Genomic DNA, 184635 nt, shown 5'->3' with positions numbered 1-184635 from the left:
TCACGTCACTTCGCCTGTCTTGGAAGGTCAACGTCCTGGCATATGTCGTCTCAAGCCTCGCGGCAGCGGCGATCGTTGGCATCGATATGGTTCACAGAGGCGTCATCTGACGCCAACTACTTGACGGCGCCGCCATTGGCCTCTTCCAGCCAACGATGGGGGACTTAAGAACAGGGCATGCCCCTAGCCAGCTGGATATGAACTCTTGCGTTGATGGGGTCGCGGTGTCAGCCGAGCTCGGCCAGGCATGCGGCGAGTTCGTCTTTCCGGAACGGTTTGGTGAGCCGAGGCAGGTTTGGATCCAGTCCTTCTCGTTCTCCATAGCCTTCCATGATCAGATGCGCATTGGTCGGCCTGTCTCCCTCGGCGATGATGTCCGAACGGCTCGGCATCCGTCGGCCGCCGGAGGAGACGTCGACCAGCACGGCCTTGTCCGCCTGGGTCAACTCGGCACCGTACGCGAGCTTTCTGGCGAACGCATTATTCTCCACCGCATCGGTCATTTCGCTTCTCCTGAGCTTTCTCTCGCGACGAGCGCATCAGCGGAATAGGCAGGATCCTGATGGATGGAGGCATGGCCGTCGCGGCGCAGGTGGGTGCCGTCGATCTCCTTAATCAGGGCCTCGCCGCGCTCCTTACCGACCAGTTCCAGGAGGGCGTCGATCTTGGCCTCCATCCGGTCGTCGTTCTCCTTGGAGGAGGGCGAACCGACGTAGAGGAAATAGGCCAGACCCACGACCTGCCAGAGCAGTTGCAGAAACTCCGACTGCCAGTTCTCGAATGTGTCGCGCCCCATCACCATCAGATATGGTGTCAGTTCCGGCGCGACTCCGTGGTCCCGAGCTTCATCGACGAAGGTGAACCAGCCGAACAGCCAGTGCAGCCCAAGGGACACCGCGAAGAAACCGAGCGTGATCCAGGCGTAGGCGTATCTCTTCATGGGGTTTCCTGACGATGTCGGAAGTACGAGGCTCTCGCCTCTCAGGGGTATTGTACTGTGTTTCGGGGAGCCGAGCCGAACCGGATATTCAACGCGCCTGGTCGCCAAGCCGACACAGGAACGCGCACCTCGCCGGGCCGTTCGCCCGCCACCAGCAGGCTGGAGTGCTGCATGGGCAGGAGTTCCGACATGACTGCCAAGGCCATCTGGTTGGCCTGGTCCAGTCCCGGGAGTACATCGCCCTGCGGATCGCGAACACAGCTCCCGTCCGCGATGTTGAAAAAGTAGCGTTGCACATCGGCCTCTTGGGGGCTTGCTGGGCGAGCCTGCGCTTGCCTGCGACGGGCGCTCGCAAGAGGGTTGAATGGTCATTCGGAGCTGGCGGTTCCTGCGTCCATTGAGGGACCTTGTCAGGTGGGAGGTCGCTCGGTGCCTCGCTCAGCGGAGGCATATCCATCGCGTGGCTGCCCGGCGCTTTGTCCGGCGTCGGCTTGGTGCTGTGGGGCGGTGGGGAGACGCGCCTGCTTTTACCGTCCCCGCCTCACCCGCGAACAGGAACCATTGGAGCCACATGTCCTTTTTGCTGCGCGCGCTAGGCGCATCATCAGGAGTTTGCACCATGGCCGAGAAAACCCTCGACACCCTGTTCCACGACACGCTCAAGGACATCTACTACGCCGAGCGGAAGATCCTGAAGTCCCTGCCGAAGATGGCCCGGGCCGCGCAGTCGCCCGAGCTGAAGGCGGCCTTCGAAAAGCACAAGGATCAGACCGAAGGCCAGATCGAACGCCTGCAGCAGGTGTTCGAGATCATCGGCAAGCCCGCGCGCGGCAAGACCTGCGATGCCATCGAAGGCATCCTGGCCGAGGGCGACGAGATCATGGAAGAGTACAAGAACACGGCCGCGCTCGACGCCGGCCTGCTGGCTGCGGCCCAGGCCGTCGAACACTATGAGATCACCCGCTACGGCACGCTGAAGCGCTGGGCCAATGTGCTCGGGCTGACAGACGCCGTCGCCCTGCTGGACGAGACCCTGCAGGAGGAAAGCCAGACCGACGAGGATCTGACGACGATCGCTGATGCGGCCGTCAACGCCGAGGCTACACAGCCGAAAGCCGGGTAGGATCTTCGACCCAGACAGCCCCGCTGCCCTTGCGGCGGGGCTTAGGCGGCCCACCGAACTGACACATCGAACACTGCAGAGCAGAGGCGGCTGAACCTGACCTGCGGCTTAAGCGTCGGGCGCCGCTTCCAATGACGTCCTATCGGTCAAGCCTCACGAAGGTTCGCGATCGCCCGATCGGGTCTATGTCCTGGACGCGACGGAACTTGCGGCGAACTCCCAGGGTTTCAACGGCTGGAACACTCCGCGGTGGCGTGGGGTTTGAGAGGGCTTAATGCAAACGACAGACTACGAATTCATCGGCTGGGACGCGCTCGTCTATGAGTGGGCGCCAAAGGCGATCGGCGCCATCCTGATCCTCGTCGCGGCCTGGTTTATCGGCAAGGCCGTCAAATGGGCCCTAGCCAAAGGCATCAACCGCATTCCCGGCGCCGCGAAGGCCACGACGAGCGACAATCCCAAACACTCCATCGGCGCCAGCCTCGGTGATGTGGCTTTCTGGCTGATCCTGCTTTTCGGCGTCGTCGCCGCCCTCGGCGTCCTGAACTTGGGCCAGGTCGTCACCCCTCTCAACTCGCTCCTGAACCAAGTCGCTTCCTTCATTCCGAGCGTGCTGGGCGCGGTGCTGATCTTCTTCATCGGTTTCGTCGTCGCGACCCTGGCCAAGCGCGTCGTCGAGGCGGCCCTGCAGGCCGCCAATGCCGACCGCTGGCTTGGGAAGGCGGGACTGACCAGGGCGACCGGGTCGACAGGCGTCAGCTCGGCGATCGGGACCCTAGTCTTCGTCCTGATCCTGATCCCGATAACCATCGCCGCCCTTGAGCAGCTGGGCATCGAATCCCTGACGGTGCCTGCGGTCGCAGTTCTCTCGACGGTGCTGGCCGCTATCCCCAACGTGCTGGCCGCCGCGATCGTACTCGCCGTCGGCTGGTGCATCGGCCGGTGGGTCGCTCAACTGATCGAGCGGATCCTCCCCGCGACCGGGTTCGACCGCAGCATCTCCAGCCTAACCTCGCTGACGGCATCTACTTCTGCGGCCGCCGCGCCAAAAGCGGCCACCGTCCCCTACGCCGGCGACGTAACCCCGGCCACCGCGCGGGCCTTAGGCGGTGACGCGCCCAAGCCGATGACCCCGTCCATAGTCGTCGGCAAGATCGCCATGGCGGCCATCGTCGCCTTCACGGCCATCGAGGCGGCCAAGCTGCTGCAGTTCGGCACTATCGCTGTCACCCTTCAGGAAATCCTGTCGCTTACGGGCCACGTCATCGTCGGCGGGATCATCATCACCGCCGGCGTGCTGATCGGGGGCGTCCTGGCCAACCTCATCAACAAGGGCACTGGCGGGGCAGACGGGTTCGCGTCGACCTTGGTACGCTGGGCGACCATCGCTCTAGCGACCGCCATGGGCCTTCGGTTCATGGGCATTGCCGACGATATCGTGCTGTTGGCCTTCGGCCTGATCCTCGGCTCCGCCGCCGTCGCCGCCGCCCTGGCGTTTGGGCTTGGCGGACGCGACGCCGCCGGCAAAGTGGCCCAGATGTGGGCGGACAAGGTCACAAAGGGCCCGCCGGAATAAGAGGCTCGTCGGATCGATGATGGGCGGGGCGGGGTCAGGCATCCGCCCCGCCCGCTGCGCTAGAACGGCCGATTTTGGCCTGCCTGATGCCTAACCCAACGCGGCCTGCGAGGGCCAACTTCCTCAGAAAATGGGCGCGCCGCGATCGCCCCCTGACAGCGAACCTCTACTCCCAGAAGCGGACTCTCCGAAGGTCGCCGAGGCCTACATCGCCTGTTGCCTCGCAGGCCTCGGCATGATCCAGATCCCAGCCTATGACGTGAAACAGCATCTTGAGGCGGGAGAATTGGTCGAGGTGATGCCCGGCCATCGAGCCGAGCTGATGCCTATGACGTTACTCTATCCCCACCGCCAGCACCTTTCACACCGGCTGCAGGTATTTGCCGATTGGCTTGAGACGCTGCTGAAGGACAAGCTCTTATGAAGAGCAAAAGCCACCCGGGATCCGAAAGGCCTGCGCTCAAGCGGTCCGGATGACCGAAGCGTCCTCGCCGATCATGCGTTAGAGGCAGTTTTTGCAGACGTCAGGATTACCGATCGGGCCAGACGCGACTGGCAAAGATCATGGTGAGGCCGAGCGCAGCGATCCTGATGAATTGCACGTTCATCTTCACAAAGGCCAACGACTGACCGGCGGGTTCCTAACCCCAGCTCCCGGCCGCCAGCCATTTGAGCGCGGACAGGCTTGGCATGAACAGATATTCGCCGCCCTTCATGACATTGAAAGTCTGCACACCGTCGATGCGCTTGCGCGCCGACGCCTGCGGGATCGTGAACCGGCCGTCATCCTCATGCAGGCCAACGATCGGATCGCGCTCTTCGCCAAGGTCGACGAAATTGCCTCGGTTGATCCACTCCTGCTGCATGAACTCGATCGTGTCATAGGCACGCGCGCTGATGAAGATGAAGAACAGGCCGCGATCGCCTTCGGCATCGTCTTCCGGCGCGACATCCTCGGAATAGACCGGTCCGAAGGTCGAGGAGCGGCGGATGATCCGGTGGATGTTGACGTCGGTAAGCAGCGTCAGCTCGGAATCGCGGGGATTGAGTCGACGCATATGGCAGCCGAGCGGCACAACGCGGCCTTTGGGGTCTTCCTTGAACGTGAAGTCATTGTTGCGCTGCGGATCGGCGCCGAGGTCGGGATCGTCATGGTCGGGCGACAGCGTCAAGGGCGCGCCGGAGCGCCAGCGCCCGAACATCTTGGCGGCTAATAGCTCGCGTTCCTCCGGCGTCTCGCCATGCGCCTTGAGGAAGGCGTTGAAGCAGCCGACCCGGCTGTTGTACTTGCGCATAACGACGAAGGTGCCGTTCTTGCCGAGCGCGGCGGGCTCCGGCATGCCGAGAGGCTGGCCGTTCTCGCTCTCATAGCCGAGGATGAATTCGCCGGCCTTGATCGGCCGCTCCTCGCCTGGCAGCGGATCAACGCCGCTGCCCTCCACTGCGGGCTGGGAGATCGAATCCCGGAAGCCGAACGGGTTTTTCGCGCCATCCGGCGCACCGAAGCGATGCTCGCCGAGCAGGGTCACGCCGCTGCTCCGGTCGAGTTCGGCGCGCGCTGTCGCCAGCGCTTTGTCGAGCGCCGCATCATTCACGGCATAGATGGTCAGCGCGAGATGGCAGTTGCCCGGCTTGAAGACCTCTTCCCACTTTTCAGGCGCGTTGGGCCCGAAGTCGCGAAGCTGCTCCGCGCGTGCGGGCATGCCCTGCTGGAAGGGGAGCGGGAAGGTCTTGAGTTGTGCTTCCGGCAGGCCGAGCGCCTTCAGCCCCTCGAAGCTGAGTGCGGCCCCGATCCAGAAATCGAGATCGTCGCTCCAGTTGTCGGCCGAGGCGATATGCGGCGCGAGCCGGCCGAGGAGGTCGCGCGCGCCCTCGGCCTCGTCGAAATGGAGCATGGCGTGGATGCCGACATAGGGCTCCGGCCGGCTTCGCAGAATCAGCGCCTGGATGTCGTGCAGGTCGAGCGTGACGCTGTCGCGCCGGAAGCGCTCTTTCAGTTTCTGAAGGATCGCCATTGCTCAGCCCACCTTGTCGAGAAATTCGTTGACGGCATGCTCCATGCGCTGGAGCCGGCGCACATCGACGACGGTCACCTGCGGGTTGGCGACGAACCAGCCGGCGGCGGTGATCTGATGCTCGGCGATGAAGTCCTTGACCTTGGGGCTCGCAATGCCCGGCCAGCCCTCGACCGAGGCGAAGAGCAGGTCCATCAGGTCGGGGATCTTGGTGGCGAAGTCGTTGATATAGGTGTCCCAGTCGCCATCATAGGCGGTGGCGAACAGGATGCGCGTGTCGTTGTCGAAGAAGACGAAGCGCATATTGTGCAGTGTGCCGACCTTCTGTGCTCCGTCGAAATTGCCGTTCACCAGCCCGAAGATGCGTTTCAGCCGGTCCGCGCCGCCTGGCTTGAGGTTGGCGATGGCGGTAAGCTCCGAGACATTGCCGGACTGAGCGCCGACACGGCCGGCGGAGCCGGCGGTGCCCTTGAGGTCTGGATTATGCTTCGTCACCATCTGCTCGAGGGCGAGCTTGGCGAGCTGCGGCGCGTCGCCGGCCACTTCCTCGATCCGGCGGCGGATGGCCTGAAGGCGGGTTTCGTCGATCTGAGGGGTTTCTTCGGTCTCGGCCATGGCTGGCCTCCTTTCGTAAGTTTGGTTGACGATCGGATCGTCAGTCCGGAATGGCGTCGATGTTCGTCGGCTCGACGCGCGGCTGCGCGTTCATTTCGTGGCGGTAGCGGGCGGAACGTTCATAAGCGGCGATGCGCACCCGCATGATCGAGCCGAGCGGCTGATGATCGCGGATGCCGTGCCAGGGGTTGAAGGACAGCACGTCATCGCCATAGACCCGCCGCGCTGGCGAATAGGCGTCCTGAGGGGGAATGCGCAGCGTGGCGATCGGCTGGTGCGGCGAGAGATCTTCCGGCCAGAGCACCGCCGCATCCTCGACCGGCATCCTTTCGAGATCGGTACAGAGCTGGGCGCGCAGTTGATACTCCGCGCTCTGATCGCGGAAATGCTCGACCACCAGATCGCGCATGGTGGCGTCCTCCACCGCGCCGACATCCTTGCCGGCGAGTGCCCGGACATTGTCGGAGAGCGGTGCGGCGCTGATCTTGGCGATGTAGTCGCCGAAGCGGATCGCCGCCATCGAGTGATAGGTCTCGCCAAGCAGATGGTCATTGTCGCGCGCGAGACCGCGCAGCGTGGCGCCGGGCTCGACGCCGACCGCTTCGACCGCGGCTTCCACTCCCCGCGCCACCCCGGCCATGGCGCGCTGGAGAACGGCCGGGTTCTGGGCATTCTTTTCCAGAAGGCCGATGAGCTGGCGATATTTACCGATCGTGCCGAAGCTCAGGGTCGGGATATTGACCAGCAGGAAATCCTGGTTGCGGCCCTGGTCTTCGGGGAGAAGCCGCTCCCCCGCCACGCCAATGACCTTGATCGCCATGCCGCGCGGAGCCGGTATCGTATCGGAGTGAATATCTCCGGGCGCTGATGAGAGGCGGATCACCACGGAATAGGTGGCGGGACGAGCGAAAAGCCCCTGGCGCAGATGCTCCGGCAGTTCCGGGATGACCAACTCACCCTTCAGGAACCCGTGGCTCTTGGCATGGGCGTCGCGCACCGCATGGCGGTGGCGTTCGAAGGCCTTACGGTTAGTGCTCGCCATGATCTCGAGGATTTCGGCGGTCAGCCGCTCCTCGTCTTCGCCGAGAACCTCCACGTCCGGGGAATAGCCAATGTAGGTTTCAGCCAAGGGCACTCCTTCGCGTTTTAATTTCGATACTGCGGACGATTTCGGGTCGAAATCGCCGTTGATTTCGGATATCACTTGATGTCTGGTTTTACTGAGAACGCGGAACCGCCGAAAAGGTTTCGCACGTCTCGCCCGTTGGTTGGAGAACGAACCCATGCCGCTTACGCGCAAGGACACGCAGCGCCAGACGCGGGACCGGCTGATCGCCGCCGCACATACCTCGATCATCGAGGAGGGGGTCGCCGCCATGTCGATCCGCAACATCTGCAGCGCGGCCGGCCATTCGCAGGGTGCCTTCTACTCGAACTTCGCCAGCAAGGACGATCTGCTGGTCGAGATCCTGCAGAGCCATATCCAGGATGAGGTCACACTGCTTCGCGACCTGGTCGCGCACTGCTCCGGCGATGATATCGAGGCAACGCTCCAGGTGCTGGCCGCCCGGCTCGCGAAGCTGGCCGGTGAAGCGCAATGGTCGCTCCTCTCGATCGAATTGCAGCTTCACGCGCGGCGCGATCCGGCTTTCGCCGAGCGGCACCGGGAGGGCAAGGCGGCCTGCTATCGGATGTTCGGTGAACTCGTTGCCGATCTAACGCAACGCTTCGCACTGCGTCCGGCCTTGCCGCCGATGCAGACGGGCATCGGTCTATACGCGCTCTGGATGGGACTGGCGGTCCAGGGCGATGTCGAAGGCGCCATGCCGCGCGACGAGATGCTCGTCGGCTTCTTCCGCGCCATGGCTGGACTGGGTTCGTCGCATGAGGAGCAGGCGTATTCGTGAGCGGGATCGTGTCAGATCGTCGACGCATCGGCTGCGATGAGCACGGACACCCGCTCGTCGGCGAGGTGGATGAGCATCGGCGCTTCCATATCCGCTTCCGCGCCCAGGACGCCGACATCGACGAACTCGGCCATGTCAACAATGCTGTCTGGGTGACCTGGATCCAGGATGCGTCGGTGGCGCACTGGCTGACGGCCGCGCGTCCGCAAGATCGCGACCGGCTCGTCGCGGTCGTGCTGCGCCATGAGGTCGACTATCGCGGCAATGTCCGGGCGGGAGACGCGGTCAGCGCGATCACCTGGGTCGTCGGAGTGCCGCGCGGTGCGCGCTATGCACGATGCGTCGAATTCCATGATGAAGACGGGCGGACGCTCGTCGCCTCGCTGACCCAGTGGGCCCTTGTCGATCGGGAAACCGGCAAGCTGGCCCGCGTCCCGGTGGAGGTGGCGGCTCCGTTTCTTGGTGACGATACCGCGCAGAAGGAGATTGAATGAGCGATATCAGGAAAGTGGCGGTTCTCGGCACGGGCGTCCTCGGGAGCCAGATAGCCTTCCAGACCGCCTATAGCGGCTTCGACGTTACCGCCTACGACACCAGCGAGGAGGCGCTTGAACAGGCAAGGCAGCGTTTTGCCATGCTCGTCGAGACCTATGGCAAGGAGGTGGCCGGTGCGGCCGACGGCAAGGCCGCCGAGTCCCTGCAGCGCATCACCCTGTCCGCCGATCTCGGTTCGGCCGTCGCGGACGCGGACCTCGTGATCGAAGCGGTTCCGGAGCTTCTCTCGATCAAGCAGGCGCTCTACGAGAAGCTCGCGGGGCTTGCGCCGGAAAGGGCGATCTTCGCTACCAATAGCTCGACCCTGTTGCCGAGCGACCTCAAGGCCTTCACCGGCCGCCCGGACCGGTTTCTGGCGTTGCACTTCGCCAACAGCATCTGGAAGTTCAACACCGCCGAGGTGATGGGCACCGACGACACCGATCCGGCCGTGTTCGATGCCCTGATCGCCTTCGCCTCGGCCATCGGCATGGTGCCGATCCCGGTGCGCAAGGAAAAGGCAGGCTATGTCCTCAATTCCCTGCTGGTGCCGTTCCTGAACGCGGCGGCCGATCTCGCCGCCGGCGGCTATGCCGAGCCGGAAGATGTCGACAAGGTCTGGCGGATCGCCACCGGCGCGCCGATGGGGCCGTTCCAGATCTACGACATCATCGGCTTGAACACCCCCTACAACATTCTGTCGCATGGCGATGAGCACGCCCAGTCGCTCGCGGCATGGCTGAAGGAAAACTACATCGACAAGGGCAGGCTCGGCATCGCCTCGGGCGAAGGCTTCTACAGCTACAAACCCTCCGCAGACTGATCCCAACAAGAAGAACAGGAGTTCGCCATGCACTATAGCAGTGGAAACTATGAAGCCTTCGTGCGTCCCCGCAAGCCCGAGGGGGCCGACAAGAAGACGGCCTGGTTCGTCGGCTCGGGGCTGGCGGGGCTCGCCGGCGCCGCCTTCCTGATCCGCGACGGCGGCGTTTCGGGCGATCGCATCACCATATTGGAAGAGCTGGGAATCCCCGGCGGCGCGCTCGATGGTCTTGATGTGCCGGAGAAGGGCTTCGTCATTCGCGGCGGCCGCGAGATGGAGGAGCATTTCGAGTGCCTGTGGGACCTCTATCGCTCGATCCCCTCGCTGGAGATCGAGGATGCCAGCGTCCTCGACGAATTCTACCGGCTCAACAAGGACGACCCCAACTTTTCGCTCCAGCGTACGACGCAGAACCAGGGCCAGGACGTGCCCGACAAGGCGCTGCTGACGTTGAACGACAAGGCCCAGAAGGACCTGCTCTCCGTTTTCCTGGCGACACGCGAGGAGATGGAGAACAAGCGCATCAACGAGGTCTTCGGCGAAGATTTCCTGAAGAGCAATTTCTGGCTCTATTGGCGCACCATGTTCGCCTTCGAGGAATGGCATTCGGCGCTGGAAATGAAGCTCTACCTGCACCGCTTCATCCATCATATCGGCAGTCTCGCCGACTTCTCCTCGCTCAAGTTCAATCGCTACAATCAGTATGAATCCATGGTCCTGCCGCTGGTGAAGTGGCTGACCGATCACGGCGTCACGTTCCGCTACGGCGTCGAGGTCACCGACGTCGATTTCGACATCCAGCCCGGCCGCAAGCAAGCGACCCGCATTCACTGGAAAGAGCGCGGCGTCGAAGGCGGCGTCGATCTCGCGCCAGACGATCTCGTCTTCATAACCATCGGCTCATTGACCGAGAATTCCGACAATGGCGATCACAAGACGCCGGCGAAGCTCAACGAAGGACCGGCGCCGGCCTGGGACCTGTGGCGGCGGATCGCGGCGAAGGATCCGGCCTTCGGCCGCCCGGACGTATTCGGGGCCCATATCCCGGAAACGAAATGGGCCTCGGCATCGATTACCGCCCTCGATGCCCGTATTCCGGCCTATGTCGAGAAGATCACCAAGCGCAACCCCTTCACCGGCAAGATCGTCTCGGCGGGTATCGTCACGGTGAAGGACTCGGCGTGGCTGCTGAGCTGGACGGTTCATCGCCAGCCGCATTTCAAGAAGCAGCCCAAGGACCAGATGATCGCCTGGTTCTACGCGCTCTTTGTCGACAAGCCCGGCGACTATGTGAAGAAGCCAATGCAGGAATGCACCGGCGAGGAAATCACCCAGGAGTGGCTCTACCATCTCGGTGTACCGGTCGAGGACATTCCGGAGCTCGCAGCCTCCGGCGCCAGCACCGTGCCCACGATGATGCCCTATATCACCGCCTTCTTCATGCCGCGCCAGGCGGGTGACCGGCCGGACGTGGTGCCGGAGGGCGCGGTCAATTTCGCCTTCATCGGACAGTTCGCGGAATCGAAACAGCGGGACTGCATCTTCACCACGGAATATTCGGTGAGGACCCCGATGGAGGCCGTCTACACCCTGATGAATGTCGAGCGCGGCGTGCCGGAAGTCTTCAACTCGACCTACGATATCCGTACGCTGCTGGCAGCGATCGGTCCGCTGCGGGACGGCAAGGGCATCGACCTTCCCGGACCGGCCTTCCTGCGCAAGCTGCTGATGAAGAAGCTCGAAGGCACCGAGATCGCCAAGCTGCTCGAAGAGTTCCATCTGATCGAGGAGTGAACAGAGACCGGAAGGCACGCGCGGCGTGTGAAAGGTGATGAATGGCCGACGACGATCAGAAGAGCGAACGCGCCGCCGAGGTGACTGGGGCGCACGGCCATCATCACCATCATGAGCCGGACGGCGAAGCGACCATAATAACATTAGATTGAATGGTAACGTTGTCGGTGTTATCGTCCAATCCAATGTTATCAAACACCGCATCCTTTGGAGAGTTGGGCCGTCTGTTCGACGACACGGCGGCCTATGTCGGGCAGCTGTTCGACGCCCGGTTGGCGTTCGAGCCCGCCGACGTGGGTCTCCTGCCGTTTTTTCTGACCGACCGCTATCGCCTCGCCGAGACCACCCTGTTTGGGCGAAGGCTGCTTATCCTCGCCACCCTTGGCCAGGACGCGGAGACGCCGGCGGCCATCGCCAAGCATGTCGCCACCGCACGCTCGACGTCGGACGGGTTCGTCGTCGTCGTACTGACGGATGCGCTGAGTTCGGCCAATCGCCAACGGCTCATCCAGCAGGGCGTCAACTTCATCGTTCCTGGCAACCAGCTCTTCCTTCCCGAGCTCGGAGCCGACCTGCGCGAATACTTCCGGTCCGAAGTCCGGCCGGCCTTGGAGCAACTGACCCCAGCCGCCCAGGTCCTAGTCGTGGCCACCCTGCTCCAGGAAGACCTGGACGGCCAGACGCCCAAGTCACTGGCCGAGCGGTTCCAGTATTCGGCGATGACCACCGGCCGCGTGGTCGATGAACTCCAGCGGCATGGGATCCTCGATGTCGAGGCGCGGGGGCGGGAGCGTCGCATCGCCTTCAGCGAGGAGGGCGACGCCCTGTGGCGGGACGTCCGCCCCCTGCTGCAATCGCCTGTCCGCGCGCGTCGGTTGGTTCGACCCTTCCCCGAGGTGCGGACCTTGCCATTGGCGGGGGAGTCGGCCCTGGCGGACTATACCAACCTCGGGCCGCCTCCACTTGATATCCGCGCGGTGTCCGCGCGTCAGTGGAAGGCGCTGGTCTACCAGTACGACCTGGAGCCGGCCGATGATGACGACCCGGCGGCCGTCCGGATCGAGACCTGGTCCTATGACCCGCGCCTGCTCTGCCACCATGGCCCGGTCGTCGATCGTATCTCGCTGTTTCTGAGCCTCGAGGACCGCCATGACGAGCGCCTCGAACAGGCCGTCGAAACCCTGATGGAGTCCCTCGGATGGTCGTAGGCATCGATGTGTTCAAGGCGGCCTTCGCCGGCTTCGAGGACCAGTACACCCTGATCGGCGGCGCGGCGGCCGAGATCCACATGACGGGCGCGGGACTACCGTTCCGGGCCACCAAGGATCTCGACCTGGTCCTCTGTCTCGAGGCCCTGAAGCCCGCCTTCGTCCAGACCTTCTGGGCCTTCATCGACGCGGGCGGCTATCAGACCCGGGAGCGCAGCGACGGGACCCGGGACTTCTTCCGCTTCACCCATCCCGCGGACAAGTCCTATCCCGCGATGCTCGAGCTGTTTTCGCGCGTGCCGGATGTCATCACCGTCCCGAAAGGCGCGCGCCTGACGCCCATACCGCTGGACGGGACGGTCGAAAGCCTGTCCGCCATGCTGCTCGACGACACCTATTATGAACTGCTCCAGGAAGGGACGACGGAGATGGACGGCGTCCCGGTCGTCGATGTCCAGGTGCTCATCCCCTTCAAAGCCTTCGCCTACAACAATCTCGCGCGCGATCGCGCGGAAGGGGGGCAGGTCGACAAGCACAATGTCACCAAGCACCGGAACGACGTGTTTAAGCTCCTGCAGCTGCTCGGGCCGGCGGTTACGGTCAAGCTTCCCGGGGGTATCGCCGCGGACCTGGGAGCTTTCGTCGAGGCTGTGTCCGCTGACGAGACCTTCGATCCCAAGGCCCTGAAGCTGTCGCCTCCCGACAAAGGTAAGCTGATCGCGCGCCTGAAGGCGGTCTACAACCTGTAGCGTCATCGCCACCTGATGAGCCGGCCCCGGGCATGGAGGAACAAAGCGGGAAAGTTCAGGGAAACGCGCTATGGTTCCGGGGTGATTCCTTCAGCCGCGACATCCTCGACGCCCCCGAAGCCCGCTGGACCTGCGCGACGGCTCGTCTTCATCAGTCACGCCAACCCGGAAGAGAATGATTTCGTGCGCTGGCTTGGCGTTCAGCTCGCCAGCGCGGGCTACGAAGTCTGGTCGGACGTCACCAAGCTGATCGGTGGGGAATTGTTCTGGGAGGATATCGAGGACGCCATTCGCCACCACACGGCGAAATTCATCCTCGTCGTCTCCAGCGCCGCGTTGAAGAAGGAGGGCGTGAAGGACGAAATCCACCTCGCTGTCACCGTGGAACGCAGCGACAAGATCGAGAACTTCCTGCTGCCGGTCAGGGTCGATGATGTCCCCTATTCCGACTTCAAGGGGAACATCGCCCGTAAGAACGTCATCGACTTCAAGGCGGGGTGGGCTCCGGCGCTGGCGCGGGTGTTCCAGGTTCTGGAACGCGACGGTATTCCCAAGGGTGCGATCGCCCCGGCCGACGTCGCGTCCTGGTGCCTTCGTCGCTTCGACACGGATCAGGCGCCCAGGGCCGAGACCGAGCAGCTGTACTCGAACTGGCTTCCGATCACGTCCCTGCCGACCGAAGTGTCGCTGTTCTCCGTCGGGGTCGAAGAGAAGCACGTCGCGGGTCTGATGGCAGGGACGCGGCTGCCGTGGTTCAAATACTTCAAGCTCGTCGGGACGTTCGGCGCGGAGGTCGACCTGAAGCTGGCCCTGCCGGAGCAGATCATCGAGCGCCGCTACCTCGTGACGCTCGACGAGATGCTGGCGGGCACGCCGTCAGCGATGCCCTCGGTCAAACGCGTGGACGCCAGGCGAATGGTCGTCAATCTCCTGCGGCAGTCCTGGAACAATGCGATGGCGGCCAAGGGCTTGTCCGCCTTCGAGATGGCCGACAACTCCATCGCCTGGTTCTTCCCCAAGGACCTCATCGAGACGGATACGGCACACTTCATCGACCACACGGGCAGGCGTCGCCGGAAGGCGATGGTCGGCCGAAGCGAGAAACGGGGCGTCTACTGGCACCTGGGCTTCATCGCCAAGCCCGTCATGACGGACACGCCCCACTTCGTGATGAAGGCGGCGATCATTTTTTCCCACGACGGCAAGACCCCGCTCGACAGCGTGGAGAAGATGCACAAGCTGCGGCGGGGGTTCTGCCGGAACTGGTGGAACGGCCAGTGGCGCGACCTGATGCTGGCCTATGTCGCCTGGATCGGCGACGACGAAGGTCGGCTGAAGCTGGCCATGGGCGATTTCGCGGAGGTGGTCGTCGATGTGCGGCCTGTTCTGTTCGACTCGCCGGTTTCCTGTCCCGACCCGGCCGTGAAATCGAAAGCCCTCGTGGTCGAGGACGAGGACGAGACGCCGCCCGAGGCGCCTGTCGAACCGGACGAGGGTTTCGAGATCGCGGGAATGGACGAAGCCGCTGATGACTGACGTGATCCAGACCCTTCAGATGCTGCCCGAACCTCTTCTTCAGTTCGGGCATGGCCAGATGATGCCGGATCCGAAAGACGGCCTTTTTCTCTTTGGCCCCATGATCGACGAGGGCAAACCCGCCGAGATGCGGGTTGGGGTCATCGGCACCGACGAGGGGATCGCCCGGTACAAGAAGTGGGTCGCCCAGATCACCGGCTACATTCCCGCTGCCAAGGCCGAGCAGCACCACCTGGCCTTTCCCGGGTTCGAAGCCGCCTTCAAGACCAGATGGCCGGCCAATCCCGTCGCGGCTATCTCGATTTCGGCCGCAGCCCTGTCGAGCACCGTCCGGATCCCGGATGGGCACGAACGCGTCTACAAGACCGTCGACCTTTTTGACCAGGCCATCCGCAAATTCCTGCGGGAGGAAGACAGCAGTCCGGCGGTCTGGTTCGTGGTCATACCCGATGACGTCCATCGCTTCTGCAGACCGAAATCGACAGTGCCGCTGCCGGAGCGGACGAGGACGAGCCAACGATTCTCGGCGCGCACCGCTCGGAATTTCGTCCAGGCTCCGTCCATGTTCGCCGAGGACAACGCGGCCGCGGAGCCTTATCGGTACGAGGTCGATTTCCACAACCAGCTGAAGGCGCGGCTTCTGGACCAGAAGGTCGTCCTCCAGATCGTGCGGGAATCCACCATCGATCCGGAGGGCGTTAATGCGCTAGGCGGCAAACCACGGATGCTGCAGGATCCGGCGAACATCGCCTGGAACCTCTCCACGACCGCCTTCTTCAAGGCGGGCGGCCGTCCGTGGGCCCTGGCGGGGGTGAGAGAAGACGTCTGCTACATCGGCCTCGTCTTCAAAAAGACGGATACGGCTGGCTCGCCGGGAAACGCCTGCTGCGGCGCCCAGATGTTCCTCGGCTCCGGGGACGGCGTCGTCTTCAAGGGTGCGGTCGGGCCCTGGTATTCGCTGACAACCTCGGAATTCCACCTCGACGAGGCGAAAGCGAAGGAGATCGCGGGCCTGGTGGTCGAGGCCTATGTCGCCAAGCATGGTCGTCCGCCAAAAGAACTCTTCATCCACGCCAAACAGCATTTCAACGAGGCGGAGTGGCGTGGCTTCTCCAGCGCCGTCGGACCCGACACCCGGCTCGTCGGTGTTCGCATCCAGACCACGCGGGAGATCAAGCTCTTCCGCCAGGGACGTAGCCCCGTCCTGCGCGGGACCGCGCTCACCGTCAGCCCGCGGAAGGGTTACCTCTGGACGGTAGGGTTCGTTCCCGATCTCCAGACCTATCCCGGCCGGGAGGCGCCCAACCCCCTGTCGATCGAGATTACCAGAGGAGACGCCGACCTCACGCAGGTCATGCAGGACGTCCTCGGTCTCACCAAGCTGAACTTCAACGCCTGCATCTATGGAGACGGCACCCCGGTGACCCTGAGATTCGCTGACGACGTCGGCGAAATCCTTACCGCCGCGCCCATCGCCGACCTGCCGCCCCTGCCGTTCAAACACTACATCTGATCGACGCCGAGCCCCGGCCGCCATCGGTCAGTCGGGCCTTGTGCCTTGGCACAAGGGATAGCTGGCGCAGCCCCAGAACTGCCGTCCCTTCCGGCATCCCCGGCGGGCGGTCCTGAGACCATCGCGGACCTGCAGCTTGGACACTGGATGCCTCCCTTGACGAGTGGCCCGAACGGCCTGTCGAGAGGCTCGGGAGGGCGCGAGGGGAGCCACCACCGCTTCCACGGCGTCGTAGCGTTGGCTTGATTCCCGGTATGTTCGTCACCCCGCCGCCGACGCGACAACCGCGGCCGACCAATTGTTTGCGCGAGTTTAGCCTGCGGCTCACAACTCGCCAGGCTCCTCCAGCCAGGTGCGCACCTCATGGAGCGCGTGGCCCATGACCTGCCAGCGCGCCTTAGGCCCGCGGAGATGAATGCCATCCTTGCCGAGGTCGAGCATGATCCCGATCGAGAGCGAAATTCCTCTGGGCCCGGCAGGCGTGTCGAAGGTGAGCGTGGCTTCGGCCCTGGACTGGCTTGGGTTCAGATCCTCGAACCGATGAACCTGGAAGCCCGTCAGCTTGAGCTTCCGTGCGTCGCGACCGGTTTCATAGGCCATCTTTCCGGGTGTCTTGCCGGTGAAATTTATCGAACGGGTTCCCATCAGCATGAAGTTGCCGCTTCTCCATCCCGACAGATAATCGTGGAGCGCCTCCTCAGGTGAGCCGACCGCGAGGGCATCGGGCAGGCAGGGCAGGTCGCGCGCCGTCCAGGCCTCCAAGGCCTGCCTTTCCTCGTCCCGTCGGGCCGCGCTGGCCACGGCCTGGTTGATGATGTCTCCGACCGATTGAGCGGCCTTCTCCTTCTGGCTCGCGATTCGACCGGGTTCCTCGGCTTTCTCCTGGGCCCAGTCGACGAGAGCCTGGAACAGGTGCCAGGCCTTGGCGCAGGCGATCCTGTTTCCGTATCCGGAATCGCGGCCATGCAGGATCCCATGGCGATAGGGAACCGAGACGGCGTCGCCGGACATCCGGGGGCGTGGCGCCCGGATGAGCCGGATCAGGGCAGGGAGCCCGGTCGGGTGACCGACGATGGAATCAAACGCTGTCAGGTCGGCGTGTTCGGAAAAGACGCTGAAGCCGCCGACGTCATAGGCGAGTCCATCCGAGGCCATCAGCACGAGGGGCGTGGCGGCCAGGTAGCGGCCCTCCAGGAAAAGCGCCTTGGCCTCCTCGAGTTGGAGTTTCCGTTCGTAGGCCCTGTGGAAGCGGTGGGACCTCATGATCAGGAAGCGCAAAGCCGGCTCGTCGAAGATGTCGGCCAGAGTCTCTTCCGCATCGTCCGGGCGTCCGGCCTTCTTCAGGTCGATCGCGGTTTCCATCGCCGTGGTCGGCATGCTTCCGCAAGTGATCCAGCCAAGGCCCGCGAAGGCCGAGTTGAACCGGTCCGGAAGGGTCAGGACGCCGGCCTTCTCGACGACGTCCGCCAACGCCTTGGCGGCCTCTGCCAGTGGACCGTCCTGCGGTACGATCCCGAGGCTCGCGATGAGACGCGCCGCCTCCGCCGCCTGGATCATCTCGGCCGCGGTCGGATTCTCGGAAATCTTCTTGCCCATGCCGGATCATAACATCCGAACTAGATGGATGACCGCCGTCGCCGGAAGCGCGTGGGATGCGGCGAGTCGCGGCGGTTGCCGCGGTGCGACCAGACGCCTCACGGCTCTCAGGCCGAGCGCTCTCTGACCGGTTGAGGGATGAAAATGGAGGCGGAATGGATGCGCTGGCCCGGGGCGCAGGCGAAGGCGCTTGAAACGGCCTGACGCTTAAAGAAACAGCCCCGCCTTAAACTATTTCGCAGAACGCAGTTTGCTACCCATGTGCAACCCAGAACGAACAAGGGGCTAGCAGTTTCCTGCTAACCCCTTGAAAAATTGGTGGAGCTTAGCGGAGTCGAACCGCTGACCTCTTGCATGCCATGCAAGCGCTCTACCAACTGAGCTAAAGCCCCGGACCTATCGGTCTGGATCGCCCGGTTCATCTTGCGATGGCCCCCGGCGAGGCGGCGGAAACTAGGTCAGGCTTTTTCTGCGATCAAGCCCGTTTCGAGATTTATTTTCACCGCGTTCCCAAGGGTGAAAATACGCAGGTTTTTCAAACCGAAAGGTGTGAAAGGCCTGCTGTCCCGCCGCGTCTCCCTAACGGGAAATGCGGCGGGTGCAACAAGAATCTGAGCCTATCCACAAGCCCCGAAGAAGACGGGCCTCATGTAGCGCGAAGCGCGATAGGCCCGAAAATCAGTCGTCGTCGCGCGACGGCTTGGCGATCTCGTCATCGATCGAGTCGTCGTCTTCGTCTTCGATGAACGGCACGGAGTCGTCATCGTCGTCGGCCAGCAGATCGTCGTCGCCGTCGGTCGAGCCCATGCCGGCTTCTTCCGAGGCGTCGGCCGGGGAGTCCTCGTCCTCGTCGTCCGGCGTCAGGATCGGCTCGTGGCCTTCCTCGTCGATTTCCGGCGTCTTGACGTCGTCTTCCTCGTCCTCGTCGCCGTCGACCTTCTTGTCCTTGACCTGATCTTCCGTGTCCTCATCGTCGGACGGATAGCCGGGACGTGCGCGGCGGCTGCGCAGCTTCATCGCCTCTTCGGGATCGAAGTCGGTTCCGCATTTGGGGCAGTGTGCGGGGCGACGGTTCAGGTCGTAAAACTTCGCCTGGCAGTTGGGGCAGACCTGTTTGGCGCCCAGTTCGGGATTGGCCACGTTTGGATGCTTTCAACGGGTTGAATTCGGGGCGGTCCCTTGCCACCCCTTTGACCCGCTGTCAAAAGCTGTCTTTCGCGCCGCCCGCGCGGCCCTTCGCACAATACAGCCTGAAGCGGGTGATCATGCCGTCCCAACTGACTTCGCGCCGCGCATCCGCCCTGACCGGAAAGGTCCGCGCACCGGGCGACAAGTCGATGTCGCACCGGTCGATGATCCTGGGCGGCGTGGCGTCGGGCGTGACTGAGGTCGAGGGTCTCCTGGAAGGCGACGACGTCCTGGCCACCGCCCGCGCGGTTGAAGCCTTCGGCGCCAAGGTCGAGCGGACCGGCGACGGCAGATGGCGGATCGAGGGGGCGGGCGGCTTTACGACGCCGCTTTCGGTGATCGACTGCGGCAACGCCGGAACCGGGGTGCGCCTGTTGATGGGGGCGGCGGCCGGCTATCCGCTGACGGCGACCTTCGATGGCGACGGCTCGCTGAGGAAGCGTCCGATGAAACGGGTCACGGGACCCCTGGCCGAGATGGGCGCGGCGTTCGATTGGCAGGCGGCCGAGGATCGGCTCCCGGTGGCCCTGACGGGCGGCACGTTGAAGGCCATCGACTATGTGCAGACGGTGGCTTCGGCCCAGGTGAAGTCGGCCATCCTGCTGGCGGGTCTGAACGCCGAGGGCGTCACCTCGGTGGTCGAGCCCGAAAAGAGCCGCGACCACACCGAGCGGATGCTGCGGGCCTTCGGCGCCGAGGTGGGCGTCGAGGAGCGGGGCGAGGGCTGGAAGGTGACGCTGAAGGGCGGGCAGGCCCTGACCGGGACGGTCGTCGCCGTGCCGGGCGATCCGTCCTCGGCGGCGTTTCCCCTGGCGGCCGGTCTGATCGTGCCGGGATCCGAGGTCACGGTCGAGGGCGTGATGCTGAACCCGCTTCGCACCGGCCTGTTCGACACCTGGATCGAGATGGGCGCCGACCTGACCATCACCAACCGGCGTGAGGCCGGGGGCGAAGAGGTCGGCGACATCACCGCCCGTCACTCGTCCCTGAAGGGCGTGGTCGTGCCCGAGGATCGCGCCGCCTCCATGATCGACGAATATCCGATCCTGGCGGCGACGGCGGCCTTTGCGGACGGCGTCACCGTCATGCGCGGCGTGGGTGAAATGCGGGTCAAGGAAAGCGACCGGATTTCGCTGATGGTCGAGGGGCTGCGCGCCTGCGGCATTCAGGTCGAGGAGGAGCCGGAAGGCTTCATCGTCACCGGCGCCGGCCAGGGCAGGTCGGTGCGTGGCGGCGGCCTGGTCCACACCGCCCACGACCACCGCATCGCCATGAGCCATCTGGTCCTGGGCCTGGCCGCCGAACAGCCGGTCTCGGTCGACGAGCCTGGGATGATCGCCACCAGCTTCCCCGGCTTCGTCGAGATGATGAACGGCCTGGGCGGGCGGATCGCGTGAAGTCGGCGCGCGACGTCCTCGGTCGAGGCATCGCGGTCCTCGGTTTTCTGACCTGTCTGGGCGGAGCCGGCTGGACGGCTTGGATCGTCTGGCAAGGGGTGACGACAGGCCGGGTCTCGGGCAAGCATGGCGCCGTGCATCTCAGGGCCGAGGGCGACGCCTTCTTCTATTCGACCGTGGCGCTGAGCGGCGTCGCCTGTTTGGTTTGGCTGGGTCTGGCAGCCTTCGCGGTCGTGGTTCTGGCGCGTTGGAAGGCATGGTCGTGAACCGGCCGGGGCCGTCGGGCTGGATCAAGCCGATCCTGACGCTGGCGATCGCGATCCTGATCGGCTGGTTCTGCGTGATCGGAGCCCGAGAAATCGTCCAAAGCCTGGATGCCGGGGTGCTGAACAACCGAAAGGGGCCGGACGTTCTGTTGGCGGATCGTCCCATTCTGTTCTGGAGCGTCCTCTGCTTCTATGTGGCGTCGGTTGCGGCCGGGGCGGGCTTGGCGGTCCTGCTGGCCGGCCTTGCAATTCGTGATTTGGTCGGACGCCGGGACTGAGGCCTGCGGCTGGATTGGTCGGGCGATCCTCGCTATCAGGTTCGGCCTCCCGTGCGTTTGGGATCGAGATTGAAATGCGCCACGCGCTGCGGAGACCTGCTTGACCCTGATCATCGCCGTCGACGGACCGGCCGCCTCTGGCAAGGGGACCATCGCCGCGCGTCTGGCCCAGACCTATGGTCTGCCGCATCTGGATACGGGGCTGCTGTACCGGGCCGTGGGCGCAAAGGTGCTGGCGGACGGCGGATCGCTGGATGACGAAGCCGCAGCGACGCAGGCGGCGCGGGGCCTCGACGCGGCGGGTCTGTCGGACGATCCGCGCCTGACGACAGGCGAGGCGGGCGAGGCCGCCAGCCGTGTCGCCAGCTTCGCCGGCGTGCGGGCGGCTCTGCTGGAACTGCAGCAGGCCTTCGCGGCCCAGGCGGGCGGCGCGGTTCTCGACGGACGCGACATCGGCACGGTGATTGCGCCGAACGCTCAGGCCAAATTGTTCGTCACCGCGACGCCCGAGGTGCGGGCCACGCGCCGCTGGAAGCAGCTGACGGCGCGCGGTTCGGACATCGCCTTTGACGCCATGATGGCCGACATCCAGCGCCGCGACGAGCGCGACGCCGGGCGCGGGGCGGCCCCGATGGTTCAGGCCGATGACGCGGTCTTGCTGGATACGACCGATCTGGGTATAGAGGCCGCCTTCGATGCGGCCCGCCGTATCGTCGAGGCGGCGCGCGCGAAACACGGTCTCTGACCCATTTCGCAAATCCAACGCTCCCACCCTCGGCCTCCGCGGGCGTTTTGATCGTTCTGAACGGCCTCGCATCCCGACGACCTGATTCCATCTTTTCCCATCGCCCCGCGCGCCGCCTTTCGCTGCGTCAGGGGTCCACCTCGCGCGGGATCGTTATGCGGTCACGCGCCACAGCCCCACTGGAAACACCAGAGCTTCATGTCTGATACTCTCAACCCCACGCGCGACGACTTCTCGGCGCTGCTCGACGAACAACTGTCGGGTCGCGACTTCGGCGAAGGCCAGGTCGTCCACGGCCGCGTCGTCGGCATCGAAAAAGACATCGTCATCATCGACGTTGGTCTGAAGACCGAAGGCCGCATCGCCATGCGCGAATTCGGCCAAGGCGACGACGGCGCCCTGCCCAAGGTCGGCGACAACGTCGAGGTTTACCTGGAGCGCGTCGAGAACGCTCTGGGCGAAGCCGTCATCAGCCGCGACAAGGCCCGTCGCGAAGAAGCCTGGACCCGTCTGGAAGTCGTGTTCGCCGAAGGCCAGCCGGTAAACGGCGCCATCGTCGGTCGCGTCAAGGGCGGCTTCACCGTCGACCTGGGCGGCGCCTCGGCCTTCCTGCCCGGTTCGCAAGTCGACATCCGTCCGGTCCGCGACGTCGGCCCGCTGATGGGCAAGGAACAGCCCTTCGCCATCCTGAAGATGGACCGTCCGCGCGGCAATATCGTCGTGTCGCGTCGCGCCATCCTGGAAGAAGCCCGCGCCGAACAGCGCACGGAACTGGTCGGTCAGCTGGCCGAGGGTGAAGTCCGCGAAGGCGTCGTCAAGAACATCACCGACTACGGCGCGTTCGTCGACCTGGGCGGCATCGACGGCCTGCTGCACGTCACCGACATGTCGTGGAAGCGCGTTTCGCACCCGAGCCAGGTTCTGGCCGTCGGCGACACCGTCAAGGTCCAGATCGTCAAGATCAACCCGGACACCCAGCGTATCTCGCTGGGCATGAAGCAACTGCAGTCGGACCCCTGGGACGGCGTGGAAGCCAAGTATCCGGTCGGCGCAAAGTACACGGGCCGCATCACCAACATCACCGACTACGGCGCCTTCGTGGAGCTGGAAGCCGGTGTCGAGGGCCTGGTGCACGTCTCGGAAATGTCCTGGACCAAGAAGAACGTCCACCCTGGCAAGATCGTCTCGACCTCGCAGGAAGTCGACGTCGTGGTTCTGGATGTCGACGCCTCCAAGCGCCGCATCTCGCTGGGCCTGAAACAGGCTCAGGACAATCCGTGGGACGCCTTCGTCGCCAACAACCCGATCGGTTCGACCGTCGAGGGCGAAGTCAAGAACGCCACCGAGTTCGGCCTGTTCATCGGCCTGGACAACGACATCGACGGCATGGTGCACCTGTCCGACCTCGACTGGTCTGTGTCGGGTGAAGAAGCTATCCAGCGCTACCGCAAGGGCGAGATGGTCAAGGCCAAGGTCCTGGATGTCGACGTCGAGAAGGAACGCGTCTCGCTGGGCATCAAGCAGCTGGGCGGCGATCCGATCGGCGAGGGCGACACCTATCGTCGCGGCCAGCAGATCACCGTCACCGTGACGGCGATCGAGTCGGGCGGCATCGAGGTCAAGTTCGGTGAAGACGACGCGCCGGTCACGGCCTTCGTTCGCAAGTCGGACCTGTCGCGCGACCGCAACGAGCAACGTCCGGAACGCTTCGCCGTCGGCGACCGCGTCGACGCCATGATCACCGCCGTGGACAAGGCCTCGCGCCGCGTCTCCGTGTCGATCAAGGCGCTGGAAATGAAGGACGAGCAGGAAGCCATCGAGCAGTTCGGATCGTCCGATTCGGGCGCTTCGCTGGGCGACATCCTGGGCGCCGCGCTGAAGAACGCCGGCACCAAGGAGTAAGGCTCAAGCCGAAGGGCGCATCGCGTCCTTCGGTCGCCTCGCTCAATCAGCAGAGCGCCGCGCGCTCTGCGATAGCGAAAAGAATGAGGGCGGCGGGAGCAATCCCGTCGCCCTTTTCTCTGTCTGGCACACTGCTGTGTGCACTTCCGGACATTTTTCCTGCGAATGGCGCGCATCATTGTCGGATAAGGGCTTTTTACAGAGCCTGTCGAAGGTTAGGGTGTGGGCTCTGGATCGACGGCGGGCGAAACAGCCCGTCATTCCGAGCTCGCGGGGGCGCAGATGATCAAGTCCGAACTGATCGAGAAGCTTGCAGCCGAAAACACCCACCTGACTCACGCCGAGGTCGAGCGGCTGGTCAATGTGATCCTCAACACCATGACCTCGGCCCTGTCCGAAGGCGGCCGGGTCGAGTTGCGCGGTTTCGGCGCCCTGTCTGTGCGGTCGCGCCCGGCGCGCGCGGGTCGCAATCCGCGTACTGGCGAAACCGTCGAGGTGCCCGCCAAGGCCGTCCCCTTCTTCAAGAGCGGCAAGGAGCTGCGCGAGCGGCTGAACGCCTCGGGCGACGCCTGATCTAACTTTCTCAAGGAAATCTCATGAGCCTGCTGTCGGAGTTTCGCGAGTTCGCGGTCAAGGGCAATGTCGTGGACTTGGCGGTCGGCGTGATCATCGGCGCCGCCTTCAACGGCATCGTCAAAAGCCTGGTCGATCAGGTGGTGATGCCGCCCATCGGCCTGATCACCGGCGGCATCGATTTCTCGGAATTGGAATGGGTGCTGAGGGCTGAGAACCCGGCGACCGAGGCCGTCGAGAAGGTGGCGATCCAATACGGCGCCTTCCTGAACACCGTGATCCAGTTTCTGATCGTCGCCTGGGTCGTCTTCCTTGTGGTCAAGGGCATCAACGCCCTGCGTCGTCAGGAAGCCGCCAAGCCCGATCCGGCGCCCGCCGCGCCGACGGCGACCGAAGCGCTGCTGGCCGAGATCCGCGACGAGCTGAAGGCCCGCCCCAACGCCTGATCAGGCCTTGGACACGCGCCCGCCCAAGGTCGAGCGCGTGATCGCGGCGGCAGCCCATGCCTTGGGCATCGGTGGCGTGCGCGCGCAGATGCCGTAGTCGCCGTCGAACGGCGTCGGCGCCCAGGCTGCCGCCAGCGCAGGATCGTCGATGATGGCGTGGCAGTGTCCCCAGCCGCCTTCGCGCCGCGCCGTCTTCGCCAGATCGCCCAACTGCGCCAGCAGGCGCGGCGTCACCACCTGAAGCCGCACCTTGGCGGCTCCCAGCGCGCGGGCGGTGGCGATCAAGGCCTGGGTCAGAAGCGGGATCGCCTCGTGCGCCGTCTCCAGCGCGATCAGATCGAGAATATCCAGATAGGGCGGCTCGATCAGGCTGGTCTTGGTCATCTGCGCCATGGCCATCCCGACGATGCGGCTATCCCTGACGCAGGCCAGCATGACCGGCGGCAGGGTCAGGTCGGGGTCCGCCAACCGCCAGCGCAGGGTGTCCGGACTGCGATCCGCCAGCAGACGATCTTCTTGCGACAGCCGGCGCCAGAAGTCCGCATAGGGCGAGGCGTCCGACAAGTCGCGGAGCATCGTCACCCCCGCCGGCAGCGCCAGCGGTGTCTGGCGAAACACGCGCCCGTTCATCAGCCGTTCGCCCAGATGCGCGGCGGTCTCGGCGGAGGTGCGGCCCAGCAGCAGGCGCAAAACACGACCCTGGGCGCAGGCCAGACGATCGGTGATCCACGACAGCTTCAGACCATGAGTCTGCGGCGGCCAGGGCTTCATGTCGAACAGGCCGTACAGCGGCGCCGAGCGCGCATTGGCGTTGAAGGTGTAGCGGGCGAACAGCCCTTGCTGGTTCAAGAAGGTGCGGATCAGAGGCCGGCTGGCGCCCTTCTGGCTGGGCGGCACGATGATCGAAAAGCCGGTGGCGCCGAAGTGGTCCTGCGCGCCGTGACGAAAACGCTGGATGAAGTTGCCCAGCATGGCGACGGCGTTGTCACCCTCGTCGGCCACGACCCAACCAGCGGGCGCGCCCATCGCTATTCGCGCAGGATTGGCCTCGAGCCAGCGCCATCCGGCCGGAGACCGCTCGGGCCAGCCGACCTGACGATGCAGCGTGTTCAGCGCCTCATGGTCTGGAGCGGCGATCGGTCGGACGGACATCTGGCGCTCCTTCCCATTATGAAACCGTGTGCGTTTCTAACAAACGACCTAGCAGGATTTGCGCCATCAAGCATCACCTAGGGTTGTGTTTCGTTTTCCTTCCGCGTCACCTGGCCGCCCCCGCGACAGCCTTAACACTTGTTCGGATTCGCCCTCTGTGCTGGGTATGCGCCTTTCGCGCGCCCGATAAGCGGCGCGGCAGTTGGGAGTGAGCCGTTGAGGACGGATTTGGGGAAGGCGCGACTTACACGACGCGTGAAGACGATTAGGGGGACGCGCGCATGAACATCGTCGTCGCCCTTGGACTGATCATCACCTTCGCCACGGGCGTGCCGGTGCTGATGCAGATCCTCAAAAACCACCCGCGCGGACTGATCATCCTGTTCTTCGCAGAGATGTGGGAGCGTTTCTCCTACTACGGCATGCGCGGCATCCTGATCTTCTTCCTGACGCAACATTTCCTGTTCGACGACGCCATGGCGGGGTCGACCTACGGCTCCTACACCTCGCTGGTCTATCTGCTGCCCCTGCTGGGCGGCATCATGGCCGACCGCTTCATCGGCACGCGCAAGGCCGTCGCCTTCGGCGCCCTGCTCCTGGTCGCCGGTCACGGCATGATGGCTTTCGAGGGCCGTCCCGCGACCGAAACCCTGACTTATGCCGGTCAGACCTATCAGATCGACGCCGAAGGCCGCGGCGCGGCGCGTGAAGTGTCGATCGTCGTCAACGGCCAGAAATACGCCTTCGAGGCCGCCGAGAACGGCCTGGCGATCGAGAACCTGCCCGCCGCCTCGCCGCTGCCGGCCGTTCTGCCGACCGGCGAATACAAGATCGACGCGACCCGCGATATGGCGGGCGTGAACGTCTTCTATCTGGCGGTGTCCTTCATCATCATGGGCGTCGGCTTCCTGAAGCCCAACATCTCGACCATCGTCGGACAGCTCTATCCGCAAGGTGACCCGCGGCGTGATTCCGGCTTCACCCTCTACTACTACGGCATCAACCTCGGCGCCTTCTGGGCGGCGGTGCTGTGCGGCCTTTTGGGTCAGACCGTCGGCTGGTGGGCAGGCTTTGGCCTGGCCGGCGTCGGCATGGCGCTGGGCTGGGTGGTCTTCGTGCTGGGCAAACCCCTGCTGCAAGGCAAGGGCGAGCCTCCGGCCGAAGCCAATCTGAGCAAACCCATGCTGGGTCCGATCAACCGCGAATGGTCGATCTATCTGCTCAGCATCCTGGGCGTCGGCGTCGTCTGGTTCATGGTTCAGCGCAACGCCCTGGTGGGTTGGGTCCTGGGCGCCGCCACCGTCGCGTCGCTGCTGTTCATCCTCTACGTCATCGTCAAGGTTTGCGAGAACAAGGCGCAGCGTGAGCGGATGATGCTGGCCCTGGTGCTGATCTTCGGCTCGGTCGTCTTCTTCACCCTGTTCGAACAGGCCGGCACCTCGCTGAACCTGTTCGCCGACCGCAACGTCGATCTCAGCATCACCCCGCAGGCGTTCCAGCTGCTGGGCGTCACCGTCGGCACCCCGGCCCAGATCGCCGCCGCTGGTCTCAGCACGTCGGGTCCCTGGATCGACGCCACCATCACGGCGGCCCAGACCCAGTCGTTCAATGCGGGCTTCATCCTGATCTTCGCACCGATCATGGCCGCGCTCTGGTCCTTCCTGGGCAAGCGCAACCTGGACCCCAACCCCACGCTGAAGTTCGGCCTCGGTCTGCTTCAGGTCGGACTGGGCTTCATGATCGTGGTGTGGGGCGCCGGCATGGCCAACTCGGCCTTCCAGATGCCGCTGCTCCTGCTGGGTCTGCTCTATCTGTTCCACACGACCGGCGAGCTGTTCCTGTCGCCAGTGGGCCTGTCGGAAATCACCAAACTGTCCGTCGCCAAGGTGGTCAGCTTCATGATGGCCGTCTGGTTCCTGGCCAGCTCCATCGCCCAATATGTCGGCGGCTGGATCGCCGGCCTGGCGGGTACGGAGACGGTCGGCGGCCAGGTGCTGAACCCGGGCCTTGCGCTGCAGACCTCGCTTGAAGTGTTCAAGCTGCTGGGCCTGTGGGGCATGGGCATCGGCGTGGCCTTCATTGTCATCAGCCACTTCATCAAGGGCTGGTCGCACGGCGCCAATGACGGGGACAACCACCCTGGCCCTGCGCTGAACGATCGCGGTCAGGAAGACGGCAACGTCGCCCGTCCTGCGGCCTCGACGCCCAGCCACTGATCGACGCCTGATCATGGAAAAGCCCCGGCGGAGCGATCCGCCGGGGCTTTTTGCTGCGTGAAGCGCGACCTCAGAAGGTCTTGCGGACCCGCAACGAGACGAAGGTGCGCGGGTCGATGGAGCGCTCCTCGACGAAGGCTACGGTGCGCGGATTGCGTGTGGCGTAGACCGTGCGCTGCTGGGTGAAGTCGTCCCACAGGTTCAGCTGGGCGCGCAGCGACAGGGTCGGGCTGGGCTTGTATTCGACGAAGGCCTCCAGATAGTCCGCGCCGCGCCAGGCGAAGGTCTGGTCCGGATCGTAGGTCGCCTGGCCCAGACGCGGCAGCCAGTTGATCCCCCACTGGGTCTTCCACGAGGTGATGTCCTGCTGGAAGCCGACATTGGCCTGGCTGGGGCGTACGCCCGAGATGCGACGGTCCTCACCTGTGGTCGGGTCGGTGACGCTGCTCTTGTTCCAGTCGTTCCTGAAGGTGAAGCGGGCGCCCGAAATCCCGACCTTGTCCAGCGGCACGACCACGTTCAGCGACAGCTGATCCAGCGTTCCGTTGCCGATGTTGCCAGTCGCCGACAGGCCACCGGGCAGGGGAAGGCGGTCGATCACGTCGATGATGCGGTCGTGGCGATAGCCGATCGAGACCACGCCCTCGCCCCAGAAGCGGCGCTCATAGGACAGCTCGGAAATCCAGCGCTGTTCCGGCTCCAGATCGACGTTGCCGCCGAACACCGTGCCATCGCTCAGTTCAGCTGAGGCAGCGAAGTCGCCGAAGTCCAGCTGACCCAGTTCGCGCTCGAAGCGGAAACGCAGCTGGTTGTCGGCCATCGGCGTCCAGGTCGCCAGCAGCCGCGGCTTGGCGAAGAAGAAGCTCTTTTCCTGATCCGCATCGCCCGATTGGGTGATGGTGGAGGCCTCGAGGCGCACGCCGCCCTCCAGCGTCAGCTTCGGATTGATCCGCCAGGTCGCCTTGCTGAAGGCCTCGCCGCGCGTCTCCTCGACCTTGACCGAGGCGCTGGGCAGGGGAACTCCGACGCCGCCGATGGTGAAGGTCTGGTTCACGTCCAGCATATTGTAGGCGATCTCGGCGCCGGCCTCGATCGTCAGGGCGGGCGAGCGTTCGTGACGCACCAGGGCTCGCAGGATGGATTCCGACGAGTCGCCGTCGGATTTGAACTGCTGCTCCGGCGCCGCCGTCCCGTTGAGCGTCTCGTTGCTGCCCGAGACGCTGTCGAAGCTTGAGAACTCGTGGATCAGACGCGTCTCCAGGGTCCAGCGCGGGTTCAGGGTGCGGGTCCAGGTCAGGCCCAGTTCGCCGGAATCGCCGTCTTCGGCATAGTCGCTGCGGCGCAGGGATGTGGGCGACGAAAGCTCGGTCCAATTCTGATAGTCGTTCAGACCATAGCGGGCGGTGCCTTCCAGCTTTCCGCCGAACACCGGGCCGGTGTAGTTGCCGCGAATGCTCTGACCGCCGCCCCATCCGTCGTTTTCAAAACGCTCGTCGCGGATGACGTCGCCGGCGGCGTTGCGACGGATCGACCGGCCGACGCCGTTGGAATCGCTGGATCCCATGCCGTCCGACAGGGTCACGCCCCAGCTGCGATCGCCCTTGTTCTGCGTGAACTGATAGGAGCCGCCATAGATGTCATGGCCGCCTTCGAACAGCATGGCGTTCCAGGTCAGGATCGACTGGCGGCTGTCGGTCGTCTTCAGGATGACGTTCACGACGACGGAATAGCCCTGCATGTCGATACCCGGCGCGCCGCCTCGGATCAGTTCGATGCGCTCGACCTGATTGGCCAGGGTCCGGCCCAGGACGTTCGAACCCGAGTCGTTCTTTGAGGCGGGGCGGTTGTTGTTGATCAGCACATTGCCGACCGCCCCTTCGAAACCGCGCGCGCCCGATCCGTTGTCGATGGAGAAGCCGGGGACGCGGTTGACCATGTCGAGCGCCGTATTGGGGCGCTGGGCGGCGAAGAAGTCCGGCGTGAAGACCAGCACGCCGCGCTGGCTGGCGTCGGCCAGGGGCGCCTGGTTGGTCGGGCCGGTCGGCACCGGGGCCTCGGCGACTTGGGGCTTGTCTGCGTTGGAGGCGTCGGCGGCGAATGCGGCGCCGGCGGTGAAAAGCAGGGCGGTGCTGGCCAGCAGCAGGGTCTTTGTCATTGATCTTCCCCTCGGGTGTTGGCGAGAGGTGTGCCGATCCGGCGCGTTCATCTCCAGTTACAAGGCCGCAAGGTGGATTAAATCGACGACATCATTACAGCGATTTCATTACACCAGCGACAGTAATGAAGTTTACAGCGATGTAATGATCAGACGCTCATCTTCTCTATTGCTTTTACTTGCCGCGATGACGCTGACGACCGCGCCTGCCGTCGCGCAGGATGCGCCTTCGGACGCCGTCGAGGATATCGTCGTCACCGCTCGCCGGATTGAGGCGCCGATGTGGGAGGTGCGGCGCGGCGACAGCGTCCTGATCCTGGTCGGATCGATCGACGGCCTGCCCAGAAAGATGGAGTGGCGCACCGACGCGCTCATTTCGGCGGTTGATCGTGCCGACCGCGTTCTGTTTCCCGTCGAGGGGCGGGCCTCGCTGGCCGATGTGGGCCGGCTGATCTGGCGGTTTCGGACGCTGACCCGGTTGCCGAACGGGCGCACCAGCGCCGACTATCTGTCCACGGACCTTGAGGCCCGGGTCGAAAGCCTGACAGGCGAAGGCCCGACCCGCGACAGCATGCTGATCCTGTCGGGCGATCTGATGGAACGGGGCGGCTACAGCAGCGGAGGGCGTCCGGTGTCCGGCCTGGTCCGTCAGGCGACGCGCGCCAACCGCACGCCGGCTGAACCCGTCGGCATCTTCAGGGGGGATGAATTAATCGAAAAGGTTCTGACGACGCCGCCCGAACGCTATCTCGACTGCATCGACGCTGCGGCGACGGCGGCGGAGGCTGGGGTCGAGGCGGGCGCGCAGCGTGCGGAGAACTGGCGTCTGCGCCGGATTCCGGCGGTGCTGGACTCGCCCCTGGAAAAGGCGGCGACCGCCTGTTCCTACTGGTCGGTGATGGCCCAGGCGGACGATCTGCGTCGGATATGGAATACGGCGGTGGACAAGGCGCTGGCCGAGACCGGGGTAACGGTCGCCATCGCGCCCTTGCGGCTATTGGCCGAACCGAACGGCGTACTGGATCGGCTGGAGGCCGAGGGGCTGGAACCGATCGGTCCCGAATGGCGCCCCTCCGCCCCCGCTCAATCGGCGCGCTAGAGCTTACTTGCGTTCCGGAACGGCGTCGCGGGCGGCTTCGCCGATGTTGTCGGCGGCGTTGCCAACGCTCTCGGCGGCGCCGGCGATGGCGTTGTCCTTCACAGCATCGCTGCGGTTCATGTTCATCAGGAAGTAGCCGATCACCAGAACGGCCAGCAGGCCGACGATCAGGGCGACGATGGCGCCCATGCCGCTGCCGCGACGCTCGACGACGGTGGTGGGCGCCGCGCTGGTTTCAGTGATGCGTTCAACCCGGCCGTCGGGATGTTGGACTTCGCGTTCGGTAGGCATGGTGTTTCCTCTCCAGTGTGGCGGGGAAACACCCTTTGCAGCGATACGGTTCCGCTCGCTCAGACGGCGGTGCCGCCGACCGTCAGGCCGCCGATCTTGAGGCTGGGCTGGCCGATGCCGACGGGCACGCCCTGTCCGGCCTTGCCGCAGACGCCGACGCCCGGATCGAAGGCGAAGTCGTCGCCGACCATCTGGATCTTGGTCAGGGCCGTGGCCCCGTCGCCGATCAGGGTCGCGCCGCGCACCGGTGCGGTGATCACCCCGTCCTCGATCAGATAGGCCTCATTGCACTGGAACACGAACTTGCCGTTGGTGATGTCCACCTGACCGCCCGAGAAGTTGGCGGCGTAGAGGCCGCGCTTCGTATTGGCGATCATGTCGGCCTTCGAATCCTTGCCGCCCTCCATGAAGGTATTGGTCATGCGCGGCATCGGCATATGGGCGAAGGACTGGCGCCGGCCATTGCCGGTTGCGGCGACGCCCAGCTGCCGCGCCGACAGCCGGTCGTGCATCAACCCGACCATGATCCCGTCCTCGATCAGGACCGTGCGGGAGGTAGGCGTGCCCTCGTCATCGACCGACAGCGATCCGCGCCGTCCGGCGATCGAGCCGTCATCGACCACGGTGACGCCGGGGGCGGCGACGCGCTGGCCCATCATTCCGTTGAAGACCGACGAGCCCTTGCGGTGGAAGTCGCCCTCGAAGCCGTGGCCGATGGCCTCGTGCAGCAGCACGCCGGGCCACCCGGCGCCCAGGACCACGTCCATCTCGCCCGCCGGGCAATCGACGGCGTCCAGATTGACCAGGGCCTGACGCAAGGCCTCGTCCACCTGGGCCTGCCAGCGTTCGGGCGCGACCCAGGCCTCGAAGCCGGCCCGACCGCCGGCGCCGGATGAGGCGCTCTCGCGCTTGCCGTTCTGCTCGACGGTGACCGAGACGTTCAGACGGACGAGGGGGCGAACATCGCGCACCGCCCGCTCGTCGGCGCGCAGGATCTCGATGGCGCGGCGTTCGCCGATCAAGGAGGCGGACACCTGAACCACGCGCGGATCACGGGCGCGCGCCCAGGCGTCGATCTCGGCCAGCAGGGCGATCTTGTCGGAGAAGGCGGGCGAGGCGAGGGGATCGACCTCGCCATACAGTTTCTGATTGGTGGCGCGGGGCCCTTCGGCGACACGGGCCTCGTGCCCCTGTTTGGCCAGGGCCGCGCTGTCGGCGGCGCGACGCAGGGCGGCGGCCGAGATCTCGTTGGCGTGGGCGTAACCGGCCGTCTCGCCCGCCACGACCCGCAGGCCGAAGCCCTCGGTAGCGTCATAGGCGGCGGACTTCAACCGGCCGTCGTCGAACACCAGGCTCTCGCTCTCGGACCGCTCCAGGAACAGTTCGCCGTCGTCGGCGCCGGCCAGGGCCGTTTTCAGGATCGACAGGGCTTCATCGATGTCAACGCCGGCGGCGTCGAGGATGGGCGGCGGGGAGGCGTGAACGGTCATGGCCTGTAGGTAGGGGCTGAAGGCCGTTTCGTCACCTGCCCGGCGCGCGAAACCGCCGATCAGTCCAGCGGTTGGGGCCGCGTCACCACCGGACCGTCGGGATCGCTGCTCGACGGACGTGCAGCGGTCGGGGCGGGCGTCGGCGCCGTCGGAACGATCACCAGCGGCTCGGTCGTGACGGTCGGCGCCGGCGTGGACGGCGCCGGGGTGGTCGTCGTCGGCGCACGCGTCGTCGGTTGCGTCGTTGCGGCCGGCGTCTGGGGCTGGGTCTGCGTGCGGGGCGCGGCCGTCGTCGCGCGCGGCGTCGTCGTCGTTGCGGGCGCGGAAGCCGCCGTGGTGGGCTGCGTCGCCGTAGTCGTCGCTGCGGGCGCGGGCTGTTCGGTCGCGACGACGGATGAGGCGTCGGCAGGAACCGTATCGGCTGGCGGGGCGGTCAGAGGCGCATCGGCGGCGATGGCGGGCGTGGACGCCGTCGAGGTCGAGGCGGGACGCATCGCGAACCACAGGCCCCCTCCGGCGATCAACAGGGCGACGACCCCGACCCCAACATAGAGCGGCAGGCGCGAGGTCTTGGCGGGGGCACGGGCGAAGCTGGGCGTGATCGGCGCAGCCGCAGGCGAAACAGCGGGTCTGGCCGCGACCGCTGGGGCGGCGACAGGTTCGGATGCGACCGGCTTCGGCGCAGGGGCGGGCGTCGTCTCGGGCGCGGGCAGGGGGCGCACGGTCAGATCAGGTTGAGCGGCCGGCGCCGGCTGCGGCCTGGGCTGCGGCGGCGTTGGAGCCTGGGGTTGAGGCTGGGCTTGGGTCGGGCGCGCCGTGGGGATCAGCGATCCGCCCAGGATGCTTGACCCCTGCGGACGGGGCGCGGGACGCGGGGCGGGATTGGCGGGCGTCGTCTGACCCTTGGCCGGCGCGACGCCGGAGGCCAGGCTCTGGGTGTGGATCGAGGCCTGCTGCTGTTGCGGCGTGGGCTTGCGCGGCGGCGGATTGGGAATGCGGTCCAGCGGATTGGGCGCGACCGGCACCGGACCGACGTGGAAGGTCGTCGCGGGCATACGGCCCCAGGTCACCGGCTTGCGGGCGAAGGGCTGGGGCGGGGTCTTCTGGTCGTCGGACATGGTCTTCTCAATCGCTGGCGATCTGGCCCGTTTCGTGACGGATCAGTTCTTGAGCCGGTAGCCGGTCTTGAACATCCACATGACGATGCCCAGGCAGACGGCGAAGAAGGCCAGGGTGGCGGCGACGCTGAAGCCGATGGCCACATCCCCCTGACCATAGAAGGCCCAGCGGAAGCCCGAGATCAGATAGACCACAGGGTTGAACAGGGTCACCATGCGCCAGCCGTCCGGCAGCATGTCGATGGAATAGAAGGCGCCGCCCAGGAAGGTCAGGGGCGTCACGACCAGCATCGGGATCATCTGAAGCTGCTCGAACCCATTGGCCCAGACCCCGATGATGAAGCCGAACAGGCTGAAGGTCACCGAAATCAGGATCAAGAAGGCCATCATCCAGACCGGGTGCAGGATCTGCAGCGGCACGAAGAAGGCCGCCGTGGCCAGAATGATCAGGCCCAGCACCGCCGACTTGGTCGCCGCCGCGCCGACATACGCCAGCACGATCTCCAGCGACGACACCGGCGCCGACAGGATCTCGTAGATCGTACCGGTGAACTTGGGGAAGTAGATGCCGAACGAAGCGTTGAAGATCGACTGTGTGAACAGGCTGAGCATGATCAGCCCCGGCACGATGAAGGCGCCGTAGGGCACGCCGTCCACCTGTTGCATCCGGCTGCCGATGGCGCCGCCGAAGACGACGAAATAAAGGGCCGTGGTGATCACCGGGGTGACCACGCTCTGCCACAGGGTGCGCAGCGCCCGCGCCATCTCGAAGCGATAAATGGCCCAGACGCCGTATCCGTTGAAGGTCATGCCGCGGCTCCGTTCTGGTGAACCAGGCTGACGAAGATGTCTTCCAGCGAGCTCTGGCGAGTGTTCAAGTCCTTGAAGCCGATGTTCAGCGCCTCAAGCCGACGGATCAGCGACGGCACGCCTGTGTCGTCAGCATTGGCGTCGAAACTATACTCCAGCTCTCCGCCCTTGTTATTCAGCGTCAGGTCCCAGCCGGACAGTTCGGCGGGCAGGGCGCCCAACGGCTCGATCAGGTTCAGCGTCAGGGTCTTCTTGCCCAGCTTCTTCATCAGGGCCGACTTTTCCTCGACCAGGATCAGTTCGCCCTTCAGGATCACGCCCACCCGGTCGGCCATTTCCTCGGCCTCCTCGATGTAGTGGGTCGTCAGGATGATGGTGACGCCGCGCTCACGCAGCTTTCTGACCATGGCCCACATGTCGCGACGCAGCTCGACATCGACCCCGGCGGTCGGCTCATCCAGGAACAGGATGTCCGGCTCGTGGCTCAGGGCCTTGGCGATCATCACCCGCCGCTTCATCCCGCCCGACAGGGTCATGATCTTGGCGTCGCGCTTGTCCCACAGCGACAAGTCTTTCAGCACGCCTTCGATGAAGGCGGGGTTCGGCGCCTTGCCGAACAGGCCCCGACTGAAGGTGACGGTGGCCAGCACGGTTTCGAAGGCGTCGGTGGTCAGCTCCTGCGGCACCAGACCGATCTTGGTGCGGGCGGCGCGGAAGTCGGACTGGATGTCATGGCCGTCGGCGACCACGGTCCCAGTGGTGGGCGTGACGATGCCACAGACGATGGAGATCAGCGTGGTCTTGCCCGCGCCGTTCGGTCCCAACAGGGCGAAAATCTCGCCCTTGTTGATCGTCAGGTCGATGCGCTTCAGCGCCTGATGCCCCGACTTGTAGGTCTTGGTCAGGCCGTCGATCTCGATTACGGGCATGGGCTTTCCTTTCCGGCGCGCACGGCGGCGCTGGCCGGGTGTGGCGGCAATATGGCGTGCCTGACGCCTGACTCAAGTGGAAGCGGCGCTCAATGGACGCCAAGTCGTTGTTAACCCGATTGTCGCACGGTGCCGGCTTGAGTTGAGTTTTGGCAGGAGCTTTCGTGCCGTCCCTGTCCGCCGCCCACCACGCCGCTCTGACGGCGATCGTCGAGGCCTGTCCCGACGCATCGCTGGGGATGCTGGGCGCGGCCGTGGCGGCGTTGAAGGGCGACAAGGCGGCCGAACTGGCGAATATCGTCGCCGCAGAGGCGCGCGATCGCGCCCGTCGCGGCACGGCCTTTGCGCCCCTGCTGCCGCTGTTTCAGCCGCGCGCCGACGGCGTGCCGGCCCTGGCCTTTCCGCCTCGGGTCCTGAAACGGGTCTGGCGCGAGGCGGTGCAGGGCGAGGAGGATTTCCTGCCTCTGCTGGACGGCGCCGTCGCCGTGGACGGCGAATGGACCCTGGCCGCCGATCGGCTGTGCGCCAAGGCGGCCGCCGTGCTGCGCGACCGGCCGCGCGACGTCTGGCCCGAGTTTCAGCGTCCCGCCGACGACCAGCCCCCATCCACCCCGGTCGAACTGGCCGGCTGTTTCGACCTGACGCCTCTGGCCCGCAGCGCCTTGCCGCGCCTGCCCGTTTGGCTGGAGCGCCCCGACGACAACCAACTGGCGGGTTTGAGGCTGCTGATCCAGGACTGTCTGGCGATGTCGCCGGACGGCGGGCGGCGCATGATCGACATCCTGTTCGCCCATGTGGCGGACGCCGAGCGGATGCTGCGGGTCGTGACGCGGACCAGCCGCTTGGCCGACCGCGAAATCACCCTCAGCCATTCCGACATGGGCGTCTTCGTCGAGCGGCTGCTGACCTCCGTTCAGGTGCGGGTGCAAAAGATCGCCGCCGTCGTCCGTTCGTCGCTGGGAGAGACGGCGATGCTGGGTGTGGTGGACGACGTCAGCTGGTGCGCGGGCGTGCTGGCCGAGATGGACCTCAGCCTGCAGGTGCGGCCCGATTCAAGCTGGGGCAAGGCGGCGCGGATGGCGCGGGTCCAGGTGTCGGGCCAGCTTTCCGGCCTGATGAAGTCCGCCTCCAGCGCCGTCCACGCCGCCCTGCCGATGAAGCGCCAGGTCATCACCGGACGCATGACGCGGATGTCGCCCTGGCTGGAGGCGCCGGCCGAGGGCGAACCGATCGAGGCGGCGGCGGCCCTGCTGGCGGCGGTGGCGGCCCTGCGCGGCGCGGCCGTCACCTTCGGCTGCGAAGCCGATCGCTCGGGACTGAAGGCCGACCTGACCGACTACCTCTCCACCTGGTCCGACGAGGCGCTGAACAGTCTGTCGGACGGCGAAGCCGAAAATCCCGACCATGTGCTGCGTCTGATCGGTGTCGCGGCGCGGTTCCTGACCGTGATCGAGGCGCTGGAGGCGGCGCGCGCGGTCAGGCGACGCGCAGCCTCGGCGGAAATGGCGCGGCTGGGCTGAAACGACGCCTCGCCCGACGTTCGCGGATGGGTTAGACGGCGCAGATGATCGTGTTCTGGATAATGACGGGACTGGCGGCGGCCCTGGCCGCCCTGCTGGTGTTGACCGGCGCACGGCGCCGCGCCGATCCGGCCGCAGGGGCCGAGACCCAGGCCGGCTCGCGCGAGATCGAGGAACTGGATCGGCTGAAGGCTCGCGGCCTGCTGGACGACGCGGCCTATGCCAGCGCACGAGCCGAGGCGGGGCGGCGGCTTTTGGCCATGACGACGACCGCGGCCCCCGTGGCTGGGCCTAAGGATCGGTTCTGGGTGCTGGGGGGGATCGCCGTGACGGTCGCCGGCGCGCTGGGCCTCTATGTCTTCACAGGCGCGCCCGGCCTGCCGGACCAGGCCTATGAGCGGCGCGTCGACGACTGGGCGGCGAACCTGGAGGGGCTGGAGCCGGCGCAGCTCGCCGCCGTGACGGCGCGAGTCGTGCGCGAACGGCCGCAGGATCGCCAGGCGCTGGCCATGCTGGGCGCGGCGCGTTATGCGGCCGGCGATCCCCTGGGCGCGGCGTCGGCCTTCCGTCGCCTGATCGCCCTCGACCCCAAGGACGCCCAGGCCTGGGCGCGACTGGGCGAGAGCCTGGTGGTCGCCAATGACGACCAGATCGGCGGCGACGCCGAGGCCGCCTTCCGCGAGGCGCTGAAGCTGGACTCGGACCAGCTGGGCGCGCGCTTCTTCCTCGGCGAGGCGGCCCTGCGGCGGGGCGACGACGCCTCGGCGCGCACCCTGTGGACGCCCCTGATCGCCGCGCTGGATCCGGCCGACCCGCGTCGTCTGGACCTAGAGCGGCGACTGCCGAAGGACGGCGCGCAATGACGCGTTGGTCGCGCGCCGCGACGGCGGTATATGCCGCCGATCCGTCCTCCGAACCCGGAATGTCCGTCGCATGAGCTGGCTGCCGAAATCGCCGAAGGCGCGTCGTCGCCTGTGGGTCGTCGCCGCCGTGGCGCCGATCCTGGCGCTGGCGGTCGGCCTGTCGCTGTGGGCGATGCAGGACAGCGTGACCTTCTTCTATTCCCCGTCCGAGGCCACGGTCGACAAGGCGCCCGAGGGCCGCAACATCCGCCTGGGCGGTCTGGTCGAGGTCGGCAGCGTGCAGAAGTCCGGCGACGGCGTGGTGGCCTTTTCCGTTACCGACAACGCCGCGACGACCCGCGTCGTCTATCACGGCGACCTGCCCGACCTGTTCCGCGAAGGGCAGGGGATCGTGGCGCAAGGGGCGTTCGGGGCCGACCGCACATTCCACGCCAGCCAGGTCCTGGCCAAGCACGACGAGAACTATATGCCGCGCGAGGTCTCCGACCGGCTGAAGGAAAAGGGCGAGTGGCGGCCGGACGCAGCGCCGACCACGGCCGCAGCCAGCAAGACCGTTCCCCTATGATCGCTGAGCTTGGGGCCTTCGCCCTGGCGCTGGCTCTGGCGCTGTCGATCCTGCAGACGGGCCTGTCGGCGGCCGGACGCGCGCGCCGCAGCCCTGTGCTGGCCGGGGCGGCGCAAGGCGCGGCGCTGGCGGCGGCGGGCGCGGTCGCCCTCAGTTTCGCTGCGCTGATCTACGCCTTCGTCGTGTCCGACTTCTCGGTCTCCAACGTCGCGGCCAACAGCCACACCGACAAGCCGATGCTGTACAAGGTCGCCGGCGCCTGGGGCAGCCACGAGGGGTCGCTGCTGCTGTGGTGCCTGGTGCTGACCGTCTTCGGCGGGGCGCTGGCCCGGGCGCGCGGCTTGCCGTTCGGGCTGAAGGCCTCGGCCGTGGCGGTGCAGGGCGCGCTGGGCTCGCTTTTCCTGGCCTTCGCCGTCTTCACCTCCAGCCCTTTCACGCGTCTGGACCCCGCGCCGTTCCAGGGGGCCTCGCTCAACCCCCTGCTGCAGGACCCGGCCCTAGCCGTGCATCCGCCGCTGCTCTACGCCGGCTATGTCGGCTTTTCCGTCTGCTTCTCCCTCGCCGTCGCGGCCCTGATCGAGGGACGGGCGCAGACCGCCTTCTGGCCCGCCTGGGGCCGCTGGGTGCGGCCCTGGGCGCTCGCCAGCTGGGCCTTCCTGACTGTCGGCATCACCCTGGGGTCGTTCTGGGCCTATTATGAGCTGGGCTGGGGCGGCTGGTGGTTCTGGGACCCGGTCGAGAACGCGTCATTCATGCCCTGGCTGGCGGGGGCGGCCCTGTTGCACAGCGCTGTCGTGACCGAGCGGCGCGGCGCGCTGGCAGGCTGGACCGTCTTCCTTGCGTTGCTGGCCTTCACCTTCTCCATGCTGGGCGCCTTTTTGGTGCGGTCGGGCGTGCTGACCAGCGTCCACGCCTTCGCCGTCGATCCCCAGCGCGGCCTGATGCTGCTGGCGATTCTGGGCGTTACGGCCGGCGCCGCCTTCGCCCTGTTCGCCTGGCGCGCCCCCCAGCTGAAGGGCGGCGGAATGTTCGCGCCGGTCAGCCGCGAGGGCGCGCTGGTGCTGAACAATCTGTTCCTGACGGCGGCGGCCGCGACCGTGCTGCTGGGCACCCTGTATCCCCTGATCCTGGAGGCCGCGTCCGGCGCGACTATCTCGGTCGGCCCGCCCTATTTCGCCGCGACCTTCACGCCGCTGATGATGGTCGCCTTCATCATCCTGCCGGCCGGGCCGCTGCTGGCCTGGAAGCGCGACGACCTGCCCGGCGCGATGCAGCGTCTGGCCGTAGCGGCAGGTCTGGCCATCGTGTCGGCTCTGGCGGCCTATGCGCTGTGGGAACCGAAAAAGGCGTTGGCCGCCGCCGGGATCGGCCTGGGCGCCTGGCTGATCCTGGGATCGCTGGCTGAGGTGGCCGAACGCGCGCGACTGTTCCGCGCCTCGGCGGCCGAGACTCTGCGTCGTCTGAAGGGCCTGCCGCTGGGCGCCTGGGGCATGACCTTCGCGCACCTGGGCCTGGGCGTCTTCATCCTGGGGGCGGTGGTCGAGACCGGCTTCAAGGCCGAGACGGCGCGCGCCCTGTCGCTGGGCCAGAGCGTCTCCGCCGGCCCCTGGACCGTCACCTTGGACGACGTCCGCGTGGTCGAGGGGCCGAACTATCTGGCCGAACAGGGCCGACTGACGGTGCGCGCTACAGATGATCGCGGCCGAGCCAGCACGGTCACGGCCGAGCGCCGCTTCTTCCCCGCCGGCGGTCAGACCACCACCGAGGTCGGGCTGGATTTCCGGGGACTGGACGACGTCTATGTCGTGATCGGCGAACGGGCGGGCAGTCCGCAGCAGCCGGCCTGGGTCGTGCGCCTGTACTGGAACCCCTGGGCGCGACTGATCTTCCTGGGACCGATGATCATGGCCCTGGGCGGCGTCCTGTCCCTGATGGATCGGCGGTTGCGGGTCGGCATCGGTCCGCGACGGCGCAAGACGGCATGAGGCGGTATCTGATCCTGCTGGCCGCGCCGGTCTTGGCGCTGATGCTGACGGCGGCCGAGCCGCCCGCCGCGCCGGACAGGCCCTTGCCTGATGCGACGCAGGAGGCCCGCGCACAGGCCCTGTTCAAGGATGTCCGCTGCGTCGTTTGCCAGCACGAGGCCATCGCCGACAGTCCGGCGGGCGTGGCGGGCGACATGCGCCGCCTGATCCGCGAGGAGATCGCTGCCGGCGCCTCGGACCAGGCGGTACGCGACGACCTGGTGCGGCGTTTCGGCGACTATGTGCTGTTCACCCCGCCGGTGCGGGCAGGCACATGGCTGTTGTGGTTCGGGCCGTTCGCCCTGGTGCTGCTGGCGGTCACCGTGCTGATGCTGCGCGCGCGCCGTCGTCCGGTCGAGGCCGCGCCTCTCACTGCCGAAGAAGAAGGCCGACTGGACGAAGTTCTGCGAAATGAGAAGCTTCGCCGCGATCCTGACGCAACCTCGCCTCACGACGGGCGCTAGTCGAGATCAACGATCGGCGGCTGGGATTGGCGTAAGCGCCGTCCGGCCTATATCAATCGCGAAACCGGCGCCCGCATGGCGCTGGACAGAGGATCGCAAGGACCACGATGCTGAAGCGCAAGGAGTTCATTCTCGGGGCCGCGGCCGGCCTGACCCTGGCGGCGGCGGCGACCGCCGGCGGCGTCATCAACTGGCCCGGCGCGCATGCGGAACCGCAGGCGGTCAACCGGATCACCCCGGTCCCGGCCAACGGCGACAGTTTCACGCCCCCGCCGGGCGCGCCCAGCAGTTTCGCGACAATCTTCGATCAGGTCTCGCCGGCCGTCGTTCAGATCGACGTGACGGTCAAGGTGGACCAGCCCCAGGGCGGCGCCTTCACCATTCCCGGCCTGCCGTTCCAGTTCGTGCCGCCGCAAGGTCGCGGCGGTCAGGGCGGTGATGAGCCGCAGACGACCCAGGGCGCCGGATCGGGCTTCTTCATCTCCCAGGACGGCTTCATCGTCACCAACAACCACGTCGTCGCCGACGCGACCGAGATCAAGGTCAAGATGTCGGACGGCCGCGAACTGCCGGCCCGCCTGATCGGTCGCGATCCCGGCACCGACCTGGCCGTGATCAAGGTCGAGGGCAATGACTTCAAGTATGTCAGTTTCGAAGAGACAGCCGAGCCGCGCGTCGGCGACTGGGTCATCGCCATCGGCAACCCGTTCGGCCTGGGCGGCACCGCCACGGCCGGCATCGTCTCGGCCAAGGCGCGCGACATCGATCCGTCAGGCTACAACGACTACATCCAGATCGACGCCGCCATCAACCGGGGCAACTCGGGCGGCCCGACCTTCGACATCCACGGCCGCGTCATCGGCGTGAACTCGGCCATCTATTCGCCCACCGGCGGATCGGTCGGCATCGGCTTCGCCATCCCGGCCGAGACCGCCAAGTCGATCACCGAACGCCTGATGCGCGGTCAGTCGATCGAGCGCGGCTATGTCGGCCTGGGCCTTCGCACCCTCAGCCCCGATGGCTGGGAAGCCTTGGGTCAGCCCAAGGACTTCAAGGGCGCCCTGATCGAGAGCGTGACCGACGGCGGTCCTGCTGCGCGCGGCGGCGTTCAGGTTGGGGATCTGCTGGTCGGCGTCAACGGCGAGGCCGTAGCCAACAGCCAGGAAGCCACGCGCCGGGTCGGGTCGGCCAAGCCGGGCGACACCATCCGCCTGGAAGTGATCCGCGACGGCCGCCGTCAGACGCTTAACGTCCGTTCGGGCACGCGTCCGTCGGAAGAGGAGCTGAACGCCGGTGAAGAGGGAGGCGGTTCTGCGGCTCCGGGTCAGGCTCAGCCGGGCCAAGGCGAAACCATCGAAGGCCTCGGTGTGACGGCCATCACGCCTGCCGCCCGGTCGCGTTTCAACATTCCGGAAAGCGTGACCGGCGTGGTCATCACCAATGTGGAGCAGGAGTCGGCTGCGGCGCGTCTCGGCTTCCAGCCGGGCTTCGTCATCACCCGTGCGAATGACCGCAACATCACCTCCGCGGCCGATCTGCGCACTGCGGTGGCGGCGGCGAAACAGGCGGGCCGACCCAGCATCCTGCTGTTCGTCCGCACGCCCCAGGGCACCAGCCCGGTGCCGCTGCGCTTCGCCACCGGCGAATGATCGGCATTCTGACCAAGCCTTAACTCACCCTATCGCCGCCGATGCGCTACCATCGGCGGCGATTTTGATTCCGGGAGGGGTTTCGATGCGGATTTTGGTGGTCGAGGATGACGCCGAGGCGGCGACCGCCATGGTGCGGGGCCTGTCCGAAGCCGGACATGAGGTGACCCACGCTGTGGACGGCGCCTTTGGGCTGCTGGAGTCGCAAAAGGGCGGCTACGACGTCTATGTGGTGGATCGGATGATGCCGCGCTTGGACGGCGTCGGCATGGTCGAGACGGTGCGCAAGGGCGGCGATCAGACGCCGGTCCTGTTCCTGTCGGCCCTGGGCGAGGTCGAGGACCGGGTCACGGGCCTGAAGGCCGGCGCCGACGACTATCTGGTCAAGCCCTACGCCTTCGCCGAACTGATCGCGCGGGTCGAGGCTCTCGCCCGTCGTCGCGAGACCGGCGGGGTCCAGACCGTGCTCAAGGTCGGCGACCTGGAAATGAACCTGATCGCCCGCACCGTCCATCGCGGCGCGGCCGAGATCGATCTTCAGCCGCGAGAGTTCCAGCTGTTGGAGTTCCTGATGCGCCACGCCGGCCAGTCGGTGACCCGCACCATGCTGCTGGAGAAGGTCTGGGAATACCATTTCGACCCTCAGACCAACGTCATCGACGTCCACATCAGCCGCCTGCGCTCCAAGATCGACAAGGGCTTCGACCGTGCGATGCTGCAGACCGTGCGCGGGGCGGGGTACCGGTTGGAGGCTTGACTTGAGATCCTCCCCCGCAACGCGGGGGAGGGGGACCGCCGGCACGGCGGTGGAAGGGGCGACCCCAGACACCGGCGCTGACCCCGCCCCCTCCACCACTTCGTGGTCCCCCTCCCCCGTGAACGGGGGAGGATTTTAGTGCGCCTCCCCTCCCTCCTTCGCCGCACGCCCTTCCGGCTGACGCTGCTGTTCCTGGCGCTGTTCGTGGCGGCGGCGGGGGCGATCCTGGCCTATGTCTATTTCGCCTCGGCGTCAGAGGCCCAAGGGCGGGCCAAAGCGGACGTTGAGATCGAGCTGGGTGCCTTGACGGCGATCCACGGCACGCGCGGCATTGACGCCCTGAACCAGGCGCTGGTGGAGCGGTCGATCCGGGGCGGGCCGTATCTGTATCTGCTGACCGACGCGGCCGGAAAGACGATCACCGGCAACATCACCGAATCGCCGATCGACATCGACCTCAGCCTGCCGGCCGGCGCCAGCGACTGGGAAAGCTTCCGCCTGACCGACACGGATGCGCAAGGCAAGGTCCAGCGTCGGCGCTCCATCGGGGTGATCACCACCCTGGCCGGCGGCGAACATTTGTTCGTCGGTCAGGACATCGGCGACATCGAAGCCTATCTGGCGCGTCTGACCCAGGCCCTGTGGGGCGCCATGGCCCTGGTCATGCTGCTTGGCCTGGCGGGCGGTCTCTACATCAGCCGGCGGGTCGAAAACGCCATGGCCGGGCTGAACCGTGTCGTGCAGTCGGTGCAGGAAGGCGATCTCAAGGTCCGTGCGCCCGTGCGCCACACCGGCGACGAACTGGATGAACTGGGCCAAGGGCTGAACACCATGCTGGACCGGCTGGAGGCCTCCATGTCGTCGATCCGCCATGCCGGCGACGCCATCGCCCACGACCTGCGTTCGCCCCTGACGCGGATGCGGGCCAAGCTGGAGGTGGCCCTGATCGACGCCGAAGCCGGCAAGATCGACGGGGTGGACGCCCTGGGCATCGCCCTGGATGAGGCCGACCATCTGCTGAAGACGTTCAACACCGTCCTGGCCATCGCGCGTCTGCAGGCGGGCGGTGCACCGGATCCCAAGATCATGGACGCCGCCGACCTCGCCGCCGACATGGCCGAGCTTTATGAACCCGCAGCCGAGGACAAGGACATCGACTTCTCGTCCGAGGTCGAAAAGGGGCTGATGATCGAAGGCAACCAGCCCTTTTTGGCCCAGGCCCTGGCCAATCTGATCGACAACGCCATCAAATACACACCCGCCGGCGGGGCGGTGAAGCTGCGCGCGCGCCGCCGCTCGTCGGGCGAGATCGAATATTCCGTCACCGACACCGGACCGGGCGTGCCGGAAGAGGACCGCGAGCGGGTGGTCCAGCGGTTCGTGCGCCTGGACAACAGCCGCACCGAACCCGGCTCGGGCCTTGGGCTTTCGCTGGTGACGGCGGTGGCCGAGGCCCACGGCGGACGGGTAGTGCTGGACGAAGGTCCAGGCGCCTACGGCGACTTCGGACCGGGGTTGCGGGTGGCGCTGGTGCTGCCGCCGGCCTCGACCGGGATGAGCGGATGATGTGATGGCCCATGCACAATCCTCGATCCCGTTGGCTGACAGCCTTATCGCCGCCGGTCCGGTTACAAATATCGCCGCCGCCGACCGCCTGCACGAAACTCTGACCGCAGCCGCTGACGCCGACGGCTGGCGCGAGACTCTGGACGCCGCCTGGCCCGCCCTGGCCCCCGTCGCCGGCGCCTCGCCCTATCTCGCCGGTCTGATGCGGCGTCGCCCCGCCCATCTGCGAAGCCTGCTGGAAGCCGATCCGGTCGAAGCGCTGGAGCGGATCATTCGCGACACGGACGCGCTGGACGCCGAGCCGGACGCGGTGCGCGCCCCGCTGCGCGTGCTGAAGGCCGACTTGCACCTGCTGACCGCCCTGGCCGATCTGGGCGCGGTGTGGGATCTGGATCAGGTCACCGACGCCCTGTCCCGGTTCGCCGACGCCGCATGCCGGGCCGCCCTGCGCGCCGTCGCCGCCGAACAGAGGGCGCGCGGCCGGCTGATCTCGCCGCCCGGCGATCCGCGCGGCCCCATTCCGGGCCTGTTCGGCCTGGCCATGGGCAAACATGGCGCCAATGAACTGAACTATTCGTCCGATATCGATATCTCCCTCTTCTTCGAGCCGCGCCTGATGGGCCTCGCCCTGCGCGAAGGCGAGGAGATGCAGGACTTCGCCAATCGCGTCGGCAAGGGGATCGCCACCCTGCTGACCGAGCGGACGGGCGACGGCTATGTTTTCCGCGTCGATCTGCGGCTGCGGCCCGACCCATCCTCGACCCCGCCGGTCGTCGCCGGGCCGATGGCCCTGGCCTATTATGAGAGCGTCGGCCAGAACTGGGAGCGGGCGGCCTTCATCAAGGCGCGGCCGGTGCTGGGCGACATGCGCGCGGCGGGTCGGTTCCTGAAGGCCATGATCCCCTTCATCTGGCGGCGCAGCCTGGACTACGCGGCCGTGCTCGACATCCAGTCGATCAAGAAACAGATCCACGTCCACAAGACGGGCGAGGGACTGCAGGCCGCCGGGGCCAATCTGAAGCTGGGTCGCGGCGGCATCCGCGAGATCGAATTCTACGCCCAGACCCAACAGCTGATCCTGGGCGGCCGCGATCCGGCTTTGCGCAAACAGCGCACGCTGGAGGCGTTGAAGGCTCTGGCCGACGCGCGCCATGTGCCCCAGGCGGTCTGCGAAGAACTGTCGGCCGCCTATGTCGCGCTGCGCGGGCTGGAGCACCGCGTGCAGATGCTCGACGACGAGCAGACCCACCGCCTGCCCGAGGACGCCGAGCGCCGCGCCGCCGTCGCTGCGCTTGACGGTTCCGCCGATCTTGCGGCCTTCGACGCCCGGGTCGAGGCCCTGCTGGCGCGGATCAACGCCCGCTACGGCGAATTGTTCGAGGGCGGCGAAGATCTGGACTCCAGCTACGGCAGCCTGGTCTTCACCGGGGTCGAGAATGATCCCGAGACGCTGGAAACCCTGCGCCGCATGGGCTTTTCCGAGGCGCCGTCCGTCGCCGACACGATCCGCAGCTGGCACCACGGTCGCATCCCCGCGACGAGGACGTCGCGCGGCCGTGAGCTGTTCACCCGCCTGGCCCCGCGCCTGCTGGAGGCTCTGGCCCGATCCGGTGCGCCGGACGATGCGTTTCGCCGTTTCGCGGTCTTCTTCTCCGGCCTGGCGGCGGGCGTGCAGGTCCAGGCCCTGTTCCTGAACCAGCCCAAACTGTTCGAGATGGTGCTGGGCGTCATGGCATTCGCGCCGCGTCTCGCCCGGACGCTTGGCCGGCAACCGGCGGCGCTGGACGGTGTGCTGGACGCCCGCTTCCTGGTCGATCTGTCCGAAGAGACCGGCCTGACCGAGCAGATGCTGCGCGAGGCCGGCGAGACGGAGGACTTCGAAGGGGCCATGAACGCCGTGCGCCGCCTGCACCGCGAGCAGATGTTCCGCATCGGCATCCACGCTCTGACCGGCAGGGCGGGGGCCGAGGCGGCGGGCCGCGCCTACGCCGCCCTGGCCGACGCCGCCATGCGCACCTTGTCGCCGGCGGCGCTGGCCGAGACCGAACGGTTGGGCGGCGCCTTCGCCGGCGCGGTGGCGGTGGTCGCCTTGGGCAAGGCCGGATCGCGCGAGATGACGGCCGGATCGGATCTTGATCTGATGACGCTGTACGAGGCGCCGCCCGAGGCGACGTCCGAGATCAAGGGTTGGACCGCCGACGTCTTCTACGCCCGCTTCACCCAGCGGCTGATTGCGGCCCTGTCGGCGCATACGGCGGAAGGCGGCCTCTATGAGGTGGACATGCGCCTGCGCCCCACCGGCTCCAAGGGGCCGGTTTCGGTGCGGCTGAAGGCGTTCGACGCCTATTACGCCAAGGAGGCCGAGACGTGGGAGTTCATGGTTCTGACTCGCGCTCGCGTGGTCTGGGCCAGCGATCCCAAGTTCGGCACCCAGGTTTCGGCCGCTATCGAGGCCGCCCTGCGTCGCCCGCGTCCCGGCGTCGATGTCGCCGCCGACATCCGAAAGATGCGCGCTCTGATGGATCGCGAGCGTCGCCCGCACGGCTTCTGGGACTTGAAGCTGTCGCCGGGTGGGCAGGTGGACGCCGAGTTCGCGGCCCAGTTCCGCCAGCTTCAAGCCGCCGCCATCGGCGAGCCTTTGACCCTGTCGACGCTTGAGGCCCTGCACGACGACCCGGTCCTAGCCGAGGCCTGGCGCGTGCAGCAGCGTCTGGCCCATCTTCTGGCCGCCGCCTTCGAGGGGCGGGTCGATCCGGAGGGCGAGCCCGGCGTCTTCCAGCTGCGCCTGGCCGAGGCCGCCGGCGCGCCGGACTTCGACACGCTGAAGACCGAACTGACCGACCTGCGCGCGCGGGCCCGAAAGGCCTTCGAGCGGGCGGTGCCAGTAGGCCGCGACGGAGAATCCGACAGACCGCGTTCAATCTCCTGACAGGGCAATGTCAAAGGGCGCCAGACGCGCCCGTGGAGATGATCGAGATGAGAAACACCTTTCTGACCGGCCTGGGCGTCATCGCTCTGGCCGCCGCCGCCGGCGCCGCGACCGCACAGGTTCCCCCGGCCCCCGCCGCCGGCGCCGCTGCGCCGCATCATGCGCGCGCGGATCCAAACCGCCAGATCACCCGCGCCGAGTTCGTCGATGCGCGCATCGCGCGTCTGACCGCGCTCGATACGAACCGCGACGGCGTTGTCAGCCCAGAAGAGCGTGCCGCCGCCATGCAGGCCCGTCGCGCCGAACGCGCGGGCGACCGCTTCGCCAAGCTGGATGCGAACGGCGACGGCTCCATCAGCCGCGCCGAGTTCGACGCCGGCCATGCCGCACGCCCAGATCGCGGTCCGCGCGCCGAACGCGCCGGTCATCGTGAGGGACGTCGCGGGGGCGCGCATCACGCCATGCGCGGACAAGGACGCGAACGCGGGCCGGTGGTGATCGCCGAAGCCTCCGCCAAGCTGGGCGAGCGGTTCGACAAGATGGACGCCAACCGCGACGGCGTGATCTCCGCCGACGAGCGCCGGGCAGCCATGTCCGCTCAACGCGCGGATCGCCAGGAACGCCGCGCGGCCCGCCAGGCGCAACAACCCGCTTCCCCCGTCCCGGCTTCGGAGTAAGACGGTGTCGGGGTCGGCCGTCGTGAACGCACCGGTCCCTTTCGTCAGCAGCGGAAGAGGCAGGTTTGGTCGCGATCGTCGACCCCGACGAGGATCTGGTGCGGCGCGTCGGGCAGGGCGACCCGGCGGCGGCACAGACGCTCGTCTCGCGCAAGCTGCCGCGCATCCTGTCGCTGGCCCAGCGCATGCTGGGCGATGCGGTCGAGGCCGAGGACGTGGCCCAGGAGACGATGCTGAAGGCCTGGCGTCAGGCGCCCAGATGGACGCCCGGCAAGGCCCGGTTCGACACCTGGCTGCACCGGGTCGCGCTGAACCTCTGTTACGATCGGCTGAGGCGTCGGCGCGAAATCCCGACCGACACGCCGCCGGATCGTCCCGACGAAGGCCCGGCGCCGGATCGCGGTCTGCTGGCGGCCGAGACGGGCGTGCGGGTCACGGCGGCCCTGAAACGTCTGCCGGACCGACAGCGCGAGGCCATCGTCCTGTGCCATTATCAGGAGCTGTCGAATATCGATGCGGCGGCCCTGATGGAGATCAGCGTCGAGGCGCTGGAGAGTTTGTTGTCGCGCGGTCGTCGCGCATTGCGTCTGGCCCTTTCGGACATCGGTCCGGGGTCGATTAGAGGAGACGGACGATGAAGGCGGAACGGTTGCACGAACTGGCGGACGCCTATGGCGCCGACCTGCGTCGGTGGCCCGCGTCCGAGCGCGCCTTCGCCGAAAGCCTGATCGCCGCCGATCCGTCGCTGAAGGCGGTGCTGGATCAGGCGGCCGCGCTGGACGCTCTGCTCGACGTCGCGCCCAGACCTGTCCCGTCCGCCGCCCTGGCCGCGCGCATCCTTGCGGCTGCGCCCCGGGCGAAAAGCCGTCTGGGCAAGGCGATCTGGTACCTCGGCGCCGGTTGGGCCGCCGCGGCCTGTGCGGGCGTGGTCGCCGGCGTCGGCCTGACCACCCATCTGACCGCCGACGCGCGCGCCGATGCGGTGCTTTACCAATCCTCGCTGACGGGCGTGGATGACACGGAACTGCTGGGATGACGTCCAAGAGCCTGAAGATCGCCTTGGCCGTCTCGGTGGCCCTGAACCTGTTCGCCGTGGCGGGCGGGGTCACCTATGTCGTCAATCGCGACCGGATCGAACGCCGTATCGAGGACCAACGCCGTCCGGGGCGCGAGGGACCGCTGGCCGAGGTGCTGGCCGATCTGGATCCGGCCGTGCGCCAGCGCGTGCGCACCTCGCTGCGAGAATCGGCCCTGGCGGCGCGTCCTGATTTCGAGGCGGCCCGCGCCGCTCGGCGCGAGGCCATCGACGTCGCCGGTCAGCCCGCTCTGGACGCGGCCCGGGTCGAAAGCTTGCTGGAGCAGTCCAGAGCGGCCGAGATGCGGGGTCGCACCCGTTTGGAAAAAGGCGCGGTCGCCGTGCTGGCGACGCTGACGCCCGAGGAGCGCAAGGCCCTGGCCCCGATCCTTCAGCGCAAGGGCGCCGCCCGTCGCGCCGCAGCCCACGGACCGGATCACCGTCAGCCGGACGACCGCGCGCCCCGCTGACGGCGCTTCAGCGCTTAGCCTTTTCTGGATGCGCGGAAGGCGGCGACGGCGTTCACCGCCGAACGCACCGACGCCTCGATGGCGGCCCAGTCGCCCGACTTCACGGCGTCATCCGTCACCAGTTTGGAGCCCATACCCGCTGCGACGATGCCCGCGCCGAACCATTTGGCGATGGACGCCTCGTCCGGATCGACGCCGCCGGTGGGCATGATCTTGACCCAAGGCATCGGGCCCTTGACCGCCTTGACGAAGTCCGGTCCGCCGACCGACGAGCCGGGGAACAGTTTGACGATGTCGCAGCCCAGCTCGTGCGCCTCGCCGATGTCGGTAACCGAACCGCAGCCGGGGAAATAGGCGACCATGCGGCGGTTGCAGACCTTGGCCACGTCGGGGATCAGGCAGGGGCTGACCACGAACCGGGCGCCTCGGTTCAGGTAAAGCGACGCCGTTCCAGTATCGACGACCGAGCCGATGCCCAGCACCACGTTCGGGTCGGTCTTGATCAGTTCGCGATTGATCTCGCCGAACAGGTCGCAGGCGAAGTCGCCGCGATTGGTGAACTCGACCACCGGCGCCCCGCCGCGCGCGCAGGCGCGAATGACGTTCAGGCTGACATCGGCGTCGGGATGGTAGAAGACCGGGCACACGCCCTGGGTCTGAAGCGCCTGAAGCACGCTGACGCGATCATGGGCCATGGACGGGTTCCTCTGCGATAGGTTTGCGTCCGACCTCCGCTGTCGCGAACGCAAGGTCAAGTCAAACCGCGTTAGCGCGGGCGTTCTCTTGACGGCGTGTGACGAAAGGCGGACCGTCGTTCGCTCAATCCCCTCTTGGAGAAGCGGGATGTTCGCCGCCCTCGCCGTCGTCGCCCTTCTGACCGTTCAGGACCCGCCGACCGCCGCCGACATGGACGGCGCCTGGTCCGTCGATCTGGCGACCGATCCGGCCCAGCCCTATCGCCAACCCATGAACCTGACGCTCCAGCCCGACGGCGTCGTGACGGGCGACTTCTACAACAGCCGCATCGAGGCGGGCCGATGGAAGCGCCAGCACGGCCGGCTGTGCGTCTCGTTCCGCACCGCCGACGGCGCAGGCCCCTATCACACGGCGGCCTGCCTAGCGGGCGACCATGTCGAGGGTCAGACCTGGGCCGAACACCGCAACTTCGTCTTCATCTGGCGCGCCGACCGCCCCTCTTGAAGCCTCGCCGCTCAAGCCCATCTGTCAGGGAGGGGAGCGGGGGATTTCATACGAATTAGACGAATTAGACTCTAATTTTCGCCGCCGGGTCTGATTGTCGCTCAGCGTCGATGGGCCAGGTCGGCCAGCCGCCGGACCAAGGTGCTCTGCGCATCGAACAGCGGATCCAGAACCGTGAAATGGTTCAGGTCGGGCAGGGCCTCGAACCGCGTCTCGGCCCCGGCGTCGCCCCAGCGCACGGCCATGGCGCGGCTCTGGTCCACGAAGGCGTCGCTTTCGGCGCCGCCGACGATGCAGTCCAGAACTGCGCTGGCCGGCGCCGGCCAGCGGATAGGCGACAGGGCCTCGGCCTCGGCCGTATTCAGATCCAGGGCGATGTTGAGCGAGGTGGGGATCAGCGGCTCCAGATTGAACACGCCCGAGATGGCGACCGCCGCCGAGGCCCGCCCGTCCGCCAGCAGGCAGGCCGCCATATGCCCGCCTGCCGAATGGCCGCTGACGACCGGCGCATCGCCGGTGCGGGCATGGATCAGGTCGACCGCCGCCCGCGCCTGATCGACGATCCGGCCCAGCCGCACGCTGGGCGCCAGGTCATAGGTCGGGATGGCGACGCTGACGCCGTGGGCCAGCAGGGGCGGAGCCACGAAGCTGAACCAACTCGCATCCAGCGCCTGCCAGTATCCGCCGTGCAGGAAGACCACGACCGGCGCGCCGTCCCCGGCGTCGAACCAGTCGATCCGCTCGCGCTCGCCTGGGCCGTATTTCAGGAATTGGGGCGGATGGGCGGCGCGGGCGGTCTCCGATCCCGTCTTCCAGCGCGCCATCACGGCGGGATGGTCGGGCACCAGGGCGCGGTTGTTGTATTGCGCCTCCAGCACGGCGTCTGTGTCTTGCGGCTTACCCGTCACGTCTTCGTCCGCTAGAAGCGCCCTCGAACCAGAGGACTGATCCGCCATGATGACCGCCATCTTCGTCTTCATCAAATGCGAGCTGGGCTACGCCAACGACGTGGCGGCCGATATCGTGGACAATGTCGAGAACGTCTCGGAGGTCTATTCCACCTCGGGTCAGCACGACCTGCTGGCCAAGTTCAACCTGCCGCGTGACGCCGACATCGGCACCTTCGTGACGAAACAGGTCCAGACGCGGCCGCACGTGCGCGACACCTTCACGGTCATTACCTTCTCGCCCTTCCTGCCGAGCAAAGGCTAGGGCGCGGCCTTTCGCCTAACCTTGTCCTTGCGGTCCTCGGCCTCGTCGTCGTCGCCGACCTTTTCCTCGACCGTGGCCGACAGGCGCTGGAAGACGCCCAGGCCCACCAGCACCAGCACCGAGGCGATCAGAAGGGCGGTGGGATAAAGCAGCTGCGCCACGTCCTCGCGCGCCGTCTTGAACACCACGACCAGCGCTTCGAGGAACAGGGCGATGACGATGGTCGACAGGAACTTGGTCAGGCTGCGCCGGGCCTCGGCGGCGCTGCGCTTTTCGTTGCCGCGCCGCACCTCGTCCTCGAAGATGTATTTGGCCACGTCGAAGACGGCGATGGCGACGATTACATAGCCCAGCACGTCCAAAACCGCGTCGGCGCCGGACTTGTCGGGCGAGCCGATGCCGTGCAGCGCATCCTTCACCCCGAACCCGATCAGGGCCATGGCCGCCAGCAACAGCAGCAGGCTGGCGAAGGCGAACACCGCCCGGGTCAGATAGGTCATGGAAATCCCTCCGCGAGGCCACAGCAACGCGCCAACCGCCAAGCTGTTGCCTGACGGGCAAAGGGTGACGCTGGCGCCGGGGACGGCTAAACGAGGGGCATAGGGAGACACGACATGACGCGATCCAACGCGCCCGCCTACATGACCGGTTTCGGCAATCATTTCGCGACCGAGGCCGCGCCCGGCGCCCTGCCGGTGGGGCGAAACTCGCCGCAGAAGACGCCGATGGGCCTGTATGCCGAACAGCTGTCCGGCACCGCCTTCACCGCGCCGCGCGCCGAGAACCGGCGCAGCTGGCTCTATCGCCTCCGTCCCTCGGCCCAGCATGGACCTTACACCCCCTTCGATCAGGGGCGGGTCCGCTCCGGTCCGTTCGACGAGACGCCGCCCAATCCCAACCGGATGCGCTGGGACCCGCTTCCGATGCCGCAGGCTGCGACCGACTGGGTCGAGGGGCTGACGACCTATGGCGGCAACGGCGAACCGGACGGCGGGGCCGGGGCCGGCATTCACCTGTATGTCGCCAACCGGTCGATGACCGACCGGGTCTTCTATGACGCCGACGGCGAACTGCTGATCGTGCCTCAAGAAGGAGACCACCGCTTCGTCACCGAGTTCGGCGTCATCGAGGCCCGGCCGGGTCACATCGTCCTGATCCCGCGCGGCGTGCGGTTCCGTGTCGTGGTGGACGGGCCGGTGCGCGGCTATGTCTGCGAGAACTACGGCAGCCCGTTCCGCCTGCCCGATCTCGGCCCCATCGGGTCGAACGGTCTGGCCAATCCGCGCGACTTCGAAACGCCGGTCGCGGCCTATGAGGACGTGGATCGCCCGACCGAATGCGTGCAGAAATATGGCGGTCGCCTTTGGACCACGACCTTCGATCACAGCCCGCTGGATGTGGTCGCCTGGCATGGCAATCTGGCGCCCTGCCGCTATGACACGGCGCGGTTCAACACGATCAACACCGTCAGCTACGACCACCCTGATCCGTCGATCTTCACGGTCCTGACCAGTCCGTCCGAGACGCCGGGGACCGCCAACATCGACTTCGTCATCTTCCCGCCGCGCTGGATGGTGGCCGAGGACACCTTCCGCCCGCCGTGGTTCCATCGCAACGTGATGAGCGAGTTCATGGGTCTAGTGACCGGCGCCTATGACGCCAAGGCGGGCGGATTCGCGCCAGGCGGCGCATCGCTGCACAACCGCATGAGCGGCCACGGCCCCGATCAGGCCAGCTATGACGGCGCGATTAAGGCCGAACTCAAGCCCCACAAGATCGAAAACACCCTGGCCTTCATGTTCGAGACGCGCATGCCGATCCGCGTCACGAAATGGGCGTCGGAATCACCGCAGATGCAGCTCGACTACGACGACGTCTGGTCAGGCTTCACCAAAGGACAGATCTCATGATCCGCATTTCCCTCATCGCCGCCGTCGCGCTTCTGGCCGCCGCTTGCTCGCCCCAGACCACGGGAGCGGCGTCGGATGCGCCGATGCAAAGCGCCGACGCCGCGTCCTGCGCCACGCGCGGCGGCACGATGAAACAGGTCGGACGGATGCAATCCTGGCAGTGCGTCATCAACTATGCCGACGCCGGCAAGCGCTGCACCGACGGCGATCAGTGTCAGGGCGACTGCCGCATCGAGGGCAACAGCGGCGTGACGCCGGGGACGGCGGCGACCGGCGTCTGCCAAGCGACCAGCGACCGTTTTGGCTGCAATACGACGGTCGAGGACGGCAAGGCCGGCCCGACCCTGTGCATCGACTGAGGTCGCAGGCACGAAAAAGCCCCCGTCGCGAACGACGGGGGCTGATCCATCCGTAAACGGATTTAGTCGGTCGCCAGATCTTAGTGGGTCGAAGGCGTGTTGGCCGTCGTAGCGCCGCCATCAGCGTTGCCGGCTTGCTGCTCGACCATGTCGGCCTTGCGGTCGGCGTTCTTCTCGACCTGGTCGGCCTGGGCGTTCAGGGCGTCGGCCTGAGCGGCGGTCGGAGCGGTCGCGGCTTGCGATTCGAGCTGGTCGGCGCGGGCTTCGCCCGTCGCTTCGATGGCGTCGGCTTGCTTTTCAGCGGCCTTGTCGGCGGCGCTTTCACCGCAGGCGGCGACGCCGGCCAGCATGAAGACCGAAGCGGCGGCGATGGCGAACTTTTTCATTTGAGTTTCCTCTCCTAGGTGGAAACTCTCAAACGCTACGGTAACGGTTCGGTTCACGCCGCCGTGAGATTTTCGTGATCGCCCGCCGCGTCAGCCCTCCGACTGGGCGAAGGCGACCCGCGCAGCGCCCAGCAGGGCGGCGTGTTTGTGCATGATCACCTTGGTCGGAATGTCCTGCATATATTCCTTGAACCGGCCCTTGCGCTCGAACCGCTGGCGGAAAGGGCTGGCCTTGATGAAGGGCAGGATGCGCGGAACGATGCCGCCGGCGATATAGACGCCGCCGCGCGCGCCGGTGGTCAGGGCGATGTCGCCGGCGACCGCGCCCAAGATGGCGCAGAAGCGGGCCAGGGTCGCGCCGCACGGGCTGTTCGGATCGGCCAGGGCCGTTGCGGTGATCTGAGCCGGATCGTCGATGTGGGTCTCGCGCCCGTCGATCTCGGCCAGGGCCCGGTGCATGTTCAGCAGCCCGGGCCCGCAGATCAGACGCTCGATCGACACCCGGTCATAGCGGCGACGCAGGATGCGCAGGATTTCGTCCTCGACAGGATCGCCGGGGGGGAAGCAGGCGTGCCCGCCCTCGGACGGCATGGCCATCTCCTTACCGGCCGCATCCCGCACCAGGGCCGAGACCCCGAAGCCGGTGCCGGGGCCCAGCACCGCGACGGTGCAGTGCGGATCGCCGTCGACCGGGCCGCCCAGACTTTCCAGCTGGTCTTCCGGCACGATGGGCGCGCCCCAGGCCAGGGCCTCGAAGTCGTTGATCAGCTTGACGGGCTTCAGGCCCAGGGTCTGAAGCTCCGCCTCCGACACCTGCCAGGGCGAGTTGGTCAGGTCGATGGCGCCGTCCGTGACCGGGCCGGCGACGGCGATCACGCCGCCCGTCGGCTTGACCTCGCAGCCGTCGATGAAGGCGGCGACGCCTTCGAGGAAGGTCGGATAGGTCTCGGCCGGGAAGCTCTCGTGGTGGTCCAGCACGGGCTTGCCGTCCACCATTCGGGCCACGGCGAAGCGGGCGTTCGTGCCGCCGACATCGCCGACGAGAAGGGTCTTGTCATTCATTGGGGCGTTTCCTGCGCTCGGTTCGGTGGATCAGGCGTCCACAGTCCGATCGACGAAGTTGGGATTGGGCGGGGTGTCGTCGTTGCCGCGCGAGCCGGTCGGCAGGGCGAAACAGACCGTCGCTCCCTGCTCGGCCGTCGTGACCACATGGCGGAAGGCGCCGAACAGTTCACGGCCATAGCCCCAGGACGAACCCTCGGCGTTGGCGGCGGACCGGGCGGCCAGCGGACGGGCGGTCAGGTCGGGAACGCCGACGGTGGTCAGAACGCCAGCTTCGGCGTCCAGGCGGATGATGTCGCCGTCCTGAACATGAGCCAGCGGACCGCCGGCCAGGGCCTCGGGAGAGACGTGGATTGCGGCGGGCGTCTTGCCGCTGGCGCCCGACATGCGGCCGTCGGTGACGAAGGCGACCTTAAACCCCTTGTCCTGAATGACGGACAGGGCCGGCGACAGGCTGTGCAGTTCCGGCATGCCGTTCGCCTTGGGCCCCTGGAAGCGTAGGACCACGACGACGTCGCGGAACAGCTTGCCGTCCCGGAAGGCCTGGAGCGCATCTTCCTGGGTCTCGAACACGGCGGCAGGCGCCTCGACGATGCGGTTCTCGGGTTTGACGGCGGAGATCTTGATGACCGCACGACCCAGGTCGCCCTGAACCAGACGTAGGCCCCCCTCCTTGTCGAAGGGATCCGAGGCCGGGCGCAGGATAGCGAGATCGAGACTTTCCTGGACCCCATCGCGCCAGACCAGTTCGCCGTCCACCATCGACGGTTCCTGGAAATAGGCCTGGATGCCCTGACCCATGATGGTCGTCACGTCGGTGTGGATATTGCCCGCCATCGCCAGCTCACGGGCTATGAAGGCGACGCCGCCGGCGGCCTGGAAGGCGTTCACATCGGCCGAGCCGTTGGGATAGACCCGCGCCAGCAGCGGCGTGACCGACGATAGCTCGTCCATGTCAGTCCAGTCGATCAGCACGCCCGCCGCCCGCGCCATGGCGACCAGGTGGATGGCGTGATTGGTCGAGCCGCCGGTGGCCAGCAGGGCCACGATCATGTTGACGATGGACTTCTCGTCGATGACGTCGGCCATGCGGCACTCGCCGCTGCGGGCCAGTTCGACCGCCCGTTTCGCCGCCGCCGCCGTCAGGGCGTCGCGCAGGCCGGTGTCGGGATGGACGAAGGCGGTGGACGGCATGTGCAGGCCGCCCAGCTCCATCATCATCTGGTTGGAGTTGGCCGTGCCGTAGAAGGTGCAGGTGCCGGGCGAGTGATAGCTGCCGATCTCGCTTTCCAGCAGGGTCTGACGATCGACCTTGTTCTGCGCATATTCGGCCCGGACCCGGGCCTTTTCCGCGTTCGGAATGCCCGACGGCATCGGACCTGCGGGTGCGAAGACGACCGGCAGATGGCCGAAGGCCAGGGCGCCCATGAACAGGCCCGGAACGATCTTGTCGCACACGCCCAGCATCAGGCCGGCGTCGAAGGCGTCGTGGGTCAGGGCGATGCCCGCCGACATGGCGATCAGGTCGCGGCTGAACAGCGACAGCTCCATGCCGGGACGACCCTGGGTGACGCCATCGCACATGGCGGGGGTGCCGCCGGCGACCTGAGCCGTGGCGCCGACCTCGCGCACGGCCTTGCGCACTACGTCGGGGAAGCGCTCGAACGGCTGGTGAGCCGACAGCATGTCGTTATAGGCGGTGACGATGCCGAGGTTGGGCTTGGACCCGTCCATCGCCGTCAGCTTATCGGCGATCGTCTGGCCCGCGAAGGCGTGGGCCCAGTTGGCGCAGCTCAGCTTGGCGCGGCCGGCGCCGCTGTCGCGCGCGGCGTCCATGCGACGGATGTAGTCGGCGCGTGTCTCGCGGCTTTTTTCGATGATGCGGGCGGTGACAGCCGCCACGGTGGGATGAAGCGCCATTTCAGCCTTCCTCCGTCCACAGAACTTCAAGGGGAACGCCGGCGGCGATCAGGGCGGCGATGGGCTGGATCTTGGGATCGCCCTGGGCTTGTTCTTCGAATACGCGACGCTTGGCGACGCCCTTCAGGCCCAGGATCACCCGGCCGGCAGAAATCAGATAGGGCAGATTGATCGACAGCCGTTCGATCGTCGGCGCCATGCCGTCGCGCCCATGCGGCACGCCCAGCACCGTGGGCTTCAGCGTCGGCGTCAGCAGGGTCTTCAGCGTCGGGCTTTCGGGGAACATGGAGCAGATATGGCCGTCCTCGCCCATGCCCAGCAGCACCGCATCGAACCGCCCGCCCGCGTCGGCCAAGGCCTTGGCCGCCACGATGGCCGCGCGGTCCACGGTGACCTCGGGCGTATAGAGCGGGATGAAGCGAGCCGTCGTCGCCTTGCCCTGAAGCAGCACGTCGCGGATCAGCCGGGCGTTCGATTCCGGCGAGGTCTCGGGCACATACCGCTCGTCCACCAGGGTCACGGCGATTTTGGACCAGTCCAGATCGGTCGCCGCCAGGCGGCGATAGACGGGCGCGGGCGTCGAGCCGCCCGGACCGGCGAACAGGGCCTGGCCGTGATCACGCACGGCCGCGCCCAAGGTCTCGGCCAGGCGCGCGGCGATGGCTTCGGCCCAGGTCTCGACGGAGGCGAAGGCTTCGATGGGGGGGGGCTCAGACATCGGTCGTGTTCCAGTCGCGGCCGGTGCGGGCCATCAGCATGTCGGCGCTGTCGGGGCCCCAGGTTCCGGCGACGTAGTCGTCGGGCTTCAGGCCGGATTCGGCCCAGGCCTCGGACACCTCGTCTACCCATTTCCAGGCCTGCTCGGCCTCGTCGCGCCGCACGAACAGCGTCGAGTCGCCCGCCATCGCGTCCAGCAGCAGACGCTCATAGGCGATGCGGCGACGCGGCGGAGCGGCGGACTTGCCGTCCACCCCCCACGACAGGCTCATCTTGATCGGCTGCAACTGCATGCGCTGATCCAGGCCGGGTCGCTTGTTCATCACCGTCAGTGAGATGTCTTCCTCGGGCTGCAGTTCGATGATCATGCGGTTGGCCTGCACTTCTCCACGGTCGTCGCGATCGAAGATCGAGTGGGGCACCGGCTTGAACTGGATGACGATCTCGGTGCGCTTCTCGGGCAGGCGCTTGCCGGTCCGCATGAAGAAGGGCACGCCGGCCCAGCGCCAATTGTCGATGTCGGCCCGAACGGCGACGAAGGTTTCGGTGTCCGACGGCTGACCGCGCTCCTCGTCATAGCCCTTGGCCGGCTTGCCCTCCGAGACGCCCGACACATACTGACCCCGCACGGTCACGCGCTCGACCTCGTCCACCGTGACGGGCCGCAGCGACCGCAGCACCTTGACCTTCTCGTTGCGCACCGAGTCGGGGTCCAGGTCGCTCGGCGGCTCCATCGCCACCAGACACAGCAGCTGCAGCATGTGGTTCTGCAGCATGTCGCGCAGGGCGCCGTATTCGTCATAGTAGGGCCAGCGATCGCCGACCCCCACCGTCTCGCCGATCGTGATCTGCACGTGGTCGATGGACAGGTTGTTCCACAACGGTTCGAAGATCGTGTTGCCGAAACGCAGAGCGATCAGGTTCTGGACTGTCTCCTTGCCCAGATAGTGGTCGATGCGGAAGACCTGGTTCTCGCTGAAGGCGTGGGCCACGGCGTCGTCGATTTCGAGGAAGGACTTCAGGTCGCGCCCAACCGGCTTTTCCAGTACGATGCGGCAGTTCTTTTCGGCCAGACCCGCCGCCTTCATCGCCGTGACAATGCGGGCATAGAGCGAGGGGGAGACGGCCAGGAAGGAGGTGACCTCGCCGTCGCCGACCTTGTCCTTCAGCGGCTTTAGGCTTTCGGGCGAGGTGGCGTCGACCGCCAGATAGTCCAGGCGGGCCTTCATCCGCGACCAGCTGGCTTCGTCCCAAACCTTGTCCGCCTCGGCGCGCGCCTTCACCGCCTCGTGCACCTTGGCGATATAGTCGTCGGCGCTCTCTTCGGAACGCGCGGCGCCGATGATCTTCAGCCCTTCAGGCAGCAGGCCGTCGTGTTCGAGGAAATAGAGCGACGGCAGGAGCATGCGCATCGCCAGATCGCCGCCGCCGCCAAACAGAATGAGAGCCGCCATGTCTTGTCCCTCGATGATCCCATTTGTCGGGACGCACGCCTTTACGGTCTAGCCGCTGTCTTTGGCCGCTTCCGCTCGCGAGGCCAACACGTCCAGCACGTCCTGAAACACCATGTTACGGGCATGGAGAAGAACGAGCAGGTGATAGATCAAATCCGCAGCCTCGCTGGCGAGTTCCTCGTCAGGGCCGGCGACGCCGGCCAAAGCGGTCTCCACGCCCTCCTCGCCGACCTTCTGGGCGATGCGTTTGGGTCCCTGTGCGATCAGTCGGGCGGTCCAGCTTTCGGAAGGATCGGCGGCGGCCCGTTCGGCGATGGTTCGCTCCAGCCGGGCGATCCGACCCAAGCCCGGCGCGTCGGCCTCTCCGAAACAGCTCGTCCGGTTCAGGTGGCAGGCGTTTCCGACCGGCCTGACGCCCAACACGATGGCGTCGGCGTCGCAGTCGGCCGTGATGGAGACGACGTAAAGCCGGTCGCCCGAGGTCTCGCCCTTCCTCCAACGCCCCCCGCGCGAGCGCGAGAAGAAGGTGGCCTCGCCGGATGCGATCGTCTCGTCCAGCGCCGCGCGATCCATATAGGCAAGGGTCAGGACCTGCAGCGTGGCGGCGTCCTGAACCACGACGGGGACCAGGCCGGCGCCCTTGGCGAAGTCGATGGTGTTCGGGTCGATCACAGTCTCATCTCCAGGCCTTCGTCGGCCAGGTATTGTTTCAGGTCCGGAATGGCGATGGCGCCGGTGTGGAAGACGCTGGCGGCGAGAGCGCCGGAAACGTCTGCCTTTTCGAACACGGCCTTGAAATGTTCCGGCGCGCCGGCGCCGCCCGACGCGATCAGGGGGATGGTCAGGCGCGCGCGGGCAGCGGACAGTTGTTCGATGTCATAGCCGCGTCGGACCCCGTCCTGATCGATGCAGTTCAGCACGATCTCTCCTGCGCCCAGGCTCTGCGCCTCGTCCAGCCAGTCCAGCGTGCCTTTGCCGGCATGACGGCGTGCATCGGGGTCGCCGGTATATTTGTGGACCACCCAGTCGCCGTCCTCAAACCGGCTGTCGACGCCGACGACGACGCATTGGCTGCCCAGCCGCGCAGCCATGTCGGCGATCAGTTCGGGCCGTTCCAAGGCCGGGGAGTTGATCGAGACCTTGTCCGCTCCGTGGTCCAGGCAGCGCGCCGCCTGATCCACGGTGCGAATGCCGCCGGCGACGCAGAACGGAATGTCCAGCAGTCGGGCGATGTCCTTGATCCAGCCGTAGTCCAGCGTCCGCCCTTCGGGGCTGGCGGTGATGTCGTAGAAAACCAGTTCGTCGGCGCCCGCATCGCGATAGCGGGCGGCCAGCTCGGCCGCATCGCCCATGTCGGTGTGACCGACGAACTTCACGCCCTTGACCACCCGGCCGTCCTTCACGTCCAGGCAGGGGATGATGCGCCGGGCGGTCATTCGACCGCCCCGCTTGATGCAGGATGGGCCGTCACGACCGTTTGGCCGTCGCGATCGCCTCGGGCAGGGTGAAGCAGTTCTCGTAGAGCGCGCGTCCGACGATGGCCCCGTGACAGCCCAGCGCCTTGACCGCGGCGATATCGTCCAGCGAGGAAACGCCGCCCGAGGCCTGCAACACCAGATCCGGCCGACGGCTGCGGATCTCGGCCAGCAGGTCCAGGTTCGGCCCGGTCAGGGCGCCGTCACGACCGACATCGGTCACCAGCAGGTGTTTGGCCGTCCCCTTGGGATACCGATCCAGCGCCTCCCAAAGCGTCATGCCCGAGGACTGGGTCCAACCCTTCAGTGCAGGCACCGGCACGCCGTCCTCGATCTTGACATCCAGGGCTAGGGTGATGCGCTCGACGCCGAAGGTTTCCAGCCAGTTGGCCACCGCCTCAGGCTGGGTCACCGCCAAGGAGCCTACGACGACGCGCGACACGCCGGCGTCCAGTAGCTTTTTCACATCGTCGGCGCTGCGCACGCCGCCGCCCGACTGCACCTTGACGTCGATGGCCTGGGTCAGTTCGCCGATCAGGGCGTGCTGACGCGCCTCGCCCGCCTCGGCTCCGTCCAGATCGACGATGTGGATCCACTCCGCGCCCTCGGCCGCAAAGGTCGTCAGGCGGGCAGCCGGCTGCTGGTCGTAATGCGTCACCTGGGCGAAGTCGCCGTGCATCAGGCGCACGCAGACGCCGTCCTTCAGGTCGATGGCGGGGTAGATCAGCATGACAGGCCCAGGAAGTTCTTGAGGATGGTCGCCCCGGCCTCGGCCGAGCGTTCGGGGTGGAACTGGCAGCCCCAGCGGTTGGCGGATCGAACCACAGCCGGAACGACGCCGCCATAGTCGGCGCGCGCCAGGGTCGCCGGTCCGTCGGGACAGACGAAGCCGTGGACAAAATAGGCATAGGCGCCGTCGGCGACGCCCTCCAGCAAGGGGTCGTCGCGGTCGCGCATCAACCGGCTCCAGCCCATGTGCGGCACCGGCAGATCGCCCGCAGGCTTCAGCCGGGTCACCGCGCCGGGAATGAGACCCAGCAGATCGACGCCGTCGCCCTCGTCGCTCAATCCGAACAGCAGTTGCTGACCCAGGCAGACACCCAGCAGGGGGCGCGGGAAGGCGCGGATCGGCGCGATCAGACCCAGGTCCGACAGACGCTTCATGGCGTATCCGGCCGCGCCGACGCCAGGCAGGATCACCCGTTCAGCCTCGGCGATGACGGCGGGATCGTCGGTCAGGCGCACGGTCGCGCCCAGCCGCTCCAGCGCGAACTGGACCGAGGCGACATTGCCGGCGCCGTATGCGATGACGGCGACCTCGGTCACAGCACACCTTTAGTCGACGGCACGGCGTCGCCCTCGACCCGGATGGCCTGGCGCAGGGCGCGGCCGAAGGCCTTGTAGACGGCTTCGGTCTTGTGGTGGTCGTCCTGGCCCGTGACCTTGATGTGCACGGCCGCGCCCATGGCCTCGGCCAGAGACCGGAAGACGTGGGCGGTCAGGTCGGTGCGGTAGTCGCCGATGAAGGGGGTCTCGAACGTGCCCTCGAACAGCGGATAGGGGCGGCCGGACAGGTCGATCGAGACCGTGGCATTGGCCTCGTCCATCGGCAGGACGAAGCCATAGCGAGCGATGCCCTTGCGCTCGCCCAACGCCTGTTTCAACGCCTGGCCAAGAGCGATGGCGCTGTCCTCGATCGTGTGGTGCGGATCGGTGTGCAGGTCGCCTTCGCATTGCAGACGCAGCGAGAAGCCGCCGTGGGCCGCGATCTGCTCCAGCATGTGATCGAAGAAGCCGACGCCGGTCTCGATCTTCACCGGACCGGGCGCATCCAGATCGACGGCGCAGACGATCCGGGTTTCCTTGGTGTCGCGCACCGCCTGACCAACGCGGGCGGGGCGGCGCTTGGCGGGCGTCAGGCCGAAGGCGGCGAGCAGCCGGTCGTTGACCTCGGACTTGATCGAGATCGGCAGGCGCAGACGCTCGCCGGACAGATCGGCCTCGACGCCGTAGGCTTTCAGACCAGCCAGGGCGGCGGCAGGCTCCTCTGGGCGAGCCATGATGATGGGACCGACGCCCGGTTCGACTGGCATCTGGCGACCCAGTTCGCGCACAACCCGTTCGCGCTCGCGCCGGACCGAGGCGATCCGCTCGGCAGTCTCGATCATCCGCGACGGATCGAGCGCCTGCATCGCCAGCCGAACCAGCGGTTCGGGCAGGGCATAGGGTTCCAGCACTGACGCCAGACGCACCAGGGTCTGGGCTTGGGCGATCGCCGCGCCGACGCGGGCGCCGGCCAATCCATAGGCCAGGGACAGGCTGCGCAGCACGACCAAGTTCGGCTGATCGCTAACGACCGTCACGGCCGAGGCGCTGTCGGAGAATTCAATCAGTCCCTCGTCCACCACCAGCAGGGCGGGGGCGACGCGGGCGGCCATTTCGCCGACGGCTTCGGGCGAGCCCAGAGCGCGGATGACGACGATACTTTTCTCTGGGGCCGTTTCGCCCTTGGCCGGATAGATGGCGGCAAGACTGGCATAGGGTTCGGCCTTCGGGGCCTCGACCGATCCCCCGTCGCGAGCGGCGAGGCGCCAGGCCAGTTCCAGTCCGTGGGTCAGGCCGCGCACCGGCAGCACCTGTTCGGCAGGCACGCCATAGACGGCGGCCATGCGAGCGGCGAGGGCGGAGGCGTCGTCGGGATAGCGATCCAGACCTTCGCTGCCGGAAACCAGCGGCGGATAAGGGGCAGGCAGGGTCATCCTTCGGCCCTTAGATCGGCGGCGCGGGCGTGGGCTTCCAGGCCCTCCATCCGGGCCAGACGGGCGGCGATGGGCGCAAGCTGACGGGCGCCGGCCTCGGTCACCAACTGGACCGACATGGTGGTCATGAAGCTGGCGGTGGTGACGCCGCCGAGGGTGCGGGCGCCGCCGTCGGTCGGCAGGACGTGGCTGGGACCAGCGGCGTAGTCACCCAGCGTCTCGGCGGCGAACCGGCCGACGAACACGGCCCCGGCGGCCTTGATCGAATCGACCAGCGGCTCGGGATCGTCGATCTGGATCGCCAGGTGTTCGGGACCATAGAGGTTGGCGACTTCTGCGGCCGCGTCGAGGTCGCGCACCAGGATGGCGCGGGCTTCGTTCAGAGAGGCGCGGGCGATGGCTTCGCGGGGCAGGGTTGCGACCTGCACCTCCACCTCGCTCAGGATGTAGTCGATGGTGGCGCGGCTGGTGGAGACCAGCAGAACCTGCGCATCCGCATCGTGTTCGGCTTGGCTGAGCAGGTCGGCGGCGGCGATCTCGGGCGCGGCGTCGCGATCGACGATGACCATCAACTCCGACGGGCCGGCCGGCATGTCGACGGCGGGACCGCCTGGCAGGGCGGAGGCCTGCTTCTTGGCCTCGGCCACATAGGCGTTGCCGGGTCCGAACAACTTGTCACAGGCCGGAATGACCCCGTCTTCCAACTCGACGCCGAAGGTCAGGGCGGCGATGGCCTGGGCGCCGCCCATCAACCAGATGGCGTCCAGTTCCGCCTCTGCGGCGGCCAGGATCATGGCGGGGTGGATGCCGCCCTCCTTGTTCGGCGGCGTGACGGCGACGCGCTGGCCCACGCCCGCGACGCCGGCCGGAATGGCCAGCATCAGCAGCGAAGAAAACAGCGGCGCGGTGCCGCCGGGAATGTAGAGGCCGGCCGAGGCGATGGGACGCCAGGCCAGTTTGGACCGCACGCCGGGCGTCGTCTCGATAAAGGGAGTGTCCTCGGGCCGGGTCGCCTGGTGGAAGACGCGCACATTGTCGGCGGCCATGCGCAGGGCGCGCACGTCGCCGGGCGGCAGGGCGTTGCGCGCCTCGGCCACAGTCTCGGGCGTGATGGCGATGCGACGGGGCGGCGCCTTGTCCAGCTTCAGGCACCAGTCGGTCACGGCCTCGCCGCCGCGCTGGCGCACGTCGTCCAGGATGGTGCGCACGACCTCGGTCACGTCGCCGGCGGTGCGTTGGGCGGGGCGGGCCAGGGCGGCCGTCTTGCCGGCCGCGTCGAGGGAAGACCAGTCGATGCGTTTCATCACATCATCTTCTCGATCGGCAGGACCAGGATGGCCGAGGCGCCGGCGGCCTTCAGCTTCTCGAGCGTCTCCCAGAAGACGGCCTCCTGACAGACGGCGTGGACGGCGACCGCATCGTCGCGACCCATCAGGGGCATGACAGTGGGCGAGCCGGCGCCGGGCAGGATGGCGGTGATCTCGTCCAGGGCCGAGCGCGGGGCGTTCAGCATGACGTATTTGGCGCCTTGTGAGGACACCACGCCCGCCATCCGCTCGATGACGCTGTCCAACAGCTGCTGCAAGGCGGGCTCGGGCGCCACGGGCGACTGGATCAGCACGGCCTGGCTTTCCAGAACCGTATCCTTGGCCCCCAGGCCGTTGGCCTCCAGCGTCGCGCCGGTCGAGACGAGGTCGCAGATGGCGGCGGCCAGTTTCAGCCGGGGGGCGACCTCGACGGCCCCGCGCATGACCACGATGTCGGCCTTGACCCCGCGTTCGTCGAGGAAGCGGCGCAGGATCTTCGGGTAGGAGGTGGCGATGCGCAGACCGTCCAGCGAGGCCGGACCGTCATAGGCCAGGGTCGGAGGCGTGGCGATCTTCAGCGTGCAGCGACCGAAGCCCAGCGGCATGACGATCGAGGCGTTCGGCCCGCCGTTGCGGCCCTCCTCCAGCACATTCTCGCCGACGATGCCCAGATCGCACACGCCGTCCGCCACGAAGGTGGGAATGTCGTCGTCGCGGACGCGCAGCAGGTCGATCGGATAGTTTTCGACCCGGTACAGCAGGTCGTTGTGACCCTTGACCCATTTCAGGCCCGCGTCGCGGATCAGGTCGAGGCTGCGGTCGGCCAGACGGCCGGATTTCTGGACGGCGATGCGAAGCCGGCCCTGCACGGTGCTCATGTTCGGATACTCAGTTCTTGTTCTTCAGGCGGTCCAGAGCGAGGCGATAGCCCTGATGCGGCATGTCTTTCAGATAGCGGGCGACGCGGACGACGGTGGTGGGGCTGGCATGGGCCTCGGCGGCGATCTCGCGATAGGATTTGCCGCCGGCGTCGAGCAGGCGCGCGACCTGCCAGCGCTCGGAGAAGGCGCGCAGTTCCGCAGGCGTGCAAAGATCGGCCAGAAAGGCGTCGATCTCGGCGCGCGTCTGCATCGACAGCAAGGCGTCATGCAGGTCGTCACGGGCGGGCGGGGTCGTCATGCGCGTTCCACTATGCTGTAACGGTGGAACGGTCAAGGGGGAGGAGACAGATCGTGCCTGGCGCACTATCTGCGTCCCATGACCAAGGTTCTCATCATCGGCGCGGGACACGCTGGCGGCTCCGTCGCGGCGTTCCTGCGGCAGTATGGGCATGAAGGCCCCATTGTATTGGCGGGCGAGGAGGATGCGCCTCCGTATCAGCGGCCGCCCTTGTCCAAGGCCTGGCTGAAGGGAGAGGCGGATCTGGAGGCGCTGCTGCTGCGGCCTCTGAGTTTCTACGCCGAGCAGGACATCGACTTTCGGGCCTCGGTAGTCGCCGTGGCGGTGGACCCTGCCGCGAAGACGGTCGTTTTCCATGACGGCTCGTCGGAGAGCTACGACATCCTTGTGCTGGCGACCGGATCGACGGCGCGCAAGCTGCCGGTTCCGGGCGGGGACCATCCCGATCTGCTGGAACTCCGCACGATGAAGGACGCCGAGCGACTGAAGGCGGTCCTCGGGCCCGGCAAGCGTCTGGCGGTCGTCGGCGGCGGCTATGTTGGGCTGGAGGCGGCGGCCTCGGCGTGGGCCTTGGGCGCCGAGGCGGTGGTGATCGAGCGCGCGCCGCGCGTGCTGGCGCGGGTGGCGTCCGAAACCCTGTCGGCCTTCTTCACGGCGCAGCACCGGGCGCACGGCGTCGAAATCCTGACGGATGCGGAGGTGGTCGCCGTGGCCCGCGACGGCGTGACCCTGGCCGACGGATCGATGGTGTCGGCGGATGCGGTGTTGGTGGGGGTCGGCGCATTGGCGTGCGACGCCCTGGCGCGATCAGCCGGCCTGAACTGCGACGACGGCGTGGTGGTGAACGGCGAGGCGCGCACCAGCGATCCGGCCATCTTCGCCATCGGCGACATGACGCGACGACCCATTCCGGTCCACGGCGGCGTGCATCATCGGCTAGAGAGCGTGCCCAACGCCTTGGAGCAGGCCAAACAGGCGGCGGCCGCCATCGTCGGACGGGCCGGACCGACGCCGGAAGTGCCGTGGTTCTGGTCGGATCAGTATGACGTCAAGCTTCAGATCGCCGGCCTGCCGTTCGACGCCGACCGACAGGTGGTGCGCGGCGATCCGACGGCGTCGGGCTTTGCGGTCTTTCATCTGAACGGCGATCGCATCGTCTGCGTCGAGGCCGTCAACGCTCCGCCCGAGTTCATGGCCGGCAAACAGTTGATCGCCAAGGCGACGCCTGTGGACGTGGACAAGCTGGCCGATCCGACGGTGTCGATGAAGACGGTGGCCGTCGGATAAGGCGTCGCCGCAGTGCAACAAAACTGTTGCGCTTTACGTTCGTGACCGTTCAAGCTGCGACTTCAACGCGGCGGGGGCGGATGACGAGAGCTTTCGACGAAATGAATGGCGGCGGGTCGGGTGCGATCCGCGACAGCTACAAGACGCTGGCGGCGTGGCTGGAAAACGCGCCGGCCGATCTGCTGCAAGCGCGCTCGCGCCAGGCGGAGCTGTTCTTCCGTCGCATGGGCGTGACCTTCGCCGTCTATGGCGACGAGGAGTCCAATGAGCGGCTGATCCCCTTCGATGTCGTGCCGCGCATCATCGGCGCGGACGAATGGGGCGGTCTGGAAAAGGGGCTGAAGCAGCGGGTCACCGCCATCAACGCCTTCCTGAAAGATATCTACGGCCCGCAGGACTGTATCAAGGCGGGCATCGTCCCGGCCGATCTGATCCTGACCAATCCGCATTATCGGCCGGAGATGCAGGGGCGTCGTCCACCGGGCGACGTCTGGTGTCATATTTCGGGTGTGGATCTGGTGCGCACGGGCGAGGACGGCTTCTACGTTTTGGAAGACAACTGCCGCACGCCGTCGGGGGTCTCCTATATGCTGGAGAACCGCGAGATGATGATGCGGCTGTTCCCCGACCTGTTCGCGGAACACGCCGTGCGTCCCGTCGAAATCTACACCGATATGCTGCTGCGCTCGCTGCAGGCCTCGGCGCCGGCAGGGGCGGGGGCGGATCCGACCATCGTCGTGCTGACGCCTGGCCCCTTTAACTCGGCCTACTATGAGCACAGCTTCCTGGCCGACAAGCTGGGCGTCGAGCTGGTCCAGGGCACGGACCTGTTCGTCAATGACGACACGGTCTTCATGCGCACGACCGAGGGGCCCAAGCGCGTCGATGTCATCTATCGCCGCATCGACGACGACTTCCTCGATCCCCTGACCTTTATGCCCAACTCTACCATTGGGGTGCCGGGGTTGATGTCGGCCTATTTCGCCGGGCGGGTGACCTTGGCCAATGCGGTCGGGACGGGCGTGGCCGACGACAAGGCCGTCTATACCTACATGCCCGAGATCATCCGCTTCTTCACGGGTGAGGATGCGATCCTGCAGAACGTGCCGACCTGGCGCTGTCGCGAGCCGGACTCCCTGAAGGAAGTGCTGGATAAGCTGCCGGAACTGGTGGTCAAGGAAGTCGGCGGATCGGGCGGCTACGGCATGCTGGTCGGTCCGACCTCGACCAAGGCCGAGATCGAAGATTTCCGCGCCAAGCTGATCGCCGATCCCGACGACTTCATCGCCCAGCCGACGCTGAGCCTGTCGACGGCGCCGACGCTGAACGGCGGCGCCCTGTCGCCCCGCCACGTCGATCTTAGGCCGTTCGTGCTGTCCAGCCCGGCCGGCGTGCGCGTCGCGCCCGGCGGCCTGACGCGGGTGGCGCTGAAGGAAGGGTCGCTGGTGGTGAACTCCAGCCAGGGCGGCGGAACCAAGGACACCTGGGTGCTGGACAACTGATGCTTTCACGCACCGCAGACAGCCTCTATTGGACCGGACGCTATATGGAGCGGGCGGACTTCCTCGCCCGCATTCTGGAGGCGGCGATCCGTCTCGCCGCCCTGCCGGCGAAAGATCAGGCCGCCGTGACCGCCTGGGCCGGGGCCATCGCCTCGTCGGGGGTCAAGGCCGGCTTTGATGCGACCGGACGCACCGTGTCGGAAAAGTCCGTGCGAGAATATCTGGCCTTCGGCTTCGACAATCCGACCTCGATCAAGGCCTGCATCACCAAGGCGCGGACCAACGCGCGCTCGGTGCGCACCGCCCTGACCATCGAACTGTGGGAGGCGATCAACGGCGCCTGGAACGGTCTGAACGAGTTGGGCGAACCGACCAAGCGCGACGACTTCACCAACTTCCTCGACTTCGTGAAATCGACGTCCCTGGCGGTCGAAGGCGCCTCGTCGCGGACCATGCTGCGCAACGACGCCTACTGGTTCTTGCGACTGGGCATGGCGATCGAGCGGGCCGACAACACCGCACGCCTGCTGGACGTTAAATATCACCTGCTGCTGCCGCCCGGCGAACGGGTGGGGGGGCAACTGGACTACTTCCAGTGGACGACCCTTCTGCGCGAGGTTTCGGCATTGACCGCCTATCGCTGGGTTTACCGCGAAAGCGTGCGGCCTTGGCTGGTGGCGGACCTGCTGGTGCTGAACCGCCAGATGCCGCGCTCGCTGGCCTCATGTCAGGGCATGATCGTCAGCTATCTGGAGAAGCTGGCGACCGACTACGGTCGGCGCGGCCCCGCGCAACGGCTGGCCTCCAATCGCCTCAGCCAGTTTAACGAGGCCAAGATCGAGGACATCTTCCAGTCCGGCCTGCACGAATACATTCAGGGCTTCCTGAACGAGAACAACGCCCTGGCCGCGGCCGTCCACGAACAGTATCTGGTCTGACCATGCGGATCCGGATCGATCATTCCACCCGCTACGCCTACGCCCGGCCCGCGCGGTTCATCGTCCAGATGCTGCGCCTGACGCCCAAGTCGTGTGAGAGCCAGCAGGTCCGCGACTGGCGGATCGAAACCGATGTGGACGCCCGGCTGCGGCGCAGCGAGGACGCGTTCGGCAACATCGTTCACAGCCTCTACACCGAGCGGCCGACCGACGCCCTGACCATCCGCGTCACCGGCGAGGTCTCGACCGTCGAGACGGGCGGCGTCGTGAAAGGGCAGGCCGAACGCCTGTCGCCCATCGTCTATCTGCGCGACACCCCGATGACCAAGGCCGACGCCGGCATCATCGATTTCGCCCGATCCATCCCTGAGGGCGCGACGCTGGGCCGGATGCATCAGTTGATGGGCGCGCTGAAGGATACGGTGGCGTTCGAGGTCGGCTCGACCTCCGCCTCCCACACCGCCGCCGAAGCGTTCGCCCAGAAGCGCGGCGTCTGTCAGGACCATTCGCAGATCTTCATCTCAGCCGCACGCCTGCTGGGCGTGCCGGCCCGCTATGTTTCGGGCCACCTCAGCCGCCAGGACGGACGCCACGATCAGGACGCCGCCCATGCCTGGGCCGAGGCCTGGGTCGAGAATCTGGGCTGGGTCGGGTTCGATCCGGCGAACGGCATCTGTCCCACCGAACATTATGTCCGGGTCGCGGTCGGCCTGGACGCGCGCGGCGCCACCCCGATCCGGGGCACGAGCTATGGCGGCGGCCAGGAGCAACTGACCGTCGCCCTGAATGTGCGGCCGGTGCAACAGAGCCAGCAACAACTGCAATCCAGTGGATGGCCCCGATAGGCATGACGCGCGAATCTGTTAGCGTCTGGGGATTCGCAACGCGGGGAGCGAATAGAGCGAAGTGACCTATTGCGTAGGCATGCTGGTGGACGACGGGTTGGCGATGATCGCCGACACGCGCACCAATGCGGGCGTGGACAACATCTCGTCCTATCGCAAACTGCACATCTACAAGTCGCCGGGCGAGCGGATCCTGGCAGTTGCGACGGCGGGCAATCTGTCGGTCACCCAGACGGCGCTGGCCATGGTCGCAGCCGGGGTCAAACTGCCGGACTCCACCGAGCTTGAAACGCTCCAGACCGCCCCGACCCTGTTCCGCGCCGCCCAACTTCTGGGTCATGCGATGGCCAGCGTGCGCGCCAGCATCAATACCCCGCCGACGCCGACCGCCGACGGGCTGAATGTCACAGCCTCGATGCTGCTGGGCGGTCAGATCGCCGGCGGCAAGATGGGGCTGTATCTGATCTACGGGCAGGGCAACTTCATCGAATGCGGGCCCGATACGCCCTATCTGCAGATCGGCGAGCTGAAATACGGCAAGCCCATTCTAGATCGCGCCCTGCACAGCTCCACCTCCCTGTCCGAGGCGGTGAAGCTGGGGCTGATCTCGTTCGATTCGACCATCCGCTCGAACATCGCCGTCGGCCCGCCGCTGGACCTGATCGTCATGCCGCGCGACCAACTGACCGGCACGGCGCGGCGCATCGAGGCGGATGATCCCTATTTCCGCGATCTGGGCCGGCGTTGGTCCGAAGCCTTGGCCGCCGCCCACCGCGCCATGCCCGATCCGACCTGGCTGGATATCGACACGTCGGCGCCTAAGAGGAGCATCAGCGCCGTCGGCTAATTAAGATTGCGATTTGTTCGCAATTATCTTGTGCCTTCCTGTGGAGCTGGTTATTGCGAGCGCATCGCAAAATCAGACCAAAAGGTCGCAAGACTATGTCCGAATCCCGCGCCGCCGCGCTCCGCTCGCTTCTGTTCGCCTCCAGCGCCGCCGGCATGCTGGTCGCCGCTCCCGCCATCGCCGCTGACGTGACCGCCGAGGACGGCGTGGTCGTCACGGCTGACCAGTCCCAGCCCGCCAATCTGGGCACGATCGATGTCAACGGTCAGTTCAAGAAGCCGGCGCCCGTCAGTCCCGAGTTCGTCGCGCCCTTGGTGGATACCCCGCGCGCCGTGACGGTCATCCCCCAGGCCATTATCGAACAGACCTCGGCCTCGTCCTTGCAGGACCTGCTGGCCAACTCCCCCGGCATCACCTTCGGGGCGGGCGAGGGCGGTCAGCCCCTGGCCGATCGCCCCTTCATCCGGGGGCAATCGTCGGGCAACAACATCTTCGTAGACGGCATTCGCGACACGGGCGGCCAGCAGCGGGAGGTCTTCAACCTGGAACAGGTCGAGGTCATCAAGGGGCCGGACGCCGTCTATTCGGGACGCGGTTCGGGCGGCGGTAGTATCAACCTGGCCTCCAAATCGCCAAAGCTGAACGCGTTCACCAATGTCAGCGCGGGCGCGGGCACCGACGGCTATCTGCGCGGCACGGTCGACGCGAACCTGCCGCTGGGCGAGACCGCCGCCCTGCGCATCAACCTGATGGGCGCCCAGGGCGACGTGCCCGGCCGCGACGCCGTCGATTACGACAAATGGGGTGCGGCCATCAGCCTGGGCGCCGGCCTGGGCACGCCGTCGTCGATGGTCTTCAGCTACTACCACCTGACGAGCGACCAGATGCCCGACTACGGCATCCCGCTGTTCACCAAGATCCAGTCGCGCACAACCGACAGCGGCGTTCTGGATGTGCCCTATGATAGCTTCTATGGGCTGAAGGCGCGCGACTACCTGACCAATGAGGTCGATGCGTTCACCTTCAAGGCCGAGCATCGCCTCAACGATTTCGCCACGATCCGCAACGTGAGCCGCTATTCGCAGACGCTGAATGACTACATCGTCACCAACCCCGGCGACGGCGGCTATGTCGGACGGGCGGCGGACGGCACCTACTGGATGAAGCGGGGCACCAAGACCCGTTGGAACCCGGTCACCACCCTGGCCAATGTGACCGATGTCTTCGGACAGTTCGCCACCGGCTCGATCAAGCACAGCTATGACGTCGGCGTGGAGCTGTCGCGCGAGCACAACAAGAACGCCTCCTATTCGACCTACACCACTTCGGGCTCGGCCTGTCCGACCGGTCTGACGACCGTCACCGGGTCGTATCCGACCGCCGCCGGGGCGCTGGGCGCCGGCGACTGCACCCCGGTCTACAATCCCAATTCCGACGACGCCTGGACCGGCGTGATCAACCGCGGCCCGACCAGCTCGAACACGACCGAGGCCATCGGCGTCTATGCGAACGACAGCATCACCCTGACCGAGCGACTGATCCTGAACCTGGGCGTTCGCTGGGACCAGTATTCGGTCAAGGGCGTGAATGCGACCGCGACCCAGTCGGCCGGCGTCTGGACGACAACGGGCTATACGGCCGTTCCGGAACAGACCTGGGAGTTCACCAACTATCAGGTCGGTCTGGTGTTCAAGCCGACGCAGAACAGCAGCGTCTATGCGTCCTGGTCCACCTCTTCGACGCCGCCGACCATCTCGGCGGGCGATCAGAACGCCTCGGGCGGCACGGGCACGGTCGATGGCGTCGCCAACACCGTTCTGGATCCGGAAGACACCGAAAGCTTCGAGATCGGCGCCAAGGCCAATGTCCTGAACGACCGTCTCGCCCTGTCGGCGGCCGCCTTCCATCTGACCCGCAAGAACGCGCTGATCCTGGTTGAGCCCAATGTCTTCCGTCAGGAGGGCGAGGTCGAGGTCAACGGCTTCGAGCTGGGCGTGTCGGGCAGCATCACGCCGAAGTGGACCGTGTTCGGCGGCTATACCTACATGGACTCCGAACTGACCAAGGCGGCCGTGGTCGTGTCGGGCACGACGCCGGTCGCAACGGTCAATCCGCTGCAAGGCCTGCCGCTGGCCAATACGCCCAAGCACAGCGCGAGCCTGTTCACCACCTATCGCGTCCTGCCCCGGCTGACGGTCGGCGGCGGCGTCTACTACACGTCCAAATCTCTGGGCGGGAACCAGGGCGGCGCGGGCGGCGGGAACAACCGCATCTATGCGCCCGAATGGACCCGCGTGGACGCCTTCGCCGCCTATGATCTGACGGATCGCGCGACGCTTCAGCTGAACGTCAAGAATGCGACGGACGAGGAATACATCATGCGCACCAACGGCGTTCACCACGCCGACGTGGCCGCAGGTCGCCAGGCCATCCTGGCCCTGAACCTGCGCTTCTAAAGGCCGTTTTCACGGCCTAGTCTGACGGCCCCGCGATCCCCCGCGGGGCCGTTTCGTCTTTCATCGAGAACGCCCGTGCTGCTGCAGATTCCGGAAGTCTTCTCCAAGGCCGAGGTCAAGGCTTTGCGCGCGCGGCTGGACGCCGGGCCGTGGGCGGACGGCAACGCCACCTCGGGCCATCAATCGGCGACGGCGAAGAAGAACCTTCAACTGCCCGAAGAGTCGGACGTGGCGAAGGAGGTCTCGGCCCTCGTCGTCCAGGCTCTGAACGCCAATCCGATGTTTGTGGCGGCGGCCCTTCCGCACACGATCTTTCCGCCCTTGTTCAACCGCTACGAAGCCGGGGGTGAGTTCGGACTGCACGTCGACAACGCCATCCGCCAGTCCCGCAACGGCGGGGCGATCCGCATTCGCAGCGACCTGTCGGCGACCTTGTTCCTGTCCGAGCCCGAGGACTACGACGGCGGCGAACTGATCATCGAGGAGATGTACGGGTCCCAGGCGATCAAGCTGCCGGCTGGCGATCTGGTCCTCTATCCCTCCAAGAGCCTGCACCGGGTCACGCCGGTGACGCGTGGCGCGCGGGTGTCGTCCTTCATGTGGATGCAGAGCCTGGTCCGCGACGACTCCGATCGCGAGACCCTGTTCCGTCTGGACATCGCCACCCAGCGCGTGGCGACCGAGAGGGGACCGAAGGATCAGGCGGTGATCGAATTGACCGGCGTCTATCACAATCTGCTGCGGCGCTGGACCGAGGTCTGACGCCCAAGGCGCCACGACGCCGCTAAATGCTATTGCAACCCGTTCGCAACAATGGCACAGCGAGCCCGTGACCGAACTCGCCACACAGCGTCAGGCCGAAACCGCAGCCAAGGGGCCCAAACCCAAGGCGGCGCTGAACGGCGCACGGTCGTTCTGGCTGAAGCAGCTGCATAGCTGGCACTGGATTTCCGCGGCGGTCAGCCTGGTCGGCATGATCCTGTTCGCGGTCACCGGCATCACCCTGAACCACGCGGCCTCGATCCCCGGCGATCCGGTCACGGTCGAACAGACCGCGACCTTGCCGGCGCCCCTGCTGCAGCGGCTGGCCAGCTTCCCGCAGGAGACGACCGATCCTGTCCCTGAGGCTGTCGCGCGCTGGGCGTCCGAGGCGCTCAAGGTCGAGATCGCCGGCAAGCCGACCGAGACAACGGCGCAAGAGGTCTATGTCGCCTTGGCCATGCCTGGCGGCGACGGATGGCTCACTATCGACCGTTCGACCGGCGAGACCCTGCACGAGAAGACGACGCGCGGCTGGATCGCCTACCTCAACGACCTGCACAAGGGTCGCAACGCCGGCGTGGTCTGGTTCTGGTTCATCGACGTGTTCGCGGCGGCCTGCGTCATCTTCGCCGTCACGGGCCTAGGTCTGATGCTCCTGCACGCCAAAGGTCGGCCCTCGACCTGGCCGCTGGCGGCTCTGGGCCTGCTGATCCCCGTCGTCATCGCCCTGATCTTCATTCACTGACGAGTTTTCCGATGCGCCTTCTTCCCGTCGTCATCACCACCGTCGGCCTGGCCGCCGCCGCTGCGCCCGCCATGGCCGCCGACCTGACGGTGTCGGTCGAGATTCCGCGTCTGAACACCGCCTCGTATCATCGCCCCTATGTCGCGGTGTGGATCGAAAAGCCGGACCAGTCCGCCGAACGCACCCTGGCGGTCTGGTATCAGCAGACCCGCAACAACGAGGGCGACGGCAAGGACTGGCTGAAGGATTTGCGCACCTGGTGGCGCAAGGGTGGCCGGGCCATGAGCCTGCCAGCCGACGGCGTATCCGGCGCCACGCGCGCGCCGGGCCGCCAGACCGTCACCGTGCCCGCCGCCCGGCTGCGCAACCTTCAGCCCGGCCAGTACAACATTGTCGTCGAGGCGGCCCGCGAACTGGGCGGACGCGAAGTCGTGCGCGTGCCCTTCCGCTGGGGCGCGGCCAACACCGGCGCCGGGACCGGCTCCACCGAACTGGGCGCCGTGCGCGTCGCCGTCTCTCGCTAAGGATCATGACCATGAAGAAGACGATCGCCCTGCTGACGCTGGCCGCAGCACTGGCCGCCCCCATGGCCGCCCAGGCCCACCGCGCCTGGCTGGCGCCCACCGCCACGACCCTGTCGGGCACGGACGCCTGGGTCGGATTCGACGCCGGCATGTCCAACAAGGTGTTCGATCCCGACCACGCCGCCATGCGGATGACCGGCCTCACCATCACGGCGCCGGACGGTTCGGCGGTTCAGCCCGAGCATGCCATGCAGGGTCAGTATCGCTCCACCTTCGACGCCCATCTGACGCAGAACGGCACCTACAAGATCGCCAACGTCATGAACGGCGTGATGGCCAGCTACACCCTGAACGGCGAACAGAAGCGCTGGCGCGGCGCGGCCTCGGACTACCCGGCGGGCCTGCCCGAGGGCGCGACCAATGTTCAGGCGACCCGCACCGCCAGCCGCATCGAGACCTTCGTCACCCTGAACAATCCGACCGACACCGTGTTCAAGACGACCGGCGAGGGGCTTGAACTGGTTCCCGTCACCCACCCGAACGACCTGGTGGTGGGCGAACCCGCCACCTTCAAACTGCTGAACAATGGCCAGCCGGCGGCGGACATCGACGTCACCGTGGCGCGCGGCGGCCTGCGCTACCGCGACAACCCCGAGGAATCGACGCTCAAGACCAACGCCGAGGGCGCCTTCACCATCACCTGGCCGGAAGCCGGCATGTATTGGCTGAACGCCTCCGTCCGCACCGAAGGCCAGGGTGAAACGCTGGGTTCCAACGCCAGCTATGTGGCGGCGATGGAAGTCCTGCCCTAAGCGAAGGGCCATGTCCGACATTCCCCCCTCGCGCGGTTCACGCGCCGCCCCGCCCACGGTCAATATCGGCGACGCCGCCCCTCTGGGCGACCGCGCCGACAACCGCGTCCTCGTGCCCGCGATCGAAGGCGCGCCGCCCCGTCCGCCCAGCGACCTGATCCGTTCGCTGGGCGGTCAGACCATGGGCACGACCTGGAGCGCGCGCGTCATCGCCCCGCCAGGCGTGGGCGAGGCGGAGATCCGGTCTGCGATCGAAGAGGAACTGGCGACCGTCGTCGGTCTGTTCAGCCCGTGGGAGCCGTCCAGCGAAATCAGCCGCTTCAATACCGCGCCGGCCGGCGTCTGGGCGGTGTCCCAGCCGTTCTGGGATCTGCTGGATGCGGCGATGACCCTGGGTGACGAGGCCAACGGCGCGGTCGATCCGACCCTGGGCGCACTGGTCGATCTGTGGGGGTTCGGCCCGCCCGGACCGCGCTCGGCCTTGCTGCCCGTCCCGGCCGAGGACGAGATCGCGGCGGCTGCGGCCGTGTCGGGTTGGCAGAAGCTGCGGCTGAACGGCGATGCGCGCGCGGTGATGCAGATGGGCGGGATGAGGCTGGACTTCTCCGGCATCGCCAAGGGTCATGCGGTGGACCGCGTGTCCGACCGGCTGATGGCCATGGGCGCGACCTCGCACCTGATCGAGATCGGGGGCGAGTTGAAAGGGCGCGGCGTCAAGCCGGACGCCCAGCCGTGGTGGGTCGAGATCGAGCGGGTCGAGGGTTCGCCAGCGCCCCACACCGTGGCGGCCCTGTTCGACCTCGCCGTCGCGACCAGCGGCGACTACCGCCGCGCGTTCCGCCATGAGGGGCGCCTTTATCCCCACACCATCGACGGATCGACCGGTCGGCCGGTCAGCAATAACCTGAGTTCGGTCACCGTCCTGCACCCCTCAGCCATGATGGCCGACGCCTACGCCACGGCCCTGACCGTTATGGGACCATTCGACGGACCGGACTACGCCGAGGCAGTGGGTCTGATGGCCCATTTCGTCGAACGCACCGAGCGCGGGCCGGTCGAGCGGATGTCTTCAGCCTTCGCCGCCCTGCTTGACGACGACGGAGATCGTCCGGGGTGACAGCCGATCCGCAGCGCTGGCTGTTGGCGGTCGGGGCCTTGGCGCTTTGGCTGGCCCTGATCGCCGTCGTCGTCTGGCGCGAACGCAAGGCGATGGCGGCGGCGCGTGCGCGGTTTGATGCCCTGGCGGGCGCAGGCGAGGGCCAACCGGTGCTGATCGCCTTCGCCAGCCAGACGGGCTTCGCCGAGGAACTGGCGTGGATGACGGCGCGGTCTCTGGGCGATGGCTGCTTGGGTGCGCGGGTGCTGTCTTTCGCCGATCTGGATGTGCAGACGCTGAAATTTACGGACCGCACATTGCTGATCGTCTCGACGACCGGCGAGGGGGATCCGCCCGACAGCGCGGCTCGGTTCGTGCGTAAGGTCATGGGCGAGGCGACGGATCTATCGGGGTTGCGCTTCGGCCTGCTGGCGCTGGGCGATCGCAGCTATGATCAGTTCTGCGGCTTCGGCCATGCGGTGGACGGCTGGCTGCGACGCGTGGGCGCCGAACCCCTGTTCGACATGGTCGAGGTCGACAACGGCGAGGCCGGCGCCATCCGCCACTGGCAGCATCAACTCAACCAGATCACCGGCAGCGTGACGGCTCCCGACTGGACTCCGCCCGCCTACGACCCCTGGCGGCTGGTCGAACGCACCTTGGTCAATCCGGGCAGTCCCGGCGGCGAGGCCTATCATCTGGCGTTCGAGGCCGTGGGCGCGGCGCCTGACTGGTCGGCGGGCGACATCGCCGAAGTCGGCCTGCCTGAGCGTGATGGCGTCACGCCGGGTTCGCGCGAATACTCTATCGCTTCCCTGCCGTCGGACGGCCGGGTCGAGTTCCTGATCCGCCTGATGCGCCATCCCGACGGCGCCCCGGGTCTGGCGTCGGGCTGGCTGACGCAAGATCTTTCGCTGGGCGATCAGGCTGGAATGCGCCTGCGCACCAACCGCAGCTTCCACGGCCCGGCGGACGAAACGCCGATGATCCTGATCGGCAACGGAACAGGCATCGCCGGTTTGCGCGCGCATTTGAAGTCGCGCACCGACGCGGGAGGAGCCTGGCTGCTGTTCGGGGAACGCACGCAGGCGCATGACGCCTTCTTCGATGCGGAGTTGCAGGTCTGGCTGGCGTCGGGCGTGCTGCGGCGGCTGGACCGGAGCTTCTCGCGCGACGCCGGCGACGGCCGATATGTGCAGGATCTGGTCGCGGCTGCAGCCGACGAACTGCGTGCCTGGGTCGCGCGCGGCGCGGCGATCTACGTCTGCGGCAGTCTGGAAGGCATGTCGCAAGGCGTCCATGCCGCGCTGGAAAGCGCCCTCGGAGCGGACGTGGTGCTTACCATGCTGGAAGACGGCCGCTACCGCCGCGACGTATACTGAACCCCGTCTTTGCCGATGGGGGCTACTGCCCTAGTCGGCCCAACAGTTCCGCTGCGAAGGTCGACAGGGTGTCGTCGCGCGCGCCCATGACGATGATCCGGTCGCCCGGCTTGGCGATCGCCACGATCCGGTCGCCGCAGTCGGCGCGCGTCGCCAGCGCCTCGGCCTGACGGCCGGCGGCGCGGACGCCGGAGGCGATGTCTTCCGATCCCACGCTGCGGTCAGTGGTGCCGCCGTAATAGACCGGCTCGGGCATCAGCAGCACGTCGTCCTCGCGCATCAGGCCGGCGAAACCGTCGATGAACTCGGACTTCATCAGCTTCAGCGGCCCGAACCCATGCGGCTGAAACAGGATCAGCAGCCGGCCGTCGAAGGCGTGCAGGGTCTTCAGCGTGGCCGCGATCTTGTCCGGGTTGTGGGCGAAGTCGTCGATGACGGTGATGTCGCCGGCCGTCCCGACGACCTCCATCCGGCGACGGATGCCGGCGAAGGTCTCCAGCGCCTTGACCGCCTCGGCCGTCGGCACGCCCAGCGCCCGGGTCGCGCCCAGCGCGGCCAGGGCGTTGGCGACATTGTGCGCGCCGGGCACGTTCAGGACGACGTCGTGCTCGCTCCAGCCCTCGATCAGGCGGAACCGCATGCCTGTCGGCAGGGGCTGAAGATCATGGGCGGACAGGTCGGCCTTCTCTTCGCCTAGACCGAATGTGATCGCCTTGCCCGCCGGCAAGGTCTGGGCCAGGGCCGCCGTCTCGGGATTGTCCAGGTTTAACACGGCCGTCGTCGCCCGCGCGGTGAAGCCGCCGAACAGGTCGCGCAGCTCCTCCATCGACTTGTGGTCCAGCGAGATGTTGGACACCACCGCCACCGTCGGGTCGTAGCGGGCGATGGAGCCGTCGCTTTCATCCACCTCCGACACGAACAGGTCTGGCCCGCCGATCAGGGCGCTGGCGAACGGATGGTCGGCGTCGGCGAAGTTCTTCATCACCGCCCCGTTCATGACGGTCGGCTGGCGACCCGTCTGATGCAGGATCCAGGCGATCATGCCGGTGATGGTGGACTTGCCGCTGGTGCCCGCGACCCCGACCGAGGTCGGGGCGGCGTTGAAGAGTTCGCTGAGCAACTCGGGCCGGGTCTTGATGGTTGCGCCCGCTCGCCTGGCCGCCCCGATGTCGGGCACCGTCTCCTCGATGGCGCCGGTGGCGATGACGGTCTGATCCGCGCGGGTGACGCCCGATCCGTCCTGGGGGTGCAGGGTTACGCCGTGGGCGCGCAACCAGTTGAATTTCTCGGGCGTGCGACCCTGGTCCAGCGCGCGGTCCGACCCTTCGATCACGGCGCCGCGCGCCTGGACGATCATGGCCAGAGGCAGCATGCCCGACCCGCCGATGCCGCAGAAGAAATAGGAGGCGTCTTGGTTCATGCCCCCTTAGAACAGGGGATCGGGCCGGTCCGCCAGTAGGGGATCGCAAAAACGACGAAGAAGACGGACGTGACCACCAATAGCTTCAAGATCGGCGTCGTCTGCGCCAGTTCGCGGTTTTCCAGAGAGCGCGCCGAGGCGGTCGAGGCCTTGATGGCGCAGAACCATCCCGACCGCGATGTCGCCGTCGTCTTCCACCCCGCATGTTTTCTGAAACACGGCCATTTCGCCGGCGACGACCGGGCGCGCGCCGACGCCTTCGTGGAGTTCGCCAACGATCCCCGCATCGACGCCATCTGGTTCGCACGCGGCGGATACGGCTCCTGTCGCATCGCCGATGCGGTGATCCCGCGCCTGGACGCGGTCGCCCGCAAGAAGCGCTACATGGGCTATTCCGATGCCGGCAGCCTGCTGGCCGGAATGTACAAGGCCGGGTTCCAGCATCTGGCGCACGGACCGATGGCCTCGGATTCGGTGCGCGACGACGCGACCGCGCGCGGCGCCCTGTACTGGCTGACCACGGGACGCACCGACTGGATCGAGCCGTCGCTGGCGACCGATCCGCGCCCGGCCGTCGCCTTCAACCTGACCATCCTGAACGAACTGACCGGCACGTCTCTGGAGCCCGATCTGTCCGACCACGTCCTGATGTTGGAGGAGGTGTCCGAGGCCGCCTACCGGATCGATAGAATGATGTTTCACTTGACCAGCCAGGCCAGCATCCGTCGCGTGGCCGGGATTCGCCTGGGGCGAGTCTCGGACGTTACGCCAAACGATCCCGATTTTGGTCAGACTCCGGAGGAAATCGTTCGATACTGGTGCCTGCGTTCGGGCATACCCTTTCTGGGAAGCGCCGATATCGGGCATGACGCCGCCAATAAGGTTGTCCCCTTCGGTCGCCCGTAAGGCGAACGACGCGCGACGAAAAGGACACAGTCTCGCCTCTATTCGCTAGGGCAAGCTCGCCCGCCTCTCGACAGAACGCCGGTCCTGACCTCAGATGCCGGTCCGCGAGGCGTTAGGACTTCGTTAGCCAAGGCGTTGGGGGACGCTGCGGTTTGCGCCTTCTGCGATGCGGCGGTTCGTTCGGATATCGGGGGATGCCCGGACGAGCCGCCTGATCGTCTTCCCATCCATCGACGTTGAGGGCCGCAGGGCTTAAGGATCGAGGGTGCGTTTCGACGAGAGATTCATCGATGAACTGAAGGCCCGCCTTCGGCCGTCCGACGTGATCGGGCGGACGGTGAAGCTGAAACGCCAGGGCCGCGAATACGTGGGGCTGTCGCCCTTCTCGAAGGAGAAGTCGCCGTCCTTCTTCGTCAACGACGACAAGGGCTTCTTCCACGACTTCTCGTCCGGCAAGCATGGCGACATCATCTCCTTCCTGCAGGAAACCGAGCGGCTGAGTTTCGTCGAGGCTGTGCAGCGTCTGGCCGGGGAGGCGGGGATGCAGCTTCCCGCCGAAGACCCCAAGGAGGCCGAGCGCGAGCAGAAGCGGGCGGGTCTGTCGGACTGGATGGACCTGGCCCAGAAATGGTTCGCCGCAAACCTGCGCCGCACGCCGGGCAAGGCGGCGCGGGAATATCTGGACAAGCGCGGCCTGCCCGAGGATCAGTGGGAGCGGTTCGGCCTGGGCTATGCGCCCAATGACCGCGAGGGGTTGAAACAGGCCTTGGTCCAGCGCGGCGCCAAGCCCGCCGAACTGGTCGAGGCCGGGCTGCTGATCTCGCCCGAAAGCGGCGGCCAGCCTTACGATCGGTTCCGCGACCGGCTGATGTTCCCGATCCTGGATGCGCGCGGCCGGATCGTCAGCTTCGGCGGTCGGGCCATGAACCCCGACGACCGGGCGAAATATCTGAACGGCCCGGAAAGCCCGCTCTTCCACAAGGGCGCGACCCTCTACGGCCTGCCCGAGGCGCGGCGCATCCTGGGGGCGGAATCCAAGAACGACCAGGCCATCATCGTGGTCGAAGGCTATATGGACGTCATCGCCTGCCAGCGCGCGGGCCTGCCGGCCGTGGCGCCCATGGGCACGGCCCTGACCGAGGAGCAGATGGAACGGCTGTGGCGCGTGTCGCACGAGCCCATCCTTTGCTTCGACGGCGATGCGGCGGGACTGCGCGCCGCCTATCGCGCCATCGAACGCTCGCTGCCGCTGCTGAAGCCAGGGCGCTCGTTCCGGTTTGCGCTGCTTGGGGCGGGTCAGGATCCCGATGACATTCTGCGCGACAAGGGCGCGCCCGCGCTGCGTCAGGCCTTGGCCGAAACTCATGTGTTCGCCGAGGTGCTGTTCCGCCGCGAACAGGATCTGGAGCCGCTGGACACGCCGGAGCGCAAGGCCGGCTTCAAGGCGCGGCTGAGGAACACCGCCTCGGCCATTCAGGACAAGGATCTGGCCGAGCAATACCGCCGCGACCTGTTCGACCGTTTCGACGCCCTGTTCCCGCGCAGCCCCCAACGCGCGCCCTGGACGCCGGGGCAGGGCAAGCGCGGTTTCGGCCCGCCCCCCAAACTGGGTCAGACGGCGGAGGGCGCCCAGGCGATGCAGTCGTTGTTTCGCGCCATCGAGCCCGTTCCGGCCGCCCTGGCCCACGGCGCCATCGACGACCCCGAACGGATGGACGACCATCTGGAGGAAATCGCCGCCCACGGATTCGGCGACAAGGGGCTGGATGGACTGGCGCAGGAGCTGGTTCGCCTGCGTCTGTCGGGACATAGCCTTGACTCCGCCGCCCTGCGACGCCATCTGGCGCAATCGGGTCATGATGCCTTAGTGCGCGAGGTCGAGAAGGCGGCGGCAAAGTCCGGCGCGCCATTCCTGGCCGCAAATGCGCCCCTCGCCGAGGCAAGGGTCCGATGGTCGCAGGCGTTCGACGCTTCGACGCGGGTCGCCGCGTTGGAGGACGCCTTGGCCCATGCACGTGATGTGCCTGGGCAGGATGAGGCGTTCCGCCGGCTGAAGGCCGAGCGGGATGCGCTTCGCCGTGCGATCAAAGCCGGGACGATTTGGGAAGACAGCGCGGGCACGTAACCTTACGGCACGCCAAGCATTGTATTTTTCGCCGGGGCGGACTGATCACCCCCTCGGCCGGAGACAGACTGACTATGAACGCACAGACCGAGACGCAGGACACCGAGGTTTCGACCGATGGGCCCCTGCTCGATCTGACGGACGCCGGCGTCAAGAAGTTCATCAAGCAAGCCAAGGCGCGCGGCTATGTGACGATGGAGGAGCTGAACAAGGTCCTGCCGTCCGAAGAAGTCACGCCAGACGCCATTGAAGACACCCTGGCGATGCTGTCCGAAATGGGCGTCAACGTCGTGGAGGCCGAGGAGGACGCGCAGGAGCAGCAGTCCACCGACGTCGCCGCCGCCGCCGGCACCGCCGTCGCCGAAACGCCCGCCAAGTCCGCCTATGACCGCACCGACGACCCCGTGCGCATGTACCTGCGCGAGATGGGTTCGGTCGAACTGCTGAGCCGCGAGGGCGAAATCGCCATCGCCAAGCGGATCGAGGCCGGCCGCGACGCCATGATCTCGGGTCTGTGCGAAAGCGCCCTGACCTTCGAGGCCATCATGGTCTGGCGCGACGAGCTGGAAAACAACCGCATCCTGCTGCGCGAGGTCATCGACCTGGACGCCACCTATGGCGTTCTGAACCCTTCGTCCCTGCCGGGCGCCGCCCAGCCTGAAGGCGAAGAGGAAGACGAGGCCGAGGACAAGCCGGCCGCCGAAGACAAGCCTGAATCCGACGACGACGATGACGACGACTTCGACGATGGCGGCGGCATGTCGATCTCGGCGCTGGAAGCCGAGTTGCGCGACGGGGTGATGGATGTCCTGAACGCCATCGCCGCGGACTTCGGCGCCTTCCGCGCCCTGCAGGACAAGCTGGTTCAGACCCGCCTGAAGGGCGAGGTGCTGAGCGCCAAGGATGAAAAGGCCTATCAGGCGCTGACGACGTCCATCTCGGATCGTCTGAAGACCATGAAGCTGAACAACAACCGCATCGAGGCGCTGGTCGAGCAGCTCTATGCGATCAACAAGCGCCTGATCGGTCTGGAAGGCCGTCTGCTGCGCCTGGCCGACAGCTACGGCATTTCGCGGCCGGAGTTCCTCAAGGCCTATTTCGGCTCGGAGCTCGACCCCACCTGGACCGACCGGATCAAGGATCAGGGCGTGCGCTGGACCAAGTTCAGCGAGAACGAAGCCAGCCAGATTGCGACCATCCGTTCCGACGTCGCGGCCGTGGCGCTGGAAGCCGGTCTGCCGATCGACGACTATCGCCGCATCGTCCAGACGGTGCAGAAGGGCGAACGCGAAGCGCGGCAAGCCAAGAAGGAAATGGTCGAGGCCAACCTGCGCCTTGTGATCTCCATCGCCAAGAAATACACCAACCGCGGCCTGCAATTCCTGGATCTGATCCAGGAGGGCAACATCGGCCTGATGAAGGCGGTCGACAAGTTCGAGTATCGTCGCGGCTACAAGTTCTCGACCTACGCCACCTGGTGGATCCGTCAGGCGATCACCCGCTCGATCGCCGACCAGGCGCGCACCATCCGTATCCCGGTGCACATGATCGAGACGATCAACAAGATCGTCCGCACCAGCCGTCAGATGCTGCACGAGATCGGCCGCGAGCCGACCCCGGAAGAGCTGGCCGAAAAGCTGGCCATGCCGTTGGAGAAGGTGCGCAAGGTCCTGAAGATCGCTAAGGAGCCGATCTCGCTGGAAACCCCGATCGGGGACGAGGAAGACAGCCACCTGGGCGACTTCATCGAGGACAAGAACGCCGTCCTGCCGATCGACGCCGCCATCCAGTCGAACCTGCGCGAGACCACGACCCGCGTGCTGGCGTCCCTGACGCCGCGCGAGGAGCGGGTCCTGCGGATGCGCTTCGGCATCGGCATGAACACGGACCACACGCTGGAAGAAGTCGGCCAGCAGTTCTCTGTGACGCGCGAACGCATCCGTCAGATCGAGGCCAAGGCGCTGCGCAAGCTGAAGCACCCGTCGCGGTCGCGCAAACTGCGGTCCTTCCTGGACAGCTGATACGATCAAGGGCGGCCCCGACGGGCCGCCCTTTTTTCATGTCAGCGCTCGGTCTCCACGATCAGCCCGACGATGCGCCGGACCAGCGGCAGGATCAGCAGCAGGACCGGAAAGGCGATCAGCCAGGACAGGCCCCAGGCCTGCATCCAGGCTGCGGGAAAGGCCGGGACGAAGCCCAGATTACGCGCGGTGGCGATGGCCGAGACCACGAAGGTCATGAACAGCGACAGGATCAGCGGCATGACGACCGGCGCATAGCGGGCCGGGAGTCGGCGAAACTGGATGATCGCAGGGTGAGGGTGCATCTGTGCGTCTCTCGATTGGGTCTTCGGCAATGGGGCATCCACCGGAAAGTCCGGCCCCCGGCCGAAGGACCGGGATGGATGCGTTGCCTGACGTGAGACGCTTACGGCCGCCGAAGCGACAAAAGGCGTTTAGCAATCTTGCGACCCACTCGCAAGATCATTTTTGGAAGAGTCTCAGGATCGCCAACCGCTTTTGGAGACAGGGTGGATGTGGTCTCCGGTATCTGATTTGAAGAAGTGATGGCTCGAAAGCACGTCAATCTCGGTACGGCGCCGGCCAAGTCCGACCTGCCGCAAAAGCGCTGCGCCGCCTGCGGTCTGCCGTTCGCTTGGCGCAAGAAGTGGGCGCGGGACTGGGATCAGGTACGATTCTGCTCGGATCGGTGCCGGGCCAAAGGCGCGTCCGAAGAGCGCCGATAGACGGCTCTCCGCCTCGTGACCACGGCGGCGGCGGGAATCAGCTAAGCGTCGCAACCATGTCTTCCGTGTCGCGCGTCTCTCCCTTTCTCATCGGGCTCGGCGTCCTGCTGATCCTCAGCGGCTGCGTACGGCGGCCGCCCGAGCCGTTGTGGCCGTCGCCCTATCCGTCCCGCACCGAGGCGCCCTTGGTCGGGGGGCTTGTGGATCGCGCCATCGACGGCGGCACCCAGGCGCTGGTCGTGCGCGAGGGGAGTGATCTGGGGCGCTGCATGGCCGAGCTGACCGCCGCACGCGTGCGGTTCAGTCCCGTGCCGGATCGCCAGAACACCGCGACCTGCGGCCTGAGCCAGGGCGGGGTGCTGGGCGCCGACCTAGGGACGGTGGCGCGCATGGCGCCGGGCGATGTGGAGATGACCTGCCAGACCGCGCTGGCGCTGAGCATCTGGCGTCGCCAGTCGCTGGAGCCGGCGGCGCGCGAGATCCTGGGCTCTGACGTCGTGCAGATCGACCACATGGGGGCCTACGCCTGCCGCAACGTGAACAACGGCGTGGGCTCGAACCGCATCAGCGCCCATTCCCAAGCGGCGGCGCTGGACTTCGCCGGGGTGCGGCTGAGGGACGGGCAGCGCATCACCGTGACCAGGGACTGGAACGGCGACACGCCCGAGGCCCGCTTCCTGAAGCGTATCCGCGACGACGCCTGCCGCATCTTCGGCACGACGCTGAGCCCCGATTACAACGCCGTCCACTACGACCACCTGCACCTTGAGGCGACAGACACGCGCTTCTGTCGCTGAGGCAACGCTTTGGCGCGGGGCGGATTACGCCCCTATGCGCGGTGAACTGAAGACCTATCAGGCCAAGCGCCGGTTCGGCGAAACGCCCGAGCCGAAGGGCGCCAAGGCAAAGCGCGCCAAGAGCGGCTTCCGCTATCTGATCCAGCGCCATGCGGCGACGCGGCTGCACTACGATTTCCGTATCGAGGCGGACGGGGTGCTGAAATCCTGGGCCGTGACCAAGGCGCCGTCGCGCGACACAGCGGTCAAGCGGCTGGCGGTCGAGGTCGAGGATCATCCGCTGGATTACGGGTCGTTCGAGGGCACGATCCCGGACGGCAACTACGGCGCCGGCACGGTGCAGATGTGGGACGTCGGGACCTGGGAGCCGCAGGAGCCGGACCTGGAGGCGGCCTGGGCCAAGGGTCAGATCAAGATGATCCTTCACGGCGAACGGCTGAAGGGCAAATGGGCGCTGATCCGGTTGAAGAGCGACCGAGGCAAGCCGTCCAAGAGAAACAACTGGCTGCTGCTGAAGGAGAAGGACGACTTCGCCGTGGCGGGAGAGGGCGATGCGCTCGCCGAAATCGACGCCTCTGTGACGACCGGGCGGTCTCTGGCTGAAATCGCGGATGGAACGACGGAATGGACGGCGTCCAAGCCGACGGGGCGTAAAGGCCCGGCCAAGCCCACGCCCTCGAAAGCGGCGGAGAAGGACAAGAAGCCGCCGGCCTTCGTGCCGATCCAGCTGTGCAAGGTGACCGACCATCCACCGGGCGGGACGGGCTGGGCGCACGAGATCAAATTCGACGGCTATCGCATCCAGATCGGCGTGGGCGGGGGGCGGGCGGTCCTGAGGACCCGCAAGGGTCTGGACTGGAGCGACAAGTTCTCGGATCTGGCGGCGGATGCGGCGACCTGGCCCGACGCCGTGATCGACGGCGAGCTGTGCGCGCTGGACGACGATCACATGCCGGACTTCGGGGCGTTGCAGGCCGCCATTTCGGACGAGAAGACGGAAGCCCTGGTCTATTTCGCCTTCGACCTGTTGTCCGAGGGGGCGGAGGATCTGCGCAAGCTGCCGCTGTCGCATCGCAAGGCGCGGCTGCAGGCCTATGTGGACCGGATCGGCAAAACGGCCGGGGCGCGGCTGCGCTACGTCGAGCATTTCGCCTCGACCGGCCAGGCGGTGCTGGAGAGCGCCTGTCGCATGGATCTGGAAGGCGTGATCTCCAAGAAACTGGACGCCCCCTATCATGCCGGGCGGTCATCGACCTGGCTGAAGTCCAAATGCCGGGGGCGCGACGAAGTGGTGATCGGCGGCTGGTCGTCCGAGGGTGGCACGCGGTTCCGCTCTCTGCTCGTCGGGGTCAGGGAAAAGGGCGGTGTTCGCTATCTGGGAAGGGTCGGGACCGGCTATGGCGAGGCCGTGACGAAGACGCTTGTTCCGGCGTTAAAGGGCGTGGCGGCGCAGAAATCTCCCTTCGCCGGGGCGGGCGCGCCAAAGGCGGCCAAGGACATCCATTGGGTCAAGCCGTTGCTGGTCGCCGAGGTCGAGCACGGCGGCTATACCGAATCCGGATCGCTGCGGCAGGCGGCGTTCAAAGGGTTGCGCGAAGACAAGACGGCCGCAGAGGTCACCCAGGCGCCGCAACCGCCCACGGATATGGGCGAAGCCAAAAAGACCACGACCACGGTGCGACCGGCCGGAAAGCCGGGCAAGGTGGTCGTGGCGGGCGTGACCCTCTCCAGCCCTGACAAGGTGTTGTGGCCCGCCGTCGGCGACCGGCCGGCGATCACCAAGGCCGATCTGGCGCGCTACTACGAGGCGGCGGCCGAGCGGATCCTGCCCCATGTGGCGGACCGGCCGACCTCGATCATCCGGGCGCCCGAGGGGATCGCCGGCGAGACCTTCTTCCAGCGGCACGCCATGGCGGGGTCGAACCCGCGGCTGAAGCTGATCGACGTCAAGGCCCGCACCCCTTATGTCGCCGCCGTCGATGTCGGCGGCCTGGTCGCCATCGCCCAGTCGGGCGGGCTGGAACTGCACCCCTGGGGCTGTGCGCCCGGCCAGCCGGAAATCCCCGAGCAGATCACCTTCGACCTGGATCCGGACGAGGGGCTGGACTTCGCCGACGTCATTGCCGCGTCCAAGGTCGTGAAGGCGAAGATCGAGGCGCTGGGTCTGGCCGCCTTCGTCAAGACGACCGGGGGGAAGGGTTTGCACGTCGTCGTGCCGATCAAGACCGACGCCCGCTCGCGCGTTACCTGGGATCAGAACAAGGCCTTCGCCAAGGCGGTGGCCGAGGCCATACGCGCCGAGGCGCCAGACCGGTTCACCACGACCCTGGCCAAGAAGGCGAGGGGCGGAAAGATCTTCATCGACTATCTGCGCAACGGGCGGATGGCGACGGCGGTCGCGCCCTGGTCGCCGCGAGCACGGCCGGGCGCCGGGATCGCCTTCCCGCTGTCGTGGGGGCAGGTAAAGGCCGGGCTGGACCCCGCCGCATTCAACCTTTGGACCTATGCGGCCTTGCTGAAGAAGCCCGATCCCTGGGCCGATTTCCGCGCCTCGGCGGTCAGTTTGAAATCGGCGCTGAAAGCGATGGGCGTCTAGGCCGCTGTCTTCTTCCTTGCCGCAGCCTTCCTGGGCGCCGCCTTCTTTGCCGGGGTCTTCTTGGCGGCCGGCTTCTTCGTCCTCGTCGCCGACCCTTTCAGGCTGTTTCGCAATGCGGCCATCAGGTCGATGACATTGGTGTCGTCGGGTTCGACGACATCGACCACGCCCTTGCCGCCCTCGGACTTGGCCTTGATCATCGCGCGCAAGGCGTCGTCGTAGCCGTCCTTGAAGTCGGTCGGGTCGAAGTCCGCCTCCTTCTGACCGATGATGCGCGCGGCGATCTCGACCATGTCGGGATCGGCCTTCACTGTCGGAATGTCGTCGAAATATTCGTCGGAATCGCGCACCTCGTCGTGGGCGCGCAGGGTGTAGGCGATCAGCCCCTTGCCCCGGACCTCCAGCGCCAGCTGACGCTCCTTGCCGCGCAGGACCAGCTGGCCCAGCGCCACCTTGCCCTGTTTCTTCATGGCGTCGCGAATGACGGCGAAGGCTTCGACGCCCGCGCCTTTTTCCGGGACCACGAAGAACGGATCGTCCCAATACAGCCGGTCGATGTCGTCCTCGTCGACGAACTTGTCGATCGAAATGGTCTTGGTGCTCTCCAGCTTCACCTTGTCGAAGTCGGCGTCGTCGAACAGGACGTATTCGTCCTTGGACACCTCATAGCCGCGCACCAGATCACTGCGCTCGACGGGCCCGGCGTCCGGGTCGGTCGGCACCATGCGGATGCGATTGTTGGTGTCAGGATTGATCAGGTGAAACCGCACGTCGTTCGTGCTGGTTGTCGCCGTGTAGAGGGCCACCGGACAGGTGACCAGCGACAGCTTCAGATGTCCTTGCCAGGTGGGGCGGGCGGCCATGTCGGTTCTCCTCGATCCGTGACAATGCGTCAGGGCGATTTGCGTTCGAACAGGGCCGCCGCCAGGCTCAGGCCTTGCCTTCGAAGGCGACGCTGAAACCGCCCCACATCATGCGCTTGCCGTCGAAGGGCATGTCCATGTTCGCAAAGTCGGGGTCGTCCTGCATCTTGCCGAAACAGGCGTCGGCGGTGGCGCGGTCGGGCCAGGTCACCCAGGAGAAGACGACGACCTCGCCCTCTAGCAGCTTCACCGCCATCGGAAAGCTGGTCAGGGCGCCGTCGGGCACGTCTTCGCCCCAAGTCTCGACCTGGGACAGGGCGCCGTATTTCTGAAACAGGGGCCAGGAGGCCTCGGCGGACTTGACGTAGCGCGCCTTGTCCTCGGTTTTCACGGGGGTCAGGAAGCCGGTCACATAGGTCATCGGTCGTCTCCTCTTTCTGGATTCAAACGTCGGCGACGGCGCGGTCCAGCGCCGCGATGTCGATCTTGATCATGCCCATCATGGCCTGCATGGCGGCCTTGGCGCGCGCGGGGTTCGGATCGGTGGTCAGTTCCATCAGGCGACGAGGCGTGATCTGCCACGACAGACCCCAGCGGTCCTTCAACCAGCCGCAGGCGTTTTCGCTGCCGCCGTCGGCGAGCAGGGCGTCCCACAGCCGGTCCGTCTCGGTCTGATCCTCGGTCATCACCATGAAGGAGACGGCTTCGGTGAAGTGAAAGTTCGGTCCACCATTGAGCGCCAGATACTGACGACCCGCCAGCACGAACTGCACCGTCAGGACCGTGCCTTCAGCGCCGGAGGGCGTATCGACCGGCGAGCGGTTGACGGCGGTGATGCGGCTGTCGGGCAGGAGGCTGACATAAAAGGCGGTCGCAGCCTCGGCTTCGCTGTCGAACCATAGGCAGGGAATGATCTTGTCGCTCATGCCGCATCTCCCTGCGCCAACGCCGCCAGTTGATCGGCGACGGCGCCCCAGCCCTGTTCGAAGCCCATGGCCTTGTGGGTTTCGGCGGCTTTTTCGTCCCAATGCCGAGCGGTGGCGGTGTAGCGGGTTCCGCCGGCCTCGGGCTCGAAGGTGTCGATCCGCACGAAGTTCATGTCGCCGGCCTGCGGAACCCAGCCCTCGGTGAAGGCGCCGGTCGAGACCAGTTTGCGGCCCGGAACCACCTCCAGAAACACGCCGGAATAGGGATGCCGCTCGCCCTCTGGCGACGCCATTTCGACATTGGCCCGCCCGCCGATGCGCAGGTCCCAATCCACGACCGGCGTGGTCCACGGGCGGGGGCAGAACCACTCGCCGGTGCGCTCGGTGTAGATCTTCCACACCGTCTCCGGCGAGGCCTTGATCAGACGGCTGATGCTCAGTTCACGAACGTCAGCCATCACGACACCATGGCGTCGGCAGCGAAGGCTTCGGGACCGGCGGCGACGGCGGCCGGGTCCATCCACATCGGTTCCCAGATATGGCCGTCCGGATCGGCATAGCCGCGCCCATACATGAAGCCGTGATCCTGAATCGGGTTTGGATCCATAAGGCCGCCTGCCGCACCCGCGCGTTCGACCACCGAGTCCACAGCCTCTCGGCTGTCGAAAGAAATGCACAGCGACATCTGCGCCGAGGCATGGGCGTCGGGGATCGCCCGGTCGGTGAAGGTGCGCCACTTGTCGTGGGTCAGCAGCATGACGTGGATCACATCCGAAACCACCATACAGGCGGCCGTGTCGTCGCTAAACATCGGGTTTTTGGTCGCGCCGACGGCTTCGTAGAAGGCGATCGATCGGGGCAGGTCGGCGACCGGCAGGTTGATGAAAATCAGCTGGGCCACGGTGTTTCCTCTCCTTGTTATTTGCGAAACCTGACTCCAATGATTACCATAGTCAACTATGAAGTTAGAAAAGATAACCGATAAGGCGGGCCGAAAATACCATGACGCCTGTGGCGCTGCGCACGGACTGGACCTGATCGGCGAGCGTTGGGCTCTGCTGGTGATCCGCGAACTGATGATGGGCCCGCGCCGGTTCGGTGATCTGAGAAAGGATCTGCACGGCATTTCCGCCAACGTGCTGACCCAGCGACTGGAGGGGCTGGAGGCTTCGGGCATCGTGACCCGCCGCAAACTGCCGCCGCCCGCCTCGGTTCAGGTCTATGAGCTGACGCCTTGGGGATACGAGATCAAGCCGGTCTTCATGGTGCTGGGCGGCTGGGCCGCGCGCTCCCCTCGCCACGACCCGACCCTGCCGATCAGTGCGGTGTCGATCATGCAGTCGTTCGAGACCATGTTCGATCCGGCGTTGGCCGGAGACTCCGCGATGACGGTCGGCTTCGTCTTCGGCGACGAACCTTTCGTCGTTCAGATCGAAAAGGGGACGATCACGACCCGCCGCGGCGTCACAGACGCCGCCGACGTCGTCCTGACGACCCAACCTCCGCTGGTCGCCGCGTGCGTTTACGGCAAGGTCCCGCCCGCCGCCTTCGAGGCCGACGGCCTGATGACCATGACCGGCGACCGGGCCGTGTTCGACCGCTTCGCGGGCCTCTTCAACCTGCCGGAGAAGGCGCCGGTCTGAGGCTTCAGGCCAGCATGTCCAGCAGCGTGCCGGTCATGTCGTCCGCGGTGCGCAGAACGGCGGCGTTGGCGTTGAAGGCGGTCTTGGCCTGGATCCGCTCCACGGTTTCCTCGGCGAGATTGTCCAACGGCGCGGTGGCGGTGCGGCGCGCGCTGTTGTCGAACCGGTTCTGCGCGGTCGTCATTCCGGCGGCGGCGATAGAAAGCGCTTGCATGGCGAAGCTCCGGACGCGGTGGGTTTGATCGCCAGACTGCGTCTTTCAGGTCAACGTCGCCTGAAGGAACAGGGTGAACGGCGTTTTCCGCCCCGCTTGCGCCCTTATTGATGTATAGAGCGCCATCATTCGCCCGGCCTGAGGTCTGACCTCGGCCGGGCGCGGTCGTTTCGGCGACCGCCCTTGTCCGTTGTCCCAGGTTTCCTATGCCCTTTCCCGCCGTCCATCCCGCGCTCGACCGCGCCCTGATTAACAAGGGCTATGCCGAACCCACTCCGGTTCAGGCCGCCGTCCTGGAGGCGGAGCATGCGGATCGCGACCTTCTGGTCTCGGCCCAGACGGGTTCGGGCAAGACCGTGGCTTTTGGTTTGGCCGCTGCGCCGACCCTGCTGGGCGACAAGCCGATCTTCGGCCCCGGCGGCGCGCCGCTGTGCCTGGCCATCGCCCCCACGCGCGAACTGGCCATGCAGGTCGCGGCCGAGCTGCAATGGCTGTACGCCGACTCCGGGGCCAAGATCGCCACCTGCGTCGGCGGCATGGATGCGCGCCGTGAAGCCCGCGCGCTCAGCTTCGGCGTCCACATCGTCGTCGGCACGCCCGGCCGCCTGAAGGACCACATCGACCGGGGCAACCTGGACCTGTCCGAGCTGAAGGTCGCCGTCCTCGATGAGGCCGACGAGATGCTGGACATGGGCTTCCGCGAGGACCTGGAGCACATCCTGGACCAGGCGCCGGCCGAACGCCGCACCCTGCTGTTCTCGGCGACCATCGCGCGCGACATCGCCACCCTGGCCAAACGCTATCAGAAGGACGCGGTCCGCATCGACGCGACCGACAAGACGCGCCAGCACGCCGACATCGAATACCGCGCCTATCGCATTGCGCCGAACGAGATCGAGCACGCGGTGGTCAACACCCTGCGCTGGTTCGAGGCGCCGCGCGCCATGGTCTTCTGCTCGACCCGCGACAGCGTGCGTCACCTGCAATCCTCTCTGCTGGAACGCGGCTTCTCGACCGTCAGCCTGTCGGGCGAAATGGGTCAGCGCGAGCGCACCGACGCGCTGCAGTCGCTGCGTGACGGCCGCGCCCGCGTCTGCGTCGCCACCGACGTCGCCGCACGTGGTCTGGATCTGCCGGACCTGGGTCTGGTCATTCACGCCGAACTGCCGATGAACCGCGCCGGCCTGCTGCACCGTTCGGGCCGGACGGGCCGGGCGGGCAAGAAGGGCATCTCGGTCATGCTGGTCCCGCACTCGCGCCGTCGCAAGGCTGAGCGGTTGATGGACGAGGCCGGCGTTGACGCCGTCTGGACCGGCGCCCCGACCTTCGATGAAATCCGCAAGGCCGACGAAGGCCGTCTGCTGTCGCCCGAGTTCTTTGAGGCCGACGTCTCCGACGAGGACATGGTCGTCGCAAAGCGGATGATCGCCGAGCGCACGCCCGACGAGATCGCCGCCGCCCTGGTGCGCCTGCTGCGCAAGGAACAACCGGCGCCGGAAGAACTGTCCGATCCGGGTTCGGACCGCGGTCCTGCCAAGCGCGAACGCACCGTGCGCAACGACGACGGCACGGCGGCCCAGCCCTGGCCGGGCGACCGCCTGGGCGCCGATGATGTGGTCTGGTTCCGTCTGGACGTGGGCCGCAACAAGAACGCCGACCCCAAATGGCTTATCCCGCTGATCTGCCGCATCGGCGGCATTTCCAAGCCTCAGATCGGCGCCATCCGCACCTTCCCCGAAGAGACGCGGTTCGAGGTCGCCAAGACCCACGAGAAGGCCTTCCGCGAAGCCGTCGCCGCCTCCAAGGACGAGGTGAAGATCACGCCGTCGGAAGCCCCGACGCCCGGCTCGATGAAGGCCAGCCGCTTCGCCGGCAAGCCTCGCGAGGATGGCGACCGCCCCTTCAAGAAGACCCCCTACAAGCGCGCCGATGGCGGAGAGGGCGACGCCCGCCCGCCGTTCAAGAAGAAACCTTGGGCGCCCCATTCCGGCAAGTCGGGGGCTGACGGCGGCGCCAATCCGCGCTCGAACGCCGCGGGCGACAAGCCCTATGCCAAGAAGCCTTTCAAGGCCAAGCCGGGCTTCAAGAAGGACGGCTTCAAAGGCAAGCCCAAGGGCTGATCATGCCGGCACTTGCCTGATCGTGGGCGGAGGCGCACCCTCCGCCCATGAGCACGCCGTCCGCACCCGAGGGCCGTTACGCCTCGTTCGAGGCCTTCTATCCCTATTACATCCACGAGCATTCCAACCGGACGTGTCGGCGCATCCACGTCGTCGGCACCTTTCTGGTGATCTCGGCCTTCGTCGCCTTCGTGGCGACGCGGAACGCCTGGTGGCTGCTGGCCATGCCGCTGCTGGGCTACGGCTTCGCCTGGGTCGGGCATTTCTTCTTCGAAAAGAACCGGCCCGCGACGTTCAAATATCCGCTGTGGAGCCTGATGGGCGACTTTCGCCTGTTCTTCGAGACGGTGACGGGCAAGCGCCGCTTCTGAAGGACCGCATTTCAAGCTGCACGGTTCGCCGAAACGGAATAGTCTCCGCCTGCGGCGTTGCGCCGCTGCTGGAGGGAGCATCATGAAATCCATCGCCGTCATCGCCGCTGCGTCCGTGCTGCTCGCCCCTGGCGTCAGCCTGGCCCAGAAGAGCGGAGCCAAGCCCGACTTCACCCTGGACCCCAACTACGGTTCGGTGCGGCTGGAGACCGGCTTCACGCCCGATCCCTGGACCAAGTCCATCCTGGCGGGCGGTTCGATCGCCGCCTCGGCCGCCCAATCGGGCTGCGAGGGCAAGGTCAGCGCTGCGCCCGATCTGCAACTGAACTTTGAAGCCGGCGATCTGGACCTGACCATCAAGGCGGTCGCCAGCGAGGACACGACGCTGCTGGTCAACAGCCCCGGCGGCCGCTGGTACTGCGACGACGACAGCGGCGGCGACCTGGACCCGATGGTGACGATCTCCAACCCCGAGAGCGGTCGCTACGACATCTGGCTGGGCACCTATAACGACAACATGGTCCAGTCGACGCTGCAGATCAGCGAATTGGGCGGCACGGACACGACGGCGGGCGCGGCGCCCAACATCGACCTAGAGCCCAACTACGGCACAGCCAATCTCCGCGGCGGCTTCACGCCCGACCCCTGGACCAAGTCGATCCTGGCCGGCGGTTCGTCGCCCGCCTCGGCCGCCAAGTCGGGCTGCGAAGGTTCGGTCAGTTCAGCCCCGGACATCCAGATCTTCTTCGAGCCCGGCGACGCCGATCTGACCTTCCGCGTTCGCGCGGACGAGGACACGACCCTGCTGATCAATACGCCCAACGGCCGCTTCTATTGCGACGACGACGGCGCGGGCGGCGTCGATCCGAAGGTGACGATCACCAATCCGCAGAGCGGCCGCTACGACATCTGGGTCGGCACCTATAACGGCTCGATGGTGCAGTCGACGCTGGAAGTGTCCGAACTTGACTGATCGGCGCAAGGCTTCAGACACGAAAAAGCCGGCTGACCTTCGCGGTCAGCCGGCGTTTTTCATGATCGGTCTGATCAGTTGGAAGCGGTGGTCCAAGCCGGGGGGCAACCGTCGAAGTCGCCGGCGTCCACGATCGTCAGGGTGCGCATGTTCAGGCGCTGCGCCTGGTTCATCGAGCCGCGACCGTTGCCGGTATAGAGGTCGATCTTCTGGCCCCTGATCGCGCCGCCGGTGTCCGAGGCGTACCAGTAGCCGTCGTGGATCGAACCGTCGGCCAGGCGCATGCCGACCGTTTCGCGGATGAACAGCTTGGTGCGGCGCGGGATCACGCGTGGATCGACCGCGACGGTGCGCATGGCGATCGGACGGCAACCCAGCGAATCGTTGCCCGTCGCGCCGCCGCCGCCTGCGTGATAGAGGCGCGCCGACGCGCGCCAGTCCGGATCGGAGGCCATCAGCTCGGCCTGTTCGGCGTTCAGGGCGGTCTCGACTTCATCGGAACCGACGATGGCGGCAGGGGTTTCAGTCCTGACTTGATCCGCCGCTACGACGTCATTGTAGGGGACAGGCCCGCTCGTCACAGACGATACGGCAGCCCAAAGCATGGCGATAGCAGCGGAGGCGCCGATCATGAGTTTCGCTCAGGAGACACCGGCTCCCAACGCCGCCGGCGCTGGCCTTGTCGCGTTAACCTGTGGCGGAAAAGTGGCGAAACCCGCCTTGACGCCGTCTTTTACGATTTGTTTCTAGGTTAACGACTTGTTTTGCATAACCTATTTATCCCCAGCCTTCGCGCTTGGGGACGACGCTCCGCGCTTCAGAACTTGAAGTTCAGCCCCGCCTGAAGCACCGGCAGGACCTTGTAATCATCGGCCTCGGCCTGAATTTCACGCTCTTCCTGATCCAGACGCGAACGGAAGGTAGGGTCGTTCGACAGCGTGCCGCCGCGAGCGTCCAGATCCACTTGCGGCGCATCGCCAAAGGCCGCGCCGGCCAGCATGCGGAAGCCGAGCCTTCCGCCGCGCGTAAAGGTGTTGTCATAGCCTAGGCCGACGAAGGGCGCGGTGCTCTCCAGGTCGATGCGGCCGGTCAAGGTTCCGACTTGGGCCGGAGTGAAGGTCGCGCCGCCGACATTGACGTTTCCGGTGGGCGTCGCATCCAGATCGATCTTGCGATCGCCGAAATAGGCCCCGCCCGAGATCAGAAAGCCGTTGCGGAACGGATGCAGGTCCACAAAGGCGCCCGGCGACTTGAAGTCGATCTTGGCGTCGTAATCGATGCCCTTGTAGGTCTGGTCCCGATCCCATTTCAGCACGTCATAGCCGCCGCGCAGCACCACGACCGGGCTTAGCGCGAACTGGGCCTGCAGGCCTGCGCCCGGCGTGCCGACCTGAGCGCCGACGGCGAACCGGCCGTCGGCCTGCGCCAGGGCCGAGGTGGCGGGCAGGGTGGCCGCGATGACGGCGGCGATCAGCAGGGTCTTCATGGCGTGCGGGTCCGAAACGGCAGGGTTCTCTTAACCCTGCCGGCCAGCTCTGAAGATTGGGTTACGCCGCCCAGTCGCCGGGCGCCGTGTCGCGCCTCGCCTCGGCATCGCGCACGGCCTCCGCCGCGCGGTCCAGCACCTCCAGCCCGGCGCCGGGCTTGATCGCCTCGACCGTCAGAATGCGACGGAACGCCCGCGCGCCCGGCCGGCCGTGCATCAACCCCAGCATATGCCGCGCCATCGCGGGCAGGGCGACGCCTTCGTCCAGACGCGCGGCCATATAGGGCCGATAACGCGCCAGCGCGGCGAAGGCGTCGGTGTCCTCGACCGGCGCGCCAAACAGGCGACGATCCGCGTGCCCCAGAATGGCCGGCTCGTGATAGGCGGCGCGGCCCAGCATGACCCCGTCCAGCTTGACGCCGTCGACCTCGGCCAGATGCGCCTCGGCCGCGTCCATGGAGGCGATGCCGCCATTGATCGAGATGTTCAGATCCGGCCGCTCGTGCTTCAGCCGGCGCACCAGATCATAGTCCAGCGGCGGCACGTCGCGGTTCTCCTTGGGCGACAACCCCTTCAGCCAGGCCTTGCGCGCATGGACGACGAAGACCTCGATCCCGACGGCGGCGCAGGCGTCCACCGTGGCGAACAGGCTGACGGTCGGATCCTGATCGTCCACGCCGATGCGGCATTTGACGGTCGCCGGCACGCTGACGGCCCCCTTGATCGCCGCCATACAGTCGGCCACCAACTCGGGCTCGCGCATCAGACAGGCGCCGAACCGACCCGACTGCACCCGGTCCGACGGACAGCCGACGTTCAGATTGATCTCGTCATAGCCGAACGCCTCGCCGACCTTGGCGGCCTCGGCCAACTGCGCAGGATCCGATCCGCCCAGTTGCAAGGCGACAGGATGCTCCAGCGCATCGAACCCCAGCAGCCGCTCGCGATCCCCGTGCAACACCGCCGGCGCCGTCACCATCTCGGTATAAAGCAGCGCCTTGCGCGTCAGCGCCCTGTGGAACGCCCGACAATGCCGATCGGTCCAGTCCATCATCGGGGCGATGGACAGCGTGCGTGCTTGATTTATCGACATTGTGGAAGGCATCAAACAGTGGCGGCTGACGTGGGCGCTCGATCAGGAAGAAGGCGCTATATAGGCGAGACCGCCCTGAAACGCGATCATCCGCTCTGCTAGGTCGCCGGAACCGAGAGAGAGCTGCCTCTGCATCAAACCTGAGCGCCAATTTGCACGCATACGGCGGGATGAGATCGAAAGCTCACAGACAGCGGCCCTCGCTGCGCCTTTAAGGGATGTCACTGCAACAGTCGTCGTTCACTCGCTCGTATGGTTGACCTAATTTAATCGAGCGATTACGCCAAGGCTGAACGGAGTTGGCGATGCAATGGCGGTGAAGAGCAGGTCGGACAAGGCGGCCAAGTCCGAGTCGCGGCTGGCCTTGATTTCTGCGACCGCCCAACTGCTGTCCGAGAAGTCGATTCCCGATACCTCGTTGAGCGAGATCGCCGTTCGATCCGGTCTGAATTCCGCGCTGATCAAATACTATTTTGGCAGCAAGGAGGGCCTGTTCATGGCTGTCCTGGAGCGCGACGCTGAGGCGTCAATGGCGGCGCTGTCGGATCTGGTCGATATGCCGATATCGGCCGATCAGAAGCTGAAGATCCACATTAAGGGGATCATCAACACCTACTACAGGTCGCCCTATATCAACCGGCTGATCAACTACATGATCGTCCAAGGCCAGCCGGATTCCGCCCAGAGAGTCGCGAAGATCTTTGTCGAGCCGATGATCGACGCCTACCGACGGATCGTCAGCCAGGGAGTGGAAGAAGGGCGTTTCCGGCCTGTGGATCCGGGCATGCTGTATTACAGCACCGTCGGGGCCTGCGAGCACATCTTCTACGCCTCCTATTCGATCCCGACCACTCTCGGCATCGCGCGCCTCACCGAAGAGACCAAACAGGCCTATGCGCAGCATGTGATCGATCTGTGCTTCGGCGGTCTTCTGGCGAAGCCATAAACCGTCGCGAACGACGGCCCTTGCGAGCATAATCTAACGGCATTAGGCTTTTCCAAAGGGCCGGGACAAGGCCGTGATGGAGGATGCCGTGAAGGGATTGGGAGCTGATGCGCCCTACTGGGAGGCGCTGGATCGAGGAGAGCTGGCGCTGCCGCGCTGCACCTCGTGTGGCCGCTGGTGTTGGCCGGCGCCCTTTCGGTGCGGCAGTTGCGGCGGATGGACGTTCGAGTGGGTTTCGCTGCCCATGACAGGCGTCGTCTATTCGTGGACGCGGGTCTGGCATCCCTTCGGGGGCGCCGAGGACCTGGACAAGCCCTATGTCACCGCATCGGTCGCGCTGCCTCAGGCAGACGGCATAAGACTGTTCGGGCTGCTGGAGCCAGGCGACCGGGCGGAGATCGGACTTCCGGTCGTGGGCCGGGTTTGCAAGACCCGCCCGTTCGGTCAGGAAACGGCGGCGATACGCTGGACTGCAGCGTCATGAGGGCGCCTCGCTTTCCTGTGAGCACGGCGGTCGTGGGCCTGGGTGTGCGCCAATACAAGCGCGGCGGTGCGCCGTTGCCGGAACAAGGCACGCTGGTTCGCGCCATCGTCGACGCCTGCGAAGACGCCGGCATCGACCCTGCCGACATCGACGGCTTCGTGACCTATGGCGACGACAAGAATGAACCCGTTCGCCTGATGCCGGATTTGGGCACGCGCGAACTGACGTGGTCGACACAGGTCTTCGGCGGCGGCGGCGGCGGCCTGGCGGCGGCCTTCGGCCCGGCGGCGGGGGCCATCATCAGCGGCCAGGCCACGACGGTCGCGGTGTTCAGGGCGCTGGTTCAGGACAACAGTGGGCGTCTGTCCGCAGCCGTCATGGCGCACCATCTGAACGACCACATCACCGGGGTCGGGCTGGTGGCGCCGGCCGTGGAATGCGCAATGCGAGCGCAGCGGCTGTTGGAGCATCACCGGGTGCCCCGCCAGTGCTTGGAGGACCTTGTGCGGGCGGCCTATTATCATGGCTCGCGCAATCCCAAGGCGATCAGCTACGGCCGGGAACTCGATCTGGAAGCCTATCGGTCCTCGCGGATGATCGCCGAGCCGTTCCGCCTGTTCGATTGCAGCCGAGAGAACGATGGCGCTGGCGTTCTGATCCTGACATCGGCCGAGCGCGCCCGTGATCTGCGTCAGAAGCCTGTCTATCTCAAGGGCGTGGCCCAGGGCACCGGGCGGGGGTGGGGCGACCTGCTTCAGAACGACGTCCACTACGCCTCGGCGGGCTTTGAATCCGTGGCGCGTCGGCTGTGGGCCCAGACGGGCTTGAAGCCGTCGGACATCGACGTGGTTCAGTTGTACGAGAACTTCAGCGCCCAAGGGGTCGCCTCCCTGATCGACCATGGCTTCTGCGACTACGAGAGCGTGGGAGAGGTCGTTCGCTACGAGAACCTGATCGCGCCGACGGGCAAGCTGCCGGTCAATACGGGCGGCGGCAACTTGGCGCAGGGATTCATCCACGGCATCGGCGTGGCGGTCGAGGCGGTCGAGCAGTTGCGAGGCACATCGGCCAATCCCGTGCCCGACGCGCGCTACTGTCTGCTTGCCGGCGGACCAGGCGCGCCGACGGTCAGTTCGGCCATCTTCTCGGTCGATGCGGAGTAAGCACGATGGTCGTGGAGATCGAGCGGCGCAGCTATGTTTCCCGCGACGGTCTTCGGCTTGAAGCCGATGTGGCGGGGCCGGCGGACGCGCCCACGGTGGTCTTGCTGCATGGCGGCGGCCAGACACGCCATAGCTGGTCGGGCGCAATGACGGCGCTGACCGCGCGCGGTTATCGGGTCATCAACTACGATGCGCGTGGGCATGGCTACAGCGGCTGGTCCCCGACCGGCGCCTATAGTCTGGATGACCGGGTCGACGATCTGCGCGCGGTATTGGGCGACACGAAGACCCCCTTCGCCCTGGTCGGCGCCTCGCTGGGCGGGGCGACTGCCATCCGCGCGATGGCTTTGGGATTGAAGCCCGCAGCCGTCGTTCTGGTCGACATCGTTCCCGAGCCGGAGCCGCAGGGGGTCGAGCGCATCGTCGACTTCATGCGCAGCGGGGTGAACGGGTTCGCCTGCCTGGACGACGCCGTGGATGCGGTCGCGGCCTATAATCCCGAGCGCCCGCGCCCCGCCGATCCCAGCGGTCTGATGCGCAATCTGCGGCGACGCGAGAATGGTCGGCTCTACTGGCACTGGGATCCGCGCATCTTGGCGGACGGCGACCTGCATCGCGTCATCGTCCAGCGCTCCGCAGAAGACGTCGCGGCGGATCGGCCGCCGCCGATCCTGCTGGTGCGAGGATTGCACAGCGACGTCGTCAGCGACCGGGGCGTAGCGGCCTGTCGACGGCTGTTTCCGGCCCTGGACGTCGTCGATGTGGCCGAAGCCGGTCATATGGTGGCCGGCGACCGCAACGACGCCTTCAATGCGGGCGTCATCGCCTTCCTGGAACGACGTATGTCGCCCAAGGCCGCGTGATGAGCGCTGATCTGATCAACCTCGACGCCATCGCTCGAGTGGGCGACACCCTGCTGTCGCGCCGTCGGATCGGTGAGCCCGAGTTTCTGAACCGCGCCCTTCTCCATCTCGTCGATCCCGCCCGTGACTTCGTGACCGGGACGCGCGCCGTCTTGGACGACGCCCAACAGAGCCGCTGAAGCCCATGAACCATTATGACATTCTGATCGTGGGCGGCGGCCATGCCGGCGCGGCCGTCGCCATAGCCCTGCGACAGGGCGGCTATGACGGGTCCGTCGCGATCGTGAGCGCCGAGCCCCACGCGCCCTATGAGCGGCCGCCGCTGTCGAAGGACTATCTGGCGGGCGACAAGACGTTCGATCGTCTTCTGATCCGGCCTGACGCCTTCTGGGCGGAAAAACGGATCGACCTTTTGCTGGGTCAGACCGTCGTGCAGGTCGATGCGGATCGCCATGCGGTCACGACAGCGGAGCATGAGACCGTGGGCTACGGCCGGCTCATCTGGGCCACGGGCGGCGCGCCGCGTCGGCTCACCTGTGACGGGGCCGATCTCGCTGGCGTTCATGCTGTACGCACGCGCGACGACGTCGACCGCATCGCCGAGGAGTTGCCCAAAGTGAACCAGGTCGTGGTGATCGGCGGAGGCTACATCGGTCTGGAGGCCGCGGCGGTGCTGACGAAGTTCGGCAAGCGGGTGGTCTTGCTGGAGGCGCTGGATCGCGTTCTGGCGCGCGTCGCGGGCGAACCGCTGTCACGCTTCTTCGAGGATGAACATCGCGCCCAAGGGGTGGATGTTCGTCTGGGCGTCGGCGTGGATTGCATCTTGGGCGAGGCGGGACGCGCCGTGGGGGTGCGATTGGCGGATGGCGCTGCTCTGGCGGCGGATCTGGTGATCGTCGGCATTGGCGTGATCCCGGCCGTGGAGCCCTTGCTGGCCGCCGGCGCTGAGGGCGGAAACGGCGTCCTGGTCGATGACCTCTGCCGGACCAGCCTTGCCGACATCTACGCCATCGGCGACTGCGCCCTGCATCCGAACCGCTTTGCGGACGGCGCTCTCGTGCGGCTCGAATCCGTCCAGAACGCCAATGACCAGGCCAAGACCGTGGCGCAGGATATTCTCGGCAAGCCGCAGCCCTATGATGCCGTGCCGTGGTTCTGGTCGGATCAGTATGACCTCAAGCTTCAGACCATGGGCCTGTCGGCGGGGCATGACACCTTCGTCATTCGGGGGCGACCCGAGGACCGCAGCTTCTCTGTCGTTTATCTGCGCGATGGGCGGGTCATCGCCATCGACTGCGTGGCGGCGGTCAAGGACTACGTCCAGGCCCGCAAGCTGATCCTTGAGGGTGCGCGGCCTGATCTGGAGCGTCTTGCCGATCCCGAAATCCCGCTGAAGGCCTTTTCAGCGGCGTGAAGTCATAACCTATTGTCATTAGATAAAGCCGTGCTAATTGTGCGGTTAAATCGGCAAGGAGGCAGGCGCATGAGCTCGGCCGCTACAATCGAAAAACCTTCGAACCGCAGGGTCACGACGTTGGCCATGCTCAATCCCAACCTGCAGGCGGCCATCCGTCGCATCCCGGCCGAGAAGGACGCGACGACGGATCCGATCGCAGCCACCCGGCCCAATGCGATCTTCACCAGCCGCGATCATTTCGACCTCGAACAGGCCAAGATCTTCCGCCGCTATCCGGTGCCGGTGACGCTGTCGGCCTTGCTGTCGGAGCCGGGGATGGTGGTCGCCGACGACGGGTACGGCCTGCCCCTGATCATTGCGCGCGGGCGAGACGGTGAAGTGCGGGCCTTCATCAACGCCTGTCAGCACAAGGGTTCAAAGCTGCTTGAGGACTGCGAAGTCCACAAACAGGGCCGACTGACCTGCCCCTATCACGCCTGGACCTACGGTCTGGACGGCAAGCTCGTCGGGGTCGCTCGGGCGGACATGTTCGACGGCCTGGAAAAGGACAAGCGCGGCCTGAAGGCCTTGCCGACGCGGGAGTGGGGCGGGGTGATCTATGTCCAACTGGATGGCGGCGAGGCCGATTGGTCTCAGCTGTCCGACCAGATCGCGGACGATTTCGAGTCCCTCGGCATCCCGACCGCCCATGTCTATGGCCGCAAGAGCTTCGAACTGAAGGCGAACTGGAAGGTGGTGCTGGAGCCCTTCCTTGAGGGCTATCATGTGCAGCGGCTTCACGCCGCCTCCATCGGCGACCTGTTCGTCGATGCCCCGAACATCGTCGACACCTTCGGCGCCAATGTCCGCCAGCTTTCCGGTCGCGTCGGCTATTCGCCAGCCATGCTGGACGAAGACCCGTCCGGCAATGTCCACAAGCTGGTGACCCACGCCTATACCGCCTTCCCCAACTGCGTGGTTGTGACCAGCCAGTATTACACCAGCGTGATGCTGTTGAAGCCGCGCGACGTCGATCGCACCACGGTTCACTATTTCATGCTGACGCCCGAACCTGCGACCACGCCGAAGGCCGAGGAAGTGTTCAAACGCTCCTACGAGTTGATCGTCCAGGTCTTCGGCGGTGAAGACTTCCGTGCAGCCGAGATCAGTCAGGAAGGCCTGAACGCCGGGGTGCCGGAAACAACGGTTTACTGTGGCTTGGAAGAAAACATCGTCCGCTACTACGACGCCTTGGAAAAACTGCTGACCGCCAACCGATAGACGACCGCCGTACAGTGCGGTCTCTCACAACAACACACAGAGCAAAAGCCGCCGGCAGAGCGGTTCTGAGCGCAAGGGCGCGACGGGAGGATTGAGAATGGCGCAAACGCTTTCGAGCGTGAATGCTTGGTGGGCGCGAATGCGGCCAGATCAGCCCGCCATCGTCCTGGCCGGCGACGAACTGACCTACGGAGACTACAAGGCGTGGTCCGATCGTGTCGCTGCACGCCTGATCGAAGACGGCCTGGAAGCTGGCGATCGTGTGGCCGTCTGCGCCCTCAACAGCCTCGCCTACTGCGCCCTGATCATGGGCGTCATTCGTGCGGGCGGCATCGTCAGCCCCATCAACTTCCGATACACGACGCGCGAAATCGCCGAGCTGTGTGAATCCACCGAGCCGCGCTTCACCTTCGTCGGGGCGGACTTCCTCGATAAGGTCCAGGCTGCGGGCCTGTCGGTGCGTCCGATGGCTGAGATCGAGGCCCTAAGGTCGGGCGCTGCGGCCCAGGTCACGCGCGACGTGGATCCCGAGGCGCCCGTGGTGATCATCGCCACCTCCGGCTCGACGGCGCGTCCCAAGGGGGTCGTGCTGACCCACAGATCGATGACGGCCTATGCCGCCAACTGGGCGCTTGAGGAGACGGCGTCTTCGCCAGGCGCGCGCATCATCAGCTTGGCGCCGTTAAACACCTCGGCCGGTTTCGTCCAGCTGATGCATTACACGACGCAGGGATGCACCGTGTACATGCAGCCGCAGTTTGTGCCGGCTGAAACGCTGCAACTGATCGTGGACAAGCGGATCAACTGCTTCGGCGCCGTGCCGGTCTTCTTTGAAGCGATCGCCGCCCTTCCCGAGTTCGCAAGCGCCGATCTCTCGTCATTGACGCTGGCCACCTGCGGCGGCGCGCGCGTCAGCCAGACGCTGCTGGAGACCTACAAGGCCAAGGGCGTCACGATCCGCCAGATCTATGGTCAGACAGAAGCCGGCGGCAACGCCACGATCATGCCGGAACATCTGGCCATGGGTGCGCCGGAGAAATGCGGCTGGGGCGGCGCCTTCATGGATATTCGTGTGGTGCGGCCGCACGGCTTGGATTGCGCACCGGGCGAGCACGGCGAAATCCTGATCCGGTCGCCGGGCATGATGAAGGAATACTGGCGCAACCCCGAAGAGACCGCAAAGACGCTGCGCGACGGCTGGCTTCATTCGGGCGACATCGGCGTGCTGGACGATCAGGGCCTGCTGACCTTCGTGGATCGGATGAAGGATTTGATCATCTCGGGCGGCCTCAACATCTCGGCCGCCGAAGTCGAACGTGTCGTCTGCGAGTTCCCCGGGGTGATCGAGGCTCTGGTGATAGCCGCCCCCTGTTCGAAGTTCGGCGAGACGCCCCTGGCCGTCTATCACGCCCGCGCCGAGGTCGATGTCGCCGATCTTATCCGGCACTGCGATGTCAATCTCGCCAACTACAAGGTCCCCCGATACGTCGCCTTCTCGCCGGAGCCGCTTCCAAGGCTGGCGACGGGAAAGCTGTCAAAGCCTGCTGTGCGCCAAACCTATGCGCATGCCCACGAGACCCTTCCTCGGGTTCGATAGGAAACTCTCATGACCGCCACCGCCCATTACGGCCAACGCCCGGCGCACATTCCCGATCACCTGGTGTTCGACTTCGACATCTATCGCGACCCGCGCGTCAAGGAGGATGTCCAGGGCACCTACGCCCTCACGCTTGCCGATGCGCCGGACATCTTCTGGACGCCGCAGAACGGCGGGCACTGGATCGTCAAGGGGTTCGAGGCCATCACTCAGGTGGTGACCGATCCCGAACATTTCTCGGTCAGGGAGATGCAGATTCCGCGGGTCGAGAACCCGCCCTTCTTCATCCCACTAAGCCTGGATCCACCAGAGAACCTGCCGTACCGCCAGGCCATGATCCCCATGTTCGGACCCGTGGCCATCAAGGCCCTGGAGCCTCGCATTCGGGAGTGGGCGGCGCAGATCGTGGATCGGGTCGTCGCGAACGGCGCATGCGACTTTCAGGCCGAGGTCGCCAAGCTTTTCCCGGTCACCGTGTTCATGGAACTGATGGGCATGGACCTGTCGCGGTTGCAGGAGTTCCGCGCCCTCGCCGAAGGCTTCTTCGAAAACCAGAACAACGCCGCTGAACTCGGACGCCTGTCGGGCCTCATCCTCGGGACGCTCAAGGCCCTGATCGACGAGAAGCGCGCCAATCCTGACGGCAAGCTGATGAGCCACTTCATCACCGTCGATGTCGGCGGACGCCAGATGAGCGAGGACGAGATCCTGGCGATGAGCTTCGTGCTGTTCCTAGGCGGCATGGACACGGTGACGAACGTCACCGGTTTCGCCTACCAGCAGCTGGCGCAGATGCCGGAAGTCCAGGCCCGATTGGCGGCGGACCCGACGTTGATCCCGGCCTTCACCGATGAGGCGGTCCGGCTGTTCGGCGTCGTCAACACCCCGCGGCTTGTCGTCAAGGAACGACAGATCGGCGATGTCCAGTTCAGCGAAGGCGAGATGGTCCTCAATGTGCTGTGCGTGGGAAGTCGGGATCCCAGGCGTTTCGACGCGCCGAACACCTTCAACCTGGATCGGAAAAGGGCGCAGCACCTGACCTTCTCGTCGGGACCTCACCTCTGCATCGGACACGTCCTGGGGCGCGCGGAACTCCGGATCCTGACGGAGGAGTGGATCAAGCGCGTGCCGTCGTTCCGCATCAAGTCGGGCGAACCTCGCCGCTTCCGCATCGGCACGGTGATGGCCCTGGAAACCCTTCCCCTGGAATGGGACCGGCCGAACTGATTGACCGCCGGTCGGCCTAGCCGGCGGGGTCGACCTCAGCCTTGAACAGGTGCTTGCTCTCCACCACGCGCTGTCCCAGCGCGCCGCGCCTGTAGCGGTCGGCCACGCCGGCGAGGAACATTCGCAGTGTTTCTTCGAACAGGTGTTCCTCGTCGAAGGGGTTGCGGTCCACCGCGCGCGCCACGGCCGGAAACCGGCTGGGGTCGAAGGGAGGGAAGGGGGCAGCATCGCGTGCGTGCGCCGCCGCAGCGAACAGGGCTGAGCCGAACGTCAGCTTTTCCGTCCCTTCGATGACCGCCATATGGAATTCGGGCGGGTAGGGGTCTGCGTTGGCTACGGCCTCATAGGCGTTCAGCAGCATGTGTCGCGGAAAGAACTGTAAGATCAGCATCGCCGCATTCGGGTGCCCAAGCAGGGCGCGCCGGGTCTCCAGGCACATAGCCACAAGACGTTCTTCGTAGGACATGTCCGGATCGCCCGTCATGGCCAGGTTGGACAACAGGAGCCGCGCGACCTCTTCCAGAAGCTCGGCCTTGTCCTTGAAGTAATGGTACAGGGACGGCGGGCGCACCTTCAGCTTCTTCGCCACGCGATCCAAACTCAGGCTCGCCAGGCCGACTTCGTCGATGACGTCCAAGGCGGCTTTGGCGGCCCCGTCTCTAGAGATGAGCGGCGTGGAAGGACGCGCCAAGTTCAATCCTCAAATGCAAAGACCCCTCTTCGCATCTCGCGGCGGCGGGCTCAAGCGCGCCGTCTCGACACGCATCCCACGCAGCTCACGAAACATGTAATCAATCGATTAAAAGAATTTGACCTTCGCCTTAATCGGAGCTCTAACTTGGCCATCATAAGCTGGGCCAAACCGGCGTTCTGGGAGGATGAAATGAGAGGCAAGGCATATTTGTGCGCCGGTGCTGCCTGGGTCGCTTTGGCGGCTGCGGCTTCGGCGGGTTCTGCGATGGCGCAGGACGCCATTGGGAGCGCGCGGGCTCCGGAGAGTCCGCAGGCGGCCACGCAGCTTGATGAAGTCGTCGTGACGGCGCGTCGCAAGGATGAGCGTCTGCTTGACGTCCCGGTTGCGGTCACCGCGGTCGCGGCCGAGACGATGGATGGCTATGCCGTGACGACGGTCAGCGATCTGGCGACCATGGTTCCGTCCATGGTGGCCGGCAAGGCCGCCTCGGGGTCGTCGGCCAGCATCTTCCTGCGCGGCGTCGGTTCGACGGCGCTGTCGGCCGGCTTCGACCAGTCGGTCTCCTTCGTCATCGACGGTCTACCGATGAGCCGCGGGCGCGAAATCAGCCTGCCTCAGTTCGACGTCCAGAGCGTGGAGGTCCTTCGTGGGCCCCAGGCGCTGTTCTTCGGCAAGAACACCACAGGCGGCCTGATCAGTATCGCGTCGAACAATCCGACAGCCAACTTCGAGGCCGGCGCGCGCGTGGGCTATGGTTTCGAGGCGCGCGACAAGTACGGCGAAGCCTATGTCTCGGGTCCGATCAACGACACGCTGCGTGCGCGCCTGGCGGCGCGGCTGTCGGACAGCGAGGGGGCGTTCACCAACACCGCCGCCGACACCTATCCGACGCCGATCCCGGGCCAGGTTCGCACCAGCACGGGGCCGCGCCGCGGCGGGTCGGAAAGCGCCAGCGCACGTCTGAGCCTGGATTGGGATCCGACATCGGCGCTGAATGTGAAGTTCAAGGCCGGCGCCACGTCGGTCAAGGATGGCGGCCCGACGGACATCGTCGAGCGTCTCTGCGGCGGCGGACGCACGACGCCATTGGCCGCCAACGGCATTCCGCCCAGCCCGAACGCGGACTGCCGGATCGATGGTCGGTCCGATAGCGCCTCTCTGCCCGCCGATGTGGTGAAAGCCGACTATCGTTGGGCGCGCGACGGCAAGATGTATGGCGACTTCGCCTCGCAATACGCCGTGCTGACCGGAAACTACGAGGCCGACAAGTTCGATTTGACCTCGGTCACCGGCTATTACCACTTCCGGCAAACGGACCTGAACAACGTGTCCGGCGAAGGCTATCCGGCGAGCTTCAGCCAATACGCCGACTTCAAGCAGACCTCTCAGGAGGTGCGGGTCCAGACTAAGTTCGACGGGCCGTTGAACCTGCTGTTCGGCGGCTTCTGGGCCCACGGCGAGTTCGAGTTCAATACCGACGCCTACATCTTCCCCGTTCCGCTGGACCCGACCACCAACACCTATACGACGTTCAGGCGCGACAACGGTTTCGAGACCGATTCGCGGTCACTGTTCCTGCAGGGGACCTACAACTTCTCCGAACAGTGGGAACTCAGCGCCGGCGGCCGCTACAGCTGGGAGGAGCGTGACAGCTACCAGCGTTCCCGGGCGCCCCACAGTGCCTTCGCCGCGGTCTTCCCGGGCGGGCTCGAACTGAAGGACAGCTACGACGACTCCAACTTCTCGCCAGAGGTCACGCTTCGCTACAAGCCAAGCCGAGACACCACGATCTACGCGGCCTACAAGCAAGGCTTCAAAGCGGGCGGCTACAACATCTCGCAGGCGTTGACGCCGGTGGCGACCGTTGCCGCTGGGCGCTTTGGGGCGGAAACGGCCGAGGGCGCCGAGGTCGGTTTACGCACGCTGGCCTTCGACCGTAACCTCAGCTTCAACATCACCGCCTACCGCTACATCTATTCCGATCTGCAGGTGCAGTTCTTCGATCCGACGACGGTTTCGTTGACGGCCGGGAACGCGGGCGAGTTGCTGACGCAGGGCGTCGAGGCGGACTTGAACTATCGCGTGCCGGCGATCGACGGCCTCAGCCTGCGAGGCTCGGCGGCCTGGAACGACGCCACCTACCGCGACTATGTCGGCCAGTGCTATCCAGGCCAGACGATCGCGGGCGGCTGCAACCTGCTGCCGGCTGGCGGGGTCTTCAACGGCCAGAATTACGACGGCCGGCGTCCGCCCAAGGCGCCGGAATTCGCTGCGCGCGTCGGCGGCACCTTCGAGCGGGCTGTGACCGCGTCCGGGGTCACGCTGCGGGCCAACGGCGACGTCAGCTACACGTCGTCCTACAACTTCTCGGACGCCCTGCGCCCCGACGCGGTTCAGGACAGCTTCTACAAGGTTGATGCGTCGCTCAGCCTGGTGGCCCCGGACGAGCGTTGGACCGTGTCGCTGATCGGTCGCAACCTCACCAACGAACTGGTGGTCGCGGCGGGCAACGACATTCCGTTCGCCGGCGGCTCCGGAACGGGCACGAACACGGGCGTCGTCGCCGACATGTCGGCCTTCGTGGACAATCCCCGCGAGGTCCTCATCGAGTTCGCCTGGAAGTTCTGAGTCCTCAAGACAGCGCAGGTGCGACCCTGCGCTGTCTCTTCACCTGCACAATCGATTTGTAAGAACAGAAATAGTTTTCGATGCCTCAACTCACGGTGACCACCCGCGACGGCGTTCAGCACAAGGTCGAAGGCGAGGGGGGGCGCAGCCTGATGGAGACGCTGCGCCAGGCAGGCTTCGACGAGGTTCTGGCCTTGTGCGGCGGCTCCTGCTCGTGCGCCACGTGCCACGTCTATGTGGATGAGGCCGATCTGGCCCGCCTTCCCTCGCTCAGCGAGACTGAAAGCGATCTTCTCGACAGCTCCGAACATCGCACCGCGAATTCGCGACTCTCATGCCAGATTCCCTTCGGTCCCTACCTGGAAGGTCTGCGCGTGACCATCGCCCCCGAAGACTGAACACCCGTCGCTTCGCCGCCCTCCCTTGCCAAAGGCGTCGTCGGACGCCGCCATGAGACGTCACCGTGTCCTCCCCAATCAACGCCGTCGTCAGCCTGGATCGTCGTCAGGACGTCGCCGTCATCGTCATCGACTCCCCGCCTGTGAACGCCTTGTCGCAGCCTGTCCGGGAAGGCGTCGTTCTGGCCCTGGAGCAGGCGCTGGGCGATCCGAATGTGCGCGCCGTGGTTCTGCACTGCGCGGGGCGGACCTTCTGCGCCGGGGCCGACATCTCTGAGTTTGGCGGCGAGCTCGCGGCGCCGGACCTGAACCAGGTCTTGGCGATGATGGAGGCGGCGTCCGTTCCGATCGTCGCCGCCCTGCACGGCACCGCCCTCGGCGGGGGTCTCGAACTGGCCCTGGCCTGCCACTACCGGATCGCAAGGCGCGGCGCCAAGGTGGGGTTGCCGGAGGTCAATTTGGGACTTCTGCCCGGCGCGGGCGGGACGCAACGGACGCCCAGGCTTGTCGGCGTCGCGACGGCGATCGAACTCATCGCCGGCGGCGCGCCGGTCGATGCGGACCGCGCCGTGGAGATGGGGCTGATCGACCGCGTGGTCGAAGACGGCGACCTGCTGGAGGCCGCCATCGACTATGCGCGAACCCTGGTGCGCGAGGGTGCGCCTTTGCGGCGCGCGCGCGATCTTCCAGTCGATCTGTCGCCCCAAGAGGCCGAGGCGGCCGCGCAGGATTATCGCGCACGCAATCCCAAGCTCTTCAACGGGTTCAAGGCGCCGGGCCACATCCTGCTGGCCATAAAGGCGTCGGCGGACCGCCCCTTCGATGACGGGCTTGAGCGCGAGCGCGAACTGTTCAACGCCTTGATGGCCAGCGATGAATCCGCTGCGCAGCGCCACATCTTCTTCGCCGAGCGAGCGGTGTCCAAGATTCCGGGCCTGGCCGCTGACGTGCGGCCGCTGGACGTGCAGAAGGCCGCTGTCATCGGCGCCGGAACCATGGGGACAGGCATCACCATCGCCCTGCTGTCCGCCGGCATCGCGGTGACGCTGGTCGATCGGTCGGCCGAGGCGCTGGACAAGGCTGTCGCGCGGATCGACCGAACGTACAAGGATCTGGTCAAGAAGGGGCGGCTGACCGACCAGAAGGCCCAGACCTGCCTGGACGCCCTGACCCCGTCCAGCGACCTGAAGGCCGTGGGCCAGGCCGATCTGATCATCGAAGCGGTGTTCGAACGGCTGGACCTCAAACAGGCGATCTTCAAGGAGATCGACGCCATCGCACGGCCCGGCGCCGTTCTGGCCAGCAACACCTCCTTCCTGGACCTCGACGCCATCGCATCGGTGGTGTCGCGCCCGCAGGACGTGGTCGGGCTGCATTTCTTCGCACCCGCCAACATCATGAGGCTGCTGGAGGTGGTGCGCGGGGCCAAGACATCCGACACCGTTCTGGTCACGGCCATGGCCCTTGGGCGTCGCTTGAAGAAGGTGGCCGTTCTGTCGGGGGGTTGCGACGGCTTCATCGCCAATCGCGTGATGGCGCGGCGCGGCGAGGCGGCCGATCGACTGATCCTGGAAGGCGCCTGGCCCTGGGACGTGGATCGCGTGCTCGAGGTCTACGGATTCCCGATGGGCAGCTTCGCCATGATGGATTTGGTCGGTCTGGACGTCATCGGCTGGGACCGCGAGGGCAGCGCCGGACGCACGGTGCAGGAAATCCTCTGCGAAGCCGGACACTGGGGCCAGAAGCGCGGCGCCGGATACTACCAATACGGCCCGCAGGGTCAGGTCGAGCCGTCCAAGGCGGCCGTCGAGGCGATCGAGACGATCCGCGCGCGCGTCTCGGCGCCGCAACGCCACCGCTCTGACGCGGAGCTGCTGAACGAACTGCTGGACCCGGTCGTGAACGAGAGCGCGCGGCTCCTGGACGAGGGTATCGCGCTCAGGGCCTCCGACATCGATATGGCCCTGGTCGCCGGATATGGCTGGCCTGTCTATCACGGCGGACCGATGTTCTGGGGCGACACCGTCGGCCTCCAGGGCGTTGTGGATCGGCTGAGGGCCCGTATCGCCGCAGGCGAGGCGATCGTCCTGTCGCCCCTGCTGGAACGGTATGCGGCCGAGGGTCGCCGCTTCGTTCGCGACTGAGCCCTCCCCAATCGTTCCAGGATCGACCCATGCCCGAAGCCTATATCGTCGCCGCCACCCGCACCGCCGGAGGCCGCCGGAACGGCCGGCTGAAGAACTGGCGTCCGTCTGATCTGGGCGGGGTCGTGCTGGACGCGCTGATCGCGCGCACAGGTCTGGATCCGGCGGCCGTCGACGACGTCATCATGGGATGCGTGGGGCAAGTCGGCGAGCAGAGCATGCAGATCGGGCGGAGCGCCGTCATGGCCTCCAGCCTGCCCGACAGCGTGCCGGCCGTGACCATCGATCGCCAGTGCGGATCGTCCCAGCAGGCCGTTCATTTCGCGGCTCAGGCCGTGATGTCGGGCACGCAGGATATTGTGATCGCCGCCGGCGTCGAGAGCATGACCCGCGTGCCCATGGGCATGGCGGCCTGGTTGCCGGCGCAACACGGGCTGAGCCAGGGAGCCTGGTCGCCGCGAATTCTTGAACGATACGGCGTCGCCGAGTTCAGCCAGTTCTCGGGGGCGGAGCGGATCGCCGAGAAATACGGCCTTTCGCGTGAAACCCTGGATCGGTTCGGGCTGGAAAGTCACCGCAGGGCGGCCGCAGCGCAGGAGGCCGGGCGATTCGACGCCGAGATCACGCCGCTGACGGTCGAGGACGAGAACGGCGTCAGCGATCAACACGTCAGGGACGAGGGCGTGCGTCCCGACGCCACACTCGAGAGCATCGGCGCGGTCAAACTGCTCCAGGAAGGCGGCCGCATCAGCCCCGCTACCGCCAGCCAGATCTGCGACGGCGCAGCCGGCGTGATGGTCGTCAGCGAGCGCGCCCTGAAGACCCACGGTCTTACGCCGCTGGCGCGTATTCATGGTCTGACGGTGACCGCCGGCGATCCGGTCATCATGCTGGAAGAACCCATCCCGGCGACCAAGAAGGCCCTGCAACGCGCCGGCCTCTCGCTTGATCAGATCGATCTCTATGAGGTGAACGAGGCCTTTGCGCCCATTCCGCTCGCCTGGCTTCAAGCGCTGGGCGGCGATCCGGACCGGCTGAACGTCAACGGCGGAGCCATCGCCCTGGGCCACCCCTTAGGGGCTTCGGGCGCGCGGCTGATGACGACCCTGATCCATGCCCTTCGGGCGCGCAAGTGCCGCTACGGTCTGCAGACCATGTGCGAGGGTGGCGGCATCGCCAATGTGACGATTCTGGAAGCCCTGTAATGGCCGGGCCGCTGGCGGGACTCCGGATCGTCGAATTCGCCGGCATCGGCCCCGGGCCTTTCGCGGCGATGATGCTGGCGGACCACGGCGCCGAGGTCATTCGGATCGAACGACCCGGCGCAGCCGCCAATCCGATGGATCCCCTGCTGCGGTCACGCCGATCGGTGGTTCTTGACCTGAAGTCCCATGACGATCGGGAAAGCGTAAGGGACTTGTGCCGCTCCGCCGACGGCGTGATCGAGGGTTTCCGGCCAGGGGTCATGGAACGCCTCGGACTGGGCCCCGACGTGCTGAGGGCGGACAATCCCAAGCTGGTGTACGGGCGCATGACGGGCTGGGGCCAGCATGGACCGCTGTCGGCGGCGGCCGGCCACGACATCAACTACATCGCCCTGTCCGGCGTCCTGGCGGCGTGCGGCCGTGAGGGCGAGAAGCCGACCCCGCCCATCAATCTGGCCGGAGACTTCGGCGGCGGCGCCATGATGCTGGCCTTCGGCATGGTCGCCGCCTTGCTCCATGTCCGCATGGGCGGACAAGGGCAGGTGATCGACTGCGCCATGACGGATGGCTCGGCCCTGCTGATGGCCATGATGTGGGGCTTTCGAGCCCAGGGCCAGTGGCGCGACATCCGCGGGGTCAATCTGCTCGACACGGGCGCACCCTTCTATGACACCTATGAGACCGCCGACGGCGGTCATGTGGCCCTGGGAGCGATCGAACCCCAGTTCTACGCCGAGTTTCGCGCGCGGGCCGGAATCGCCGACCGGAAGGATTTCGATAGTCAGGACGACCCCAGCCGGTGGCCTGAACAGAAGGCGGCGTTGGCCGAAATCTTCCGTACGCGCACCCGTGCCGAATGGTCAGCCGTGATGGAAGGCTCCGACGCCTGCTGTCTTTCCGTGCTCGGCTTCGCAGAGGCCGTCCAGCATCCGCACAATCTCGCGCGCGACGTCTTCATCGACGTCGGTGGCGTGGTTCAGCCGGCGCCCGCGCCGCGCTATTCCGCAACGCCTTGCGCCCGGCCGACGCCGCCGCCGCCCCCTGGCGCCGACCAGTCCCTGTTGCAGGCCTTGCCGGAGCCGGTCCGGTCATGAGCGGCAGGGCGCGACAGGTCGTCGCCGATGGCCGCCTCTCGCCGGTGCTGGTTCAGCCGACGCCGGAGCCCCGGCCTGGCGAGTTGCTGCTGCGCATCCACGCCACCAGCGTCAACTATCACGATCTGATCGGGGTCCGGGGCGGTCTGCCGGGATTGCCGGTGCCGCGCGTGCCTTTCTCCGACGCTTCTGCGACGGTCGAGGCCGTCGGCGACGGCGTAGACGGGTTTCGTCCAGGCGATGCGGTGATCCCGAGCTTCTTTCCCGACTGGCGCAGCGGACCGCCGACCCGTCAGGCGTTGGGGCGGATCCTGGGAGATCATCTGGACGGCGCTTTGCAGTCCCATCTGTGCGTGTCGGCCCAGGCCGTCGCCCGCGCGCCGCGTCACCTCAATCACCGGGAGATCGCCACCCTGGGGTGCGCGGGTCTGACCGCCTGGCGCAGCGTCGTCGTGGAGGCCGACGTCCGTCCGGGTCAGACGGTCGTGCTTCAAGGCACAGGCGGGGTCTCTCTGTTCGCCCTGGCCTTCGCCAAGATGCTGGGCGCGCGGACCATCGTGACGTCGTCTTCGGACGAGAAACTGGAACGCGCCGCCGCGCTCGGCGCAGACATCCTCGTCAACTACCGTCAGACCCCGCAGTGGTCCCAGGCCGTGCTTGACGTGACGGAGGGAGAGGGGGCGGATCTCGTGGTTGAGGTCGGCGGGGGCGCGACCTTGGCCGAAGCGGTCAGGGCGGTGAAGACGGCTGGGCATGTGTCGGTCATTGGTGTTCTGACCGGCCTGAGCGCGCCGGCCTTTCCGCTGAACCGCGTGATGGCGCGAAACGCCACCTTGCGCGGCGTTACCGTGGGTTCGACGGCTGAGCTCCAGGCCATGTGCGCCGCCATCGAACATGCGGCGTATCGGCCGGTCGTAGACAGCGTCTTCACCCTAGAAACGGCGCACGAGGCGATCGAGGCCCTCGCCCTCCAGAAGCACTTCGGCAAGATCGTCGTGGACATCTGATCGCGCGCCATGGCCTACGGAACCCAATCCCTGCACCGCCTGGTCCAACGCGCGCCTGACGGCCTGGCGTCTATCGATGGGCCGCGCCGCCGCAGCTGGGCTGAAGTCAAAGCGGCGGCGCAGGCCATCGCCGGCGCCCTGCTCCGTTCAGGCGTGAAGCCCGGCGATCGCGTCGCCTTGCTGGCCGGCAACGGCGATCTTCACCTGGACTATGTGCTGGGCGTCTTCTGGGCCGGCGCGGTCATAAACCCGGTGAACACGCGCTGGTCGCCGCTTGAGATCGCCTTCTCGCTCGAGGACTGCGAAACGCGGCTGTTGATCGTCGACGATCGGTTCGCCGCTCTGATTCCAAAGATTTGGCAGGCGGCGCCGGGGCTGAACCTTGTCGTCCAACGCGGCGGAGCGCCTATCGGCGACGTCGTCGCTTTCGACCAGTGGATCGAAGGGGCGCCAAGGCCGGAGGACGTGCGGGCGTCGGACGCTGCGCTGGCCGCCGTCCTTTACACCGGCGGCACGACGGGCCGGCCCAAGGGGGTCATGCTCAGCCATGCCAATCTTCTGTCCTCCGCGACCGGCTATCTGGCCTTTCCGGGCGCCCGACCGGGATCGCGCTATCTGCATGTCGCGCCCCTGTTTCACATCGGGGCCTTGTCGGGGATGTTCACCTCGCTGATGGCGGGAGCGACGCAGGTCTTCCTCCCGGCCTTCGATCCGGGATCGTTCATCGAAACCACCGCCTCCGCACAGGTGTCGGACGTGTTCCTGGTGCCGTCCATGCTGCGCGCCGTTCTGTCGGATCCCGCCTTTGCGCCGGCGCGATTGAACAGCCTGGAACGGATCGTCTACGGCGGCTCCTCCATCGACGACGCGCTGCTGGACCAGGCCATGAATGCGCTGCCGGGCGTCGCCTTCGTTCAGGCCTATGGCATGACCGAGCTGTCGCCGATCGCCACCATGCTGGGGCCGGAGGATCACAGCGAGGCGGCGCGACGCCAAGGTCGCGGTCGATCCGCCGGGCGCGCCACGACATCGACGGAAGTCCGCATTGTCGATGCGCACGGCCAGGAGGTCCCGCGCGGCGACCGTGGAGAGATCGTGGTCAAGGGCGGCGGGGTGATGCTGGGCTACTGGGGGCTTGCCGACGAAACTTCGGCGGCCCTGCGCGAGGGGTGGATGCACACCGGCGATGTCGGCTGGATGGACGACCAGGGTTATGTGACGGTCGTCGATCGCCTGAAGGACATGATCGTGACTGGCGGCGAGAACGTCTATTCCGCCGAGGTCGAGAACGCCCTGACCGCCCATCCGGCCGTCAGCCAGGCTGCGGTCATCGGCTTGCCGGACGACCGCTGGGGCGAGCGCGTGCATGCGTGCGTGGTTCTGGCGCCCGGGTGTTCGGCGACGCCCGAGGCCCTGCGGGAACACTGCCGCACGCTGATCGCCGGCTACAAGATTCCCAAGACCTTGGCGTTGGTCGAGGCCCTGCCGCTCTCGCCGGCGGGAAAGGTGCTGAAAACCGAGCTGCGCGCCCGTTGCGCGGCTTGCCAGGTTCGGCCTGATACCCTTACCTAATGCGAATAGATAAAAGGGACTGAAGTCCCGGGAGGAATGAATGGCGGACTTCGATTACGTCATTGTCGGCGCCGGGGCGGCAGGCTGCGTCCTGGCCTATCGGCTAAGCGAAAACCCGGCCATCAAGGTGGCCCTCATCGAGGCGGGGCCGCGCGACACCCATCCCTACATCGCCATGCCGAAAGGTCTGGCCAAGGTGATGTCGGACCCGGCGCACCTGTGGGTGCATATGAGCAAGCCCGAAGCCTCCACAGCCCAGCAGTCCGAGGCGTGGGTTCGAGGGCGGGTTCTGGGCGGCTCCTCCTCCGTCAACGGCATGATGTATGTCCGGGGCCAGCCGGCGGACTTCGACACGATCGCCGAACAGACCAGCGACGACTGGAACTGGGCGCACATCTCCGAAGCCTACCGCGCCCTGGAGGCCCATGAGCTGGGGGCGGCTCCGACGCGGGGCGACAAGGGGCCTTTGCGGGTCTCGATGCCGACCATTCGCGACAGGCTCAGCCAGGCGCAGGTCCTGGCGGCGCGCGCCATGGGCTGGTCCATCAAGTCCGATATCAACGAGCCGGACGACATTCCGCGGTTCGGCTATGCCCCGCGCACCATCTATCGCGGCAAGCGGCAGAGCGCGGCGACCGCCTTCTTGCGTCCGGCGGAACGTCGGCCCAATCTGACCGTGCTGACCGACCGCACGGTTCGCCGCGTCCTGTTCGAGGGACAGCGCGCGACCGGCGTCGAAATCCGACAGGGCGATGCGCTGGAGACGGTTCACGCCCGGCGCGAAGTCATTCTGTGCGGCGGCGCGATGGCCAGTCCGGCCGTTCTCGAGCGATCCGGCATCGGCGACAAGTCCCGGCTCGAAGCGCTCGGCGTGCCGGTGGTTCATCACAGCCCTGAGGTGGGCGAAGGCCTGATCGAGCATCGCGGCCTGATCGTGCAGTGGAAGCTGAAGTCGGCCAGCCTTTCCCAAAACCGCGAGTTCGCCGGATGGCGGCTGCTTGTGTCTGTGGCGAAATACTATCTCACGGGCGACGGCCCAATGGCCTCGGCCGCCTATGAGATCGGCGGATGGTTCAAGTCGCAGCCCGGCCTGAACCGGCCGGACGTGCAGATGCTGCTGGCGCCCTACAGCTTCGACATGGAGAAGCAGCGTACGGCGCTGGAGACCTTCCCCGGCATGAATGCGGTGGTTTACCCGCTGCGCCCGACGTCGCGGGGCTCCATCCATATCGAAACCCTGGACGAGACCGTTCCTGCGAGTTTCAAACCCAACTATCGCGCCACCCAGCAGGATCGACTGGCCATGGTCGGCGCTATCCGGGGCGTGCGCGACTGGGCCAGCAAGGCGCCTGTCGCTGATGCGATCGTGGAGGAGACCTTGCCCGGCCCCGCCTACCAGACCGATGCCGAGATCCTTGAGGCCTATGACCGCTTCGGCACCTGCGGCTATCACGCCGTGGGCAGTTGCCGCATGGGCAGGGATGCGGCTTCCGTCGTCGATCCGGCCCTGCGGGTCAGGGGTGTTCAGGGCCTTCGCGTGATCGACACCTCGATCATGCCGACGATCCCTTCGGGCAATACGAACGGTCCGACCATGGCCATGGCCTGGCGCGCCGCCGACATCATTCTGCGCGACGCCGAGGCGGCATGAGCCAGATCGCGGGACAACTTCGTGAGGCCCTGACCAGCCGCCTTTCCGCCCTGCAGCCCGACCAGGCTTGGGCCGGGCTGGCGGATGCCGGGGTCATCGGCCTGCTCGCGCCAGAGAATCTGGGCGGCATGGGGCTGGACCTCGCAGAGGCCGCGCCGGTGCTGGAGGTGCTGGGCGATCTGTGTCTTCCGACCGCCTTTCTGGAAACCGCCGTCATTGCGGCGGGTCTTCTGACGCGACTGCCGGGCCAGGCCAGTGACGCCTTGCTTCGGAAAATCGCCGAAGGCGGCCGGATCTCCGTTCTGGGCGTCGATCCGGGGCAGTCGTCTCTGAATGCCAAGGTCCTCGGCGATGGGCGCTGGCGACTGGACGGCGAGGCTCGGCTGGTGCTGGACGCCCTCGATGCGGATTTCATTCTGGCGCGGGCCGTCGACAAGGACGCAGCGTCCCGGTTCTTCGTCTTCGAGCCGGGCGACGAGGGTGTGCAAGCGCGTCCGGTCCCCACCCTCGACGATCGGATGGCCGCCGACCTGACCTTGAACGGGATGCAGACCAGTGCTGACGTGGACGGCGAGGTCGATGCCGCCTTGAGCGCCGTCCGCGATGAGGCCGTCGCCGCCCTGTGCGTGGAGGCGTCGGCGCTGATGGCGCGGCTGGTTCGCGACACGGTCGACTATGTCAAACAGCGCGAGCAGTTCGGCCAGACGCTGTCGAGCTTTCAGGTCGTGCAGCACCGACTGGCGGACATGAACATCCAGGCGCGGCGTGCGCGTGCCATCGCCCGCCAGGCCCTGTCGGCCTCCGACGCCGATCGCCCTCGGCTGGCCAGCGCCGCCAAGGTCACCGTCTGCCGCGCCGGCCGTTTCGTGGGTCAGAATGCGGTTCAGCTTCACGGCGGCATGGGCATGACCGCCGAGTTGCCGATCAGCCGCGGCTTCAAACGTCTGACCGCCATCGAGACGCAGATGGGCGGCGCCGACCACCACATCCGGCGGTTCCAGCGCCTGCGGAAATCCGAGGCCGGCTAAAGCCCCAGTTCGGCCTTGGCCAGAATGCCGCGCTGGATCTCGTTGGCGCCGGCGTAGATGGTTCCCGCGCGTTCGTTGAGATAGCGCAGCGGCGCGATGGCCTGCCAGGGCTCACCGCTGCAATAGTCGTCCAGCGCGATTGGATAACCCACGATCGGTCCGCCGGGCACGGCGACGCCAGGCTGATAGGCCCGCGCAAGATGGCCTGCGGCGTCCAGCGCCAGTTCCGTGACCCGCTGTTGAAGCTCCGTGCCCAGGATCTTCATCATGGAGGCGTCGGCGCCGATGGCTCGATCCTCCGACAGTACAGACAGAATTTCGGCCTCCAGCGCCGCCAGGACGGCGACCTCGACCTCCGTCTCCGCCAGACGCGCCGCGAACAACGGATCATCGACCAATCGGCCGGCGTCGCCGGTGACGGCTGCGGCATGACGATACAGGGCGTCGATATTGGCCTGGAGCTCGGGCGCGTAGGCCGTGCCGCCCCGCTCGTATTCCAGAAGGTATTTCGCCACCGTCCACCCGTCGTCGATCCGACCGACGACGTTAGCAAGCGGAACGCGCACCTCGTCGAAGAAGACCTGGTTCTGGATATGCTCGCCCGAAGCCATGACGATGGGCTGAACGGTGATGCCGGGTGACGCCATGTCGATCAGGACGAAGGTGATACCCTGCTGGCGACGCTCCATCCTGCTGGTCCGCACAAGGCAGAACATCCAGTTGGCCACATGGGCGTGGGTGTTCCAGATTTTCGTGCCGGTGCAGACCAGATCGTCACCGTCCCGCTCGGCCCGCATCTGAAGGGCGGCGAGATCGGATCCGGCCTGAGGTTCGGAATAGCCCTGGCACCACAGGTGCTCGCCGGTCAGCATCCGCGGAAGGAAATGCGCTTTCTGCGCGTCGTCGCCATACCGCATGATCGCCGGGCCGACCATGTTGATCCCGAGGGGGGATGTGGGCGCGCCGGCCCGGACGCGCTCGCTCTGGAAGATGTAGCGTTGCGTCACGGACCAATCGCATCCGCCGTATTCGACCGGCCAGGACGGCGCCGCCCAGCCCCTGGCGTGAAGCTTGCGCTGCCATTCGATCTGGGCGTCGTGATCGCAATAGACGCTGGTCATCAGCGAGCCCGCCCGACGCAGAGCCGGGGTCAGGGCCTCGTCCAGAAAGGCGCGAACCTCCGTGCGGAAGTCCTCGTCCTGCGCCGACAGCCTCAGCATCGTTAGGCCGACTTCGGGATGAACAGCGACTTGGGCCGGGTGAACTCCAACAGACCGGGCACGCCGTTCTCTTGACCGAAGCCGGACTGTTTGGCGCCCGCAAGCGGAGTGAAGGGCGTCGATTGAAGGTTCTGATTGATCCAGACCGTGCCGGTGTCCAGCCGGTGTGCGATCTCCAGCGCCTTATCGACGTCTGCGGACCAGACGGCGCCGGCCAGGCCGTATTCGGTGTCGTTGGCGCGGGCGACGACATCGTCGATGTCGTTGAACTTCAGCAGCGGCAGGACGGGTCCGAATGCTTCTTCCGTCACGACGCGCGCGTCGTCCGGCGGATTGTCGACCAGGGTCAGGGGCACGAAATAGCCGACATCGGGAACGGGCCCGCCTTCGAGCAAGGTCAGGCCGCGTTCGCGCGCGTCGTCGATCAGCTGCTTCACGCGGCGATACTGGGGCTCGTTCTGAACCGGGCCGTATCGGACGCCCTTTTGCGTGCCTTCGCCCACCGTCAGGTCGCGTGCGAGCTGGTGAAGCCGGTCGCGCAGTTGGTCATAGATGTCCGCATGGATGAACAGGCGCTTGGTCGCCACACAGACCTGGGCGGTGTTGTGGAAGGCCCCTTCGAACAGCTGGGCCGCCACCGCGTCCACATCGACGTCGGGCAAAATGATCGCCGCGTCGTTGCCGCCAAGTTCGAGCGTGATGCGTTTCAGGTCCTTAGCCGCGCTTTCCATGACGCGGCGGCCCGTCGCCGTCGATCCGGTGAAGGTGATCTTGGCGAACCCCTTGTGCGCCGTCATCAACGGACCCAGAGCGTCATCGCCGCTGATGACGTTGAAGACGCCGCGCGGGAACACGTCGCGCAGCAACTCGCCGATCCGCAGGGTGGTCAGGGGGGTGAAGGGTGACGGCTTCAGCACCAGCGTATTGCCCGCCAGCAAGGCCGGACCGATCTTCCAGGCGGCCAGCAGAACCGGGAAGTTCCAGGGCACGATCGCGCAGACCACGCCCAGCGGCACATGATGCACCTCGACGCGGCGGGTGTCCGAATCCTCGGTCACATCCACGGGGATATCCAGCATGCTGCCCGCCTTGAGCCACATGGCCGAGCCCTGGATCTCCGCCAGGGCGCCGCGCAGGGGACGGCCGTGTTCGCGGGTGAACAGCGCCGCCAGTTCTTCGGCGTTCGCTTCGATGATGTCGGCCGCCTTGACCAGGGCGGCGCGGCGCTCCTCGATCGGCGTCGTCTTCCATGTTTCGAAAGCCCGCGTCGCGGCCGCGACGGCGCGGTCCAGTTCGGCGGCTCCGGCGGCCGGCGCCTGGGCGAAGACCTCGCCGGTCGCCGGATTTCGGACGTCCAGTCCGTTGACCAGCGAAACCGCCTCTCCATCGATTGTCAGGGTGAAGGCGTCGGGCAGCGTGCTCATGTCGTTTTCCATCCCTTGGCGGCCCGAATTCCAAATCGAGCCTTGTCCATCGCAAACCTACTTGTATTAGATTAATCGATTAGACAAGGCGGGAGACGCTCGCCGGCAAACGATTAATTGGTCGGCTAGTCCCTTGCCGGCCGGGAGGGTGACTATGGGCGGAAACCAAGCGCTGAGCGGCGGGTGCAACTGCGGAGCGGTTCGTTATCGGCTGGAGGGGCCGCCGATGGTCGTGGCCGCCTGTCATTGCACCCGTTGCCGCAAGCAATCGGGCGCGGCCTTCTCCGTGAACCTGATCGTCCGCGCCAGCACGATGACGGTCGAAGGCGATCTGGCGCAGCATCTGGACGCCGACACGCAAAGCGGCGCGCCGGTCTCGCGAGAGTTCTGCGCCGCCTGCGGCTCGCCCATTCGGTCGGTGCCTCAGGCCAATCCCAAACTGATCGCGGTCAAGGCGGGCACGCTCGACGAACCCGGCGGTTTTGCGCCCGCCATGCATATCTGGACGCGCTCGGCCCTGCCTTGGGTCGAGATTCCAGCGTCGCTTCCGCAGTTCCCGATGGGGCCGCAGCCTTGAGCGTCGCGTCGGGGACGGATCGGCCCTTGCGAGGCGTGCGTGTCGTCGATCTGGTGCGCGGACACCTGGCGCCGATCACACGCTACCTCGCCGATCTGGGCGCGCGCGTCGATCGTATCGAGGCCGAGGCGCCCGCGCCGGACGATCTGTCGGATCTCGCCGCGAACAGCGGCAAGCGACGGGTGGTCGCCGCGCTTGACGATCCAGAGGTCCGCGCCCTCATCGCGCAGGCGGACGTCGTTGTGGCGGACGCAGGCCAGACCTTGAATTTGACGGACCTTCGAAAGGCGAACCCAAGCCTGGTGACCATGACGGTCAGCGACTTCGGGGTCGGCAACAGCTTCAGTGACTGGCAGGCCACGGATCTGGTGTTGCACGCCCTGTCGGGCGGACTGTCGCGCTCGGGAATCCGGGGGCGAGCGCCCCTGCCGCCGCCTGGCCGACTGGCGCTTGAATGCGCGGTGGCCCAGGCCGCCTACGCCCTGGGCGTCTCGCTGTATCGCGCCCTGCGAACGGGCGAGGGCGACCATATCGACTTCGCGGCGCTCGAAGGCGCCGTTCAGGCGCTGGATCCGGGCTTCGGCATCAGCGGCAGCGCGACCATGGGCAAGCCGCTGCATCTGCTGTCCCGTGATCGCCCGCCCAAGGGTTTTCAGTATCCCATCCTGCCCTGCGCAGACGGACACGTCCGCATCTGCCTGCTGTCGAAGCGCCAGTGGCGCGCCATGTTCAGGTGGATGGGCGAGCCGCCGCAGTTCGCCGCGCCCGAGTTCGACAGCCTCGCCGCGCGCTACAAGTCGCCTGATCTGCTGAAGGCCATCGCCGCCTTCTTCGCGGATAGGACGCGCGCCGAGCTGGAAGCCGAGGGGCAGGGTTACGGCGTGCCGATCTCGATGGTCCTGACACTGGAAGAAGGTCTGAACAGCGAGCACGTCAAGGCGCGCGGCGCGCTTCGCCGCCAGACGCTGCCGGATGGCCGCGTCGTCAGTCTGCCCAACGGCGTCGTCGCGATCGATGGCGAGCGGATGACCGCCGACGAGAGCCTTGAGACCCAGCCCGACTTTGAAGTGTCGCCCCCAAGCCCTGCGGCCGAGCCTGGGCGTCACGCCTTCGAAGGGCTGAGGGTGCTCGACCTCGGCGTCATCGTGGTCGGCGCCGAACAGGGGCGTCTGCTGGCCGATCAGGGCGCGGACGTGGTCAAGGTCGAAAGCCGGGCCTATCCCGACGGCAACCGCCAGTCCTATCTGACGTATGGGCTGTCGGTCAGTTTCGCAGCGGGCCATCGCAACAAGCGCAGCCTGGGCCTGAACCTGCGTGATCCGGCGGGGCGGCGTCTTTTCCTCGATCTGGCGTCCAGGGCGGATGTGATCCTGTCGAACTTCAAGCCGGGGACGCTGGAAGGGTTGGGTCTGGACTATCAGACGGTGTCGCAGGTCAACCCCCGCGTCGTCATGGTCGACAGTTCGGCCTTCGGCGCCAGCGGTCCTTGGAGCGGCCGGATGGGTTATGGCCCCCTGGTTCGCGCGGCGACCGGCCTGACATTGGCGTGGCGTTATCCTGACGATCCCGAAGGGTTCAGCGACAGCACCACCATCTATCCCGACCATGTCGCTGCGCGGGTGGGCGCGCTGGCGACGGTCGCCTTGCTGATCCGCAGGCTGCGCACCGGCCGGGGCGGCACCGCCAGCATCGCTCAGTCCGAAATCATGCTGGCTCATTTCGCCGAAGAGATCGCTCAAAGCAGCGTCGGCGAGGATTACGGCGCGCAGACGGATTGGCCGTGTGGCGTCTATCAGACCCAGGGAGACGATGACTGGTGCGTGGTCACGGTTCGCAATACGGCGGACTGGATGGCGACTTGCCGCCTCATCGGTTTCGAGGCGGGCAAGGAACTCGACACATCGGCCAAACGTCTGGCGGCGCGCGAGCAGATCGACGCGGCGATGAGGGCATGGTTCGGTGCGCGCAGCGCGGATCAGGCGGCGGTCGCCCTGCAGGCAGTCAGCGTGCCGGCCGCCAGAATGCTCCGCGTCGCCGACCTGCAGGCCTTTCCCTGGTTCCAGGAGCGCCGCTTCTATCGAGTCGAAAGCCATCCCTACCTCGGCGAGCCGGTCGTCGCCGAGCGCCGCCATGCCCGAACCGAGGCCTTGGCCGAGGCGCCGTTGCGGTGCGCGCCCCTGGCGGGCGAGCACAGCGAGACAATCGTGCGGGAATGGCTGAGCGAATCCGACGACGTCATCGCCGGTCATATCGCGACGGGCGTGTTGGAGCCCGTCGAGCCGGGGGTTTTGGCGGCGGCGACGGCGGCGATTGCGGAACAGGCGCAAAAAGGCGTTGCCTAATATTATTTAATCGGTCAATTACATCTCATATCGTTCGAGGGAGATGTCAGTTGTCCGAAGCGCTCATCATTGACGCGGTGCGTACGCCGCGCGGGATCGGCAAGGTGGGAAAGGGCGCGCTGGCGCATCTTCATCCCCAGCATCTGGCGGCCGTCTTGCTGAAAGCCGTCGCCGAACGGAACAAGCTGAACACCGCCGATGTCGAGGACGTGATCTGGTCGACCTCGACCCAGAAGGGGAAGCAGGGCGGGGACCTGGGCCGCATGGCGGCGCTGGACGCCGGCTATGACATCGTCGCCAGCGGCATGACCCTGGACAGGTTCTGCGGGGGCGGCATCACCGCAGTGAACCTCGCCGCCGCCCAGGTGATGTCCGGCATGGAAGACCTGGTCATCGCCGGCGGCGTGGAGATGATGAGCTACACCAACGCCGTCGCCGCCCAGGAGCAGGCGGCGGGCATGGCGCCGGCTCTGATGGGTTCGGGAAATGAGCATCTGGACGCCCGCCACCCGCAATCTCACCAAGGCGTGTGCGGCGACGCCATCGCGAGCCTGGAGGGCATCAGCCGCGAAATGCTGGACGCCTTCGGTCTGGAAAGCCAGCGGCGGGCCAAGGTCGCGATCGACGAGGGGCGCTTTGATCGATCAATCGTGCCGGTCACTGACGACGACGGGAAGGTGATTCTGGACCGCGACGAGTATCCCCGTCCTGAGACGACATTGGAGGGGCTGAGCCAGCTCAAGCCCGCCTTCGTCGCTCTGGCCGATTGGGCCTATGACGATCAGGGCCGCACCTTCCGCGGGCAGATCCAGCGCCGCTATCCCGATCTCAAGATCGAGCCGGTCCACCACGCGGGCAATTCCTCGGGCGTCGTCGACGGCGCTGCGGCAATCGTCGTAGCGTCTCGGGACTATGCGGAGCGCAACGGGCTCAAGCCTCGGGCGCGGATTGTGGCCACAGCCAATATCGGCGACGACCCGACCCTGATGCTGAATGCGCCTGTTCCGGCCGCACGCAAGGTCTTGGCCAAGGCCGGGCTGACGGTCGAAGACATCGATCTGTGGGAGATCAACGAAGCCTTCGCCGTCGTCGCCGTGAAGTTCATTCGTGACCTGGGTCTGGATCCGGCCAAGGTCAATGTGAACGGGGGCGCGATCGCTCTGGGCCATCCGATCGGCGCGACCGGCGCCATTCTGATCGGCGCCGTGCTGGACGAACTTGAGCGGACGGGCGGTCGCTACGGCCTTGTCACCATGTGCGCCGCAGGCGGCATGGCGCCCGCCATCATCATCGAGCGGATCGACGGCTGAGCCGAAGAACGAGGGAGGACTCCATGCAACTCAACGACACAGTCGCGGCCGTCATCACGGGCGGCGCATCGGGCCTGGGCGAGGCGACGGCGCGCGCTCTGGCGGCCAAGGGCGTGAAGGTCGCCATTTTCGACCTTCAGGACGAAAGGGGCCAGGCGGTCGCCGCCGACATCGGCGGGGTGTTCTGCAAGGTCGATGTGACCAGCGAAGAGAGCGTCGACGCCGGCTTCGCCAAGGCGCGCGACGCCCACGGACAGGAACGGATCCTGGTCTGCTGCGCCGGCACGGGCAATGCGATCAAGACCGCCAGCCGCGCCAAGGAAGACGGCAGCATCAAGCATTTCCCGCTCGACGCCTTCAACTGGCTGATCCAGATCAATCTGGTCGGCACCTTCCGCTGCGTGGCCAAGGCGGCCGCGGGCATGCTGACGCTGTCGCCGCTCGAGGACGGCGAGCGGGGCGCGGTGGTGATGACCGCCAGCGTGGCGGCGGAGGATGGTCAGATGGGCCAGGCGGCCTATTCGGCCTCAAAAGGCGGGGTTGTCGGCATGACGCTTCCCATCGCGCGCGACCTGATGGGCGAGGGGGTGCGAGTCAACACCATCCTGCCCGGCATCTTCAACACCCCGCTGATGCTGGGCGCGCCTCAGACGGTCAAGGACGCCCTGGCCGCTTCGGTGCCCTTCCCCAAACGTCTCGGCGATCCGCGTGAATACGCTAACCTCGCCCTCACCATGATCGAGAACAGCTATTTCAACGGCGAGGACGTGCGACTGGACGGCGCGATTCGCATGGCGCCCCGGTGATCTGATGTCGGGTGTCTTTGCGGCTCCATCCCGCTGGATGGATGAAGAGACGATCCTGTTCGACGAGTCGATCGCACGCTTCTTTGCGGAGGCGGCGACGCCCCAGCGCATGGAGGCGTGGCGCCAAGCCGGCATCGTCGAACGGGCCGCCTGGAACGAGGCGGCCGAAGCGGGTCTGCTGGGCGTGTCGGTGTCGCCCGACTACGGCGGCGCGGGCGGTGATTTCCGCCACGAGGCGGTGATCATGCGCCGCCTTGGCCTGATCGGGGCCGAGGGTTGGGCGATCCCGCTGCACAACGCCATCTGCGCCGCCTATATCGAGAAATACGGCACTGAGGCGCAGAAACAGCGCTGGCTGCCGCTGATCGTCTCGGGCGAGCGCATCACGGCGGTTGCGATGACCGAGCCGGGAGCCGGGTCCGATCTGAGGGCCATCCGAACCACGGCGCGGCGCGAAGGCGACCATTATGTGCTGCAAGGGCAGAAGACCTTCATCACCAATGGGCAACTGGCCGAGCTGATCATCGTGGTCGCCAAGACCGACCCTGAGGCGGGGGGCAAGGGCATCTCCCTGCTGCTGGTCGATACGACCGAGGCGCCGGGCTTCAGCCGTGGACGGAACCTCGACAAGATCGGTGTGGAGATGGGCGATACGTCCGAGCTCTTCTTCGACAACGTCCGCGTGCCGGTCGAAAACCTGCTGGGCGGCGAAGAAGGCCAGGGCCTCTACCAGCTGATGAAGGAACTGCCCAAGGAGCGGCTGATCATCGCCATCGAGTGCCTGGCCATTATGGAGGCTGCGCTGGACCACACCATCGCCTACGTCCAGGAGCGTCGGGCCTTCGGACAGCGTCTTCTGGATTTCCAGAACACCCAGTTCGTTCTGGCGGAATGCAAGACTGAGGCGACGATCGCGCGCACCTTCGTCGATGACTGTATCGTGCGTTTCGGCGAAGGCGCTCTGGACGCCGCCACCGCCAGCATGGCCAAATACTGGGTGTCGGAGCAGGCGCAGAAGATCGTCGACGCCTGCCTGCAACTGTTTGGGGGCTACGGCTACATGACCGAATATCCCATTGCGCAGATGTACAAGGACGTCCGGGTCAAGCGCATCTACGGCGGCGCGAACGAGATCATGAAGGTCCTGATCGCCAGGACTCTTGAACAATGACGCCGGTGTGGGGCGTCCCGTCATGAGCCAGTCGATCCAGATCACGCTCGAGAACGACATCGCGGTCGTTCGTCTGAACGATCCCGACACGCTCAATGCGGTCACGGTTGAGATGATCGAGGGGCTGGATCGCGCCCTGGATCAGGTGGTGTCTGGCGCGCGGGCCATGGTTCTGACCGGGGCTGGCCGCGCCTTCTGTTCCGGGGCCAATCTGGGCGCGGGTCTTGGCGAAACTGCAGATGATCCCACGCAGTCCGACGCCGGGGCCGTGCTGGAGAGCCACATCAATCCGCTTATGATGCGGCTGAGACACCTACCGGTGCCCTGGATCAGCGCAGTGCGGGGGGCTGCGGCCGGGGTCGGCGCCTCCCTGGCTCTGGCGGCGGACATGATCGTCGCCAGCGAGACCGCCTTCTTCCTGCAAGCGTTTTCTCGCATCGGCCTGGTGCCTGATGGAGGATCGTCGCATCTGTTGATCCGGACGCTGGGGCGGCCGCACGCCATGGAGCTGATGCTGCTGGGCGATCGGTTGCCGGCGGCCAAGGCGCTGGAATGGGGCTTGATCAACCAGGTGGCGCCGGATGCAGAGATGGACGCGCGCGCACTCGAACTGGCGGCCCGTTTGGCCCAAGGGGCGGCGTCCCTGGGTCTGATAAGGCGGCTGGCCTGGACCGCGGTGGACGGCGACTGGTCCGACACCCTGGCGCTCGAGCGTGACCTGCAGCGCGCCGCCGGCCGAACCGAGGATCATAAGGAGGGTCTGTCGGCCTTCCAAGACAAGCGTTCGCCCCGCTTCAGAGGAGCCTGAGCCATGGGACAAGGTCTGGCCGGCCGCGTGGTTCTGATCACGGGCGCCTCTTCCGGCATCGGGGCCCGGTTTGCGCGCATTGTCGCCGCAGAGGGGGCGAGCGTCGTGATCGGCGCGCGTCGGGTCGATCGTCTTCAGGCGCTTCGTGACGCCATCGTCGCTGACGGCGGCAAGGCCCTGGCGGTGGCGATGGACGTCGAGGACGAAGCCTCCATCGCGGCCGCCTATAATGCCGCGGAAGCCGAGTTCGGCGTGGTCGACGGCGTGGTGGCCAACGCCGGCGTCAACCATGAGGGGCGGGCCCTGGATCTCGACATCGCGCAGTTCGATCAGATTTTCAGCGTCAATGTGCGCGGCGTCTTTCTGACGGCGCGAGAAGGCGCGCGCCGCATGAAGGCCGCAGGAACGACCGACGCCGGGCGGATCGTTCTGGTCTCCTCCATCACGGCTCAGATGCGGACCGTCGGCACCGTGGCCTACAGCGCCTCCAAGGCGGCCGTGACCCATATGGGGCGGTTGCTGGCGCGGGAATGGGCGCGCTCCGGCCCCAACGTCAACCTGCTGTCGCCGGGCTATATCCGCTCAGAGCTCGCCGGCGACTGGTTCGATACCGAGGCCGGGCAGAAGCACATGGGTCTGTGGCCGCGCCGCCGCCTGTTGGACGACGACGCCCTGGACGCCACGCTGATCTATCTTCTCTCCGACGCCAGTCGAAACGTCACCGGCTCGGACTTCGTGATCGATGACGGCCAATCGCTCTGAGCTCATGGCGTCTTTCCCTTTCAAGGCCGACCGATGACCTACGAAACGCTTCGCTATGCGGTCGCTGACGGGGTCGCGACCGTCATCCTGTCCCGCCCGGACAAGCTGAACGCCTTCACCCCTCAGATGATGCGCGACATCCTGTCGGTTCTGGATCGAACAGACGCCGACGACGCCGTCCGGGCCGTCATCTTCACAGGCGACGGACGCGCCTTTTGCGCCGGCGCCGACCTGTCTTCGGGGGCCAAGGGGTTCATCGAGGGCGACGGCCAGGTCGATCCGGGCTCGGACGCCGCCCGCGACGGCGGCGGACGTGTGACGCTTCGACTGTTCGAGTCGCTCAAGCCCCTGATCGCCGCCGTCAATGGACCGGCGGTCGGGGTGGGCGCCACCATGACCCTGCCCATGGATATTCGACTGGCCAGCCAGACGGCGCGGTTCGGCTTCGTCTTCGCCAGGCGCGGCATCGTGCCGGAGGCCGCCTCATCCTATTTCCTGCCGCGGGTGGTGGGCCTGCCCCAGGCGCTGGACTGGTGTCTGAGTGGACGGGTCTTCGACGCGGACGAGGCTTTGCGCGGCGGGCTGGTGAAGGCGGTTCATGCGCCGGATCAACTCTTGCCCGCCGCCCACGCCCTGGCCCGCGAAATCGCCGACAACACCGCCCCCGTTTCGGTGGCGCTGGTGCGTCAGATGATGTGGCGGGGCCTGGACATGGCGCATCCGATGGCGGCGCACCGCATCGACAGCCGGGGCATCCTGTCCCGCACGGCCAGTAGCGACGCCGCCGAAGGCGTCGCCGCCTTCATGGAAAAGCGGCCGGCCGTTTTCCCCGATCGCGTGTCTCAGGACATGCCGGACTTCTTCCCGTGGTGGGACGATGAGCCGTACCGTTGAGTTGAAGGACCGCAGAAGATGACGATTTCCGGCGCTGCATCGCGCGAGGCGCGCGGCGACCAGATCGCCGCCCGTGTCGAGGCCTTCGTGCGTGATACGGTCGTCGCCTACGAACAGGATGCTCGTCTGGGATCGCACGGACCGGCGGACGAGCTTGTCGATGAACTGCGCGATCTGGCGCGGCAGGCCGGATTGATGACGCCGCACATCCTTCCGGACCATGGGCATCTGACGCATCGGCAGACGGCCCGCGTGCTGCGGGCGGCCGGGCTTTCGCCGCTCGGCCCCGTTGCGGTCAATGTGGCCGCTCCGGACGAGGGCAATATGTATCTGCTGGGCCGGGTGGCCACGCCGGCGCAGAAACGCCGCTTCCTGGACCCCCTGATCGAGGGGCGCGCCCGGTCGGCCTTCTTCATGACCGAGCCGGCCGAGGACGGCGGCGCGGGCTCGGACCCGTCCTTGCTCAGCACCACCGCAACCCGCGACGGCGACCATTGGCTGATCCGGGGCCGAAAGGCGTTCATCACCGGCGCTCAGGGCGCCCGGGTCGGGATCATCATGGCGCGGACCGAGGAGGGGGCCACCCTGTTCCTGGCGGACCTGCCTGATCCCCGCGTCCGGATAGAGCGCGTCCTGGACACCATCGACAGTTCCATGCCGGGCGGCCATTCGGTGGTCGCCTTAGAAGATCTTCGCGTGCCGCACGATCAGGTGCTGGGCCAGCCGGGCGAAGGTTTCAAACTGGCCCAGGTCCGTCTCGCGCCCGCGCGGCTGACCCACTGCATGCGCTGGCTGGGCGCCTGCACCCGCGCCCAGGAGATCGCTGTCGCCTATGCGGTCAAGCGGCAGGCCTTTGGCAAGGCCCTGATCGATCATGAGGGCGTGGGCTTCATGCTGGCCGAAAACCTCATCGATCTGAAACAGGCCGAACTGATGATCGACTGGTGCGCCGATGTGCTCGATACGGGCGCCCTTGGCACGGTCGAAAGCTCGATGGCCAAGGTGGCCGTCAGCGAGGCGCTGATGCGGGTGGCGGACCGTTGCGTGCAGGTCATGGGCGGAACGGGCGTGTCGGGCGACACCATCGTGGAGCAGGTCTTCCGCGAAGTCCGCGCCTTCCGCATCTACGACGGCCCCACCGAGGTTCATAAGTGGAGCCTGGCCAAGACGATCAAACGCAACGTATCGCAGGGGGCGGTGACGTCATGAGCGCGGGCGGAGCGACGACGGCGGTGCGCGGCAATGCGCGGTTTGACGAGCGTGCGCTGGCGCGCTGGATGACGGACCAAATCCCCGGCTTTTCCGGGCCCTTGCAGGTCGCCCAGTTCAGCGGGGGCCAGTCCAATCCGACATTCCGGCTTTCGACGCCGACACGATCTTATGTAATGCGTCGCAAGCCTTCCGGGCCCTTGCTGAAGGGCGCCCATGCGATCGACCGCGAAGCCCGGGTCATGCAGGCGCTCGAAGCCGCCGGCTTTCCCGCGCCGCACGTGCATGGCCTGTGTCTGGACGACGACGTCATCGGGACCGCCTTCTACGTGATGGATATGGTCGAGGGGCGCATCTTCTGGGACAGCGCCTTCCCCGAGGTTCCGCGCGAAGCCCGCGCGGCGCATATGGACGCGATGAACGCCGTCCTGGCGCGGCTTCACAATCTCGATCCCGAAGCGATCGGTCTGGGCGACTACGGGCGTCCCGGCCGCTACCTGGCGCGCCAGAGCGATCGGTGGTCGCGCCAGTATCAGGACGACCCGCTGGCCGGGCGAACGCCGGATATGGACTTCCTGGTGGAATGGCTGCCCGCCCACGCGCCTGACGACGAAGAGACCCGGATCGTTCACGGCGATTTCCGCGTCGACAATATGATCTTCCATCCGAACCGGCCGGACGTCGCCGCCGTGCTGGATTGGGAGCTGTCGACCCTGGGCCACCCGCTGGTCGACTTCACCTACAATGTCATGATGTACCGCGCGCCGGCCGACATTCCCTGGGGCTTGGCCGGACATGACCTTGACGCCTTAGGCCTGCCCAGCGAGGCGGAATACGTCGCCGCCTACTGCCGTCGGACCGGGCGAGATTCCATTCCCGGTCTGGACACCTACATCGTCTTCAACCTGTTTCGCCTGGCCGCCATCATCCACGGCATCAAGGGGCGGATGCTGCGCGGCAACGCCTCGTCCGCCGACGCGGGCGCCATGATCCCTCAGATGGATGTCCTGGCCGCCACCGCCCGCCGGATCGCCCAAGACCTCTGACAGCGTGTCGCGCGACGCCGCGGGCGTCTGTCGCCGGGGATGGCCTGCGACGTCATAGGGCATGACCTCGCAGGTTTTTCCGGGGAGCTTACGCCGGCTGGATCATGGAGGTCAGCCGGTTCTGGATCACCGCTTCCGCGTCGCTCACGATCCGCGTCACCAGGTCTTTGACGCTGGGCACATCGTGGATCAGGCCCTGCACCATGCCGGCGGTCCAGATGCCGTGGTCGGGGTCGCCGTTCAGCAGGCCCTCGCGGCCTCTGGCTCCCTTGACGAGGTGCGCGATCGCTTCGAAGGGCTGGCCCTCCCGCTCGATGCGCACGGCCTCAACGGCGACTGCGTTCTTCGCCACACGCGCGGTGTTGCGATAGCTGCGGAATAGCAGCTCGGTCGCGCGCTCGTCGTTGGCGACGATCGCCTGTTTGATCCTGTCGTGGATCGGCGCCTCGCGCGTGGCGCAAAAGCGCGTGCCCATGTTGACGCCGTCGGCCCCGAGGGCCAGGGCGGCCGCCAGGCCCCGCCCGTCGCCGAAGCCGCCGGACGCCAGGATCGGCACGGTCACCTTGTCGGCAGCGGCCGGTATCAGCACCAGCCCGGGAATGTCGTCTTCGCCCGGATGGCCGGCGCATTCAAAGCCGTCGATCGAAATCGCATCGACGCCCATGCGTTCGGCCGAGAGGGCATGTCTCACCGCCGTGCATTTGTGGATGACTTTGACGCCGTGCTTCTTGAACTCGGCGACGTGCTCATGCGGCTTGTGGCCGGCGGTCTCCACCGCCGTAATCCCGGCTTCGATGATCGCCTGCCGATACTCGGCATAGGGGGGCGGGGTGATCGACGGCAGGATGGTCAGGTTCACCCCGAACGGCCGATCGGTCATGCTGCGGCAGCGCTCGATCTCCTTGGTCAGGGCCTCGGGCGTCGGCTGGGTCAAGGCGGTCAAAAAGCCCAGGGCGCCGGCCTCGGCGACGGCGGACACCAGTTCGGCCGTGCCGACCCACTGCATGCCGCCCTGGGCGATGGGGTGTTCGACGCCGAAAAGTTCGGTGAAACGTGTGCGGATCATGGGGTTTCCGGTTCCTGACTCTTGAGGGGCGTCGGCTCAGCGACCGGACCAGCGCGGCGGGCGCTTCTGGGCGAAGGCGAGGGGGCCTTCGCGCACGTCCGCAGATCGAAACAGCGCGCGGACGGCCGGATAATCGGTCTGGGCCGCATAGGCGTCTTGCACGCTCGCAGCCGCCGCCCCTTTGCGGACGATTTCCTTCGAGGCGCGGATGGACATGGGGCTGACCGCGATGATCTCGTTTGCCCAGCGCCGAGCGGTCGCCATCAGGTCGTCGGCCGGGACCACTTCATTGACGAAGCCGAGGGCGAGACCTTCTGCGGCGCTGACCCGGCGGCCGGTCAGGATCATGCCCATCGCCTTCTTCAGTCCGATCTGTTGCGGCAGACGCAGCAGACCGCCGGCCAGGGCGGCCAGCCCCACCTTGGGCTCGGGCAGAGCGAAGGCGGCGGTTTCCGAGGCGATAATCAGGTCGCAGGCCAGGGCCACCTCGAAGCCGCCGCCCATGGCGACGCCGTTCACGGCGGCGATCACGGGCTTGTTCAGGTCGAACCGGGCGGTCAAGCCTGCAAATCCGGTGGTCGGTGTCTCAAGCGGCTCGCCGCGTCCCATTCGTCGCGCGGTTTCTTTCAGATCGTTGCCGGAAGAAAAGGCCCGATCGCCGGCCCCGGTGATGATCGCGACCCATTGCGCGGGATCGGCGGCGAAGGCGTCGAAGATTTCCGCCAGTTCCGCATTCGTGTCCGGATCGAGGGCGTTCATGGCCTCCGGGCGGTTGATGGTGACGATCGTCAGGGGCCCGTCGCGTTCGATCAGACAGGAGCGCCGCTCCCGTTCTCGTCGCGCCTCGCCGATGTTGAAGGTCGATTTGCCGAACACGTCGGTATGCACATGCCCCTGGACCCCCACGGCCGATGCGGCGTCCGACAGCAGGCGATCCAGGGTTTCGCGGTCGGATGGGGGCACGCGCGTCATGATCCGCTCGCCCGCCACCGTGCGCGCGATCACCACGCCCTGAAGGGGTTCGCCATCGCGGGCATAGGTGACCGTATAGGTCTCGATCGTCGCCGGCCCGTCATAGGCGTCCAGCAGGGTCGGCGTCGGGCCGCGTGCGGCGTCGGCCTCGGCCTGCACGGAATAGTCGGGCGCCAGAGCGATCTCGGGCGGCGTCGTACTGACCAGCAGGGCGTGGTGCTTGTTGACATAGCCGCCCTGTCCATAGAGCAGGCCCAGCGAGCCCGGATCGGCCCGCAGGGTGCGCACCATGGCGGCGATGCCGTGGCCCATATAGTTGTTCAGCGGCCCTCCGAAGAAGGTAAGCCCGCCTGCGACGGTCGGCGAAACCGCCCCGTCCGACAGACCCAGGGTGCGAAGGGCCATCTTCGGCACGATGGGAAAACAGCTGTAGAGTTCCATGTGGTCGAACGCGCGAGCGTCCCCACCCGCCAGTTCGACCGCGCGCTTCAGCACGGCCGCCTGGGCCGTGGACTGGTCGTATCGATCACGCAGCAAATAGTCCTCGGGCTCGTTCGCTGCGGCCCCGCCCCAGATATGGATCAGCCTGTCCTCGTCCACGCCCAAGGCCCTGGCGGTCGCCAGGCTGGTCACGATCACGGCCGCCGCCTGATTGACCGAGGGATTGGCCGTCATCAGCTTGGTGTAGGGCCAGTTGATCATCCGGTTATCCGGCCCCACGGCGGCGATGGCGTCTGCCTCTGGAGCCGAGCGGATCCAGGCGGCAGGGTTTGACGCGGCGACCTTGGCATAGCGCGCCCAGAGCGCAGCCGATTTCTGCCGGCCTTGCGCAGGGCTCTGATGCCAGGCGGCCTGGGCGGCGACCTCGTAGAAGGGGTAGATCTGGGCCGGGTCGGTGACGCCCAGGCGCTTGGCCGCTGCGCTCATGGCGAACCGGCTGGAAGGAAAGCGCACCGTCTGTTCGCGCGATGCTGCGGGCGTCCAGGGCAGTCTCGCTCCGGACTTGCGCGCATGGGCCCTCGACGAACTGGCCTCGCCGCCGACGATGGCGGCCGTCAGAGGTTCTCCGGCGGCGATGCGCACGGCTGCCTCATGAACCAGACGCACCGGCGTTTCGCCCCCCATGCTGGCGTTCACCTGCTCTGCGGGGCTCAGGCCGAGCGTTTCGCAAAGCAGGGCGACCGGGTTCTGATAACGCCAGCTCACCAGACCGATCAGGCTGATGAGATCGACCCGATCCAGCAGGGCGCGACCGGCGTCAGCCTCGCAAGCTCGCAGGGCGGCGGCCATCAGCGCCACCGGCTCCATCGCCTCTTCCGCATTGGCGGGACGATCGATCTTTTCGCCAACCGCGACGATGACCGGAATACGCTCTGGATCGACCACGCCCTACCTCCCGTAATTCTTTTCCCTTCCGAATATCTAACGTCATTAGCTTTTGGAAGGGGGCGTGTGTCGGACGCGCCGAGGCGGAGGGCTGGCAGACCTGCGGAGGTTAGATGAGTTCCGGCGCACAGCGCGCCATGAAGCATAGGCCGAAAGGAGATCCCTTCGGCCTATGCAGGATGTCTTGTGTTGTCAGGCCTAGCGACGGACGCGCAGTTCCAGTTCGGCGATGCGGCGGCTCAGGTAGGTCGTGTCGTCGGACGAGGAACTGGTGCGGCTATAGGCGGCGTCCAGGCGAGTGAGATCGCCGGCCTCGACGCGGATGTCGGCGGCCTCGGTGCGGCTGACGGCGCCCGTGCGTTCGGCGGCGGTCAGGGCGGTTTCCAGGTTCGCCAGACGGGTGCGGGCGGGCAGGTTGGCGGACGGCGTTTGTCCGGCCGGGCCGTCGCCGACCCGCAGGTCCAGGGCGTCTAGACGGGCGTCCAGATCGGCGCGCTCGCTGGCGCTGATAGAGCCATCGGCGCTGTAGCGGCTCTCTAGCTGGATCAGGGCCTGATAGTCGGACTTCAGGCGCGTCGCCTCTGTGCGGGTGATGCGGCGCGCGGTCACGGCGGCGTTGACGCGGGTATCGAATTCCGCACGGCCCTGGGCGACGGTGTCCATGTCGGCATAGCCCGAGGCGCCGGCTTCCAGCGTCTGGGTCAGGGCGGTGTAGCGGGCGTTCAGATCGGCGCGTTCCTGGGCCGAGATGCCGCCGACGGCATATTGGTTCTCCAGATCGACCAAGGCCGAATAGTCGGCGCGAAGCCGGGTCGCGGCCGAGGCGGAGACGCTTCCGGCGCGCACGCTGGCGTCCACGCGGGTCGAGAACTGGCTCTGGCCGTCACGCAGCGGTCGGCCGCCGCGCAGCCAGGCCTGATCCATGGCCGACAGGCCCAGACGATCGCCGAACAGGGCGCCCACGACTGCGCCCAGCCGATCCTGGGTCGTCGAAGGATATTGCGTCTGGGCGACTGCCGCGCCGCCCGCGAGGGTCAGGGCGGTGGTGGCGATCAGGGCGAGGCGGACGTTGCGCATGGGGAGGCTTCTTGTCGGTTGATGTCAGCCGACAAAACGACGGTCGTCCGGCTTGGTTGCCTGCCGGCGCCTCAGTCGCGGATGAAGTGCGGCACGAAGCGCGAGGTATTCCTCGTGATGCGGCCCGTGTCCTCGCGCAGGCTGATGCCCGCCGGCTCCGTTCCCACGACCCACGACCCGACGATCACATGATTGCCGTCGAACAGGGGCGGATCGCACAGCGCCTGGCGGATGTAGCGCCCCTCGCCATAGCCGCCGTCCACCACCTCTGCGGCGCTGACGCCCCGGTCGATCAGTTCGACATTGTCGCCCTCGCGCGAGAACAACGGCTTGCGCACATAGGACGAGCCCAGCGCCGCCTCGGCCGGATCGCCCTCGAAATAGCTTTCCAGAAGGTTGGGGTGGCCCGCATGCCGCTCCCACAACAGCGGCAGGATGGCCTTGTTGGACAGGATGCTCTTCCACGCCGGCTCCAGCACGGTCACGTCCGCCGTCGGCAGGGGCGCGGCGTAGTCGTCGCGCAGCATCTGCTCCCACGGATAGAGCTTGAACATCGCCTGGATGATCCAGTTCTCGTGGTCCACGAACCGGCCGTCGGCGTTCAGCCCGATCTGGTCGATGGCGACGAACTGGGGCTCCAGTCCGGCCTGCTGCGCCAGGTCTTCCAGGAAGCGCACCGTCTGGCGATCCTCGACGAAATCGGCGTCCGAGGCGAAATGCACGAAGCCGCCGTTCGGGAAGATGGCGCGGAACCGCTCGACCAGCTTCTCATGCAGGCTGTTGAACTGATCCGCATCGGCGGGCAGGGCGCCGGCCTTGATCTGGTCCTCCAGCCACAGCCACTGAAACACCGCCGTCTCATAGATGCTGGTCGGAGTGTCGGCGTTGTATTCATACAGCTTGGCCGGCCCCGTGCCGTCATAGGCGAAGTCGAACCGGCCGTAGAGGGACGGGTCGCCCCGCTTCCAGCTGTCGGCGACATAGTCCCGCATGGTCTCGGGAATATCGAGTTGTTCCATCAGCCGCTCGGACTGGACGGCCTCGTTGACCAGCTCCAGGCACAGGCCGTGCAGTTCCTCGGTCGGCGCCTCGATCCCGTCCTCGATCTCGGCCAGCGAAAAGGCATAGGCCGCCGTCTCGTCCCAATAGGGTTTGCCGTCGGTATGGCGCCAGGTGAAACCGAGTTCCTCAGCCTTGGCGTCCCAGTCGGTGCGGGGATCGAAGCGCAGACGCTCCATGGATCAGGCCGGGTCTTTGTCAGGCGTGGACTGGCCGATGCGCGGCGTGACGACCGTCACCTCCGGCTGGCTAAGACGGGCCAGGACGTCGTCGGCCGAGGAATGTCCTGGCAGGATGCCGGCCTCGCGCAGCTTGGCGTCCAAGTCCGCGCCTGTGCGACGATCTTCCAGCGCCTGGCTGGCGTTCAGCTTCTCTTCCTGGATCGCCTGGCGCTGTTTGATGCGTTGCAGGCTGTCCGCCGCCGAGCCGATGCGCGACTGGGCGCCGGCCGAGTTCAGGGCGACCGACGTCTGGGCCTTCTGGACGGAATCGTTGACCTTGACGATGTCGATCTCGCGACGAAGCGTCTCGATCTTCTGGTCGGTCGAAGCGATGGCTGTGCGCAGGCGCGTCTCGGCCGTCTTCATGTCCTCGATCAGCGGACCGCGGCTGGTGATCTCGACCTCCAGCTCGGCGATGCGGCCGGCGACTTCGCGCGCCAGGTCGGTCTTGCCCTGGCCCAGGGCGGTGCGGGCCGAGCTTTCGTATTTGGCGATCTGGTCCCTGAACGATGCAAGTTCGTTTTCGGCCATGCGGCGGCGCGCCACCAGGCCGGCCAGGTCATCGCGGGCCTTGCCCTGGGCGTTGTCGGCGTCGCGGATTTCCTGATCGAGGATCTTCAGCGCATTGGCGTCGACGACGCCCTGGGCCGCATCGTGGGCCGAGCCGCGGAACAGGGCGGACAGTTTTCTGAGCATGGACATGGTCGGTCTTCCGGGATCAGGCGGCGTCGGCGCCGAAGGTTTCACGCAGTTCGGTGGCGTCGATCGCATTCTCGGCCAGGGTGCGCAGTTCGATCAGGATGGTCTGAAGCGTCGTCTTGCAAGAGAGTTCGCCCATCAGCTCGTACACGTCTTCGCCACCGACATTGGTGATGGCGAAGTTGGACAGGGGCACCACGCGCTGGGCCTTCAGCAGAAACTCGTTGAAGGCGTGGCGATCCTTTTGCTCGGCGACGGGCCACAACAGGACCGAGCAGACGATCTGGGCGCCGCCGACGCTCAGATAGACCGGCAGGTCGCCGTATTCGTGCATGGTCGCCAGCAGCACCGGCTCGGCGCCCTCGACCACGCGCAGGGTCATTTCGCCGTCACGCAGCAGGGTTGAGCCGTCCAGCGCCGCCTTGATGGCGGGCACGGTCCAGGGGGTCTCGATCACGGCGTCCATTTGATGGTCGTCTCCAGAGGTGATGGAATCGGAAGTGGGGCGGCGCGAGCGCCCCGCAAGCTGCGGCCCGCGCGTTGAATCGGTGACGATGGCGCGCACGGCCGCCTTGACGTCGTCGCGAGCGGCGGCCGGCACCCAAAGCTCCAGCTTGACCAGGCCCGCCTCACGACGCGCCTGTCGCCACGCACGGATGCGGTCGTTGGCGGCGGAAGAGGGCGATGTGTCGGTCGGCATATCGTTACATGAAACGCGTAACATGAACGCTTGACTTGACGCAAGATCGGACGGAATGTCGCGCCATGAACCGCCTCATTCGGTCGCATCGCTTCTGTTCGCTCGCCGTCGGCGCGCATCGGGCCTAGATAGTCGCCCATGTTCAAGAAGCTTTTCGGATCGTCGGAGAAGGTCGCGCCCGCCAATCGGTTGGCGACGGTGCGCAACATCACCGTGGGCCGCACCGTGTCGCTGGATCCGCTGGCTTGGCGCCGGCTGGGCGACGAGACCCATTTCACCCTGGATCGCGACGTGCTGGACATATCGGCGCAGGGGTTGGTCAGCCTGGACAGCGGTCAGTTCGTGCATCGCTTCTACACCGACGACCACGTCATGCTTCAGGCCATGAGCGACGACGAGGCGGGGCTAGAATCTTATGACTTCAGTCTGTTCGTGCCCTGGACCTCGGCCTATCCGCCGGGCGAGCGCGAACGCCGCATCTGGCGCGACCGCCTGTCGGCGCCGGTCTTCCAAGGCGCGGCCGAAGAGTTGCCCGACTATCCCCGCTTCTGGTTCGCCGAGAGCGACGCCATCCAGCCGCCCGTCACCCTGTGGGAAACGATCTGGGACGATCGCGCCGCGACCACGCCCTATGCGAAAATCTTCCAGACCTGCATGCTGTATGCGCGCGAACTGGGTGGCGGGCGCGAACTGATGCTGGCTCTGGAGCAGCAGCCCGAGGGCGGCGACACCACGCACGAAATCATGATCGGCATTCCGCTGGAAATGGCCGAGTTCCGCGCCTGAGCGCGCAAACCGAGGGGGCAAGACCGATGTTCGACTGGTTCATTTTTCAGCAGGGGGCGATCGCCTTCCTGATCGCCTTCGCCATGGCGGGCGCCTTCACCCTGGCCTTCAAGCTGATCTACCAGTGGGTCACGCCCTATCATGAACATACACTGATCCGTGAGGGGAACACGGCCGCCGCCATTGCGCTCGGCGGCGCCCTGATCGGCTATGTCCTGCCTCTGGCCTCGGCCCTGTCGCACACCGTCAGCCTGATGGAGTTCGCAGCCTGGGCTCTGCTGGCCGGCGTGATCCAGATCGTCGTCTTCGTCGCCATCAGCCGCATGGCCTTCCGCAATCTGGTCGTCCGCATCGAGGCGGGCGAGATCGCCGCGGCCGTCTATCTGGCCTCCATCTCCATCTGCGTCGGCCTGCTCAACGCCGCCTGCATGACGTCGTGACCGCCATGACCGACCCCAAAGACCTGCCCCAGAACCTGGCCAAGACCGACACCATGCGCCGGCTGAAGCGCTCGCGCGTCCTGCACGTCAGCAGCCTGATGGCGACCGCCAGCTTCTCGCTGGCCGCCTGCGGCTCGCCCCAGCGCGTGCCGGCGCCCGAGCCCGAACCGACCCTGGCCTATCAGTCGCTGGACGAATGCAAGGCCGCCAACGACATTCCCGACAACGAATGCGACGCCGCCTTGGCCAAGGCTCAGCAGGAGGCCGCCAGGACCGCGCCGCGCTACGCCACCCGCGAGGAGTGCGAGGGCCAGTGGGGACCGTCGCAGTGCCAGCCGAACAACAACGGCGGCTCCTTCTTCAGCCCGCTGCTGACCGGCTTCATCGTCGGCCAGCTACTGAACGGCGGCGGTTATCGCGGCGGCGGACCACTGTATCGCGACCGCGAGGGGCGGTTGTCGAATGGCTACGGCGGCGGCTACGCCTACCGCGACTATCGCACCGGCAAGACCCTGACCAATGCGCGCGAGCACGGCGACGTCGCCCGTCAGGCCCCGACGCGGGTGCAGAGCCGCACCACCGTCGTCTCGCGCGGCGGCTTCGGCGGCGGCGGCCGAGGTTACGGCGGCTGATACAGTTCTGGCGCCGGGCGCCGGTCTTCCCCTAATAGGGATCGCGCCTACGCTTCACGACAGACTGGACCGCCCCGCCTCATGACCGCATCGCCGCCCCCGCACGGAGGCCTGGACGTCGAAAGCTGGGGCGACCCCGAGGATCCGATCATCCTGCTGATCGGCGCGCCCGAGCGTCTGTCCGGGGACTGGCGCCGATCGGTGCGCGCGCTGGTCGAGGCCGGCCGCCACGTCATCCTGACGGCCGACTTCGACGAGACGGACGACGGCTCCACCGCCTTGCGCCGAGTGCTGACCGAACTTCCCTCTCGCCCGGCCATCATCTGTTCCGACACGACGCTGGCGGCCGTCATCCCTGCGCTTTCCGTCACCGGCCCGGCCCTGGCTAGCTGTCTGGCGGTCGTCGCCGAAGGGCAGGGGGCCGTCTCGCCCGAGCTTGAGGCGCAACTGGCCGGCGTCCCGGTCCAGACGATCGCGCACGCCGAGGCGCCCGACGCGGTCGAGGCCGAGAACGCCGCCCTCTTGGGCTTCCTCGAACGCCACGCCCCGCGCGACGCCCTGTATTACCAGGCCGGCTCGGACCCCCGCACCCTGCGCGACGCCCTGGGCTGTTTCGCCACCGGGGTCACGGTGGTCACGACTCTGGACGAGGCCGGACAGCCCGTCGGCCTGACCGCCAACTCCTTCTCCTCGGTGTCGCTGGATCCGCCGCTGATCCTGTTCTGCCTGGCCCGTTCGTCCACAAATGTCGACCGTTTCCGCCGGGCCGAGCATTTCGCCATCAACGTCCTTCATATCGGCCAGCAGCCGACCTCGGGCGTCTTCGCCCGGTCCCAGGCCGACCGGTTCCAGGACGTGGCGTGGGAGACATGGGACACCGGCGCGCCCATCCTGTCGGGCGCCCTGGCCAGTTTCGAATGCGGAACCGAACAGATCGTCGAGGCCGGCGATCACCTGGTCATCATCGGCCGGGTCCGGCGCGCCCGGTTCGAGCCGCGCCGCGATCCGTTGCTCTATTTCCGAGGCAAGTATCGGCGGCTGCACTTTTCCTGACCGGCCGGGATCGCTATCTCTCGCCCGAAATAGAGGAAGCCGTCCCCATGTCCGCGACCACGTCCGCCGATCCCGTCGTCATCGTCTCCTACGCCCGCACCCCGATGGGCGGTTTCCAGGGCGCGCTGTCCGACGCCAAGTCCACTGACCTGGGCGCTGTGGCCGTCAAGGCGGCGCTGGACCGCGCGGGCCTGGATCCGCAGAAGGTCGAGCAGATCATCATGGGCTGCGTCCTGCCTGCGGGCCTGGGCCAGGCGCCGGCGCGTCAGGCGGGCATGGGCGCAGGCCTGCCCACCTCGACCGAGGCGACCACCATCAACAAGATGTGCGGCTCGGGAATGCAGGCGGCCATGATCGCGCACGATGCGCTGGCTGCCGGTTCGGCCGACGTGATCGTGGCGGGCGGCATGGAGTCCATGACCAACGCCCCGTATCTGATGCAAAAGCACCGGGGCGGCGCGCGCATCGGTCACGACGTCATTTCCGACAGCATGTATCTGGACGGGCTGGAGGACGCCTACACCCCCGGCAAGCTGATGGGCCAGTTCGCCGAGGACACGGCCAAGGCCTATCAGTTCACCCGCGAGCAGCAGGACGCCTACGCCATCGAAAGCGCCGGCCGGGCCAAGCGCGCCCAGGAAACGGGCGCCTTCGACGCCGAGATCGCCTCGGTCGAGGTCAAGACCCGAAAAGGCCCCGTCACTATCGATCGCGACGAACAGCCGACCCGGTCCGACCCGTCCAAGATCCCCAATCTGAAGCCCGCCTTCGGCAAGGACGGCACCATCACCGCGGCTTCCGCAGCCTCGATCTCGGACGGCGCCGCCGCCCTGGTCATGATGCGCCAGTCGACGGCCCAGGCCTTGGGCCTGACGCCGGTCGCCCGCGTGGTTAGCCAGGCCGCCCACGCCCATGAACCGCACCTGTTCACCACCGCCCCGGTTTTCGCCCTGCAAAAGGCGCTGAAGAAGGCGGGCTGGAGCGCCGACGACGTGGATCTGTGGGAGGTCAACGAGGCCTTCGCCATCGTGCCGATGATCGCCATGCAGGAACTCGGCATCCCCCACGACAAGATCAACGTCAACGGCGGCGCCTGCGCCCTGGGCCACCCGCTTGGAGCTTCAGGAGCACGCGTCCTGACCACCCTTCTGTCCGCCATGAAAGCCCACGGCAAGACCCGCGGCATGGCCGCCCTCTGCATCGGCGGCGGCGAAGCCACGGCGATGGGCGTGGAGTTGGTTTAGGGCGTCCTGCGGGCCTCCTCAGCGGACTTTGCAGGCGTCCGCATTGGGTGGAAAGCAGACGTTCGCCATCCTCTCGCTAGTCCCTCTGCTTGAGGAAGCCGGATCACGCGAATGCCCGAAGCCCTCAGCATTTCTGGCACACCGTCCTCTCCGGAAAGGTGAAGGGCGCCTACTGCGACGAAGGCCACTCCGGGAGTGTCGAGAAGAGCCGTGATCTGTGCCGCCCAGCGGCGGTTCCGCTCCACGATGAGCGTCTGGTAGAGGCTCTCGCTCTGTTTCCTCATTGGTTCGAGGGTAACTGCGGCAATGGCATCAGTATCACCGCTCGACCATGCTTCGGTTAACTGTTCGAGTTCGACGGGTGCGGCGTCGAAGTCGCGGATTGTGCTGGTGAGGAAGGCGAGCTGGCCTGCCTCAGGGAAGCTCGACAGCATCCCAATCTGCTGCTCGGGCGTCTCCAAGCCCATAATTGGCTTATTGGCTTCGCGTGCTTCAGTTCGCAGGATTACATCGACGCCTGATGCAGCATCATAGCCAGCATAAGATAGCTTCGCGGACGACAGGATCACACCGGCCAACCAGGGACGCATGGCGTCTAGCTGCATAGGGTCGGCGCCCATGGCTGTTGCTGCGGCTCTAAACCTCTGAAGATCCTCACGCGGCAACAGGGAGGAAAGGGGTCTTTCCGGGGAAAGCCCGAACTGTCGTATTAGTGGCGCTACAGCAGCCTGATCCTCTGGATTTTCAACCTCCAGGATCAAGCGGTCCGAGGCAGCCCAAGCACGTCGCACTTCATCGGTACGCCAGTCGGAATTGGGCTTGAGGAAGTGGATGGTGCCGAAGAGGTAAACAGTCGTGTCGTCGTCTTGAACAGCCCATAGAGCCGGGCCGCTCGGCTGTGTTTCAGCCAATGCCGCGGCAGGTGAGGCAAGCATGGCGAAAAGGATGGTTTTCAGGATTTGGCGGCGGAGGCGATGAAGGCGAGGCATGATGGCGTCCAGACGTGAGGGATCGAGCACGCTCCTAACGAAGCGTGGCGACGAGGCTGATGTTTTCGAAATGTGGAGTTAGTTGTGCGAAATCTTTGCGGATCGGTCTGATCGACTCGTTCTGCAACGCATGATTGTCGCGAGAGCTAGAATGAAGCCGATCGCCATGATCGACATGGACAGAGGTGTGGCGACACCTTGAGGCGCGACGATCCAAGTCAGGGCGAAAGCTACGCCGGCGAGCATCATAATCCAACCTACCCGCCGAAGACCTGTTTGCATGCGGCGCTCGGCCTCAAGGGAGTTACGTGGGCGCTTGAGCTCTTTGGGCACACCGTTGCCCAGCATGGCGATGACCAATCCCGACGCTGCCATTAACGCGCGCGTTGACATGTCGCCGTCCAAGATCTTCGCGTCACCCGCATAGGACAAGAACCAGGAAGCCCCCATCACAAGGGCAGCGACTAAGGCAGCCCCGATTAGTCGGTTGTTGGTCATGTCATTAGTCTTTCTCAATGCGAGAGGGCGCAGCGGTGGTCTTCAGACCGAGCCCGACGAGTTGACTGAAGGCAAGAAGGGCGTCCTCCAGCACCGAAAGCTGTAGGCGATAGGTAATGCTTCGGCCCTCTTTGAAGGCGTCGATTAGCCCCGCCTCGCGGAGGACGTTGAAGTGAGCCGACATGGTCGGTTTGGACACGTCGAACTGGTCCGTAATAGTGCCCGCCGTCATCGGCCCCTGCCTAAGCATCTCCAGCACCTTTCGGCGGGTCGGATCGGCGAGAGCTTTGAAGACCGCGTTCATGTGATAATGATTAGCTAATCATCGAACTATGTCAAGCGGTCTCGCATGCTTCTATTTTTCTGGCTGCCAACGGTCTGCTTCAGACCAGCTGTCGAGGATTGACGGTGCCATGTCCGCAATGGGCAGAAAAGCGACACCGCTTCCCTGGGCTAGCTTAGCGCCAGGCGACCGCCCTAAGCCGCGAACGCCGCCCGGATCGGCTGAACCGTCTGATCGGGGCGTTTCACCGGCAGGTCGAAGCTGACGACCGTGCCGACACCCGGCTGGCTTTCCATGCTCAGCTGGCCGCCGTGCATTTCGATCAGCGACTTGGTTAAGGCCAGGCCCAGGCCGGTGCCCTGGGTGGTCTTGGAATGCTGGCCCTCGACCTGTTCGAACGGGCGGGCGAGGCGGACCAGGTCTTCGGGCGCGATGCCGATGCCGGTGTCGGCGCAGGCGACGCGGACGCGGTCCTCGCCCTCGGCGCCGACGAAGGGTTTCAGCGACACGACGATGGCGCCGCCCTCGGGCGTGAACTTCACGGCGTTGGAGATCAGGTTCAGCATCACCTGTTTGACGCCGCGCTGATCGGCCTCGATGTCGGGCAGGTCGCCGGCCTCGACCGCGATCTTCAGGCCTGCCTCCTGCACCTTGCCGCGCATCAGCCGCACCGCGTCCTCGCACACCTCGCGCAAGGACACCGGCTCATAGTGCAGGGTCATCTTGCCGGCCTCGATCTTGGCCATGTCCAAGACGTCATTGATCAGGCTGAGCAGGTGCTGGCCCGACTTCAGGATGTCGCCGGCGTATCCCTTGTATTTCTCGTTCAGCGGCCCGAACAGCTCGCTGGCCATGATCTCCGAGAAGCCGTTGATGGCGTTCAGCGGCGTGCGCAGCTCGTGGCTCATATTGGCCAGGAACTCGGACTTGGCTTGGTTGGCGGCCTCGGCCCGGGTCATGGCGACCTCGTATTTGCGCGCCAGCAGCGACAGCTTCTCCTGGCTGGACTCCAGCTGATCGACGGTGGCCCGCAGATCGTCGGCGGCGCGGCGGCGCTCGGCCTCCTGGCGTTTGATGGCGGTGATGTCGGCGGCGGTGACGACCGACCCGCCCTCGGAAGTGAACCGCTCGGACAGTTGCAGCCAGCGCCCGTCGTTCAGCTCAACCTCGCGCAGGCCCGCACGACCGCTGGCCGGACGATGCTCGGCCTTGATGGCCAGGCCGGCGATCCGGTTCAGCTCGTCCTTCAAGGCGCCACGCCGCACCACGCCGTGATCGAAGCCGAAGGCGTCCTCGAACGCCTGGTTCCACAGGATCAGCCGCCCCTGACGATCAAACAGGACGAAGGCCTCGGAGATGCTCTCCACCCCGTCGCGCAGCCGGCTTTCGGCGGCCTGGGCGGCGGCCTTGGCGCGGCGGGCCTCGGTGATGTCCAGCGCGACGCCCAGGATTGCGGAAAAGCCCATGTCGCCGCGCTCGCCGCGCGCCTGGCCCCGCGCGTCGATCCACCGCGCCCGCCCGTCCGGTCCCGCCACCGGGAAGGTGATCTCAAAGGCGCCATAGGCCGCCGCCTGGCGCAGGGCGTGGCGGAAATCTTCCTGAAAGCGGGGATGGACGCGGCCGATCACATCTTCGGCGTCGGTCACACCGCCGCGCGAAAAGCCCAGCAGCGCGGCCATATAGTCCGACAGCGACACCTCGCCCTTGGCCAGATCCCACTCCCACACCCCGCACCGCGCGGCTTCGACGGCGATGCGGAACCGCTTTTCGGTCGCCACCCGTTCGCGGTGCTGGCGCGTCTGGCGCAGGCCGTAGAGGACGAACAGAACCACGACCCCGACCCCCAGCAGCAGCGGCGCGAGCACCACCCAGGCGTCGTCGAAGAAGGAGGCGGTCGTCCCCTCCGAGATCGCGACCACATACGGGCCGCCCGCCCGGGCCTGAGCGGCGGCAGCAAGGCCGGCCTGGCCCCCCAACGTCACGGCGCGCGGTTCGGCCTGGTCGACCAGGGCCGAGGCATCGACGCCGATCAGGGTGCGGATGGGTTGGCCGATCTCGGCGGCGCGCGCCGAGGCCAGCACCACGCCGCCCGCCGACACGATCCGCGTCTCGCCGCCTGTCGGCAGGACCGGCGCGATCCGCGCCTCCAGCCTCAGACCGTCGGCATTGGCCTGGCCGGCGGCGACCGATCCTTCGCCCTTGGCGGCCTGCACCGTCTCGCCGGGACCGACCAGGGTGAAGGCGACCTTGGGCGCGGCGGCCTGCGCGGTTTCCACGACCTCTATGGGGGCGCGTTTGGCGACAATGGCGGTGCGACCCGCGGCCAGGCCCGCATCGGCCGACTGGATCAGCGCCGCGGTCTGGCTGGCGACCAACTCGGCGCTCAGCTTCAGATTTTCGGCTTCCAGGCGGCTGATTTCGCGGGTCGGCCGGCTGAACTCGCGCGACGCCATCAGGGCATAGGCGGCCGCGATCAGCGCCAGGACCAGGACGGCGATCCGCAACCAGGCGGGCGCGCCGGCGGCGCGATCGGAGGCGCGACGCCCCGACCGATTTTCCCGCCGCTCCTCGTCCCGCAAGCCCCGACCCTCCGACAAACACTTCGTTGCGGGAATCTAGGCTGCGTCGCGGATTCGTGTCGAGGCTCGGCGCGCGCTTTTAACGGGTTTTTAAGCGGCGGCGACCGGCGACAGCAGGCGGTCGGGCGCGGGCTCCAGCACACGCGTCACCCCATGCAGCGTATCGCGCGCCTGTCGGGCCAGGGTCAGGACGGCCGGCGGCGCATCGTCCGGCGTCTCGGCGACCAGATCCACCAGATCCTGGGCCAGGCGCATAAGCTGGGGCGCGGCGGCGATCAGGCGGGCCTGAAACTCGATATGCTGGGGATCGCGGTCGTATTCGGCGCCCGGCACGCGCCAACCGCCCCAGTCCGCCCGATCGGTAACGACGACCGGATAGGTGCCGGGGTGGGGGTGGTGCAGGCAATCCTCGGGTAGCTGCCACTTGTTGCGTGCCCGCAGCAGCCGCCAGTCGCCCAAGCCCTGATCCGAGGCCGGATCGTCGGTCGCCAGCAACAGTTCGTTGGCAGTGAACTCGCGCCCCAGACCGACGTCATAGGTCACGCGCACGGGCTCTTCGAACCCCTTGGCCCAGACGGGCTGGACCTGTTCGATAAAGGCCCAGGCGCCGACGCACTCGACCCAGACCTTCTGACCCTTCTGGAACTGCGCGCGCGCCATGCCATCCTCCGATATTCGAAGGAACAGCATGAACGACGATCCTTGACGCCCGGTGTCGGGGCGCGGTTACGCAGGTCTTAACGCGAGATGCTTTCCAGCGTCTCGCCGGCGTATTTCTCCTTCACGCGCGTCGACAGGTCGCCCAGCGACACGACGCCGACCACGCGGCCATGCTTGTCCACGACCGGGGCGCGACGGATCTGCCTGGCGCCCATCAGGTCCAGCACGACCTTCAGGTCGTCGGTGTCCAGCACCGTCTGCGGATCGCGGGTGATGAACTCCACCACAGAGGCGCTCGAGGCGGCGCCCGTCGCCAGGGCGCGCACCACGATGTCGCGGTCGGTGATGGTGCCGATCAGCTGATCGCCGTCCGCCACGGGCACGAAGCCGAAGCCGCCCTTGGCCATGCGGCTGGCCACGTCCTGGATGGTGTCGGCGGGGCGGGCCAGATGCACGTCCTTGGTCATCACGTCGCGGATTTTCATGGCGGGTTTCCTTGGTTGAAGCGTTGCGCTGGAAAACCCGCCGCGAGCGTGGCGGTTCCGGTCAGGGCGTCCGCATAGGGGGAAGGCCCTGGGCCGCCCGCACCAACTGAACGAACTCGGCCCGATCGCCATAGGGGTCTTCGCCCCTGGCCCCTTGCGCCTGATCGATGATCCGATCCCAGCCATAGTCGGCCGTCATCCACGGATCGCCCCGCAGCTTCTGACCGAACCCGGCGACCGCGATCGCCCAGCGCGTGGCTTCGGGCGGCTGGGCGCTGACCGGCCCGCCCGCGCGGTTGGTCAGCGGCTGCTGGATCAGCTCCGACCGGCTCTGGCCCGGCTGTTTGTAGCGCACCTGGATAAAGCCGATCTCGCCGTTCGGATCGCCGCCGCCGACCCCGATACGGTTATCGGGATAGCGCCTTTCCGGAACCTGGGTCGGGCCGCCGACGGGGGTGATCTCGTACAGGGCCGTGACGCTGGCGCCGGATCCGACCTCGCCCGCATCGACCTGATCGTTGTTGAAGTCTTCCTCGTTCAGCAGCCGGGTCTCATAGCCGATCAGCCGCCATTCGGCGACGCGCGCGGGATTGAACTCGACCTGGATCTTGACGTCGTCGGCGATGGGGAAGGCGCCCTTGTCGAAGGCCGGTCCGAACAGCCGGCGCGCATCCCTCAGGTCCCCGACATAGGCCGCGACCCCATTGCCCGCCTGCGCGATGGTCTGCATCCGCGCGTCCTGATAGTTGCCGCGCCCGAAGCCATAGACCGACAGATAGATGCCCGTCCCGCGCTTTTCGGCGACATAGTCTTCCAGCCGCTTGTTGTCGGTCACCCCGACGTTGAAGTCGCCGTCGGTGAACATCAGGATACGATTGACCTTGTCGCGGGCGAAGTTCGCCTGGGCCTGGTCATAGGCGTTGGTCATGCCGGTCGCCCCGGCCGTGCCGCCCGAGGCCTTCAGGCTGGCGACCGCACAGCGCATCTTCAGCTTTTCGTCGCCCTTCGTGGGCTGCAAGGTCGTGCCGGCGCCTTCCGCGTAATAGGTGACGGCCAGCATGTCCTGCGGCCTCAGCCGGTCGATGGCCAGGTTCATCGCCTTCTTGGCCAGGTCCAGCTTGTCGGAGCTCCGCATCGAGCCGGAGACATCGACCAAAAAGGTCAGGTTCAACGGCCGCTGCTCGCCCGCCGGCAGTTCATAACCTTGCAGGCCGATGTGCACGATCTGACGCCCGTCAGCCCAAGGCGAGGCCGCGACCGCCGTCGTCATGGCGAAGGGCCGGGTCTGGCTGGTCGGGCGGGCATAATCATAGTCGAAGGCGTTGATCAGCTCCTCGACCCGCACCGCATCCTTGGGCGGCGCACGACCCTCGTCAATGAAGCGCTTCACATTCGAATAGGACGCCGTGTCCACGTCGATGGAGAAGGTCGAGACCGGCTGATCGCTGGTCCGCTTCACCGGATTGGGCGTCGCATCCGGATAGCGTTCGGTATCGACGGGCGCGGGCGCCGGAGTGATCGGCGAAACCCGAACCCCGGTTACGCCCACGCTGCCTGTCATCGCAGCGGGCGGCGGAGGGACGTATGAAGCAGGCGGTGGCGGCGGGGGAGGAGCCGGAGGAGGAGGCGGAGGCGGCGCGTGCGTCGTCGCCGTGCGACCTTGGACGCGAGATCCCGTCACGACGAGATCCTGCATCTCGGTTTCCGTTTCCAGCTCAAACCCCAGCGGTCGGCACGCCGCCGGCGTCGGTTCGCCATCCAGCGGCTTGGCCAGGGCGACGCTCGGCACGGCGACCGGCGGCGCGGCGAACGACAGGCTCAGAACGGACAGGGTCGCGATCCTGATTACGCGTGACATGGCTTCCTCCGGTTGTTTTGTTGCCGCCAGTCGCGGGTCGTCATGGGGCGAAACTGTGGCGCCAAATCCCCCTCGACGCACGATGATCTTTCAGCGTGTCTTTCGTGTCCTCTCGCAATCGCCGACCAGGACCTCCACAATAGAGGCCAAGCTTGGGGGATGCTATGGCTGAGGCGACGACGGGACTGGATCTGGGCGCGGCGGCCGCTCTGCTGGCCGCGGGCGTGCTCGCCGTGCCGGTGTTCAAGCGCATCGGCCTGGGGTCGGTGCTGGGCTATCTGGCGGCGGGCCTCGCCATCGGTCCCTTCGGCCTGAAGCTGTTCCGCGAGCCCGAGACCATCCTGCACGTCGCCGAGTTCGGCGTGGTCATCTTCCTGTTCATCATCGGGCTGGAGATGCGGCCCAAACGTCTGTGGGGACTGCGCAAGGAAATCTTCGGCCTCGGCGCGGCCCAGGTGCTGTTCTGCGGCCTGATCCTGACCCTGACCGCCATGCTGGCGGGCTTCTCAGCACCTGTCGCCTTCGTCGGCGCTATGGGCTTTGTCCTGTCGTCCACCGCCGTCATCATGCAGATGCTGGAAGAGCGCGGCGAGATCGCGGGCGGGCCGGGCCAGCGCGCGGTCTCCATCCTGCTGCTCGAGGATCTGGCCATCGTGCCGCTGCTGGCGATCGTCGCCGTCCTGGCCTCGGTGCTGGGCGTGGCCAACGAACAGGCACCGCCCCTGTGGCAGACCGTCGGCTTCGCGGTCGCAGCGGTCGGCGGTGTGCTTCTGGCCGGCAAATATCTGGTCAATCCCGTCTTCCGTCTCCTGGCCCAATACGGCGGGCGCGAGGTGATGACGGCTGCGGCCTTGCTGGTGGTGGTCGGCGCCGCCTGGGCCATGTCGCTGGGCGGCCTGTCCATGGCCATGGGCGCATTCCTGGCCGGGGTCCTGCTGTCGGAATCCACCTTCCGCCACCAGCTGGAGGCCGACGTCGAGCCGTTCCGCGCCATCCTTTTGGGCCTGTTCTTCCTCAGCGTCGGCATGTCGCTGGACGTGTCGGTGGTCGTCGCCGACTGGCGTCTGGTGCTGGGCGGGGTCGTGGCCTTCATGCTGGTCAAGGGCGTGGGCATCTATGCCGTCGCGCGCCTGTTCAAGGCCTCGCACCATGAGGCGGTCGAGCGCGCGGGCCTGTTCGCGCAAGGCGGCGAGTTCGCCTTCGTCCTGTACGGCACCGCCGTCGCCGCCGGCCTGTTCGACGCCCGCATCGGCGCGATGATGTCGGCGGTGGTGATCCTGTCGATGGCCCTGACGCCCCTGACCTCGCTGCTGATTGCACGGCTGTCGCCCAAGCCGGTCCAGGACGCGGAAAGCGCCGAGGGCGTGGACTTCGCCAAGGACTTGCGCGGCCAGGTGCTGATCATCGGCTTCGGCCGTTTCGCCCAGGTCGTGTCACAACCCCTGCTGGCCCGCGATGTCGATGTGTCGATCATCGAGAACGACGTGGAGATGATCCAGGCCGCCTCCCAGTTCGGGTTCAAGGTCTATTACGGCGACGGCACCCAACTGCACACCCTGCGCGCTTCGGGCGCGGAGGAGGCCGAGATGGTCCTGGTCTGCGTCGACAAGCCCGAGGCCGCCGACCGCATCGTCGAACTGGTCAAGTCGGAATTCCCCACCACCCGGATCATGGCCCGCGCCTTCGACCGAGGGCATTCGATGCGCCTGATCCAGGCTGGCGTGGACTATCAGATCCGAGAGACCTTCGAGTCGGCGCTCAAGTTCGGCGAGCGCGCCCTGGTCGAACTGGGCCTGGACGAGCACGAGGCGGCCGAGACCATCGGCGACGTGCGCCGTCGCGACGAGGCCCGACTGGACCTGCAGCTGACCGGCGGGCTCAAGGCCGGCCGTCAGCTGATGCGCGGCAATATGCCGACGCCCCAGCCCGCCCCCTACATCAAGCCCCGTCGCGAAGGCCGTCTGCTGAACGAGGACGAGGCGGGCCCGGCCGCGCCGGACACGCGGCGCGAGCCCGCCGACACCTGATCCCTACTGGCTGACGCCCTTCTCCAGACGCGCGCCGGCCAGTTGCGCCTTGGCCTGAAGATAGGGCGTCGCGGACACCAGCTGCGAGATGGCGTTGAAACGCTCGGTCGTCAGGCCGGACGCCTGGACCGCCGCCGTCAGTTTGGCGCTCTGCTCGGGCGTCGCCTGGTTGTTCTGCACCTCGGCTGTGACGGCGCGGATCTGCGTCATGGCGGTGACGAAGCGGTTCAGTTCGTCATCCGTCACGGCGGCGGCCGGGGTGCCGGGCGCTGGCGGCGTGGCGTTCACCACCCGAATGCGCGCGGCCAAGGCCGGATCGGCGGCGACGGCGTTGGACAGGGTGTTGAAGCGCGTCACTTCCAGCCCCGAATCCTGCACTGCGGCGGCCATCTGCGCCTGCTGTTCCTGCGTCGGCTGAGCGCCGTTCAGCGTGTCGCTGACGGCTCTCACCTTGGCCATGGCGTCGTCAAACTTTTTCAGCTCGTCATCGGTGAAGGTGGTCGAGCCGGCGATCGGCGCGGCCGTCGGCGTCTGCGCCGCCGTTGATGCGTTTTGGGCGTGAGCGGTCGCGGCGGTCGCAAGAAGGGCGACGGAAGAAACAAGGGCGATGCGGGGCGTGCGCATGGGAATGTCCTTTCGGTCTGGCGTCCACTTGAAGGGCCGTCCGACGACGGCGATGACGCAATCACGTCATCGCTCCCCAGGGGCGTGGAGCCTGGAAACAGACGAAGGGGGAGCCTTCATAACCTAGGCGCCGATGCGCCTCACGCCACCCCTTGGACGCTGGAGGCGCGATCAAGGATGCGTTAGACGGGCGTGATCCTTGTTGAGGTTTGTCCATGAAACGTCTCGCCATCGCCGCCCTGGCCCTCGTTGCGGTCGCCGCGCCGGCGGTCACCGTCACCGCCTGGGGCAACACCGGCCACCGCCTGATCGGCGTGGCGGCGATGCGGGCCCTGCCGGACGAACTGCCGGCCTTCCTTCGCACCCCCGCCGCCATCGCCGACGTGGGCGAACTGGCGCGCGAGCCCGACCGCTGGAAGGGCGCCGGCCAGCCGCACGATCGCGAGCGCGACACCGCCCACTTCGTCGATCTGGACGACCAGGGGCGCGTCTACGACCAGCGCGGGATGAGCCTCAACGACCTGCCGCGCCTGAAGTCCGAATATGACGCCGCCCTGACCAAGGCCGGTCTGGACGTCAACGACGCCGGATATCTGCCCTACGCCATGATGGACGCCTGGCAGCAGCTGGGCCGCGACTTCGCCTATTGGCGCGTGCTGAACGCCGCCGAGAAGCGTGAGACCAATATGGAGCGTCAGGCCTGGTATCGCGCCGACCGCCTCCGCCGCGAGGCCCTGATCCTGCGCGACATCGGCGTGATGGGCCACTATGTCGGCGACGGCTCTCAGCCGCATCACACCAGCATTCACTACAACGGCTGGGGCGACTTCCCGAACCCGGAAGGCTTCACCAACTCGCGCCAGACCCACGCCGTGTTCGAGGGCGAGTTCACCAACCGCGTCGCCCGTCTGGACGCCGTCGAGGCCGCCATGCCGGCCGCCAAACTAGACGGCTTCGACGTCAAGGCGCGCACCGTCTCCTATCTGACCACGACGCTCGGCACGGTGATCCCCTTCTATCGTCTGGAGAAGGCCGGAGGTTTCCGCGACAGCGACCCGCGCGGCGCGGCCTTCGTCAACGAACGTCTGGCGGCGGGCGCCGGCGAACTGCGCGACTTCATCGTCTCCGCCTGGAGCGCATCCGGCAGCGCCTCCATCGGCTGGCCCGCCGTCAAGGTCGCCGAGGTCGAGGCTGGAACCGCCGACCCCTGGATCGCCATGGTGGGCGAGGACTGATGGTGATCGACACCCTGAGCGCGCCGGAACTCTCGATACGAGAAGCTATCTGTGCATGGCGCATTTTCTTGAGACGTATTGGGACCGAGGCGGACGCCGATCAGATGATCTCGCCGGATTGCTCGGGGGATTGCCTTTGTCGCCAGATGGCGTCTCGGCCGACCCGGCGATGATGGGGGATTGGCTCGATGCGGTCGCGGCCGTCACCGGCAAGGGACCGTCCAAGCTGTGATTGAAGACCTCGCGCCCCCCGCCGTCATCCTCGACAAGTCGCAGATGGCCGAGAACATCGGCGCCGTGGCGCGGGTGATGGCCAACTTCGGCCTGTCGGACCTGCGCCTGGTCAGCCCCCGCGACGGCTGGCCCCAGGAGCGGGCCTGGGCCACGGCCTCGGGCGCCGACTGGGTCTTGGACGGAGTACGGGTGTTCTCGACCGTCGCCGAGGCCATCGCCGACCTGAACACCGTCTTCGCCACGACGGCCCGCCCGCGCGAGACGCGCCAGCCCGTGCGCACGCCGCGCGAGGCCAGCCGCGTCCTCTATGACGACACCGCCTCCGGCCTGAAGACGGGCCTCTTGTTCGGCGGCGAGCGCGCCGGGCTGGAGACGACCGACATCGCCCTGTGCGCTGGCATCGTCACCATTCCGATCGACCCGAAGCACCACTCGCTGAACCTGGCCCAGGCCGTGGCGATCAACGCCTATGAATGGCGCACCCTGATCTTGGACGCCCCGCCGCCGCGCTTCCGCGACAGCGAACCGCCGGCGTCGAACGACCTGCTGATCGGCATGTATGAGCACCTGGAGGAAGAGCTGGAAAACGGCGGCTTCTTCTATCCGCCCGAGAAGAAGCGCTCGATGAGCCAGAACCTGCGCGTCATGCTGGGCCGCGCCGCCTTCTCGGAGCAAGAGGTCGCCACCATGCGCGGCGCCATCCACGCCCTTTCGCGCGGCCGCGGCCGGGTCCTGGCCAAGCTGGCGGCCGAACGCGCGGCCAAGGCCGACGTTGGTAAGCCGGAGTGAAAACTCTGCTGATCTATCCGCTGGCGGCCCTGGCGGAGATCGGCGGCTGTTTCGCCTTCTGGGCTTGGCTGAAGCTGGATCGTTCACCCCTGTGGCTGGCGCCCGGTGTCGCCTGCCTGATCGCCTTCGCCTGGCTCCTGACCCTGGTCCCCAGCGACGCGGCGGGCCGCGCCTTCGCGGCCTACGGCGGTGTCTATATCTGCGCCTCCCTGATCTGGATGGCGCTGGTCGAGAAGACCCCGCCGGATCGCTGGGACATCCTGGGCGGCCTTGTCTGCCTGGTCGGCGCCGGGCTCATTCTGTTTGGCCCGAGGGCCTAGCCAGCCGATCTGCGAGACACGATCGCAGACATTTCAACACCTTGCCTCGCGTCAGCGTCATCTTCCTGCCCGCGCCCTCAGGCCGTGCGATCGTGTCTCGGTTCGCCCGCAGCGGGGGTGTCGCACGGTCGAGGAGGCACGAGATCAGACGAATTAGACGAATTAGACGGTGTTTTTCCGCTGCGACCGTCTGAATGGGCGTCGGCGCGTCAGCCCGCGCCCAGCAGGTCCGACCAGCGCCAGCTGCCCTTGCCCAGGGCCAGTTGCGCGCCGCCCGGGCGGTCTTCCAGCTTCAGAACCGCCAGGCCTGTCATGCGCTGGCTCTTGCACTCGGCCGGGGCGAAGGCGACTTCCAGGGCGATCGCCTGGCGCACGCCCGCCAGACCCTTGCCCGCCTGGTTGCGGCTTTGCAGCCAGTCGCCGTTCCAGACCAGAATGGCGCGGCCGTTCGCGTCCATATCCTGAGACGCGGCGATGACGGCGCGGCGCACCGCCTGGTCGTCGCGCACCGCGTCCTGGACCCAGCGCACCATGTCGCACGACCCGCCGCCCGAGCCTGAACCCGCGCCGGTCCCTCCCGAACCGCCCGATCCGCCGACGCCCGTTCCGCCGCCGCCGCCCGAACCTGCGCCGACCGTCATGGCGCCGGCGATCTGGGCCGCGCCCAGCAGGGGCAGGGGCGGACCCGGCGGCGCGGGCGCGGCCGGCAGGGGTTCGACGTCCAGCGGGCGTTTGCTCACCACCAGTCGCGGTCGCGCCGCCGCCACGGCTGGCGGTCGCCGCTGGGGCGCGGGCTTCGCCGGCGCGGCCGCCTGGGCGGCGGCGGCCGGCGCGTCGGGCTTTGGCGAGGGATCGGGCGCGATCACGCGCGCGGGCGGCGGCGGCGGCGGGGGCGGCTCGACCAGTTCGACCATCATCGGCGGCGTCTGCGGCGCCTCGACGATCGGCTCCGCCTGGCCGTGCATCAGCAGCGCCAGCCCCAGATGCGCGGCCAGGATCGGCGTCGCCGCCAGCGCCCAGCGCCGTGTGCGCGCCGTGCTCAATCGCCGATCCGTGATGGGAGTTGAACACGCCGCCGCATGGTCATCGGGACAAAACGCCTGTAAAAACCGCCAGGCTCTGTTGAAAACATTCGGTCGCGTCAGGAAAGTGGCGTCGTCGTGAATACAACCGCGCGAGGGCGCAGAGCGGTGATAGATGAGCGTATCCGCCCTCCGGCATCGGCCGTCGGCGGCGCAACGTCTTCACTGAGCCGATGGTTCCGTGCTCATGCAAGAATAACGCGAATATTCGATCTGCTTATAGTCAAGCTGACATGATGCCGCCCAAAGCGCGTCATTACTCCGCCTTGTCTCATACGCCATTTTCATCTTGCGCATGAACTGGGTGTGGCGCTCCCGGCAAGAAGGAAACAGAACTTGAGCAGATCGAAACTCAGGACGGCGGTCGTCGGCGGCGCCCTCATCGCCCTCGGCTTTGCGGCCAGCGGCTGCGCCAGCCATCGTTTCGTGCGTGATCAGGTCGAAGTCGTCGACAACCGCGTGATCACCGTCGAAGGCACCGCAGGCCAGGCCCTGCAACGCGCCAACGACGCGCACAAACTGGCCGAGGGCAAGTTTCTCTATCAGGTCGTGCTGTCGGACGATTCCGTGAAATTCCCCACCGACGCGGCGGCCCTGTCGCCCGAGGCCGAGCAGCGCCTGGCCCAGTTCGCCCAGCGTCTGCAGGGCGAGAACAAGAACGTCTATCTGGAAATCCAGGGCTACACCGACTCGACCGGCACGCCCGAGCATAACGACCAGCTGGGCGAGCAACGCGCCGAGGCCGTGCGTCGCTTCCTGAACCGCCAGGGCGTCGCCTTGAACCGCATGGCCACCATCTCCTACGGCCAGGAACAGCCGGTGGCCTCGAACGACACGCCCGAGGGCCGTTCGCAGAACCGCCGCGTGACCATCGTGGTCCTGGCCTAAGCCGCCTCGACCTTGAACGCCGGAACGGCGGCCGCCTTTCGCAGCGGCCGCCGTTTTCGTCTCTACAGCGTGTCGAAGAAGGCCGGCACGGCCTGCGTCGCCCGCCCGTAAACGCCTTCGTCGAACAGGCGCGCCCCCGACGTCGGCTCCAGGTTGATCTCGACCGTCCGCGCCCCGCCATATCGCGCCGCCTGCACGAACCCTGCCGCCGGATAGACCGCGCCCGACGTGCCGATGGACACGAACAGGTCGCACCGCGCCAGGGCCCGCTCGATCCGCTCCATCTGAAGCGGCATCTCCCCGAACCAGACGATGTGCGGCCGCATGACGCCCTCGGGGTGATGCGGCGAGGCTTCATCCGCCGCCATGTCCCCGGCCCAGTCCATCACCACGCCCGACCGGGTGCAGCGGCCTTTCAGCAGTTCGCCGTGCATATGGATCAGCTCGAAACCGGCGGCCGGCGGCGTCTCTTCATGCGCCCGATCGTGCAGATCATCGACGTTCTGCGTCACCAGCAGAAAGTCGCCCCGCCACCGCGCCGCCAACGCCGCCAGCGCCTGGTGCGCCGCATTAGGCTGGCCCTCGGCTAACTGCCGCCGCCGCTGGTTGTAGAAGTCCTGCACCAGCGCCGGATCGGCCGCATACCCTTCCGGCGTCGCCACATCCTCCACCCGATGCCCGCACCACAGCCCGTCCGACGCCCGAAACGTCGGCACGCCGCTCTCGGCCGATATGCCGGCTCCGGTCAGGACGACGAGGTTTGTGTGTGACATGACGGCTTCATACCATCCTGCGCCTGCCCTAGAAGAGAAGGGAATCGTTCAGGAGCCCCCGCCATGAAAACCCGCGCCGCCGTCGCCTTCGAGGCCAAACGTCCGTTGGAGATTGTCGAGGTCGATCTGGAGGGACCGCGCGCCGGCGAGGTGCTGATCGAGATCAAGGCCACCGGCATCTGCCACACCGACGCCTATACGCTGGACGGGCTGGACTCCGAGGGCGTCTTCCCCTCGATCCTGGGCCACGAGGGCGCGGGCGTGGTGGTCGAGGTGGGGCCGGGCGTGACCTCGGTCGCGGTCGGCGATCACGTCATCCCGCTGTACACGCCGGAATGCCGCCAGTGTAAGTCGTGCCTGTCGCGCAAGACCAACCTGTGCACAGCCATTCGAGGCACTCAGGGCAAGGGCGTCATGCCCGACGGCACCAGCCGCTTCAGCTACAAGGGTCAGGCCATCGCCCACTATATGGGCTGCTCGACCTTCTCGAACTTCACCGTCCTGCCCGAGATCGCGGTGGCCAAGATCCGCAAGGACGCGCCGTTCGACAAGGCCTGCTACGTCGGCTGCGGCGTGACCACCGGCGTCGGCGCCGTGGTCAACACGGCCAAGGTCGAGCCCGGCGCCAACTGCGTCGTCTTCGGCTTGGGCGGCATCGGCCTGAACGTCATCCAGGGGCTGAAGATGGTCGGGGCCGACATGATCGTCGGCGTAGACATCAACGGCGACAAGGAAGAATGGGGCCGTCGCTTCGGCATGACCCATTTCGTCAATCCGAAGGAGGTGTCCGACGTCGTGGCCCATCTGGTCCAGCTGACCGACGGCGGCGCGGACTACACCTTCGACTGCACCGGCAACACCGTCGTCATGCGCCAGGCGCTTGAGGCCTGCCACCGCGGCTGGGGCGAGAGCGTCGTCATCGGCGTCGCCGAATCCGGCAAGGAGATCGCCACCCGTCCGTTCCAGTTGGTGACCGGCCGCGTCTGGCGCGGTTCGGCCTTCGGCGGCGCGCGCGGCCGCACCGACACGCCCAGGATCGTCGACTGGTACATGGACGGCAAGATCGAGATCGACCCGATGATCACCCACACCTTCGCCCTGGACGACATCAACAAGGCCTTTGACCTGATGCACGAGGGCAAGAGCATCCGCTCGGTCGTGGTGTTCTGACGCCTTGCGCGTCGCCGGGTTCGTTGTTTAAGAAAACGGACTGAAAGAGGGAGGTCTGACCATGTTCACCCACGTCACCGTCGGCGCGAACGACATCGAGGCGTCACGCCGGTTCTATGACGCCGCGCTCGGCGCCCTTGGCGTCGAGCCGGGCCAGGGGCCGGATCCCAAGGGCCGCTACTGGTGGCGCACCCGCATGGGCGCCTTTGCGATCGGCGCGCCGATCGACGGCGAGCCGGCCTGCCATGCCAACGGCGGAACCATCGGTTTTCACGCCAAGACGTCCGAGATGGTCCAGGCCTTCCATGACGCCGGCGTCGCCGCGGGCGGTCGCGCCATCGAGGACCCGCCCGGCGAACGCAAGGGCCCCTTCGGCCCCATGATCCTGGCCTATCTGCGCGATCCCTCCGGCAACAAGATCTGCGCCATGCACCGAAAGGCCGACTGAGTGGAAACCATCAAGACCCACGCCGTCCACGGCGGAACCCTGCGCTATCTGAAGCACGACAGCCCAGCGACCGGCACGCCGATGACGCTGTCGGTCTTCACGCCGGCGGGCGAGGGGCCTTTCCCGGTGCTGATCTGGCTGTCGGGCCTGACCTGCACCGAGGATAATTTCACCACCAAGGCGGGGGCCTACCAGGCCGCCGCCGAACACGGCGTCATCATCGTGGCGCCCGACACCAGCCCGCGCGGAGAGGGCGTCGCCGACGATCCGGCCTATGATCTGGGTCAGGGCGCGGGCTTCTATCTGGATGCGACGCAGGCGCCCTGGGCGCCGCATTTCCGCATGGAGACCTATGTCACCGAAGAACTGATCGCCCTGATCGACGCCGAGTTTGCGACCACGGGCGTCCGCTCGATCAGCGGCCATTCGATGGGCGGCCACGGCGCCCTGACCCTGGCGCTGAACCACCCCGGCCTGTTCCGTTCGGTCTCCGCCTTCGCGCCGATCTGCTCGCCCACCCGGTGCGCCTGGGGCGAAAAGGCCTTCACCGCCTATCTGGGCGACGACCGGGCGACGTGGGACCGCCACGACGCCGCCAAGCTGATCGCCGCCGGCGCGGCGCGCGGCGTCTATGACGACATCCTGATCGACCAAGGCGACGCCGACAGCTTCCTGGCCGAGCAGCTGAAGCCCGAGCTGCTCCAAGCCGCCGCCGACGTAGCAGGCCAGAAGGTCACGATCCGTATGCAGCCCGGCTATGATCACTCCTACTTCTTCATGGCCAGCTTCATCGCCGACCACATCGCCTTCCATGCCGAACGCTTGAAGGTCTAAGCGCCAGATGGGACGCCGGGGTTTGATCGCTGTCGCAGTCCTGCTGCTGGCAGGCCCAGCCTTGGCGCAAGAGCAGGTCGGCGATCTGGATTGGCGGCCAAAGGTAGCCTCGCCGGCCTATGCGGCGGATGGGCCTGTTGTGCTTGTCGATCAGGGCCACGGCAGCGAGCAGACCATCGAAGGTCGTTATGCCGCCTTCGCCGCGCTGTTGCGGGCCGATGGATATCGGATCGAAGCCAGTCGGGGGCGTCTCGATGCGCCCGGCGCGCTTGATGGCGTGGTGGTGTTGGTCATCGCCAATCCGGCGCGACCGGCGGACGGCTCGCGCGCCTCGGCTTTCGACGACGACGAGATAGAGGCGATCCGCCGATGGGTGGAGCAGGGCGGTGCGTTGCTTCTGGCCGCCGATCACGCGCCCCATGGTTCCGCCGCCGAAGCCCTGGCTGCCAAGTTCGGGGTGACGATGGGCACGGGTTACGCCTTCCAGCCCGCGGGCGACGACGTTACGGCTAATCTGGTCTTTCCGCGCCCGGCGCTTGCGGATCATCCGATCGTCGAGGGGCGTGACCAAAGCGAGCGCTTGACGGTCGTCAAGAGCTTTACCGGGCAGTCGCTGTCGGGGCCGGCCGACACAACGGTGTTGCTTGCGATGAGCGCAGACGCGCGAGAGGCTCCCGATCTCGGAGCCTTGCAAACGATCCGAACGCGGCTTCGGGCCGGCCAGGATCCAGCCGTCGTCCTTGCCGAGCTGTCGCGGCCCGCCTTACCCGCCCAAGGTCTGGCTTTGCGCTTTGGCGCGGGGCGGGTCGTCGTGCTGGGAGAGGCGGGGATGCTCACGGCCCAGGTCGTGCCTTTTCCCGACCAGTCGGATCGCGAGCCCGTTCGCATGGGGCTGAATACGACCGGTCATGACGATCAGCAGTTCGTTCTGAACCTGATGCATTGGCTGTCGCGTCTGCTCCCCTGATGCTACAGGGCCGACATGAGCGCTTCTGATCCCTACGAACCCATGTTTTCCGCCCTGTGCCGCGAGGTAGGCTATTGCCTGCACGCCAAGGGGCAGAAGCGGGTGATCGAGGCCCTGCCGAAGGGGCTGGACGCCGCCGTACGCGCCGTCTTCGCGGCCGAGGGCGTGGATGAACCCAATGCGCCGGGCGATGTGAAGCGCGCCGTTCGCGATTGCCTGAAGGCGAACTTGCCAGCTTGACCGTTACGGGTCGATAAGTCGGAACAAATCCAGGCGCTGTCGCTTGGGTTTCATGAACGGGCGCCTAGATGAGGCGCATCGGAAACTTGTCGCGAGAGGAACCTCCCATGGCCTTCACCCTGCCCCCGCTGCCCTACGCCTATGACGCGCTGGAGCCGGCCATCGACAAGGAGACGATGACCTTCCACCACGACAAGCACCACCAGACCTATGTCGACAACCTGAACAAGGCCGTCGACGCCGACGAAAACCTGAAGGGCAAGTCGCTGGAGGAAATCTTCACCAGCATCTCCACCGCGCCCAAGGCCGTGCGCAACAACGGCGGCGGTCACTGGAACCACAGCCTGTTCTGGGAATTGCTGGCCCCGGCCGATCAGGCGGGTGAGCCCTCGGCCGAGCTGAAGGCCGCCATCGACGCCGATCTGGGCGGCATGGATAAGTTCAAGGAAGACTTCAACGCCGCCGGCGCCGCGCAGTTCGGTTCGGGCTGGGCCTGGCTGATCGTACAGAACGGCAAGCTGAAGATCACCTCGACCCCGAACCAGGACAATCCGCTGATGGACGTCGTGGACGAGCGCGGCGAGGTCATCCTGGGCGCCGACGTCTGGGAGCACGCCTATTATCTGAAATACCAGAACCGCCGCGCTGACTATCTGAAGTCGTTCTGGACGGTGGTGAACTGGAACAAGGTCAACGAACTCTACGCCGCCGCCAAATAAGGCCGGCTCAGACCAGAGACCGAGAGATGACGACGCCCGCCGGAACCTCCGGCGGGCGTTTTCGATTGCGTCATCGCAAACGGAGATCAAAGCGATGCGGATGATGATGACGGGGGCTGCTTTCGCGGCCCTGATGTTGGCGGCCTGTAACCCCAACGCAAACGCGCAGAAGCCCGGCGATCCCGCGCCGCCCAATCCCACCCAGACCGTCGCCGCGCCAGCCGAGAAGCCGGTCTATCGCTTCAAGATCGGCGCGCTGGACGCCATCGCCCTGTTCGACGGCGAGAACCCGGTCAAGAACGACAATCAGACCTTCGGCGTCGGCCTGACGCCGCAGGCGGTCGCCGCGCCCCTGACTGCCGCCGGACAGCCGGCCGATCCGATCATGCTGGAAATCCATCCGCTTCTGGTCAGGAACGGCGGCCGCACGATGCTGTTCGACACGGGCCTGGGCGAGGGCAAGGGCCAGTTGATGGACAGCCTGCAAGAGGCGGGCGTCGATCCGGCCTCGATCACCGACGTGCTGATCTCGCACGGCCACCCGGACCATGTCGGCGGCCTGATCCGCAACGGCGGCCTGGCCTTCCCCAATGCAGCGATCCGGATGTCGCAGGCGGAATGGGCGTCCGTCCGCGCTAATCCCGAACTGGCCGATCTGGTGCGGATCATCACGCCCAAGGTCCAGGCCTTCGAGCCGGGCGGCGAGGTCGCGCCGGGCGTCCAATCCCAGGACACGGCCGGCCATACGCCGGGCCACGTCGCCTATCTGATCGCCGACGGCCAGAACCAACTGCTCTACACCGGCGACCTGATGCACCACTGGATCCTGTCAGTCGAACATCCGGACTGGAAGGTCGGCTATGACGACGATCAGGCGGCAGGTCTGAAGGCGCGGCTGGACGAGGTGACGGCGCTGCGCAACTCCGGCGCCCACATCTACGCCTATCACTTCCCGTTCCCGGGCCTGGGCAAGGTCGCGACCCGCGAAGGTCGGGCGATGTTCATCTCCGAAGCCCAGTCTGCAAAGGATTAGGCCGCGAAGGACTAGATGCGAAGATCCACGCCGTGCCGGGTGCGCGCGTTCATACGCTCGGCATGGTGCTGGCGAACCATACGGCGCTGGCGCAGCATCTCATGGATACCGTCGGCGAGATCGAGCGGTTGGTGATCGCTCAAAGGCTCGACCAGGTCGACCAGCTGCGTCTTCAGCGTCTGCATGGCCTTGTCGGACAGGCCGGTCTGAAAGCTGTTGGGTTCGGTCTGCATTCCACTCCTCCTTGTCCTCATGCGTGGTTCGGTTGCGTCAAGGGAAGGGTGGGGCGACGGGATCGTTCCATTCCATCGTGCTTAACGGCCCGCCGTGCTTGACTCCGCCGCCCCCGCTGGCCATAAGCGCCGCCTTCCACGGGTCCGCTTCGGCGGGGCCGGGATGAATGACGGAAGATGCGTGGACCGCCGTTGAGATCGCATTCCCAATCCAGGGGATGCCGGGCCGTATCGTCGAAAAGAGAATAGAATGTCCAAGCGCCACAGCGCCAAGTACAAGATCGACCGGGCCATGGGTGAGAACCTGTGGGGCCGCGCTAAGTCGCCGGTCAACAAGCGTTCTTACGGTCCCGGCCAGCACGGCCAGCGTCGCAAGTCCAAGGTTTCGGACTTCGGTCTGCAACTGAAGGCCAAGCAGAAGCTGAAGGGCTACTACGGCAACATCACCGAGAAGCAGTTCGCCAAGACCTATGACGAGGCTGCACGTCGCAAGGGCAACACCTCGGAAAACCTGATCGGTCTGCTGGAATCGCGCCTGGACGCCGTCGTCTACCGCGCCAAGTTCGTCCCGACCGTCTGGGCCGCTCGCCAGTTCGTCAGCCACGGCCACGTCCTGGTCAACGGCAAGAAGGTCGACATCGCCTCCTACCGCGTGAAGCCGGAAGACGTCGTCACCGTGAAGGAAAAGTCGCGCAACATGGCTCTGGTGCTTGAAGCCCAGCAGTCGTCGGAACGCGACGTGCCGGATTACCTGGAACTGTCGGACCGCTCGTTCTCGGTTCGCTACGTCCGCGTGCCGGAACTGTCGGACGTGCCGTATGCCGTGAAGATGGAACCGAACCTGGTCGTCGAATACTACGCTTCGTAAGCGGAGTTTTCTTCAGAGCGGCTATCGGCCTTCGGCCTACTTGAGCCGCTTCTGGATTTGAGTTTGGAGGGCCTCGGATTCGTCCGGGGCCTTTCGTTTTTTATCCTGTTCCCTCCAAGGGCGAACAGGCGCATTCTCGGCCGGTTCAGGCTTTGAGGCAGGGGAGGTCGTCAGTTGCGCGACTCCATCATGAAACGCTTGGCTTTGATCGCCGCCGCATCGGCGGGCCTGGCCGCCTGCGCCAGCCGCGGCGAGCCGATTGTCTCCACCGCGGGCATGCCCGGCGCGCTGGAGCCGATCCACGCCGCCGCCTTCACCAAGGACCAGGCCGTCTTCTGGGTCAGTTCGAACGGCTGCACGGCCAAGGAAGACCTGATCCCGATCGTCAGCCTGCAGGGCGGCAGCGCCGTCATCACCCTGCGCCGCATCGACGAGGACAAGTGCAAGCAGGACCTGGTCCAGGGCGTCGAGCTGAAGTGGTCGTTCGAGGAGCTGGGCCTGACGCCCGGCTCGCCCGTCAGCGTCAACAACCCCTATCAGATGCCCCGCTCCTGAAAACGGCTGTAGCGTTTCGTTAAGCCTGTTCGAGCGCGTCTGATTAAGCAACGTCCGCTACGACGACAGACCGTCCCCCCAAGGTCTGTAGCCTCATGCGCTTCTTCACCTGCCTGACCGACGACCATAATCTCTGGCTCGTCGCGTTGGCCGCCGGCCTGTGCCTGATCGGTTCGATCATCACCTTCCGCTTGTATCGCCGCCTGCGCGCCGCCGAAAAGGGCACGCGTCTGGCCTGGGCCTTCATGGGCGCGGTAGCGACCGGGGCGACGATCTGGTGCACCCATTTCGTGGCGATGATCGCCTATGAGCCCGGCGTCACCATCAGCTACGGCCCGGTTCTGACCGGCCTGTCCCTGGGCGTCGCCATCGCCGGCAGCGCGCTGGCGCTGTGGGTGGCCTCGCGCCGGATGCCCGCCTCGGCCGAGATCGGCGGCGTGCTGTTCGGCCTGACCGTGGTGGCGATGCACTATACCGGCATGGCGGCTTTTGCGACCGACGCCGTCATCCACTGGTCGGCCGCCTATGTCGCCGCCTCCGTGGCGGGGGCGGTCGTCCTGGGCGCCCTGGCGTTTAATCGCGCCCGGCAGTCCGGCAAGGTCGTCCCGGTCGTGCTGATGGTCCTGGGCATCGTGGCCCTGCACTTCACCGGCATGGCCGCCATGACGATCGTGCCGGTCGGGGCGCTGGTCGATATGGGCGCTGTCGGATCGACTAATCTGGTCCTGGCCTTCGCCGTCTCCGCCGTTGGATTGATGATGCTGGGCACCGGCGTCGCCAGCCACGCCCTGGACGTCCAGTCCCGGCTTCAGGCCAAGGCGCGCCTGGATCACCTGATCGAGGGCAGCGTCGATGGCATGGTGGTCGAACAGGACGGCGTCATCCTGGCCGCCAACGCCGCCTTCGCGGATCTGGCGGGCGTCCCCCACCACGCCCTGATCGGCGAACCGCTGTCGCGCTGGATCGCCGGCGTCGCCGATCTGGCGGTCAACGGCCTGAGCCAGTCCAAACTGGTCGCCGAAGGCGGGGCGGACATCCCCGTCGAGATCGCCGTGCGCCGCGACTGCGGTATGGATCACGTCATGATCTACGCCGTGCGCGATCTGCGCATGCGTCAGGCGCAGGAGCGTCGCATCGCCCATCTGGCGCGTAACGACGGCCTGACCGGCCTGCCCAACCGCTCGTCCTTCCTGGAATGGCTGACGCGCCAGACCGCCGACCTGACCGTTCCGAACAAGGTGGCCCTTTTGGCCATGGATCTGGACCGGTTCAAGGAGGTCAACGACGTTCACGGCCATGCCGCCGGCGACCAGCTTCTGATCCAGATCGCCGAACGGATGCGCGCCTGCCTGCGCCACGACGAGTTCATCGCGCGCCTGGGCGGGGACGAGTTCGTCGCCGTCGTGCCGATCCGGCAAAAGGACGACGCCCTGGATCTGGTCGCGCGCCTGCGCGACGCGGTCACCGCCCCGGTCGTGCTGGACCATGCCGAGGTCGCCTGCGGCCTCAGCACCGGCATCGCGATCTGGCCCGACGACGCCCACGACCCGTCGGCCCTGATCAATGACGCAGACCTGGCCATGTACCGCGCCAAGGCCTCGCTGGGGACCGACGTCTGCTTCTACGAGGAGGAGATGGACGAGGCGGTGCGCAATCGCCGTCGCATGGCCCAGCAGATGCGCGAGGCTCTGGATCAGGGCCAGTTCAGCCTGAACTGGCAGCTGCAGGCCGCCGTCGATACCGGCGACATCACGGGTTACGAGGTGCTGCTGCGCTGGATCCAGCCGGACGGGACCTTCATCTCGCCGGCCGACTTCATTCCTCTGGCCGAAGAGAACGGTCTGATCCTGCCGATCGGCGAATGGGTGCTGCGCACCGCCTGCGCCGAGGCCGCCAGCTGGACCGAACCACACAAGATCGCCGTCAACCTGTCGCCGGTGCAGCTAGGCCACGTCGACCTCCCGCGCCTGGTGCATCAGGTCTTGGTGGAGACCGGCCTGTCGCCGTCGCGGCTGGAGCTGGAGATCACCGAGACAGCCATGATCACCGACATGGAACGCACGACCCACGTCCTGCGCCAGCTGAAGCTGCTGGGCGTCTCCATCGCCATGGACGACTTCGGCACCGGCTATTCGTCGCTGTCGACCCTGCGCGCCTTCCCGTTCGACAAGATCAAGCTGGATCGCTCCTTCATGTCCGAACTGGACGGCGGACCTCAGTCGGCCGCCATCATTCGCGCCGTCCTGGCCCTGGGCGAGAGCCTGCATATCCCCGTCCTGGCCGAAGGCGTCGAGACGCTGGAGCAGCTGGCCTTCCTGCGCGACCAGGGCTGCGACGAGGTCCAGGGCTATCTGCTCGGCCGCCCCCAGAAGACGGCCGAGGCGGAAGTCCAGGCGGCCGCACGTGTCTTGTGGGCCGTCGATCCTTCGATGGAAGAGGCCGCCTGATCAGGCGGGAGTGTTGGCGCGATCATAGGCGGGCCAAACGCCCTTGGCGGCGCCGCGATACTGCACCGGCAGGCCTTCATCCTCACCCAGGGCGACGGCCGCATGGTGCGCCCAGTGCGGATCGTCCAGCGCCGCGCGTGCGATGGCGATGAAGTCCGCCTGACCGGACGCCACGATGTCCTCGGCCTGCTCAGGATCGAAGATCATGCCGACGGCCATCACATTGGCCTGCGGCGTCGCCGCCTTCACGGCCTGGGCGAACCGCAGTTGATAGCCCGGCTCGCCGCCCGGAATCTTCGCCTGCGCGACGTTCCCGCCCGACGTCAAGTGCAGATAGTCGTAGCCCATGTCGTGCAGCGCCTGACCAAGGGCCGTCACCTCGTCCAGGGCGATCCCGCCCTCGACCCAGTCCGAGCCGTTGAAGCGTACGCCAAGCACCTTGGTCCGGGGCCAGGCGTCGCGCAGGGCCTGGGCGACCCGCAGCGGGAAGCGCGCCCGGTTCTCGTACGATCCGCCGAAATCGTCGGTGCGGTGGTTGGACACCGGCGACAGGAACTGGGTCAGCAAATAGCCGTGGGCGGCGTGCAGTTCGACCAGATCGAACCCTGCGCGGTCTGCCCGCCGCGCCGCGTCCTCGAAGGCGGCGACGACGCGATCCATGTCGGCCGGGGTCATGGCGGTCGGCGTGTGCCAGTCATCCTTGAACGGTTCGGCCGAGGCGCTGAAGGTTTCCCACGCGCCGTCTTCAGCCTTCAAGGCGCCGCCGCCCTTCCACGGCGCGCTGGTCGAGGCCTTGCGTCCGGCGTGGGCCAACTGGATGCCGATCGGGGTGTCGCTGTAGGTGCGGATGTCGCGGATGATCCGGGCGAAGGCCTCTTCCTGGGCGTCGTTCCACAGGCCGGTGTCGTCCGGCGTGATCCGTCCCGCCGCCTCGACCCCCGTCGCCTCGACGATGACCAGTCCCGCGCCGGAGATCGCCAGTCGGCCCAGATGCTGCACGTGCCAGGGCTGGGGCACGCCGTCGATGGCCGAATACTGGCACATCGGCGCGATGGCGACGCGGTTCTTCAGCGTCAGGGGGCCGACGGCGCGGGGCGAGAACAGCTGGCTCATGAAGGACGATCCGTGGGGCAGGAGAGGGGGGACTGTAGCTATGGCGGTTGCGGTCACGTTCAACCCCGATCCTTTCCGATTGTTCACCCAGCTTTCCGATTATTCACGTGTGCGCGCCCGGCCTGCGCGGCACAAAAGGGTCAAGCTTCAACTGGGGAACACACCAATGCTTCGTCTTGCTCTCGCCATCGCCATCGCCGCCCCGCTGCTGTCGGGCTGCATCATCGTCTCGACCGAAAAGCCGACCACGCGCGTCATCACCGCGCCGGCCTCGGGCCAGTGATGCGCCGTCTGGTCAAGTGCCCGATGATCAAGGGCCAGATGATCAAGGGTCTGGCGGTCGCGGCCCTGGTCGCGCCGCTGCTGTCGGCCTGCGTCATCTATGACAGCGACGCGGGCGAAAACGTCTCGGTGAACCTGCGCCGCGACGACGCCCCGCCGGCCGAGGCCATCCGCGAAGCCCGGTTCGCCGACGGCGCCCTGGTCGCGCGCGTCGATTCGAACGGCTGCACCCAGGCGTCGGATTTCGAAGTGTCGGTGTCGGACGGCTCGCCGGCCGAGATCACGCTTCGCCGCACCAAACAGGACCTTTGCAAAGCCCTGGTCTCGGACGGCGTCGAGCTGCGCTGGACCTATGCCGACCTGGGCTTGGAGCCCGGCACGCCGGCACGCATCCTCAATGCGCTGAAGTAGGCGTCTCGAACACGACCAGCATGTCTGGCGGAATGCGCTGCGGTCTCAGGGTCGCAGCGTCCACCAGCACCCATTCGGTGACGCCCTGGGCGCAGACGCGGCCCTGGGCGTCCTCGATGCGGACATAGCGGGTGAAGCGCGGTCCCTGCGGATCGCCGACCCAGGTGCGGGCGACCACGCCCTCTGCGCCCGGCTCGATGCCGCGCAGATAGTCGATCTCATGCCGGGTCGCGACCCACGACCATTTCGCCCGCGTCGCCTCGTCGAAGCGCGCATTCCAGTGGGCCGTGCCCGCATCCTGCAGCCAGCCGACATAGACGACGTTGTTGACGTGGCCGTTGGCGTCGATGTGCTCGGGCCGCACGTCCAGCGGCACGACGAAGACCTCGCGGTCCTCGCGCGGCGTGAGGGTCTTTCTGGCCATCAGGCCTCGCCGAGCGGCACGCCCTTCTCGACCATCAGGGCCTGAAGTTCGCCGGCCTGGAACATCTCGCGGATGATGTCCGATCCGCCCACGAACTCGCCCTTCACATAGAGCTGCGGGATCGTGGGCCAGTCGGTGAAGCTCTTGATGCCTTCGCGCAGGGCTTCGTCCTGCAGCACGTCCACGCCAACGAAGCCGGCGCCGACATGGTCCAGAATCTGCACCGCCAGGGACGAGAAGCCGCAGCGCGGCTGGTCCGGCGTGCCCTTCATGAACAGAACCACGTCGTTCTGGGCGACGGTTTCGCCGATGAAGGCGTGGACGGGATCGGCGGCTTGGGCGGTGTCGGTCACGGATAAGGGCCTTTCGTGAAGCCCGTCAGCTAGGGAGCCGAACGGGCGCGGTCAAGGCGTCCGCGACGTTCTGCACAGCCGCTGGGGCTGGTCAGGCCGCCTGATTGGCCACGACGCGCGCCATCTCGATCTGCGCGGCCAGGCCCGGCGGCATGTCCCGCTCGGGCGCGGCGGCCAATGTCGCCAACCGATCGGTGTCGGTCGGATTGACGATCACGCTGGATACCGACGGGTCGGTCAGCACGTAGGACAGGCAGATCGCTTCGGCCGTCCAGTTCTGGGTGCGATAAAGGAAGCCGAAGGCGTCCTTCTTGGGCGTATCGACGGGGCGCTTGTCCTTGCCGAAGCCGAACAGCCCTTTTTTGAAGATCGGCGCATCCGGCGCTCGCGCGCGCCGGTCGGCATAGAAATCATAGGCGAAGACCGCCATGTCCTGCTCGCGCGCCGAGCGGATGCGATTGCGGATCTTCCAGTCGGCGTTGATGTCGAATGGCGTCAGCAGGGCGTCGAACGCCCCTGTCGATACATAGGCATCCATCACGTCGCCGCCGCCGGCGATGCCCAGGAGCTTGATCCGTCCGGTGGCGCGCATGGCCTTCAGCGCGCTGAGCGACGATTGCGCCAGTTCGGTCTCGCCCGGCTCGTGCAGCACCGCCACGTCGATCCACCCCAGGCCCGAGAAGTGCAGCGCCCGGTCGATGGCCGCCGTCATCCCCTGGGCCGAGAAGTCGCGCTGCTGGTCGCGACCGTCGCCGGCGCCCAGCGTCAGGCTGACATAGACGAGCTTGCGATCCACATGCGACAGGGCCTCGCCCAGCACCTCGGCCGCCACCGGGTCGGCGGTCTCCAGCCGATAGCTGTTCACCCCGGCCTCCAGCGCCGAATACAGCAGGTCCAGCCCGGCCTCGCGCCCGCGTTTCAGCACGTCGGCGCCGAAACTCAGCGTCAGGTTGGAGATGGCGGCGCCGGAGACGCCGAAGGGGCGATAGCGCATGGGCTTCAGACCTCCTTGGCCGGCGCGGAGGTCTCGAGCGCCAGGGCGTGCAGTTCGCCGCCCATCTGGCCCTTCAGCGCAGCATAGACCATCTGGTGCTGACGCACGCGCGGCAGGCCGGCGAAGGCGCTCGACACGATCCGCGCGCGATAGTGGTCGCCGTCGCCCGCCAGATCCTCGATCTCGATCTCGGCGTCGGCGAAGGCTTCGACCAGATGCTGGCGCAGCGTTTCCACGGACATGGGCATGGCGGGCACTCACACTTCGTTGGACGCCAGTTTTGCCCGATAATCCTTAATGCCGACCTACGGCGCGCGGCGGGGTCGTTCGAACAACTGGACCGGCTGGTCTTTGTAAGTCGTCGTCGCATAGGGGCGATAACCCACCCGCGCCGCCAGCTTCAGCGAGGCCAGGTTCTCGGGCGAGATCATGCAGACGGTTCGCCCCTCCAGCCTCCGGTCGGTCCAGGCCAGGGCCGCCGTCAGGGCCTCGGCCGCATAGCCCCGCCCCTGAAATCCCGGCGCCACGCCCCAGCCCAGCTCCGGCGCGTCGAACGGCGGCTCCATCTCGCGGCGATAGTCGAACACCCCGACGCTGCCCAGATAGGCGCCGCCGTCCCGCAGCCGGATCGTCCAGTTGCCATGGCCCATCGCCGCCCAATGGCCGAGATCGCGCAGCAGCCGGAACCAGACCTCCTCGCGCCCCAGCGCCCGGCCCATGATGTGGCGCGTGAAATCCTCATCGGACCAAAGGGTCAGCAGGTCGTCGAAATCGTCGGTCGAGACGGGGCTGATCACCAGTCGCTCGGTCGTCAGAATTCTGTCGGTCACATCAGGCCCAGTTGCTTGAAGCTGGCCACCCCGTCGCGGCCGACGACCAGATGGTCGTGAACCTCGACGTTAAGGGCGCGGCCGGCCTGCACAACCTGTTTCGTGATTTCGATGTCGGCGCGGCTGGGGGTCGGGTCGCCCGACGGATGGTTGTGCACCAGGATCAGGGCGCTGGCCGACAGTTCCAGCGCGCGCCGCACGACCTCGCGCGGATAGACCGGCGCATGATCGACCGTGCCGCGGTTCTGCACCTCGTCCAGGATCAGCTGGTTCTTCTTGTCCAGATACAACACCCGGAACTGCTCGCGCGGCTCGTGCTGCAAGGCGACGCGGACATAGGCCAGCAGCGCCGTCCACGACGAGATCACCGGCCGTTTCGCCGTCGGCTCCTTTGCGATCCGCCGCGTCACGTCGAAGATCAGCTGAAGGTCCAGCGCCACCGCCCGCGTCGCCTTGCCGACGGCGTAGCCCATCGACCGCGCCACCTGATCCTCGATCGCCTCATGGCTGGCTGCCCCGATCCCCTCCAAGCCTCCGAACCGCGCCAGCAGATCCTTGGCCAGCGGCTTGGTGTCCTTATAGGGCACGCTGCGGAACAGCAGCAGCTCCAGCAACTCATAGTCGGGCAGGGCGCCCAGCCCCCCCTTCGCCGCCCGCTCGCGCAGACGGTCGCGATGACCGCTGTGGCGCGGCTTCTGTGTTGGCGCACCGCTTACAGCGTGCGTCATCGGCGCAACTGCTCCGGACCAAACTCCAACCCTGGTGGCCAACGAGGCCAGTTTGGGGAGGCGACAGCCCCATTCGGCGGCGGAGATTGGTCGTGGTGGTGCAAGAAGCGAGTGCCGTCAGTTTTGGTAGCCGCCAGGCCGATCCGGCCTTCGGCGTCTGCGAAGATCGGCACCAGAAGCCATCCTCCACTGGTGTCGTCGTCTCGCATGATGCCTGGCGCACCTCGATTTAGATACGCGCCGGCTCTCTGTTTCAATCCGCAATGAGGCTTGTCTTCCGAGTAGGCGACGCAGTGCGTCATCGGAGATGATGTCCCTGAAGACCAGCAGCTGAACGTGACCTTGGTGTCCAGAGGGACGCACCGCCCAACTTCAGCGTCACTATCCGCCATCATCCCGATGGCGCTTGGCTTCGAAGGCCCGTGATCAGCGGCGCAGCCCAGCAGCAGCACCGCTAGGCCAATCATGGCGCAGGCATTCCTCATCGGCGAATCCATCAGGTTGCGTTTCAGCAACCTAGCGTCGCGCTCTCGATCGAGAAAGTCCCTGTCTCTAAAGCTCGCCGCCGTCCGTCAGTTCGGCCGGAACAGCCCCGCCGGCGACGCCGTGAAGATTTCCAGTCCGTCTTCCGTCACCCCGATGGTGTGCTCGCACTGGGCCGACAGGGACTTGTCGCGCGTCACGGCGGTCCAGCCGTCGGACAGCACCTTCACGTGCGGCTTGCCCAGGTTCACCATCGGTTCGACGGTGAAGAACATGCCGGGCTTCAGCACCGCGCCCTCGCCGCGACGGCCGTAGTGCAGGACGTTGGGGCTGTCGTGGAAGACGCGGCCGATGCCGTGGCCGCAGAAGTCGCGCACCACGCTCATGCGCTGAGCCTCGACGAACTTCTGGATCGCATAGCCGATGTCGCCGAACGTATTGCCCGGCTTGACCTGCTCCAGGCCCAGATCCAGCGACTGATAGGTCACGTCGATCAGCTTCTTGGCCCGCGCATTGATCTCGCCCACCGCATACATGCGGCTGGAATCGCCGTGCCAGCCGTCCACGATCACGGTGTGGTCGATGTTGACGATGTCGCCGTCCTTCAGCACCCGGTCGCCGGGAATGCCGTGGCAAACGACGTGGTTGATCGAGGTGCAGACGGTCTTCTCGTAGCCCTTGTAGCCCAGGCAGGCGGGCAGGCCGCCGTTGTCCAGGGTGAACTCGCGCACCAGATCGTCGATCGTGCTGGTCAGGACGCCCGGCTTCACATGCGCTGCGATCATGTCCAGCGCCTCGGCGACCAGACGGCCGGCCTTGCGCATGCCCTCGAAGTCTTCCGCCTCATGGATGCGAATGGCGCTGGAGCGGACCAGGACGTCGGTTTCGAGTTCGGGCGTTTCGTACATGGGGCGATCGGTCTGCAAAAGGCGGGATACGGCGCAATCCGTTCGCCGCAGATGGGCGTTATAGCATGAAACCTCAAGCCTGCCCCCGGATTCCCGCATGACCGACGCTGACACCGACCGCTCTGGCCCGACCGCCGCCGTCTTGGTCATCGGCGACGAAATCCTCTCGGGCCGGACCCAGGACACCAACACCAACACCATCGCCCGGTTTCTGGCGGCGTTGGGGATCGACCTGATGGAGGCGCGGGTCGTCAGCGACGATCACGGCCGGATCGTCGAGGCGTTGGACGCCCTCCGCTCACGCTGGGACTATGTCTTCACCACCGGCGGCATCGGTCCGACCCATGACGACATCACCGCCGACGCCGTGGCGGCCGCCTTCGGCGTGGCCCTGCCTGAACATCCCGACGCGTTGGCCATCCTGTCTCGCCGCTATGGCGACGATTTCAACGCCGCGCGCCGTCGCATGGCGCGCATCCCCGAAGGCGGCGTTCTGATCGCCAATCCGGTCACCGATGCGCCCGGCTTCCAGATCGGCAATGTCTTCGTCATGGCCGGCGTGCCCAAGATCATGCAGGCCATGCTGGAAGACGTGGCCCCGCGCCTGCGTACCGGCGCGATCGTTCATGCCCAGACCTTGAAGGTCAGCGGCGTCGGCGAGGGGGCGGTGGCCGATGTGTTGCGAGCGGCCGCCAATCAGCGCCGCGACCTGTCCTTCGGCAGCTATCCATTCGGCCATGGCAGCGTCGGCGAAATCGGGACCCAGCTGGTCATTCGTGGCCGCGATGCCGATCAGGTTGCGGCGGCGGCGCATGATTTGATCGCAGAACTGCGTAATCTGGGCATCGATGTTGCCGCTGCGTAACCTCGCAAAGCCGTGATCGTGTGCGGCTCAGGCGCCACGGTTTCGCCTGTTTCCGGTCCGATGGGGGCCTTGCCCGCAACGCTTTCGCGCCGCGAACGCTGAGAGGGCTCCTCCCCTGATCGACCGCGCGTAATGCGGCCGGCGCTTACTTAGGTGTATGAAATGACCTCCAGGAACTTCGCCCGCGTGGGCGGGATCGCCCTGACGACCGCCCTGCTGGCCGGCGTCGCCGCCCCGGCCATGGCCGGCTCCTTCTACGTCCAGGAACAATCGACCCGCGGCCAGGGTCGCGCCAACGCCGGCGTCGGCGCCGACAAGGGCGTCCAGTCGCTGTGGTGGAACCCCGCCGCCATCGCCGGCACCCAGCGCGAAGTCTATGTCGGCGCCCACGGCCTGATCCTGGACTCCGACGTCGACAATCGCGGCTCCACGCTCAGCTACAACCTGCCTGCCCCGACGCCGCCGTTCCCGGCCGGCACCATCCTCAGCGGCTCAACCGTTGTGGCTGGCGACCCGCATGTCCACGACGTCGTCGAAAGCGGCATCGTGCCGAACTTCGCCGTCTCCATGCCGATCGGCGACCGCTTCAACGTCGGTCTGGCCGTCCAGGCGCCCTACAACTTCACCACCAAGTACGAACAGCCTGATTTCGCCCGCTACGACGCCCTGACGTCGGAACTGCGCTCGGCCAACGTCAGCCTGGTCGCCGCCATGACGGTCACTGACTGGCTGGACATCGGCGCCGGCTTCGACGCCCAATACGCCAAGGCGACTCTTTCGTCGGCGCTGCCGAACCTGCCGACCGTTGCTGGCGTTGCTCCGCTGGTGCTGATCCCCTCGGCCACCGACGGCCGCAACCAGCTGGAAGGCGACGGCTGGGATTACGGATGGAACGCCGGCGCCCAGATGCACTTCGGCAAGCTGGACCTCGGTCTGTCGTACCGCTCCAAGATCGAGCACGAACTGGAAGGCTCGGTGAACATCTCCGGCCTGACTGGCGCATTGGCTGCGGCAAACGTTTCGGCCGACGGCCAGGCCAGCTTCAACACGCCCTGGTACGCCACCGTCTCGGCTCGCTACGCCGTCAACGATCGCCTGACCCTGAACGCCCAGGTCAACCAAATCGGTTGGAGCGAGTTCGACGCCATCCGCGTGACCTATGGCGCCAACGGTCGTTCGACCATCGTTCAGGATTATGACGACGTCACGACTGGCGCGATCGGCTTCGACTACAAGATCGATCCGTCGATGACCTTCCGCGCCGGCCTGGGCTACGACCCGACCCCGACCTCGGACGATCACCGCACCGCCCGTATCCCGGACGGCGACCGCTGGCTCTACGCCGCCGGCCTGTCCAAGACGATCGGTTCGATGACCTTCGACGGCGCCGTGACCTACATCGACATCGACACCGCGACGATCAACGACACCCGCGACGTTTACGGCAACGGCCTGGTCGTCTCGAACCTGCGCGGCGAAGCGCAAGGCTCGGGCGTGGGCTTCTCGCTGGGCGCGACCTGGAACTTCTGAGGCCCGCTCAGCCCCGGCTGACATGAGAACGGCGGCTCCTTCGCAGGAGCCGCCGTTTTTTATTCCTCCACCGCGCAGCGGGGGAGGGGGACCGCGCGAAGCGGGGTGGAGGGGGCGGAAACGGGCGCGACGTCCGACGTGTCACGCCGTGCGACGGTCGCCCCCTCCACCGCTTCGCGGTTCCCCTCCCCCGTTTCGCTGCGCTTCACGGGGGAGGATCTAGATCAGCCCTTCGCGGCGCCGCCGTACCCCTTGCCGCCGTTCGACGGGCGGCGACGGGGGCGGCGCTTCATTTCGCCCTCGGCCGGTTTGACGTTGTCGTTGATCGAGGGGACGCGCTCGCCGGCCAGGGGGTTGTAGGCGCGCTCGGGACGCGGGGCCGCCGGGGTTTCGCCCGGGCGGTTGCGACGCTGGCGGTGCGGCTGGCCGCCGCCTTCCGGACGCACGCCCTCGCGGTGTGGCGCGCGACGGCCGCGACCGCCCCGTCCCTGGCCGCCCTCGTTGCGCTCGCCGCCCTCGCGTTCCGGCATCGTCGCCTTCTTGCCGACGCCGGTGGCCATGATGGTGGCGTCCAGCTGGCCCAGGGCCTTGTCGTTGCGGCGGTCGATGGCCGGGATCTTCTGGCGCGTGACCTTCTCGATGTCGCGCAGCAGCTTCATCTCGTCGCCGGCGACGAAGCTGACGGCGGTGCCGTCCTTGCCCGCCCGCGCGGTGCGGCCGATGCGGTGGACATAGGATTCCGGCACGTGCGGCAGTTCGAAGTTCACGACGTGCGAGACGCCGTCCACGTCGATGCCGCGCGCGGCGATGTCGGTGGCGACCAGGACGCGCAGCTTGCCGGCCTTGAAGGCGGCCAGGGTGCGTTCACGCTGGGGCTGGCTCTTGTTGCCGTGGATGGCCCCGGCCTCGACGCCGCCGGCTTCCAGATAGGCCGCGACCTTGTCGGCGCCGTGCTTGGTCTTGGTGAAGACCAGGCAGCGCGTGTATTCCGGATCGCTGAACATCTCGGTCAGCAGGGCGCGCTTCCTGCCCTGTTCGATATAGACGACCGACTGGCTGATACGCTGCACCGTTGTCGACTGCGGCGTGACCTGGACCTTGACCGGATCCTTTAGCAGTTCGCCCGCCAGCTTGCCGATCTCGGACGGCATGGTCGCCGAGAAGAACAGGTTCTGGCGCTTGGCCGGGATCTTCGAGACGATCTGGCGGATCGGCTTGATGAAGCCCAGGTCCAGCATCTGGTCGGCCTCGTCCAGCACGAAGATCTCGGTCGAGGACAGGTCCAGGTTCTTCTGCTGGATGTGGTCCAACAGGCGGCCGGGCGCAGCGACCAGGATGTCCAGACCCTGTTGCAGGGCCCGCTCCTGACCGCCGTATTTCACGCCGCCGAAGATCACGGCGACCCGGAAGCCCAGGTGGGCGCCATAGGCCTTGAAGCTGTCGCCGATCTGGGTGGCCAGTTCACGCGTGGGGCTCAGGACCAGCACGCGCGTCGTGCGCGGCCGGGGCGGAATGCGGTTTTCGGCCAGGCGATGCAGGATCGGCAGGGCGAAGGCGGCGGTCTTGCCGGTGCCGGTCTGGGCGATGCCCAGCAGGTCCTTGCCGGCCATGACGTCCGGGATGGCCTTTTCCTGGATCGGGGTCGGCTTGGTGTAGCCGGTCGAGGCCAGGGCCTGCAGCAGGGCCTTGTTCAGGCCCATGGATTCGAATGTGGTGCTCACGGCAGTCTGTCTTTCGCGTAGCGGCAGGGCGCTATCAGCCATGGCATGACGCCGTCGGGCCGCGCACCGCCAGTCCCGACGGGGCCTCGGGGAGGAGGCCTGCGGGGTGGATCGGGCGCCGCCCCGCGTGTCCGGGCAGCGAATGGATATGAGGGGCCGGCGGCTTCTACAGACAGGTCCGAAGGGGACCCACACGCGCTGGAGACGCCGGAGATCGCGAGTGTGCGACGCCGCGCAAATGGGCGCTTATCGCCGATAAGTCAACTGCGGCGCCCATCAGGGCGCGTATCGCGTCGCCGCCTCGGGCAGTCCGTCGGGCAGGCCGATGGCCGCGCGCCAGTCCTCGGGATGCAGCCGCGCCATCTCCAGATCCAGCCACGCCAGCGGCTTCAGCGCCCCGTCCGCGTCCCAGAACCGCTCGGCCCACGGCTGTCCCGTCTCGATCGCCCGCGCCCGGTCCCGCGCCGTCGCCTCGGGCCCCAGATGCGTCGCGCGCCAGTGATACAGCCACGGAATATGCCAGTGCGGCGCCCGGCTCAGCCGCTCGTCCGTCATCGCCGCCGCCAGACATTCCGCCAGCGCCCGCGCGTCCTCCAGCTGGGCGTTGAAGGCGTCGCGCCGCGCCTGGATATGCCGGTCCCAGCCTTCCGCCGGCTCGATCGGCGCCAGCGTCGGCTCGGGTCGTTTCCAGCCTTCCGCCTCGCGCCGCTTCCACAGGGCGGGCACCCCGACGTCGTAGCGGGCGGCGACGGACCGCGCGGTCTCGCCGTCCTCCCACGCCTTGCGAACCTCGGCCCAGACGGCGTCCGGCCGGATCTTGCGATGTATGCCCTGGCTCATGGGGCAGGGGTGTCGCACGCCCCTGCGTCATCATCGGTCGCACCCGCGCCTCATGCACAGCTGGCGCGTGACCCC

The 184635-nt window shown here is 66.6% G+C and carries 183 protein-coding genes and 1 tRNA gene; 111 read left to right on the top strand and 73 right to left on the bottom strand.

Going from position 1 to position 184635, the window contains the following annotated elements:
* Positions 1-227: 227 nt before the first annotated feature.
* The 3 genes from BVE01S_RS17135 to BVE01S_RS16705 are packed head-to-tail and all read right to left on the bottom strand — an operon-like array spanning position 228 to position 1236.
* Positions 228-503: a hypothetical protein gene (locus BVE01S_RS17135; RefSeq protein ID WP_066624070.1), complete on the bottom strand. Its 276-nt coding sequence runs from the start codon at positions 501-503 to the stop codon at positions 228-230.
* A complete protein-coding gene (locus BVE01S_RS03010) occupies positions 500-940 on the bottom strand; it encodes a DUF6766 family protein (protein WP_066624067.1) in 441 nt (146 codons plus the stop codon). The genes BVE01S_RS17135 and BVE01S_RS03010 overlap by 4 nt, the downstream gene beginning before the upstream one ends.
* A gap of 41 nt (positions 941-981) precedes the next feature.
* Complete coding sequence (locus BVE01S_RS16705; RefSeq protein WP_157076415.1) at positions 982-1236, bottom strand: DUF6894 family protein; 255 nt, start codon at positions 1234-1236, stop codon at positions 982-984.
* 323 nt (positions 1237-1559) lie between these two features.
* On the opposite strand from BVE01S_RS16705, the gene BVE01S_RS03005 reads away from it, so the two are divergent.
* From BVE01S_RS03005 to BVE01S_RS17360, 3 genes are all read left to right on the top strand, one after another.
* Entirely contained in the window at positions 1560-2063 is a 504-nt protein-coding gene (locus BVE01S_RS03005; protein WP_066624065.1) for a YciE/YciF ferroxidase family protein, read from the top strand.
* A gap of 274 nt (positions 2064-2337) precedes the next feature.
* Positions 2338-3639 carry a mechanosensitive ion channel gene (locus tag BVE01S_RS03000; RefSeq protein WP_066624063.1) on the top strand — a complete coding sequence of 434 codons (1302 nt, stop codon included), beginning with the start codon at positions 2338-2340 and terminating at the stop codon, positions 3637-3639.
* 130 nt (positions 3640-3769) lie between these two features.
* The gene (locus BVE01S_RS17360) at positions 3770-4063 is read left to right on the top strand and encodes a LysR substrate-binding domain-containing protein (protein ID WP_066624061.1); all 294 of its coding nucleotides are present in this window, start codon (positions 3770-3772) and stop codon (positions 4061-4063) included.
* A gap of 217 nt (positions 4064-4280) precedes the next feature.
* Here BVE01S_RS17360 and BVE01S_RS02990 read toward each other — a convergent pair whose 3' ends face one another.
* The 3 genes from BVE01S_RS02990 to BVE01S_RS02980 are packed head-to-tail and all read right to left on the bottom strand — an operon-like array spanning position 4281 to position 7473.
* Positions 4281-5654 carry a Dyp-type peroxidase gene (locus tag BVE01S_RS02990; protein WP_066624059.1) on the bottom strand — a complete coding sequence of 458 codons (1374 nt, stop codon included), beginning with the start codon at positions 5652-5654 and terminating at the stop codon, positions 4281-4283.
* 3 nt (positions 5655-5657) lie between these two features.
* Positions 5658-6269, bottom strand: coding sequence for a hypothetical protein (locus BVE01S_RS02985; protein WP_066624052.1), 612 nt, complete (start codon positions 6267-6269; stop codon positions 5658-5660).
* A gap of 40 nt (positions 6270-6309) precedes the next feature.
* Positions 6310-7473: a catalase family protein gene (locus BVE01S_RS02980; protein WP_218015899.1), complete on the bottom strand. Its 1164-nt coding sequence runs from the start codon at positions 7471-7473 to the stop codon at positions 6310-6312.
* A 79-nt stretch (positions 7474-7552) separates the two neighbouring features.
* On the opposite strand from BVE01S_RS02980, the gene BVE01S_RS02975 reads away from it, so the two are divergent.
* From BVE01S_RS02975 to BVE01S_RS02940, 8 genes are all read left to right on the top strand, one after another.
* Positions 7553-8176 carry a TetR/AcrR family transcriptional regulator gene (locus BVE01S_RS02975; protein WP_007407173.1) on the top strand — a complete coding sequence of 208 codons (624 nt, stop codon included), beginning with the start codon at positions 7553-7555 and terminating at the stop codon, positions 8174-8176.
* A complete protein-coding gene (locus tag BVE01S_RS02970) occupies positions 8173-8670 on the top strand; it encodes an acyl-CoA thioesterase (RefSeq protein WP_244878347.1) in 498 nt (165 codons plus the stop codon). The genes BVE01S_RS02975 and BVE01S_RS02970 overlap by 4 nt, the downstream gene beginning before the upstream one ends.
* A complete protein-coding gene (locus tag BVE01S_RS02965; protein ID WP_007407172.1) occupies positions 8667-9533 on the top strand; it encodes a 3-hydroxyacyl-CoA dehydrogenase in 867 nt (288 codons plus the stop codon). The genes BVE01S_RS02970 and BVE01S_RS02965 overlap by 4 nt, the downstream gene beginning before the upstream one ends.
* A 27-nt stretch (positions 9534-9560) precedes the next feature.
* A complete protein-coding gene (locus BVE01S_RS02960; RefSeq protein ID WP_007407174.1) occupies positions 9561-11327 on the top strand; it encodes an oleate hydratase in 1767 nt (588 codons plus the stop codon).
* 215 nt (positions 11328-11542) lie between these two features.
* The gene (locus BVE01S_RS02955; protein ID WP_066624049.1) at positions 11543-12535 is read left to right on the top strand and encodes a helix-turn-helix domain-containing protein; all 993 of its coding nucleotides are present in this window, start codon (positions 11543-11545) and stop codon (positions 12533-12535) included.
* The gene (locus BVE01S_RS02950; protein WP_066624046.1) at positions 12526-13284 is read left to right on the top strand and encodes a hypothetical protein; all 759 of its coding nucleotides are present in this window, start codon (positions 12526-12528) and stop codon (positions 13282-13284) included. The genes BVE01S_RS02955 and BVE01S_RS02950 overlap by 10 nt, the downstream gene beginning before the upstream one ends.
* 15 nt (positions 13285-13299) lie before the next feature.
* On the top strand, positions 13300-14820 hold the full coding sequence (locus BVE01S_RS02945; protein ID WP_084375251.1) for a toll/interleukin-1 receptor domain-containing protein: 1521 nt from the start codon (positions 13300-13302) through the stop codon (positions 14818-14820).
* 19 nt (positions 14821-14839) lie between these two features.
* Positions 14840-16333 carry an argonaute/piwi family protein gene (locus BVE01S_RS02940; RefSeq protein ID WP_218015898.1) on the top strand — a complete coding sequence of 498 codons (1494 nt, stop codon included), beginning with the start codon at positions 14840-14842 and terminating at the stop codon, positions 16331-16333.
* Positions 16334-16657: 324 nt separating this feature from the next.
* On the opposite strand, the gene BVE01S_RS02935 is transcribed toward BVE01S_RS02940, so the two are convergent.
* The 3 genes from BVE01S_RS02935 to BVE01S_RS02925 form a co-directional block, all read right to left on the bottom strand.
* On the bottom strand, positions 16658-17929 hold the full coding sequence (locus BVE01S_RS02935; protein WP_066624032.1) for a hypothetical protein: 1272 nt from the start codon (positions 17927-17929) through the stop codon (positions 16658-16660).
* Positions 17930-18245: 316 nt separating this feature from the next.
* Positions 18246-18321: transfer RNA gene (locus tag BVE01S_RS02930), tRNA-Ala, on the bottom strand.
* Between the two features lie 286 nt (positions 18322-18607).
* The gene (locus tag BVE01S_RS02925) at positions 18608-19069 is read right to left on the bottom strand and encodes a TIGR02300 family protein (RefSeq protein WP_055752793.1); all 462 of its coding nucleotides are present in this window, start codon (positions 19067-19069) and stop codon (positions 18608-18610) included.
* Positions 19070-19191: 122 nt separating this feature from the next.
* On the opposite strand from BVE01S_RS02925, the gene aroA reads away from it, so the two are divergent.
* The 7 genes from aroA to mscL all read left to right on the top strand — a co-directional run bounded on the left by aroA (position 19192) and on the right by mscL (position 24724).
* On the top strand, positions 19192-20514 hold the full coding sequence (gene aroA / locus BVE01S_RS02920; RefSeq protein ID WP_370667549.1) for a 3-phosphoshikimate 1-carboxyvinyltransferase: 1323 nt from the start codon (positions 19192-19194) through the stop codon (positions 20512-20514).
* Positions 20511-20780 (top strand): hypothetical protein, encoded by a 270-nt coding sequence (locus BVE01S_RS02915; protein WP_066624029.1) that lies wholly within the window; start codon positions 20511-20513, stop codon positions 20778-20780. The genes aroA and BVE01S_RS02915 overlap by 4 nt, the downstream gene beginning before the upstream one ends.
* A complete protein-coding gene (locus tag BVE01S_RS02910; RefSeq protein WP_146111997.1) occupies positions 20777-21058 on the top strand; it encodes a hypothetical protein in 282 nt (93 codons plus the stop codon). Before BVE01S_RS02915 ends, BVE01S_RS02910 begins: the two co-directional genes overlap by 4 nt.
* Before the next feature lie 100 nt (positions 21059-21158).
* The gene (gene cmk / locus BVE01S_RS02905; RefSeq protein ID WP_066624023.1) at positions 21159-21803 is read left to right on the top strand and encodes a (d)CMP kinase; all 645 of its coding nucleotides are present in this window, start codon (positions 21159-21161) and stop codon (positions 21801-21803) included.
* 198 nt (positions 21804-22001) lie between these two features.
* Positions 22002-23705 (top strand): 30S ribosomal protein S1, encoded by a 1704-nt coding sequence (gene rpsA / locus BVE01S_RS02900; RefSeq protein WP_066552585.1) that lies wholly within the window; start codon positions 22002-22004, stop codon positions 23703-23705.
* Between the two features lie 282 nt (positions 23706-23987).
* Positions 23988-24278: an integration host factor subunit beta gene (locus BVE01S_RS02895; RefSeq protein WP_039244165.1), complete on the top strand. Its 291-nt coding sequence runs from the start codon at positions 23988-23990 to the stop codon at positions 24276-24278.
* A gap of 23 nt (positions 24279-24301) precedes the next feature.
* Positions 24302-24724 (top strand): large-conductance mechanosensitive channel protein MscL, encoded by a 423-nt coding sequence (mscL, locus tag BVE01S_RS02890; protein WP_066624021.1) that lies wholly within the window; start codon positions 24302-24304, stop codon positions 24722-24724.
* Here mscL and BVE01S_RS02885 read toward each other — a convergent pair whose 3' ends face one another.
* Positions 24725-25876, bottom strand: a complete 1152-nt coding sequence (locus BVE01S_RS02885; RefSeq protein ID WP_066624014.1) for a hypothetical protein — start codon at positions 25874-25876, stop codon at positions 24725-24727.
* Positions 25877-26157: 281 nt separating this feature from the next.
* Between BVE01S_RS02885 and BVE01S_RS02880 the strand changes: the two genes are divergently transcribed.
* Positions 26158-28092 (top strand): peptide MFS transporter, encoded by a 1935-nt coding sequence (locus BVE01S_RS02880; RefSeq protein ID WP_066624011.1) that lies wholly within the window; start codon positions 26158-26160, stop codon positions 28090-28092.
* A 70-nt stretch (positions 28093-28162) separates the two neighbouring features.
* On the opposite strand, the gene BVE01S_RS02875 is transcribed toward BVE01S_RS02880, so the two are convergent.
* Positions 28163-30247, bottom strand: a complete 2085-nt coding sequence (locus tag BVE01S_RS02875) for a TonB-dependent receptor plug domain-containing protein (RefSeq protein WP_066624008.1) — start codon at positions 30245-30247, stop codon at positions 28163-28165.
* A 187-nt stretch (positions 30248-30434) separates the two neighbouring features.
* On the opposite strand from BVE01S_RS02875, the gene BVE01S_RS02870 reads away from it, so the two are divergent.
* Positions 30435-31346 (top strand): TraB/GumN family protein, encoded by a 912-nt coding sequence (locus BVE01S_RS02870; protein WP_066624007.1) that lies wholly within the window; start codon positions 30435-30437, stop codon positions 31344-31346.
* A 3-nt stretch (positions 31347-31349) separates the two neighbouring features.
* On the opposite strand, the gene BVE01S_RS02865 is transcribed toward BVE01S_RS02870, so the two are convergent.
* Genes BVE01S_RS02865 through BVE01S_RS02845 form a run of 5 tightly spaced genes read right to left on the bottom strand, consistent with a single transcriptional unit; the run spans position 31350 to position 35984 of the window.
* Positions 31350-31637, bottom strand: a complete 288-nt coding sequence (locus BVE01S_RS02865) for a hypothetical protein (protein ID WP_045809440.1) — start codon at positions 31635-31637, stop codon at positions 31350-31352.
* 59 nt (positions 31638-31696) lie between these two features.
* Positions 31697-33127: a metalloprotease TldD gene (tldD, locus tag BVE01S_RS02860; RefSeq protein ID WP_066623999.1), complete on the bottom strand. Its 1431-nt coding sequence runs from the start codon at positions 33125-33127 to the stop codon at positions 31697-31699.
* Positions 33128-33186: 59 nt separating this feature from the next.
* Entirely contained in the window at positions 33187-34245 is a 1059-nt protein-coding gene (locus BVE01S_RS02855; protein WP_066623997.1) for a flagellar basal body-associated FliL family protein, read from the bottom strand.
* 42 nt (positions 34246-34287) lie between these two features.
* Positions 34288-35055 carry an ABC transporter permease gene (locus BVE01S_RS02850; protein WP_066623982.1) on the bottom strand — a complete coding sequence of 256 codons (768 nt, stop codon included), beginning with the start codon at positions 35053-35055 and terminating at the stop codon, positions 34288-34290.
* On the bottom strand, positions 35052-35984 hold the full coding sequence (locus tag BVE01S_RS02845) for an ABC transporter ATP-binding protein (protein ID WP_066623966.1): 933 nt from the start codon (positions 35982-35984) through the stop codon (positions 35052-35054). The genes BVE01S_RS02850 and BVE01S_RS02845 overlap by 4 nt, the downstream gene beginning before the upstream one ends.
* Positions 35985-36148: 164 nt before the next feature.
* On the opposite strand from BVE01S_RS02845, the gene BVE01S_RS02840 reads away from it, so the two are divergent.
* From BVE01S_RS02840 to BVE01S_RS02780, 13 genes are all read left to right on the top strand, one after another.
* Positions 36149-37504 carry a hypothetical protein gene (locus BVE01S_RS02840; RefSeq protein WP_066623962.1) on the top strand — a complete coding sequence of 452 codons (1356 nt, stop codon included), beginning with the start codon at positions 36149-36151 and terminating at the stop codon, positions 37502-37504.
* Positions 37505-37548: 44 nt separating this feature from the next.
* The gene (ccmI, locus tag BVE01S_RS17355; RefSeq protein ID WP_066623960.1) at positions 37549-38367 is read left to right on the top strand and encodes a c-type cytochrome biogenesis protein CcmI; all 819 of its coding nucleotides are present in this window, start codon (positions 37549-37551) and stop codon (positions 38365-38367) included.
* 70 nt (positions 38368-38437) lie between these two features.
* A complete protein-coding gene (ccmE, locus tag BVE01S_RS02830; RefSeq protein ID WP_066623958.1) occupies positions 38438-38932 on the top strand; it encodes a cytochrome c maturation protein CcmE in 495 nt (164 codons plus the stop codon).
* The gene (locus BVE01S_RS02825; protein WP_066623957.1) at positions 38929-40917 is read left to right on the top strand and encodes a heme lyase CcmF/NrfE family subunit; all 1989 of its coding nucleotides are present in this window, start codon (positions 38929-38931) and stop codon (positions 40915-40917) included. Before ccmE ends, BVE01S_RS02825 begins: the two co-directional genes overlap by 4 nt.
* Complete coding sequence (locus BVE01S_RS02820; protein WP_066623956.1) at positions 40914-41420, top strand: cytochrome c-type biogenesis protein; 507 nt, start codon at positions 40914-40916, stop codon at positions 41418-41420. The genes BVE01S_RS02825 and BVE01S_RS02820 overlap by 4 nt, the downstream gene beginning before the upstream one ends.
* Before the next feature lie 107 nt (positions 41421-41527).
* The gene (locus BVE01S_RS02815; RefSeq protein WP_066623949.1) at positions 41528-43069 is read left to right on the top strand and encodes a Do family serine endopeptidase; all 1542 of its coding nucleotides are present in this window, start codon (positions 41528-41530) and stop codon (positions 43067-43069) included.
* An 85-nt stretch (positions 43070-43154) separates the two neighbouring features.
* Positions 43155-43826: a response regulator transcription factor gene (locus BVE01S_RS02810; RefSeq protein ID WP_066623947.1), complete on the top strand. Its 672-nt coding sequence runs from the start codon at positions 43155-43157 to the stop codon at positions 43824-43826.
* A 138-nt stretch (positions 43827-43964) separates the two neighbouring features.
* A complete protein-coding gene (locus BVE01S_RS02805) occupies positions 43965-45392 on the top strand; it encodes a sensor histidine kinase (protein WP_066623944.1) in 1428 nt (475 codons plus the stop codon).
* Between the two features lie 4 nt (positions 45393-45396).
* Positions 45397-48321: a bifunctional [glutamine synthetase] adenylyltransferase/[glutamine synthetase]-adenylyl-L-tyrosine phosphorylase gene (locus BVE01S_RS02800; protein WP_066624134.1), complete on the top strand. Its 2925-nt coding sequence runs from the start codon at positions 45397-45399 to the stop codon at positions 48319-48321.
* Positions 48322-48368: 47 nt separating this feature from the next.
* Positions 48369-48998: an EF-hand domain-containing protein gene (locus tag BVE01S_RS02795; RefSeq protein WP_205678533.1), complete on the top strand. Its 630-nt coding sequence runs from the start codon at positions 48369-48371 to the stop codon at positions 48996-48998.
* A 65-nt stretch (positions 48999-49063) separates the two neighbouring features.
* Complete coding sequence (locus tag BVE01S_RS02790) at positions 49064-49636, top strand: RNA polymerase sigma factor (RefSeq protein WP_055803350.1); 573 nt, start codon at positions 49064-49066, stop codon at positions 49634-49636.
* Positions 49633-50034, top strand: a complete 402-nt coding sequence (locus tag BVE01S_RS02785) for a hypothetical protein (RefSeq protein WP_066623929.1) — start codon at positions 49633-49635, stop codon at positions 50032-50034. Before BVE01S_RS02790 ends, BVE01S_RS02785 begins: the two co-directional genes overlap by 4 nt.
* Complete coding sequence (locus BVE01S_RS02780) at positions 50031-50543, top strand: periplasmic heavy metal sensor (protein ID WP_066623926.1); 513 nt, start codon at positions 50031-50033, stop codon at positions 50541-50543. Before BVE01S_RS02785 ends, BVE01S_RS02780 begins: the two co-directional genes overlap by 4 nt.
* A gap of 14 nt (positions 50544-50557) precedes the next feature.
* Here the strand turns inward: BVE01S_RS02780 and BVE01S_RS02775 are convergent, their stop codons facing one another.
* Entirely contained in the window at positions 50558-51238 is a 681-nt protein-coding gene (locus tag BVE01S_RS02775) for a bifunctional 4-hydroxy-2-oxoglutarate aldolase/2-dehydro-3-deoxy-phosphogluconate aldolase (RefSeq protein ID WP_066623920.1), read from the bottom strand.
* Positions 51239-51386: 148 nt separating this feature from the next.
* On the opposite strand from BVE01S_RS02775, the gene BVE01S_RS02770 reads away from it, so the two are divergent.
* Positions 51387-51743, top strand: coding sequence for a hypothetical protein (locus BVE01S_RS02770; RefSeq protein WP_066623917.1), 357 nt, complete (start codon positions 51387-51389; stop codon positions 51741-51743).
* 101 nt (positions 51744-51844) lie between these two features.
* Here BVE01S_RS02770 and BVE01S_RS02765 read toward each other — a convergent pair whose 3' ends face one another.
* On the bottom strand, positions 51845-52699 hold the full coding sequence (locus BVE01S_RS02765; protein WP_205678574.1) for an alpha/beta hydrolase: 855 nt from the start codon (positions 52697-52699) through the stop codon (positions 51845-51847).
* On the opposite strand from BVE01S_RS02765, the gene BVE01S_RS02760 reads away from it, so the two are divergent.
* The gene (locus BVE01S_RS02760) at positions 52698-52955 is read left to right on the top strand and encodes an Lrp/AsnC ligand binding domain-containing protein (protein WP_039244189.1); all 258 of its coding nucleotides are present in this window, start codon (positions 52698-52700) and stop codon (positions 52953-52955) included. The genes BVE01S_RS02765 and BVE01S_RS02760 overlap by 2 nt on opposite strands.
* Here BVE01S_RS02760 and BVE01S_RS02755 read toward each other — a convergent pair.
* A complete protein-coding gene (locus BVE01S_RS02755) occupies positions 52952-53455 on the bottom strand; it encodes a hypothetical protein (protein WP_045811869.1) in 504 nt (167 codons plus the stop codon). The genes BVE01S_RS02760 and BVE01S_RS02755 overlap by 4 nt on opposite strands.
* 114 nt (positions 53456-53569) lie before the next feature.
* Here BVE01S_RS02755 and hmgA point away from each other — a divergent pair, with 114 nt between their 5' ends.
* Both hmgA and BVE01S_RS02745 read left to right on the top strand, forming a co-directional pair.
* A complete protein-coding gene (gene hmgA / locus BVE01S_RS02750; protein WP_174523840.1) occupies positions 53570-54865 on the top strand; it encodes a homogentisate 1,2-dioxygenase in 1296 nt (431 codons plus the stop codon).
* Complete coding sequence (locus BVE01S_RS02745) at positions 54862-55224, top strand: hypothetical protein (protein ID WP_066623914.1); 363 nt, start codon at positions 54862-54864, stop codon at positions 55222-55224. Before hmgA ends, BVE01S_RS02745 begins: the two co-directional genes overlap by 4 nt.
* Before the next feature lie 80 nt (positions 55225-55304).
* On the opposite strand, the gene BVE01S_RS02740 is transcribed toward BVE01S_RS02745, so the two are convergent.
* From BVE01S_RS02740 to BVE01S_RS02680, 13 genes are all read right to left on the bottom strand, one after another.
* Complete coding sequence (locus tag BVE01S_RS02740; protein WP_055752822.1) at positions 55305-55610, bottom strand: hypothetical protein; 306 nt, start codon at positions 55608-55610, stop codon at positions 55305-55307.
* A 90-nt stretch (positions 55611-55700) separates the two neighbouring features.
* Positions 55701-56672 (bottom strand): glucokinase, encoded by a 972-nt coding sequence (gene glk, locus BVE01S_RS02735; RefSeq protein ID WP_066623911.1) that lies wholly within the window; start codon positions 56670-56672, stop codon positions 55701-55703.
* Positions 56673-56702: 30 nt separating this feature from the next.
* Positions 56703-58592, bottom strand: coding sequence for a phosphogluconate dehydratase (gene edd / locus BVE01S_RS02730; RefSeq protein WP_066623907.1), 1890 nt, complete (start codon positions 58590-58592; stop codon positions 56703-56705).
* 1 nt (position 58593) lies between these two features.
* Entirely contained in the window at positions 58594-59310 is a 717-nt protein-coding gene (pgl, locus tag BVE01S_RS02725; RefSeq protein WP_066623903.1) for a 6-phosphogluconolactonase, read from the bottom strand.
* Complete coding sequence (gene zwf, locus BVE01S_RS02720; protein WP_066623901.1) at positions 59303-60763, bottom strand: glucose-6-phosphate dehydrogenase; 1461 nt, start codon at positions 60761-60763, stop codon at positions 59303-59305. The genes pgl and zwf overlap by 8 nt, the downstream gene beginning before the upstream one ends.
* Before the next feature lie 48 nt (positions 60764-60811).
* Positions 60812-61435, bottom strand: coding sequence for a bifunctional phosphoribosyl-AMP cyclohydrolase/phosphoribosyl-ATP diphosphatase HisIE (gene hisIE, locus BVE01S_RS02715; RefSeq protein ID WP_066623899.1), 624 nt, complete (start codon positions 61433-61435; stop codon positions 60812-60814).
* Positions 61432-62199 carry an imidazole glycerol phosphate synthase subunit HisF gene (hisF, locus tag BVE01S_RS02710; protein ID WP_066623896.1) on the bottom strand — a complete coding sequence of 256 codons (768 nt, stop codon included), beginning with the start codon at positions 62197-62199 and terminating at the stop codon, positions 61432-61434. The genes hisIE and hisF overlap by 4 nt, the downstream gene beginning before the upstream one ends.
* A gap of 31 nt (positions 62200-62230) precedes the next feature.
* Positions 62231-62968 carry a 1-(5-phosphoribosyl)-5-[(5-phosphoribosylamino)methylideneamino]imidazole-4-carboxamide isomerase gene (gene hisA, locus BVE01S_RS02705; protein WP_066623894.1) on the bottom strand — a complete coding sequence of 246 codons (738 nt, stop codon included), beginning with the start codon at positions 62966-62968 and terminating at the stop codon, positions 62231-62233.
* Positions 62962-63564: an imidazole glycerol phosphate synthase subunit HisH gene (gene hisH / locus BVE01S_RS02700; protein ID WP_066623892.1), complete on the bottom strand. Its 603-nt coding sequence runs from the start codon at positions 63562-63564 to the stop codon at positions 62962-62964. Before hisH ends, hisA begins: the two co-directional genes overlap by 7 nt.
* Positions 63561-64997, bottom strand: coding sequence for an imidazoleglycerol-phosphate dehydratase HisB (gene hisB, locus BVE01S_RS02695; protein WP_066623889.1), 1437 nt, complete (start codon positions 64995-64997; stop codon positions 63561-63563). Before hisB ends, hisH begins: the two co-directional genes overlap by 4 nt.
* Positions 64994-66301 carry a histidinol dehydrogenase gene (gene hisD / locus BVE01S_RS02690; RefSeq protein WP_066623887.1) on the bottom strand — a complete coding sequence of 436 codons (1308 nt, stop codon included), beginning with the start codon at positions 66299-66301 and terminating at the stop codon, positions 64994-64996. The genes hisB and hisD overlap by 4 nt, the downstream gene beginning before the upstream one ends.
* Complete coding sequence (hisG, locus tag BVE01S_RS02685; RefSeq protein ID WP_055752833.1) at positions 66301-67182, bottom strand: ATP phosphoribosyltransferase; 882 nt, start codon at positions 67180-67182, stop codon at positions 66301-66303. The genes hisD and hisG overlap by 1 nt, the downstream gene beginning before the upstream one ends.
* Positions 67183-67192: 10 nt before the next feature.
* Entirely contained in the window at positions 67193-67483 is a 291-nt protein-coding gene (locus BVE01S_RS02680) for a YerC/YecD family TrpR-related protein (RefSeq protein WP_017504407.1), read from the bottom strand.
* Between the two features lie 78 nt (positions 67484-67561).
* On the opposite strand from BVE01S_RS02680, the gene BVE01S_RS02675 reads away from it, so the two are divergent.
* The 12 genes from BVE01S_RS02675 to BVE01S_RS02620 all read left to right on the top strand — a co-directional run bounded on the left by BVE01S_RS02675 (position 67562) and on the right by BVE01S_RS02620 (position 80679).
* A complete protein-coding gene (locus BVE01S_RS02675; protein ID WP_066623885.1) occupies positions 67562-68770 on the top strand; it encodes an NAD(P)/FAD-dependent oxidoreductase in 1209 nt (402 codons plus the stop codon).
* Positions 68771-68850: 80 nt separating this feature from the next.
* Positions 68851-70272 carry a circularly permuted type 2 ATP-grasp protein gene (locus tag BVE01S_RS02670; protein WP_066623883.1) on the top strand — a complete coding sequence of 474 codons (1422 nt, stop codon included), beginning with the start codon at positions 68851-68853 and terminating at the stop codon, positions 70270-70272.
* On the top strand, positions 70272-71210 hold the full coding sequence (locus tag BVE01S_RS02665; RefSeq protein WP_039244207.1) for an alpha-E domain-containing protein: 939 nt from the start codon (positions 70272-70274) through the stop codon (positions 71208-71210). The genes BVE01S_RS02670 and BVE01S_RS02665 overlap by 1 nt, the downstream gene beginning before the upstream one ends.
* Before the next feature lie 2 nt (positions 71211-71212).
* A complete protein-coding gene (locus BVE01S_RS02660; protein WP_066623881.1) occupies positions 71213-72055 on the top strand; it encodes a transglutaminase family protein in 843 nt (280 codons plus the stop codon).
* Between the two features lie 61 nt (positions 72056-72116).
* Complete coding sequence (locus BVE01S_RS02655) at positions 72117-72902, top strand: proteasome-type protease (RefSeq protein WP_066623878.1); 786 nt, start codon at positions 72117-72119, stop codon at positions 72900-72902.
* 95 nt (positions 72903-72997) lie between these two features.
* Positions 72998-75358, top strand: a complete 2361-nt coding sequence (locus BVE01S_RS02650; RefSeq protein ID WP_066623874.1) for a TonB-dependent receptor — start codon at positions 72998-73000, stop codon at positions 75356-75358.
* A 75-nt stretch (positions 75359-75433) separates the two neighbouring features.
* Positions 75434-76120, top strand: a complete 687-nt coding sequence (locus BVE01S_RS02645; protein WP_066623871.1) for a Fe2+-dependent dioxygenase — start codon at positions 75434-75436, stop codon at positions 76118-76120.
* Positions 76121-76187: 67 nt separating this feature from the next.
* Positions 76188-76865 (top strand): PepSY-associated TM helix domain-containing protein, encoded by a 678-nt coding sequence (locus tag BVE01S_RS02640; protein WP_088582357.1) that lies wholly within the window; start codon positions 76188-76190, stop codon positions 76863-76865.
* 11 nt (positions 76866-76876) lie between these two features.
* Complete coding sequence (locus tag BVE01S_RS02635; RefSeq protein WP_055752840.1) at positions 76877-77389, top strand: DUF2271 domain-containing protein; 513 nt, start codon at positions 76877-76879, stop codon at positions 77387-77389.
* Between the two features lie 11 nt (positions 77390-77400).
* On the top strand, positions 77401-78201 hold the full coding sequence (locus tag BVE01S_RS02630) for a DUF4198 domain-containing protein (RefSeq protein ID WP_205678532.1): 801 nt from the start codon (positions 77401-77403) through the stop codon (positions 78199-78201).
* Between the two features lie 10 nt (positions 78202-78211).
* Positions 78212-79318: an FAD:protein FMN transferase gene (locus BVE01S_RS02625; RefSeq protein WP_084375250.1), complete on the top strand. Its 1107-nt coding sequence runs from the start codon at positions 78212-78214 to the stop codon at positions 79316-79318.
* Positions 79315-80679 carry a sulfite reductase subunit alpha gene (locus tag BVE01S_RS02620; protein ID WP_066623868.1) on the top strand — a complete coding sequence of 455 codons (1365 nt, stop codon included), beginning with the start codon at positions 79315-79317 and terminating at the stop codon, positions 80677-80679. The genes BVE01S_RS02625 and BVE01S_RS02620 overlap by 4 nt, the downstream gene beginning before the upstream one ends.
* A gap of 22 nt (positions 80680-80701) precedes the next feature.
* Here the strand turns inward: BVE01S_RS02620 and BVE01S_RS02615 are convergent, their stop codons facing one another.
* Entirely contained in the window at positions 80702-82099 is a 1398-nt protein-coding gene (locus tag BVE01S_RS02615) for a UDP-N-acetylmuramate--L-alanine ligase (RefSeq protein WP_066623866.1), read from the bottom strand.
* Between the two features lie 69 nt (positions 82100-82168).
* On the opposite strand from BVE01S_RS02615, the gene BVE01S_RS02610 reads away from it, so the two are divergent.
* The 3 genes from BVE01S_RS02610 to rpoD all read left to right on the top strand — a co-directional run bounded on the left by BVE01S_RS02610 (position 82169) and on the right by rpoD (position 87151).
* Positions 82169-83005 (top strand): LD-carboxypeptidase, encoded by an 837-nt coding sequence (locus BVE01S_RS02610; protein WP_066623864.1) that lies wholly within the window; start codon positions 82169-82171, stop codon positions 83003-83005.
* A 265-nt stretch (positions 83006-83270) separates the two neighbouring features.
* Complete coding sequence (gene dnaG, locus BVE01S_RS02605) at positions 83271-85130, top strand: DNA primase (protein ID WP_066623861.1); 1860 nt, start codon at positions 83271-83273, stop codon at positions 85128-85130.
* A gap of 74 nt (positions 85131-85204) precedes the next feature.
* Positions 85205-87151, top strand: a complete 1947-nt coding sequence (gene rpoD / locus BVE01S_RS02600) for an RNA polymerase sigma factor RpoD (protein WP_066623858.1) — start codon at positions 85205-85207, stop codon at positions 87149-87151.
* Positions 87152-87192: 41 nt separating this feature from the next.
* Here rpoD and BVE01S_RS02595 read toward each other — a convergent pair whose 3' ends face one another.
* Positions 87193-87456, bottom strand: coding sequence for a DUF2798 domain-containing protein (locus BVE01S_RS02595; RefSeq protein WP_084375249.1), 264 nt, complete (start codon positions 87454-87456; stop codon positions 87193-87195).
* A 240-nt stretch (positions 87457-87696) separates the two neighbouring features.
* Here BVE01S_RS02595 and BVE01S_RS16445 point away from each other — a divergent pair, with 240 nt between their 5' ends.
* The 3 genes from BVE01S_RS16445 to ligD are packed head-to-tail and all read left to right on the top strand — an operon-like array spanning position 87697 to position 91269.
* The gene (locus BVE01S_RS16445) at positions 87697-87876 is read left to right on the top strand and encodes a DUF2256 domain-containing protein (RefSeq protein WP_084375248.1); all 180 of its coding nucleotides are present in this window, start codon (positions 87697-87699) and stop codon (positions 87874-87876) included.
* Between the two features lie 56 nt (positions 87877-87932).
* Complete coding sequence (locus tag BVE01S_RS02590; RefSeq protein WP_066623855.1) at positions 87933-88673, top strand: extensin-like domain-containing protein; 741 nt, start codon at positions 87933-87935, stop codon at positions 88671-88673.
* A 34-nt stretch (positions 88674-88707) separates the two neighbouring features.
* Positions 88708-91269, top strand: a complete 2562-nt coding sequence (ligD, locus tag BVE01S_RS02585; RefSeq protein WP_066623847.1) for a DNA ligase D — start codon at positions 88708-88710, stop codon at positions 91267-91269.
* Here the strand turns inward: ligD and ku are convergent.
* The 5 genes from ku to BVE01S_RS02560 form a co-directional block, all read right to left on the bottom strand.
* The gene (gene ku, locus BVE01S_RS02580; RefSeq protein WP_066623844.1) at positions 91266-92132 is read right to left on the bottom strand and encodes a non-homologous end joining protein Ku; all 867 of its coding nucleotides are present in this window, start codon (positions 92130-92132) and stop codon (positions 91266-91268) included. The genes ligD and ku overlap by 4 nt on opposite strands.
* Positions 92133-92199: 67 nt before the next feature.
* On the bottom strand, positions 92200-92553 hold the full coding sequence (locus BVE01S_RS02575) for a DUF1428 domain-containing protein (RefSeq protein WP_066623841.1): 354 nt from the start codon (positions 92551-92553) through the stop codon (positions 92200-92202).
* 22 nt (positions 92554-92575) lie between these two features.
* The gene (locus tag BVE01S_RS02570) at positions 92576-93058 is read right to left on the bottom strand and encodes a VOC family protein (RefSeq protein ID WP_066623839.1); all 483 of its coding nucleotides are present in this window, start codon (positions 93056-93058) and stop codon (positions 92576-92578) included.
* The gene (locus tag BVE01S_RS02565; RefSeq protein WP_066623831.1) at positions 93055-93516 is read right to left on the bottom strand and encodes an SRPBCC family protein; all 462 of its coding nucleotides are present in this window, start codon (positions 93514-93516) and stop codon (positions 93055-93057) included. Before BVE01S_RS02565 ends, BVE01S_RS02570 begins: the two co-directional genes overlap by 4 nt.
* Complete coding sequence (locus BVE01S_RS02560; RefSeq protein ID WP_066623824.1) at positions 93516-93959, bottom strand: VOC family protein; 444 nt, start codon at positions 93957-93959, stop codon at positions 93516-93518. The genes BVE01S_RS02565 and BVE01S_RS02560 overlap by 1 nt, the downstream gene beginning before the upstream one ends.
* A gap of 58 nt (positions 93960-94017) precedes the next feature.
* Here BVE01S_RS02560 and BVE01S_RS02555 point away from each other — a divergent pair, with 58 nt between their 5' ends.
* Positions 94018-94701 (top strand): winged helix-turn-helix transcriptional regulator, encoded by a 684-nt coding sequence (locus tag BVE01S_RS02555; RefSeq protein ID WP_066623819.1) that lies wholly within the window; start codon positions 94018-94020, stop codon positions 94699-94701.
* A 4-nt stretch (positions 94702-94705) separates the two neighbouring features.
* Here the strand turns inward: BVE01S_RS02555 and BVE01S_RS02550 are convergent, their stop codons facing one another.
* Positions 94706-94915 carry a flagellar basal body rod C-terminal domain-containing protein gene (locus tag BVE01S_RS02550; RefSeq protein ID WP_066623816.1) on the bottom strand — a complete coding sequence of 70 codons (210 nt, stop codon included), beginning with the start codon at positions 94913-94915 and terminating at the stop codon, positions 94706-94708.
* A gap of 206 nt (positions 94916-95121) precedes the next feature.
* On the opposite strand from BVE01S_RS02550, the gene BVE01S_RS02545 reads away from it, so the two are divergent.
* The 3 genes from BVE01S_RS02545 to BVE01S_RS02535 all read left to right on the top strand — a co-directional run bounded on the left by BVE01S_RS02545 (position 95122) and on the right by BVE01S_RS02535 (position 98379).
* On the top strand, positions 95122-97035 hold the full coding sequence (locus BVE01S_RS02545; protein ID WP_066623813.1) for a DEAD/DEAH box helicase: 1914 nt from the start codon (positions 95122-95124) through the stop codon (positions 97033-97035).
* Between the two features lie 47 nt (positions 97036-97082).
* Positions 97083-97406: an Mpo1-like protein gene (locus tag BVE01S_RS02540; RefSeq protein WP_026108600.1), complete on the top strand. Its 324-nt coding sequence runs from the start codon at positions 97083-97085 to the stop codon at positions 97404-97406.
* Positions 97407-97488: 82 nt separating this feature from the next.
* The gene (locus BVE01S_RS02535) at positions 97489-98379 is read left to right on the top strand and encodes a hypothetical protein (RefSeq protein ID WP_055752859.1); all 891 of its coding nucleotides are present in this window, start codon (positions 97489-97491) and stop codon (positions 98377-98379) included.
* Between the two features lie 74 nt (positions 98380-98453).
* On the opposite strand, the gene BVE01S_RS02530 is transcribed toward BVE01S_RS02535, so the two are convergent.
* The 3 genes from BVE01S_RS02530 to dusA all read right to left on the bottom strand — a co-directional run bounded on the left by BVE01S_RS02530 (position 98454) and on the right by dusA (position 100958).
* The gene (locus tag BVE01S_RS02530; protein WP_066623810.1) at positions 98454-99011 is read right to left on the bottom strand and encodes a 3D domain-containing protein; all 558 of its coding nucleotides are present in this window, start codon (positions 99009-99011) and stop codon (positions 98454-98456) included.
* 185 nt (positions 99012-99196) lie between these two features.
* Positions 99197-99865: a hypothetical protein gene (locus tag BVE01S_RS02525; protein ID WP_066623807.1), complete on the bottom strand. Its 669-nt coding sequence runs from the start codon at positions 99863-99865 to the stop codon at positions 99197-99199.
* Between the two features lie 61 nt (positions 99866-99926).
* The gene (gene dusA / locus BVE01S_RS02520; protein WP_088582354.1) at positions 99927-100958 is read right to left on the bottom strand and encodes a tRNA dihydrouridine(20/20a) synthase DusA; all 1032 of its coding nucleotides are present in this window, start codon (positions 100956-100958) and stop codon (positions 99927-99929) included.
* A 310-nt stretch (positions 100959-101268) separates the two neighbouring features.
* Between dusA and BVE01S_RS02515 the strand changes: the two genes are divergently transcribed.
* The 9 genes from BVE01S_RS02515 (at position 101269) to BVE01S_RS02475 (ending at position 109915) form a co-directional block, all read left to right on the top strand.
* Positions 101269-101904, top strand: coding sequence for a TetR family transcriptional regulator (locus BVE01S_RS02515; RefSeq protein ID WP_066623801.1), 636 nt, complete (start codon positions 101269-101271; stop codon positions 101902-101904).
* A gap of 88 nt (positions 101905-101992) precedes the next feature.
* The gene (locus tag BVE01S_RS16440) at positions 101993-102388 is read left to right on the top strand and encodes a Zn-ribbon domain-containing OB-fold protein (RefSeq protein WP_167544772.1); all 396 of its coding nucleotides are present in this window, start codon (positions 101993-101995) and stop codon (positions 102386-102388) included.
* A 17-nt stretch (positions 102389-102405) separates the two neighbouring features.
* Positions 102406-103551, top strand: a complete 1146-nt coding sequence (locus BVE01S_RS02505; protein WP_244878346.1) for a thiolase C-terminal domain-containing protein — start codon at positions 102406-102408, stop codon at positions 103549-103551.
* Positions 103552-103556: 5 nt separating this feature from the next.
* Positions 103557-104414, top strand: a complete 858-nt coding sequence (locus BVE01S_RS02500; protein ID WP_066623790.1) for an alpha/beta fold hydrolase — start codon at positions 103557-103559, stop codon at positions 104412-104414.
* On the top strand, positions 104414-104593 hold the full coding sequence (locus tag BVE01S_RS02495; RefSeq protein WP_066623787.1) for a hypothetical protein: 180 nt from the start codon (positions 104414-104416) through the stop codon (positions 104591-104593). Before BVE01S_RS02500 ends, BVE01S_RS02495 begins: the two co-directional genes overlap by 1 nt.
* A gap of 5 nt (positions 104594-104598) precedes the next feature.
* A complete protein-coding gene (locus BVE01S_RS02490) occupies positions 104599-105828 on the top strand; it encodes an NAD(P)/FAD-dependent oxidoreductase (protein WP_066623784.1) in 1230 nt (409 codons plus the stop codon).
* Positions 105829-105897: 69 nt separating this feature from the next.
* Positions 105898-107091, top strand: coding sequence for an aromatic ring-hydroxylating oxygenase subunit alpha (locus BVE01S_RS02485; protein WP_066623781.1), 1194 nt, complete (start codon positions 105898-105900; stop codon positions 107089-107091).
* Between the two features lie 97 nt (positions 107092-107188).
* Positions 107189-108688 (top strand): class I adenylate-forming enzyme family protein, encoded by a 1500-nt coding sequence (locus BVE01S_RS02480; protein WP_066623778.1) that lies wholly within the window; start codon positions 107189-107191, stop codon positions 108686-108688.
* Between the two features lie 9 nt (positions 108689-108697).
* Positions 108698-109915: a cytochrome P450 gene (locus BVE01S_RS02475; protein WP_066623777.1), complete on the top strand. Its 1218-nt coding sequence runs from the start codon at positions 108698-108700 to the stop codon at positions 109913-109915.
* 16 nt (positions 109916-109931) lie between these two features.
* Here the strand turns inward: BVE01S_RS02475 and BVE01S_RS02470 are convergent, their stop codons facing one another.
* Positions 109932-110552 (bottom strand): TetR/AcrR family transcriptional regulator, encoded by a 621-nt coding sequence (locus BVE01S_RS02470; RefSeq protein ID WP_066623775.1) that lies wholly within the window; start codon positions 110550-110552, stop codon positions 109932-109934.
* 396 nt (positions 110553-110948) lie between these two features.
* Here BVE01S_RS02470 and BVE01S_RS02465 point away from each other — a divergent pair, with 396 nt between their 5' ends.
* The 9 genes from BVE01S_RS02465 to BVE01S_RS02425 all read left to right on the top strand — a co-directional run bounded on the left by BVE01S_RS02465 (position 110949) and on the right by BVE01S_RS02425 (position 123336).
* A complete protein-coding gene (locus BVE01S_RS02465; RefSeq protein ID WP_244878345.1) occupies positions 110949-113237 on the top strand; it encodes a TonB-dependent receptor in 2289 nt (762 codons plus the stop codon).
* Between the two features lie 95 nt (positions 113238-113332).
* Positions 113333-113635 carry a 2Fe-2S iron-sulfur cluster-binding protein gene (locus BVE01S_RS02460; protein WP_240612132.1) on the top strand — a complete coding sequence of 101 codons (303 nt, stop codon included), beginning with the start codon at positions 113333-113335 and terminating at the stop codon, positions 113633-113635.
* Between the two features lie 65 nt (positions 113636-113700).
* Positions 113701-115779 (top strand): 3-hydroxyacyl-CoA dehydrogenase NAD-binding domain-containing protein, encoded by a 2079-nt coding sequence (locus BVE01S_RS02455; protein ID WP_244878344.1) that lies wholly within the window; start codon positions 113701-113703, stop codon positions 115777-115779.
* A gap of 29 nt (positions 115780-115808) precedes the next feature.
* Positions 115809-116984 (top strand): acetyl-CoA C-acetyltransferase, encoded by a 1176-nt coding sequence (locus BVE01S_RS02450; protein WP_066623770.1) that lies wholly within the window; start codon positions 115809-115811, stop codon positions 116982-116984.
* Positions 116984-118078, top strand: a complete 1095-nt coding sequence (locus BVE01S_RS02445) for a CaiB/BaiF CoA transferase family protein (RefSeq protein ID WP_066623768.1) — start codon at positions 116984-116986, stop codon at positions 118076-118078. The genes BVE01S_RS02450 and BVE01S_RS02445 overlap by 1 nt, the downstream gene beginning before the upstream one ends.
* Positions 118075-119085 carry a zinc-dependent alcohol dehydrogenase family protein gene (locus BVE01S_RS02440; RefSeq protein ID WP_066623766.1) on the top strand — a complete coding sequence of 337 codons (1011 nt, stop codon included), beginning with the start codon at positions 118075-118077 and terminating at the stop codon, positions 119083-119085. Before BVE01S_RS02445 ends, BVE01S_RS02440 begins: the two co-directional genes overlap by 4 nt.
* A gap of 9 nt (positions 119086-119094) precedes the next feature.
* Complete coding sequence (locus BVE01S_RS02435; protein WP_066623764.1) at positions 119095-120657, top strand: long-chain-fatty-acid--CoA ligase; 1563 nt, start codon at positions 119095-119097, stop codon at positions 120655-120657.
* Between the two features lie 40 nt (positions 120658-120697).
* Positions 120698-122308, top strand: coding sequence for a GMC family oxidoreductase (locus BVE01S_RS02430; protein ID WP_066623761.1), 1611 nt, complete (start codon positions 120698-120700; stop codon positions 122306-122308).
* A complete protein-coding gene (locus BVE01S_RS02425) occupies positions 122305-123336 on the top strand; it encodes an acyl-CoA dehydrogenase family protein (protein ID WP_066623759.1) in 1032 nt (343 codons plus the stop codon). Before BVE01S_RS02430 ends, BVE01S_RS02425 begins: the two co-directional genes overlap by 4 nt.
* Here BVE01S_RS02425 and BVE01S_RS02420 read toward each other — a convergent pair.
* Complete coding sequence (locus BVE01S_RS02420; protein WP_066623752.1) at positions 123333-124556, bottom strand: acyl-CoA dehydrogenase family protein; 1224 nt, start codon at positions 124554-124556, stop codon at positions 123333-123335. The genes BVE01S_RS02425 and BVE01S_RS02420 overlap by 4 nt on opposite strands.
* 2 nt (positions 124557-124558) lie before the next feature.
* Positions 124559-125980: an aldehyde dehydrogenase family protein gene (locus BVE01S_RS02415; protein WP_066624116.1), complete on the bottom strand. Its 1422-nt coding sequence runs from the start codon at positions 125978-125980 to the stop codon at positions 124559-124561.
* Between the two features lie 154 nt (positions 125981-126134).
* Here BVE01S_RS02415 and BVE01S_RS02410 point away from each other — a divergent pair, with 154 nt between their 5' ends.
* From BVE01S_RS02410 to BVE01S_RS02365, 10 genes are read left to right on the top strand one after another with little or no spacing between them, the layout of a single operon-like run.
* Complete coding sequence (locus BVE01S_RS02410; protein WP_066623749.1) at positions 126135-126557, top strand: GFA family protein; 423 nt, start codon at positions 126135-126137, stop codon at positions 126555-126557.
* Positions 126554-128899: a CaiB/BaiF CoA-transferase family protein gene (locus tag BVE01S_RS02405; protein WP_066623746.1), complete on the top strand. Its 2346-nt coding sequence runs from the start codon at positions 126554-126556 to the stop codon at positions 128897-128899. Before BVE01S_RS02410 ends, BVE01S_RS02405 begins: the two co-directional genes overlap by 4 nt.
* A gap of 50 nt (positions 128900-128949) precedes the next feature.
* The gene (locus BVE01S_RS02400) at positions 128950-130209 is read left to right on the top strand and encodes an acetyl-CoA C-acetyltransferase (protein WP_066623743.1); all 1260 of its coding nucleotides are present in this window, start codon (positions 128950-128952) and stop codon (positions 130207-130209) included.
* A gap of 23 nt (positions 130210-130232) precedes the next feature.
* Entirely contained in the window at positions 130233-131015 is a 783-nt protein-coding gene (locus BVE01S_RS02395; RefSeq protein ID WP_066623741.1) for an SDR family NAD(P)-dependent oxidoreductase, read from the top strand.
* A 4-nt stretch (positions 131016-131019) separates the two neighbouring features.
* Entirely contained in the window at positions 131020-132186 is a 1167-nt protein-coding gene (locus tag BVE01S_RS02390) for an acyl-CoA dehydrogenase family protein (protein WP_066623739.1), read from the top strand.
* A complete protein-coding gene (locus tag BVE01S_RS02385) occupies positions 132176-132994 on the top strand; it encodes an enoyl-CoA hydratase-related protein (RefSeq protein WP_244878343.1) in 819 nt (272 codons plus the stop codon). The genes BVE01S_RS02390 and BVE01S_RS02385 overlap by 11 nt, the downstream gene beginning before the upstream one ends.
* 3 nt (positions 132995-132997) lie before the next feature.
* Complete coding sequence (locus tag BVE01S_RS02380; RefSeq protein WP_066623735.1) at positions 132998-133756, top strand: SDR family NAD(P)-dependent oxidoreductase; 759 nt, start codon at positions 132998-133000, stop codon at positions 133754-133756.
* Between the two features lie 33 nt (positions 133757-133789).
* Entirely contained in the window at positions 133790-134650 is an 861-nt protein-coding gene (locus BVE01S_RS02375; protein ID WP_066623732.1) for a crotonase/enoyl-CoA hydratase family protein, read from the top strand.
* An 18-nt stretch (positions 134651-134668) separates the two neighbouring features.
* Positions 134669-135859, top strand: coding sequence for an acyl-CoA dehydrogenase family protein (locus tag BVE01S_RS02370; RefSeq protein WP_066623712.1), 1191 nt, complete (start codon positions 134669-134671; stop codon positions 135857-135859).
* Positions 135856-136905: a phosphotransferase family protein gene (locus BVE01S_RS02365; protein WP_066623710.1), complete on the top strand. Its 1050-nt coding sequence runs from the start codon at positions 135856-135858 to the stop codon at positions 136903-136905. The genes BVE01S_RS02370 and BVE01S_RS02365 overlap by 4 nt, the downstream gene beginning before the upstream one ends.
* An 88-nt stretch (positions 136906-136993) precedes the next feature.
* Here the strand turns inward: BVE01S_RS02365 and BVE01S_RS02360 are convergent, their stop codons facing one another.
* The 6 genes from BVE01S_RS02360 to BVE01S_RS02335 all read right to left on the bottom strand — a co-directional run bounded on the left by BVE01S_RS02360 (position 136994) and on the right by BVE01S_RS02335 (position 144085).
* Positions 136994-137971: an NAD(P)H-dependent flavin oxidoreductase gene (locus tag BVE01S_RS02360; RefSeq protein WP_066623708.1), complete on the bottom strand. Its 978-nt coding sequence runs from the start codon at positions 137969-137971 to the stop codon at positions 136994-136996.
* Between the two features lie 36 nt (positions 137972-138007).
* Complete coding sequence (locus BVE01S_RS02355) at positions 138008-140329, bottom strand: enoyl-CoA hydratase-related protein (RefSeq protein ID WP_066623706.1); 2322 nt, start codon at positions 140327-140329, stop codon at positions 138008-138010.
* Between the two features lie 198 nt (positions 140330-140527).
* Positions 140528-141406: a hypothetical protein gene (locus BVE01S_RS02350; protein ID WP_066623702.1), complete on the bottom strand. Its 879-nt coding sequence runs from the start codon at positions 141404-141406 to the stop codon at positions 140528-140530.
* Between the two features lie 71 nt (positions 141407-141477).
* A complete protein-coding gene (locus BVE01S_RS02345) occupies positions 141478-142644 on the bottom strand; it encodes a glutathionylspermidine synthase family protein (RefSeq protein WP_066623700.1) in 1167 nt (388 codons plus the stop codon).
* 3 nt (positions 142645-142647) lie between these two features.
* Positions 142648-143388 carry a PspA/IM30 family protein gene (locus tag BVE01S_RS02340; RefSeq protein WP_055752877.1) on the bottom strand — a complete coding sequence of 247 codons (741 nt, stop codon included), beginning with the start codon at positions 143386-143388 and terminating at the stop codon, positions 142648-142650.
* A 16-nt stretch (positions 143389-143404) separates the two neighbouring features.
* Complete coding sequence (locus BVE01S_RS02335) at positions 143405-144085, bottom strand: YjfI family protein (RefSeq protein WP_066623697.1); 681 nt, start codon at positions 144083-144085, stop codon at positions 143405-143407.
* A 138-nt stretch (positions 144086-144223) separates the two neighbouring features.
* Here BVE01S_RS02335 and BVE01S_RS02330 point away from each other — a divergent pair, with 138 nt between their 5' ends.
* The 5 genes from BVE01S_RS02330 to BVE01S_RS02310 all read left to right on the top strand — a co-directional run bounded on the left by BVE01S_RS02330 (position 144224) and on the right by BVE01S_RS02310 (position 148240).
* Positions 144224-144871 carry a YjfK family protein gene (locus tag BVE01S_RS02330; RefSeq protein ID WP_066623695.1) on the top strand — a complete coding sequence of 216 codons (648 nt, stop codon included), beginning with the start codon at positions 144224-144226 and terminating at the stop codon, positions 144869-144871.
* Between the two features lie 26 nt (positions 144872-144897).
* Complete coding sequence (locus BVE01S_RS02325; RefSeq protein WP_017506364.1) at positions 144898-145311, top strand: DUF350 domain-containing protein; 414 nt, start codon at positions 144898-144900, stop codon at positions 145309-145311.
* A 5-nt stretch (positions 145312-145316) separates the two neighbouring features.
* Positions 145317-145943: a DUF1190 domain-containing protein gene (locus tag BVE01S_RS02320; protein WP_205678530.1), complete on the top strand. Its 627-nt coding sequence runs from the start codon at positions 145317-145319 to the stop codon at positions 145941-145943.
* An 81-nt stretch (positions 145944-146024) separates the two neighbouring features.
* Positions 146025-146996 carry a flavin reductase family protein gene (locus BVE01S_RS17090; protein ID WP_084375245.1) on the top strand — a complete coding sequence of 324 codons (972 nt, stop codon included), beginning with the start codon at positions 146025-146027 and terminating at the stop codon, positions 146994-146996.
* Positions 146997-147043: 47 nt separating this feature from the next.
* Entirely contained in the window at positions 147044-148240 is a 1197-nt protein-coding gene (locus tag BVE01S_RS02310) for an acetyl-CoA C-acyltransferase (RefSeq protein WP_066623688.1), read from the top strand.
* Here the strand turns inward: BVE01S_RS02310 and BVE01S_RS02305 are convergent.
* The 7 genes from BVE01S_RS02305 to BVE01S_RS02275 all read right to left on the bottom strand — a co-directional run bounded on the left by BVE01S_RS02305 (position 148237) and on the right by BVE01S_RS02275 (position 155592).
* Positions 148237-149229, bottom strand: coding sequence for a TraB/GumN family protein (locus tag BVE01S_RS02305; RefSeq protein ID WP_157076414.1), 993 nt, complete (start codon positions 149227-149229; stop codon positions 148237-148239). The two genes, BVE01S_RS02310 and BVE01S_RS02305, sit on opposite strands and share 4 nt — an antisense overlap.
* A gap of 78 nt (positions 149230-149307) precedes the next feature.
* Positions 149308-149727 (bottom strand): hypothetical protein, encoded by a 420-nt coding sequence (locus tag BVE01S_RS02300; RefSeq protein WP_066623684.1) that lies wholly within the window; start codon positions 149725-149727, stop codon positions 149308-149310.
* A gap of 4 nt (positions 149728-149731) precedes the next feature.
* On the bottom strand, positions 149732-150031 hold the full coding sequence (locus tag BVE01S_RS02295; RefSeq protein WP_066623682.1) for an autorepressor SdpR family transcription factor: 300 nt from the start codon (positions 150029-150031) through the stop codon (positions 149732-149734).
* A gap of 173 nt (positions 150032-150204) precedes the next feature.
* Positions 150205-152589 carry a PAS domain-containing sensor histidine kinase gene (locus BVE01S_RS02290; protein WP_066623675.1) on the bottom strand — a complete coding sequence of 795 codons (2385 nt, stop codon included), beginning with the start codon at positions 152587-152589 and terminating at the stop codon, positions 150205-150207.
* 90 nt (positions 152590-152679) lie between these two features.
* Positions 152680-153249 (bottom strand): hypothetical protein, encoded by a 570-nt coding sequence (locus BVE01S_RS02285; RefSeq protein ID WP_066624111.1) that lies wholly within the window; start codon positions 153247-153249, stop codon positions 152680-152682.
* Between the two features lie 77 nt (positions 153250-153326).
* Positions 153327-153734 carry a CBS domain-containing protein gene (locus BVE01S_RS02280; protein ID WP_066623672.1) on the bottom strand — a complete coding sequence of 136 codons (408 nt, stop codon included), beginning with the start codon at positions 153732-153734 and terminating at the stop codon, positions 153327-153329.
* A gap of 61 nt (positions 153735-153795) precedes the next feature.
* Complete coding sequence (locus BVE01S_RS02275; RefSeq protein ID WP_066623670.1) at positions 153796-155592, bottom strand: vWA domain-containing protein; 1797 nt, start codon at positions 155590-155592, stop codon at positions 153796-153798.
* 164 nt (positions 155593-155756) lie between these two features.
* Here BVE01S_RS02275 and BVE01S_RS02270 point away from each other — a divergent pair, with 164 nt between their 5' ends.
* Positions 155757-157619 carry a monovalent cation:proton antiporter-2 (CPA2) family protein gene (locus tag BVE01S_RS02270; RefSeq protein ID WP_066623668.1) on the top strand — a complete coding sequence of 621 codons (1863 nt, stop codon included), beginning with the start codon at positions 155757-155759 and terminating at the stop codon, positions 157617-157619.
* Positions 157620-157622: 3 nt separating this feature from the next.
* On the opposite strand, the gene BVE01S_RS02265 is transcribed toward BVE01S_RS02270, so the two are convergent.
* Positions 157623-158243, bottom strand: a complete 621-nt coding sequence (locus tag BVE01S_RS02265) for a DUF4168 domain-containing protein (RefSeq protein WP_066623666.1) — start codon at positions 158241-158243, stop codon at positions 157623-157625.
* A 215-nt stretch (positions 158244-158458) separates the two neighbouring features.
* Between BVE01S_RS02265 and BVE01S_RS02260 the strand changes: the two genes are divergently transcribed.
* From BVE01S_RS02260 to BVE01S_RS02250, 4 genes are read left to right on the top strand one after another with little or no spacing between them, the layout of a single operon-like run.
* Positions 158459-159478 carry a phospholipase C/P1 nuclease family protein gene (locus tag BVE01S_RS02260; RefSeq protein WP_066623663.1) on the top strand — a complete coding sequence of 340 codons (1020 nt, stop codon included), beginning with the start codon at positions 158459-158461 and terminating at the stop codon, positions 159476-159478.
* Between the two features lie 55 nt (positions 159479-159533).
* Complete coding sequence (locus BVE01S_RS16975; protein ID WP_169802107.1) at positions 159534-159710, top strand: hypothetical protein; 177 nt, start codon at positions 159534-159536, stop codon at positions 159708-159710.
* Complete coding sequence (locus BVE01S_RS02255; protein ID WP_066624109.1) at positions 159710-160501, top strand: RNA methyltransferase; 792 nt, start codon at positions 159710-159712, stop codon at positions 160499-160501. The genes BVE01S_RS16975 and BVE01S_RS02255 overlap by 1 nt, the downstream gene beginning before the upstream one ends.
* Positions 160498-160821 carry a YnfA family protein gene (locus tag BVE01S_RS02250; protein ID WP_066623661.1) on the top strand — a complete coding sequence of 108 codons (324 nt, stop codon included), beginning with the start codon at positions 160498-160500 and terminating at the stop codon, positions 160819-160821. Before BVE01S_RS02255 ends, BVE01S_RS02250 begins: the two co-directional genes overlap by 4 nt.
* Positions 160822-161030: 209 nt before the next feature.
* Here BVE01S_RS02250 and BVE01S_RS02245 read toward each other — a convergent pair whose 3' ends face one another.
* Positions 161031-161864: a hypothetical protein gene (locus BVE01S_RS02245; protein WP_084375244.1), complete on the bottom strand. Its 834-nt coding sequence runs from the start codon at positions 161862-161864 to the stop codon at positions 161031-161033.
* Between the two features lie 375 nt (positions 161865-162239).
* Here BVE01S_RS02245 and BVE01S_RS02240 point away from each other — a divergent pair, with 375 nt between their 5' ends.
* A complete protein-coding gene (locus BVE01S_RS02240; RefSeq protein WP_066623656.1) occupies positions 162240-162791 on the top strand; it encodes an OmpA family protein in 552 nt (183 codons plus the stop codon).
* Between the two features lie 62 nt (positions 162792-162853).
* Here the strand turns inward: BVE01S_RS02240 and BVE01S_RS02235 are convergent, their stop codons facing one another.
* Complete coding sequence (locus BVE01S_RS02235; RefSeq protein ID WP_066623652.1) at positions 162854-163564, bottom strand: NAD-dependent deacylase; 711 nt, start codon at positions 163562-163564, stop codon at positions 162854-162856.
* Positions 163565-163627: 63 nt separating this feature from the next.
* Between BVE01S_RS02235 and BVE01S_RS02230 the strand changes: the two genes are divergently transcribed.
* The 7 genes from BVE01S_RS02230 to BVE01S_RS02200 all read left to right on the top strand — a co-directional run bounded on the left by BVE01S_RS02230 (position 163628) and on the right by BVE01S_RS02200 (position 168975).
* Complete coding sequence (locus tag BVE01S_RS02230; RefSeq protein WP_066623650.1) at positions 163628-164734, top strand: S-(hydroxymethyl)glutathione dehydrogenase/class III alcohol dehydrogenase; 1107 nt, start codon at positions 163628-163630, stop codon at positions 164732-164734.
* 61 nt (positions 164735-164795) lie between these two features.
* Positions 164796-165182 carry a VOC family protein gene (locus BVE01S_RS02225; protein WP_066623645.1) on the top strand — a complete coding sequence of 129 codons (387 nt, stop codon included), beginning with the start codon at positions 164796-164798 and terminating at the stop codon, positions 165180-165182.
* A complete protein-coding gene (gene fghA / locus BVE01S_RS02220) occupies positions 165183-166016 on the top strand; it encodes an S-formylglutathione hydrolase (RefSeq protein WP_066623641.1) in 834 nt (277 codons plus the stop codon).
* Between the two features lie 22 nt (positions 166017-166038).
* Positions 166039-166983, top strand: a complete 945-nt coding sequence (locus BVE01S_RS02215; RefSeq protein ID WP_240612129.1) for a DUF4350 domain-containing protein — start codon at positions 166039-166041, stop codon at positions 166981-166983.
* A 15-nt stretch (positions 166984-166998) separates the two neighbouring features.
* Positions 166999-167223 (top strand): hypothetical protein, encoded by a 225-nt coding sequence (locus BVE01S_RS02210; protein WP_039244260.1) that lies wholly within the window; start codon positions 166999-167001, stop codon positions 167221-167223.
* 107 nt (positions 167224-167330) lie between these two features.
* Complete coding sequence (locus BVE01S_RS02205) at positions 167331-167942, top strand: superoxide dismutase (RefSeq protein WP_017504687.1); 612 nt, start codon at positions 167331-167333, stop codon at positions 167940-167942.
* Positions 167943-168036: 94 nt separating this feature from the next.
* The gene (locus BVE01S_RS02200) at positions 168037-168975 is read left to right on the top strand and encodes an MBL fold metallo-hydrolase (RefSeq protein WP_066623635.1); all 939 of its coding nucleotides are present in this window, start codon (positions 168037-168039) and stop codon (positions 168973-168975) included.
* A gap of 11 nt (positions 168976-168986) precedes the next feature.
* On the opposite strand, the gene BVE01S_RS02195 is transcribed toward BVE01S_RS02200, so the two are convergent.
* Positions 168987-169208 carry a hypothetical protein gene (locus BVE01S_RS02195; protein WP_066623632.1) on the bottom strand — a complete coding sequence of 74 codons (222 nt, stop codon included), beginning with the start codon at positions 169206-169208 and terminating at the stop codon, positions 168987-168989.
* 250 nt (positions 169209-169458) lie between these two features.
* Here BVE01S_RS02195 and rpsD point away from each other — a divergent pair, with 250 nt between their 5' ends.
* From rpsD to BVE01S_RS02180, 3 genes are all read left to right on the top strand, one after another.
* Entirely contained in the window at positions 169459-170076 is a 618-nt protein-coding gene (gene rpsD, locus BVE01S_RS02190) for a 30S ribosomal protein S4 (protein ID WP_055806141.1), read from the top strand.
* Positions 170077-170265: 189 nt separating this feature from the next.
* Positions 170266-170631, top strand: coding sequence for a hypothetical protein (locus BVE01S_RS02185; RefSeq protein WP_066624103.1), 366 nt, complete (start codon positions 170266-170268; stop codon positions 170629-170631).
* 95 nt (positions 170632-170726) lie between these two features.
* Entirely contained in the window at positions 170727-173078 is a 2352-nt protein-coding gene (locus BVE01S_RS02180) for a bifunctional diguanylate cyclase/phosphodiesterase (protein WP_066623629.1), read from the top strand.
* Here the strand turns inward: BVE01S_RS02180 and BVE01S_RS02175 are convergent, their stop codons facing one another.
* Positions 173079-174191, bottom strand: a complete 1113-nt coding sequence (locus BVE01S_RS02175) for an NADH:flavin oxidoreductase/NADH oxidase (RefSeq protein WP_066623625.1) — start codon at positions 174189-174191, stop codon at positions 173079-173081.
* A 282-nt stretch (positions 174192-174473) separates the two neighbouring features.
* Between BVE01S_RS02175 and BVE01S_RS02170 the strand changes: the two genes are divergently transcribed.
* A complete protein-coding gene (locus BVE01S_RS02170) occupies positions 174474-174884 on the top strand; it encodes a hypothetical protein (protein ID WP_066623623.1) in 411 nt (136 codons plus the stop codon).
* Here the strand turns inward: BVE01S_RS02170 and BVE01S_RS02165 are convergent.
* From BVE01S_RS02165 to map, 7 genes are all read right to left on the bottom strand, one after another.
* Positions 174868-175308, bottom strand: a complete 441-nt coding sequence (locus tag BVE01S_RS02165) for an acyl-CoA thioesterase (protein ID WP_017504695.1) — start codon at positions 175306-175308, stop codon at positions 174868-174870. The genes BVE01S_RS02170 and BVE01S_RS02165 overlap by 17 nt on opposite strands.
* The gene (gene grxD, locus BVE01S_RS02160) at positions 175308-175661 is read right to left on the bottom strand and encodes a Grx4 family monothiol glutaredoxin (RefSeq protein ID WP_017504696.1); all 354 of its coding nucleotides are present in this window, start codon (positions 175659-175661) and stop codon (positions 175308-175310) included. Before grxD ends, BVE01S_RS02165 begins: the two co-directional genes overlap by 1 nt.
* Before the next feature lie 91 nt (positions 175662-175752).
* Positions 175753-176655, bottom strand: a complete 903-nt coding sequence (locus BVE01S_RS02155; RefSeq protein ID WP_066623621.1) for an aldo-keto reductase family protein — start codon at positions 176653-176655, stop codon at positions 175753-175755.
* Between the two features lie 5 nt (positions 176656-176660).
* A complete protein-coding gene (locus BVE01S_RS02150) occupies positions 176661-176903 on the bottom strand; it encodes a BolA/IbaG family iron-sulfur metabolism protein (protein WP_017504698.1) in 243 nt (80 codons plus the stop codon).
* A 57-nt stretch (positions 176904-176960) separates the two neighbouring features.
* Positions 176961-177485 (bottom strand): GNAT family N-acetyltransferase, encoded by a 525-nt coding sequence (locus BVE01S_RS02145; protein WP_066623617.1) that lies wholly within the window; start codon positions 177483-177485, stop codon positions 176961-176963.
* Positions 177482-178213 (bottom strand): RadC family protein, encoded by a 732-nt coding sequence (radC, locus tag BVE01S_RS02140; protein ID WP_066623614.1) that lies wholly within the window; start codon positions 178211-178213, stop codon positions 177482-177484. Before radC ends, BVE01S_RS02145 begins: the two co-directional genes overlap by 4 nt.
* A 572-nt stretch (positions 178214-178785) precedes the next feature.
* Complete coding sequence (gene map, locus BVE01S_RS02135) at positions 178786-179604, bottom strand: type I methionyl aminopeptidase (protein WP_017504701.1); 819 nt, start codon at positions 179602-179604, stop codon at positions 178786-178788.
* Between the two features lie 97 nt (positions 179605-179701).
* Between map and BVE01S_RS02130 the strand changes: the two genes are divergently transcribed.
* Together BVE01S_RS02130 and BVE01S_RS02125 are read left to right on the top strand one after the other, a co-directional pair.
* Positions 179702-180469, top strand: a complete 768-nt coding sequence (locus tag BVE01S_RS02130; protein WP_066623611.1) for a competence/damage-inducible protein A — start codon at positions 179702-179704, stop codon at positions 180467-180469.
* Positions 180470-180631: 162 nt separating this feature from the next.
* On the top strand, positions 180632-181999 hold the full coding sequence (locus BVE01S_RS02125; protein WP_066624101.1) for an OmpP1/FadL family transporter: 1368 nt from the start codon (positions 180632-180634) through the stop codon (positions 181997-181999).
* A gap of 224 nt (positions 182000-182223) precedes the next feature.
* Here BVE01S_RS02125 and BVE01S_RS02120 read toward each other — a convergent pair whose 3' ends face one another.
* On the bottom strand, positions 182224-183762 hold the full coding sequence (locus tag BVE01S_RS02120; protein ID WP_370667548.1) for a DEAD/DEAH box helicase: 1539 nt from the start codon (positions 183760-183762) through the stop codon (positions 182224-182226).
* Between the two features lie 234 nt (positions 183763-183996).
* Positions 183997-184560 carry a hypothetical protein gene (locus tag BVE01S_RS16700; protein WP_066623603.1) on the bottom strand — a complete coding sequence of 188 codons (564 nt, stop codon included), beginning with the start codon at positions 184558-184560 and terminating at the stop codon, positions 183997-183999.
* Between the last annotated feature and the right edge of the window lie 75 nt (positions 184561-184635).

Source organism: Brevundimonas vesicularis NBRC 12165, from assembly GCF_001592205.1.
Lineage (GTDB): Bacteria > Pseudomonadota > Alphaproteobacteria > Caulobacterales > Caulobacteraceae > Brevundimonas > Brevundimonas vesicularis.
This window is presented reverse-complemented; position numbering and strand designations above follow the sequence as displayed.

What these genes read in the sequence shown, in the direction of transcription:
- BVE01S_RS17135 (WP_066624070.1), bottom strand. Translation starts at nt 503, where the DNA reads ATGACCGATGCGGTGGAGAATAATGCGTTCGCCAGAAAGCTCGCGTAC.
- BVE01S_RS03010 (WP_066624067.1), bottom strand. Translation starts at nt 940, where the DNA reads ATGAAGAGATACGCCTACGCCTGGATCACGCTCGGTTTCTTCGCGGTG.
- BVE01S_RS03005 (WP_066624065.1), top strand. Translation starts at nt 1,560, where the DNA reads ATGGCCGAGAAAACCCTCGACACCCTGTTCCACGACACGCTCAAGGAC.
- BVE01S_RS03000 (WP_066624063.1), top strand. Translation starts at nt 2,338, where the DNA reads ATGCAAACGACAGACTACGAATTCATCGGCTGGGACGCGCTCGTCTAT.
- BVE01S_RS17360 (WP_066624061.1), top strand. Translation starts at nt 3,770, where the DNA reads ATGGGCGCGCCGCGATCGCCCCCTGACAGCGAACCTCTACTCCCAGAA.
- BVE01S_RS02990 (WP_066624059.1), bottom strand. Translation starts at nt 5,654, where the DNA reads ATGGCGATCCTTCAGAAACTGAAAGAGCGCTTCCGGCGCGACAGCGTC.
- BVE01S_RS02985 (WP_066624052.1), bottom strand. Translation starts at nt 6,269, where the DNA reads ATGGCCGAGACCGAAGAAACCCCTCAGATCGACGAAACCCGCCTTCAG.
- BVE01S_RS02975 (WP_007407173.1), top strand. Translation starts at nt 7,553, where the DNA reads ATGCCGCTTACGCGCAAGGACACGCAGCGCCAGACGCGGGACCGGCTG.
- BVE01S_RS02965 (WP_007407172.1), top strand. Translation starts at nt 8,667, where the DNA reads ATGAGCGATATCAGGAAAGTGGCGGTTCTCGGCACGGGCGTCCTCGGG.
- BVE01S_RS02960 (WP_007407174.1), top strand. Translation starts at nt 9,561, where the DNA reads ATGCACTATAGCAGTGGAAACTATGAAGCCTTCGTGCGTCCCCGCAAG.
- BVE01S_RS02950 (WP_066624046.1), top strand. Translation starts at nt 12,526, where the DNA reads ATGGTCGTAGGCATCGATGTGTTCAAGGCGGCCTTCGCCGGCTTCGAG.
- BVE01S_RS02945 (WP_084375251.1), top strand. Translation starts at nt 13,300, where the DNA reads ATGAGCCGGCCCCGGGCATGGAGGAACAAAGCGGGAAAGTTCAGGGAA.
- BVE01S_RS02940 (WP_218015898.1), top strand. Translation starts at nt 14,840, where the DNA reads ATGCTGCCCGAACCTCTTCTTCAGTTCGGGCATGGCCAGATGATGCCG.
- BVE01S_RS02935 (WP_066624032.1), bottom strand. Translation starts at nt 17,929, where the DNA reads ATGGGCAAGAAGATTTCCGAGAATCCGACCGCGGCCGAGATGATCCAG.
- rpsA (WP_066552585.1), top strand. Translation starts at nt 22,002, where the DNA reads ATGTCTGATACTCTCAACCCCACGCGCGACGACTTCTCGGCGCTGCTC.
- BVE01S_RS02895 (WP_039244165.1), top strand. Translation starts at nt 23,988, where the DNA reads ATGATCAAGTCCGAACTGATCGAGAAGCTTGCAGCCGAAAACACCCAC.
- mscL (WP_066624021.1), top strand. Translation starts at nt 24,302, where the DNA reads ATGAGCCTGCTGTCGGAGTTTCGCGAGTTCGCGGTCAAGGGCAATGTC.
- BVE01S_RS02885 (WP_066624014.1), bottom strand. Translation starts at nt 25,876, where the DNA reads ATGTCCGTCCGACCGATCGCCGCTCCAGACCATGAGGCGCTGAACACG.
- BVE01S_RS02880 (WP_066624011.1), top strand. Translation starts at nt 26,158, where the DNA reads ATGAACATCGTCGTCGCCCTTGGACTGATCATCACCTTCGCCACGGGC.
- BVE01S_RS02875 (WP_066624008.1), bottom strand. Translation starts at nt 30,247, where the DNA reads ATGACAAAGACCCTGCTGCTGGCCAGCACCGCCCTGCTTTTCACCGCC.
- BVE01S_RS02870 (WP_066624007.1), top strand. Translation starts at nt 30,435, where the DNA reads ATGACGCTGACGACCGCGCCTGCCGTCGCGCAGGATGCGCCTTCGGAC.
- BVE01S_RS02865 (WP_045809440.1), bottom strand. Translation starts at nt 31,637, where the DNA reads ATGCCTACCGAACGCGAAGTCCAACATCCCGACGGCCGGGTTGAACGC.
- tldD (WP_066623999.1), bottom strand. Translation starts at nt 33,127, where the DNA reads ATGACCGTTCACGCCTCCCCGCCGCCCATCCTCGACGCCGCCGGCGTT.
- BVE01S_RS02855 (WP_066623997.1), bottom strand. Translation starts at nt 34,245, where the DNA reads ATGTCCGACGACCAGAAGACCCCGCCCCAGCCCTTCGCCCGCAAGCCG.
- BVE01S_RS02850 (WP_066623982.1), bottom strand. Translation starts at nt 35,055, where the DNA reads ATGACCTTCAACGGATACGGCGTCTGGGCCATTTATCGCTTCGAGATG.
- BVE01S_RS02845 (WP_066623966.1), bottom strand. Translation starts at nt 35,984, where the DNA reads ATGCCCGTAATCGAGATCGACGGCCTGACCAAGACCTACAAGTCGGGG.
- ccmI (WP_066623960.1), top strand. Translation starts at nt 37,549, where the DNA reads ATGATCGTGTTCTGGATAATGACGGGACTGGCGGCGGCCCTGGCCGCC.
- ccmE (WP_066623958.1), top strand. Translation starts at nt 38,438, where the DNA reads ATGAGCTGGCTGCCGAAATCGCCGAAGGCGCGTCGTCGCCTGTGGGTC.
- BVE01S_RS02825 (WP_066623957.1), top strand. Translation starts at nt 38,929, where the DNA reads ATGATCGCTGAGCTTGGGGCCTTCGCCCTGGCGCTGGCTCTGGCGCTG.
- BVE01S_RS02820 (WP_066623956.1), top strand. Translation starts at nt 40,914, where the DNA reads ATGAGGCGGTATCTGATCCTGCTGGCCGCGCCGGTCTTGGCGCTGATG.
- BVE01S_RS02815 (WP_066623949.1), top strand. Translation starts at nt 41,528, where the DNA reads ATGCTGAAGCGCAAGGAGTTCATTCTCGGGGCCGCGGCCGGCCTGACC.
- BVE01S_RS02810 (WP_066623947.1), top strand. Translation starts at nt 43,155, where the DNA reads ATGCGGATTTTGGTGGTCGAGGATGACGCCGAGGCGGCGACCGCCATG.
- BVE01S_RS02800 (WP_066624134.1), top strand. Translation starts at nt 45,397, where the DNA reads ATGGCCCATGCACAATCCTCGATCCCGTTGGCTGACAGCCTTATCGCC.
- BVE01S_RS02795 (WP_205678533.1), top strand. Translation starts at nt 48,369, where the DNA reads ATGAGAAACACCTTTCTGACCGGCCTGGGCGTCATCGCTCTGGCCGCC.
- BVE01S_RS02785 (WP_066623929.1), top strand. Translation starts at nt 49,633, where the DNA reads ATGAAGGCGGAACGGTTGCACGAACTGGCGGACGCCTATGGCGCCGAC.
- BVE01S_RS02780 (WP_066623926.1), top strand. Translation starts at nt 50,031, where the DNA reads ATGACGTCCAAGAGCCTGAAGATCGCCTTGGCCGTCTCGGTGGCCCTG.
- BVE01S_RS02775 (WP_066623920.1), bottom strand. Translation starts at nt 51,238, where the DNA reads ATGGCCCATGATCGCGTCAGCGTGCTTCAGGCGCTTCAGACCCAGGGC.
- BVE01S_RS02770 (WP_066623917.1), top strand. Translation starts at nt 51,387, where the DNA reads ATGTTCGCCGCCCTCGCCGTCGTCGCCCTTCTGACCGTTCAGGACCCG.
- BVE01S_RS02760 (WP_039244189.1), top strand. Translation starts at nt 52,698, where the DNA reads ATGATGACCGCCATCTTCGTCTTCATCAAATGCGAGCTGGGCTACGCC.
- BVE01S_RS02765 (WP_205678574.1), bottom strand. Translation starts at nt 52,699, where the DNA reads ATGGCGGATCAGTCCTCTGGTTCGAGGGCGCTTCTAGCGGACGAAGAC.
- BVE01S_RS02755 (WP_045811869.1), bottom strand. Translation starts at nt 53,455, where the DNA reads ATGACCTATCTGACCCGGGCGGTGTTCGCCTTCGCCAGCCTGCTGCTG.
- hmgA (WP_174523840.1), top strand. Translation starts at nt 53,570, where the DNA reads ATGACGCGATCCAACGCGCCCGCCTACATGACCGGTTTCGGCAATCAT.
- BVE01S_RS02745 (WP_066623914.1), top strand. Translation starts at nt 54,862, where the DNA reads ATGATCCGCATTTCCCTCATCGCCGCCGTCGCGCTTCTGGCCGCCGCT.
- BVE01S_RS02740 (WP_055752822.1), bottom strand. Translation starts at nt 55,610, where the DNA reads ATGAAAAAGTTCGCCATCGCCGCCGCTTCGGTCTTCATGCTGGCCGGC.
- glk (WP_066623911.1), bottom strand. Translation starts at nt 56,672, where the DNA reads ATGAATGACAAGACCCTTCTCGTCGGCGATGTCGGCGGCACGAACGCC.
- edd (WP_066623907.1), bottom strand. Translation starts at nt 58,592, where the DNA reads ATGGCGCTTCATCCCACCGTGGCGGCTGTCACCGCCCGCATCATCGAA.
- pgl (WP_066623903.1), bottom strand. Translation starts at nt 59,310, where the DNA reads ATGTCTGAGCCCCCCCCCATCGAAGCCTTCGCCTCCGTCGAGACCTGG.
- zwf (WP_066623901.1), bottom strand. Translation starts at nt 60,763, where the DNA reads ATGGCGGCTCTCATTCTGTTTGGCGGCGGCGGCGATCTGGCGATGCGC.
- hisF (WP_066623896.1), bottom strand. Translation starts at nt 62,199, where the DNA reads ATGACCGCCCGGCGCATCATCCCCTGCCTGGACGTGAAGGACGGCCGG.
- hisA (WP_066623894.1), bottom strand. Translation starts at nt 62,968, where the DNA reads ATGCTGATCTACCCCGCCATCGACCTGAAGGACGGCGTCTGCGTGCGC.
- hisB (WP_066623889.1), bottom strand. Translation starts at nt 64,997, where the DNA reads ATGACCCTGCCTGCCCCTTATCCGCCGCTGGTTTCCGGCAGCGAAGGT.
- hisD (WP_066623887.1), bottom strand. Translation starts at nt 66,301, where the DNA reads ATGAAACGCATCGACTGGTCTTCCCTCGACGCGGCCGGCAAGACGGCC.
- hisG (WP_055752833.1), bottom strand. Translation starts at nt 67,182, where the DNA reads ATGAGCACCGTGCAGGGCCGGCTTCGCATCGCCGTCCAGAAATCCGGC.
- BVE01S_RS02680 (WP_017504407.1), bottom strand. Translation starts at nt 67,483, where the DNA reads ATGACGACCCCGCCCGCCCGTGACGACCTGCATGACGCCTTGCTGTCG.
- BVE01S_RS02675 (WP_066623885.1), top strand. Translation starts at nt 67,562, where the DNA reads ATGACCAAGGTTCTCATCATCGGCGCGGGACACGCTGGCGGCTCCGTC.
- BVE01S_RS02670 (WP_066623883.1), top strand. Translation starts at nt 68,851, where the DNA reads ATGACGAGAGCTTTCGACGAAATGAATGGCGGCGGGTCGGGTGCGATC.
- BVE01S_RS02665 (WP_039244207.1), top strand. Translation starts at nt 70,272, where the DNA reads ATGCTTTCACGCACCGCAGACAGCCTCTATTGGACCGGACGCTATATG.
- BVE01S_RS02660 (WP_066623881.1), top strand. Translation starts at nt 71,213, where the DNA reads ATGCGGATCCGGATCGATCATTCCACCCGCTACGCCTACGCCCGGCCC.
- BVE01S_RS02650 (WP_066623874.1), top strand. Translation starts at nt 72,998, where the DNA reads ATGTCCGAATCCCGCGCCGCCGCGCTCCGCTCGCTTCTGTTCGCCTCC.
- BVE01S_RS02635 (WP_055752840.1), top strand. Translation starts at nt 76,877, where the DNA reads ATGCGCCTTCTTCCCGTCGTCATCACCACCGTCGGCCTGGCCGCCGCC.
- BVE01S_RS02630 (WP_205678532.1), top strand. Translation starts at nt 77,401, where the DNA reads ATGAAGAAGACGATCGCCCTGCTGACGCTGGCCGCAGCACTGGCCGCC.
- BVE01S_RS02625 (WP_084375250.1), top strand. Translation starts at nt 78,212, where the DNA reads ATGTCCGACATTCCCCCCTCGCGCGGTTCACGCGCCGCCCCGCCCACG.
- BVE01S_RS02615 (WP_066623866.1), bottom strand. Translation starts at nt 82,099, where the DNA reads ATGAACCAAGACGCCTCCTATTTCTTCTGCGGCATCGGCGGGTCGGGC.
- rpoD (WP_066623858.1), top strand. Translation starts at nt 85,205, where the DNA reads ATGAACGCACAGACCGAGACGCAGGACACCGAGGTTTCGACCGATGGG.
- BVE01S_RS02595 (WP_084375249.1), bottom strand. Translation starts at nt 87,456, where the DNA reads ATGCACCCTCACCCTGCGATCATCCAGTTTCGCCGACTCCCGGCCCGC.
- BVE01S_RS16445 (WP_084375248.1), top strand. Translation starts at nt 87,697, where the DNA reads ATGGCTCGAAAGCACGTCAATCTCGGTACGGCGCCGGCCAAGTCCGAC.
- BVE01S_RS02590 (WP_066623855.1), top strand. Translation starts at nt 87,933, where the DNA reads ATGTCTTCCGTGTCGCGCGTCTCTCCCTTTCTCATCGGGCTCGGCGTC.
- ligD (WP_066623847.1), top strand. Translation starts at nt 88,708, where the DNA reads ATGCGCGGTGAACTGAAGACCTATCAGGCCAAGCGCCGGTTCGGCGAA.
- ku (WP_066623844.1), bottom strand. Translation starts at nt 92,132, where the DNA reads ATGGCCGCCCGCCCCACCTGGCAAGGACATCTGAAGCTGTCGCTGGTC.
- BVE01S_RS02575 (WP_066623841.1), bottom strand. Translation starts at nt 92,553, where the DNA reads ATGACCTATGTGACCGGCTTCCTGACCCCCGTGAAAACCGAGGACAAG.
- BVE01S_RS02570 (WP_066623839.1), bottom strand. Translation starts at nt 93,058, where the DNA reads ATGAGCGACAAGATCATTCCCTGCCTATGGTTCGACAGCGAAGCCGAG.
- BVE01S_RS02565 (WP_066623831.1), bottom strand. Translation starts at nt 93,516, where the DNA reads ATGGCTGACGTTCGTGAACTGAGCATCAGCCGTCTGATCAAGGCCTCG.
- BVE01S_RS02555 (WP_066623819.1), top strand. Translation starts at nt 94,018, where the DNA reads ATGAAGTTAGAAAAGATAACCGATAAGGCGGGCCGAAAATACCATGAC.
- BVE01S_RS02550 (WP_066623816.1), bottom strand. Translation starts at nt 94,915, where the DNA reads ATGCAAGCGCTTTCTATCGCCGCCGCCGGAATGACGACCGCGCAGAAC.
- BVE01S_RS02545 (WP_066623813.1), top strand. Translation starts at nt 95,122, where the DNA reads ATGCCCTTTCCCGCCGTCCATCCCGCGCTCGACCGCGCCCTGATTAAC.
- BVE01S_RS02540 (WP_026108600.1), top strand. Translation starts at nt 97,083, where the DNA reads ATGAGCACGCCGTCCGCACCCGAGGGCCGTTACGCCTCGTTCGAGGCC.
- BVE01S_RS02535 (WP_055752859.1), top strand. Translation starts at nt 97,489, where the DNA reads ATGAAATCCATCGCCGTCATCGCCGCTGCGTCCGTGCTGCTCGCCCCT.
- BVE01S_RS02530 (WP_066623810.1), bottom strand. Translation starts at nt 99,011, where the DNA reads ATGATCGGCGCCTCCGCTGCTATCGCCATGCTTTGGGCTGCCGTATCG.
- BVE01S_RS02525 (WP_066623807.1), bottom strand. Translation starts at nt 99,865, where the DNA reads ATGAAGACCCTGCTGATCGCCGCCGTCATCGCGGCCACCCTGCCCGCC.
- dusA (WP_088582354.1), bottom strand. Translation starts at nt 100,958, where the DNA reads ATGTCGATAAATCAAGCACGCACGCTGTCCATCGCCCCGATGATGGAC.
- BVE01S_RS02515 (WP_066623801.1), top strand. Translation starts at nt 101,269, where the DNA reads ATGGCGGTGAAGAGCAGGTCGGACAAGGCGGCCAAGTCCGAGTCGCGG.
- BVE01S_RS02500 (WP_066623790.1), top strand. Translation starts at nt 103,557, where the DNA reads ATGGTCGTGGAGATCGAGCGGCGCAGCTATGTTTCCCGCGACGGTCTT.
- BVE01S_RS02495 (WP_066623787.1), top strand. Translation starts at nt 104,414, where the DNA reads ATGAGCGCTGATCTGATCAACCTCGACGCCATCGCTCGAGTGGGCGAC.
- BVE01S_RS02490 (WP_066623784.1), top strand. Translation starts at nt 104,599, where the DNA reads ATGAACCATTATGACATTCTGATCGTGGGCGGCGGCCATGCCGGCGCG.
- BVE01S_RS02485 (WP_066623781.1), top strand. Translation starts at nt 105,898, where the DNA reads ATGAGCTCGGCCGCTACAATCGAAAAACCTTCGAACCGCAGGGTCACG.
- BVE01S_RS02480 (WP_066623778.1), top strand. Translation starts at nt 107,189, where the DNA reads ATGGCGCAAACGCTTTCGAGCGTGAATGCTTGGTGGGCGCGAATGCGG.
- BVE01S_RS02475 (WP_066623777.1), top strand. Translation starts at nt 108,698, where the DNA reads ATGACCGCCACCGCCCATTACGGCCAACGCCCGGCGCACATTCCCGAT.
- BVE01S_RS02450 (WP_066623770.1), top strand. Translation starts at nt 115,809, where the DNA reads ATGCCCGAAGCCTATATCGTCGCCGCCACCCGCACCGCCGGAGGCCGC.
- BVE01S_RS02445 (WP_066623768.1), top strand. Translation starts at nt 116,984, where the DNA reads ATGGCCGGGCCGCTGGCGGGACTCCGGATCGTCGAATTCGCCGGCATC.
- BVE01S_RS02440 (WP_066623766.1), top strand. Translation starts at nt 118,075, where the DNA reads ATGAGCGGCAGGGCGCGACAGGTCGTCGCCGATGGCCGCCTCTCGCCG.
- BVE01S_RS02435 (WP_066623764.1), top strand. Translation starts at nt 119,095, where the DNA reads ATGGCCTACGGAACCCAATCCCTGCACCGCCTGGTCCAACGCGCGCCT.
- BVE01S_RS02430 (WP_066623761.1), top strand. Translation starts at nt 120,698, where the DNA reads ATGGCGGACTTCGATTACGTCATTGTCGGCGCCGGGGCGGCAGGCTGC.
- BVE01S_RS02425 (WP_066623759.1), top strand. Translation starts at nt 122,305, where the DNA reads ATGAGCCAGATCGCGGGACAACTTCGTGAGGCCCTGACCAGCCGCCTT.
- BVE01S_RS02420 (WP_066623752.1), bottom strand. Translation starts at nt 124,556, where the DNA reads ATGCTGAGGCTGTCGGCGCAGGACGAGGACTTCCGCACGGAGGTTCGC.
- BVE01S_RS02415 (WP_066624116.1), bottom strand. Translation starts at nt 125,980, where the DNA reads ATGAGCACGCTGCCCGACGCCTTCACCCTGACAATCGATGGAGAGGCG.
- BVE01S_RS02410 (WP_066623749.1), top strand. Translation starts at nt 126,135, where the DNA reads ATGGGCGGAAACCAAGCGCTGAGCGGCGGGTGCAACTGCGGAGCGGTT.
- BVE01S_RS02395 (WP_066623741.1), top strand. Translation starts at nt 130,233, where the DNA reads ATGCAACTCAACGACACAGTCGCGGCCGTCATCACGGGCGGCGCATCG.
- BVE01S_RS02390 (WP_066623739.1), top strand. Translation starts at nt 131,020, where the DNA reads ATGTCGGGTGTCTTTGCGGCTCCATCCCGCTGGATGGATGAAGAGACG.
- BVE01S_RS02380 (WP_066623735.1), top strand. Translation starts at nt 132,998, where the DNA reads ATGGGACAAGGTCTGGCCGGCCGCGTGGTTCTGATCACGGGCGCCTCT.
- BVE01S_RS02375 (WP_066623732.1), top strand. Translation starts at nt 133,790, where the DNA reads ATGACCTACGAAACGCTTCGCTATGCGGTCGCTGACGGGGTCGCGACC.
- BVE01S_RS02370 (WP_066623712.1), top strand. Translation starts at nt 134,669, where the DNA reads ATGACGATTTCCGGCGCTGCATCGCGCGAGGCGCGCGGCGACCAGATC.
- BVE01S_RS02365 (WP_066623710.1), top strand. Translation starts at nt 135,856, where the DNA reads ATGAGCGCGGGCGGAGCGACGACGGCGGTGCGCGGCAATGCGCGGTTT.
- BVE01S_RS02360 (WP_066623708.1), bottom strand. Translation starts at nt 137,971, where the DNA reads ATGATCCGCACACGTTTCACCGAACTTTTCGGCGTCGAACACCCCATC.
- BVE01S_RS02350 (WP_066623702.1), bottom strand. Translation starts at nt 141,406, where the DNA reads ATGCGCAACGTCCGCCTCGCCCTGATCGCCACCACCGCCCTGACCCTC.
- BVE01S_RS02345 (WP_066623700.1), bottom strand. Translation starts at nt 142,644, where the DNA reads ATGGAGCGTCTGCGCTTCGATCCCCGCACCGACTGGGACGCCAAGGCT.
- BVE01S_RS02340 (WP_055752877.1), bottom strand. Translation starts at nt 143,388, where the DNA reads ATGTCCATGCTCAGAAAACTGTCCGCCCTGTTCCGCGGCTCGGCCCAC.
- BVE01S_RS02335 (WP_066623697.1), bottom strand. Translation starts at nt 144,085, where the DNA reads ATGCCGACCGACACATCGCCCTCTTCCGCCGCCAACGACCGCATCCGT.
- BVE01S_RS02330 (WP_066623695.1), top strand. Translation starts at nt 144,224, where the DNA reads ATGTTCAAGAAGCTTTTCGGATCGTCGGAGAAGGTCGCGCCCGCCAAT.
- BVE01S_RS02325 (WP_017506364.1), top strand. Translation starts at nt 144,898, where the DNA reads ATGTTCGACTGGTTCATTTTTCAGCAGGGGGCGATCGCCTTCCTGATC.
- BVE01S_RS02320 (WP_205678530.1), top strand. Translation starts at nt 145,317, where the DNA reads ATGACCGACCCCAAAGACCTGCCCCAGAACCTGGCCAAGACCGACACC.
- BVE01S_RS17090 (WP_084375245.1), top strand. Translation starts at nt 146,025, where the DNA reads ATGACCGCATCGCCGCCCCCGCACGGAGGCCTGGACGTCGAAAGCTGG.
- BVE01S_RS02310 (WP_066623688.1), top strand. Translation starts at nt 147,044, where the DNA reads ATGTCCGCGACCACGTCCGCCGATCCCGTCGTCATCGTCTCCTACGCC.
- BVE01S_RS02305 (WP_157076414.1), bottom strand. Translation starts at nt 149,229, where the DNA reads ATGCCTCGCCTTCATCGCCTCCGCCGCCAAATCCTGAAAACCATCCTT.
- BVE01S_RS02300 (WP_066623684.1), bottom strand. Translation starts at nt 149,727, where the DNA reads ATGACCAACAACCGACTAATCGGGGCTGCCTTAGTCGCTGCCCTTGTG.
- BVE01S_RS02295 (WP_066623682.1), bottom strand. Translation starts at nt 150,031, where the DNA reads ATGAACGCGGTCTTCAAAGCTCTCGCCGATCCGACCCGCCGAAAGGTG.
- BVE01S_RS02285 (WP_066624111.1), bottom strand. Translation starts at nt 153,249, where the DNA reads ATGGCGCGCGCGCAGTTCCAGAAGGGTCAGAAGGTCTGGGTCGAGTGC.
- BVE01S_RS02280 (WP_066623672.1), bottom strand. Translation starts at nt 153,734, where the DNA reads ATGAAAATCCGCGACGTGATGACCAAGGACGTGCATCTGGCCCGCCCC.
- BVE01S_RS02275 (WP_066623670.1), bottom strand. Translation starts at nt 155,592, where the DNA reads ATGTCACGCGTAATCAGGATCGCGACCCTGTCCGTTCTGAGCCTGTCG.
- BVE01S_RS02270 (WP_066623668.1), top strand. Translation starts at nt 155,757, where the DNA reads ATGGCTGAGGCGACGACGGGACTGGATCTGGGCGCGGCGGCCGCTCTG.
- BVE01S_RS02265 (WP_066623666.1), bottom strand. Translation starts at nt 158,243, where the DNA reads ATGCGCACGCCCCGCATCGCCCTTGTTTCTTCCGTCGCCCTTCTTGCG.
- BVE01S_RS02260 (WP_066623663.1), top strand. Translation starts at nt 158,459, where the DNA reads ATGAAACGTCTCGCCATCGCCGCCCTGGCCCTCGTTGCGGTCGCCGCG.
- BVE01S_RS16975 (WP_169802107.1), top strand. Translation starts at nt 159,534, where the DNA reads ATGGCGCATTTTCTTGAGACGTATTGGGACCGAGGCGGACGCCGATCA.
- BVE01S_RS02235 (WP_066623652.1), bottom strand. Translation starts at nt 163,564, where the DNA reads ATGTCACACACAAACCTCGTCGTCCTGACCGGAGCCGGCATATCGGCC.
- BVE01S_RS02230 (WP_066623650.1), top strand. Translation starts at nt 163,628, where the DNA reads ATGAAAACCCGCGCCGCCGTCGCCTTCGAGGCCAAACGTCCGTTGGAG.
- BVE01S_RS02225 (WP_066623645.1), top strand. Translation starts at nt 164,796, where the DNA reads ATGTTCACCCACGTCACCGTCGGCGCGAACGACATCGAGGCGTCACGC.
- BVE01S_RS02210 (WP_039244260.1), top strand. Translation starts at nt 166,999, where the DNA reads ATGAGCGCTTCTGATCCCTACGAACCCATGTTTTCCGCCCTGTGCCGC.
- BVE01S_RS02205 (WP_017504687.1), top strand. Translation starts at nt 167,331, where the DNA reads ATGGCCTTCACCCTGCCCCCGCTGCCCTACGCCTATGACGCGCTGGAG.
- BVE01S_RS02200 (WP_066623635.1), top strand. Translation starts at nt 168,037, where the DNA reads ATGCGGATGATGATGACGGGGGCTGCTTTCGCGGCCCTGATGTTGGCG.
- BVE01S_RS02195 (WP_066623632.1), bottom strand. Translation starts at nt 169,208, where the DNA reads ATGCAGACCGAACCCAACAGCTTTCAGACCGGCCTGTCCGACAAGGCC.
- rpsD (WP_055806141.1), top strand. Translation starts at nt 169,459, where the DNA reads ATGTCCAAGCGCCACAGCGCCAAGTACAAGATCGACCGGGCCATGGGT.
- BVE01S_RS02185 (WP_066624103.1), top strand. Translation starts at nt 170,266, where the DNA reads ATGAAACGCTTGGCTTTGATCGCCGCCGCATCGGCGGGCCTGGCCGCC.
- BVE01S_RS02180 (WP_066623629.1), top strand. Translation starts at nt 170,727, where the DNA reads ATGCGCTTCTTCACCTGCCTGACCGACGACCATAATCTCTGGCTCGTC.
- BVE01S_RS02175 (WP_066623625.1), bottom strand. Translation starts at nt 174,191, where the DNA reads ATGAGCCAGCTGTTCTCGCCCCGCGCCGTCGGCCCCCTGACGCTGAAG.
- BVE01S_RS02170 (WP_066623623.1), top strand. Translation starts at nt 174,474, where the DNA reads ATGCGCCGTCTGGTCAAGTGCCCGATGATCAAGGGCCAGATGATCAAG.
- BVE01S_RS02165 (WP_017504695.1), bottom strand. Translation starts at nt 175,308, where the DNA reads ATGGCCAGAAAGACCCTCACGCCGCGCGAGGACCGCGAGGTCTTCGTC.
- BVE01S_RS02155 (WP_066623621.1), bottom strand. Translation starts at nt 176,655, where the DNA reads ATGCGCTATCGCCCCTTCGGCGTCTCCGGCGCCGCCATCTCCAACCTG.
- BVE01S_RS02150 (WP_017504698.1), bottom strand. Translation starts at nt 176,903, where the DNA reads ATGCCCATGTCCGTGGAAACGCTGCGCCAGCATCTGGTCGAAGCCTTC.
- radC (WP_066623614.1), bottom strand. Translation starts at nt 178,213, where the DNA reads ATGACGCACGCTGTAAGCGGTGCGCCAACACAGAAGCCGCGCCACAGC.
- map (WP_017504701.1), bottom strand. Translation starts at nt 179,604, where the DNA reads ATGTACGAAACGCCCGAACTCGAAACCGACGTCCTGGTCCGCTCCAGC.
- BVE01S_RS02130 (WP_066623611.1), top strand. Translation starts at nt 179,702, where the DNA reads ATGACCGACGCTGACACCGACCGCTCTGGCCCGACCGCCGCCGTCTTG.
- BVE01S_RS02125 (WP_066624101.1), top strand. Translation starts at nt 180,632, where the DNA reads ATGACCTCCAGGAACTTCGCCCGCGTGGGCGGGATCGCCCTGACGACC.
- BVE01S_RS02120 (WP_370667548.1), bottom strand. Translation starts at nt 183,762, where the DNA reads ATGGCTGATAGCGCCCTGCCGCTACGCGAAAGACAGACTGCCGTGAGC.
- BVE01S_RS16700 (WP_066623603.1), bottom strand. Translation starts at nt 184,560, where the DNA reads ATGAGCCAGGGCATACATCGCAAGATCCGGCCGGACGCCGTCTGGGCC.